179 protein-coding genes, 4 tRNA genes and 1 other RNA gene (1 of these 184 only partly in view) are annotated in these 230,686 nt (G+C 36.7%); 48 read left to right on the top strand and 136 right to left on the bottom strand.

Going from position 1 to position 230,686, the window contains the following annotated elements:
- Nucleotides 1–8 precede the first annotated feature (8 nt).
- The 3 genes from aroQ to ACB104_RS13580 all read right to left on the bottom strand — a co-directional run bounded on the left by aroQ (nt 9) and on the right by ACB104_RS13580 (nt 1,820).
- Nucleotides 9–428: a type II 3-dehydroquinate dehydratase gene (gene aroQ, locus ACB104_RS13590; RefSeq protein WP_370479578.1), complete on the bottom strand. Its 420-nt coding sequence runs from the start codon at nt 426–428 to the stop codon at nt 9–11.
- A 77-nt stretch (nt 429–505) separates the two neighbouring features.
- Nucleotides 506–1,006: a DUF3575 domain-containing protein gene (locus ACB104_RS13585; RefSeq protein WP_370479577.1), complete on the bottom strand. Its 501-nt coding sequence runs from the start codon at nt 1,004–1,006 to the stop codon at nt 506–508.
- Between the two features lie 316 nt (nt 1,007–1,322).
- Nucleotides 1,323–1,820 carry an outer membrane beta-barrel protein gene (locus tag ACB104_RS13580; RefSeq protein WP_370479575.1) on the bottom strand — a complete coding sequence of 166 codons (498 nt, stop codon included), beginning with the start codon at nt 1,818–1,820 and terminating at the stop codon, nt 1,323–1,325.
- A gap of 222 nt (nt 1,821–2,042) precedes the next feature.
- Here ACB104_RS13580 and xerD point away from each other — a divergent pair, with 222 nt between their 5' ends.
- Nucleotides 2,043–2,939 (top strand): site-specific tyrosine recombinase XerD, encoded by an 897-nt coding sequence (gene xerD, locus ACB104_RS13575; protein ID WP_370479573.1) that lies wholly within the window; start codon nt 2,043–2,045, stop codon nt 2,937–2,939.
- 75 nt (nt 2,940–3,014) lie between these two features.
- Here xerD and rny read toward each other — a convergent pair whose 3' ends face one another.
- From rny to ACB104_RS13555, 4 genes are all read right to left on the bottom strand, one after another.
- Nucleotides 3,015–4,589, bottom strand: a complete 1,575-nt coding sequence (gene rny, locus ACB104_RS13570) for a ribonuclease Y (RefSeq protein ID WP_370479572.1) — start codon at nt 4,587–4,589, stop codon at nt 3,015–3,017.
- A gap of 57 nt (nt 4,590–4,646) precedes the next feature.
- Nucleotides 4,647–4,753: non-coding RNA, 6S RNA (gene ssrS, locus ACB104_RS13565), on the bottom strand.
- A 55-nt stretch (nt 4,754–4,808) separates the two neighbouring features.
- Entirely contained in the window at nt 4,809–5,102 is a 294-nt protein-coding gene (locus ACB104_RS13560) for a cell division protein ZapA (RefSeq protein ID WP_370479570.1), read from the bottom strand.
- Between the two features lie 16 nt (nt 5,103–5,118).
- Entirely contained in the window at nt 5,119–5,409 is a 291-nt protein-coding gene (locus ACB104_RS13555; RefSeq protein ID WP_370479568.1) for a coiled-coil domain-containing protein, read from the bottom strand.
- Nucleotides 5,410–5,583: 174 nt separating this feature from the next.
- Between ACB104_RS13555 and ACB104_RS13550 the strand changes: the two genes are divergently transcribed.
- Nucleotides 5,584–7,269: a M23 family metallopeptidase gene (locus tag ACB104_RS13550; RefSeq protein ID WP_370479567.1), complete on the top strand. Its 1,686-nt coding sequence runs from the start codon at nt 5,584–5,586 to the stop codon at nt 7,267–7,269.
- A 12-nt stretch (nt 7,270–7,281) separates the two neighbouring features.
- On the top strand, nt 7,282–9,747 hold the full coding sequence (locus ACB104_RS13545; RefSeq protein WP_370479565.1) for a TonB-dependent receptor: 2,466 nt from the start codon (nt 7,282–7,284) through the stop codon (nt 9,745–9,747).
- Here ACB104_RS13545 and ACB104_RS13540 read toward each other — a convergent pair.
- A complete protein-coding gene (locus ACB104_RS13540) occupies nt 9,731–10,891 on the bottom strand; it encodes a cysteine desulfurase family protein (RefSeq protein ID WP_370479563.1) in 1,161 nt (386 codons plus the stop codon). The genes ACB104_RS13545 and ACB104_RS13540 overlap by 17 nt on opposite strands.
- A gap of 141 nt (nt 10,892–11,032) precedes the next feature.
- On the opposite strand from ACB104_RS13540, the gene ACB104_RS13535 reads away from it, so the two are divergent.
- Nucleotides 11,033–11,935 carry a hypothetical protein gene (locus ACB104_RS13535; RefSeq protein ID WP_370479562.1) on the top strand — a complete coding sequence of 301 codons (903 nt, stop codon included), beginning with the start codon at nt 11,033–11,035 and terminating at the stop codon, nt 11,933–11,935.
- Here the strand turns inward: ACB104_RS13535 and ACB104_RS13530 are convergent.
- The gene (locus ACB104_RS13530; RefSeq protein WP_370479560.1) at nt 11,932–12,498 is read right to left on the bottom strand and encodes a DUF8465 domain-containing protein; all 567 of its coding nucleotides are present in this window, start codon (nt 12,496–12,498) and stop codon (nt 11,932–11,934) included. The two genes, ACB104_RS13535 and ACB104_RS13530, sit on opposite strands and share 4 nt — an antisense overlap.
- Nucleotides 12,498–12,692 (bottom strand): hypothetical protein, encoded by a 195-nt coding sequence (locus ACB104_RS13525; RefSeq protein ID WP_370479558.1) that lies wholly within the window; start codon nt 12,690–12,692, stop codon nt 12,498–12,500. Before ACB104_RS13525 ends, ACB104_RS13530 begins: the two co-directional genes overlap by 1 nt.
- 220 nt (nt 12,693–12,912) lie before the next feature.
- Here ACB104_RS13525 and ACB104_RS13520 point away from each other — a divergent pair, with 220 nt between their 5' ends.
- The 3 genes from ACB104_RS13520 to ACB104_RS13510 all read left to right on the top strand — a co-directional run bounded on the left by ACB104_RS13520 (nt 12,913) and on the right by ACB104_RS13510 (nt 13,937).
- Nucleotides 12,913–13,149, top strand: coding sequence for a hypothetical protein (locus ACB104_RS13520; protein ID WP_370479557.1), 237 nt, complete (start codon nt 12,913–12,915; stop codon nt 13,147–13,149).
- Nucleotides 13,150–13,313: 164 nt separating this feature from the next.
- On the top strand, nt 13,314–13,595 hold the full coding sequence (locus ACB104_RS13515; protein ID WP_370479555.1) for a DUF2752 domain-containing protein: 282 nt from the start codon (nt 13,314–13,316) through the stop codon (nt 13,593–13,595).
- A 9-nt stretch (nt 13,596–13,604) separates the two neighbouring features.
- The gene (locus ACB104_RS13510) at nt 13,605–13,937 is read left to right on the top strand and encodes a CCC motif membrane protein (RefSeq protein ID WP_370479553.1); all 333 of its coding nucleotides are present in this window, start codon (nt 13,605–13,607) and stop codon (nt 13,935–13,937) included.
- A 211-nt stretch (nt 13,938–14,148) separates the two neighbouring features.
- Here the strand turns inward: ACB104_RS13510 and ACB104_RS13505 are convergent, their stop codons facing one another.
- The 39 genes from ACB104_RS13505 to ACB104_RS13315 form a co-directional block, all read right to left on the bottom strand.
- Complete coding sequence (locus ACB104_RS13505) at nt 14,149–15,339, bottom strand: T9SS type A sorting domain-containing protein (protein WP_370479552.1); 1,191 nt, start codon at nt 15,337–15,339, stop codon at nt 14,149–14,151.
- 305 nt (nt 15,340–15,644) lie between these two features.
- On the bottom strand, nt 15,645–17,144 hold the full coding sequence (locus ACB104_RS13500) for an FGGY family carbohydrate kinase (protein ID WP_370479550.1): 1,500 nt from the start codon (nt 17,142–17,144) through the stop codon (nt 15,645–15,647).
- A gap of 23 nt (nt 17,145–17,167) precedes the next feature.
- Nucleotides 17,168–18,139: an ABC transporter permease gene (locus ACB104_RS13495; protein ID WP_370479549.1), complete on the bottom strand. Its 972-nt coding sequence runs from the start codon at nt 18,137–18,139 to the stop codon at nt 17,168–17,170.
- Nucleotides 18,140–18,170: 31 nt separating this feature from the next.
- Nucleotides 18,171–19,691, bottom strand: coding sequence for a sugar ABC transporter ATP-binding protein (locus tag ACB104_RS13490; RefSeq protein WP_370479548.1), 1,521 nt, complete (start codon nt 19,689–19,691; stop codon nt 18,171–18,173).
- Between the two features lie 5 nt (nt 19,692–19,696).
- The gene (locus ACB104_RS13485) at nt 19,697–20,320 is read right to left on the bottom strand and encodes a DUF2291 family protein (RefSeq protein WP_370479546.1); all 624 of its coding nucleotides are present in this window, start codon (nt 20,318–20,320) and stop codon (nt 19,697–19,699) included.
- Nucleotides 20,321–20,326: 6 nt separating this feature from the next.
- Nucleotides 20,327–21,286, bottom strand: a complete 960-nt coding sequence (locus ACB104_RS13480; protein WP_370479545.1) for a D-ribose ABC transporter substrate-binding protein — start codon at nt 21,284–21,286, stop codon at nt 20,327–20,329.
- A 13-nt stretch (nt 21,287–21,299) separates the two neighbouring features.
- Nucleotides 21,300–22,271 (bottom strand): transketolase family protein, encoded by a 972-nt coding sequence (locus ACB104_RS13475; RefSeq protein ID WP_370479543.1) that lies wholly within the window; start codon nt 22,269–22,271, stop codon nt 21,300–21,302.
- Between the two features lie 5 nt (nt 22,272–22,276).
- The gene (locus ACB104_RS13470) at nt 22,277–23,101 is read right to left on the bottom strand and encodes a transketolase (RefSeq protein WP_370479541.1); all 825 of its coding nucleotides are present in this window, start codon (nt 23,099–23,101) and stop codon (nt 22,277–22,279) included.
- Nucleotides 23,102–23,131: 30 nt separating this feature from the next.
- Nucleotides 23,132–24,547, bottom strand: a complete 1,416-nt coding sequence (locus ACB104_RS13465; protein ID WP_370479540.1) for an L-fucose/L-arabinose isomerase family protein — start codon at nt 24,545–24,547, stop codon at nt 23,132–23,134.
- Nucleotides 24,548–24,659: 112 nt separating this feature from the next.
- Nucleotides 24,660–25,427, bottom strand: coding sequence for a DeoR/GlpR family DNA-binding transcription regulator (locus tag ACB104_RS13460; protein ID WP_370479538.1), 768 nt, complete (start codon nt 25,425–25,427; stop codon nt 24,660–24,662).
- Nucleotides 25,428–25,464: 37 nt separating this feature from the next.
- Nucleotides 25,465–26,916, bottom strand: a complete 1,452-nt coding sequence (locus ACB104_RS13455) for a pectate lyase family protein (RefSeq protein WP_370479537.1) — start codon at nt 26,914–26,916, stop codon at nt 25,465–25,467.
- Between the two features lie 20 nt (nt 26,917–26,936).
- Nucleotides 26,937–28,301, bottom strand: a complete 1,365-nt coding sequence (locus ACB104_RS13450) for a glycoside hydrolase family 88/105 protein (protein WP_370479535.1) — start codon at nt 28,299–28,301, stop codon at nt 26,937–26,939.
- A gap of 8 nt (nt 28,302–28,309) precedes the next feature.
- On the bottom strand, nt 28,310–29,764 hold the full coding sequence (locus ACB104_RS13445) for a DUF1593 domain-containing protein (protein WP_370479534.1): 1,455 nt from the start codon (nt 29,762–29,764) through the stop codon (nt 28,310–28,312).
- 14 nt (nt 29,765–29,778) lie between these two features.
- The gene (locus ACB104_RS13440; protein WP_370479532.1) at nt 29,779–31,194 is read right to left on the bottom strand and encodes a DUF1593 domain-containing protein; all 1,416 of its coding nucleotides are present in this window, start codon (nt 31,192–31,194) and stop codon (nt 29,779–29,781) included.
- A gap of 11 nt (nt 31,195–31,205) precedes the next feature.
- On the bottom strand, nt 31,206–31,415 hold the full coding sequence (locus ACB104_RS13435; protein WP_370479530.1) for a hypothetical protein: 210 nt from the start codon (nt 31,413–31,415) through the stop codon (nt 31,206–31,208).
- 66 nt (nt 31,416–31,481) lie between these two features.
- Nucleotides 31,482–32,498, bottom strand: a complete 1,017-nt coding sequence (locus tag ACB104_RS13430; RefSeq protein ID WP_370479528.1) for a nucleoside hydrolase-like domain-containing protein — start codon at nt 32,496–32,498, stop codon at nt 31,482–31,484.
- A 133-nt stretch (nt 32,499–32,631) separates the two neighbouring features.
- Nucleotides 32,632–33,882 (bottom strand): bile acid:sodium symporter family protein, encoded by a 1,251-nt coding sequence (locus ACB104_RS13425; RefSeq protein WP_370479526.1) that lies wholly within the window; start codon nt 33,880–33,882, stop codon nt 32,632–32,634.
- A 40-nt stretch (nt 33,883–33,922) separates the two neighbouring features.
- Nucleotides 33,923–34,588: an aspartate/glutamate racemase family protein gene (locus tag ACB104_RS13420; RefSeq protein WP_370479524.1), complete on the bottom strand. Its 666-nt coding sequence runs from the start codon at nt 34,586–34,588 to the stop codon at nt 33,923–33,925.
- A complete protein-coding gene (locus ACB104_RS13415) occupies nt 34,585–35,970 on the bottom strand; it encodes a four-carbon acid sugar kinase family protein (RefSeq protein WP_370479522.1) in 1,386 nt (461 codons plus the stop codon). The genes ACB104_RS13420 and ACB104_RS13415 overlap by 4 nt, the downstream gene beginning before the upstream one ends.
- Nucleotides 35,970–37,211, bottom strand: a complete 1,242-nt coding sequence (locus ACB104_RS13410; RefSeq protein ID WP_370479520.1) for a ribulose-bisphosphate carboxylase large subunit family protein — start codon at nt 37,209–37,211, stop codon at nt 35,970–35,972. Before ACB104_RS13410 ends, ACB104_RS13415 begins: the two co-directional genes overlap by 1 nt.
- 6 nt (nt 37,212–37,217) lie before the next feature.
- A complete protein-coding gene (locus ACB104_RS13405; RefSeq protein ID WP_370479519.1) occupies nt 37,218–39,638 on the bottom strand; it encodes a glycoside hydrolase family 2 TIM barrel-domain containing protein in 2,421 nt (806 codons plus the stop codon).
- A 19-nt stretch (nt 39,639–39,657) separates the two neighbouring features.
- Nucleotides 39,658–43,182 carry a malectin domain-containing carbohydrate-binding protein gene (locus tag ACB104_RS13400; RefSeq protein ID WP_370479517.1) on the bottom strand — a complete coding sequence of 1,175 codons (3,525 nt, stop codon included), beginning with the start codon at nt 43,180–43,182 and terminating at the stop codon, nt 39,658–39,660.
- 1 nt (nt 43,183) lies between these two features.
- Nucleotides 43,184–45,868 carry an alpha-d-galacturonidase gene (locus ACB104_RS13395; protein ID WP_370479515.1) on the bottom strand — a complete coding sequence of 895 codons (2,685 nt, stop codon included), beginning with the start codon at nt 45,866–45,868 and terminating at the stop codon, nt 43,184–43,186.
- Nucleotides 45,868–47,808 carry an exo-alpha-sialidase gene (locus tag ACB104_RS13390; RefSeq protein ID WP_370479513.1) on the bottom strand — a complete coding sequence of 647 codons (1,941 nt, stop codon included), beginning with the start codon at nt 47,806–47,808 and terminating at the stop codon, nt 45,868–45,870. Before ACB104_RS13390 ends, ACB104_RS13395 begins: the two co-directional genes overlap by 1 nt.
- Nucleotides 47,809–47,830: 22 nt before the next feature.
- On the bottom strand, nt 47,831–50,575 hold the full coding sequence (locus ACB104_RS13385) for a glycoside hydrolase family 78 protein (RefSeq protein WP_370479511.1): 2,745 nt from the start codon (nt 50,573–50,575) through the stop codon (nt 47,831–47,833).
- Between the two features lie 10 nt (nt 50,576–50,585).
- A complete protein-coding gene (locus ACB104_RS13380) occupies nt 50,586–52,145 on the bottom strand; it encodes an MGH1-like glycoside hydrolase domain-containing protein (RefSeq protein WP_370479509.1) in 1,560 nt (519 codons plus the stop codon).
- Between the two features lie 17 nt (nt 52,146–52,162).
- The gene (locus tag ACB104_RS13375) at nt 52,163–54,634 is read right to left on the bottom strand and encodes a glycoside hydrolase family 95 protein (protein ID WP_370479507.1); all 2,472 of its coding nucleotides are present in this window, start codon (nt 54,632–54,634) and stop codon (nt 52,163–52,165) included.
- On the bottom strand, nt 54,618–56,045 hold the full coding sequence (locus tag ACB104_RS13370; RefSeq protein ID WP_370479505.1) for an acetylxylan esterase: 1,428 nt from the start codon (nt 56,043–56,045) through the stop codon (nt 54,618–54,620). Before ACB104_RS13370 ends, ACB104_RS13375 begins: the two co-directional genes overlap by 17 nt.
- Before the next feature lie 11 nt (nt 56,046–56,056).
- Nucleotides 56,057–58,843 (bottom strand): glycoside hydrolase family 78 protein, encoded by a 2,787-nt coding sequence (locus ACB104_RS13365; RefSeq protein ID WP_370479503.1) that lies wholly within the window; start codon nt 58,841–58,843, stop codon nt 56,057–56,059.
- Between the two features lies 1 nt (nt 58,844).
- On the bottom strand, nt 58,845–60,695 hold the full coding sequence (locus ACB104_RS13360; RefSeq protein ID WP_370479502.1) for a six-hairpin glycosidase: 1,851 nt from the start codon (nt 60,693–60,695) through the stop codon (nt 58,845–58,847).
- A gap of 12 nt (nt 60,696–60,707) precedes the next feature.
- Nucleotides 60,708–61,634: a glycoside hydrolase family 43 protein gene (locus tag ACB104_RS13355; RefSeq protein ID WP_370479501.1), complete on the bottom strand. Its 927-nt coding sequence runs from the start codon at nt 61,632–61,634 to the stop codon at nt 60,708–60,710.
- 14 nt (nt 61,635–61,648) lie between these two features.
- Entirely contained in the window at nt 61,649–63,226 is a 1,578-nt protein-coding gene (locus ACB104_RS13350) for a glycoside hydrolase family 28 protein (protein ID WP_370479499.1), read from the bottom strand.
- Between the two features lie 11 nt (nt 63,227–63,237).
- Nucleotides 63,238–64,653, bottom strand: a complete 1,416-nt coding sequence (locus ACB104_RS13345; protein ID WP_370479497.1) for a glycoside hydrolase family 140 protein — start codon at nt 64,651–64,653, stop codon at nt 63,238–63,240.
- 2 nt (nt 64,654–64,655) lie between these two features.
- The gene (locus ACB104_RS13340; RefSeq protein WP_370479495.1) at nt 64,656–67,799 is read right to left on the bottom strand and encodes a DUF6298 domain-containing protein; all 3,144 of its coding nucleotides are present in this window, start codon (nt 67,797–67,799) and stop codon (nt 64,656–64,658) included.
- 19 nt (nt 67,800–67,818) lie between these two features.
- Entirely contained in the window at nt 67,819–69,525 is a 1,707-nt protein-coding gene (locus ACB104_RS13335) for a pectate lyase family protein (RefSeq protein ID WP_370479494.1), read from the bottom strand.
- Nucleotides 69,526–69,574: 49 nt separating this feature from the next.
- Complete coding sequence (locus ACB104_RS13330; RefSeq protein ID WP_370479492.1) at nt 69,575–70,246, bottom strand: DUF3826 domain-containing protein; 672 nt, start codon at nt 70,244–70,246, stop codon at nt 69,575–69,577.
- Nucleotides 70,247–70,288: 42 nt separating this feature from the next.
- A complete protein-coding gene (locus ACB104_RS13325) occupies nt 70,289–71,995 on the bottom strand; it encodes a pectate lyase family protein (protein WP_370479490.1) in 1,707 nt (568 codons plus the stop codon).
- Between the two features lie 78 nt (nt 71,996–72,073).
- Complete coding sequence (locus ACB104_RS13320) at nt 72,074–74,053, bottom strand: RagB/SusD family nutrient uptake outer membrane protein (RefSeq protein ID WP_370479489.1); 1,980 nt, start codon at nt 74,051–74,053, stop codon at nt 72,074–72,076.
- A gap of 17 nt (nt 74,054–74,070) precedes the next feature.
- Nucleotides 74,071–77,373 (bottom strand): SusC/RagA family TonB-linked outer membrane protein, encoded by a 3,303-nt coding sequence (locus tag ACB104_RS13315; protein WP_370479487.1) that lies wholly within the window; start codon nt 77,371–77,373, stop codon nt 74,071–74,073.
- Between the two features lie 287 nt (nt 77,374–77,660).
- Here ACB104_RS13315 and ACB104_RS13310 point away from each other — a divergent pair, with 287 nt between their 5' ends.
- Together ACB104_RS13310 and ACB104_RS13305 are read left to right on the top strand one after the other, a co-directional pair.
- On the top strand, nt 77,661–78,572 hold the full coding sequence (locus ACB104_RS13310; protein ID WP_370479485.1) for a dihydrodipicolinate synthase family protein: 912 nt from the start codon (nt 77,661–77,663) through the stop codon (nt 78,570–78,572).
- A gap of 75 nt (nt 78,573–78,647) precedes the next feature.
- A complete protein-coding gene (locus ACB104_RS13305) occupies nt 78,648–80,117 on the top strand; it encodes a sodium:solute symporter family protein (RefSeq protein ID WP_370479484.1) in 1,470 nt (489 codons plus the stop codon).
- A 115-nt stretch (nt 80,118–80,232) separates the two neighbouring features.
- On the opposite strand, the gene ACB104_RS13300 is transcribed toward ACB104_RS13305, so the two are convergent.
- From ACB104_RS13300 to ACB104_RS13220, 17 genes are all read right to left on the bottom strand, one after another.
- Nucleotides 80,233–82,014, bottom strand: a complete 1,782-nt coding sequence (locus tag ACB104_RS13300) for an L-fucose isomerase (RefSeq protein WP_370479482.1) — start codon at nt 82,012–82,014, stop codon at nt 80,233–80,235.
- A gap of 17 nt (nt 82,015–82,031) precedes the next feature.
- The gene (locus tag ACB104_RS13295) at nt 82,032–84,047 is read right to left on the bottom strand and encodes an aceric acid hydrolase (RefSeq protein WP_370479480.1); all 2,016 of its coding nucleotides are present in this window, start codon (nt 84,045–84,047) and stop codon (nt 82,032–82,034) included.
- Nucleotides 84,048–84,052: 5 nt separating this feature from the next.
- Nucleotides 84,053–86,521 (bottom strand): pectate lyase family protein, encoded by a 2,469-nt coding sequence (locus tag ACB104_RS13290; RefSeq protein WP_370479479.1) that lies wholly within the window; start codon nt 86,519–86,521, stop codon nt 84,053–84,055.
- Between the two features lie 6 nt (nt 86,522–86,527).
- The gene (locus ACB104_RS13285; protein ID WP_370479477.1) at nt 86,528–88,849 is read right to left on the bottom strand and encodes a DUF5703 domain-containing protein; all 2,322 of its coding nucleotides are present in this window, start codon (nt 88,847–88,849) and stop codon (nt 86,528–86,530) included.
- Nucleotides 88,850–88,856: 7 nt separating this feature from the next.
- Complete coding sequence (locus ACB104_RS13280) at nt 88,857–90,293, bottom strand: sialate O-acetylesterase (RefSeq protein WP_370479475.1); 1,437 nt, start codon at nt 90,291–90,293, stop codon at nt 88,857–88,859.
- A complete protein-coding gene (locus ACB104_RS13275; RefSeq protein WP_370479474.1) occupies nt 90,283–93,669 on the bottom strand; it encodes a glycosyl hydrolase in 3,387 nt (1,128 codons plus the stop codon). The genes ACB104_RS13280 and ACB104_RS13275 overlap by 11 nt, the downstream gene beginning before the upstream one ends.
- Nucleotides 93,669–96,956, bottom strand: coding sequence for a glycoside hydrolase family 2 TIM barrel-domain containing protein (locus ACB104_RS13270; protein WP_370479472.1), 3,288 nt, complete (start codon nt 96,954–96,956; stop codon nt 93,669–93,671). The genes ACB104_RS13275 and ACB104_RS13270 overlap by 1 nt, the downstream gene beginning before the upstream one ends.
- Complete coding sequence (locus tag ACB104_RS13265) at nt 96,943–98,085, bottom strand: glycoside hydrolase family protein (protein WP_370479470.1); 1,143 nt, start codon at nt 98,083–98,085, stop codon at nt 96,943–96,945. Before ACB104_RS13265 ends, ACB104_RS13270 begins: the two co-directional genes overlap by 14 nt.
- 61 nt (nt 98,086–98,146) lie before the next feature.
- Nucleotides 98,147–101,005 (bottom strand): glycoside hydrolase family 2 TIM barrel-domain containing protein, encoded by a 2,859-nt coding sequence (locus ACB104_RS13260; protein WP_370479469.1) that lies wholly within the window; start codon nt 101,003–101,005, stop codon nt 98,147–98,149.
- A 9-nt stretch (nt 101,006–101,014) separates the two neighbouring features.
- Nucleotides 101,015–103,144 carry an alpha-L-rhamnosidase-related protein gene (locus ACB104_RS13255; RefSeq protein ID WP_370479467.1) on the bottom strand — a complete coding sequence of 710 codons (2,130 nt, stop codon included), beginning with the start codon at nt 103,142–103,144 and terminating at the stop codon, nt 101,015–101,017.
- Between the two features lie 33 nt (nt 103,145–103,177).
- Nucleotides 103,178–104,545 (bottom strand): MFS transporter, encoded by a 1,368-nt coding sequence (locus ACB104_RS13250; protein WP_370479465.1) that lies wholly within the window; start codon nt 104,543–104,545, stop codon nt 103,178–103,180.
- A gap of 101 nt (nt 104,546–104,646) precedes the next feature.
- The gene (locus tag ACB104_RS13245) at nt 104,647–105,516 is read right to left on the bottom strand and encodes a hypothetical protein (protein ID WP_370479464.1); all 870 of its coding nucleotides are present in this window, start codon (nt 105,514–105,516) and stop codon (nt 104,647–104,649) included.
- A gap of 22 nt (nt 105,517–105,538) precedes the next feature.
- Complete coding sequence (locus ACB104_RS13240) at nt 105,539–107,131, bottom strand: sodium:solute symporter (RefSeq protein WP_370479462.1); 1,593 nt, start codon at nt 107,129–107,131, stop codon at nt 105,539–105,541.
- Nucleotides 107,132–107,250: 119 nt separating this feature from the next.
- Complete coding sequence (locus tag ACB104_RS13235; protein ID WP_370479460.1) at nt 107,251–108,000, bottom strand: phytanoyl-CoA dioxygenase family protein; 750 nt, start codon at nt 107,998–108,000, stop codon at nt 107,251–107,253.
- Nucleotides 108,001–108,030: 30 nt separating this feature from the next.
- On the bottom strand, nt 108,031–110,298 hold the full coding sequence (locus tag ACB104_RS13230) for a glycoside hydrolase family 31 protein (RefSeq protein WP_370479459.1): 2,268 nt from the start codon (nt 110,296–110,298) through the stop codon (nt 108,031–108,033).
- A complete protein-coding gene (locus ACB104_RS13225) occupies nt 110,299–112,704 on the bottom strand; it encodes an L-rhamnose mutarotase (protein ID WP_370479457.1) in 2,406 nt (801 codons plus the stop codon). It abuts the gene before it with no gap.
- Nucleotides 112,705–112,950: 246 nt separating this feature from the next.
- Nucleotides 112,951–114,030 (bottom strand): Gfo/Idh/MocA family protein, encoded by a 1,080-nt coding sequence (locus tag ACB104_RS13220; protein ID WP_370479455.1) that lies wholly within the window; start codon nt 114,028–114,030, stop codon nt 112,951–112,953.
- A 257-nt stretch (nt 114,031–114,287) separates the two neighbouring features.
- Between ACB104_RS13220 and ACB104_RS13215 the strand changes: the two genes are divergently transcribed.
- On the top strand, nt 114,288–115,178 hold the full coding sequence (locus ACB104_RS13215; protein ID WP_370479454.1) for a helix-turn-helix domain-containing protein: 891 nt from the start codon (nt 114,288–114,290) through the stop codon (nt 115,176–115,178).
- 73 nt (nt 115,179–115,251) lie between these two features.
- Here ACB104_RS13215 and ACB104_RS13210 read toward each other — a convergent pair whose 3' ends face one another.
- The 13 genes from ACB104_RS13210 to ACB104_RS13150 form a co-directional block, all read right to left on the bottom strand.
- Nucleotides 115,252–115,920 carry a hypothetical protein gene (locus tag ACB104_RS13210; protein ID WP_370479452.1) on the bottom strand — a complete coding sequence of 223 codons (669 nt, stop codon included), beginning with the start codon at nt 115,918–115,920 and terminating at the stop codon, nt 115,252–115,254.
- Between the two features lie 12 nt (nt 115,921–115,932).
- Nucleotides 115,933–116,376, bottom strand: coding sequence for a hypothetical protein (locus ACB104_RS13205; protein ID WP_370479450.1), 444 nt, complete (start codon nt 116,374–116,376; stop codon nt 115,933–115,935).
- A 72-nt stretch (nt 116,377–116,448) separates the two neighbouring features.
- On the bottom strand, nt 116,449–116,955 hold the full coding sequence (locus tag ACB104_RS13200; RefSeq protein WP_370479448.1) for an Hsp20/alpha crystallin family protein: 507 nt from the start codon (nt 116,953–116,955) through the stop codon (nt 116,449–116,451).
- 114 nt (nt 116,956–117,069) lie between these two features.
- On the bottom strand, nt 117,070–118,443 hold the full coding sequence (locus ACB104_RS13195) for an MBL fold metallo-hydrolase RNA specificity domain-containing protein (protein WP_370479446.1): 1,374 nt from the start codon (nt 118,441–118,443) through the stop codon (nt 117,070–117,072).
- Between the two features lie 5 nt (nt 118,444–118,448).
- Nucleotides 118,449–119,291, bottom strand: coding sequence for an ATP cone domain-containing protein (locus ACB104_RS13190; protein ID WP_370479444.1), 843 nt, complete (start codon nt 119,289–119,291; stop codon nt 118,449–118,451).
- 33 nt (nt 119,292–119,324) lie between these two features.
- Nucleotides 119,325–120,179 (bottom strand): universal stress protein, encoded by an 855-nt coding sequence (locus tag ACB104_RS13185; RefSeq protein WP_370479442.1) that lies wholly within the window; start codon nt 120,177–120,179, stop codon nt 119,325–119,327.
- 74 nt (nt 120,180–120,253) lie between these two features.
- On the bottom strand, nt 120,254–121,084 hold the full coding sequence (locus tag ACB104_RS13180; protein WP_370479441.1) for a universal stress protein: 831 nt from the start codon (nt 121,082–121,084) through the stop codon (nt 120,254–120,256).
- A gap of 13 nt (nt 121,085–121,097) precedes the next feature.
- Nucleotides 121,098–121,940 (bottom strand): universal stress protein, encoded by an 843-nt coding sequence (locus tag ACB104_RS13175; RefSeq protein ID WP_370479439.1) that lies wholly within the window; start codon nt 121,938–121,940, stop codon nt 121,098–121,100.
- A gap of 18 nt (nt 121,941–121,958) precedes the next feature.
- Nucleotides 121,959–122,807, bottom strand: a complete 849-nt coding sequence (locus ACB104_RS13170) for a universal stress protein (RefSeq protein ID WP_370479437.1) — start codon at nt 122,805–122,807, stop codon at nt 121,959–121,961.
- A 73-nt stretch (nt 122,808–122,880) separates the two neighbouring features.
- The gene (locus ACB104_RS13165; protein WP_370479436.1) at nt 122,881–123,267 is read right to left on the bottom strand and encodes a hypothetical protein; all 387 of its coding nucleotides are present in this window, start codon (nt 123,265–123,267) and stop codon (nt 122,881–122,883) included.
- 5 nt (nt 123,268–123,272) lie between these two features.
- On the bottom strand, nt 123,273–124,121 hold the full coding sequence (locus ACB104_RS13160; RefSeq protein ID WP_370479434.1) for a universal stress protein: 849 nt from the start codon (nt 124,119–124,121) through the stop codon (nt 123,273–123,275).
- Between the two features lie 97 nt (nt 124,122–124,218).
- On the bottom strand, nt 124,219–125,274 hold the full coding sequence (locus tag ACB104_RS13155; RefSeq protein ID WP_370479432.1) for a response regulator: 1,056 nt from the start codon (nt 125,272–125,274) through the stop codon (nt 124,219–124,221).
- A gap of 15 nt (nt 125,275–125,289) precedes the next feature.
- The gene (locus tag ACB104_RS13150) at nt 125,290–127,227 is read right to left on the bottom strand and encodes a sensor histidine kinase (protein ID WP_370479431.1); all 1,938 of its coding nucleotides are present in this window, start codon (nt 127,225–127,227) and stop codon (nt 125,290–125,292) included.
- Nucleotides 127,228–127,307: 80 nt separating this feature from the next.
- On the opposite strand from ACB104_RS13150, the gene ACB104_RS13145 reads away from it, so the two are divergent.
- From ACB104_RS13145 to ACB104_RS13095, 11 genes are all read left to right on the top strand, one after another.
- Nucleotides 127,308–127,709, top strand: coding sequence for a hypothetical protein (locus ACB104_RS13145; protein ID WP_370479429.1), 402 nt, complete (start codon nt 127,308–127,310; stop codon nt 127,707–127,709).
- 5 nt (nt 127,710–127,714) lie between these two features.
- Nucleotides 127,715–128,011 carry a thioredoxin gene (gene trxA / locus ACB104_RS13140; protein ID WP_370479428.1) on the top strand — a complete coding sequence of 99 codons (297 nt, stop codon included), beginning with the start codon at nt 127,715–127,717 and terminating at the stop codon, nt 128,009–128,011.
- On the top strand, nt 128,011–128,709 hold the full coding sequence (gene deoD / locus ACB104_RS13135) for a purine-nucleoside phosphorylase (protein ID WP_370479426.1): 699 nt from the start codon (nt 128,011–128,013) through the stop codon (nt 128,707–128,709). The genes trxA and deoD overlap by 1 nt, the downstream gene beginning before the upstream one ends.
- Nucleotides 128,710–128,749: 40 nt before the next feature.
- On the top strand, nt 128,750–129,832 hold the full coding sequence (locus ACB104_RS13130; RefSeq protein WP_370479424.1) for an efflux RND transporter periplasmic adaptor subunit: 1,083 nt from the start codon (nt 128,750–128,752) through the stop codon (nt 129,830–129,832).
- Nucleotides 129,829–131,091 (top strand): ABC transporter permease, encoded by a 1,263-nt coding sequence (locus tag ACB104_RS13125; protein ID WP_370479423.1) that lies wholly within the window; start codon nt 129,829–129,831, stop codon nt 131,089–131,091. The genes ACB104_RS13130 and ACB104_RS13125 overlap by 4 nt, the downstream gene beginning before the upstream one ends.
- A gap of 1 nt (nt 131,092) precedes the next feature.
- Nucleotides 131,093–131,767 (top strand): ABC transporter ATP-binding protein, encoded by a 675-nt coding sequence (locus tag ACB104_RS13120; protein WP_370479421.1) that lies wholly within the window; start codon nt 131,093–131,095, stop codon nt 131,765–131,767.
- Between the two features lie 70 nt (nt 131,768–131,837).
- Nucleotides 131,838–132,728, top strand: a complete 891-nt coding sequence (locus ACB104_RS13115; RefSeq protein WP_370479419.1) for a DnaJ C-terminal domain-containing protein — start codon at nt 131,838–131,840, stop codon at nt 132,726–132,728.
- Nucleotides 132,728–133,024 (top strand): chaperone modulator CbpM, encoded by a 297-nt coding sequence (locus ACB104_RS13110; RefSeq protein ID WP_370479418.1) that lies wholly within the window; start codon nt 132,728–132,730, stop codon nt 133,022–133,024. The genes ACB104_RS13115 and ACB104_RS13110 overlap by 1 nt, the downstream gene beginning before the upstream one ends.
- A 9-nt stretch (nt 133,025–133,033) precedes the next feature.
- The gene (locus ACB104_RS13105) at nt 133,034–133,939 is read left to right on the top strand and encodes a mechanosensitive ion channel family protein (protein ID WP_370479416.1); all 906 of its coding nucleotides are present in this window, start codon (nt 133,034–133,036) and stop codon (nt 133,937–133,939) included.
- A gap of 5 nt (nt 133,940–133,944) precedes the next feature.
- Nucleotides 133,945–134,553 (top strand): CDP-alcohol phosphatidyltransferase family protein, encoded by a 609-nt coding sequence (locus ACB104_RS13100; protein WP_370479415.1) that lies wholly within the window; start codon nt 133,945–133,947, stop codon nt 134,551–134,553.
- 111 nt (nt 134,554–134,664) lie between these two features.
- On the top strand, nt 134,665–135,159 hold the full coding sequence (locus ACB104_RS13095; RefSeq protein WP_370479413.1) for a pyridoxamine 5'-phosphate oxidase family protein: 495 nt from the start codon (nt 134,665–134,667) through the stop codon (nt 135,157–135,159).
- A gap of 31 nt (nt 135,160–135,190) precedes the next feature.
- Here the strand turns inward: ACB104_RS13095 and ACB104_RS13090 are convergent.
- The 3 genes from ACB104_RS13090 to ACB104_RS13080 form a co-directional block, all read right to left on the bottom strand.
- A tRNA-Pro gene (locus ACB104_RS13090) sits at nt 135,191–135,265 on the bottom strand.
- Between the two features lie 20 nt (nt 135,266–135,285).
- Nucleotides 135,286–135,369: transfer RNA gene (locus ACB104_RS13085), tRNA-Ser, on the bottom strand.
- Between the two features lie 96 nt (nt 135,370–135,465).
- Complete coding sequence (locus ACB104_RS13080; RefSeq protein ID WP_370479412.1) at nt 135,466–137,514, bottom strand: HD family phosphohydrolase; 2,049 nt, start codon at nt 137,512–137,514, stop codon at nt 135,466–135,468.
- A gap of 118 nt (nt 137,515–137,632) precedes the next feature.
- Between ACB104_RS13080 and ACB104_RS13075 the strand changes: the two genes are divergently transcribed.
- On the top strand, nt 137,633–138,811 hold the full coding sequence (locus ACB104_RS13075; protein WP_370479410.1) for an acetyl-CoA C-acyltransferase: 1,179 nt from the start codon (nt 137,633–137,635) through the stop codon (nt 138,809–138,811).
- A 9-nt stretch (nt 138,812–138,820) separates the two neighbouring features.
- Entirely contained in the window at nt 138,821–139,570 is a 750-nt protein-coding gene (locus tag ACB104_RS13070; protein WP_370479408.1) for a C40 family peptidase, read from the top strand.
- Between the two features lie 48 nt (nt 139,571–139,618).
- Here ACB104_RS13070 and ACB104_RS13065 read toward each other — a convergent pair whose 3' ends face one another.
- Complete coding sequence (locus tag ACB104_RS13065) at nt 139,619–140,551, bottom strand: peptidylprolyl isomerase (RefSeq protein ID WP_370479407.1); 933 nt, start codon at nt 140,549–140,551, stop codon at nt 139,619–139,621.
- A gap of 80 nt (nt 140,552–140,631) precedes the next feature.
- A complete protein-coding gene (locus ACB104_RS13060) occupies nt 140,632–142,836 on the bottom strand; it encodes a RecQ family ATP-dependent DNA helicase (protein ID WP_370479405.1) in 2,205 nt (734 codons plus the stop codon).
- A gap of 191 nt (nt 142,837–143,027) precedes the next feature.
- Between ACB104_RS13060 and ACB104_RS13055 the strand changes: the two genes are divergently transcribed.
- Genes ACB104_RS13055 through lptB form a run of 4 tightly spaced genes read left to right on the top strand, consistent with a single transcriptional unit; the run spans nt 143,028 to nt 145,921 of the window.
- Complete coding sequence (locus ACB104_RS13055; protein WP_370479404.1) at nt 143,028–143,993, top strand: KpsF/GutQ family sugar-phosphate isomerase; 966 nt, start codon at nt 143,028–143,030, stop codon at nt 143,991–143,993.
- Nucleotides 143,993–144,817 (top strand): twin-arginine translocase subunit TatC, encoded by an 825-nt coding sequence (gene tatC, locus ACB104_RS13050; RefSeq protein ID WP_370479402.1) that lies wholly within the window; start codon nt 143,993–143,995, stop codon nt 144,815–144,817. Before ACB104_RS13055 ends, tatC begins: the two co-directional genes overlap by 1 nt.
- A complete protein-coding gene (locus tag ACB104_RS13045; RefSeq protein ID WP_370479401.1) occupies nt 144,810–145,157 on the top strand; it encodes a carboxymuconolactone decarboxylase family protein in 348 nt (115 codons plus the stop codon). Before tatC ends, ACB104_RS13045 begins: the two co-directional genes overlap by 8 nt.
- Nucleotides 145,158–145,180: 23 nt before the next feature.
- Nucleotides 145,181–145,921: an LPS export ABC transporter ATP-binding protein gene (gene lptB, locus ACB104_RS13040; RefSeq protein ID WP_370479399.1), complete on the top strand. Its 741-nt coding sequence runs from the start codon at nt 145,181–145,183 to the stop codon at nt 145,919–145,921.
- 224 nt (nt 145,922–146,145) lie between these two features.
- Here lptB and ACB104_RS13035 read toward each other — a convergent pair whose 3' ends face one another.
- The 3 genes from ACB104_RS13035 to ACB104_RS13025 are packed head-to-tail and all read right to left on the bottom strand — an operon-like array spanning nt 146,146 to nt 149,291.
- On the bottom strand, nt 146,146–147,741 hold the full coding sequence (locus ACB104_RS13035; RefSeq protein WP_370479398.1) for a PQQ-dependent sugar dehydrogenase: 1,596 nt from the start codon (nt 147,739–147,741) through the stop codon (nt 146,146–146,148).
- A gap of 11 nt (nt 147,742–147,752) precedes the next feature.
- Nucleotides 147,753–148,535, bottom strand: a complete 783-nt coding sequence (locus ACB104_RS13030; RefSeq protein ID WP_370479396.1) for a TerC family protein — start codon at nt 148,533–148,535, stop codon at nt 147,753–147,755.
- A 9-nt stretch (nt 148,536–148,544) separates the two neighbouring features.
- On the bottom strand, nt 148,545–149,291 hold the full coding sequence (locus ACB104_RS13025) for a CDP-alcohol phosphatidyltransferase family protein (RefSeq protein ID WP_370479394.1): 747 nt from the start codon (nt 149,289–149,291) through the stop codon (nt 148,545–148,547).
- A 124-nt stretch (nt 149,292–149,415) separates the two neighbouring features.
- On the opposite strand from ACB104_RS13025, the gene ACB104_RS13020 reads away from it, so the two are divergent.
- Both ACB104_RS13020 and ACB104_RS13015 read left to right on the top strand, forming a co-directional pair.
- Entirely contained in the window at nt 149,416–150,486 is a 1,071-nt protein-coding gene (locus ACB104_RS13020) for a putative type IX sorting system protein PorV2 (RefSeq protein ID WP_502267025.1), read from the top strand.
- Between the two features lie 85 nt (nt 150,487–150,571).
- Nucleotides 150,572–151,747, top strand: coding sequence for a lipoprotein N-acyltransferase Lnb domain-containing protein (locus ACB104_RS13015; protein ID WP_370479392.1), 1,176 nt, complete (start codon nt 150,572–150,574; stop codon nt 151,745–151,747).
- A gap of 10 nt (nt 151,748–151,757) precedes the next feature.
- Here the strand turns inward: ACB104_RS13015 and ACB104_RS13010 are convergent, their stop codons facing one another.
- From ACB104_RS13010 to ACB104_RS12835, 36 genes are all read right to left on the bottom strand, one after another.
- On the bottom strand, nt 151,758–153,149 hold the full coding sequence (locus ACB104_RS13010; RefSeq protein WP_370479391.1) for a sugar transferase: 1,392 nt from the start codon (nt 153,147–153,149) through the stop codon (nt 151,758–151,760).
- Nucleotides 153,150–153,297: 148 nt separating this feature from the next.
- On the bottom strand, nt 153,298–154,650 hold the full coding sequence (locus ACB104_RS13005) for an O-antigen ligase family protein (protein ID WP_370479389.1): 1,353 nt from the start codon (nt 154,648–154,650) through the stop codon (nt 153,298–153,300).
- Nucleotides 154,647–155,723, bottom strand: a complete 1,077-nt coding sequence (locus tag ACB104_RS13000) for a glycosyltransferase (RefSeq protein ID WP_370479387.1) — start codon at nt 155,721–155,723, stop codon at nt 154,647–154,649. Before ACB104_RS13000 ends, ACB104_RS13005 begins: the two co-directional genes overlap by 4 nt.
- Nucleotides 155,723–156,841, bottom strand: coding sequence for a glycosyltransferase family 4 protein (locus tag ACB104_RS12995; protein ID WP_370479386.1), 1,119 nt, complete (start codon nt 156,839–156,841; stop codon nt 155,723–155,725). Before ACB104_RS12995 ends, ACB104_RS13000 begins: the two co-directional genes overlap by 1 nt.
- Entirely contained in the window at nt 156,838–157,833 is a 996-nt protein-coding gene (locus ACB104_RS12990) for a glycosyltransferase family 2 protein (RefSeq protein WP_370479384.1), read from the bottom strand. Before ACB104_RS12990 ends, ACB104_RS12995 begins: the two co-directional genes overlap by 4 nt.
- Nucleotides 157,830–159,377 carry a glycosyltransferase family 2 protein gene (locus tag ACB104_RS12985; RefSeq protein ID WP_370479382.1) on the bottom strand — a complete coding sequence of 516 codons (1,548 nt, stop codon included), beginning with the start codon at nt 159,375–159,377 and terminating at the stop codon, nt 157,830–157,832. Before ACB104_RS12985 ends, ACB104_RS12990 begins: the two co-directional genes overlap by 4 nt.
- Nucleotides 159,378–159,380: 3 nt before the next feature.
- On the bottom strand, nt 159,381–160,523 hold the full coding sequence (locus ACB104_RS12980; protein ID WP_370479381.1) for a glycosyltransferase family 4 protein: 1,143 nt from the start codon (nt 160,521–160,523) through the stop codon (nt 159,381–159,383).
- An 11-nt stretch (nt 160,524–160,534) separates the two neighbouring features.
- Nucleotides 160,535–161,335 (bottom strand): sulfotransferase, encoded by an 801-nt coding sequence (locus ACB104_RS12975; RefSeq protein ID WP_370479379.1) that lies wholly within the window; start codon nt 161,333–161,335, stop codon nt 160,535–160,537.
- A complete protein-coding gene (locus ACB104_RS12970; RefSeq protein ID WP_370479377.1) occupies nt 161,325–162,725 on the bottom strand; it encodes a UDP-glycosyltransferase in 1,401 nt (466 codons plus the stop codon). The genes ACB104_RS12975 and ACB104_RS12970 overlap by 11 nt, the downstream gene beginning before the upstream one ends.
- A gap of 72 nt (nt 162,726–162,797) precedes the next feature.
- Nucleotides 162,798–163,670, bottom strand: coding sequence for an N-acetylneuraminate synthase family protein (locus tag ACB104_RS12965; RefSeq protein ID WP_370479376.1), 873 nt, complete (start codon nt 163,668–163,670; stop codon nt 162,798–162,800).
- The gene (locus tag ACB104_RS12960; RefSeq protein ID WP_370479374.1) at nt 163,663–164,835 is read right to left on the bottom strand and encodes a cytidylyltransferase domain-containing protein; all 1,173 of its coding nucleotides are present in this window, start codon (nt 164,833–164,835) and stop codon (nt 163,663–163,665) included. The genes ACB104_RS12965 and ACB104_RS12960 overlap by 8 nt, the downstream gene beginning before the upstream one ends.
- Before the next feature lie 82 nt (nt 164,836–164,917).
- Nucleotides 164,918–165,805, bottom strand: a complete 888-nt coding sequence (locus tag ACB104_RS12955; RefSeq protein WP_370479372.1) for a glycosyltransferase family 2 protein — start codon at nt 165,803–165,805, stop codon at nt 164,918–164,920.
- Nucleotides 165,806–165,808: 3 nt separating this feature from the next.
- The gene (locus ACB104_RS12950) at nt 165,809–166,819 is read right to left on the bottom strand and encodes a glycosyltransferase family 2 protein (protein WP_370479371.1); all 1,011 of its coding nucleotides are present in this window, start codon (nt 166,817–166,819) and stop codon (nt 165,809–165,811) included.
- Between the two features lie 5 nt (nt 166,820–166,824).
- Nucleotides 166,825–168,048 (bottom strand): glycosyltransferase family protein, encoded by a 1,224-nt coding sequence (locus tag ACB104_RS12945; RefSeq protein WP_370479369.1) that lies wholly within the window; start codon nt 168,046–168,048, stop codon nt 166,825–166,827.
- Nucleotides 168,048–168,995, bottom strand: coding sequence for a glycosyltransferase family 2 protein (locus ACB104_RS12940; protein ID WP_370479368.1), 948 nt, complete (start codon nt 168,993–168,995; stop codon nt 168,048–168,050). The genes ACB104_RS12945 and ACB104_RS12940 overlap by 1 nt, the downstream gene beginning before the upstream one ends.
- The gene (locus tag ACB104_RS12935; RefSeq protein ID WP_370479366.1) at nt 168,995–169,846 is read right to left on the bottom strand and encodes a glycosyltransferase; all 852 of its coding nucleotides are present in this window, start codon (nt 169,844–169,846) and stop codon (nt 168,995–168,997) included. The genes ACB104_RS12940 and ACB104_RS12935 overlap by 1 nt, the downstream gene beginning before the upstream one ends.
- Complete coding sequence (locus tag ACB104_RS12930; RefSeq protein WP_370479364.1) at nt 169,833–170,792, bottom strand: glycosyltransferase family 2 protein; 960 nt, start codon at nt 170,790–170,792, stop codon at nt 169,833–169,835. The genes ACB104_RS12935 and ACB104_RS12930 overlap by 14 nt, the downstream gene beginning before the upstream one ends.
- Nucleotides 170,782–171,693 carry a glycosyltransferase family 2 protein gene (locus ACB104_RS12925; protein WP_370479363.1) on the bottom strand — a complete coding sequence of 304 codons (912 nt, stop codon included), beginning with the start codon at nt 171,691–171,693 and terminating at the stop codon, nt 170,782–170,784. The genes ACB104_RS12930 and ACB104_RS12925 overlap by 11 nt, the downstream gene beginning before the upstream one ends.
- A 2-nt stretch (nt 171,694–171,695) precedes the next feature.
- Nucleotides 171,696–172,535 carry a glycosyltransferase family 2 protein gene (locus ACB104_RS12920; protein ID WP_370479361.1) on the bottom strand — a complete coding sequence of 280 codons (840 nt, stop codon included), beginning with the start codon at nt 172,533–172,535 and terminating at the stop codon, nt 171,696–171,698.
- Nucleotides 172,528–173,583 (bottom strand): glycosyltransferase family 4 protein, encoded by a 1,056-nt coding sequence (locus tag ACB104_RS12915; protein WP_370479359.1) that lies wholly within the window; start codon nt 173,581–173,583, stop codon nt 172,528–172,530. Before ACB104_RS12915 ends, ACB104_RS12920 begins: the two co-directional genes overlap by 8 nt.
- Before the next feature lie 52 nt (nt 173,584–173,635).
- Entirely contained in the window at nt 173,636–174,583 is a 948-nt protein-coding gene (locus ACB104_RS12910; protein WP_370479358.1) for a glycosyltransferase family 2 protein, read from the bottom strand.
- 307 nt (nt 174,584–174,890) lie between these two features.
- Nucleotides 174,891–175,571 (bottom strand): sulfotransferase domain-containing protein, encoded by a 681-nt coding sequence (locus tag ACB104_RS12905; protein WP_370479356.1) that lies wholly within the window; start codon nt 175,569–175,571, stop codon nt 174,891–174,893.
- Nucleotides 175,572–175,884: 313 nt separating this feature from the next.
- Nucleotides 175,885–176,988 carry a glycosyltransferase gene (locus ACB104_RS12900; RefSeq protein ID WP_370479354.1) on the bottom strand — a complete coding sequence of 368 codons (1,104 nt, stop codon included), beginning with the start codon at nt 176,986–176,988 and terminating at the stop codon, nt 175,885–175,887.
- Nucleotides 176,985–177,686: a class I SAM-dependent methyltransferase gene (locus ACB104_RS12895; protein WP_370479353.1), complete on the bottom strand. Its 702-nt coding sequence runs from the start codon at nt 177,684–177,686 to the stop codon at nt 176,985–176,987. The genes ACB104_RS12900 and ACB104_RS12895 overlap by 4 nt, the downstream gene beginning before the upstream one ends.
- The gene (locus ACB104_RS12890) at nt 177,683–178,534 is read right to left on the bottom strand and encodes a glycosyltransferase family 2 protein (protein WP_370479351.1); all 852 of its coding nucleotides are present in this window, start codon (nt 178,532–178,534) and stop codon (nt 177,683–177,685) included. The genes ACB104_RS12895 and ACB104_RS12890 overlap by 4 nt, the downstream gene beginning before the upstream one ends.
- Before the next feature lie 21 nt (nt 178,535–178,555).
- Nucleotides 178,556–179,470 (bottom strand): glycosyltransferase, encoded by a 915-nt coding sequence (locus tag ACB104_RS12885; RefSeq protein WP_370479349.1) that lies wholly within the window; start codon nt 179,468–179,470, stop codon nt 178,556–178,558.
- A 1-nt stretch (nt 179,471) separates the two neighbouring features.
- Nucleotides 179,472–180,113 carry an acetyltransferase gene (locus ACB104_RS12880; RefSeq protein WP_370479348.1) on the bottom strand — a complete coding sequence of 214 codons (642 nt, stop codon included), beginning with the start codon at nt 180,111–180,113 and terminating at the stop codon, nt 179,472–179,474.
- The gene (locus ACB104_RS12875; protein WP_370479346.1) at nt 180,110–181,186 is read right to left on the bottom strand and encodes a DegT/DnrJ/EryC1/StrS family aminotransferase; all 1,077 of its coding nucleotides are present in this window, start codon (nt 181,184–181,186) and stop codon (nt 180,110–180,112) included. Before ACB104_RS12875 ends, ACB104_RS12880 begins: the two co-directional genes overlap by 4 nt.
- Nucleotides 181,187–181,189: 3 nt before the next feature.
- Nucleotides 181,190–182,020, bottom strand: coding sequence for a methyltransferase domain-containing protein (locus tag ACB104_RS12870; protein WP_370479344.1), 831 nt, complete (start codon nt 182,018–182,020; stop codon nt 181,190–181,192).
- Nucleotides 182,021–182,023: 3 nt separating this feature from the next.
- A complete protein-coding gene (locus ACB104_RS12865) occupies nt 182,024–182,695 on the bottom strand; it encodes a sulfotransferase (RefSeq protein WP_370479343.1) in 672 nt (223 codons plus the stop codon).
- Nucleotides 182,696–182,704: 9 nt separating this feature from the next.
- Nucleotides 182,705–183,931: an ABC transporter ATP-binding protein gene (locus tag ACB104_RS12860; RefSeq protein ID WP_370479341.1), complete on the bottom strand. Its 1,227-nt coding sequence runs from the start codon at nt 183,929–183,931 to the stop codon at nt 182,705–182,707.
- Nucleotides 183,918–184,751: an ABC transporter permease gene (locus ACB104_RS12855; protein ID WP_370479340.1), complete on the bottom strand. Its 834-nt coding sequence runs from the start codon at nt 184,749–184,751 to the stop codon at nt 183,918–183,920. Before ACB104_RS12855 ends, ACB104_RS12860 begins: the two co-directional genes overlap by 14 nt.
- A gap of 476 nt (nt 184,752–185,227) precedes the next feature.
- Nucleotides 185,228–185,812: an adenylyl-sulfate kinase gene (gene cysC / locus ACB104_RS12850; protein ID WP_370479338.1), complete on the bottom strand. Its 585-nt coding sequence runs from the start codon at nt 185,810–185,812 to the stop codon at nt 185,228–185,230.
- Nucleotides 185,813–185,819: 7 nt separating this feature from the next.
- Nucleotides 185,820–186,638, bottom strand: a complete 819-nt coding sequence (cysQ, locus tag ACB104_RS12845; RefSeq protein ID WP_370479337.1) for a 3'(2'),5'-bisphosphate nucleotidase CysQ — start codon at nt 186,636–186,638, stop codon at nt 185,820–185,822.
- The gene (locus ACB104_RS12840) at nt 186,635–189,094 is read right to left on the bottom strand and encodes an exopolysaccharide transport family protein (RefSeq protein WP_370479335.1); all 2,460 of its coding nucleotides are present in this window, start codon (nt 189,092–189,094) and stop codon (nt 186,635–186,637) included. The genes cysQ and ACB104_RS12840 overlap by 4 nt, the downstream gene beginning before the upstream one ends.
- A 10-nt stretch (nt 189,095–189,104) precedes the next feature.
- On the bottom strand, nt 189,105–189,896 hold the full coding sequence (locus tag ACB104_RS12835; protein ID WP_370479333.1) for a polysaccharide biosynthesis/export family protein: 792 nt from the start codon (nt 189,894–189,896) through the stop codon (nt 189,105–189,107).
- Between the two features lie 104 nt (nt 189,897–190,000).
- Here ACB104_RS12835 and ACB104_RS12830 point away from each other — a divergent pair, with 104 nt between their 5' ends.
- From ACB104_RS12830 to secA, 5 genes are all read left to right on the top strand, one after another.
- Nucleotides 190,001–191,860 (top strand): ABC-F family ATP-binding cassette domain-containing protein, encoded by a 1,860-nt coding sequence (locus ACB104_RS12830; protein WP_370479332.1) that lies wholly within the window; start codon nt 190,001–190,003, stop codon nt 191,858–191,860.
- 7 nt (nt 191,861–191,867) lie between these two features.
- A complete protein-coding gene (locus ACB104_RS12825; RefSeq protein WP_370479330.1) occupies nt 191,868–192,641 on the top strand; it encodes an O-methyltransferase in 774 nt (257 codons plus the stop codon).
- A 68-nt stretch (nt 192,642–192,709) separates the two neighbouring features.
- Nucleotides 192,710–193,282 carry a cob(I)yrinic acid a,c-diamide adenosyltransferase gene (locus ACB104_RS12820; RefSeq protein WP_370479328.1) on the top strand — a complete coding sequence of 191 codons (573 nt, stop codon included), beginning with the start codon at nt 192,710–192,712 and terminating at the stop codon, nt 193,280–193,282.
- 203 nt (nt 193,283–193,485) lie between these two features.
- Nucleotides 193,486–193,707, top strand: coding sequence for a DUF2795 domain-containing protein (locus tag ACB104_RS12815; RefSeq protein WP_019387375.1), 222 nt, complete (start codon nt 193,486–193,488; stop codon nt 193,705–193,707).
- A gap of 174 nt (nt 193,708–193,881) precedes the next feature.
- A complete protein-coding gene (gene secA, locus ACB104_RS12810) occupies nt 193,882–197,235 on the top strand; it encodes a preprotein translocase subunit SecA (protein ID WP_370479325.1) in 3,354 nt (1,117 codons plus the stop codon).
- 99 nt (nt 197,236–197,334) lie between these two features.
- On the opposite strand, the gene ACB104_RS12805 is transcribed toward secA, so the two are convergent.
- Nucleotides 197,335–197,417 (bottom strand) — tRNA-Tyr (locus ACB104_RS12805).
- A 169-nt stretch (nt 197,418–197,586) separates the two neighbouring features.
- Here ACB104_RS12805 and ACB104_RS12800 point away from each other — a divergent pair.
- Both ACB104_RS12800 and ACB104_RS12795 read left to right on the top strand, forming a co-directional pair.
- Entirely contained in the window at nt 197,587–198,366 is a 780-nt protein-coding gene (locus ACB104_RS12800) for a hypothetical protein (RefSeq protein ID WP_370479323.1), read from the top strand.
- A 4-nt stretch (nt 198,367–198,370) separates the two neighbouring features.
- Nucleotides 198,371–198,985 carry a deoxynucleoside kinase gene (locus tag ACB104_RS12795; RefSeq protein ID WP_370479321.1) on the top strand — a complete coding sequence of 205 codons (615 nt, stop codon included), beginning with the start codon at nt 198,371–198,373 and terminating at the stop codon, nt 198,983–198,985.
- Here ACB104_RS12795 and ACB104_RS12790 read toward each other — a convergent pair.
- From ACB104_RS12790 to ACB104_RS12780, 3 genes are all read right to left on the bottom strand, one after another.
- Nucleotides 198,982–199,983 (bottom strand): App1 family protein phosphatidate phosphatase, encoded by a 1,002-nt coding sequence (locus ACB104_RS12790; protein WP_370479319.1) that lies wholly within the window; start codon nt 199,981–199,983, stop codon nt 198,982–198,984. The two genes, ACB104_RS12795 and ACB104_RS12790, sit on opposite strands and share 4 nt — an antisense overlap.
- An 81-nt stretch (nt 199,984–200,064) precedes the next feature.
- Nucleotides 200,065–202,464, bottom strand: coding sequence for a sodium-translocating pyrophosphatase (locus ACB104_RS12785; protein ID WP_370479317.1), 2,400 nt, complete (start codon nt 202,462–202,464; stop codon nt 200,065–200,067).
- A gap of 128 nt (nt 202,465–202,592) precedes the next feature.
- A complete protein-coding gene (locus ACB104_RS12780; protein ID WP_370479315.1) occupies nt 202,593–203,120 on the bottom strand; it encodes an inorganic diphosphatase in 528 nt (175 codons plus the stop codon).
- Between the two features lie 179 nt (nt 203,121–203,299).
- Between ACB104_RS12780 and ACB104_RS12775 the strand changes: the two genes are divergently transcribed.
- Nucleotides 203,300–205,534: a M1 family metallopeptidase gene (locus ACB104_RS12775; protein ID WP_370479313.1), complete on the top strand. Its 2,235-nt coding sequence runs from the start codon at nt 203,300–203,302 to the stop codon at nt 205,532–205,534.
- A 328-nt stretch (nt 205,535–205,862) separates the two neighbouring features.
- On the opposite strand, the gene murA is transcribed toward ACB104_RS12775, so the two are convergent.
- The 3 genes from murA to ACB104_RS12760 all read right to left on the bottom strand — a co-directional run bounded on the left by murA (nt 205,863) and on the right by ACB104_RS12760 (nt 208,183).
- Nucleotides 205,863–207,173, bottom strand: coding sequence for a UDP-N-acetylglucosamine 1-carboxyvinyltransferase (murA, locus tag ACB104_RS12770; RefSeq protein ID WP_370479311.1), 1,311 nt, complete (start codon nt 207,171–207,173; stop codon nt 205,863–205,865).
- 5 nt (nt 207,174–207,178) lie between these two features.
- Complete coding sequence (locus ACB104_RS12765) at nt 207,179–207,823, bottom strand: DUF4290 domain-containing protein (RefSeq protein ID WP_370479309.1); 645 nt, start codon at nt 207,821–207,823, stop codon at nt 207,179–207,181.
- A gap of 66 nt (nt 207,824–207,889) precedes the next feature.
- A complete protein-coding gene (locus tag ACB104_RS12760; protein ID WP_370479307.1) occupies nt 207,890–208,183 on the bottom strand; it encodes a DUF493 family protein in 294 nt (97 codons plus the stop codon).
- Between the two features lie 88 nt (nt 208,184–208,271).
- Between ACB104_RS12760 and ACB104_RS12755 the strand changes: the two genes are divergently transcribed.
- From ACB104_RS12755 to ACB104_RS12735, 5 genes are all read left to right on the top strand, one after another.
- Nucleotides 208,272–208,811, top strand: coding sequence for an AAA family ATPase (locus tag ACB104_RS12755; RefSeq protein WP_370479305.1), 540 nt, complete (start codon nt 208,272–208,274; stop codon nt 208,809–208,811).
- A 1-nt stretch (nt 208,812) separates the two neighbouring features.
- Nucleotides 208,813–210,717 carry a RecQ family ATP-dependent DNA helicase gene (locus tag ACB104_RS12750; protein WP_370479303.1) on the top strand — a complete coding sequence of 635 codons (1,905 nt, stop codon included), beginning with the start codon at nt 208,813–208,815 and terminating at the stop codon, nt 210,715–210,717.
- Nucleotides 210,714–211,661 carry a methionyl-tRNA formyltransferase gene (fmt, locus tag ACB104_RS12745; protein WP_370479301.1) on the top strand — a complete coding sequence of 316 codons (948 nt, stop codon included), beginning with the start codon at nt 210,714–210,716 and terminating at the stop codon, nt 211,659–211,661. The genes ACB104_RS12750 and fmt overlap by 4 nt, the downstream gene beginning before the upstream one ends.
- Before the next feature lie 187 nt (nt 211,662–211,848).
- The gene (locus ACB104_RS12740; RefSeq protein WP_370479812.1) at nt 211,849–212,121 is read left to right on the top strand and encodes an HU family DNA-binding protein; all 273 of its coding nucleotides are present in this window, start codon (nt 211,849–211,851) and stop codon (nt 212,119–212,121) included.
- A gap of 122 nt (nt 212,122–212,243) precedes the next feature.
- Nucleotides 212,244–212,804, top strand: coding sequence for a YqgE/AlgH family protein (locus ACB104_RS12735; protein ID WP_370479299.1), 561 nt, complete (start codon nt 212,244–212,246; stop codon nt 212,802–212,804).
- Here the strand turns inward: ACB104_RS12735 and ACB104_RS12730 are convergent.
- Nucleotides 212,801–213,643: an aminotransferase class IV gene (locus tag ACB104_RS12730; protein ID WP_370479297.1), complete on the bottom strand. Its 843-nt coding sequence runs from the start codon at nt 213,641–213,643 to the stop codon at nt 212,801–212,803. The two genes, ACB104_RS12735 and ACB104_RS12730, sit on opposite strands and share 4 nt — an antisense overlap.
- 64 nt (nt 213,644–213,707) lie before the next feature.
- Nucleotides 213,708–214,100, bottom strand: coding sequence for an START-like domain-containing protein (locus tag ACB104_RS12725; protein ID WP_370479295.1), 393 nt, complete (start codon nt 214,098–214,100; stop codon nt 213,708–213,710).
- 131 nt (nt 214,101–214,231) lie between these two features.
- Here ACB104_RS12725 and ACB104_RS12720 point away from each other — a divergent pair.
- The 6 genes from ACB104_RS12720 (at nt 214,232) to ACB104_RS12695 (ending at nt 222,993) form a co-directional block, all read left to right on the top strand.
- Nucleotides 214,232–214,305, top strand: a tRNA-Met gene (locus tag ACB104_RS12720).
- 216 nt (nt 214,306–214,521) lie between these two features.
- Nucleotides 214,522–215,403: a TlpA family protein disulfide reductase gene (locus ACB104_RS12715; protein ID WP_370479293.1), complete on the top strand. Its 882-nt coding sequence runs from the start codon at nt 214,522–214,524 to the stop codon at nt 215,401–215,403.
- A gap of 234 nt (nt 215,404–215,637) precedes the next feature.
- On the top strand, nt 215,638–216,822 hold the full coding sequence (locus tag ACB104_RS12710; protein ID WP_370479291.1) for a glycoside hydrolase family 88/105 protein: 1,185 nt from the start codon (nt 215,638–215,640) through the stop codon (nt 216,820–216,822).
- 49 nt (nt 216,823–216,871) lie between these two features.
- Nucleotides 216,872–218,710, top strand: coding sequence for an NPCBM/NEW2 domain-containing protein (locus tag ACB104_RS12705; protein ID WP_370479289.1), 1,839 nt, complete (start codon nt 216,872–216,874; stop codon nt 218,708–218,710).
- A 54-nt stretch (nt 218,711–218,764) separates the two neighbouring features.
- Nucleotides 218,765–220,924, top strand: a complete 2,160-nt coding sequence (locus ACB104_RS12700) for a glycoside hydrolase family 3 C-terminal domain-containing protein (RefSeq protein ID WP_370479287.1) — start codon at nt 218,765–218,767, stop codon at nt 220,922–220,924.
- 62 nt (nt 220,925–220,986) lie between these two features.
- The gene (locus ACB104_RS12695; protein ID WP_370479285.1) at nt 220,987–222,993 is read left to right on the top strand and encodes a DUF2264 domain-containing protein; all 2,007 of its coding nucleotides are present in this window, start codon (nt 220,987–220,989) and stop codon (nt 222,991–222,993) included.
- Between the two features lie 19 nt (nt 222,994–223,012).
- On the opposite strand, the gene ACB104_RS12690 is transcribed toward ACB104_RS12695, so the two are convergent.
- The 4 genes from ACB104_RS12690 to ACB104_RS12675 all read right to left on the bottom strand — a co-directional run.
- Complete coding sequence (locus ACB104_RS12690; RefSeq protein ID WP_370479283.1) at nt 223,013–224,035, bottom strand: UDP-glucose--hexose-1-phosphate uridylyltransferase; 1,023 nt, start codon at nt 224,033–224,035, stop codon at nt 223,013–223,015.
- A 27-nt stretch (nt 224,036–224,062) separates the two neighbouring features.
- Nucleotides 224,063–225,208, bottom strand: coding sequence for a galactokinase (gene galK, locus ACB104_RS12685; RefSeq protein ID WP_370479281.1), 1,146 nt, complete (start codon nt 225,206–225,208; stop codon nt 224,063–224,065).
- 99 nt (nt 225,209–225,307) lie between these two features.
- Nucleotides 225,308–228,409, bottom strand: coding sequence for a beta-galactosidase, LacZ type (gene lacZ, locus ACB104_RS12680; protein ID WP_370479279.1), 3,102 nt, complete (start codon nt 228,407–228,409; stop codon nt 225,308–225,310).
- A gap of 68 nt (nt 228,410–228,477) precedes the next feature.
- On the bottom strand, nt 228,478–230,686 hold the 3' portion of the coding sequence (locus ACB104_RS12675) for an FG-GAP-like repeat-containing protein (RefSeq protein WP_370479277.1). 1,856 nt of this gene lie beyond the right edge of the window; only the last 2,209 of its 4,065 coding nucleotides appear in the window; its start codon lies beyond the right edge, outside the window; its stop codon occupies nt 228,478–228,480.

Below are 230,686 nucleotides of genomic sequence, written 5' to 3'. Positions count from 1 at the left end.
AATATAAATTAATCGAGGAAACTTTGAATCGCCAACTCATAGCTCTGCAAACCAAAACCAAGAATAACGCCTTTGGCATTGGGAGAAATATAAGATTGGTGCCTGAACTCTTCCCTTCCAAATGTATTTGAAATGTGAACTTCTACAACTGGGGTTTCAATACCTTTTATAGCATCACCAATACCAATGGAAGTATGCGTATAAGCCCCAGCATTTAAAATAACGCCATCATAGCTAAAACCAACTTCATGAAGTTTGTCTATCAACTCACCTTCAATATTTGATTGATAATAGCTTAGTTCCACATTTGTATACTTCTCTTTTACTTGATCAAAAAAATCTATAAATGTCAAGCTTCCATAAATATTGGGCTCGCGCTTTCCCAATAAATTAAGGTTGGGACCATTAATGATGATTAATTTTTTCATGCCGTAAAGATATTTAAAAAAGCATAAAAAAAGGAGCCTAAACGCTCCCCTTTTCAATTATATGAATTAATATTCCCCTAAAAAGCAAAACCTAGTGAAAGCCCCAAACGAGGACCAATACCATCAAATCCAAAATCAAATGAAGTATCATCTGCTTCAATACTATAATATGCTGGCCCACCGTATATATCTAAAGTTACAGGATTCCAGTTCCATTGATACCCAATGACCCCACCAGCAGCAAAAACAGACGTTTTAAAATCATTATCTGCACTAGCCGAAGAATAACTGGCTACAGGACCAACAAACCAACCTGTTGGGGCTTCGTGAGACTTTTGAATATAAAATCGATACTGCAGTCCTGCTCCAAAACCTGTATAGTCAAAAGACCCAGAACTAAATGACGCGTAACCGAGGTCTAACTGAACCGATTGGTTGTCATTCAATACCCTTTCATACCCCACCTCAAATGATCCAACAATCAAAGCAAGAGGGTTAAATTTAATAACATTCTCTTGGGCAGTCATTTTTGAAACTGCAAGAACAATTACTAAAGCACTTAATAATAATTTTTTCATAATATTTTAATGTTTCTAGTTTATATTTAACAAATAAAGGCTATTTTTTTTTAAAATTTGATAAAAAAATACCGGTATTACTGTTATTTTTTTAAATTGATTGATAGTCAATTTAATGCAAAAAATATTAACCCATTTTAAGAAAAAAATATTTTTATAAGTCACCACTTACTTACCAAAAAAAATTATTGAGCCATTTCAAGCAACCTTTTCAACAAACAGCCCTTTTTTAAACAATTACTTACCTATTTCATTCATATCCAATAAAAAAGGAGCTAATTTTTTAGCTCCTTCGAGATTTACGACCATATTGCAACTATAATCCAAACTCAACACCAAGATTTAAGACATCAAATGACCCTCCATCTAGACTAACACCACGATAAGATAATACAATGTCAATTGAATCACTAACGCCATATTGAACTCTTGGAGCATAATAAAAGCCACCATCATTTCCATCATTAATACCAATGGCATAACCTAAATCTGCACCAAGCGCAAACTCTTCTGAAACATTAAATCTAGCCGCACCAGCTACTGGCAAAAATTGAGCATCTTCAATATCAATGCTACCAAAACTTGTATCAATACTGTCTCCAAATGAATGAGAAAACCCAGTAGCAATACCTGCTTCAAAATTATCCCCGGCCTCCCAAAGATAACTAATATCCAAAGTAACGTTAAATGTCCAAGCGTCACCAGCATCTCCAATGGGAAGCCCCAAATTAATACCTGCGTTTAAATCTCCTTGAGCATTTACACCCCCAATTGCGAATACCGCAAAAATCGTAAGTAAAAATAGTTTTTTCATAATTTAAAGTGTTTATAGTTTAATATTCGAAAATTAAATCCATTTTTTTTAAGAATATCACATTTGAGTTATAGTTATTAACATTATTGTTAACAATTGAGTTTAAGTATTTATAATTCAATGTTATAATATTTATTTTATTAACAATTTTATTTACAAAGAACTAAAATTATAAACAAACGGAGGATTTTAAATTAGTCTTATTTCTTTATTTTTACCCTGATGAAATGGGAAAACGCACTTAAGGATTACCAAACCTATCTGAAAATAGAACGCGGATTATCACAAAACTCTATTGAAAATTATTCGCTTGACGTAAAAAAGCTAATCTTTTTTTTAGAACATGGCAACATAAAATCATCACCTATTAGCATAAATCCTGAAATTGTTCAACAATTTATCTATGATATTGCCAAAACAGTAAATCCACGCTCCCAATCTCGTTTAATATCCGGTCTAAGAAGTTTTTTTAATTATTTGGTATTTGAAGATTACCGAAAAGACAATCCTTTAGAGCTTATTGAATCCCCAAAAATTGGCAGAAAACTGCCAGACACTTTGTCTGAAACAGAAATTGACAATATTATTAAAGCCATCGATTTAAGCAAACCTGAAGGCGAGCGGAACAGAGCTATGCTTGAAACATTGTACGGTTGCGGATTGCGTGTAAGTGAACTAATTGGCCTAAAAATATCTGATTTATTTTTTGACGAAGGCTTTATTAAAGTAACCGGAAAAGGTGACAAACAAAGATTTGTGCCCATTGTTGAGGTTACAAAGAAATATATAAACATTTACAGAAATGAAGTCAGAAATCATCTGAAGATTCAATCCGGCTTCGAGGACACCTTATTTTTGAATAGACGAGGAAAGCAACTTACTCGAGCCATGGTTTTCACCATCATAAAACAATTGGCCGAAAAAATCGGTCTAAAAAAGAACATATCACCACACACCTTCCGACATTCTTTTGCTACACATCTGCTGCAAAATGATGCCGACCTGCGCTCTATTCAATTAATGTTGGGCCATGAGAGCATAACAACAACAGAAATCTATGTTCATTTAGACAAAAGTCATTTAACCGATGTTGTTGAAAAATACCATCCAAGAAAGTAGAGATTTATTCTTTTTGTAAATAAAAAATCCAGCATTACTGCTGGATTTTAATTTTTTCTATTCTGAGAGAACAATTTATTTAGCAATATTAACTGCCCTTGTTTCTCTAATAACCGTCACTTTAACTTGCCCTGGATAAGTCATATCGGTTTGTACTTTTTGTGAAATGTTGAATGATAAATCGGCCGCCATATCATCATTTACTTTTTCACTTTCAACAATTACGCGAAGCTCTCTACCAGCTTGAATAGCATAAGCCTTTTTAACGCCATTAAATCCGAACGCAATATCCTCCAAATCTTTTAGACGCTGAATGTAGCTATCTAAAACTTGACGACGTGCACCTGGTCTGGCTCCAGAAATGGCATCACAAACTTGCACTATAGGCGCTAAAAGCGATTTCATTTCTATTTCATCGTGATGTGCTCCAATGGCATTACAAACCTCAGGTTTCTCACCATATTTTTCTGCCCATTGCATGCCCAAAATAGCATGTGGTGTTTCCATGTCAGCCTCTGCATCTGGCACTTTTCCAATATCATGCAATAACCCGGCACGTTTTGCCAATTTTGGGTTTAATCCTAATTCTGCAGCCATCACACCGCAAAGTTTCGCAACCTCTCGAGAGTGCTGCAATAGGTTTTGCCCATAAGATGAGCGATACTTCATCCTACCAACCATTTTAATAAGCTCCGGATTTAGGTTATGGATTCCTAAGTCTATTACGGTTCTTTTTCCAACCTCTATGATTTCTTGCTCAATCTGTTTTTGTGTTTTATTAACAATTTCCTCAATTCGAGCTGGATGAATTCTACCATCTGTTACCAATTTATGAAGCGACAACCTAGCCACTTCCCTCCTAACAGAATCAAAGCATGATAAAATGATAGCCTCTGGTGTATCATCAACAATTATTTCTACACCAGTTGCAGCTTCAATGGCCCTGATATTTCTACCTTCTCGACCGATGATGCGCCCTTTAACATCATCCGATTCAATATTGAAAACAGACACACAGTTATCTACAGCTTCTTCGGTTCCAATACGCTGAATAGTATTGATTATAACCTTTTTGGCTTCTTGTTCCGCTGTTAATTTAGCTTCCTCCATAGCACTTTGAATGTATGACATCGCATCATTCTTAGCTTCACCTTTCAAAGATTCCACCAATTGTTCTTTGGCCTCTTCTGCAGACAAACTTGAGATAACCTCCAACTGCTGTACTTGGCTTTTATGCAATCTATCAAGCTCATCCTGTTTCTTATCAAGCACGTCCAACCTATGATTGTAGTCGCTTATTTTAGCCTCAAGGCTTTCATTTAGTTTTTTACTTTTAGAAAGCTCACTGGAAACTTGGGATTCCTTGTCTCGGGTACGCTTAACCGCCTCGTCCATTTTTTTATCTCTCGCCAAAATAACCTTTTCATGTTCAGATTTTAGCTCTATGAACTTTTCCTTAGCTTGAAGAATTTTGTCCTTTTTAATGCTTTCGCCTTCGCTATGCGCCTCTTTGAGTATCAAGGTAGCGCTTTTCTTTGCTTCCTTAACTAGTTTTGAAGCATTGTTTTTCTCGAGTAACTTAGCTATAATAAAGCCAACTATAAGCCCTACAATAACACCCACTACTCCAATTATAATTGAGTTGTCCATCGTGTTTAGTTAATTTGAATATATAAAAAAAGCCTACACCAGTTTAAAATTTTGTATAAACTCCTTAAAAACAAGTTTAGGGCTAACAAGCTGATCAAGGATCTGCTCAAGGCAGCTTGCTTTTACAACTTAAACTCACCCTTTTTAAAGAATTAACGTTGAGTTTATCAAAAAAAATAACCAATGCAGGCAGTAACTTTTATTTATTTTAAAGAACGTTTAAGAGGCCAAATGTGAATGTAGCAATTCATTTAAAGCATTTAGTTTTTCTTCTACATGCTCATTAACATTTGCTTTATCAATGGACTTCTGCTCAACTTGGGAAGCAAATTGTAGAGCACACATGGCCAATACATCTTGTTTATCCCGAACAGAATAACTTTGCTCAAATTGCTTTATCATAACCTCAATGTTTTTAGCCGCTCTTCGCAATCCTTCCTCTTGATGGGCCTCAATTGTTAAAGGATATACTCGGTTTGCTATAGATAGCTTTATTTTAAGCTTTTCTGCCATTGGGTTTAACGATTAATCAATTAGATAATTGAGCTATACAATGATCAATATCCCTGATTAAGGCGTTTATTTTAAGCTTAGTTTCTCTTTTATTATCGTCACTACCAAGTATTGTATTTGCCATTTTAAGGGCTTCGTACTTTTCTTCCCAATCAGCAATATGCTTTTTTTGGGTATTAATTTCTTGCTTTGAAACTTCTAATTCTTCACTCAATTTCAAATTGGCAAGCTTTAAAAGCTCTAATTTGTGTAATACTTTACTAATCTTGTTTTCTAAAGAATCTACAATATCCTCAATATTACTCATTTACAAATTTCAATACTTATCTCACAAAGTTAACATTCCAGAGCATAAATTACAATTGTTTTTTCATAAAATTTCAAAATAATTCTGGTTAGCACTTACAATACAATGGCTTGATTTTTGTTTAATTCTTTGCCATTTAACATCTTAATTAATATTTTAGCCCAATAGATTTTTATGCGTTTTCTACTGCCCCTACTTTTAGTTTTTTCATTATTTGCAAGTGCCCAAAATAATTACCCGCAAGATTATTTTAGCAATCCTCTGGAAATTCCATTAATACTTTCCGGAACATTTGCAGAATTACGTTCCAACCACTTTCACTCCGGCTTAGATATTAAAACCCAACAACGCACTGGATTAAATGTTAAAGCAGTTGCCAGCGGATTTGTTAGTAGAATAAAAGTTTCACATTACGGTTACGGAAAGGCATTATATATTACCCATCCCAATGGATATACATCGGTTTATGCTCATTTACAGAAATTTGCCCCAGAAATTGAAGCGTATGTTAAAAAGCACCAGTATGAACAGGAGGGTTATGAGATAGAATTGTTTCCGCATGCAGATGAATTGCCCGTTGAAAAAGACAGTTTAGTGGCTTACAGTGGAAACTCCGGTGGTTCAGGTGGTCCACATTTGCATTTTGAAATTAGGGACAAAGATGAACGCCCCATGAACCCTATGCTTTTTGGAATAGATGTTAAAGACACCACTGTGCCTGTTGTAAAATCTCTTTATGTTTTTCCTTTAGATGAAAATGCATTTGTAAACAATTCGCAATCCAAACAAAAACTACGGCTAACAGCTCTGAATAATGGTGACTATGTTGCTGAAAGTATTCAGGCCGTCGGAAAAATCGGCTTCGGTATAAGCACTATTGACAGGCAAGACTTAGCGGCAAACTCAAACGGCGTATACAACATACAGACTTTTGTAAATGGCAGTAGAAATTTTGAACTTGATTTTCAATGCTTTTCATTTGATGAAACCAAGCACATTAACCAATTGATTGATTACGAACACTTTTCAAAAAACAAAGAGCGTCTTCAAAAGTTATTCAAAAAAAACAATCCACTAAGTATTTTAAAATCGACATTAAATGATGGGGTTCTGTCCATTCAGGATAGCACGAATTCTGTTTATAAAATCAGGGTGGCCGACTATAAAAACAACGAATCTTGGGTTACGCTTCAAATAAAAGGCTCCAAAAATAGCATGTCTGCCCCTCAACCGACAAAAACAACCCCATATTTTATAAAAGCAAACGAAACCACAAATTTAAAGGCAGTAAATGTATCGGTAGATTTTTACAAAGACACCTTCTACGACGATTTTTATATAGATTTTGAAGTAAAAAACGATACATTAAAACTGCACGAGGATGTTGTAGCAACAATGAAAGACTTCACCATTAGCTACGATGTTAGTCAATACAATAGTGATGATATCGATAAATTGTATATCGCCAGATTAATTGGCTACAAGCAATTTCCTTCATATACCTATACCAAAAGACAGGGCAATACTTTAACCGCAAGCACAAAAAAACTTGGCACTTATGCTTTGGCTATGGATACCATAAAGCCTACCATTACCGCCTCTAACTTTAAAAATGGGCAATGGTTAAGCAAATACCGATTTCTTGAAGTAAAGATTGATGATGATGAATCTGGCATATCCAATTACAGGGCAACAGTAAATGGCAAATGGATTTTAATGGAATACGATTATAAGACGAAAACTCTAACGTATGATTTTAACGATGAAGTTATCACTGACACACAGAACAATTTAAAAGTGATTGTTACCGATAATGTTGGAAATAATTCTACTTTTGAAGCGTTATTTTATCGAAAATAAACTTTTACATCTTTGAAGGCAAAACTTTTACTGACCCCCATTTTATTTTTTTCTACACTTGCTTTGTGTTTTTCGCAAACAGCGAACATTAGAGGTGTCATTTTAGATGAAAATAACCTACCCATTGAAAATGTAAATATTAAAACCAGCCGAGATAGTGGAACAAAAACCAATGAAAACGGCTTCTACTCCATTGACATCCCCATAAATCAAGACGTTACTATTGAATTTACACATATTTCCCATAAAAAAGTGGCAAGCACTTTTAATCTAAAAAATGGTGAAACATACGAGTTTAATCCAGTAATGAGCAACACCGTTGAACAAATTGCCACCGTTATTGTAAACAGCAACAGGCGAAAAGAAGTTGAAGGCATTGTAACGCTTAAACCAGAAGTTATCAGGAAAATACCTGGCGCAAATGCTGGTGTTGAAAATTTATTGATGACACTTCCGGGAGTTAGCAACAATAACGAATTGAGCACACAATACTCCGTGCGTGGTGGAAATTACGACGAAAATTTGGTCTATGTTAATGGCATTGAGGTTTACAGACCTTTTTTGGTGCGCTCCGGCCAACAGGAAGGACTGAGCTTTGTAAATACCGATTTAGTTCAAAATGTGGATTTTTCTGCAGGTGGGTTTCAGGCAAAGTATGGTGACAAGTTATCTTCGGTTTTGGATATCACTTATAAAAACCCGTATCAATTTGAAATTAATGCCGATTTAAGCTTACTCGGCGGAAGCCTCTCCATAGAAAACATAAGTAAAAATTCCAGGCTAACCGGTATTGTTGGTTTACGTTATCGAGACAATAGCCTTTTAGTTAATGCTAAAGAAACCGAAACCAATTTTCAGCCCTCTTTTGCAGATACCCAAGCGTATTTTACCTATAAGTTTACCAATAAATTCCATTTGAGCTTTTTAGGAAATGCTTCTTTAAACAAATACAACTACCAACCCCAAACACGCCAAACCAATTTTGGAACTTTGGCCAACCCGGTTGCGCTTATTGTATTTTATGAAGGCCAGGAAAAAGACAGATACCAAACCTTGTTTGGCGCATTTAAGGGTTCTTATTTTGCTAATGACGATTTAAACCTGCATTTGATTGCTTCAGCCTACCATACCACAGAGGAGGAATACTTCGATATTTTTGCACAGTACAGATTGGGCGAAGTAAACAATAGTATTGGTGAAGAAAACTTAGGCGAAGTTGAATTTAGCGAAGGTATTGGCAGTCAATTGACCCATGGCAGAAATGATTTGGATGCTTTGATCACCAATATTGAGCATAAAGGAGATTTTAAAATTGACGATAACCGCATTGAATGGTCTGTAAAATACACTAATGAAAATATTCGCGACCGTTTGGTGGAATGGGAAGTGATTGACTCGGCCGGATTTTCATTACGCCCTCCAAAAACAACTCCAGTTAACGAACAACCTTACGAACCCTATTCAGGTCCCTTGGAACCTTTCACAAATGTGCGGGCTACCAACAATACTACAATAAATCGTTTTCAGGCCTATGCCCAATGGAGCAAACGAAGTACTTGGGGCAATAACGAAGTTTGGTATAATGCCGGCGTTAGAGGACATAGTTGGCAAGTGAGTGGTGATGGTATTTCGTCATCAAGCCAAATGGTTTTTAGTCCGCGGGTGCAATTTGCCATTAAACCCTATTGGGAAAAAGATATGCTTTTTAGGGCAGCAACGGGCATGTATTACCAACCGCCATTTTATAGAGAACTACGCGATGCCAATGGCGTTATACAACCAGAAGTAAAAGCACAAAAATCGTTTCATTTGGTTTTGGGTAACGATTACAGCTTTAAAATGTGGGACAGACCTTTTAAATTAACCTCTGAGTTATTTTATAAAAACTTATCTGATGTGAATCCATACACGCTTGAAAACGTTCGTATTCGCTATCGTGCAAATAATAGTGCCAAAGCCTATGCCTACGGATTGGATATGCGATTAAATGGTGAATTTGTACCAGGAACCGAATCATGGTTTAGTTTTGGTTACTTAAAAACGGAAGAAAATATCAATAATCAAGGTTATATTTCACGCCCAACAGACCAACGTTTAAAATTTGCAGCACTTTTTCAAGATTATGTGCCCAATGTGCCAAGCATGAAAATGTATTTAAACTTGGTTTACAACACAGGTTTACCAGGGGGCTCACCAAGTTATGCGGACCCTTATGTTTACCAAAACAGATTACCAGATTACAAACGTGCCGATTTGGGCTTACAATTTGTGTTAGTTGATGCCAAGAAACAATTTAGAAGTGGCTGGAAAAAGCCTTTTAAAGAATTGTCTTTCGGCTTCGAAATATATAACATATTTGATGTGCAAAATTCCATAACAAATACTTGGGTACGCGATGTAGACAGCAAGCGTCAATATGCTATTCCCAACTATTTAACACCTCGAGTTTTTAACGTGAGGACTACGATGAAGTTTTAGACTTAGCAACAAAATCACTTAAAACATTTATTACGTAATCTACTTCTTCTTTGGTATTATAAATACCAAAAGAAAATCTAATGGAAGGTTTCAACAAATCCTCATCACTCAAAATTTCAGATAAAACATGAGAGTTTTGTGAGCTTCCACTTTGGCAAGCACTTCCTTTTGAACAAGCAATACCCTTTAAATCCAACTGAAACAACAACATCGCCGATTTTTCGGGTGGAACGGGCAAACAAACATTAATCAGCGTATAGGTGCTTTTTTCAAAATTTGAAGAATAGCCATTAAAGATTACTTGAGGGATTTCAGCTTTAATCCTTTCAATAAAATAATTCTTCAAATCTTCAACATATTGTTTCTCATCTTCAATATTTTGATATGCCATTTTAAGCGCTTCATCCAAACCAAAAATATTATGTACACTTTCGGTACCTGCACGCAACCCGCGCTCTTGCTCTCCTCCTATTATGAGGGATTTTAATCCGGTATTTTTTCTGATGAAAGCAAAACCAACACCTTTAGGGCCATGGAATTTATGGGCCGAAGCCGCTAAAAAGTCCACTGGAATATCTTGCAAATCCATTTTGTAATGACCAATAGATTGCACCGCATCGCTATGAAAAAGAGCAATGTTTGCTTTGCACAAATGGGCAGTACGCTTTAAATCTAAAATGTTTCCAATTTCATTGTTAACGTGCATTAAACTTACCAAGCATTTTTCGTTGGTTTGCAATAGGCTTTCTAAATGGCTAAAATCAATACCACCATTCTCGTCCAAATCAACATAACTAACACCAATATTGTATTCCTTCTGCAATTGCTGAACCGTATGCAAAACGGCGTGGTGCTCAATTTTTGAAGTTATAATATGCTTTACCCCCAAATCTTTAACGGCACTTCTTAATACTAAATTATCTGCTTCGGTGCCCCCAGAAGTAAATATGATTTCACCGGCCGAAACATTGAAGTAACTTGCTATGGCTTTTCTTGATTTTTCAACCAACACTTTAGAAGCCCTGCCGAAACTATGCGACGACGATGGATTGCCAAAATGATTTTTCATCACTTTGGCCATGGCATCGATTACCTCACTTCGTATAGGCGTAGTCGCAGCATTATCAAAATAAACAGGTTTCATCGAGCTTAATTTCAAGTTTACAAAAAGCCTTTGGAAAAACTAAAAGACTTTAAAGCTTCAAAAATACTTGAAATAAAATTATTATCAATAAGCTACGTTATAAATAACAATTCTGTTATTTTTGCCTAAAACCAAAAACCAATGCGTAAGCTTTTTTTTGTACTAATTACCTTTGTTTTACTTCCAATGAATTCGTGTGACGATGGTGATGTTATAACCTTTGAGTTGGATTTTGATGATACTTTTGAGGCTTGCGAAACAGATGTTTTGGTATTTTATAAAACAAAAAGCGACCCTTCTGAATCTCTATCTATAACCATTTCTACACTTACCCTAGAGGATATTTTAAACGTTGATGAATCAGGTGTTTTCGAAGCAACTGTAACGATAGGCACATCAAACCCTTTTAATTACAGAACATACAACAACACTACGTTACCCAGCAATCTGTTTTGCAATGCCATACCAAATTCTGAAGTTAAACTAAAGGAAGATATAGTGAGCACGAGCGGAACTGCCACAATTAAAACAGTTTTAACAGAAGATGACAATGATGGTGTTGCCGCTGAATTGGAATTTGATGGAGATACGGACGGAGACGGATTGCCAAACTACATTGATGCTGATGATGACGGCGACAATATTTTAACAAAAGATGAAGACCCAGACCCCAATGGAGATGGTGATTTAAGTGATGCCTTGGATACTGATGGAGATGGCATTCCGAATTATTTAGACGATGACGATGATGGTGACGGCGTTAAAACACGCGATGAAGAAAATGATTCACCAGATAACAACCCTGCCAATGATATTACAAATAGTGAGGTTGGTGCCGATTATTTAAATCCTGATGTTTCTACAACAGTTGCCGCAACAGGTTATAGAGAACACACCATTTTAAGAACATTTACGGTTACAATGGTTATCACCGACATTGATTTAACGCTTATTTCTTTAGACGCCTTAAATTTTGGGACTTTGAACGCCAGTGAAATCCCAACATCAGAAAAAAGCAGAAAGGTAACTCCAGATTTTAATTAGTTTGAAGTTGCATTTTTTTGATAAATGTAAACTTCGGTTGCTCCCAAGCCATATTTCTGATAGTTGGCATCATAAAACTTTACATTATCGTAACGCCCAATTAAATATTCCAATTCCAATTTTAGTACGCCTTCACCCACTCCATGGATAAATACAACCTTTTGTATTCTGTTTGCAATAGCAAAATCCAATCTTTGCTTAGCTGTATCCAATTGTAAAGTGAGGATATCGTAATTTGTCATGCCTCTTGTAGATTTAACCAATTCGTTAATATGTAAATCCACTTCCATTGTAGGCTCATGACGCTCTTTAGCCTTCTTTTTTGGTTGTTTTTTTCTTTTGGGCTGTTCTTTTTCAGAAACAACATCATCAATGGTTGAACGTGAAAAGAGCTTCGTTTTTATAGATTCATTTTTCTCTTTTATAACCAATTCATTTGAATTAAAATCAATCAAAAAGCCGTCTTCTGTTTCAATGGATACAACGTTAGCGTTAATACTTTTAACAGTACCTGAAAGGTCTTCATCCAAAACCAAAACATAATCACCTTTTTTAAACGACATCATTGTTCATTTTCAGAATTATCGGTTCTATCACTATCATATTTACTCGGTATGGTTCTCGCAATTCTATACATACCAACTATCAACAGTACAATGCCCACGATTAATAATAATTGATTTTGTTCTTCTCCCGCTTTGACATACATTGCAACAAAAGCACCAATGATGATTAAAATATAGTTGAAGTATTTCATTTCAAATTTTATGATGTTAGTTGATAAGCTTGTCCAAATATAATATTTCATGTTCTTTTTATCTCTTTAATTCAGTTTTTAGAAATCAAAATATTTTAATTATAAAAATGGCAGTTTCTATTTAATAATTCCCTGGCTCATTTGCTTCATAAAAAAAGAGCATTTTAGGCGGACTTTTGCTATCTTTATTTTATCAACAACCAACTGAAAATCAACTCTGATGGAAGAAAGTCAAAACAGAGGACAAAATAATTCTGGACAGACCATCATCGTGAATCAAACAGAGAAAAAATCTAACGGCTTGGGAACCGCAGGTTTTGTTCTTGTCCTAATAGCATTATTTATTGGATGGATTCCTATTTTGGGCTGGTTAATATGGATTCTTGGTCTTGTATTATCCTTTATAGGGATTTTTAAAGCTCCAAGAGGATTAGCCATTGCCGGTTTAGTTATTTAATTGATTGGAATAATTTTATTGATATTAGTTTTTGCAGGAATTGGTGCTGCTGCTTTATCGTCTTAATACCATAAAACTGTTAGAGTAATAAATAAGTATTTCAAAAAAAGAATATTAAAAACTACTCTTTTATATTTTAGTACCTTAAACTTTTATTTTATCCCATGGAAGAATACATGTTGCCCTGCTTAAACAAAAAACTTTTTGGCATTGAGTGCATGGGCTGTGGCTTGCAACGTTCTATAGCTTTAATTTTTGATGGTGAATTTGCAGCGGCTTTTCATATGTACCCAGCTGTTTATACATTAATCATACTTTTTGGTCTCGTGGCTTTTAATACGTTTAGTAATTTCAAGTATGCAAACAAAATAATTACTATTTTGGCTGTTCTTAATGGTGTTATCATCGTTGGAAACTTCGTGGCAAAAACATTTATAATCAATTAAAACAATAATATGGAACAACAAAAATTACCCAATGCAACATTAATATTGATATTCGGAATCTTGTCAATCGTAACCTGTTGCTGTTATGGCTTCGTTGGTTTAATACTTGGTATCATTGCAGTAGTTTTGGCAAACAAAGCAACCAAAGTTTACACTGAAAACCCAGAAGGCTACACCGGAATTTCAAATGTAAAAACCGGAAAAATTTTAGCCATCATAGGAATCGTTCTTAGTGCACTATATTTACTTTTTGTAGCTTTTATGGTGATGACTTTTGGTTGGGATACACTACAAGACCAAGAACTTTTGCAAGAAAGAATTCAAGAAATGATGGGGCAATAATCATAAAATAGATTTAAAACAAAAAGCGACCAATGTGTCGCTTTTTTTATTTCATTTATAACTATAGCTTAGTAAATATACCTACTTAACTGCTCAATACTTTTTTGAAATGAAACATAAAAAAATCCCTTGAAGATTACATTAATTACCTTCAAGGGATTTTGAATATCCTTAAAACTTAAGGATTAAATTTTGAAATCTATTTTATGGATTACTTAGTTACAAATTTAACTGATTTTTGTCCTTCAGCAGTCTTAATTGTTGCAATCCAAAGTCCTGATTTAAATTCAAAGTCAGTGTTTGTATCAACTTTAAGAGTTTTAACCAATGCACCTGTAATGCCGTAAATGTTAACTTCTGTGTTTAATTTAACGTTTGATAGATATACTCTGTTACCAACCGCTTTTAAATCTGTAGAAACAGGTGATGCTAAATCATCAACACCAAGAAGAGCTTCTACTTGGCTTTTAATGGAAGATGAACTAACATAAATTCTGTAAATTCTTATTTTACCACCACGATTTGCAAGTCGGTACTGTTGTGCTGGACCGGCTTGAAACTCCATAACTCGTGGCGCTTCATCTCCAGTATCTCCACCGCTCAAACCACTACAATCAAAAGCACCTTTGCCTGTGCCATAGTCTTCTTGATATACTGGTGTTCCAGTTCCTCCATAAGATTCAAAAGACAGATAACCTGTTTCACAACCTAAACTTTGATCGCCTTCAATATCGGTATATTGACCTGCACCAACTACCGTTACATATTCGTTCGCTTGTAAATCCATTAAAAAGCCTCTAAATCGAGTACTGTTATAGCGTTTAGCCCCAGGTGTTGTAAACTGAATACACCCTTCAAACTCACCAGATATGTCATCTGGCATTCCTGTTCGCTCATCATATCTTGTTAAGTTGGTATTTACAGTCATTAGGGCATCGCTATTACTGTCTTTATAAAATACCATATTTGTCGCACCATCTAAATCAGGTAACATTTGGGGTTTAGTGTATAGACTTTCTCCACTTAACAACGTACCATTGGGTGGATTTGGTGAAGAACCTTTAGATGATAGCGTAAAGTGAAAATTTGCATAGTCTGCATAATTTGCATTAAATGTTGTGAAATAGATTGATTCAACACTTTGTCCATTTTCATTTTCATAACCATCTTTGGGTGCATAGGCAACACCGTCGGCATAATTTGTAACTACAGTACCACTTCCATCAACCCAATTTATTTGGCGTAAATAATTGGCAAATGCATTCAAATAGAATTCAGGAAGCATGTTGTCATAACCAGCCCCCAATTCTTTAGCCCCAAAATCCCAATATTTTATTTGGGCTTGCGAAACTGCCGTCAGCAATAACACTGGCATTAAAAGCAATAGTAATTTTTTTTTCATTTTGAATAGTTTTTTAGTTGTTAAATATAATTTTTGTAATCGATTGTATTTGAATATTCAAAATTGCGAATTTTATTTTAATTCACAACTATTTTTGAACAACGGTCAATTTTATAAGTAAATAGTTATGAATCAATGATTCACTTGTGAAGCATCAAATTTGACTACTTAAGATAGGTCTTTTTTTAATGCCTTTATTAGCATTTGTAATTTAATTCGGTGAAATCCGTTTTTGTTCGATATGAAGTTATTTTAACATCCTTTTTCTTATAGCTCTCTTAAATGGATATTGTACGAATAACTTGTTAAGCCTTTTTATTTTTAAGAATAATTTGCCAATTACTATAAGAAGTTTGCACTGATTGGTTGTTGCTATTTGGTATATAGCTTTTAACAACCTCTGGTGAGGGTTCGGGAAAATCATTTACTGTATACCAAAATTTTGCACCTAATCCGGCCATCAGGGCAGCACCCCAAGCGGACACGTCGGTAATGCCCATATTCGTAATTGGTGTTTTCAACAAATCGCATATAAATTGCATCAAAAAATTATTGGCCGTAATCCCGCCATTTACTTTTAGTTCTTTCAACGATGAGTTGGTTTCTTCCTCAATAGATTGAATAACGTCTTTTATTTGAAAAGCAATAGATTCTAAAGCAGCTCTTACCAGATGTTCTTTTCTGGTTCCGAAAGTCAATCCATGAATGGAAGCTTTCCAATGTTTCTGCCAATACGGTGCACCCATGCCACTAAATGCGGGTACCAGATAAACCCCTTCATTAAATGTTAAAGATGTTGCCATAGTTTCAATTTGGTTATGAGAAGTGAATATGTCCAACTGATTTTTTAACCATTCCAACGTAGAGCCACAACTTACTATAACACCCTCAAGGGCATAATTTACTTGTCCATTTATACTCCATCCAATAGTTGTTAACATACCGTTTTTGGCATGTGTTTCCATTTTTTCAGCATTGTAAAGAATGGAAGAACCTGTTCCTAAAGTAGCTTTTGCCATACCGTTTGTAAAACAGGCTTCACCGAAAAATGCCGCCTGTGAGTCACCAATCATTCCTGTTATTGGCAATGGATTGATGAATATGCCTTCAAATGTAGAATCACCAAAATAATCAGATGAAAAGGTGACTTCAGGTAAATTTAACTTTTCAAGTTTGAAAATTTCAAGCAATTCTTCATCCCATTCTAAATCATAGATATTGTAAAATAAGGTACGCGATGCATTAGTATGGTCAGTTTTATAGCTTTTACCGTTGGTGAGTTTGTACAGCAACCAGGTATCCACAGTTCCAAAAAATGCATTACCCGAATCTATGGCTTCGTTCACCTTAGGATTGTTTTCATAAAGCCAAGTGGCTTTGGTAGCCGAAAAATAGGGGTCTATGGTTAATCCAGTTTTAGAATTTATGGTTGATTCTAAATCCTCCTCCTTTAGCTTTTCACATATTGAAATAGATCGTTTGCACTGCCAAACCACCGCATTATGAAGCGGATTTCCATTTTTGTCCCACAATACAAAAGTTTCTCTTTGATTGGATACGCCGCAAGAAACAATTCTATGATCATCCCCTGAAAATTTTTCGTTAAACTCTGAAATACAATTTTTAACTACATGAATTACCGATTGATAAATTTCCTCTGGATTTTGCTCTACAAAACTCGATTCTGGATAATATGATTTTAAAGGTTCTGTAGTTTTAATAACAACATTGCCAAGTTCATCAAAAATAATGGCTTTGGTTCCACTTGTTCCTTGGTCTATCGATAAAATATAGGATTTAGACATGCTTTTAATTGATTTTTAATCTTTTAATCTTCTGCGGGATGGTTTAATCGGTCCATAATAACAGCAATCAGTATCACAAAACCTTTAATGATTTGTTGCCAAAAAGGCGAAACATTCAACAGAACCAAACCGCTATTCAAAACGCCAATAATGAGTGCGCCTTGCACCGTACCCATTATGGAACCACGCCCTCCAGAAAGCGATGTGCCACCAATAACCACCGCCGCAATGGAATCCAATTCATAGCTCATTCCCGCATTGGGTTGTGCGGAATCCAAACGCGAGGTTAAAATAATACCGCCTACCGCAGCTAAAATTCCGGCAATGGCATAAACCCATATCTTTACTTTATTGATATTGATGCCCGATAGCCGTGCAGCACTTTCGTTTCCGCCAATGGCATAAATATGACGGCCGAATTTTGTTTTCTTGGTTAAAATAACAGCAAAAGCTACCACCACAGTGGTAATCCAAACGGGCATGGGAATGCCTAAAAACCACCCTGTACCAATGAATGCAAAGTTATCGCCCAAGCCTGTTATTGGGAAACCACCCGTCCACAACATAGTTGCTCCTCGAGCTATGGTAAGCATAGCCAATGTAGCCACAAATGGGGGCACTTTAAATTTAGTAATCATCCAGCCATTAAACACACCCAATCCGCCACCAACTATCAATCCTGCCAATATAGCACCAAAAACGGTAAAACCTACAAAGGTATTTATGGAGGGAAATTCCAATCCGAATTTTAACAAACCTGCAACAATGGCGCCACTAAACGCCAACATAGAACCTACAGATAAATCGATACCCTTTGTTAAAATCACCAAAGTCATCCCCACCGAAATACACACATTTATAGAGATTTGTCGGGCTATATTCCAACCGTTTTCCATGGTAAAAAATTTATCGGATAAAATGGTCAACACAATACACAGCACCAAAAGCGCTATTATGGATTGAAATTTCACTAAAGTAGATTTTACATCTGTCATTTTTTGCAGTGATATCGTTTAGACGGTTGTTTTATAAAGTTGCTGCTTGCATGATGCTTTCTTCACTAGCATTTTCTTGATTGAATTCTCCAGATATTTTTGAATTGCTCAACACCAAAATTCTATCGGAAATAGTCATGATTTCTGGCAATTCAGATGAAACCACCACAATACCCAAACCTTCTTTTGCCAAATTATTAATGAGGTGATAAATTTCGTTTTTGGCATTTACATCAATTCCTCTAGTGGGTTCATCCAAAAACAACACTTTAGGTTTAGTGGCCAACCATTTAGCCAAAACCACTTTTTGTTGGTTTCCACCGCTTAGGTTTTTAGCCAATTGTTTTTCTGAAGGCGTTTTTATTTTGAGCGCTTCAATGTATTTTTTTGAAAGTTCGGCTTCCAGTTTATGGTTCAAAAATCCGTTTTTCACTACGCCGTTTATTGAAGCCATACTCGTGTTTTTGCTGATTTCCATTTGAAGCACCAAACCGTCTTCCTTGCGGTCTTCCGGCACTAACCCGAGTCCGTTTTTAATGGCATCGGCAACCGACTTAATCTTAACTTCTTCATTGTCTATAACAACACGACCAGCCATTACTTTGGGATGCAAACCAAAAATGGTTTCGAGCAATTCGGTACGGCCAGCGCCCATCAACCCAAAAATGCCCAAAACCTCTCCTTTTTTTAATGTGAAATTGATGTCTTTGATAATGTACTTTAATTTACTGCCCACATTGGGAAGGCCAATATTTTCAACAGTTAAAACATCGTCGCCTAATTTTACGGCATCCTTTTGGTACTTATTTTTAATATCGCGCCCCACCATCAAACGAATCAAATCGTCTTTGGTAGCACCTTCAACATTTTCAATTGTTCCCACGGTTTTTCCGTCGCGTAAACCAATAAAACGGTCGGCAATTAAAAACAATTCATCTAATTTATGTGAGATATAAAGAATGGAAACGTTTTGTTTTTTAAGTGAATCGATTATTCTGAAAAGCGATTCCACCTCAGAGTCTGAAATAGCCGAAGTAGGTTCATCCATAATCACCACTTTGGCGTCTTCTATAAGTGCTTTGGCAATTTCAATAAGTTGCTGCTCGCCCACACGAAGTTGCGAAATAAGTGTTTTGGGGTTTAAATGACAGTCTAATCTGGACAACAATTCTTTGGTTTTAGCCTGCATTTGTTTTGTATCCAGAATCCCGAAACTGTTATGGATTTCTCTCCCTAAAAAAATATTTTCGGTAATACTCAAATATGGAACTAAATTTAATTCCTGATGAATTATGGCAATGCCTTTTAGACTGGCTTCTTTGGGGTTGTTGAAATTGACTTTCTCGCCATTCAAAAACAAATCGCCTTCATAATCTGGATAAACCCCCGAAAGAATCTTCATTAAGGTGGACTTTCCGGCACCATTTTCCCCAACAATAACATTTACCTTGCCCGCATGTACATCAAGATTCACGGTATCTAAAGCCGTAATGCCACCAAAACGTTTGGTAATCTTTTTTGCTTGAAATATAATGTTAAGCTGATTTTCCAAGAACTCTATTTATTAATTTTTAATAAAAGTGGAATGACTCTTAAGGAATCAAGCATAGGTTTTTTGGTATTTACCTTTACTGCGCCTTTAAAGTAGATGGCATCACCTTCTTTTACGGATTTTCCAAATGGAGAAACAATAGTTTCCCTAACTAAGTTATTTACTTCAACCGAAATATTATTGTAATCCATGGTGTTTTGATAATCGCCAATGTTGGCCATTTTAGCACCCTCGCGAATGGCGTTTCCAAAGATGAAATCGGTAGCAATTTTTAATATTCGGTGACTGTTTTCATTTAGTGAAATCACCACATCTTCCTCCTTAATATTTATCACGGTTGCGTTCCCATCGATTATAAAATAGTAATCATTGCTAATGCCCAAATTGTTACCGTTAGTCTCAGCATATTCCTTTACATCCTTAGCTATATCATTCAAAAACATAGAACTATTGATGCTTTTAAGTGTTTCAATTTTGGTACTCATGAAATCACTCGCAAAGGTTTTTGCGTTAAAAACAGCATTGTTCTTCTTATCTTTTAGTTCGTTTAACTTTTTGATGTAAATGGAATTATAAACCGAAATACCAAGAATTAATGCAGTAAGGATGTATTTAATTGGCTTTTTCATAGTCGCTTATTTTTCAGAACCGTAGGCTCCAAATTCATTAATATTATCCTGTGTCACCACCTGAACCGCAAGTGGTGTTTTAGCACTAAAATCGCGTTTGCCTTTAATGTATTGGTCGGCCAATTCAGCGGCCGTTCTAGCCATTGCTTTGGGAGACTGCATGACGGTTGCCTTTATTTTTTTGTCGTGAATGGCATTCATGACATCTTCGGCACCATCAAAGCCAAAAACCATGACGCTATCTGCTTTTCCCGCGGCCACCAATGCTTGATAAGCACCCATGGCCATGGCATCGTTTCCACAGAAAACGGCATTAATATCTGGGTTGGATTGCAATACTGATTCTAAAACTTCCAGCGCTTTACTACGGTCGAAATCGGCGCTTTGTTGTGCTACCATTTCCAAATCTGGAAAATGGTCTACCACACTATGAAAACCTTTGGAGCGGTTCCAAGTGTTATTATCGCCTACCAACCCCAAGAGCTCTACATATTTGCCCTTTTTGTTAAGTTGGCGCACAAAATATTCACCCAACTCCACACAGCCAGAAAAACTATCAGAGATAATTTGTGAGGTTGCAGCATCTAAAGAATTCACCTCTCTATCCATACAAAAAACAGGAACACCTGCTTGTTTAGCTCGTTTTACATTCGATACGGAGCCTTCGGAATCAGTTGGATTAAACAAAACCGCACTATAACCAGCGGCGATTAAATTTTCAAAATGTTCTGCTTCCTTAGAGGTGTTGTTTTGTGAATCGAAAATCGTAGCCTCGTAACCCAATTCTCGTGCGCGTTCGGCAGCCGATTCCCCCAAAACCACAAACCAAGGATTATTCAAAGTTGAAATAACAACAGCTATTTTTTTGGTTTCTTCTTGATTTTTGTTTTTACAACCCAATGTGGTGAATAGGGCAAGTAAAATAATTAGATTTTGAAGTTTAATGAGTTTAGTTAGTATCTTCATAGAAAATCTAATATCAAATTTTTAGCAGTTTTTTTCCTGTTTCATAAAGGCCTTCTTTTGAAATACCATAATGGTTGAAGATTTCAACCTGTGAACCTGTAACCGTATATTCATCAGGAATCCCAACGATTTTGAACGGATTTTTGTATCCTTTTTGAAACAGATGTGACGCACAAGCTTCACCTAAACCACCGTTTACCATATGTTCCTCAACAGTGATTATTGGCCGACCGTTGGAGGCTAACTCTTCCAACAATTTCACATCTAAAGGTTTTATGGTATGCATGCTTACCACCGCTGTTCTGATGCCATGTTCATCTTCCAGTTTTTTGGCAGCTAACCAAGCCGGATAAACGGTTTCACCGCAAGCAATTATGGCTAAATCATTACCTTCTCTCACGACACGACCTTTTCCAAATTCAAAATTGGTATTGTTTTCGTCTAAAAAAGGCATCGCTTTTTTACCAAAGCGCATGTACACGGGTTTACCATGTTCAGCAGCGAAACGAACGGCTTGTTCGGTTTCAAAATTATCCGCAGGCGCTACAATGGCAATATTATTAATAGCTCGAAGAACCGCATAATCATGTAAACTGTGGTGCGTTGTCCCTAAAGCACCATAACTCACACCAGAGCTTATCCCAACCAAAGTCACTGGGTTGTCGGAATAACAGACATCATTTTTAATCTGTTCCAAAGCACGAGCACTTAAAAAACATGCTGGTGAAACGGCAAACACCTTTTTTCCTGCGGAAGCCAAACCAGCAGCAACACCCACTAAGTTTTGTTCGGCAATACCAACTTCCACAATCTGATTAGGATATTTTTGTCCGAATGGCACCAATTTACCCGAACCACGCGAATCGCTAGTTACTGCTATAATATTTCTATCGGTTTCAGCCAAAGCCTGCATGGTTTCAGAAAACACTTCCTGATTGGCTTTACCCATTTTTAAATCTTTCTCCTCTATTTTGTCTAACTCCATAATGCTTAGATTAATGCTTCTGCTTCACTTAATTCTTTCAATGCCAATTCATACTGCTCCGGGCTAGGCACTCCATGATGCCATTTAATATTGCGTTCCATATAGCTTACGCCTTTACCTTTAATGGTGTGCGCTATGATAAAATTGGGTTTGCCTTTTTCTAAAGGACCATTGTTTAAAGCTGCTTCCAATTCTTCTAAATTATGGCCATCAACTTCTTTCACTGCCCAGCCAAAAGATTCCAACTTTTCACGAACCGAGGCAGTATTCATCACATCGCTATTATCACCCGTAATTTGTTGTTTATTGTAATCTAAAATGGCATAAAGATTATCCAGCTTATAATGAGCCGCTGATAAAAACGCTTCCCAATTGGAGCCTTCTGGCAATTCGCCGTCACCTAATAATGTGAATACACGATGCGTTTTCCCATCTAATTTGGCAGCAATAGCTTCACCTACACAAATGGGCAAGCCATGGCCCAATGCACCTGTGTTTTGCTCCACACCATTTACTTTTTTTGTAGGATGGCCAATGTAATGTGATTTGTATTGACACAAAGTCTCCAAATCCGATTCTGGAAAAAAACCTCTATCCGCCAAGGTTACAAAAAGCGCCTCAACACAATGACCTTTACTTTGAATGTATCGGTCTCTGTCAGGATTTTTAAAGTTTTTTGGGTCAACATGCAAGACACGATTGTAAAGAACGTTCAGTGTATCAACACACGACAAACTTCCTCCGGTATGGCCCGCCTTTGCTTTATAGATGTACTTAAGAAGATTTTTTCTCAAGTAAACCGATTTCAATTTTAATTCTTTATTCGTCATTTTTATTTCCTTTTCATCTATTTTTTGAAATTATCCTTTGTGATTGTAAACTTCCCAACCTATATAATTTCCTAAGGCCTCTTCAAGAATAGCGCCTGTTTTAGAAGCATTCATAACCACATGGTGTTCAAAACCATTTCTGCACACATAATTCATCAAGCCCTGCAAATCGTTTATTTGAGCTACAGCTCTGTTTCCAAATGTGTTTAATGGGTCGTTGGTCAATTCACCTTCGCCAATATATGCTTTAATGATGCCTTTGGGGTCATCTGTACTAATCCGCCCATATGTTAATGGCATTGCAGGCGTACGACCATCCAAAGCGCCAAACGTATTTTCAACACCTACGCTAGTACCTAAAATAGGAGCATTACTTATTTGAATATCTGGTAAGAATGATTTTGCCCAGTTTCCGCAGTGGAACAACACGCATTTATTCACATCATCTGCATAGTTGTTGTTCCAGTCCACCAAGGCACTCGGGGAACCTGATGCCAATTGCATAGCGTACATACTTAAAGTTCCGGTAACATCTACTTCGCACGCGGAAGGCAACATGTTTTCCGACATGATACTCATACTGGTACAAACATTGCAACCAAAGTTTTGCTGAAGCGATGTCCAGCACTGAATAGCCGTGGCGTCTAAAGCATATTCTTCAACAAAATCGTTTAACACCACATCTAATTTTGCCATTTGTATCATAGCAGCATCGGGCGTTTTGCCTTTTGGCGCATAGGCATTGATGGCTTCAATGTGCTTTTTAACAGAAATATCGTCTTTTGAAAGTTTATCTGCCTTTCCAAGAATTTCGGATAAATCGACCGTTGTCACTGTGATACCATTTCTTTGCAATATTTTTTCGGAGTAACGCACGGTGTTAAAAGCTCCTGGTCTTGCGCCAACCGCACCAATGCGTACATTTTTTAATCCTTTCACCACACGGCAAACGGCAATAAAATCTTTTAAATCATTTTGGAAAACTTCTTCCGAAGGCGAACAAACATGCTTGCTTGTCAATGAATATTTAATACCGTATTGATAGAGGTTATTGCAAACGGAGATTTTACCGCACCAAGAATCCCGACGATTAACGACATTCATTTTAGATAGTTCATCTGGGTAAGCCTGAACTAAAACAGGAACGTTCAAATTTGCCAACTTAAGCGTATCGGCAACCCCTTTTTCATCGCCGAAGTTTGGCAATAACACCAAAACACCAGCTATTTCTTCATTATGTTTTTTAAATAAATCAGCACATTTCTGGGCTTCTTTAAAAGTTTCAACGCCACCCAATTTGGTATCGGTTGTCTCCAGTAAAATGGGTTTTAGGTTTAGCTTGGCAAAAACCTCAATAATTTCGGTTCTTGCTTTTTCAACTAAACTATCAGGAAAAAAATCGCGGTTTCCAATAATAATTCCGATGCTTAATGCTTGTTTTGACATGTTATATATTTTCGTTTATTTTAGTTTTTTCAATTAGTCGTTAAAATTAATAAATATGGTTTAAGCTATAATTACTTTTTAGACGGTGGTCAATTTCGTAAAAATGATTTTTTCATGCTATAAGTACATCTATTTCGTGTCTCTTGAATACTTTTTTATCCTCTTCCTTTATGGCAGAGTCTGTTATTAAATAGTCAATTAAAGACAAGGCTCCTAGACTAGCCAAAGCCGTTCTTCCTATTTTGGTACTATCTGCGACTAAATATGTGATTTCGGCTGCATCAATCATTGCTTTTTTAACTACAAGATCACTAATGCTGGGATATGTCAACCCAGACTTAAGGGATATCCCTGCGGTTGCCAAAAACAATTTTTGAACATTCAAACCTTTAAAAAAGTCTGCCGCTTTTTGCCCTGTTAAAGACAGTGTTGGTGGCTTAAATTCGCCCCCAGTCATAATCACTTCAATACCTGGTTCAGTCCCCAGCATTAACGCAATATTTAAGGCATTGGTTATTACTGTCAAGTTATTATAGCCTTTCAGCTTTTTTGCTATCTCTGTGGTTGTACTTCCCGAGTCTAAAATGATTGTATCCCCACTTTCAATAAAATCCAAACACTTTAAAGCAATAACCTCCTTTAGCCCCATGTTCTCTTGATGGACTAAAGAGAAATTCTTAACGCTATCCTGTATATCTTTTAGGAAGGCGCCACCATGTTCCCGAACAATCAAATCTTTAGACTCAAGCTTTTCTAAATCCTGTCTGATCGTAACTTCTGTAACCTTAAAAAGTTTAGCCAGATCTACAACTTTTGCAGATCCATCCTCTTTCAACAGTTCTATTATTTTATCTCTCCTTTGGTTTGGTAATAACGCCATAATGCAAATAAACGAAAATAAACAAAAACAATTGAAGCTATTGATTATTTGTAGTTAAACCATTTAAATATTTTTCGAGCATGGTATAACCATCTTCAGAAACCATGTTCCTATCCCCATCATCATTCGGGTTCAGTCCATTTTCTTTCTCCCAATCATCGGGCATACCATCGTGGTCTGAATCTATCGGGGCTGGAAGCGATTGCAATTCTGGCCATCCACCAACATCGGCTTGCGAATCAATTATTCCAGTCTTTTTAGAAGGATTAACAACTTCAACTATTTTTTTATATCCCTTTCCTTCATAAGTTGCAAAACCACCCTTAACTTCTTCAATTATACGAGTATCTAGCGGGTCTCTTCTAGGCAATCTTGCACCAGCTTCTAGTAATACGAGTCCATAAGCCTTTTCCGCAGATTGTTCTTTTATTGGCATGGCATCCCAAGGTGCATCTATTTTAACGCTGTCTAAAACAATATCGGTTTGTACACCACCATTCCAATTGTCGGCTGAAACCATTTCATTTCCTTCTACCATATTCTTTGCAACATACCATTTACCAAAATCATCAATTTCATCCCTATAACCAGGGTTGGCTATTCTATAAGACACTTTGCCTGGTTTTGTAGCCGGGCCGGGTTTGTAATAGTTGGCTACAATATTGAAGGTTGAAAAATTGAATTTTTCATTGCCCTTTTGGTGTGCCTCGCCACCATATAAACTTTGATATCCCCAATTATAGATTACATTATTTCTGTAATCGGTATATCCAGAACCTGATGCCATTCGAGGATTACGACTGGAATGGTGCGCCAATAAATTGTGGTGATATGTGCCGTAATTAGAACCCCATATGCCTCCAAAACCATGAGAACCCTTTATATGGTTGGAACCACTTAAACTTTCGGAAATAAGGCACCACTGCACTGTAATGTTACTACAATGGTAAATAGACATGCATTCATCAATACTCCAGCTCGCTGAAACATGGTCTAAAATAATGTTCTTAACATATCTTGAAGATACCGCATCGTAATCTTCACCCGATACATCGCCTGGTCTTACCCTAATATAACGAATAATTACCTCATCGGCATCGATGCTTAAAGGATGGTTTTTAAGACAAATACCATCACCCGGTGCTGTTTGTCCCGCAATAGTAATATACGGGTTTTTAATTTTAATTGGGCTTTCCAATTCAATATTACCTGAAACTCTAAATACAACCGTTCTTTGCCCTTTTGCCTCAACTGCTGTTCGTAAGCTGCCATCGCCACTGTCATTGAGATTGGTGACTTCAAAAACTTGTCCGCCACGGCCACCTTTGGTGTATTTCCCATAGCCTTCTGCTGTTGGAAAAGCTAATTGAGAATCTTTACCCTCAACAGCCATAGCTAAATCTGCGATTCCAATGTTTTCGTTTTTCTTATTTGAATGACATGATACCATTATCAAACAGAGTATCATGCAAAAAAAAGATGGTTTCATTTTTTGTTATTTAAATTATACTAATTTTTCGGCCATTCACTTTTTAAAAGAAAATGAAATGTGCTGTTTCTCGCGTTAATTTTTGCGGTTTTTATTTCGATTTTGTCGTTTTGCAGTAAACGAATCATTTCTGCACCTGCATAGAGTACTGGCCCGTAACCATGGGTGGCATAAATACTTTTCCCTCTATGGTAATAGTAAGTGTTATCATGAGCAAAGGTTGTACCTTCGCAAGTGCCATCTACCGCGCCGTTTTCAAGCACACGCGTATTTATGGCATTCCAGCCCGTTAGTGCCACAGGCCCGTAAACATGGCTTATCCAACCTTCATTTATACCTTTTGCAATGGCAAACGTGAACATTGCTGTGCATGAGGTTTCTAAATATGTATCGGTCTTGTCCAATAAATTATGCCAAAAACCAGAACCGTCCTGAAGGTTCGACAAACTTCTAATCATAGAACGGTATAAATGTAAAATTTCAGCTCTTCCTTTATAATTCTCGGGCAAAATACTGAGCACCTCAGCCATCGACATCAATACCCAACCATTGGCTCGGCCCCAGTAAAAACGAGGGTCGTAATCGCCCGAAGTAACATTCCAACCATGATCGAATAGTTCTTCTCTTTCAACATATAAATAGCTGGCCATTTGCAGCACTTGTTTTACGGCATCATCAAAATATTTATGGTCTTGTGTAAGCACGCCCATGTTGATTAAAAATGGTACGCTCATATACATGTCGTCTGCCCAAACTGATTGATATTGTGGCCTATTTCTAGCTAATGTTCCATCGTCTAAACGGTATTGATTTTTAGAAATATGTTCTGTTGTACGGTTGATTAAACTGAGATATTTTTCGTCTTTATTTTTAGAGTAAGTTTTTATTAATGCAGCACCTATAGAACCGCAATCGTCTAAAGCATGGAAGTTCAAAATGCGCCCCCAACTTCCTATTTTTTCTTGATGAATCTTATTTTTATTCTTTTGAAAGTATGATAAGTTCTTCAACACATAATCATAGAATTTTGTGTTGTTTTCAAAAAAACTATCGTCATCAATAACATCATCTATATACTCAAAGGCCGAAAGCACCACACCATGCGTATAAGACCACTCACTTGAAAAGCCTTTTGACGGAACAGCATCTTTATTGAATGACTTGAAATCGGTTATTTGCGCACCTGTTTTGGAATCAACAATAGTTTGATTGCTAGATTCTTCATAATAGACCCTAATCCGATTCAAAACGTCCTTTATGTTTTCAACTTTGGGAAATTCATAGGGAACTTTGTATTGTGGAATTCTACCTTCAGAGCTTTGTTGCGCAGTAATTCTATTGCTGCACGTTAAAATTAAAACTAATAACAGAATGCTATTTTTCATTTTTAAACTTATTTTATTTTTACAATGACCCTTTGGTACCTTGTTAATTGTGGCGTTCCATTATCTTTTACCTCACAAACAACATGAATTGTTTCTCCTTTTTTAACATTTTCAGGCATCCTAAAGTATGCTTTATTGGTCGTTGATTTTTCTATTGTCACACTTCCTTTATAGGTGCTAGGTTCGGGATAAATCCACCAAGAATAAATGAGCTCATCCCCATCTGGGTCATGAGAGCTTGAGGCGTCAAGTTTAACTTTTTGGCCTAACTTAGCTTTTATATCCAGTTCATTTTTCAATGTAACTACGGGTGGGTGGTTCGCCCCAACAAAGGATTTAACACACCAATCAGCTCGTGCGGCAAAATCGTTTTGCAGAGCGTCTGCCCAACGGGTTATAGGCTTAAAATAAGCTGTCATTAAATCTTGTTTCTCAGGATATGTTTCACGCATATATTTTCTCCCCCAAGCAGTTTGCGTATACCACCTGCCTTTAGGATAGGTGTAATTGGGTTCTTGAACAGGATCAAGCCATGTATTTTCGCGAACATTAATGTAACGACCACCCCAACCACCGTAATCTGGGGACTCTAATGAACGTAAACCTGTTGGAATGGCATGAATAAAGGATGGTGAATCGCCCTCCGATCTAAAATCGCCATTCATTTTATGGTTTTCGGCTCTAAAACCTTCATTGTCACCACTACCTTTGTAAGCTTCATATAACGAGCAAAGAGGACCGTGATTTTCCAAAATATTTTCTTTCATCCAATCACTTCTAAAATAACTTATCTTATCATTTGGCATTATTTTATCCCATTGGTAGGCTATAGCCCAAAATTGGTCGCATATAATGGTTTGTATGTTATATTTTCCCCAATGGGGATGAATGTATTTCTGATAGGTATCATCCTGTTCCCAGATAAAGAAAAAACGAAGTTTGCTGGCTACATATTCCATTTTTTCAGGATGATTTTCTTCAATAGTTTTAAGCGCCCTTGCAATAGTGTTAGTGCCACCCCATGCCTGAATCCAAACAGGACGACTATCGGCCTCATCCAACAATACTTTTACAATATGCTGCGAACCCAGTGTAATAGAATCCATTTCCCCCTCTGCATCTACATTACCCAAGAAAGCAATCGATTTTAAATACTCCGGTGACGGATATGCTTTATCGTGCTTAACCAAATTGGAATAAACTTGGCCGTAGGCATCTAAATATGGGTCTACCCAATCATCTCCAGCCCATTTATGACCTCGCCAATGGTATTGAGAACTTGATGTGATGATGCCTTCAATATCCCATTCATTGGCATATAAAAGAAATCGAACCATTGAACATTCATCATCTATTTCTCCATCTGAAGTTACAATTACACGTGTTTTTTGATTTTGGCTACTTACGGAAATTAGTCCTGTAAATAAGAAAATGATGAAACTTGAAAATAGAATCTTTTTCACTTTTATAATTATAATTATTCAACAACATCTATAATAACACGTTTGTAACGTGTTAAACGTGGGCTTCCATGGTCGGTAACAGCAAGAATAATGTGCATTGTTCCAGTACCTGGAGGCATGACACGGCTGCTTTTAACTGTTATTGAGGCTTTAGCTTGGTCAAAACCAATAATATCATGTTTAATACCTGTTCTAGAATTTGACATGCCTCGCGTACCCGCCTCCTCATAACAAAACCAGTGGTATGAAAGTGGGTCGCCATCCGGATCGGTTGTACTCATGGCGCTAAGTTCAATACGATCCCCTTTTCCGGCTTTTATATATGCCGGGTGATCTAATTTTACAATTGGTGGATGGTTGGCTTTATCATAGGGTTTGATTGTCCAATCCATACGAGCGGAAAAATCATTTTGATACGCTTCACGCCATCTCCATATGGTTGCATGGTTTGTGGTATGCCATTCTCCGTCGTTACCCAAAACTTCATCTTGCACATTAGTCCATATAGGATGCGTCTCAGGTTGATAGAACCACTTTTCGGTTTTTGGTGTATATAATTCGTAGCGACCTCCCCAGCCTCCCCAATTGGGATTCTCAGGGCTATTTAGTCCGTTATCAACAAGATAAAGAAAAGCTGGCGAATCGCCTTCCATCATAAATTCCCAATGGGGATACATTTTTCCCAAAGGCCCCTTTTTACGTATATTACGCTCAAGCCATTCGTTAGTTACCAATTCAAAATCTGCCCCACCAAAGCGTCCATGAAACTTATCGCCACCAATACCAATCCACGTAGCATGATGAAAACCTCCACCAGCATTCGCACCTGGTGTTACTATATAGAAAAGTTCTGGAAATTCTTTACGAATCCATGGCCCACTATTATCTTGATCAGAAATAGCGTAAACTCTAAGTTTAGCAACAAACTTAGCAAGCTCCTGTTTTGAACGTGTGGAACGCACTTTCCATAAAGCTTGAGCCAAAACGTTCGGTCCACCCCAAACATTCACCCATAATGGCCTTGAGTCTTTGTTATCAACAGCTTTAATAAGGAGCTTAGATCCTGGCGAATCTTTGCCTTCTCCAACACCATCCATTCCTCCTATTGGAATTCCTTTTGAAATGCATTTTTGTAAATACTCTGCCTTTGGAAACCCTGTTTCGTGAATTTCTAGGTTGTTGCGCACTTTTCCATAAGCTTCAACAATCTGTTGAATACGTTCTGGATTAACTGTTTTAACAACTTCTGTGGCAACAAGGCCCTCAATGTCAATTTGGTTAGAATATGTCATTAAACGAACCATGGACATTTGGTCATCGGGGTCACCACCAATGTCAGTAAGCACGAATAACCTTGGTTTTTCCTGAGCATTGGAAAAGTTCATTATTGTAATTAATGCCAGTAATAATATGAGTTTAAATGATTTCACTCGAATGTTGTTTAGTTTTTAAGCCACTCCCATCGTTTGGCCCAGTCCATTAAAAAGGCCTCACGATGTTTGGAAATAGTTTTTGCTCCTTGTTGGTCTTTTAAGAATAAATCTTCATCGGGTCGATCGCCGTACCAGTTTTCACCCAAAACATAATCGTCTTTTTCCTTTTTACCTGGCCATGGTTTGATACTTACATACTGCCCTATATGACCATCCAATTCGGGAATAGCACTTGAGGTTTTATAACTGGCTGTCTCAGGCTTTTTAGAGGAATACCTGGTGGCCTAAACACCATTGCCCAAATAATAACCTGGCCAAACTTGTTTGGAAATTTCCATGGTAAAACACACCGAATCCTGAGGAATATCCAGTTCTGGGCCTTTGAAATGCCATTCTTGAATGCCATAGGCCACTACTGTATCAGCTATTGAACTATTGCCCTGAAATATGGTACGCGAACTGTGGTTGATTTTCACAAATTCACCACCCCAACTTTCGGTGGTAGGGTCATCAGGGTTTCCATTCATAACATAGGCCAATGATGGCGTATCCCCCATTTTAATTCGCCCCTCGTAGTAGTTTATAAAATTGGCGCCCATGTGTCCCACATTTTTAATGTGATTTTCAAAAAAGGCTTTGGCCTTTAAATCTTTCGGTGATTCTGAATCCATAAACCAGCCACGATAGGTCGCATTGTTTTCAATCATCCATAGATTAGGATGGTTTTCCGCAATATAAGCATAGGCATTAGGACCCCATTTTTTATTGGGACCGCCAATCCAGTACACTCTTATTTTGTCTTCAATTTCTGGGGCATCATGCAATGCTTGGGTTACATCTTCAATACCTCCCCAAACCAACACCCACAACGGTTGGTCACTTTGCTTTTTAGCGCATTTTATTATCCAATCAGAACCTTCTGTGGGTTTTCGGTAACCTTTATAAGGCGCACCTTGCTTAGTGCCTTGTTTCGTTACAGCCCTCAATTTATCTGGTGCAGGAAAATCAGGTGCATGATTTTTAAGCTTATCTAAATCTTTTTCATAAAGATCAATCATCTCAAAAATATTTTGCGTCGTTCCCGTTTGAAATGAAGTTGAAACCAAACCCTCAATTTGAAACTCATTTGCATACATCAGCAAATGAATCATGGATTGATTGTCGTCAGGATCGGTGCCTCCAATATCAGTACTTATTAATATTCTTGGTTTAATTTTTTCTGGTGGAGTTTTTTCGCATCCAAAGAAGGAAATAAAAAACAGTATCGCTGTACAATGAAAGTACAATTGTTTAGGGTACATCTCGTTTAATTTAGTTCTAAATCTTTGACAGTCAAAACGGTAATTAAGACTAGTCAATCACAAATAAACAAAAATAAACGAAAACAAAAAAAAATAAACGAAAATTTTAACAAAAATATCGAAAAACAAATATTCATTCTTTTTCCCTTTTCTTTCGCCAATAGTTGGCTAATAAAGAACCTGAAATATTCATCCAAGGGCTGAACACAGCTGCTGCTAAACCTAAAGTGGCTAATTTGCCCATAGCACCTGCCAATCCTGAGGCCATTCCACCATTTTGAAGTCCAACCTCAAAGGCAATGGTTTGACTTTGTTTTTTATCCAATCCTCCCACCCTACTTAGCCAATATCCTAAAATATAACCAGCTGTGTTGTGCAAAACAGCGGCAAGGAACAATATCATTCCTATTTCCAATAAATTGTCACGTCCTGCGGCCGTAGTTACCAAGGTAAAATAAACAATACCAAACATGGAGAAAAGAGGCATAAAACCGTCAACCTTTGGCAAAATTTTATACAAATAATGATAAAGCACGCCAACAACAAAAGCGGCACATATAAAGTTCAAAATTTCGACACCGTTGTATTTTTCAGTGCCAAAAATGGCATTACTGAATAAAAGCATCACTAATAACCAAATACTAGAAACACTTGCCATCACCATTATTCTCTTTCGAACTTGCTTCCCATAAATTTTCAAGGCATCATGTATCATAGCAGCCGTTAGAGGTACCAAAACGATTTTAACGATATTCATCATCATATCGAAAAAATTGATTTCAATAAATGTTCCAGCAAACAGTTTCATTAAAAAAGTGGTCATAATAGGTGCCGTTAATGTTGAAATGGCCGTAACGGTAACCGACAAGACCAAATCGCCTTTAGCAATATAGGTCATTACGTTTGAAGCCAATCCACTGCTGCAAGAACCAATAAGTACTATTCCCGCTGCAATTTCGGGTTCGAAACTAAACGTTTTTGCAATAATAAAACCGACGATGGGCATGATGGTAAATTGGCATAAAAGACCAACCAATACACCTCGTCCTGATTTTCGAATACCTATAAAATCCTTGATGCTCATTTGCGTGCCCATACCAAACATAACCAACTGAATGATTATAAGGATGAGCCATTTATTCCGCAAATCGATACCTCCAATATTTAAAAATGTTTGTGGATAGATTAACCCTGCCGCCACGGCAGTTACAATCCAAAAGGTGTATTGGTATCCAGAAAGCGATTTTAGAGAACCAACCCCGACCGATAAGCATGACAATCCTAAAACAAAACCTAATTTACTCAACCATACTATATCTTGCAACCAACCCATACCTGAAGAGATTACAAGAATAACAGCTAGATAAAGGATGTATTTACGCATGGTTTTAGTTTAGTTGGCATGCTTTAACGCAAGATAGATTTTAATTAAAATAAATTTCAGCCAATTTCTTCATGGCAATAGCAGGACTAGCTAAAATGGGCACTATTTTTTCATCTGCGCTCAAACCATCAACAACTCTAGACATAGAAGCTTGTGCCAAAACAATAACATCAACTTCTTTCATTAGTTCTTTCAATGCCGAAGCTACCATTTGGTCGTGCTTTGCTCCATCACCACTCATTAAGGCTTCAAAAGCCCCGTCGCATAATTTTGAAGAAATAGACACACTTTTTCCTGCTGCTTCAGCTCTTCGCCTTACCAAATCTGTTGTTGGCCCTAATGTTGTAGGTAAGGTGGCAATAACACCAATTTTGTTGCTTGTTTTAACGGCTTCATCCGCCATAGCTTGATCTACCCGAATCACTGGAACCGTACTTAAAGTTGCAGCAGTTTCAATAGCTGCCCCAATAGATGAGCAGGTTACCAGAATAACATCAGCTCCGGCATCTTCAGCAGCTTGCACATGTTGAACCACCCGTGCTGCGGTGTTGGGCTTTAATTCACCTTTTTTAATGACATCCTTTATTAAGCTATCATCAACGATATTGAATGTTTCAACATTGTTGAGATATTCATTTGTCAATTGTTGAAACAACGGTACCAATGTTGCCGATGTATGTACAAAACCCAATGTTTTTGCCTTCATAATTTTTCTCCTTTTAAAACTTTTATAAAATAATCTTTTGTTCCTACTTGTCCGCCTTTAAAATTTAATTCCAATCCGTTTACCCGTTCATCGTCCGAAATAGCTTTACATAACGGAGCGCCTGGTGCCAATGGTGCAATCATCTCAAGAGCTGCAATATTTAATTCTGAAGCGGCGTAACTTGAAGTATCACCTCCTGCCAAAAGGATTCTTTTGATATCTGTTTGTACCAAAACTTCTTTAGCAATCTGCCCCAAAACATGCCCATAATTTGAACTACAGGCGTTTTGGATATCTTCGAATTCGAATCCTTGGTTCTTAAAGTATAATTCTGAATCTGAAATTCTCGAATCCTCTGGTCCTTTGCTGGTATGTAATACGGTGCTTTTTCCATTTTCAAAATTGGCAACTATTTGTCCTACAACCTCTTCTATAACTTGGTTTTGATTTGAATTGCTAATAGCTTCAACGCCTAGAGCAATTTCGGCAAAACCATTATCAATAGCATAATTAATTTGGTTTTCAGTAACGGGAGAACAACTTCCAGATAGCACCAAAATAGGCCTGTTTTCACCGCAAACATTGAATTTCCTTTCACCGTCTATTATGCCCTTAGATTTCCAATCCAACCCCAAAGCCATTGCAATTCCGGAAGATCCAACAGAAAACAAAGTATTCTCTTTAGCAAAGGCGTTAAACACCCCTCCAATAGTTTCTAAATGTGCTTTATTTAATCCGTCAAAAAACAGGATTTCCGAATCTTTATTCTCTTTTACTTTTGAAATTACGGCAGACTTCCCCTCCTCTATTTTAATTACATTTAGAAGGCCGATGGATTTATTGGTTTGCTTTGATAAATGTACCGTTAAATCCCCTTCAAGTGCAGGTGTAACAGGATGTTTGCTCATTGAAGGGTGCCTATCAATCCGGTAAATTTTACCATCACCTGCAGTTCCCATTTTTGCAAATAAATTTCCGAAAGCACAATAACGCCCCAAATGTGGTGCGGAGGGTAAAACAAATACTGTATTTTGCTGAAAAATAGCGCTACCTATCTCAATAGCCTTTCCTATACTGCCCACATGCGGGGCTGAATCGAAGGTAGAGCATACCTTGTAATGCACATGCTTGGGTTTGAATTTTATAAATTTATTGAAAACTGGTATCAGTTCATTTTCCATGTCATTTGGGGACATGGAACGACTTTTTCCTGCCACACCGATGGCCTGGATTTCTGGGAATTTATCTAAATCCTTCTGCTCAGGATTTTTCAAAAACAAAATAGTTTTTACCCCTGCTGAGGTCAAAAATTCCAAAGCATCGGTAGAACCCGTAAAATCATCGCCATAAAATGCTAAAAGCAAGGGGTTTGTTTTTGTCATTATTTAGAAAATTTCTTTACTGAAGCTGCAAATGCCTCATATTCATTAGCCGCCTCTTCCAAAGACAAACCATCAACCGCTCCTTCCCAAGCTTGCTGCAATGCGGTTACTCCAGCTTTTGGTCCCATCGGGTGTGCCAAAATACCACCGCCTGCCATGTACAGTAAATCGGTGGTTTGGGTTCTTCTATAAGTTTCGAAGGCTTGTCCGCCCCATTGCCCGGAAGAAACCACGGGTAAAATTTCGTAACCACCCAACATGGGCTTTAAACAGGATTTTATGGAGGTGACGACGGAATCATCAGATTCCCAAAATTTATTTTGAATGCCATTCACATGCAACTGGTCTACACCACACAAGCGTTGAATTTTTTGATATGCTGGAAATTCAATACCCAACAATGGGTGACGATTCAACATTCCCCAACCATTTCTGTGCCCGTGAATAACCAACTCTCCTCTATCGCAAAGTTTCTTTGTTCCGGCCAAACCAACGCTATTTACGCTTATCATAGCGCAACTCCCGCCTTCGTTAACAATAGTGTCATAATGGCGTTGCATTTGGTCTATTTCATCAGTAATATTAAAGGCATACATCACCTTCTTACCTGTTTTTTGCTCATTATTTCGAATAACCTTCATGATGCCTTTTACCCGTTCCTCGAAAGGTGAATTGGCCGCAGAACCCATAAGTTCATCATCTTTTATAAAATCGATTCCAGCTTCAATGAGCGCACCGACTAAATTTACGGTTTCATCAACTGACATGCCAATACTGGGTTTTATAATCGTTCCAATCATGGGTCTATCGCCAACGCCACATGATTTTTTTGACCCTTTTATTCCGAATTTTGGTCCTTCAAAATGATTTTTAAAAGATTTGGGCACCTCCAAATCCATCAATTTCAAACCTGTAAACTGACTTATTTCGTATAAATTACCTTGTAAGGTACTGACTAAAACGGGCAAATTATAACCAAAATTCTCAATAGACCAACTCACTTTCACTTTGGCCCGTTGGTATTTTTTACCCGGAATGATGTTACCTGGTATTGAGGGATTATTGACCAAATCCAATAGCTCAATGGTCTCAACCCTTGCAGCAAAACGCTGTTTGAGTTCTTCGGTTTCACCTGGAACGGAAACAAATGTTCCTGAAGATTGCTCGCCAGCCAAAACAGCAGCAGCATGTTCCACTTCATAAGGCGTTTCTATATAATATTCTGCAAAAACTCGTTCCATTGGTTTTTAATTTGATATTTTTATTTGAATGCTTTCTGATGCCAATCCATCAGAAGATGCTGTTAATTGAACATTTTCAGCCTTTCCGTTAGATTGAATGATAACCAAACATTTTCCGTTATATGCCTTTCTAAAATTCGCCTTAAAAGGTTCCAAACCGGCTTGATAACCGTTATCGACACCAACAATTTTTCCACCGCCTGAAATTTCAAAATTAATAAGATTATTGGCCTTTGGCACTAAATTACCTTCACTATCTAAAATGCTTATGGTTAGATACACCAAATCGTAATTGTCGTTTTTTAAGCTTTCTTTATTTGCTTTCAATTCAATTTTTGAGGGGTTACCAGCCGTATGTATTTCCTTTTCTAAAACTACATTCCCATCTTTTCTTGAAACAGCCCTTAATGTTCCTGCCTCGAACGGAACCCGCCACATCACATGCAAATCGTCATTTTCCTTTGATTTTTTTCCCAATGATTTTCCGTTTAAAAACAGCTCTACTTCATCGGCATTATTATAATAGGCCCAAATATCTACTTCCTGACCTTCATCCCAATTCCAATACGGAAAAATATGCAACACATCCGCATCGCTCCATTCACTTTGGTACATGTAATACACATCCTTTGGGAAACCTGCCAAATCAACAATGCCAAAATAGGAACTTCGAGCCGGATATGGGTACGGAATAGGTTCGCCAATATAATCAAACCCCGTCCAGATAAACGTACCAGCAATATAATCCAAAGATTTTACAGCTTTCCAACTTTCCTCGTGGGTTGCTCCCCAATAAGCTGAAACTTGGTCGTATGCCGAAACTGTTAAATCGTCATTACCATCAAAAGGCTCATTGTACGCTGGTGGCCAACGCTTAATTTCATCGGATGGTAAATCGTAATGCCCACGGGTTTCTAAAGCGGATACACTTTCGGAAGCAATTATTTTTTCACCTTTAAACTTTTCAGGGAAACCATAATAATCCTTATGCTTATAATTAAAACCCAAAAGGTCGAGCGCGCCAGATTGGTATATAAAATTTTTCTCGGGAACATTTTCGGTCAATGCACAAGTTACTGGTCTGGTTTTATCCAAATCTTTTACGATGTTTACCAGTTTTTGGGTGATGGCAATACCAGTACTATCAAACTGTTCACGGATTTCATTACCAATGCTCCACATCATTACGGACGGATAGTTTCTGTCGCGTTTCACAAAATCTTTTAAATCTTGCTCGTGCCATTCATCCCAAAACAAGTTATAATCGGCTTTTACTTTTTTCTTTTTCCAAACATCAAAAGCCTCAACCTGCACAATAAATCCCATTTTATCGCATAATTCCAATAACTCCAGCGAAGAAGGATTATGCGAAACACGAATGGCATTTACACCCATCTCTTTCATTATTTGAAGCTTACGCTTGATGGCTTCATAATTGGCAACCGCACCTAAAGCACCATTGTCGTGATGCAAACAAACGCCGTGGATTTTTGTTGAAACACCGTTTAAGAAAAACCCTGTTTCGGCATCAAAATTAAAAGAACGAAAGCCCAGAGCTGTTTCATAATCATCAACCAACTTATTTTTTTCATAAACTTTGGTTTGGATTTTATACTGATACGGATGCTTCGTGTCCCATAAATTCGGGTTTAAAACCTCAAAGTATTGAATCGTAGTTTTAGACGTGTTTTTATTGATTTTATCTTCTAAAATTGCTTCAGCAACAGTTAATCCATCTTCATTTAAAATAGAACTTACCAACCTAAATGATTTATCGGTTTCCGATTCATTTTGAAGTGTTACCTCCAAATTCACAGTAGCTTTTTCCTTTGAAACCTCAGGCGTTGTTGCGTATGTGCCCCAATGTGCTACATGCAGATTTTCTGTTGCAACCAACCGTACATTTCGATAAATTCCAGAACCCGAATACCAGCGAGAATTGGGTTGCTCGGAATTATCAACCTTTACGACTATAACATTCTGGCTTTCTCCAAAGTTTAAATGTTCTGTTAAATCATAAGCAAAAGAAATATAGCCGTTAGGTCGTTTTCCTAAATGCTGACCATTTATCCAAACTTCACTATTTCGATACACGCCATCAAACTCAATCCAAATGGTTTTGTTCTTAAGGGTTTCTGGCAATTCAAAGGTTTTTCTATACCATGCAATTCCTGTTGGCAAGGCACCACCTTCAGGTTTTGCGGGGTGTTCTTTACTAAATTCGCCTTCAATACTCCAATCGTGGGGTAGATTTATGGTTCGCCAATTTTCAGCGCTGAATAAAGAATCAATAGCTTCAGGATGGTCGCCCAACTGAAAACGCCAATCAAAATTAAAATCTTCAATAAGTCGAGCATTTTTTTCTTCTGAAGTATTACATGCCACAAGCAAGGACAGAAAAAAGCTTAATATTATGAAACGTTTCATGGTTGCGATTACTTTTTATTTATTGAAATTCAAACGATTCTATACGTAAGCCTTTCATTTGATTTGATTCTAAAGTTATTTTATAGGTTCCAGCGTTAATAAATCCGCCAGAAGTAGTATTCAAAATTTTCCATTTGTCTTGCCTTACGGGAAATTCAATATCATCATTACGCAACAGAATACCATTGGCATCCTCAATTTTCAACCGCACTTTTACTGAATGGTCGTTCATGTTCATATAATGGTAGCGCATCAAATAAATATTCGCCACGCCCGGATTTACGGTAAATGTGATGCTGTTTTCGGTATTTTGGGTAAATTCAACATAATCACTTTTTTTGAAATTGGCTTTATTAATGCCTCCACCTGTGACTTTAGCATCTTCAGCCTCAAGCTTCAAAATCGGCCTAATATCTTGCTCCTCCATAGAATAGGAAGGTACCACAGCAATTGAATACATTTCTCCTTCTCTAAGGCTGCCAAAATTCACCCGTTCCCCTTTTTTGACCTCCTTTCGGAAAACATAAAAAGTAGTTCCTGCGTTATTTTGTACTGTATCGTTCAACTTTTGATAACCAGATAACCAAGATAACGGAAACACATTTGAATCATATAATATATAAACATTCGCATTTTCTTTTGAAATGAATGACCCTGAAACGCCTCTATTTTCCTCGGAATTTGAAAAACGAAGATAATGCGCTCCATAAAGTTCTGATGGCAATTTTTGATAACGAATATTTGAATTTACGTATTGTTTATGGTTTAGATTTAACCATGTGCCAATTTCAAAATCCGCATTGGTTTGTACATTTAAAACATCCTTATCGGAAGGTTTTGCAGGTTTAATATTTCTATTTTTTGAAGCTATGGCAATGGCTGAAATCACTGCTTGTCCCGAAGCCATGTTGGGGAATGAAATAACCATTGTGCCGTTTTTGCTTTCAGCTATATACGATTTTTTTAATGCTGCATCATGCCCTACTTGGCTCCAAATATCTAAATCTTCCTCAACGGTTTCATCATTTATAGCGATATCAAAAACACGCCAATCTTTGCAGTTCATGCCGTCTCCTGTTCCGTACCACGGTTCATTAAAAAACAACTCCACCAAATATTCGCCATCTGGGGCAGGAAATTCATATTTCAATTTATCTGCCCCATATCTAAAACTTTGAAACAAAGGCCAATCTTTGGTATTTGCAATAGGGTCGTTAGTTTGCCTTTGGCTAGCGTAAAATGCGGGAAGATTTTCAAAGTCATCCGTCCATGATAATGAACCCCAAGTATGTTCGTCAGTTTTATGCACATCGGCCAACCAAGTATTTCCGTTATTATCTTTATAATCTGGACCACCACAATTTACCCGATATAGATAATGGTAGGCATCATTTGGATTTAAAACGTCATTAACATTATTAACAAGCTTGTTTAAATTTGGAGCTTCAGGCAAATTGTTTAAAACAATATAATCTTTAGCCACGGCTTTTCCGTTTACAAAGCCAACCGCATAAAGCACATTGTGCATTATATTCACATTATTCCACTCGAAATGCTGGCCCATACCGGGGTTTTTTATCCGCCCAAGTGAACTATTTTCAACATCATTAAACAGTTCAACTTCATCACAATTAGAATAGATATCGATACCATTTTTAATTCCTGTTGACTTCCAACGATTTGGCCATGTGTGAGACACAATATAAACCATGGGTTCTTTTTCCTTTGAAACGTAATTGGAACGATACATATAAAATACATCTAAAGGTTCTCCCCAAATGGTGAAGATGCCTTTATAATTTACAGGGCCAATTTTATCGATGTCCCGAAAACCTTCACCGTTTTGCGAGCGACCTGGGTTTTCATGCGAATATAGTAACCAATGGTATTGACCAACAATTTTATCAATTACTGATTCTGCTTCGTGAACCTTGATTTCCATAAGTTGAGAGAAACGATTTTCGCTAAATTCCCCTTTTTGGTTGAATTCACCTTCGGTATGTAAATCTACCGAACGCCATCCACCATATTCGCCATTCAGTAATTGTTCCGTCAATTCCTCACCATAATTATACGGGTTGCCACCGTAAGTTCCTGACCAATTTTGAATCACATTCCAATCAGTGCCCTCACCGCCATTACAGGTGGTTACAATGCGCTGTTTGGCAGAAGTCGGGTCGAGTTCTCGAATAATTTGCGTGCATTCTTCAGCAAATTCTTTTGGAATAGTGCTTTCGTTTTGCAAACCCCACATAACGATAGACGGATTATTTCTCCGCTCTTTAATCCATTCCTTTAAAAGTGTTTTGAAATTTTCCTTAAACTCAGGCGTGTCATACCAAATATGCGCCGAAAACTGACTCCAAAACAAAATACCTTCTTTATCTAAATGCTCTTGATAGAGCAAATTATGGGGTTGGTGTCCTTCTCGAAAGGCATTGTATCCAGCAGCTTTTACCTGTTCTATTCTTGTTTGTATTTCAGTTTCTGAAAAAGAATGGCTTTTCCCAATTAAATGTTCGTACTCGCAAGTGCCGTTAATAAAAAACGGTTCGTTATTTATAAAAAAACGATTGTCATCATCCTCACGATTTACGGGCCAACTTACCCATCGAATACCATAAGGCGTCATTTGAGCATCCACCAACACATCATTTTCGTAAATATTTGTTGAAAGTTGATAGAGATATGGATGCTCAGGAGACCACAATTTTGGATTGGAAATTTTGGGTAATGTTTGTTTTATTTCTTTTGAATCTGAAAGCTTATCAATCACTGTTTCCATTGACGATACTTCATCACCTTCGGGGGTTAAAAGGGTATTTACAACCCTAATTTTTTTTTCAGAGCCACTGTTATTTTTTAATTCTGTGGTAACATGAAGTAAAGCCCTTTCTTTGTTTGTTTGGTCATCATTCCAAATATGAACGCCAAAAGGCTCGATTCTAACATCGCTAGTTATCACCAAAGATACCGGCCTAAAAATGCCCATAGGTTGTGACCCTTCCGAAAAGCCCCATTCACCAGAGCAACCACCACAAACCCAAGGTAAGTCAGCTATAAATGCCGGATGTTCTGCTTTTACAATAATAATGTTTTCGGTATCAAAATTGATAGCATTGCTAATATTTAGCGTAAACGTTGTTCGTCCACCTTTATGTTCGCCAACCTGTTTCCCATTTACCCAAACCGTTGCGTAAGACCCTACACCTTCAAAAAACAAAAAGTGCTGCTTACCTTGATTTTGTTTATCAAAAGTCAAGGTTTTTTTGTACCAAGCTGTACCGTGAAGGTTACCATGTTTTGCTCGACGATAACCATAATACTGGTCCCAATTGTGTGGTACCGAGACTTTTTTCCATGGCATTTCTGCTGTTGGGTTTTTAACAAAATTCGATTCTGGCAGGTTTAAACTATCGAGGTGGATGGTTTCCCAGTTATCGTTCAGGGAAATTTCCTTTCGAACTTTCGAAATATCCTCTTTAGTTTCGCATGAAAGGAAACCGAAAACAGTAATTAAAAATATATAACTTAAATGCTTCATTTTAATAAAATAACCAATCCACAGAAATACCATCTTCTAAATTGTTGAGACCAGCATCATGGATTGCAATGTCTTCATCGCCTTCAATAAACCCTAAAATTAAAACACGTCCTTTGCCCAATATTAATTTATGTTCACCAGGTTCATAACGATAACTGTAAACATTTACCGGATATAACCCCGAGATTAGCATGGCATTAGCAATCTTTATATCAGCCTGCCCCCTGTCGTTCGCATGAGCATTGGTTTCTAATGTTGGTGGTTCTAAAACGGTATAACTGTTGGTATTAAAATACCCAACCAATATGTTCACAGACTTATCGGTTTTAAAATGCAAAACCGTACCGTTTTCTTGTTGCTTTTTATCTGAAAATTGCACCCCAGATAACCGTTTCAATTCTTCTGCAACCCCTTCAATTTGAGCGTCATTATCAGAATAAACATTCATTCCTCTTTTCATCGGGAAACGCTTAATGTTTTCATTAAGAATGGTAACTTCAACGGGCTCGAAAACCTTGTATTCTTTCAAACCTTTCCCATCATTTCCTTTTGATTTTAGCATATCAACATTACGCCTAAAAACATCAAGTTCATTTTGATAATGCGGCAAAAGTTCTTCCCAAGTTTTATTGGTTCCGTTGCTCCCAGTTATCGGAATTCGGCGTTGTGCGGTTTGCATACTATTAGCGTACAGGTAAGTATCTTTTGTAAGCTTGGTTAACTCGGTAAAATACGCAACACTCTTTTCTAGAAATGGAATGGCCTTTTCAAGGTCTTCAATATTATTGGAATATTTATAATTTAAAACGAGCATTGCCGCCTTTACCTTTTCCGCAAAATAGTTTGCAAAAGCATCGTAGCAGTACACGTCATTTTTAAAACGCTGAAACTCATCTTTATTTGCTTTAATTGAAGTTGAAGCATTCTCTATGGCTTTTACCGCAAGTTTTCCGTGATTAACAACCTCATCAATAATTTGTGGCGGAGTTTCACCCACATGCGGTTCTCCTTTCCATTCTTTCGCCGCATACTCTGTAAGAATTTCACCCACTGGCCCATTTGATGACAAAAAGTCCTTATAAACATGATACTTAAATGGGTTAACCAATTGTCCCATAAACATGCCGAGCAATAAGGTTTGTCGATTTCCATCAGAAATACCAAAGGTTCGAAGAAGTTTTGGAGCGATTTCACCAGTTTCTTCGTAGGCTTGTAAAATATCTTTTCCACTTTTGCCACAATCGTAATAATCACCCAAAATATTCGTCCAATAAAGCACTTCATCGAATCTATCACGATTGGATTTCCAAGCATATCTAGCCCATGCTTGATACCACATCCAATCCCTGTCGATCTGTTTTAATCGAGGCGAGGTTTTATTGGCGGTGTACGGCCAATCCCAATAAGACGCTTGCGGATATAAATGCAAACCATTAGCACCTTGAATGCTATGCATTGCTTTTACACTTTTTTGAATGAAATCTGGCGAACTGTAACGAAAAGGCTCCAAATTTGCCAAAACATGTACGTTGGAGATATGTACAGACCCCAACTTGCTTAAAGCTTTTGGAATATCTTCCCAAGCATCTCGTGGCTCGTAGGTTGTTAATGACTCACCATTATATTTAAACGTGGTGTAAAGGTTTTTGTAAATAGGCAATGCCGCTTCCATAACACGTTTGGCATCAGTGTCATGACCACGTAAAACTATTGGTGGTTCATTGGTAATTCCTAGTTCTTTTAACCCATTTTTCACTCCGGGAATAATGGTTTCTGTAAACCATTCCACATCATCATCGATGGTATGCATAGCTTCTCCTAAAGTTACCAAAAACCCAACGTTTGGGTATTTTTTAATGAATTCGGTAATCGATTTTTGTGTGTAATCTGCAATTAATGGTGTTATTGGGCGGGTACGTTCTTGGGTTTTTATGCCATGTTTTTCGGCAAAAGGTTTTGAAACAATAATGTTGTAAAACATTTGAATTACCCAAATACCTCGCTTGTCAGCTTCTTCAGTAATGAATTTGAAAATCGCTTCGTTTTTTTTGAAGGTTTCTTCATCAACCTCTACCGCATATGGATAATCATCTAATTTTACCAATGAAGCAAACGGATGGCCATTCCATAAATACAAAGAATTGTATCTGTTTTCAACCATCATATCTAAATACTCAATCCAATGTGCTTTATCATAAAACCAAGGAAAATTCTCGGATGTATAAGGATACTCATAAACGGTGCGTCCTGGTAGATATTCAGTTTTTTGAAGGCCAATGCAAGTGCCACGCAAAACCATTTCTGGTTTATCTTGAATATGTAGATCTAAAGGAATTTCGCCAGAAGCCTCAATTCTATCACATAACTCTAAGACACCATACAAGGCTCCAGAAGCATCAGTTCCTTGGATATTTATGCTATTTTTTGCTGAACTTATTTTAAAACCTTCTTTATTGGTTTTATCTGCTTTTTCAGTAATTGAAATTGTAAGCACATCTTTGGTATTTTCTTCATTAGTTGAAGCTAAACTCACCTGAAAACCGATATCTACGAATGTTTTTTCAAGCCTTTCTTTAGCAAAACCAATTCTAAAATTTTCTTCGTTAGCAATAATGACTACCGTTTTATTTTCCGAACACGAAGTAAACAGCATTAACGCTAATATTATAACTGGAATGTTTCGCATTACTCACCTTTAAATACCTCTTTTAAATACTTTACGTTAGCACTATAATTTTTAACCACATTATGTACATCGGTGGTATCGCGCGAACGTTCTACAATCAGCCAACCTTTCCAATGCATATTATCTAAGGTCTCTTTTATTTTTGGTAAGTCTATTGCTGGGTCGTTCTCAATCCAAAACCCGTCGGTATTTGAGGCATGGATTTCCCCAATATTATCGCGACCAAGTGTTTTTAGTTCTTTTGAAATATCACGACCGTTTTTAATCGGATTAGCAAAATTGAAAGCTATTTTGATGTTTTTGTTTCCAATTTCTTCAAGAAGTTCTTTCTCATCGGAAGCTGAAAGCGAGGTTTCAACGGCTATAATACCGTTAATTTTATCGACCTGCTCACCCGCCCAGCGTAAACGCTCCACAATCGCTGGCCTAAGCTCTGGGTTTTCAACCAAGTCACCTTTTGTCCCTAGTGGCAAATAAGCTACTTCAACATTAAAGGTTTTCATGACTTCAATACAATCTTCTACCATGCGCTTTACAGTAGGGCGTTCGGCAAAGGATTGCGCATAGAATCCAGACATAGCAACAGAACTTATACCTACCCCTGTTTCAATGGATTTTTCCTTAAACACCCTTACACTTGCGGTATCGCCGTTAACAAATTTACTATCAAATGTTTCGCGGTCGCCTAAACCTCCCATATCCATTTCGATGCCGTCGGCTCCTATTTCTTTGGCTCGCTCAAACGAACCTAACTTCTGGCGTTTCAAAATCATCCAATCACAAACGGCAACTTGGTAACGCTCTTTTGTTGGTCCAGGCCAAACGCCATCTTTTATAGGGAAGGTAACTAACTTTGAAGGGTCTATTTTTACATATTTGATTTTTTGTCGCCTCCATGTGTACACGCAATGTAGCATACCATCTGAGCCTTGAATGATTGACGGGTAGGAATATTGACTTATTTTAGAATCTTCTAAAACCAAAGCAGCATTCCAGTTGATACCATCTTTTGAAATGGCTAAATTTAAAGGACTTCGGTAGCTTTTTTGCATATCTTCGTTGGGCCAAACATGGTTATAAATTAAGGCATGCTTACCGTTTTTCATGCTAACCGCATCAGTACCTGAATTGTTATTGGGCATGTTCAATAACTCCAAAGGCGACCAAGTTTTTCCGTTATCTTCAGACCAAGTTGAGAATAAGTGTCTGTTTCGGGTGCGGCCAATTTGTTGTAATTTTCCGTTTGCATGGAATAAAATACTGGGTTGAATGGCGTTAATATCATTTAACCCTTTAGGCAAAGTATCACCCATATGCCAAGTTTTTCCAAAATCTGGAGTAGATTCCATTCGTAAATTCCAACCATTGCCTTCAATACTTGACGGCAACAAAAGCGTACCATCATCCAATAATTCTGGTTTGTTTTTTATTGGCCCTAAAAAGCTATCAGGCAATTTTTCTGGTTCTGACCATGATTCTCCACCATCAGAAGAACGCATCAGCATACCCCACCATGTTGATGGATGTGGGCCAATCTTGTAAAACAACATTAAATCACCATTAGGAATTTGGTACAATACTGGATTCCATGTTGGGTAGCGCAGTTTGTCATTTTGTACGCCGTTGGCAACCTCGACTGGCTCTGTCCATATTCCATTTTTGCGCTTGCTTAACCATATGCCCACATCAGGGTGGCGCTCGTGCGTGCCACCAAACCACGATGCAACTAATTCGCCATTAGTGGTTTCCACAATAGTTGCCGCATGGCATGACGGATATGGTGCTTTATTATAAATAAATTCGTCTACAATAATACCTTCGCGCCATGTTTTATTAGCCAAGGCTATGGCCTGTTCTGCCTCTTTGACTTGTTGCTTGCAACTTCCTAAAAGCAGGAGGCTAAATAATAGTAATGTGGTTTGAATTCCTCTTATTTTCATTATGATTAGTCTTTTTGCTCGATTATTTTACAGCTATGCTATAAGTTCCTGATTTTAATTCAAAAACCAAATTATCCCCTTCTGTTTTTATGTTTTTTGAAACTCTCTCTAAATTCCGTTTGTTGATTTTAATCTTTGAAACATCCGTTGTTGGTAAAAAAACCAAAGCACTAGTATTCGGCGGTATGGAAATGTTCCAAACCAGCTTATTTTTCTTTTTGGTCCAATGACTTTTGATGCAGCCATAACTGCATTCGTAGGTTGCATTTACGAAAGACAATCCAGCATTAAAATCGGGTTTCATGATGATTTGCTTAAACCCAGGATGCACTTCGCTACTTTTAATTCCGGCAATATTTTCATAATACCAAATCATTAAATCTCCTAAAAGCATCACGTGGTTTTGGGAGTTCATTTCTGGGTCAGCCGTATTACCATTCCATAATTCCCAAATGGTAGTGGCACCATTTTCAACCATATATCCCCAGCTAGGATAAGTAGTATTTGATGCCAATTTATAAGCTAAATCGCCTCGCCCAAAATTGGTTAATGAGCGCATTAAAAATTGTGTACCAACAACACCGGTACTTATGTGTCCTTGTTTAACCGCTTCAATTTCATGAACAATATTTTGAAACACTTTCTCTTCCAAATCCTTAGGCACCATTCCAAAGGCCAAAGGCAATACATTGGCCGTTACTGTATTATTGGCATAGCTAAACGTTTTGGTGTTTAAATATTTATTGTTGAATGCTGTTTTTATGCGTTCGGACAATTCATCATAATGTGCCACATCAGAGACATCGGCATCAATAATGTTTGCAAATTTTTTCATGAGTTGAAGCAAATGATAATAAAATGCACTGGATAGTACTTGACCATCAGTCAATCGCATCGGGTCTTTAGAGCGAATAATCTCCAGAGACTCCGGTGGAACGCACCAATCCCCATATTTATCTTGGGTCATTAAGTCATTTTTTAGATATTGGCTTTCCATATACACTATCCACTTTTTCATGTATGGATAATGATTCTTTATAACATTTACATCACCAAATTGCTGGTAGAGCATGTCGGCCACCTTAATATATGCCCCTTGCCAGGTCACACCATCACCATAATAACGCCAAAATGCAGGAGCCACATCGGGTATTCCTCCATCTAAAGTTTGTGAAAACTTGATATCGTCCAACCATTTGGCATATAGTGTTTGATTATCAAAGATGAAACTTTCGCCATACGCTCCGGTTGTTCTATCTCCTAACCAAGGTTGACGCTCGTTACGTTGCGGACAATCGATGGGCATGCCTTTATAGTTCCCTCGAATACCCCAAAAGGCATTTTTAAAAATTTGGTTCATAGTTGGGTTAGAACACTCAAACGTTCCAACTGTTTTTAAATCGTCATAAACTACCTTTCCAACAAAATCTTCCAATTTAGGTTTATAAGCATATCCCGAAAGTTCGACAAAACGGAAACCATGATAAACAAAAGTGGGTTCCCAAATTTCTTCTCCCTCGCCTTTTAAAATATAGGTGTCGGTTACTTGGGCATCGCGAAGATTGGCAATGTACAATGAGCCGTCATCTTTTAGCGATTCCGCAAATTTCATCTTGATGATATCACCTCTATTTCCCTTTACTTTTATTTGAAGCCAGCCTGCCATGTTCTGCCCCATATCCAAAATATAAGTCCCGTTTTTGGTTTCGGTTATAGATTTTGGTATCACGGTATCCATCACCTTCATGTTTGGTGTCATTTGGCCTTCGGGGAAACCTCCGGGTTCTTGTACCCACATCATATTCAGCCAATTGCTATCATCAAACCCTGTTTTGTTCCAGTTTGGCAATTCCATTCGGGCATCATAAATTTCGCCATCGTATTCATTGTTTTCACGAATGGGGCCGTATGGTGTAAACTTCCAAGTTTCATCGGATTTTATGGTTTCTTTGGAGCCATCTTCAAAAGTCACCACCAATTGTAAAGCCATTTTTGGAAAACCAAAACTCTTTATTTTATACGGTTTATATTCTTGGCGCATTGCAAAAAAACGACCGTTTCCTAAAATTGTACCTATAACATTTTCACCCTTTATTAGTTGATTGGTTACGTCAAAAACATTGTATTTTATGTTTTTGGTATAATCTGTTGGAACAGGTGCCAAAACTTGATTGCCTATTTTTTCTCCATTAATGTAAAGTTCATATAGCCCCATGCCCATAAAATAGACTTTAGCCTCTTTTACTTCCTTTTCTAAGTTTATAGGCTTTCGTACATAGCGTGCCGATAGTTTTGAAAACTGACCAAGGGTATCGCCTTCAAACAGTTGATTATAACCGATCCATCGTGTGGATTTCCATTCAGCATAACTTAAAATCCCCATGCTCCAAAGTGCAGTTTGGCTCCATTGGGTTTCCCCTTTATTGGTCCAAACTTTTACTTTCCAAAAAGCTACATCTCTGCTATCGAGCTTTTTTCCTTTGTATGGCACGTTAATGGACGCATCGATTTCTACTTTACCCGAATCCCACAAATCAGCTTCATTATTCTCTAATTTTTCTTTGGAAGAAGCTACCAAAACGTGATAAGCAGTTTGCTCAACTTCAGTCTCATCGGTAACAATTTGCCAACTCAACCGTGGTTGCAGCACATCAATACCCAATGGATTTGTAAGCATTTCGCATTGCAAATGGCTCAATTCTATACCATTTTGGGCGATTATTGAAAATGATAGAAAAACGAATATTAATAAGATGGCTTTTTTCATCGCTTTTATTTTATTCAGAAATAAGTCTTTCTAAGTTTTGGGATGAAGCTACTTCTTCTCCATTTCTAAAAACTTTTAACCCTTTTCCTTTTTTGTATTTTTTACCTGTTTTATCCCAAAGAATAGTTATGATGTCTCCGTGATAAAGCACTTTATCCAAACAAAACCAATTCCATTTATCTTCTGGAATTAGCGGATTGACTTCAATTTTTTCATCAGCCCTAGGGCGCAAACCCACCAAACCCGAAATGATTAAATCGTTGAACGTAGAATGGTTGTAATAACGACTGCGCTCTCTATCGCCCATTAGCCAATAGCCCGTTGCTTCATCCAAATACTCGCCAATGTATGGTCTGCCACGGTAGTATTGTGACTCCACATACAAATTCATTTGTTTGAAATAATCGGTTTTATCAACCACATTTTGGTCATAGTTGTTCAACAAATTAGCCAAAGCTGTTAGTGTTTGCGACGTGGCAAAGGGCCAGACGGCACCATCCCATTCGCAGGTTCCAGTACCGTGACTTCTAAAACGTGGACTGCGGCGTTCGGCGGTAGTCAACCCGAATGGTGCTGCAAAACCGTCATCATCCTTAAATTGCTCCCAAGCTTGTTCGAATCCTTTATCTTTTGAAGGCAGGTTAAAATACCAAGGAATAAACCCAATGGCTTCGCGTACATTTGCCGATGTGTCTTTCTCTGTCAACGTTTCAAAAAAAATATCATCAGTATTCCATAATTTCGTTTCTACCAAGTTTTTCAGCGTACTAGCTTTAGTTTCAAAAGAAGAAACTTTTTCTTCATCACCTTTCATTTCTGCCATTGTAGCCAAAGCTTTGGCATTGGCATACATATAACTGTTTATTGTAGGGCGGACATTTTGAACACGACGCCCACCACTCAATGATTCTTCCATGCCATCTTTTACATCATGCTGCCAAAACAAACCATCCGGTCGCTGACGTTCTTCTTCCCATTTGGCATAATCGTCAACCAAATCAGGGTATATATCTAAAAGAAAATCTTCATCTTTATTGACCAAATACATATTGTAAAGTGCATCGGGTGTCCAACTACTAAATTTGTGCAGTTTTTGCATCGGTTTACCATCATTTCCCCGATACCATAAATGTACATTTTGGTTGATGTATTCGGGGTTGTGTGCCCAACGGAATTCATAAATATGATGCCCAAGCGCGCAGGCTATTAAATTATATTTATCGGCATAAGAGCGCTCCACCAAAAACTCAGTAATGGCATAACCTTGTGGCGTACCAGTGATGTGTTTGCGCAAGCTCCACCAACGGAAATAGTACATTTCCTCAAAATTATCCTGCGGACAATCAAACAACGGAATATTTTTTTCCATCCAACTCCATGCACTATCATTAGGTATGGCTTTAGTAATGTTTTCGTCTTCCATTCTATTGAAATAATCTACATAAGGCTTGTAGTCTTCAACGTTTAAAACATAGCCGGAGCTTTCCTTATTCTCTTGAGGATTACAACCTACAAGAACTATTGGAAAAGTGATCACTAAAAGCTTTATATGTATTGTTTTCAAGGTCATTTCTAATTTTTCAAATGTTATTTTCTATAAAACGCATAGGTTTCTCCTGCTTTCATGGGTACATCGTATTCGTAATATTTTAGAAGTTTTAAAGGCTCTATTTCTGCTTTTTCCGAAATGACAGGCTGTTTTACCTTCACATCAATAAACAACCGATTTGGGTTATTTCCTTTGGCACTTTTTAATGCTTTTCCTTTGGAATCTCTTAAGGGTATTTGAGAACGCAAACGGCAATTGCCATCAAATTTTGATGTAATTTTCACAACGGAAACTTGGTTGTTTTTCCATGCTAAATCAATTTCATAGCCCCCTCTGGATTTCAATCCCGTTATTTCTCCATTTTTCCATTTTGAAGGTAACGCAGGAAGAAGATGAATTGCCCCTTCGTGACTTTGCATCAACATTTCGGCTATACCTGCAGTACAGCCAAAATTACCATCAATTTGAAATGGTTGGTGGGCATCAAGCATATTTGGGTAGGTTCCGCCCCCTTTCCGTTGATCTGCGGTTACCAAATGCAATTGGTCTTGCAGCAGTTTGTAAGCATGGTCGCCATCCAATAACCGCGCCCATAAATTCACTTTCCAACCCATAGACCATCCCGTGGACTCATCACCACGAAAAAACAACGATTTTTTAGCCGCTTGAAATAATTTGGGCGTTTTAAACGGTGAAATTTGATTGCTCGGAAACAATCCGTATAAATGAGAAACATGTCTATGGTGGTCTTCGGGGTCGTCCCAATCCATCAACCATTCCTGTAATTGTCCGTATTGCCCAATATGCATGGGTGCCATTTCTGCTAATGCAGCACCTAATTTTTTGGTGAAATTTTTATCCTCGCCTAGAATATCTGTTGCGTTCATAACATTGGTAAACAAATCGAAAACCAATTGATTATCCATGGTAGTGCCTGCCGCAATTGTTGATTTTCCATCCTCTCCTCCATGAGTGTTTTCAGGTGAATTTGAAGGTACAACCAATAAATAACCTGAATTGGGGTCTTTCACCATAAAATCCAAAAAGAAAGCCGCGGCGCCTTTCATAATCGGGAAGATTTCCCTTAGAAATTCCTTATCTCCTGTATATAAATAGCGTTCCCATAAATCTTGACACACCCAGGCACCACCTGTTGGCCACATACCTGATGCTGCCATATCAATGGGGCCGGTAATACGCCAAATGTCTGTATTGTGGTGCAACACCCAACCGTTTGCATCATACATGATTTTGGCTGTTTCTTTGCCCGTTTCTGCCACTTCTTTGGCCAACTGAATAAAAGGCTCATGCATTTCTGAAAGATTGGTCAATTCTGCCGGCCAATAGTTCATTTCAGCATTAATGTTCATGGTGTATTTGCTTTCCCATGGCGGAAATAACATATCGTTCCAAATACCTTGCAAATTGGCAGGCTGCCCTCCAGGTTGTGAGCAGGAAATTAATAAGTAACGCCCAAACTGGAAATATAAGGCGGCCAATTGCGGGTCGAATTGTTGTGCATATTTACGAATGCGTTCATCAGTAGTTTCTTCGGCCGCATCAGTAGTGCCCAAATATAAAGTCACACGATTGAAAAACTTTTGATAATAGGCAGCGTGTGTTTTTTTGATGGTTTCAAAATCCTTTTCAATCGCTTTGTCTAAAAATGCCTTGCTTTTAGTAACCTCATCTTCAGAAATGTCCTTGTAGCTTATGAAATTGGTTGCAATTGAAATATATAATGTGACTTCGTCTGCTCCTTCAACACTTACTATACCATTTTGTATAGAAAGTTTTCCGCCTTTATTTTTGGCCGTTAATCGCCCTTGAAATTTCACTTGTCCCTTTTGCCCTTCAACGGTGCTGGTTACACCAGAAAGCGCCACTTGATTGTTTTCCGTAACAGTTTTTGTTTTATCAAACGGACTCACCATAAACCCATTAAATGAAATGCTTTTTGGTTGACTGGCCGACAATTTCAACACAATGACATCATCCTTAAATGCCGAAAGAATTTCACGGGTATATTCCACCCCATCAACCGTATATTGAACTTTGGCAGTAGCATTTTCAATGTTTAAATCGCGATAATAATTGGAATAGTCTTGATGACCAGGAAATGACAAATACAAACTTCCAAAGGTTTGGTATGGCATACCATTATTGGTTTGTGAACGAATATCTGAAGTTGCCAAATCCTGTGCTTCCTTGTATTTTCCATCAAAAATTAGTTGCCTCACTTTCGGTAGGGCTTTTAGAGCCTTTGCATGCGCATTGCTGTTTGGTGAGCCTGCCCAAATGGTTTCTTCGTTAAGTTGTAAACGTTCTACACTTGGGTCGCCAAAAACCATGGCCCCTAGACGGCCGTTGCCCAAAGGAAGGGCTTCGTTCCAGATTTCTGCCGGTTCGTCGTACCAAAGTTTTAATTCTTGATTGGATTGTGCTTCGACATCCTGAATTCCAAAAATTAAAGCCAATGTGTAAAAAAACAGTTTACTCTTTTTCGTCATGCACTCTTAAATTTTTCTCCCCAAACAACTCATAAAGTTTATCGATATCCTTTATGGCGTTTTTTGGTAAATTTTCCTCTTTATCATTAAACACGTATAAAGCCTCATAAGGTTCTATAATACAGGTGGACTCGTCAATTTTTCCTTGTTTGTTTTTTGCTTTGTTCAAATCCAAATCGAGATATTTTGCCATAAACGGATACATGGCCATGCGCTTTGAAAAGCCATAATCGTGCCCTTCATTTTTAAAATGCGCATTTTTTACAGCATCTTTTTTATCGTAAAAACTATAGGTTCTTTCAATGAATGGAAACTCCGTTTCGGGCACGTTTTGAGTCCAATCTTTTCCGTCGGAAATAATAAGTTGGGGCTTTGGAGCCGCCATGGCAGCAACTTCTACATTATTAGTTCCATTGCCACATAGGTGAATGCCCCTTCCGCTTTCACACGGGCAACCGCCAGAATGGTTTGCAGAAACCATAACCACCGGCACCGAAACGGTAATTCTTTCATCCAACGCCGATAAAAACATGGTTTGGGAACCACCGCCAGAACCACCAGTTACACCTACACGAGTTCTATCAGCATATTTTAGAGTTATAACATAATCGAGTAAACGCATGCCGCTTAAAACCTGAATGGTAGAAGCGATGCTATTTCGATGCGTTGATGATGGAAATTGCAATCTGGATTCGCCCCAAGCAAATAAATCATAATTGATCACGATTGCTCCCATTTTGGCCAACATAGCACATCTTATTTGCTCACTTTCCCGGTAGCGGCCATTACCAAAATGACCGTTGGGTGTGATAACTATTGCTGCATTTTCGCCTAACGGATAAGGTTTGTAGATGGAACCCGTAGTATAAACTCCAGGGAGAATTTCCAAACCAATATTTTCAACGCTATAGCCATCGTAAATTCTTTGCTTGGTCAATATGGGTTCCGATTTTGGCATCAAGGGAGCTTTATCCAAACCAAAAGCAGATGTCATGCAGGCTTTTAGTTCAGCCTTTCGGGCTTCCCATTGTTCCTTATTATGGTATAAATGCGATAAAAAGGATAAACGTTGTTCTGCAACAGCTTCAGAAACCCTATGGTATTGAAATTTTCTAACTTCATAGGTACCATCTCCATTTTTAAAAGCCACCAAATTGAAAGGCACCAGAACATTAGATAACGATAACTCTAAATTGCCCTGTTGGATACGCCAATTGGCATATTCCAGAACTTTATCGTTTAGCAAATGGTCATAATCCTTTATTTCAACATTGAAAATAGTTTCAATTCTCTTGATGGTTTCCATAACCGGTACTTCAAAATTGGTGTCTGAAGTTTGCGCCACAACCTTTGCAAATGATAACACCAAAAGCATTAGCCCAAATTTTGTATGAATGTTTCTTATTCGCATCGTTTTTGCGTTTATTGTGAACATTGAATTGTATAGCTTCCTGAACCAAGGTTTAATGATGTTTTCCCCGGTTCTTGCTGTACGTGATCAAAAAATCCGCCATTAACTGTAACACTTTCTTTTTCTGAAGTTGGAAGCACAACCGTGCATGCTGTATTTACTGGGATTTCAATATTTAAAATGAAACTATCTCCGTTTCTCTCCCAGTTGGAAACTATTTTCCCGTAAACTGATTCATAGCTCGCATTTACATAAGTTAAATCGCCCACAACCTCTGGTTGGATAAAGAAATGCTTAAAACCAGGATATTCTTCATCGGGGACTATGCCTGCCAAACTTCCATAAAACCATTCTTCAATTTGACCCATCATAAAATGGTTCCACGAGTTTCCTTTACTTGGGTCCCATTGCTCGGTTAAAGTGGTCAAACCAAAATTAATTTGAAATCCATAACCAGGGGTGTCGTAGTGATTGTTCATTTTGTACATCACTTCGTTTTCACCATTTCTAGCCAAAGTTTGGAATAAATAACGATTACCTACATCGCCAGTTGTTAATCGATATCCCCTATTTTTAATATCGGTCAACAAGTTTTGCATCACGACCTCTTTATATTCAGGTTCAACAATATCCATAAAAATGGGAACGGCATTACTAAATTGACTATTGGTACCATACTGTTTGGTTTCTTTGTTGAAAAACTCATTGTTAAAGGCTGTTTTTATGTCAGAAACGAGTGTATTGTATTTATCAATATCTTCCATTCTTTTCAAGTGTTTTGCTGCTTGCGCAAAAAGTTTGGCGGCATAGAAATAATGGCTTGTGGCAGACAATGCTATAGGACTATTTTTTGAATATCCAGCGGCATGTTCGCCATAATCGTACCAATCGCCCAAACCATAAGATACAATATAATTGTTGGACTTTAAGGTTAAATAATCGATATAGCGTTTCATAACCGGATAATATTCCCTTATTAAGGCATCGTCGCCATAGTGCTCATAATACATCCAGGGTAAAATAATTCCTGTTACGCCCCACTCCGGTGAATCGGTAAAATCGCCACCAAAAACCACATATTCTGGTGCTATGGTTGGAATCATGCCGTCTTCACGCTGGGCATCTTTAATATTTTCCATGATGCTTGGAATGAAAGTCTGCATGTTGTAATTGTAAATCAAACCTGGCCCATTAAGGTGTGCCTCTTCCAACCAACCCAGTTTTTCACGGTGCGGGCAATCGGTCAATACCGCCTGAAAATTACTTTTAATGGCATTATTGATGAGCTCGTGTGCTTTATTGAAAATTGCATTGGAACACTCAAAAGTTCCCGCTTCACCGGAATTGTTATAGATAAAATTAGATTTTAAATCTAGCAAAGTTGGAAATTCACCATTCTTTTCCTCTTTGTAATTGATGCTATCTACCTGAATATACTGGTAACCATAATAACTGAATTTTGGCTGCCATTCTTCAACACCGTCGCCTTTTATAGTATATTCAAAATAATAGGGTTTTCCTGAACCGCCTTGAGAAATTGTACCGTCATCCTTTAACCGTTCGGCAGTCCAAAGTCTGATTTTTTGTCCTTTTTCACCTCTTACTTTCATCGTTGGAAAACCGGATAAGTTTTGCCCCATATTAAACACAAACGTATTTTCGATTGGTTGCGTTAATTCCTGAACATCATATTGTTTTTGAATGGTAACGGGCGAAGCCGATTGCGCTTTCAACTCCCCATTTGGCACTTCTTGAATAACAACAGGTTTCCAATTAGAATCGTCAAAATCTGATTGATTCCATCCCTTTTGTTCCAAATTGGCATCGTAATCTTCTCCACCAAACATTCCGTTGTAAGTAATTGGGCTGTCACTGTATGTCCAACTTTCGTCAGATTGAATAAGGTCTTCCGAGCCATCGTCAAAAGTCAACTTCATTTTAAAAAATAAAGTTGGTGGACCAAAACTCACAAAAAACTTGGTATAACGTTCCTGTACCGTATTGTACATGCCATTCCCCAACATTACGCCAATAACGTTTTCTCCTTCATTTAAAAGGTTTTCGGGAATTTCATAAGTATTAAAATTAACCGATTTATCATAATCAGTCCACAACGGTGCAAACTGGCTGTTTCCGATTTTTTCACCGTTAATGGTCAACTCGTAATGTCCCAAACCTGAAATGTAAACCACCGCATCTTTTATTTTTTTTAAAAGTGAAAACGGTTTGCGAAGCATGATGCTTTGTTGCGCCAACGGATTTGAAGCATCAATAATTTCCTGTCGCCTTGATTTCTTAAAGGAGGCCGTATGATAATGCCTGCCTTCGGGCAAATTGCTTTCGGCTTTGGTAATGGCACCAATCCAAGTTGGGTTTAAACTTTCTTTTGCCGGTGCAATTCTGAAATAGGCTGGCTCACTCCATGGTGATTCTGTTCCATTTTCATTCCAAACTTTTACTTTCCAAAAATATTTGGTTTCATTTTTTAAGGCATTGCCATTATAGTTTACCAAATGACTTTGTGATGCATTCGCCTTTCCACTATCCCAAATATCGGCTTCATTGGCATCAAGTTTTTCTGCTGAAGACGATACTAAAATTTGATATGCTGATTGTGAAACATTAAAACCATCCGATTTTAACTTCCAACTAAAACGTGGTTGTGTTTTAGTTACTGCTAAAGGGTTTTCAGCCATCTCGCACATAACATTTGAAATGCTAATATCCATTGTGCTTTCAGCTGATTTACAAGCCGAAAACAATAGAACCAAAACAAGTATGCTTCTCAGGGTATTCAATTTATAATTTTGTTGTAATCAATGATTTTATGTTAAAAACCGCCTCTGGAATCGCAGCACCAGTAAACGGTACATCGTCGTAATTTGGCGTATCTACTGGTGTATCAACGGTTGGATAATAGCGTTGTTCACCTGTTCGGAACATCACACGGGAAATACCGTGCGTTGGCATGAAAAATATGCCTTTTACGTCCTTTCCTCCGTTTACGTTAACCGTGTATAAACGTGTAGTCGAATCAACAGTTAACTTAATGGTGTATTCCTTTCCTGCTTCATATGGCATAATATTTCGCAATCTATACCCCATTTTTTGCTTTAGATTTCCTTCCTCATCAAATATCAACCTCACAGAAGGTAGACCTTGTTTGTTTTGCAGTTCAATTTGAAGCATGCCATGGTCATTTTGCTCTGGTTTAACGGTGAACGTCACTTCCATTTTTTCCGCAAACGGGGTAACGCGCTCTACTCTTGAATAATCAAAAGGGTCTTGGTCCCGAAGTGTTAACCATTTGGTACCATCTTTCTTTTCTATATTTGCTGTTGCCCATTGCAAATCGTAAGTATTCCACAAATCCAATTCTTTGCCTTCTGGCAAATTATTGAATACATCGTTTACGGCTTCATCCACAGAGCGCTTTACAGGAACTGGCACCGAAGCCACCCAAATATCTTCTTTGTTTAAACTGTATGTTAACCAAATTTTTCCATCTGGAGGTGTGCCATTTCCTTCTGTAATTCCTCGCACATATTGCGGACCATGCGATTTATAAGCTCCACCATATCGAATTCGAGACAATTCGCCGTGCACCAACAACAAATCGGTATAATTTAAGCCATCATCGCTGGTTGAAATAGCTAATGGCCAACGAAATTCTGAAGGATTGTAAACAGTGGCATAAAGCCCATCGGAAGTTTTTTGTCCCCAAATTTTAGCATTGCTATTTACAAAACCTGGTGCCCTAAGCGGATCGTACTGCCAAGTTTTACCACCGTCCGCACTAATTGAAGTTAAAGCGTGCTTCCAAAGGCCAACCACTCTTCCATCGGGAATGTGGTAATAACTAAAAGCTTTATATTGTTCTTTCAACGGAATTAATGGGTCGTCCCTATCGGCTTCTTCCACCCATTGTTGCATTTGTAATGGCTGAGATAACAACTCTTCACAAGCCCTTATAAAACCTTTGTCCTTACTGCTTTTGTAAAACGGATAGTTGGTGTTAGACTCATTCCAACCTTGATTGTATCGAATGAAATAAATGGGTCCTAAACTGCCATCTTTATAAATTTCGCGAATTACACGCCCGATACCATTTCCATCATTCGGGCTATCCTTGGGATTCATCGAAATACCATAAAACGCCAAAGTAAAAAAACGGTTGTCTGATGAAATAAAAAAGCCCATACGCTGGTGCATGGTAGCTTTCAGGTTTTTGGCAATCCCTTCAACGCCTTCCTTTTGATAACCATCCGGAATACTGTAAATAGGAAAGCTTACTTCTGGAAAACTCCAGTTTTCACCATCTTTAGAGTGCAACATAAACGTTTGGCTAGGTGGAATATGCTCACCAACAGGGTCGCTTAAATACTGAACAAAAAAGGTGTTGTTCCAGTATGCGATATTTGGTGCATGATTGTACGTCCAACCAAAACCATCCGATTTTTCGGGATGCTCTCTGCTTGCCCTCATAATTTGGGTTGCGTGTACCCCAACGGCAGGAGATAGCATGCCATGATGATAATCTATATTTGATAAGGTTTTACCAACATACTTTACGGTATCTTGCTGTGCATGTACCACAGAAACCACAAATATACAAAGTGTTGCGATGATTAATTTAAAACCTAACTTCATCTTTATTGTCTTTTATTTTTCTTTACTTTTTTCAATCAAGCCATTTAAAACACTTCTCGAAACCGTCGTAATTGTACCGTGTTTATGGCCTTCGGGCAATGAAATTTTATCTGAGATATCTTCAAATGTTTTAAAATCTGAGGTACTCACCGCCTTATAATTCTTCTCACCGTAATTATCGTAATAAATTATGTATTTTCCATCCTGTTGCAACACGGTTGGCCCTTCCGAAAGAAAACCTGTATAGGGTTCTGAAATATTCTCAAATGGTCCTAAAGGCGACTTAGCAAAAGCCACTTTTAAGTTTCTATTAGGTCTTGTATTATCTTTAATAATCAAGGCATAGTCGTTTTTTTCTCGTTTTACGATAACACAATCGATTACACTAAAACCTGGATCTAAAAATAATTTGGTATCTGAAAAAGTTTTAAAATCTTTAGTTGTAACATAGTACATGCGATGATTGTTTTTTTCCTCTTCCTCACCTTTTTCATAGCGAAAAGGAATGGTTGACGCCCAAATGATGATATATCTGTCTTCACCTTCATCATAAAAAATTTCGGGTGCCCAAACGTTCACAACGGTTGGTTCATTTTTCATCACGTGAATATATTCTTGGTCGCTCCAATGGAATAAATCTTTAGAACTTGCATAGCCAAAACCATCACCACCTTTCCAATCGGTAGTCCAAACCATGTGGTACGTTCCATCTTTCCCGCGAACTATAGACGGGTCGCGCATGATTTTACTCGCACCAGCATCTGGCTTTAAATATGGCCCTTTTAAATCGTTCCAATGGTAACCATCTTCGCTGTAGGCCAGATATAAACCTTCGGTTGCAGGCTCTCTAAAGGATGTAAATAAATAGGCATCTTTTTTTGAAGTACAATTGAATACGCTCACCAAAACCGCAATAACCAATATTTTTTTAATTCCCATTAACATAAATTTTGCTAGTCTTCCAATACTTTACCTTCAATTGAACTTCCAGTTTTGGTATGAAATAAAACATTCTTCAAAATGTTATTCTTTAAATAAATATCTTTAGTTTTATCGCCTTCAACAAATAAAAATGTATTGGTTGGCACCATAGGAAAGCAATTCGTAATCAAAGCCGTTTTCACATTTTTAAAACGAACCACAGGTTTATCCTCAATGGGTTTTGATGTTCCTATATTATCTAAAATAAGCTGCTCGACGTCTTCAACCTCAAAAGCCGAACCTATTGTAGTACTTATTTTGACATCATGAAATTCGATGTTTTTTGCTGTATGAATTGAAAACCCTTCATTGGCATCGATATCAACATCCGAAAAAGAGATGTTATGAATAGGCATTTCTGGAATTCCCAGAATACGTCCTGCAGTATTCACGTTTGAGGCCGTAACATTACTGATATGAATATTTCTGAATATTGGTGTTTCCTCAGTTACAGGACCTTCAACCGTATTCTTATCATAAAACAAATTGAGCATGAAAGCTTCATTTTTGATATTGTTCATCACAATATTAGACACCCTAATATCTTCAACCGCCCCACCACGACCACGGGCAGCTTTTAAACGAATGCCCCTGTCGGTACCATCAAAAACACAGTTTGAAATGGTGATTTTCTTAATGCCTCCAGACATTTCACTGCCAATAACCACACCGCCATGACCGTTAAGCATGGTACAATTGGTAATTGTAACGTTCTCGGTTGGGGTTGCCCATTTTCTACCATCGGCATCACGACCAGATTTTATGGTAATACAATCGTCACCAACACTAATATGGCAATTTGAAATATGAACGTTTTTGCAAGAAGTAGGATTGATGCCATCGGTATTCGGTGAATACGGATTGAAAATCGTCACATTATCAATCGTTATGTTATCGCAAAACGCGGGATTGATGGTCCAAAATGGTGAATTCTGAATGGTAACACCTTCAATTGTGATATTTTTACACTGAAAGGCTTGAAACAGCGGTGGCCTATGAAACAAATAACTTCTTGTGCGCTTATAATAATCGGCTGTTTTTACATCCTTGTTAGCCGCTTGTGTCATTTTTTGATACTTGGTCAACTCTAATTTCTCTTTAGCTGACTCAATCCGCCAAATTTCCTTCCACCATGCTTCACCTTGCCCATCAATGTTTCCTCGCCCAGTAATTGTAATATTTTCAGCATTGCGGGCGTGCAAGAGTGGCTTAAACGTTTGAATGACCGTTCCTTCCCAGCGCACCTCGGTAAATGGCAAATAATCGTCGAAATTGGTTGAAAACTTCAAAACAGCTCCAGCCTCAACATGTAAAACAATATTGTTACTAAGGGTTAAAGCTCCGGTTAAATATTCACCAGCCGGAAAATAAACGGTGCCCCCTCCCTGACTTGCCGCCTTATCAATGGCTTCTTGAATGGCTTTAGTACACAATTCACCTTTATTGTTTCCTCCATGTTCTAGAATATTAAACCACCCGTTTGAAGCAAAAACTTCACATGCAAAAGAGGAAGTGAACGCGACAAATAAAATGAGCACTATTTTTTTCATAACGGTTGTCATTATTTAGAGGTTAAAATCAATATCCAATCGTTACCATCAACGGCTTCACCTGAAGGCTTAAAATCTTGTACGCCTTCATTTTTAAAAACGCCAATATCTGTGGTTTTGCCATTTCTTGGATTGTACCACCCAGCATGAACGTTTTCTCCTTTAATTTTTCCCATGCTTACCGAAATGGTTTTACCATTATACACATAAATCATAGCGTAACCGTCACCGCGAGTGGCCGATTTGTAATCATACTTTTCACCTTGATTGGCAACCAAATTTTCATCTGGAACACGCTCAAAATACGGGTATTTAAGCATCAGTTTTTTTACATATTGCATTTGTGTAGCACCTGGAGCGTCCAATGCTTTAACCCAATAGGTCTTGCTTCCATAGGCTTCGGGTTTGCTATGGTTTTCGTGCATTTGCATGATATGGTTGTTGCCATAAGTGAAACCAGCCGCACCAGCAAAAACCGACCAATACGCATAACGGCGTACATCATTATCATTCCAAAGAGGTTGCAAGGTATCATGCAGCCCTTGTGGAATGCCTTCATATGATGGCTCACCGTCTAAAGTTGGTTTGGTAGGTTTTAAATTGAAATCCACTTGAACAAATTTGTAATTATCCTCGCCATAATTGCGTTCAGTATCATCTTGGTCGTAGCGACGGTGACCTGATTGAAACATATTGAAATCAAGCCAATTTTCGTTATGGAAATTATCGGAAGAATCCGTTCTTCCTCTTGGGTGAAAAGTGACCAATCGCTCTGGGTTATTCGCTTTTAAAATACTTCCAATGGCATTCCAAATTTCTGTATTTTCATTTCCATAGGTATCACCACCAACTAGCCAAATGATGTTATCCCTCTCTTTAAAACGTGCTGCCAAAAAATTAGCGTAAGCTTTTGCTTGCTCTAAATTTACTTTTCCATCGCTTACAGGAGAACCCCAAACAGGTACCATACCCAAAAATAAACCTTCTTCTTTGGCCACATCCAATGCATAATCAACGTGGTCCCAATAATCATATTCATTGGCGTTTTCAAAACTATTGCCTTCTGTAACCAAAGGTTTGGATAAATCCTGCGCCACCAAGGCCGAATCACCATATACATTAGCAACAGGCAAAGAATGAATGGTCATGATTTGAATTACATTAAACCCTTTATCCTTTCTATCGGAAAAATATTTTTTTATTTCATCTCTATCCAATTTATTGAAAGTCAGCCAACCTGTATCACCCAACCAAAAAAAAGGTTTTCCTTCTTTGGTTTGGAAATAATGTCCGTTTTCTGAAACTTCAAGTTTTGGCATCCCTTCCATTTCAGGTTCATTTTGTACTTGCTCTTTTTTTATTTCCTTGCAAGACACCAAAAAGCCTAGAACTATGAAGCTGAAAAGAAGTTGTTTTGTTTTTATCATGATTAGTTTGTTTTTTTATTTATAAAAAGCACCGCGTTTTTTACTTTTGGGCTTGAAAGTTTTTGCTTCGAATTGCCTTTTAAAACTTGTGTTTCCAAAACTGAACCATCGCTGGGGTTAATCCAATAGGATTCATAATTTCCTTTGAAATTCGACAAGTCCACCTCAACAGAATTTGTGCTTTTCAGATAGTACAAATAGGCATTCCCTTTACTTTCTAATGCCCAATACTCACTGTGGTGATTAATGTTTTCTGGAATTTTCATTGACGGTAAGGTTTCATAAAAATCGGAGATACCAATTTTTGGAATATTGGCCAATGAACCTCCTGCCATTAAAACCGCCCACCCAAATCTGGGTGCAGCATTGGTTGAATAGAGCACGGCCTTTTCCGGATATTTTTGGCGATATTCCATAACGGCACGATAAACCTGTTCTTCGGTTTCTTTTCCTGTATCCATTTTTCGGGCATGTTGTCTTGGTGCCAAGTTTTTTCCTCCTTCTGGGGCATATGCAGTTCCGTCTTCACGGTAATGCCAATAACGGATATCTATTAAATCAACACCTTTTTTAAGTTTTGAATCATTTAAAACAGCGTCCTGAACATCCTTGGTGGCGCTTAAACCAATAATACCCCTTCCGGAAGTTTCATCTTTATATTTTTTGACTTCGTCCAGCCAAAACTCTATAAAATGAAGTGGTCCTGTATATTCGGCACTAGTGAAATGGATAACATTACTGTTATCTTTAAAATTCGCAAGTGATTGCCAAATGAATTGTTGATGCAGTTTCTTTCGGTTTTCATTGGTCACATCATAGAACTGTTCTGCCATAAAAATACGCTTGTCGCCCGCATAGGGCACTGGTTCTGGAAACCCTGTTTCATTGATATTATTTGCGGAACGCCATGGTGAGCTGGACCAATGTGCTCCTGCCTCAATGATATTATGCTGAAAATATTGCTGATTGATGAGCAATTGGCCTTCCTTTTCCCCTAAATCAGCAAATTTCTTTAAACGGCTCCAATACCATAAATTAGGTTTTGTTAAATCGTATTTGCTCAGGTGATCCCATGCCAAATCCTTTCCCGAACGGGCAAAAGGTTGTTCATAAAAAGGAGGCCAAACATCCGCATCAATTCTTCTTACACGCTCATGGTCATCCATTCTACGTTCGTACCACAGGCCATAATTATGGTCTAAAGCAGCAACATTGTTGATCTTGAATTCCTCTACAACATCATTTAAATTATCGGTAAAGCCTTTACCTGTTTTTCCGGGTACAAATCGTGTAACGTGAGCCGATGCCTTACTAGCATCGTAATCTCGCAAACTACCGCGCCACCACATCACAGGGGCTGTTTTTCCGGAAATGACTTTGCCACTGAAGGTTAACCAGCCATTTTTTAATTCGACTTTTGAATGACTATCTGTTTTAGGAATCGATTTGTTTTTTAAATCGTGAACCGATTTTAGTTTTTTTGAATCAACAGAAATTTTATTTTCTTTTGAAACGTTTTTAATCCAAGATTTCAATGTCATTTTAGGTCTTGAAGCCTCGTTGGTGAGTTCTTCAGCTTGCTCTATAGTAGGACTAGATGTTGGTTCTGAACCCATATCATAAACATAAGGGTTCATAGAAAGTTTATCCAATCTGTTTTCTAACTGAGCATAAAACAAACTCCGTGGTGTAATATGATTGTTTACATCTTTCCAATGGCCGTTACCCGTCATAATACCGCCCCAAACACCAAATGCCCAATTTTGAGCTGTTGGTGGGCTATAACATGCTATTTTAGAAGCTGAAGACTCCCAAATCACGCTGTTAGCGGCTGTCCATCCGGCTCCTCGTCCTGCTTGTTCTCTATTGTTGTAATTTAATGCATCTCCATCAATATAAACGACGTCAAACAACACACCTGTTGCCCAACTTCCAATAGCGCCACTGTTGCTAAAAGACAAATGTGATTCGCATTGCACAAAGGCATTTGGTCCCGATGTGCCGTAACCACCAACCGAAAAATCATTATAGCCATATTCGGAATAACAACGCTGAAACAAGGTTTGTTCACCTTCTGTATAAAATGTTTGCCTTCTGAATGCTGCTATTTCAGAAATTGGCTCAGTTGACACACAATCTTCAACCGTTATCTGTTGTGCAGATTTTAAAAGATTTACAGCACTTCCCGCTAAATGCTTAAAATTGATTTGGCGAACCCAAGCATTTTTCACGTTTTCCATGGTAATGCCAAACCATCGGTGTTCCTCATCTTTGGGGTTTGATTCGTCAAAAGTGGAATGGATACTTAAATTTTCAATACCAACATTTTCAATCCTACTTTGCCATGTGTATTTTATAATTTCAGCTTGATTATAATCATCATTGGCATTAAACGTTAAAGGTGCATTTATTGTAATTTTGTTTTCTTCAACATCATTAATCACTCTGTTAGAAGTAATATCCCAATCTCTGGATTTCCATCCAATCCAACCACTTTCGCCGCCAAAATAGTCCATCGTAAGCTCCTTAATCCATTTCTCGGTCAATGGCTTTTTGATGATAATTTCATCTCCAACCTTCAGCCTAGATGCATTTTTAAGTTGAAGTGTTTTTGTACTAATTGGTGCATAAACGTCATCTAATTGCAACGTATCATTGTAAATTCTGTTATCAACACCCAAAACATGAACTATGGCTTCACGACTAACACCTGTTCCTAAAAGAAGGGTTTCATTATCAAGGTTTCCGCTTCCTCGCAATACCACTCCTGAATTTTTGATGTAAAGTGTTCCGTTGATTTTAAACGTTCCTTTATCCAAAAGCACGGTACCTCTAAAACCGTTTGCATCAGGTTTTAAACCACTAACATAATCTATGGCTGCTTGGACATTTATAGTGGCATCTTCATTTTGATAAGGCACAAAAATTTTAGCTTCAACATTTGGAATGGCCATTTCGGAAGCCATATATCCCGCATAGGAAAAATCAGGAACAACATTCCCTAAACTATCAGCTGCATTTATTATTTTTCCGTTTTTGTTTTTAAGAATATCCGGAAATGTGTTTTGGGCATTACCCAGATTTATGGCAAAACTCAACGAGATAAATAATAACCCTATTTTTTTTATGTAAATATAATTCGTCATTATTATTCATTGAACTTCACTATTGTAAAAGTCCTTCTTCCAGGTTAGCCAATGTATCGGTATTGTTTTCAAGGTTTGTCCAGTCAACTTTCTTATTTGGGTCAATGCCATTGAAGTATTTTTCAAGGTTTGTGTAGCCGTCACCATTTAAATCTTGATTTGCATCTGAAGCATTATCAGGGTTTAAACCATATTTCTTTTCCCATTTGTTTGGAATGCCATCACCATCAGAATCCTTATAGGGTTTTCCTTTGTATTCTGGGTAACCCCCGGCCTGACTAGGGTGGGTAAGAATGCCTTTTTTGTAGGAATCATCAGGTAATCGTCTTTTTACAAACTCTTTTCCAATGGTATTATTCAACCCATCAGGGTAGTTTATTTTTCCAGTTCTAACTTGATTAATAACCCGTTCGTCAACCGCGTCCCTTTTTGGTAATGTGGCTCCAACATTGTTTAAAACATAATCATAAGCCTTTTCTGCATCCAATATGGTTACTGGAGCCATCGGGAATGGTTTTGGCTGTTTAATCATGTTCAAGAAGTCTTGAGATTTGTCAAGAGAAAGGTCTTCAAGTTGTACCCCACCATTCCAATTGTTTGAGGTTACAGTTGGAGTTCCTTCAGTAATATTGCCTTCAATATAGGCACGACCGAATGCTTTGGGTTTTAAGTAGCCTGATTCCGGTTTCAGGATTCTATAGCGTATGGGTTGATCAGTTGGCGTAATCGGACCTGGTTTAAAGTAGTTATTGATAATGTTGAACATGGAACGGAAATCACCTCCATCCAACGAACGGTTCCACCAATTAAACAAAACATTGTTTACAAAATTAAAACTGCCGTACATGCCAATTGAAGGGTTTCGGGAAATATTGTTTGCCCACAGATTTCGAGCGAAAGTACTGTTCAATCCACCAATAGTACTTCCAAAAGCATGGTTATAAGTATCGAGCCCCTCGGAAGAAATAGTATTTTGAATTGTAACATTTACCGTCGGCAATTTTTCAAATTGGGCATCATTATGTACCCTAAATTTATGACGGTATAATGATATGTTTTCATCTAAACCCCAACTTACCGAGCAATGGTCTATAATAATATTGCCCACGGCATTTCCCCCCAATGCATCATCTCTTCTAGTAACATCGGTTGCCCCACGTCGGAAGCGCATGTGCCGGATAATAATATCATGGGTGTCAATTAAAATGGATTCTCCAGCCACACATATGCCATCACCCGGAGCTGTTTGACCTGCAATCGTCACATAAGGTGCGCGTATATTGATTGGTTTTCCCAGTTTAATAATTCCGGCAACATTAAACACAATGGTTCTTGCTCCAAAAGCTTCCAAAGCTTGCCTTAAAGTACCCTCACCAGAATCGGCTAAACTGGTAACCACGAAGATTTTTCCACCTCTTCCTCCTGGGGTGAATGCTCCACCACCTTCGGCTCCCGGAAATGCAGGAATTTCTGCCTTGATTAAATCGGCAGGATAAGATGCCCATGGTACATACGGTCTCCCTTGTTTTGCTTCTTCCTTAATGATTTGGTAATTATCATCCCATATTTTATTCAATCGAACTTCTTCCTTTGCTAAAGCTGCATCTGTTTTGGCTTGAAGTTCATTTGGAATTTCAGGATATTGTGCATGTAGATTTTGAAAGACTGAGCAAAAAAAACTCAAAAGCATTAATATTCTATATGTTTTGATGTTTGAATTTGACATGTTGAGGGATTTTAAAATTTAATGCAAATCATTCTTATTAAAAATACGCCTATTTTTCAGAATTATTCTTCTTTTTTTCTTCTATGCGAATATACCATGCGTCTCTTTCCTTCTCCAAATCATAGCCTCTCGCGGATAAATAGTTATTTATTCTTCCTTTATATTTACCAAACCATGCGTGTTTTTCTTTCGAAGACCCACCATCCATGGCATGCTCTCTAGCTTCTTTGAGATTATTGAAAATATACTCCTTTTCCTCATTGCTTAATCTTGGGATCATTTCCAGAAAAGCAGCATAAGTTTTTGGCAAAACGCCATAGGTCATACCATCTTTTACTCCATCAATTTTTCCTTCATTTAGATGAACTGATAATTTTTTAATATAAGATTTATGCAATTTATCAAGTGATTTTTCAGCCTTTGCATTTACCTTATCAATTTTTTTCTTCTGTGCTTCCTCTGAAAGTTTGCTTTTCTTTAATGCTTCAATTTTAACATCTCTTTTATCTTGAATCTTACTTAGGTTTTGATATTGCTCTGCAATTATATTAGTAACCGCTTCTTCCTTTTCCTTATTATCTAAATTTAGTTCCGACACTATTTTAGCCCCTCGTTCTCGGGTAACTTTAATATATTCAGGATCTAAATATTGTTGGGCATCAACTTGAGTGAAAATTGAAGCAACAAACCATATGCATAAACCAATTTTTCTTAAAAACATCTGTCTCATTATTTTCGTTAAACCTACTAACCTTTGGAAAGTTTATTTTAATAAAGGTTCTGTAAGGGTTTCCTTGTTATTACTTAAATCTTTCCAATCTACAGTTACGGTTGGATTTATACCGTTTATGTAACCTTCAATGTTGGTGTATCCATCATTATTTACATCACTATTGGCATCGCTGGCATCTTGTGGATTGAATCCAAACTTCTGTTCGTAATCATCAGGCATGCCGTCATTATCAGTATCAACATACGGAGTGCCTTTGTATTCAGGATAACCCCCAACTTGCTCAATATCAGTAATTATACCTTGCTTATACGAATCTTTGGGTAAACGTCTATGTTTAAATTGGTAGAACAAGTCTTCATCCAAACCTTTTACGTATTCAGGAGTCCCAGTTTTAACCGTTCTAACTATTCGGGCATCAACTTTATCGCGAATAGGAAGCGTAGCGCCAACATTTTTCAATACAAAATCATAGGCATGATTGGCATCCATAATATTTAACCATGGCATCGGCTTAATGGGTTCTTCCTTTCTCATGTATGGGAAATAAGCATCAGCTTCTTCATGATTCATTAATTCCCCATCCTTACCTTCAATTTGAACACCACCTGCCCAATTGTTTTCCGTTATTTTTGGATTATTTTCAACTATATTTCCTTTAACATATGCCCTTCCAAAAACTAAGGTATCCAACTTACTTCTACCGGCTTCAGGTTTAAGTATTCGGTAACTGATGGGCTCGTCTAAAGGTGTTAATGGCCCTGGTTTAAAATAGTTATTTATTATATTGAAAGTGGCTGTGTAATCTCCTCCATCCAATGAACGATGAACCCAATTGAAAACCACATTATTTACAAAGTTGAATATACCATTCCAACCTATTGATGGGTTTCTTCCGGCATTATTAGCCCACATGTTTCTCATGAATGAGCAATTTTCCCCACCCAAAGTACTACCAAATGCATGATTGTATGTATCTAAAGCCTCACCAAACAAACTGTTTTGAATGGTAATATTAACGGTTGGAAACTTTTTGTCTTTGTAGCCTTCGCCCGGATTGTACATATGCCTGTAAATAGACATGTTTTCATCTAAGCCCCAAGTTGCCGAAACATGATCAAACATGATGTTACCAACGGGATTTCCACCAATAGCATCATCCCTTCTCCCAACGAATGTTTCACCTCTACGGAAACGCATATGGCGAATGATGACATCATGGGTATCAATCCAAACCGATTCACCGGCAATACAGATACCATCCCCTGGTGCGGTCTGTCCAGCAATAGTAATATATGGTGCGCGGATTATTAATGGTCTATTGAGCTTAATTATTCCTGCTACATTAAACACAATGATTCTGGCTCCTCCTTTTTCACAAGCTTCACGGAAACTTCCCGGTCCATTGTCCCTTAGGTTTGTTACCGTATAAACTTTACCACCTCGACCACCAAAAGTGTACATGCCACCTCCCTCTGCTCCTGGAAAAGCAGGGATTTCAGCCTGAGGCAAATCTGTTGGCCTTGAAGCCCATGGAATGTATGGTTTGCCTTCTCTAGCTTCCTTTTCAACAATTATTACAGCCTTTTCCCAAGCCTTATCAGAATGCTCATAGGCATCATTTTTTATGCGCATTTCCCTTACCTTATCTTCAGCTGTTAACGAGGGGTATTGCGCATAAACATTTGTAAATGTTAATGTTGCAAATGTTAGAAATAATATTAAATTGAAAGTTTTCATTGATTGATGTTATTTTTTGTCAAAAAAAATTACCTGTATCCATAACAAACACAGGTAATTTAATATTGATGTTTGTTATTAGTTATAAGGAACGAACGAACCGCCCCAACCTTGTGTTTGTTGCAAATATGGTGCCGTATCCAGTAAATTTTGATATATACCAAAGAAATAATATTCGTTATACCAATTAAACGTAAAGTCTGATGGTACTTCAATACCTTCATCTCTAACAACCACTTCAAAATGATTATCATACAGGTAATCTACATATTCCGAGTAGGTTGTTACGCCGCTGGGATAAGTTGTTGCATCCCTATTTATCACTGGAGCACTTGCACCTTTAAACGGATCAGGAATTCCTACATAATAGTTGGAAGCATCAGATTTTGCAAAAGTATAATAGCCTTGTCTTCTAGATCCTTCTAAGGGGGTCTGGTTTAACCTGGTACAAGTTCCAAAATCGTCATTAAAGAGCATCCAGCGCCTTAAATCAAAGAAACGTTTATTTTCATATGCAAACTCTACTTTTCTTTCATTTATGACTGCAGCAAAAAGCTGGTCTCTTGTACTTAAGCTAGATAAACCATACTGACCATCTAAGTTTTGTATTCCTGCTCTTTCTCGAACCTCACCTATATAGCCCTTCGCATCGCCCAAATTATTAATTCCAATAGAAGATTCAGCCAAGTTTAATACAACTTCGGCAAAACGGATTTCCATGTAATCATCACCATTATTCCTATATGAATTAGTTTGAGTTGAGACATCATTGGTGAACTTTCTTAAATAAATACCTGTTACATGAAAGGGAGTGTTTGTTGCAATTTTAGGTCCCTGTGGATTTGGGGCTAATGGAAACCAATAGTAAGTCCAATTCTTATAATTTGGACTTTCTTTATATGGCCAAATACTTCCATTATACGCAAAAGTGTAATAAAAACGTGGATCTCTATTTCTATAAAAATGATTCAAATTACCATTCGGATCATAAGGTGTTCCATCTGCCATAGGGAAAGCATCCATTACATTTTTGGTTGGAACTAAACCTGCATTTCCCCCTTGTGGAATAGATCTAGTTTGATATTCAGTATAATTGTTTTTCTGAATTTCCCCAGAATTAGCTGCATAGTTATTAAACCCAAAAGCGAAAACAGATTCCATACCATTGTCGTTGAACCACATATTTTTCCAGTCTGGATCGAGCCCTTTGCCATTAGCTAAACAAACATTATATGCATCTAAATTTGCATCATAAGCCCTCTGCCATCTGGCTTGGTCGTCACTCCTATTAAACAGCGGGCTTGCCCAAGTTAAAAGTACACGGCCTTTTAAAGCAGCAGCAGCAGCAGCTGTAATTCTACCAGCATCTTCGGCTGTATATGGCCTTGCATTTTCTAGCAAGGATTGGGACATTTCCAAATCTGAAACAATTTGATCAATAACTTCTGCCGCCGAACTCCGTGGTGTTTGGTTTATGGGATCATCTGCCGTTAGTGGCTGCTCTTCCAGAACAATTGGAATTCCTCCATAAAGTCTCACTAAATCAAAATATTGATAGGCTCGCCAAAAATACAATTGACCTAATATTTGATTTTCAAAATCCTTATCGAGCTCAGAATATTTAGCAACATTATTGATATATAAGTTACAATATCTAATACGTGTATATGAGCTATTTGAAGGATTGGTTCTTACAGGAGCCCCTAAAGACTTTATACAGTGGTCATTTAAAGGTGATATTTCCGCCCATTCCCTATTAATATCAACTTCACCAATTACTTCGTCAGTAGCTTTAGCAAAAATAGTTGAGTTACCACTTCCTGGAACATCAGAATTATCAACAGCAGCTTTTGACCACGAAGCCATATTTACACTTCCGGATGGCAACATTAAATTATATAGATAATCAACATAACTTATCGCCAAAGATTCGTATTGATAAATTTCAACATCTACTTTTTGGTAATTTTTCTTTTCCTCAATAAAATCAGTACTACAACTGCTCAAAAAAACAATGGTTAAAAGTATAATTAGCTTATTTAGTTTTATATTTTTCATGCTATATTTTTTTTAATTTAAAACCCAACATTTACACCCAAAGAATAGGTTCTAAGCACAGGATATGTATCATATGAATTATAAGGTGAAAGATCATAATCTTTATAAGGATTAAATAAAATGAATGGATTCATAGCCACCAAATTCAATCTAAAGCTTCTAACACCAACTTTTTCAGTCAAGGACTTAGGCAGTGTATAACTTAAGTTTATATTCCTCATGACCATACTGAAGTTGCTCACTTCCCAAAATTGAGACATAACCGTGTTTATACTCTTATTTCTTGACGAAAGATTAGGTATTGTTCCAGACGGATTTAAAACTGGATCGTACATGTCCGCCCAGAAAGCTGGCCTATTTTGATAGTTTGCAGTTATTTTATCCGCATCTAAGGTTGATTTGGCTCTTCCAACCTCTCTGTAACCACCCCAACCAACACTTAATACTGTATTTAGACTTAGCCCTTTGTACCCTAACCTGATTGCCGTAGCAAAACCTTGAGGCCCTTTTGCACGCTTTCTTAATTGAATTTGATCATTTTCATTTACTATACCATCTTTAGGACCAAAAGTTCTGGTTTCTGGATCCCAATCACCTCGCACATCCCTGTAATACAACATTCCTGGTTTCAAATTACTAGCCGACACGCCTAAAATTGATGTTATCCCTGTTTCAGCAATATAATTATCAATATCTTCCTGTGACCTGAACATTCCTAAATAGTCGTAGCCCCAAGTACCTATATCTGAAGGTCCTGGTTTATTGGTTTCCCAAGGTCTCCAGTTCATTTCATTGGTAAAATTACCTTCAATAATATTGTTATTGTACCATCCTATGTTAAAAGTTGCCGCGTAAGTGAAGTCTTCTCCAACAGTATCACTCCAACCAATGGAAATTTCCGTTCCCCATGTATCCGCTCTACCCGAGTTTGAAGAAGCGGCGGCGCCACCAGCCGTGAAAGGAACGCCAGAATTTAAATTGATTAAAAGATCCTTTCCAATATTGTAAAAAGTTTCTGCACTAGTAGATAATCTATTGTCCAAAAACCTTGCCTCAAAACCAAAATTGGTCTTGAGTTCCCTACTCCAGCGAACATCTGGATTTGCTACTCTATCGGGGGATAACCCAGCAGAGACGGAAGAATTTCCTCCAAAAACACTACCTCCATCAATTTCAGTACTGAAGTTTTGTCGCCATTCCCAAGCTCGTGTATCATCTTTACCTACAAACCCAACAGACCCCCTAAACTTTAAAAAATCGATTGTGTTTGATTTAAAAAATGACTCTTTCGAAATAATCCAACCTCCTGAAAAAGAGTAGAAATTACCCCAATAATTTTCTGGGGCGAATTTGGCAGATGCATCGCTTCTAAAAAGAAATTCTGCATAATATTTGCCATCATAATTATAGTTCAATCTTCCAATATAGCCTAAATCACCTGATTCATAACGCCAATTGTATGTGTTTTCAGCATCAAAATTACCTGTGGTTTGCCAGATCATGCCATCAGCATATTCAGGTACACCGAATTTAATAACACGTTCTTGATGTTGAAATCTTTCAGACCTTTCTATAGCAAATAAAGCCGTTATGCCGTGCTTACCAAAATCTCGCTCAAAAGTAGTTTGAAAGCGTAATTGTTCATTACCACTCGTAAAATTATCGATGAGAAGCCTATCTCCATTAACTATTTCGGTTGTTTGTCTTATGGTATTTGTTCCCAATGGGCCTGAACCACTTTCATATAAAATGTAAGTTTGTCCTGGGGTAGTTAGCTGATCAGCACCAAAAAACTCGTAAAGATTGAACCTGCTTCCCAATTGACTTCCCCTTCCACTTCCAGCTTGACGGGCATAATTACCTTTTAGTTTTAGGCCTTTAATGAATGGCACTTCATACTCAAGATTTAAATTAACGGCTACGTTATTATCAGTACTCTCAGCCAAGTTTTGTAACCTTTGTATTTCTCCATAATGAAAACCGGCCAAAGCATCATTACCACTTGCCCCTATTTGTAACGTAGGTAATCCATTAATATACATAGGTAAAAAAGGTGCTCTGTTTTGAAGTTGCCTAAAGTCATTTTCCACATTCTCACTACCTATTTTACTGGTTGTTTTGCTTTCATCGGTAAAATATCCAGAAACCTGAAAATCAGCTTTAAACCCTTTAGCCAAATTTATACCAGAACCTGCCCTAAAAGACCATCTATCATAGTTTAAGGTTCCTAAATTACCATCTTGTGTGTAGTAAGAAATACCTCCAAAATAAGTCGCATCTTCAGAACCTCCCGAGACATTAAGGTTGTGTCTTTGGGTACCGGCCGAAGACCAATAATCATCTAATGCATTGTTGGAATTTGTTTTAAAGAATTCTAATTCTGCTGGTGAGAAAAAATATTCGGTATTTGGTGCTGGATCTGTTGGATCATACGTTTGACCTGCTCCATTAGGACCGTTCATAATATTAATTACCCTTGCAAAATCATAAGCATTGAGCATTTTATGACGAAAAGTTTCATCCGCGACCGAAAAATTTCCAGAATATGAAAATTTAGCTGGTCCTTTTTTTCCTCTCTTAGTAGTAACTAAAACCACACCTTGTGCTGCCCTAGAACCATATATAGCAGCAGAGGCATCTTTTAAAAATGAGATGCTTTCAACCTCAGAAGCATCTAAATTGTTGAAAATTGTTGAATCGCTCAGACCTGTATTAGGGTCAATTTGAACCACACCATCAATTACATAAAGAGGTTCACCAGATGTTCTATCTTTTGCTCTAATATTAGTACCTGTTACAGGGTTACGTATAGTGATTTGAGCTGGAGCCCCCGGTCTAGACTCTCCACCAGAAACACTTACCCCGAGAACACGACCTACAAGCGCCGAAGCTAAATTTCCTACCGGCAAATCTTCAATATCTGATCCTTTGATAGACTCTACAGCACCGGTTACAGCTTCTCTTTTTTGGGCTCCATAACCAACAACTACGACTTCATTGAGTGATTGGGTATCTTCTTGTAGTGTAATGTTGATTGTTGTCAGTTCACCAACAACCTTTTCTTGGGTTTTCATACCCACATAAGAAAACACAATGGTACTTTTTGACGTTACATTAATACTGTAAGCACCATCAAAGTCAGTAACCGCACCATTATTTGTTCCTTTTTCAAGAACCGTAACTCCTGGTAATGGAATTTGTGCATTATCTAAAACAGTACCTGTAACAACTTTTTTACCGCTAGTGGCTTGGGAAAAGCCAGAAAGACTCATGAGAGTAAAAAGCAGTAAAATGAAAGCATTTGAAATTGCTTTTTTCATACTTATTTGTTTAGTTTAATTATAATTTAGTTTGACGGAATCAACCATCATTTAAAGATAGTTAATATAGGGCTAATATCATTAAATTAATAAATCTTCTATGTAATTTTTGGACGCCGACCAATTTTATAAACACCTTTTTGTTTATTTAATGAACTTTGACAATAGGACAATTTTATAAACCATTGTTTAAGAAAAAATCGCCAATTTCATTTAAGAATGAAATGGTCATTTTTAATGTTTATAGCTTAAGCCTGTATCTAAATTCATTACTAAATAAAACTTATATGGTAAACGGAATTATTCCACCAATGGTTACCCCATTATTGGCTGACAATCTTTCATTGGATGTAAAAGGAGTTGACAACTTAACTAACCACATAATTGCGGGTGGTGTGCATGGTCTTTTTATTCTTGGTACAACTGGCGAAGCAACTAGCTTGAGCTACAAAACTAGAGAGAAGCTTATTTATGAAAGTTCCAAAACCGTAAATGGTAGGGTTCCTTTATTTGTTGGCATATCTGATACTTCCATAGAGGAAAGTTTAAATCTTGCCTCTATTGCCAAAAAAGCTGGGGCCTCGGCCGTTGTTGCAGCCCCTCCTTTTTATTACGGATTGGGGCAAATTGAACTCTTTAAATATTACTGGAATTTGGCCGACCAGCTATCTTTGCCACTTTTCCTCTATAATATGCCATCACACACCAAAATAAACATAGAAATAGATACTGCTTTAAAGCTATCTGAACATCCAAATATCATTGGCTTAAAAGATAGCTCTGCTAATATTGTCTATTTTGAAAAACTATGTCATTTGCTTAAGCATAAGGATTTTACCCTTTTGGTTGGTCCAGAAGAAGTAACCGCCCAGACAATTTTAATGGGCGGACATGGCGGTGTTAATGGTGGGGCCAATATGTTCCCGAAACTTTATGTTGCATTGTACAAAGCAGCTATTGCAAGAGATTTTGACCGCATAAATTCACTGCAAGATTTGGTGATGGAAATATCAACTAAAATTTACAATTTAGGTTCCTTTGGCTCTAGCTATTTAAAAGGTATGAAAGCTGGACTCTCTGCATTGGGCATTATAAATGCTCATATCGCTCCACCGTTTCAAAAATTTGATGAGAAAGAAATGAATGCTGTAATGCTAAATATTCAAAACATTAAAGCTAAAATAGAAAAAGTGCTCTAATTGAAATGGAGCTAAATACCACTTCGGTTCCAAAACCAGTAATACTTACACCTACTAACTAAATGACATTTACCAATGAACACAATAGACATCATTGTATTTTTTATTTACATAGCGGGTATTGCTTTATTTGGCGGTTCTTTCTTTAAAAAAAACAAAACATCTTCTTCTTATACTCTAGGAAACAACGATATACCAAGTTGGGTGGTTACCATGTCTATTTTTGCAACTTTTGTGAGCAGTATTAGCTATTTGGCACTTCCCGGTAATGCCTATCAAAGTAACTGGAATGCCTTGGTTTTTAGCTTATCGCTACCTATTGCCACATTAATTGCAGTAAAATACTTTGTGCCATTGTATAGAAAAATCAATAGTCCGTCAGCATATACGTTTATGGAACAGCGTTTTGGTCCTTGGGCACGAATTTATGTTTCGGTGTGCTATTTGTTAACGCAACTTATGCGCATTGGCACCATATTGTATTTGCTTGCACTTACACTAAATGCCATAACGGGGTGGAATATTGCCACCATAATTGTTTTTACTGGTTTAATAGTTGCCGCCTATTCCATGCTTGGTGGTATTAGCGCCGTGCTCTGGACAGATGCTATACAGGGTATTATTTTAATTGTTGGGGCATTGGTTTGCATTGCCTTTATGTTTTTTAGTATGCCCGAAGGTCCGTCGCAAATATTTAATATTGCTGCTGAGCATAACAAATTTAGTCTTGGAAGTTTTGATTTGAATTTATCTGAGCCAACTTTTTGGGTGGTTTTGATTTATGGCGTTTTTATCAATCTTCAAAACTTTGGAATAGACCAAAATTATGTTCAGCGCTATATGGTTTTAAAATCGGATAAGGAAGCACAACGTTCTGCTTTAGTAGGCGGTTTAATTTATTTACCCATTTCGGCTTTGTTTCTTTTTATAGGCACGTCGCTTTTTGCGTATTACAATTCGGCCGAATTACTTCCTAAAGCCTTGCAAGATATAAGTAAAGCCGACCGAGTTTTTCCATATTTTATTGTAAATGCACTCCCCGCTGGAATAACGGGATTGTTGATTGCTTCAATTTTTGCAGCGGGAATGAGCACGATTTCAACCAGCTTTAATAGTTCTGCAACCGTGTTTTTAACCGACTACTACAACAAGTATTTTAAAAAAAATGCCTCTGAAAAAAAGAGGATGCAAGTGCTTTATATTTCATCAATAATTATCAGCATCATTGGTATTGCCATTGCCATCGCCATGATAAACGTAAAAAGTGCTTTGGATGCCTGGTGGAAATTGTCGTCTATTTTTAGTGGTGGGATGCTCGGTTTGTTCCTTTTGGGAATTTTCACAAAAGGAAAAAATGCAAATGGCGCCATTATTGGTATGTTGGCCGGTATTTTAGTAATTCTCTGGTTAACGCTCTCTGAACGGATTTTTGGTCCAGACAGTATTGGTGCATCGTTCCATACCTATTTAACTATTGTTTTTGGTACTATCACTATTTTCTTGGTGGGTTTTTTAGCGGCTTCTTGGATGAAACCTAAAGATTAACATTGTTCAATTATAGAATGAAAAAGAAGCCTCAATGAAAATTGAAACCTCTTTTTTTTGTGCTGAAGATTAAAGCTTGACCTTGCCTGTTAGCAGGGTAACATTCAGAATATATTTACCTATAAAGTGCTTTATACGTGGCGCATGCTCGATAATCGGAAGATTCTTTATCCATGCCAAATGACGCCCATGCACTTGGACGGAAAATTTTATCTTCTGAAACATTGTGCATATTTACCGGAATGCGCAACATGGATGCCAGGGTGATTAAATCGGCACCAATATGTCCGTAAGTGAAGGCTCCATGGTTGGCACCCCAGTTAGCCATAACGCTGTAAACGTCCTTAAATGGCCCACTACCCGTTAAATTAGGCACAAACCATGTGGTTGGCCATGTGGGGTTTGTACGCTCGTTTAATGTATTGTGAACATCTTCCGGCAGGTCTATGGTTTTTCCTTCGGCAATTTGCAATACTGGCCCAATACCTCTCACAATATTGATGCGACACATGGTTACAGGCATACCTCCTTTGGTTTTAAAGGTTGATGAATATCCCCCGCCCCTAAAATACTCTAACATACCCGGGCCCCAAGTGGTGTTTTCCAAACATTTTTCCACTTCGCTTTCAGTGATGTCCCACCAGGGTTTCATGGCCGGTTTTCCGTTAATTGTTTGTTCACCAGTGCCATCTAAGGCTGATGCTCCAGAATTTATGAGGTGGATAAACCCGTTAATTGCATCACCTGTTAGTGTATGCCCAGTCACACGTTTTACCGACTCTGGACTCCAATAGGTACGCACATCACTAAATATTTGTGCAGCCCCAGTCAGCAAATGACCAAATAGCATGGAAATACCATTTAAGCTATCATTTTCGGTAGCAAACATAAAAGGCTGTCGGATGCCATTCCAATCAAATGATGATGTTAAAATAGCTTCCATAAAATCGCCATTAGGGAAATGGTCTGTCCATTGGCGCTGTCCTTGGAAACCTCCAGAAATGGCATTTCTTCCCAAGGCTTCCTCAGCATAACCTAATTCCTTTAACTTGGGGTTTCCAATCATTAAATCGCGACCAATAAGTGCCATTTTAACCACAAATTCCCAATCAGCGTCAAGTACTTTCCTAGATTTTACTTTTTCTAGTGGATTGTAATTTTTTCCTTCTTTACAATTTGCTTTTGCCCAAGCTAATGCCTTCTCGTATTCTTCTTTATCGTAAATTTCCTGTTCTATTCTTCTGATGAATTCAGACATATCGATGTTCTCACAACGCATGCCCAAATAGCTTTCAAAGAAACCAGCATCGATTATAGAACCCGCAATTCCCATAGATACTGAACCCATTGACAAATACGATTTACCTTTCATGGTGGCTACCGCTAATCCCGCTTTTGCGAACGACAATAATTTCTCCTGAACATCTTCTGGAATGCTAGTATCCCCAATATCCTGGACATCACGACCATAAATACCAAAAGCTGGAAGCCCTTTTTGATTATGTCCCGCCAAAGCAGCAGCTAAATAAACAGCTCCTGGGCGCTCAGTACCATTAAAACCCCAAATGGCTTTTGGAATAAGCGGGTCCATATCGATGGTTTCACTACCGTAGCACCAACAGGGAGTTACCGTTAAACTCACGCCAACACCTTCTCTGGTAAATTTATCGGCAGATGCTGCAGCTTCAGCAACTCCTCCAATACAGGTATCTGAAATGACGCATTCTACAAAGCTACCATCAGCATGTCTTAAGTTTTCAGATAAAAATTTGGCAGCGTTTTTAGCCATGTCCATAGTTGTATCTTCAAGTGACTCACGCACACCATCCAAACGGCCATCAATTACAGGACGAATTCCAATTTTGGGCAATTCCCCAATTAAAGTTTTAAACTTCATGATTTTAATTTTATAATTTAGTAAGGCATCCAAACGGTCATTTCTCCATTGCCTCTATTTCCCCAAGTATAATAAGGCACCAATTGAATGTCTATTTGTTCTTTGTTTTTGCTTATTGGTTTGTATAATGTCTTGTCCCAATTGGTTTCCTCAACAAATGCCTTTGCATTTATACCCATAACTTCTCTACCATTGAGGACGAATTTTTTAGGAGATAATTCAGAATTCACATCCAACGAAATATTATTGATACTAACTTTTACAGGCAAGTCGGCAGTTTCTAAACAATATACAATTGGCCCACGTTTTACGGCCACTTGGTTCTTCGCTTCCTCAACCAAAGGATTGGCTTGCATCAATTGCACGGGCATGGGAACATTCAATTCAATAACATCACCTTTTTTCCATTTCCTCGTTAATTTTGAATAGCTTCCGGAAACCATGCTGCTATTGAAAGACATACCATTTATTTTTATTTCTGAACCCTCACTCCATCCAGGAATTCTCATAAAAATTGAAAATTCTTTTTTTGGCGATTTTGTAATTTCTAAATTAATTTTTCCATCCCACGGATAATTGGTTCGTTGTTCGATTTCAATATTCTCTCCTTTTGAAGTTTCAGTTTTCAAATGATTACTTCCATAAAGATTCACGTACAAACCTTCTTCAGAAATATTGTAAGCATAATTGTTTACCTGAGCTAACGTTCGGGTAACATTGGGCGCGCAGCAATTGGACCAAGCAATATATCCTTCACGCTCATGCCCCCAACGTTGTTTGAAGGGTAAATCGTCCGAAACATTTAAAGGATTGTTGTAGCAAAACTCATTGCCTTGCAAACTCACTCCGGACAGAACACTATTATAGAAAGCCAATTCCATGACATCGGTATATTTAGCATCTCCTGTAAGTTGCAACATGCGCCAGTTCCAAAGCACATTACCAATATTGGCACAAGTTTCTGTATGGGCAGTTGCGTTTGGCAATTGATATGGACGCCCATACGCTTGATGTATTTTTTGAACATAAGACGGGTCGTAAACGGTTCCATCAGGAGAAACACCATCATACAAAGCACCGCAACCGCCAGTTATGTACATTTTACGGTAAACAACATCTTCCCAAATGGATTCTAGATTTTCCATGAGTTTTTCTTCTCCGGTTTCAGCATACAAATCGGCAACACCTGCATATAAATAATTGGCCCTTACAGCATGTCCCATGGCTGTAGTTTGTTTCCTAAATGGAATTCTGTCTTGGTTGTCGTCGGTACCATCATTAGTGGTTCCCCTAATATCAATTAAGTTATTAGCGAGTTCCAAATAACGTGGGTCTTTTAAAGTGCGGTACATTTCAACAATGCCCATATAATGCGACGGACAAATAGCATTTCTAGCCAGTTCCGGTGATGCCTTTTTATAAAAATCATACAAAAATTCAGCAACACCTTTGGCCACTTCCAAAAAATTGGTTTTTCCTGTAGCACGATAGTGAACGCAGGCCGAAGTCATTAAATGACCCATATTATATTTTTCGAATCCCAATTGCTTTTTGAGTTCCTCCGGACCCAACGTACCCCAACGTTCTTCAATTAAAACCGGCGTATTTATATAGCCATCTGCCCTCTGTACTTTGGCAAACATAGCAATGGCTTCGTCCATGAGTTTATCCAATTCTGGGTCTTTTGTGACGGCATAGGCTGATGCCACACCTTCCATAATTTTGTAAAAATCACCATCATGAAACGAAGGGCCTGCGTGTTTGCCCTTTTCCAAACCTGCGGCTATCTTAAAATTGGCATAGGCGTGACTAACGCTATCGTTATGATAAAGTTCCCACATATATGGCAAAGTATTTTGGGTTTCAACATCAAATTGTTCCTTCCATAAACCACCTGTCCAAATAACATCTTGCAAATCCAAACTTTTTAGTTTGGCATGCGGACTCTCTAAATTCGCAGTTAACCCTTTATTTTGAGCAAACGAAATGGCATTGAATATTACAATTGCTACTATTAAAATCTTTCTTTTCATCTGTTTTAATTTACTAATACATTAATCAATCGCGCCATACCATCACCTTCGGCGTCTTTAACATTAATATTGAACGAAGCCAAACCTTTTTGGGATGGTTGAAATTTCAAATTACCCTCATTTATTTTTACCTCTCCATTATTTACTTCCGAAAAACTATAGACCGGTTTATTTTCATAACCTTTGAAATATTGTGAAATATCGAATTTTAAAGTTTCATCGAAAGAAATAAAGTAATGTGGTTGAGCCATCCAATTTAGATAATCCTCCATTTGAGTGAACCCATCTTTATTATCGTCTTTGTTGGAGTCTGAAAAATCACCTTTTGGGGAATCAATATTAGTATCATGTATTTCTTCCCACCAATTGGGCAATCCATCATGGTCTGTATCCCAATTTTCTGGTCTTGTTTCATTTGAATATTTAGGAAAACCCCCAGCATCCAATTCGGTATCAATCATACCTGGCAAACCACTTATACCCCCTTTATTTGACCAAGTTCCTTTTAACGTTTCATCAATAATCCGCTTATCTTGATTGTCCAACTTGGGTTGGTTTGCGCCTACATCAGAAAGAACGTTTTTGTAGGCACCAATAGCTGATTGTGTTTCAACGAACGATTCAAAAAATGGTGCTTCAACAAAAGTTTCATAGTCAACAATTTCATTGTTTTTTATTTTTGAACGCCTACCTTTTTCCTGGGTTTCAACATCAAAATAACCAGGCATCACATTACCTTCAAAAAAGTAACGCTGGCTTCCTTTACCCACACCTTCATGATCTGCGGTAAGTGCCACGAAAATATCGGTTGACGCACCTGGCTTGTAATAATTGTTCACAAAATTCACTTCATGCGCGCCACCATCAGTAGTTCTGTGGCCCCAATTATATACTACATTATTTCGAATATCTAATCGACCAGAATAATAACCATCACCATTTAAACCGCCACCCATGCTCCAGTTACGGCCATAGTTATGTGCCAATAAATTATGATGAAAACTCCCTACATCGCCCCCAATAGTAGCGGCATATCCATGCATTTTTCCACCTTCGTATTTGTCATGACCTGCTACATTTAGTGCTTCGGAAATCAATGTACGCTGTAAGGTTATATTGTGCGCCCCTCGCGAACTGAACGACTCATCAATCGTCCAACTAATCGAGCAATGGTCTATAATACTAAAGTTTGCACCAGTTAGCCCCATGCCGTCAAATGTTGTTCCTGAGCCAATTCTAACCTTCAAAAACCGCACAATGCCATCGTCTCCTGTTAAACCAACTGGAGCCCTTGTGATTGTGATACCATCTCCGGGAGCTGTTTGTCCTGCAACGGTAATGTATGCCTTACCAATAACCAATCTAGATTTTAATTCAATATTGCCAGAAACAGTAAACACCACCGTTCTGGGACCAATATCTTGAGTAACAGCATCACGCAAACTTCCTGGTCCATCGTCATTCAAATTGGTAACTTCAACTACTTTTCCGCCACGACCTCCAATAGCAAAACGTCCATATCCTTCAGCACCCGGAAATGCCAATTGCGCTGGCTTAAACGACCAAACATTGCCTTCAGTTATTTCTCCCTCTGCATCCTCCGCATCCACACGCCAATAATAGGTGGTCATGCTATACAGGTCGTTCACCTCAAATGATTTTTGAGTCAATTTTCCTTTGTACTGAACAGAATTTTTATCAGCATTTTTTACAGCTTCTTTGTTTTCTCCAAAATACAGATGATGGGCCGCTGTTCCCTGAGGTGAATCCCATTTTAGGTTGAACGCTTCTTCAATAGCAACATGTTCATCGGAATTTTCTGGATACGGCGTATTGGCTTGCTTTTTGATATCTGGTGTATCAATTTCAAATCCGTTGATGACCAATTGCTTGTAGAAAAACGAATTATGCCATTGCTCTTTTCCTAAATCCATTTTAAACTGAATAACCACATCTTTGTTTGCCTTAACATCAAATTTTAGATAAGCCGTACCCGCTTCAACTTTTGAAAATGCCCTATTACTAGGGTGCACTGTTTTTAAAAGTTTTCCATTTACATAGATTTTATAATCTGGAAAATCATGTCCTTCAATTTTATCAAAAGTGTTGTGAAAAGTCAAAAGTGTATGTGTGCCGGATTTTAATCCGCTTATTTTGAATTCCAAACTATCAGTTACCACTAGCCCATCACCGATTAATTGACCGTAATGTGGTGCGCTCATGCCTAACTTAAACCATTTAGAATTTAATGTTCCTTTGAGTTTAACCGAAACACCCTCAAAAGAATATTCAGCTTCATTCCCATCATTGACCACCCATGATTGATATAAGGGGTCATGAACTTCGGATAAACGTCTTCCTGAAAAATCGAAATCTACTTTTATCGTTTGTTTTTCGGCTTTATTTTCTTGGCATTGCAAGTTGGATACGGCAATAACCCCAATTAATATGTATTTTAAAAAAGATTTTATCATTTGCTTTTACTTCAATTTTACTTTTTCTTCATTACTAAAATCCAACAAATTTATGATGTCCTTTTCTCGCTCTTTGGGTAAAACATTTAAAAAAGAAACTTGCCCGTTTTCAAGTTTTGCCTCAACCGTTGTATTGCTTTTTGCGTGAAGCTTGAAATGAACATCCCATTTTTTTGACCATGCGGGAAACAAAAGTATTTTTCCATTAGCTTCCTGTAACAACATTTCTTGCATACCAATCATGCCGGAGCCTCCCCAATTATGGTCTGGAACCCAATCGAAACCAGGTCCCCAAAAGGCGGGAAATCTTCGTCCGGAATTAGCCATTTTTAGCAACGTGTACTTTGAAGCCTCTTCTGTTAACCCTAATCGGGCAGCCATAATATTGTCCTGTTTCCAACCAACGTGACTTCTAAATTTGAGTAAATCTTCATCCAAAAAATATGTATTTTGAGCCACTTCTAAATCAGGTTTTCCCAATCCATAAATTTCCCAAGGAAACACCGGATACAGTTGAGCTGCCTCGGTATTGTTGATACGCTCCCATGATTTTGCCGGGGACAACACCTTTTGATGCTCTATTTCCCTGAAATTTAATGGCGGAATGCGTTTTTGAAATTCCTTTAAATAAGCAACATCATCTTCTAACAAATCTTCTGAAGACACCTTCAACAATTTTTCCGAAATCACTTTTAGCGCTGAAATCGTACTATTGGCGTTGTATGCCATTTTATAGGTTTCAACAGCCGAACCAGGATATAGAACTAAATGACCATTGGCATCTAACATTTTTCTACCTCTCTTTTGCGCTAAATATTGGTAATGTTCATCAAAAAAACGAAGGCAACTTAAAATGAACTCATTGTATTTTTTAACATCCATAATGGCATATTCCTTCAATTCCAGCATCATTTTACAGAACTCAAAAACAGTGTCCCATTGGTATTCCAACCAAGCGTTATATTGCATACCGGGATCGTAATCTTTGGGGCGTTTCCATTCATATTCCGCAGGGTTTGGCAAACCAAAATTTTCAAGTTGCTCCGTAAATGCAGAACCTTCATGGCCCCAATAAACCTTGCTTCTCAATTCTGCATTTTTTTGAAGTGTTAAATAATAATCCAATTGTGATGGCATCATATCAAAATCGCCACTTTTTAGCATGGGAAAATATACCAAACGTTGGTTTTGCTGCGTCATGGTACCACCGCCCCAGTTCCTAAAATCGGGCGTAAATGGATGGTCTTCTTTGGTGTAAACGGGGTCAACAGTAAACAATCCACCATTGAATTTTGTGGGGTATTTACCATAAGCATTACAACCTAAAATATACCGAAACAATTGGTAATTTTGCCCTATTTGGTATACCGAATCGTTTTGTGATTTTGTATATATAAAACTTCTTTCCCAAAAGTCGTCCCACCATGTTTTAGTATTCTGCTCGGCCTTTTTTTCTTTTGGTTTATAAGCAGATACACTTTGATTTAAGCCATGATTCCAATCATTAAAATCATCTGATTGCTTGGTATAAAGGTTAACTTTCAGCTTATGTTTTTTTGAAGGTTTAACGCTTTCTAAACTGTAGCCTTTAAAATCAGTATCCTGATAAACCCCTTGGTAAGTTCCAGCAGATTTCAGGTTATCACCAGTCATAAAACCGCCAAACGTTAAGTATTTTAATGGATTCAACATCTCCTCTTTAACCGATTCCATTTGTTGCTGTTTAACGGCAACATCAAAAACAGTTTGCTCCCTATTACTATGATAAAATTTAACGCCATTATTTTCAAAATCGATGGAATCTTGATAAGTAATAATTTCACCTTGTGGTGCCCATTTATAGGAATTGGCATTATTAGCCCTACCCAAAACCACTCTGTTTTTATAACGCCAACTTTCGTAGGATGCTTTCATTGCAATTGGTGAGTCATTCTTTACATCTACATGAATTACTGGATAAAAAACATCAACCCAAAGTTTGACCTCGGTTCCGTTTTGGGCCACTTTAACGTAACCATCTTTTAGCACCAATTCTTGATGGAAACCTTCATTATCTTTAAACGGATTGGGAAAAAGTTCAATTTTTACGCGACCCAATTTTAATAAAGTATTATGCTCGTCAAAAGTGCCGCTTCTAGAAAAATAGAAATACAAATCGCCATTTTCAACCCAAACATTCATACCTATGTCTCCGCCACCCAAGGGCATGGATTCTGAGGAATTTTCACTTTGTGTTGTCCAAATTTGGTTGTAATTGTCAAGCACAGGTATTTGTGCCTTTGCAAAAAGCGCCACAAATACGAGGATATAAAAAAATCTGTGCCTCATAATAAATTTAGTCTTCGTACCAATTATCGGTTCTAAAAGAAGACATGGGCAAGCCACCAACACTAAAAATTTCAGCTTTTGTAAAGTCTTTAAAAAGATACCTTACAGCTACAGGATTTTCAACCTGAGGTGAAGAAAGCATCACCGATTTTCGTCGCAAAACTGCAGTGGCTGGATAAAATACTTTGTTCTCCCCAGCAATTTCAAAACCTTTTACTTCTTTATCGTATGACGTGATGCCATTTGGAACATTGTTAAACGATACAATTACCGTGCTCCCTTTAATTTCCATGTCATTAAATTCTGGACTTTCATATTCAAAACCTTCAATCCCATAGGTTTTTGCCAAAGCTAAATAAGCCAATCGCTGTCCGCCTGCTTGTTTTTTGGCTGGATGGATGTTATCCTTTTCACCCACATCCATTACAACGGCCATACCTGAATTCGGTATTTCTTTGGAAGCTTTCAATTGGGCCTCACGCAAATACGCTGAATTATATTTTTCTTTCCAATCCTTCACATGGTAGCGCGAATAGTCAAAAGGGGCTATTTGAACAAAATAAAACGGAAATTCACCTTGATTCCAGAGTGCTCTCCAACTACCCACCATTTTTTTGAACAACTCTCTATACTGAAATGGTCTATCGCGATTTGATTCACCTTGATACCAAATGGCACCTTTAATGCCATAGCCAATTACTGGGGAAAGCATACCGTTGAACAAGGTTGTCGCCTCACGGTTTGGCGCTTCAACAAAGTCTTCTTTCTTTTTACGGATAATAATACCTTCAAAATCTTTGAGCATTTCTGTGTTCATCCAAGATTCAACATTCGAGCCACCATAGGATACTTCTATCAAGCCAACAGGAATATCCAAAACTTTTTGAAGCAGCGACCCAAAATACCAAGCCGTAGCACTAAAATTCCCTGTGGTTTGTGGTGAAGCAATTTGCCATTGGCCTTCAAAATCATCTTTTGGCTCTAAAACAGTAGACCTAGGCACACTTATAAATCTAATATTATTGTTTCTTGAATTAACAATGACTTCATTACCTCCATTTACAGGTTGCCCAGGAAAACCTTTTAATGGCATTTCCATATTGGATTGCCCAGAACAAAGCCAAACTTCGCCAATTAAAATATTATTAATCGTTCTGGTTTCTGAACCCTGTTTTATAATTATTTTATAGGTTCCACCAGCTTTCGGCGTACTAATTTTTGTGTGCCATGTTCCATTTTTATCAATCTTTACCTCATAAGATTCGGAATTCCATGATGTGGTAATTTGAAGCATTTCATTTTTTGTTCCCCAACCCCAAATAGGTACTTCCATGTTCTGCTGAAGCATCATGTTATCTGTAAATAATGCAGGAAGTTTTATTTCTGCATATATGCTTAAAATACAAAAAAAGCAAATTAATGTAGTTACAAATCTATTTTTCATTTTCTTTTATTATTCGTACGGCACCCAATAATCCGGACTTTACCATCATTGTATCATCCAATCTATAGGGAGCCGTTGTCCATGTTAAACGTTTTTCTTTTGATAGTTTTTCATCGCCAATCAATCGGTTGGCCCAAGTATTGGTGACTTTCACCACTAAGTTGTTTTGACCTTTTTTTAAGGCTTCAGAAATGTTTGTTCGATAAGGATACGTCCAAATGATTCCACAAGACGTTCCGTTTAATGTTACTTCAGCAATGTTATTGATATCTTCAAATTGCAACCATAAATGATCATTTGAATGACTATCCCAATTAAAGACTTTGGAATAGGTTACCGTTCCGGAATAGTATTTAATGCTATCATTAGCTGACAATCTCCAATCGAATAATTTATTTATTTCAATAGGTTTTGAAGGCCCATTGAAATCGTTATCAAACTGAAGCATCCAATTTTCATTTAAAGTTTCTACTGTTTCAAAACTTGACCAATTTGGTTTTCCCAGTGAAACCTTTTTATTTGAACCTTCCTTAAAAATTATAAAATAGGCTTCGTTAGGCTGAAACTTTAACGGAATGATAGTTCGGCCGTTTTCAACTTTCCAATTTTCCAAAACTTTGGTTTCGTTTGAAATGGGATGATATAATTCTGGCACTTTTCCAGACACTCTGAAGGAAACATCTAACACTCGAGCTTGCTCTTTTTGATTTGACAAAAAATAAATGCACTCCTCTGCCTTTTCACGCTCTGTCCATGCCAAAGTACCAACATCATTTTTATTTACCAAAATATTTGGTTCAACACCTAATTCTGAAAAATCATGTCCTAAATAAGGGAGCTGAACCACTTTTCCTTTTCCTAATTGCCTTTCTTTCTTTCCATTGCCAGACCAAAGTTCATCAACGACCAATTGCCATGCTCCTTTATCAGCTTTAAATCCTGTAATGACTTCTGGTTTTTCACCAACTAGAATGGTGGCTCCATCTTTTACTAACTGCAAGATTTTATTCGCTACATCCAAAGACATCATGTTGGTTGGCATCATTTTTCGATAACCTGGAAAAACCAAAAATTTATATGCCAAAGCATTTTTGAAAACTACATTACCGTTTTTTACTTCGGCATTCAGTAATACATCACTGTTAAAAGAATCATATTTATAGCCATTTAAGGCATTCACCCAATGGGATAAATCGGTACTGTTTTTAGAATATTTTACTTCTTTAGGCATTCTTGCCGAGGGTTGACCTGTATTTTCCAAACGTATTTTTTCTGAAGCCACACGAGCCTCTCCAAAAATATTGGGCATAAAGGGCACTAATCTATCTGGCAAAACGGAACGCGACGGAATGTCTTCACCAATAAACACCGCAAAATCTATAACCGGTTTTCCTTTTTGCAATTGAAATTGCACATTTTTGCAATACTCGAAAAAGGCGCTGCCCGGTTCCCACCACGTCTGGTCGCGCTGAAAAAAGGTGCCAATCGGGTCTAAAGTCATGCCCGGTTTTCTGTCCATCCACGGATTGTGAACAAACACATGATAAAAAAAGCGATTTATGCCCAAAGCATAATTTCTATCCGCCATGGTTTTTAAAATCCCGGGATGCTCATCCCAATCCATGCGAAGTTGGGTAAACGCCTCAGCTTGAATAATATCTTTTCCATAGATGTGTCCGCCATTAATGGCATCCAACATATCATTGGATTTATCGTGCGTTGGGCTTCTAAACCAAAATTCACCACTCGGGTAATCTACATATTTAAAATGCAGCAAACCATCACTAGTCATAGTTGGTGCCACATTTTCGGTACTGAACTTCACACCTGTTTTTACGGCTTCCTCTTTCAATGTACCGAAAAAATTATCGGCGACCAATTCGGCTATCGTTTTTCTAACATCATACAGAATCTCCTCAGATTTTTCAATATTATCCAATGGAATTCCCGCCATAAGAGGCAAGTAAGGCATAATGTCGTAACCCCGGCGGTTTTTGAATTCCTCTCTAAACAGGGGCGACCAATTCTGGCTACCACATTCCCAACTATCCATATGAAGAATCTCAACTACTTTCGCCGCTAATTCTTCGCCTGCAACTCGACGCATTTCACCATACCAATGGTTTAACTGAAAACGAATAGCATCTTTATTGAATTTATCTACTTCTAAACCTCGTCCGCCTCCAGCTGTGGCATTTTCATGCCCTGTTGATGTATGCCCAAAACGAATGATACGCCAATTGCCTTGGGGCGCTTCCCAATTTAGATTACCATCGGCATCGACAAATATCGAAATATTCACTATTTGTTCCATTTTTACACAATCTGAATTCGGAATTTGGCTTTCGGTATTTCTGGAACTAATACGCCAAACAACACCAGACTTTCCTTGATAGTTATCAATTTTAGGTTCTTCAGAAAGGATAATTTTGGTGACTTTAAATGGTGAATTCCACTTGGCCATATCAATATCTTCGGCACCAGGTTCGGAGCCTTCTGGATTGTAAACAAATCGGAAATATTTGGCGGTTGCCGTCAAACTATGCGTGTAAAAAGCATCTGTGTCTTGCCAACCCGAACGCGGTGTTTCCAATCTTCCAAGAGCTTTGAAATTATCACCATTATCACTAACTTCAACAAGCAAACGATGTGCTTGATAATTATTCCCCTTGGTTTCAATTTGAACGGATTTACAATGAAAAGGGATTTTGAATTCATATTGAATATAGCCCGGTTCGGACATTCTTAACTGAGTTTCCTCTTTTGAATCATCTGTTAAAAAATTGGCATATTCACCATTGGATGTCGTTACTTTTGGCTGAAGTTCTATAGAGGTTTTAAAAGGTTCTTTAACAGGAATAGCGAAGGTTGCAATGTCTTTATAATAGTTTTTGTAATGAATTGGAATTGACAACTTTAGCTTTTTTAACTCAGAATGATGCACAATTGTATCAGCCCATACCACTTTTTGCATGGACAGTTGTGGAGTTATCCATGGGCCACCTGCCACGGCGAAACCATCAGCTGGATGAAACGCTATCTTTAGCCCCAATCTATCGGCTTCGGTTAATGCCCAATGCACCAATTCCCAAAATTCCCTACTCAATTGAACTATGGGAGGATTCATCAATGGCTCATCACCTGGTCCTTTTATGGTCATTAAATATGCACCTTGGATTCCTGCTCGCTTCATAGCTTCCAAATCTGCAGTAATTCCTTCTTTTGAATAGGCACTTTTTAACCAATACCAATACACCCATGGCTTTGCAGTGACTTCAGTTGGCTGAAAATTAACCACATCTGCGTTTTGTTCTTGCTTGCAGGATAATGCTAGAAAAAATAAAAACAGAGCGATATGTACCCTTTTAAACTCCATTAATAATGAAATTCACTAAGTGTTTTGTTTAAACCATTTTTATTCAACTTGAAAGGCAAGAGGTAAAAACTATAATCATAATCCTTGGACCCAATCTGATATTTTTCCATCGGTGCTCCAACTGGCGACCAGCTATCGTTTCCACCAATACCCATTTGTTTTAAATCGATATTCAAGGTTAAATAACCCGATTCTTTTAAATCGAAGGTGTGCTTCGCTTCATTAAGGTTTTCTTGAGTATAGGGCCAAATGCTCATGCTTAGAGGTTCATTTTTGGAAACCACTAAAAGGCCTTCATTTTCATTCGGCGTTGTAGCAGCTAACCAACGTACCTCAGTACGGTTTCCATTTTCTTGAGGGCGAACATAAGGTTCTGTAAAATCTTCTAGAGGCAAGCTGTATCTCCTTATTGGGAACCCGAAACTTCTATCGACATAATTTTCCAATTCACCTTTACCGTACCATGAAATTTGTCTTAATTCATCTTGAATACCCATTTGTATGCCTACTTTGGGAATATTTGGCAACTCATTGGATGCTATTAAACCAACGGCTACATTAATAACACCATCCGGTTTAATTCCATATTCAACAATTACAGAAGCACTATCTTTAATAACCTCATGAACTGTATGAAATATGATACCTTTTTCAGTTTTCAAATAATTTACGGACTTTAACTTTGGCTTTGCTTCATACCATGGTTTTAGTATTTTATTTGGTTTCCATCCTTTGGCATCGTTATCGGTTAACGGGCGCGTAAAGTTTGGCATTAGCGGTGCAAATACTTGTTCTTTACCATGAAACACATATGAACTTAAAGCTCCATTTTCTTTTTCTATTTTAATGTTGAAATCGGTTCCGTTGACTTGATAATAGTTGTCAGTTTCAGAAATTGACAAATCTTTGGATGTTTTTGAAGAATAATTAATCTTTTCTTTTGCTTTCAGTAAAAATTGGTCCTTAGCAACCTCAAATCCTTTTTTTGCCCATAATTCATCTTTTGAAAGCCGGAAACTGATATTTAGGAAATACTCAGCATCCTCCTTTAATTTTGGAAGTTGTCGTTTTATATTTAAAATGGTTTTTTCTCCAGCTTCCAAATCTAACGGAATCAATATTTCTTCTTTTATGACAGAACCGTTTTCTAAAATTTGGAGCACAGGAATATAATCTTTTAAGGACTTTTTACTCTGACGACTTTTAATGGTCAGTTCAAAACCATTTAAACTTGATGTCACCGGCTGATACACCCATTTGTTTTCGTACATGGCCGCTTTTGGTCGCCCATCTGAGGCAACAACACCATTGATACAGAAATTGCCATCGTGCAGTTTTTCGCCAAAATCACCCCCATAGGCATAAAATTCCTTTCCGGTTTCTTTATCAACTTTCAATAAACCTTGGTCTTTAAAATCCCAAATGCACCCACCGATGATTCGTGGCAATGACCTAAATTCATCCCAAAGTTCTTTTAAATTTCCTGTGGAATTCCCCATAGAATGAGAATACTCCACAAATAAAATGGGGCGTGTGTCTGCTTTTTTATCCACTAAAAATTTTGGGGTAAACACGCCTGGATAAAAACGGCTTACAATATCTACATAGGGTTCATCTTGTGGATTTTCAAAACGATGAGCGTGGTCTCCCGTTGAAGGGTATCTTGGGTCGCGTTCATCAATATAATCCTCCAAGCGGGGATTTCCTTGTGCTGGTTCATAATGAATTGGTCTGGTGATATCAAAATCATGTGTCCAAGCTGCCATAGCTGCATGATTTGGTCCCTTACCAGCTTCGTTACCTAAACTCCAAAAAATAATACTCGGGTGGTTCTTATCGCGCTCTACCATGCGACTCATACGCTCCACATAAGCATTCGTCCATTGTGGATCATTACTTAATTTTCCACCCAAACCATGGGTCTCCAAATTAGCTTCATCCATCACCATAATGCCATATTTATCACATAACTCATAGAAATACGGGTCGTTGGGATAATGACTGGTTCGAATGGTATTGAAATTAAATTGTTTGATGGTTTTTACATCCTTTTCAATATCTGCGCGTGTCAAAGCTTTTCCACGGACAGGATGATGGTCGTGACGGTTTACACCATAAACATAAGTTTCTTTCCCATTGATGAGTAGTTTACCATTTTCTTTTGAAAATTCAATAGAACGGAAGCCGACTTTACAGGATTTAACTTCGGAAATGTTCCCGTTTTCATCCTTTAATATCATGACCAAAGTGTATAAATTTGGCTCTTCTGAACTCCACTTTTTTGGGTTTTCAACCTTCTTTTCGAAAAAACCGAAGCGAACGTTATCCAACCGTGGATAGATTTCATTAACAATAGCTTTGGCCAAAGTATCGATAGGTTTTTCAAAAAGGGCTTCATTTTTATCGTTGTACAGTTGAAACTCAAAAGCAGCATTTCTAATGGTATCGCCCGTCAGGTTTTCAAGTTTTGGTCGAAGTTGAAAAATGGCATCTTCATAATTTTTATCCAATTTGGTTTGATAAAAGAAATCCTGTATACGTAACTTCGGCTCTGCCATGACGAATACTTCACGCTGAATACCACTCATACGCCAGTGATCTTGGTCTTCTAAATAAGCACCATCACTATAACGCATCACTTGTAAAGACAATACGTTTTCCCCTTCTTTTAAATAAGGCGAAATATTAAATTCCGAAGGCAAACAACTATCTTCCCCATACCCTAAAAATTCACCATTTAACCAAACTTGAAATGCCGAACTCACTGCACCAAAATGAAGTGTTACCGTCATATTCCTTTTCCACTCGCTTGGCACCTTAAAGGTACGCTGATAAGACCCAATGCCATTGGTGTCTTTAGGAACATAAGGCGGATTTACAGGCCTAAAGGGATAGACTGCGCTTTTATAAATAGGAATATCATAACCTTTTAGCTCCCAATTTGAAGGCACCAACAATTTATCCCAATGTTCAACTTCTTTTTTATAAAAATCTTTGGGTGCTTCATTGAGATTAACGGAATATTTAAAATTCCAAATACCATTTAGGGACAAAAATCGACTCTTTTCACGGTTACCTTGCAAAGCATCTTCAACGGTTTTATAGGAATAGCCTGTTGCCCTAGCAGGTTGGCGGTTTATGCTCGTAACCAGTGGGTTTTCCCATGGTTCGAATTGGTATTTTTTTGGCGCTTCAGGAATTCCGGCAGGTTCCCCTGTTACGGTTTGGGCATGAAACAAACATGACAACCCTAAAGTCAAGAATAATATCAGTTTATTTATCTTCATCGTTTGGTGGAACTACAAAATGTAAATCGCTTTTTCCTATATCTTTTGACGTTGCCAAAGCAATGCCACGTTGCCCCGCTTTATTTACCGCACAATAATAATGATATACGATACCATCATGTTTTACCACAAACGATTTGTGAGCAAACATGTCATCATATGGTTCTGATGATTCAATTAAATTTTCGCCTTCCCAGTCTTTCCAATGAATTAAATCGTTGGAAACCGCAAAACGGTTAAATGCACCCTGGTCCCAACCCGTCCAAAATGCACCAAAATAAAACATAACCCAAGTATCATTAATTCTCTGAATGTAGGCATCTCCCGAAATGCCACGATGATGATTGATTAAAGGTTTATCACCAAAACGCTCCCAATGTTTCATATCGTTGGAAACTGCCATGGCGATACGTTCTGCCCCTTTAGCGGGATTGATACTATCGCCACGGGCATTGTAGTACATGATGAATTCGTGTCCTGTTTCTTTCTCTGCATCTCTGATCACCGAACTTTTGTACATGGTGCTGTTATCCCACCATTTCGCTTTATCATCATTTGGTCGCAAAACAGGCTCTGGCAAACGTTTAAACTCTTTCGGTTCGGTTGGCAACTCATCAGTATAAGCCATTCCCATAGATAGAATACCAGCTTCGTAGCCAGTAGTGTTTCCTCCAAAATAGCTCATCCAATATTTGTTATCATAGGGTTTCCATTCATATGAACCTCCCCAAGTCGGGTCTTGTAAAGCAATATATCCCGCTTTTTGGTTCACGTCCCATTCCGTAGTGTCTTGTGAAAATGACATCACTTTTCCAAGATGGTTCCAATGCAGCAAATCGTTACTTTCCGCTAACCATGTTTCATAACCTCTGCCTTCAAAAATTAGATAGGTCATATACCATTTATCATCTTTTCTAAAAACACTCGGGCAATCCATTTTATAGGAATTATTAGCTGGTACCATCACCAAGCCGTACTTATAGGGCGTTTTAATTTCGTTATAAATCTCTTGCATTACAGCATCAGTGATTTCGCGTTTTATTGGTTTTTCTGGTTTCGAAACGCAAGCTACCATTGAAGCTAAAAAGCCGATTACTGCAACTATTTGGAATATATTTTTTGATTTCATTTTAAACTTTATTTTAAATCACCTAGACTGTGCTCAGCGCGACACTTCAGGTTGACAAAAGTCATTTATCAAACTTCAAGTACACCGTACGTTTTTGCAATCCATTTAACCATTTTGGTTGTGATGAAGGTCCACATAAATCTGTAGCATTAACTTTATTTCTGGCTGGCGGAATTACATCCAAAACAGCAATTCCTGTATTTGGGATTGTATACAATAATGCATCACGACCATCTCTCGGAGAATAAACCCCTAAATAAGTATCTGTTTCTTTATTTTCAATATAAATTTTACCTTCTTCTGTAGTAAATTCTGCCCATTGCCAGTTATTGAAATAGCCTTTAAATTCAGGATAATTGAACGACTCGCCAGGAATCGGGTCATTATAATCATTCTCCCAAATATCTAAAGTTGTTCCTTTTAAACGATTCTGCCAAACACGATACGGCCCATCACCCAGCCATTTTTTGGCTTTCATTTTTTCTTCAGGATAATCAAAATATACTCCAGCCAAATCGACCACACCGTTATATTCGTATTCGTAATCCAACTTGATTAATCCTTCTCCATCAATGGTCCAAATTACCTTTTGAAGAACTCCGTGGTAGTTGGCTTCTATAACAACTTTTCCTTTTTCTTCTTTAGCTGAAATATTCAACAAGTTTTCGGAACAATTCACCTCTTCATCCCAACAGGCAAATTCTTTATAAATGCGATCTTCTCCTTTTAAGAAATCTGGATTTATGGTACCATCCAAAGTTCTATCTCCACGACGCGCCATGATTATTTTTGGACCATTGGCTAGACTAATCGTGTTTCCATTTTGCTGAACCTCAGCTAATTTACCAGACGCCTTATCAATCTTTACTTGAGTTCTTCCAGCTGAAACGGTATAAGATTTATCAGTTTCCTCCTGTTTTACTTTTCCAGAAGGTAATTTTAAACCTACTTTTTTATCCCAAGTAAAATCCCATGTCCATAATTGATGTCCGTTTTTATCCGTGACTTTTACATAGAGCACATCCGCACTTTGCCAACTATTTGGCAAATCCAATTTTAACTCTCCAATCCCGTGGGGTTCAATGTTTGGTGCTTTTACAGTTCCTTTTTTGAAGGTTTTGCGGATTTCCTTTCCATTTTTTAATGATGAAGCGAAATTTACCAATTCCCAATCGAATGTACAGGTGTTTGTATTTGTAAAATCGTAACGATTTTCAATGGTAAATGTGCCAACAAAATCATTAGGCAATTCTGGTTTATTCATAATCATTAAAGGAGACCACACCTCTTTTACCGTAAAGAAACTACCTTCCTTTTCGTGATGCGGCCCAACAATACCGTCGGCACCGTAGTTGCCTTGGTTATCGATACGTCCATCTTGGTCAGTTCGGGCAATCCCTTCATCGGCAAACACCCAAAGGTAGCCTCCCCCACTTCTTGGGTGCTTGCGCATGATTTCCCAATAATCATCGAAACCGGCACCATGACCACCATCATATAATCCATGCAGATATTCAGTAGGCATAAAAATATTATCATCTCTAAAATATTCCAACGTCTCACCATACGAGCGGTAGTGCATCGTTTCTACACCATCATGTTCCTGTTGTGGATGTAAAACAGGACGTTTTTGTAAATCCCATATATCAAATTGGTCATCTAAATTTGTATTCCAACCACCTTCATTTCCGTTAGACCAAAAAATTATACTTGGGTGATTTAAATCGCGAGTTACCATTTCCTTTACCAACTTTTTACCAACGGAATCGTCGTAATGGCCGTGCCATCCGCCCAATTCGTCCATCACATATAGTCCAAGCTCATCACAAGCTTTAAGAAAATCGGGGTCTGGTGGGTAATGTGATAAACGCACCGCATTCATATTCATTTCTTTAATCAATCGCACATCGGCATAGTTCAATTCGGTGTTTAAAGTTCGGCCCGATTCTGGCCAAAAACTATGGCGGTTTACCCCTTTCATTAAAACTCGTTGGCCGTTTACGTAGATACCGTCACCTTTTCTTATTTCAATGGTTCTAAAGCCAATAGTTTCGGAAATTTGATGCACCACTTCACCAGCCTTTAATAATTTAATATCAGCTTTGTAAAGGTTTGGGGTTTCGGCAGTCCATTGTTTTACATTCCTAAACTGTCCTGATACATGAATTTTATCTGAGCCATCAACACCTTCCGTATTAAGTGTATTTTCAATTTTCTTTCCTTTTTCATCGAAAATTGTGATTTCTACTGATGCGTTTTTAGCCGCATTCCCAAGGAAAACATTAGCCTCAAATAAACCATTAGCCTCCGCCCTTAATGCAACATAATCAATATGTGTTGCAGGCAAGGCTTCTAAAAATACAGGTCGAAAAATGCCTCCAAAATTCCAGTAATCGGCACGCCGTTCAGCTAAATTAACGCTGGCATTTTTTGATTCTTTGCCCACAGTAACTTCCAATACATTTTCCTTTCCAAATTTTAATAAATCGGTAATGTTGTATTTAAAACGATAGAATGCCCCTTGGTGCTCATCATCACTAGCCGAACGCCCATTAATACGCACTTTGGTATCGGTCATGGAACCATCGAAAACAATTTTGACACGCTTGTTTTCCCATGATTTTGGTACAGTAAATTTGTATTTGTACTGACCAACCTCATCGGCAATACCTTCAGGAAAAGGTTTTCCATAGAAACGAATGCCATATTGGTATTTACCAAAACCTTCCTGCTCCCAAACGGAAGGCACATTTATGGTAGACCATTCACCACTTTGTCGCCCATCAGAAATTTTAAATTCCCATTCTTTAGTATCTTGATACCCTTTACCCGATAAATATTGAATCTCCGTATTTTGTGCAATAGACGAAAAACCGATTATGGTCAAAATGAAGGATATTTTATGAATAAACTTGCCCATTATAATGAATTATAGTGCGTTATATTTGATTGTATAAGACGTATTAGATTTAATTTCTAATTGATATTTATCGTTCCCTAAACTTTCTATATTTCCAAAGTTTGTTGAAGGTTTAGTTTTACTTTTAATAATTAAAGTGCCTTTGCCTTCTGAAGCGACAACCTTTATTTCTTGCGCGCTGCAATACAAATTTACGGAACCATTTGGTGTTGGCACTTTACCTTCCATCCATTTTAAACCGCCCAAATTGGGTTTAATTGTATAATTCGAATAGCCTGGAGTCGTGGGTTCTACACCCAAATAATACCTGCCAAACAGATAAATGGGACTTGCCCCCCAAGCATGACAGAGGCTTTTTCCGTAAGGCCTGCCATACATGGCAAGATGTTCTGTACCACTTTGATTCGGATCGTATTTTTCCCAAAACGAAGTCGCTCCCAAATCCATCATACCTCCCCAATAGTCTCGGATTTCATCCAAAACAAATTCCTGTTCACCCATGGCACAAAGAGCTTCCAACTCGTAAAAGCGCATATATGGCGTCGTGATTTGAAGAATATTATCATTCAACAGAACCTTTTCCTTTACACTTTGCTTTTGTTCTTCAGTAAAATAATTGAAAAAGATCCCAAACATATTGGCATAATGGGTTACCATATCCTGTATTTGGCCATCGATACGTTGGTGTTTCATTACATTTTCCTCATCGTCCCAAAACACATCGAATAATTTCAACTTTAAATCATCTGCTAATTTTCGGTATTTGTTTTGGTCTTCGTCCTCTCCTGCAATTTCCGCACTAACAGTCATGGCTTCCAAGCTTCGTAATAATAACATTTGCTCAAAACTTACTTCACCTGCTTTTGGTAAACCATCAGCCCAATCTATAAATACCCAATCTCCCTCCAAAGGTTCTAAAAATCCGTTTTGGTTTCTTCTACCCAAGCAATACTCCATGAGCGATTTCATCCGCAGATAGAAGGTCTTTATAAACTTGGTATCTCCAGTGTACAAATAGTAATCGTAAATGCCCATAAACCAGTATAGCGAATAATCCATAATAGTGTTGATGTGCGCCGTTACGGGTTCCTTGCCACGAAGTGCCACAATAGTACGTTCTACAGATGGTGAATCGAAGAACAAATAATAGTTCATTAAATAACTTTGGTAGGCATCTCCCGACCAAATCCAACGGTCGCGTTTAATGCCATCAATAAAAAATTCACGCGTGGTTAAATGCATGGTGTATGCCGAAACATCCCAGATGTTGTTCAATAATTCGTCAGAACATTTAAAGTTTCCTCTATATTCTAATGGCAGATATTCATAAAGCATCGAGATAGAATCGTACTGAACAGAATCATCTTTTTGCACTTGAACATATCGAAAGGCTTTCGACCCTTCAAGTGTAAAGGTTTCGGATTGATTTCCATCAAAAGATAAATTATCCAAGGTTTCGCATTTTGCCGTATCTAATGCTTCCTCGCGAGATTCGCCATAATACAGTACCAATTTCCCTTTACCTTTTAAACCATGAATTTCTATATAACCAAAGGCTTCCTTACCAAAATCGATTAATTCGCCTCCATCTATTTTTTCTACTTTTTCGGGATTCCATGGTTGGGTTGCGAGTCTAAATTCCGAAGGTTTATTATCTGGTGAATCGAAATTCCAAGAACCGACAGGTACCCAAGGTGTCCCAGATTGTTGGGCTTTGCCTGCTTCATCAATCCAAAGTTTGTCTTCGTTTGTCACCTGCCAAGTTTCATTCGATTTCACATATTGTCCATCAATATAAATAGCTGGCAATACTTCTTGATTATATACTTTTAATGATATTTTATGCTTTCCTGTAGGAATTGTAATGGATTTGGGTTGACCATAGATTTGAACATCATCCACAAGTAATTGAAATGCCCCTTCCGAATAAATTTTTACGTCATCTGCCTCTGGAATATCCACTTCAGTTTGAAAGGTTACCAACGGATAAGGGCTGTAATAGCGCCAAAGCGGAGGAAAAATCGCTTCACGTTCTGTTCGCCTTACTTGCATTTTGTTACTCAACCATATTTCGTAATCACCTGGATACCAAACCCATGTTGAAGCGGAAGAAGCATTCGGTGAAAAAGATTTATCCATTTGTTTCCTTTTTAAGATATTACCAATACTGCTTTAAATATCGTCTCCATATCTTTCTTCTGTAATTTGCTCTAATGTTTTTCCCTGTGTTTTTGGAGTCCAAATCGTTCCTATTATTAAAGCGACAATTAGTAAGCCTATCATAACATTAGCAGCAGTGTGGAACCCTTCTCCGTGTTCTCCATAAATGAAAACAAATCCAAATCCCCATATCGCTGCTATAGCCCTAACCACAAAGAACATAACACCCTGTGCCGCTGCTCGGTATTTGGCTGGAAAGAGCTCGGATGCCCAAAGCGCATAAAATGCCTGTACGCTTAATCCTGCGTGAATACCCCAAAGAATGGTAAACGTCCACAGTGCAACATAATTTTTAATACCAATAAAAATAAGGATACCCCAAGCCACAATTCCTATTGCCGTACCTATAAAATATAACCAACGCTGATTCACTTTATCAATCAGCATCGAGAACCCGAAATAGGTCACTGCAATAATAATGAGCCATTGTATGGCAGATACCATATTGGCCTGTTCGTTTGAAAGTCCGCCAGCCGTTTCATAAATATGCTGTTGAAAAAAGCCCATTACTGAAGCCACCATGTTCCAGGTAACGTAAATTCCAGCGAGAAAAAGAATGGTACGAATATTTACTTTGTTGGTAAAAAGTGTTCCAAATGATGAGAAAACACTTGGCTTTTTTTCCTGACTTTGCTTCTGCTTGGCTTCTAGCCAATCTTTTGATTCATCTAGCTTTCGCTGAAGATTCCATGCTATAAAAGCCACAATAAATAAAGAACCAAAAATAAGACGACTACTGAAAACATTAACAGCTTCAATACTTGCATCGCTACCTATTAACATTGCTCCGACATCTTTCACATATTCAAACAAAACACCGGCCGAAGCATCACCTTTACCAGGTGCTAGCAACATGCCTAAAATCAAAATTATCGTTGGTCCCACGCCCCAGGCAAACTGCGAAATACCCATGTTGCGACCGCGATTCTTAACCTCGGAATTTTCGGAAATATATGTCCATGACGCAGGAACACCTATCCCAACCGATATGCCTGTAATTAAAAACCCTGCTAGCAACATCGGAAAATTTATTGTGAACATGATAATGGCAACCCCCAACATATACACCAACATATTGTAGGTGTAAATCTTTTTTCTACCATATTTATCGGCAAGAAAACCGCCTATAATTGCGCCAATAGCTGCTCCAAAAGCGTTGGCACTAATAGCATTAAGCCAACCAAGATGCCCCTCTGTAAGGCCAAGGTAATTTTGCCACAGCGTCAAACCACTAGCTCCTGCTACAATTGCTCCAGCATCGAGATAATTAGTAAGCGATACAGTGATTGTGCTTTTTAAACTTCCTTTTTTATGTTCCATTTTCTTATTTAATGTTTAGTGTGTTCTTATCACCTTCCAATTTAAGATTGTAAGTGCCTATTACAGCTGTTTTAAATTTTATGACGCTTGGTTTGAAGTTATTAATTTAGTTCTTTTTGAGCCGCTTCCCAACACTCTTGAATAATTTCTTTATACAACAAAGCCTGTTGCCAGCGATCGCCTTCTTCTTGTTCTTTACCGTTTTTATCTAAAATCGTTCTTTCATAAAATATTTCGGCTTTAAGCAATTCTATCGTAAAACAGATATAATCACCAGGTTTTGCCGATTTTAAAAAACCTAAAAACGAACGCTTCCACATTTCTTTAAAATCCTGAACATAACTTGCGTTTTTGTCAATTACATCCACTTGAATGGAGCCCGGATTGCCTATTCTACCGTGGATAAAACGTACCCTATCGAACACCGGTTGGATAAATTTCCATTTATTTTCTATCCCACCGTACACCATTTCCTGACCCGTGTACCAATGTGAAAAATCGCCATTAAAACGGATTTCTGGAAAGCGCTTAGTCAATTCTACGGTTCTCCATAAATCTTGAGTTATGGTAGCGCGGTGTGTTTCTATATAAATAGGAAAATCAAATTTTTTAGATGTTTCCAATACATACCGTACCAATACATCTATTTCTTCGTCACTTTCCATACCCCAACCCAAATGAATGGACGCACAGTTATAATTTCCACTTTTCCAAAGGGGCATCAATTCATCCAAATCTCCCACTTTGTTTATTCGAGCGTGCGCTGTTAGTTGTAAATTGAATGTTTTACAAAGTTCCGGGTCGCCATCCTGTACACCTTCAAAACCTACTTTGGCAATGGCCTCGTGCTTTTCACTATCGCTTCCTTTTGGGCCATCTGAAAAAGCTGGCAAATCTTCAAGCGTACCATAATTTACATCTACTCGTAATGAGGGTGGGTTGTTCGTTCCATCATTTGTGTTTTTAATCATCTTAAGCTGTTTTTAAAATTCTTTAATGACCATTAAAATAGATATACAAAACAATCATCACCATAAAAAGAACCGCCCAAAGAACTTTTACTTTCGGGGCAACCTTTGTTAATCCGCTAAAATCCAAAGTGCTTTTAAAAGGCTCACTTCTTTTGTCTAAAAGGGAAATAACCACAATGGCTAAAGCCAAAATCACGAAAATGAAAAAAGACAACAGTAAAAAATGTGGCCAAATTTTAACGGCACTTTCAGGGTCGTTAGGAAATACCCATAAGTATAAAATACCCACAGTCAAACTGAATAAGGTTCCAAAAACCAAAATACTATTGGCGGCCCTTGCGGTTGCTTTTTTCCAAAGAACACCAAACAAAAACACGACTGACATTGGTGGAGCGATAAAGCCTAAAACAGATTGGAAAACATCAAAAAGATTTAATCCTTTTATACTATCAATGGCCAATGTGATGAAAATGGATATGATGGCTCCCACCACGGTAACGATATGACCAACCTTAACTATTTTCTTCTGGCTTGCCTTGGGCTGAAACTTTTTAACATAGACATCCATAGTAAAAACCGTGCTCAATGCATTTAAAGACGAATCTATAGTGCTTACCAATGCCGCAATTAAAACGGCCATAACCAAGCCTTTCATACCAGTTGGAAATAACTCGGTAACCATGGTCATGTAAGCGGCATCTGGATTTTCTAAAGCCGGAAATAACACAAAGCACATAATACCAGGTAAAATGAACAACGGCACATCAATTATTTTTAACCAAGCGGTAAAGTTGGCTCCCAGTTGTCCTTCTTTTACACTTTTTGCACCCAGGACGGATTGCACCATGGATTGATCTGTACACCAAAACCAAACGCCCATAATTGGGTAACCCAAAAGAATCGCCACCCAAGGGTAATTGGCATCATCTGATGGCAGGAATAAATTCCAGTAATTTGATGGTGTATCACTCACCAACTGGTTAAAACCACCCACACGGTCCAGACCTACCCACATCAGGATTACCGAAACCACAATAAGCAAAACCATTTGTATAACATTGGTATAAACTATTGTTTTTAATCCCCCAGCCAACGTAAAAAATGCGGCAATAAGTAATAACACAATTACTGAAAGCCACATGGGTAAATTGAGGATTTGCTGTATCAAGATACCTCCAGCAAATAGGGTTAACGACAACCAGCTTAATAGTATAGTTACAATAGTGTACCAAGCCAAAATATTTTGCGTTGAATTCCCAAAACGCTTACCCATAAACTCTGGTAAGGTCTGCACTCGTGCACCCAAATATCTTGGAGCAAAAACTACAGCCAATAGAAAAATAAAAATGAATGCGTACCACGAAAAGTTTCCTGCAACAATGCCTGTGGTGTAGCCAATACTTGCGTTAGCAATTAACATGGAAGGACCTACATTGGTCCCCCACATATTGAAACCAATACTTTTCCAACTCAAAGAATTGCCTGCCAAGAAGTAGTTTTCATCATCACCACGTTTATTCCTCAAACTAAACCAAGCTCCTAAACCTACCAAAACCACGAGATAAAGGCCGACTACAGCAAAATCAAGAAAGTCCAATTGGTCGTATATATTCATTTTTTTAGTTGTTGGTTAATGGTTGTTGGCTGATTGATGTATTCTGATTAAAAAAACATAATTGCCCAGAGTATTGTTTGCTAATTGAACACATCTCTGAGCAATTCTAACTGATTATCTTAATATGCACTTATTTTTTCACCTTTTGCAATAAATGGTTCTGCCCAATATAAAGGCTCATTATTGCTCTTTAGAATAGGCTCTGCTGAATACTGAATTAAAAGTACTCGCCTCGATTTATTTGTTGTGTTCGAACCACTTCTGTGAAAACAGGTGCTTGAAAATAAAGCAACATCACCTGCTTTTAAGATTGCTGGAACGCCAGGGTTGTCGCCAAAATAGCCGATTTTATCATTGGTTCCTTCTTGTAGAACGTGATCAATTCGCTTTTCGGTACCGGCTTCTTTATAAGGCAACAAATATACCGTACCATTTTCTTCGGTAACGTCATCCAACGGGCACCAAACAGATAAATACGGTGTATGGTCAAAATCTAAATATCCAGAATCTTGGTGCCAAGAAAAAGTCATGCCCTTGTCAGCAGCTTTCACCACAAATTGCTCCAAAAACAAGTACACTTCTTCTCCTAATACCTTTCGAGTTATTTCTTCCATTTCTTTACCAAAAATGAGGTCTTGCATAGTCTCACTATCTTTATAGCGAAGCGCAATGAAATAGCGTTTGCCCTTATGGTTTATTTCGTCAACCTCAATACCTTTTCGGTCCATTTCATCATCTTTTTCTTTAATGAATCTTTGACATTCATCGCGTAAGCGCTCTATTAGTTCCTGCGGAATTACGTTTTTTACAATGCAAAAACCGTCTTCTTTAAACTGCCTTAATTGCTCATTGGTTATTACTGCACTCATTGTCTTATTTTTTAGTTGTTTTTATAGTTCTTATTTTATGAAATTTAGATATTTCCAAATTCCTTTGAAGTTTTTATCAATTTTAACGGTTGTGGTTTTACTCAAATCCATATCATCTGTGCAATTCACAGCTTCAGGATATATTGGAATTACAGCTCCTTTTTTTACCCAAACTGGCATGTCCATTAAATTTGCTGCAAAATCTCTAATCCAACCGTTGCCAGCAGCCTCTTCACCTGTAAAAAAATTAATCCAATTTCCATCGGGCAAATAAACATCCCTTTTATTTTCTGAATTCATCATTGGTGCAACCAAAAAGTCGTCGCCAAAACAATATTGGTCGTCAATATGCCAAACCATTTTATCTTTTGGGTAATGCATTAACAACGCGCGAATCAGAGGAAAACCAGAAGTTGTAGCCTTTTTACTTTCTTGCAATATGTATGGCAACAAGGCATAGCGGAGCTTCCACCATTTTCTAACCACATCTGCGATTTTTGGATAATAATAAGGCTCTCTTTTCGAGGTGCCATGATAACGAATATGCGAGGTAAATACCCCAAATTGGGTCCAGCGCACGTATAGGTCGTCCGGAATTACAGAATTCATAAAGTTAGGAACGCCATGAAAACCGGGTACATCATGGCTCCAAAAGCCAAAACCTGATAGCCCTAAGTGCAGTCCACCCTTTAACGAACCTGCCATGCCATCCCAAGAGGCCGCTGCATCACCACCCCAGTGTATTGGGTAACGTTGGCACCCACTCCATCCAGCCCGAGCCCAAATAATGCCGTCACCAGTAACTTCCTTTGTTACCTCGTAGGCAGCCTTTTGATAGAGTAATGCGTATAAATTATTAAGGCTTTCTGATGTCATATTATGATAATTGGCATCCAAATGGATTTCTTCTCCAAAATCAGTTTTAATGCAAGTAACGCCCATTTCTAGAAGTTCACGTAAAAGGTTTTTATACCATTCTACTGCCTTAGGGTATGTAAAATCAATACTGCCTGCATAATCTAAATTGCTAAAATTAGACCCACCTTTCATTACTTCAGCATTTAATTTTCCAATGTAATTGTTAGCTTTAGCTTCTTCATACTGTTCGGCATCTTCCGAAATATAAGGCATTTGCCATAAACTTACCCGATATCCATTTTGTTTTAAATTTGAGACAAACCGTTTGGGGTTAGGAAAACGTTCCGCATTGAATTTCCATTCGCAAAGCCAATCAGTTTTAAACCAGCCCGTATCCAAATGAATCACATCGCAAGGAAAGTCTTCATGTCTAAGTCTTTCGCAAATGGTATTAACTTCTTCTTCAGAAAAATAGGTCATCCTACTCATCCAGATACCATAACTCCAAAACGGAGGCAAAGAGGGAAAACCTGTTATTTTTTTATACTGATGTATAATTTTTTCCGGCGTTTCCTCACCAATCAAAAAAACGTCCATCACTGGTTCTTCGGCCAATAATTGTACGGATCTGGTTGAAAAATCGGCCATCGAGAATTTACAGTAAGTTGATGTATGCAAAAACAAACCGTACATTTCGCTTGATATATAAAACGGGATATTTTTATAGGTGCGTTTATTATTTACGCCTTGACCATCTTGATTTTTAAGTTGAAATGTGTTACCTGATAAATCCATTTTAGAAAAACGCTCACCAGTTCCAACAAATTTTTCATCTGGTTTTGCATGAAAAGATATTGTGGCTTTATTTGGTGTGCCATGCTTTTCAATAAATGATAAGCACATAGCATCCATTCTGCCAGGAAAAAACTGATCGTAGGCACTAACCTTAACTACCTTTTTACCATCTGGGTAAAATGTGGCTTGCATGGTTTCTTCCGGTGCGGGCAATAAATCGCTCCAATGGTCAATATCAGGATTTGATAAGTCGAAAATAGCGCGGGTTGAGCCATTATTATCTTTAACAATCCATTGGTTTTCGAACTTTTGAATATTCAATTTAACTTCCTGAATATCTTCTGCTATTTGAAGCATAGGTGATTCTAAAGTAACCTCCTTTTCAAAACCAATACTAACCCTTAAAATTTTATCACCGTAAGCTCGTAAAGACAGATTATAGTTTTTTCGGGGAACATCAAAATCTGGTGCAATGTCGTTGGACAATTTTTGGCATTGGAAAGGAACAGTAAGCATCACGCCCAATTCATATTGAACAATATCAATGGGTTTACAAGCTTTCCATAATTTTGAAACACCTTCTTCTTTGGTTAGGTCGGTATTAAAATCCAGAAAGTCAAAAAACTGATGGTTAGTCTGTTTCATTTAGTTTAGTTTCTCTAAAAACACCCAAGTTTCATCGGGTTTTGTGCCTTCAATTCCTGTTTGGTATTTTTTCATTAAGGCATTCCAATCGTCAACACGTGGATTGTCCTCTGTGGTTTTTGGATTTAGTTCGTCAAAGCTGGCTCCTTTAGGGATGCTGATTGCCAAAATGAGTTGCCGCCCATTTTTAAAAACCTGTAATTGCTGAAAATCTGCATTACAGAACCCCTCGGCTACCTCCGGCCATGCTTCAAACTGCGTTTTATGGTATTGTAAATACTCATCTTGCAGCTTTTCATCTTCAATCAAATTGGCTGTCAGCAGTATATGCTCCCACTCACTAGCTAAATCAGAATCTTTACAATGCTCAAATTTGTTGAAATTATAAACAGGTGCATTGTATGTTTTGATTTTGGCATTTGGGTATTCTAAGCTCAATTCATTCTTTAAATGTTCAACATGGTTCATTTTGGCATAAAGGACCATGTGATTCTCCCATTGATATAATTGTGCATCAATAACCCCATTTACTTTTGAAATCTCCTTGATTTTGGTATTATCGAAACCATCACCAACCAACTCAACCGCTGCGAAATGAGGTGCTTCCTGTAAAGGCCAATTTTTATCTATTTCCTTTTCTTTCAGCAAGTATTTGTAGGGACTTCTAATTCCGGCATTTTGTTTAATCTGTTCACTTACAAAAGCATTATTGTTCGTCCAAACAATGTCTGGTCCATTTGCATTTAGAAAGACCTTTTCAGAAGGTATCCAATTATCCTTTACTGTAAAATACGCTGAACCTTCATCTGTGTATAAATAAAACCAATGATATGGGTCGTGCGCATAAGGATTGAAATAAATGCTATCAATAACATTTTCTTTAATAACGCTTTCGGGCTGTGCAGAAAGGGTGTAAATACCCGCTGTATCATATAAATGTTTGCCGTAATGCGTAATTTTGTTGGCAACTACCTTATTGCCCTTCATGGCATTTATTGTTTTTGTCCAACCCCAACCTAAACCTATTCCAGTGTATGAAACATCAGAAATTGTATTATGGGCAATTGTGATATCTTTAACACAGCCAGCGCTAATACCAACACAACCCCAATCTTCATTGGTAACATCGGTAATTAAATTATCAGCTATAGTTTCGTTTGAACAAACTTCACGTTCGTCTTTTGGATTGTAGGGCAAATGATGTTCAATAGCTTCCTCTGAAAAAACACCAACGTTAATGGCACTTCCACCAATATCTTTAAATAAATTGCCTTGAACTAAATTATTATTGGTGCCCTTATTTAAATCTAAACCTGTTGACGATAAATGTTCAAATGTGCATTCTTGAAAATGAATGTTGTTGGAATAATTAACCTCAACCGCTGCACGTGGCCTGCCAATCCAGGCCTGATTTTCCAAGCCAGCTTTATCTGGTGTACCGGGTTCTTTCAATTTATAAGCATCCAATAGGTACATCCCGGCCTGAATGGGCACATGGCCTTGTTTTGAAGGGCGAAGCCAATTGCTGTATTGAAATGAAATACCCATAAAATAAACATATTGAACAGGATTGTCTACGGTGCCTTTTATTTCAACCAAATTTTCTAAAACAGGAGCAATAACTTTAACTGAAGACATATCTTCACCTTCTTTTTGATAGTAATATATTTTTGAATTTGCTTTATCTAAATACCATTCACCGGGTTCATCCAATAGACATAAAGCATTGTTTAAATAGAAAGCTGAGTTTCCTGTTTTTTCAGAAATCCAAGGAGCTGGCCATGGATGCTCACTTTGAATACGGCTTTCGGGCTGCTCAAAATAAAGCTTGGCACTATCACCTTTAATTTCCATATTTTTTATACGTAAATTGGCGATTGCCCACCATTGCTGAATGAACATTTCCATACCCGGCTCAAAGCTTACGGATTTATCTTTAAAGGGTATCCAACAGGTTTCCTCTTCTATATTCCACGACAAAATCCTATCCATTTCAGAACCTGATGTGCTTTTGGCCCGAGTAGCCTTTTTGTTATTAACCCATAACTGCCTAAAATCTAAAATGTTTCCTGCTTTTTTTGGTGCATCGGCCACCCAAATCAACCCAGGCTTCAAACCGTTTATTGCTCCTGCCCTTTTCCAATTTGTTATTGAAATTCCACCACTTAAAACGGGATGAGCATTTGTTTCGGCCTCTATAATTGTGGGACTTTCTGCAGTTCCAGAATCTTCAGGTCTTATAAAAACAGATTCATTTAAAAGATAAGTACCATCCATTAAAATAATTCGAATACCATTTTTAATTGAAGGGTCTCCCAACCGGCGCATATTTCTGGCCTTACGTAACGCCATATTTAACGTTGCAAGTGGACTTTCCTTTGTACCCAAATTGGTATCTTTTCCCATATTGCTTACCCAAATTTCAGTAGCATTACATGAAAAAACAAAACCCAGAAAAAATATAAAAAAGTAAACCTTTAAAACCTTAAACATTTATACAATTAATCTCATTAAATCTTTGGTCTGAAGCATTTTAAAAAATTGAAACCCAACAATAGCGTGGCAGACCAATAACTGGTGATGTATCAAAAATTTTAGCTAATATTGGCAATTTAACAATAATTCTATGCTATTTTTAAACTTTGGTCAATTTTATAAAGCTTGAAGTTCTAGACCAAATTCTTGTTTTACATCAGCAATTTTAATGGGAAGTCCTGTTTCTAAACTTCTATCCATGGCTTGCAATAGGGCCACCGTCCCAATACCTTCTTCCATATTTGGGTAAGCCGTAAAACCTTGCTCTATGCTATCAACAAAATACTCTAAATAGTTTTGATATTCCCCTGCATGATGAGATTGCCCCTCAAAACGATAATAATATTTAAGCTTTTCATCTCCCCAATACACTATGCGTTCCTCACCTTCATTGGTTGTTACAGAGTACCTCAACTCATGGTAATCAGCTTGGCTTGCCCCTAAAGTCCCTCTCAAAATACAGCTGAGCGTACTATCCCTTTTTGTGGGTTGTGTTGGCGAGGAATAAACTCCACTTACCCTCGCAATTCGTCCATCCTTAGCCTTAAAAATAAAGTGCATCGTGTCTTCATTTTTTAAACCTGCCTGCTCTCCATTTGTACTAATCATGCCATAGCCCATAACCTCATCAATATCTGGCAAATACCATCTCACAAAATCTACTGGATGGCTTAGACCACCGTACAACCATTTGAATGATTTTAACAAGGACCATTCTTTTTTTAAAAACCAGCGATTATCTGCATGGTAATGTGCCTCTACCGTAATTAAATCACCTATTGTTCCCTTATCAAATTCCTTTTTTTGTTTTTTCATAGGTTCTGAAAACCTGGAACTTTGCCCAATAAAGACCTTTTTTCCTGTTGCATGACTTATGTCCAACAACTCACTGGCTTCGGTTAAATCATCAATAAACGGTTTGGTGCATACTACATGTTTATCATGCAATAAAGCTTGTTTAACGTGCTCGGCATGTAAATGGTCTGGTGTATAAATGGCTATGATGTCAATAGATTTATCATCCAATAAATCTTGATAATTTGTTGTGTAGTTGTCAAAATCAAATTCCTTTGCACGTGTTTTACAAAGTTCTTCATTAACATCGCAAACTTTAACCAATTTAATTTTTTTGCTTTGCAAAGCAGCAGACATCGTGCTGCGACCTTCACCAAGACCCAGAATAGCTATGTTTAACATGGTCTATATTCAATTTATAGTTTGGAAACTAAAACAATTAGTCCAAACGGAATAGTTGTTAATTTGAATATAAAATTACCTTTTTTATAGTAAATTTGTGTTACTTTTAAGCGATGGTCAATTTTATAAAAATTCTCATGTGCTCCATTGGACATTTTTATTTAATATCGCTTAAAACTTGGCTGAGGAAGCTTTGATTGTTCATTTGATATAGAACATCAAATTTTTTTTACAAATCCCCAAAAACAAAGACTTTTATGAGCAATCTCAATATATGGTGGCACAAAGATGATCCAGGTCCTCTAAAAAACCTTCCTTTTATCGTTCAATTTGGCAGCATGAAATTCTCTAAAGTTAGGCTTGATGAAACTATGCGCCCACATTTGAATGATGGTATCGAAATACATTTTGTAAACAGTGGCAAATATAAATGGGTTGTAGACGATAAAGAAGTTGAATTACTTCCCGATAATTTATGTATAACCGCTCCTTGGCAATTAAATGGTAGCCCAACTGGGAAAATGGATATTGGTCAAATTAATTGGATGGTTATTAAACCCAAAAATTATGGAAAGAAAACCCCATTAAGTTTAGGCCCTTGGACAAAACTTGACCAAAAGTTTCAAGAAAGTTTAGGTCTTATGATTGCAGATGACAATAACTTGGTGATAGAAAAGGCTAAAATTTTCAAAAAGTATTTTGTTGAACTTGAAAAGGAACTAATAAATCAAGATGAAGGTTTTGAAATTATGGTGGGCAATATCATAGAGAACTTTTTTATTGAGCTGCATAGAAACCTATCGTTCAGAAAACAAAAAATTCACGAGGAGACCAATTTTATTGACAATTTAACCCAACTCGTTTTAGAAGATTTAAACAGAAAATGGATTATTGATGATCTGGCTTACAGATTTGGTATGGGCAAAACAAAATTCACTTATGAAGTGAAAAACTTAACGGGCTATCCGCCAAACAGCTTTATCATTAACCTAAAAATAGAAAAGGCTATTGATATGATTATGAAAGACGAAACCAACATGTCTGATATTGCCTATGCATGCGGATTTTCTTCGTTACAGCATTTTACCTCAACCTTTTCGCAACGTATTGGGGTTAGCCCCGGGAAGTATAAAAACCATAAGAAATAGATTCAATCATTTAATGCAGAAGATATTATCGAAGAGACGATAGTTGAAAAAGAAAACTACATTTTACCCCATTTTAATTTATTGCTTCAATTTGGTTTTGGTTCTCCAATATTTTTGGGCTAATGAGTTTTTGTTCTTCTAAAACCACAATAACGAGGCGCACGTAATCATTTATGGTTTCATCCATTGATTGAGGATCCATAATATCAATGTAGCCTTTCCAAATGAGTTCCCTTTCTTTTTCTGGGCAAATGCAATACATTGAGGTTTCGGCATGGTAGACGACGTATTCGTTGTAATAATCTGGATTATAATAGGCATCTTGGTATTTTAAATAGTCTTCTTTAAACCTTCTATAGGTTTTATCGTAACCATCATAATTGGTTTTGTAGTCTATTTTATCTTCAGTACCAATTACTTTTGTAAACAAAACAGTATCAAACCCATCATTTAAAAGTTGACTTTCCAATGCCTTTAGCTCTTCCTCCGTCCTGCTATTTGAGGTAAAAGAAGGCTCAAAAAAATCCAAACTTGTAACAGACTCTATTCCCCTAGCGGCATACTCCATTTGCAACTGGCCCTCAAATTGCTGCCTTGCCTTAAGATTAGAGGTCATGCCAACCAGTAAAACCTTATTAGGGCTGTAGGAGTCTATATCTGGGTTTTTCCAGTTATCAACCAGTTCGGTTGTAGAACAACTAAACACTAATAAGGCAATAATCAATATTTTAAAACGGTTCATTTTAAAATGGGTTTACTGAAGCAGGCGTTTTTGCTTTCCTTCTTTTATGATGTTTTTTATAAGCACAAACAATTGTGTTTTAAACGTTCTGTAGTTCTCTAAAAACTTGGTTACCCGAGTTATAAGCTCAACGTGTTCATTTTTATAACCATCCTCTTCATTTAGTTGGTCTATACCATCTACCATGATTTCAAGTCCTTTTTCATGTTTTTTAACCACCTCAAGCAAAGCATTGGTTGCTTTTTGCGAACTGCTTAAACGGGAAACTATTTTTTTACTTTCGGCAAAGTGTTTGGAATCAATAAGCTGAAGTGTATACGATTTTACCAAATCATCAAAAAACAATTGCTCATCTTTTATGAAATTGAGTTCAGATAGCCATTTAAGTGAATCTTTGTGCATGATATCAGCGCTTAACCAAGGCTGATATTTTAATTTTATTTCTTTCGTTTTCATCTTCTTCCATTTTTTAGTTTGAAAAAAAAGCAGAAAGCAAATCGTTTCATTGCTTTCTGCTTCCGCAAATTGCTATTCAACTTCAATAACTTTTTTAGGAATTTCTTTTTCAACAGGTTTCTCTTCTTTCAAAAGTTTGATTTTAAGAACTCCATTTTTATAAATGGCTTTTACATCTTGATTTAAATCTACAGAAGTTGGAAGAACAATTGATTTTTCAAAGGATCTATAACTAAACTCTCTTCGGGAATATCCTTCTTCTTTTTCCTTTTCTTCTTTTTCCTTTTCTCCACGAACGTGAAGTACATCGTCTTCAATAAAAACTTCAAAGTCTTTTTTATTGAAACTTGGTGCTGCAAATTCAATTTCAAAATCTTTTTCATGTTCTTGAACATTCATAGCTGGCATCAAACTATCTTCTTCCAAGAAATCATCATTAAAAATGTCATCAAATCCCATTAAGTTATTTAATCTATTGTTAAATAGTGTGCTTCCCCAAGGTCTTAAAATATTGGTGTTCCATGGGGTTGGTAATTGGTTTTCAAAAGGTGATAACCTATTACGTTTTCTTTTTTTCATTAATGTTGTCATAATATTTTATATTTGGGTTAAACTTAATTTCCAACCCTAATATATTCACAGAAATAGCTTTACGCAATGATATATATCAGTCAGATTGATTACGTTTGAAGGTTATATTAACACTTTTTCAACATCCGTAAGTTTCGGAATTTTAACAGTCCAGTTATAAGTATTCTTTATTTTTACACGGAAAGCATCGAGAGCATTTGGTTCTCCATGAACCAAGAAAACAGTTTCTGGTATGTTTTTGATGTTGCTCATCCAATCCAACAAATCATTTTGGTCGGCATGTGCCGATAAGCTTTCAATGCTTTTAATGTCTGCCTTAACGGGATAGTATTTTCCGAAGAAGCGTATTTCATGGGCTCCCTCTTGTAATTGTCGTCCTCGAGTGCCTTCTGCCTGATAGCCAACCAGCAAAACCGTTGTTGTAGGTTCGTCTATAAGTTGTTGTAAATAAGTTAGCACGCGTCCGCCAGTTACCATGCCACTTCCTGCTATTATGATTTTAGCACGTTTATCATCAATGGTTTCCCAGGTTTCCCTATATGATTGAACAATGTTAACGTGATGGCACATGGCGTTATAGTCTGCCATGGAAAGTTTGTGCCATTTGGGGAACCGCTTAAAAACATCCAAAACATTATTACCCATTGGGCTATCTATAAAAATGGGAATATTAGGGATTTTGTTTTTTTTATATAGTTCCCAAAGTAAATACATGAGTGTTTGTAAGCGCTCTACCGCAAAACTCGGGATAATTAAATTCCCTTTTTTATGAATGGTTTCATTTACAAGTTCGGTTAAAATGGCTTGTACATCCTCTTCGGGGTGCAACTTGTTTCCATAAGTACTTTCAACAAACAAAAAATCGGCCCATTTTGGCTTTTTGGGATTGTCCAACAAATAATCGTTGCGCCGGCCAACATCACCGGAAAAAACAAATCGTTTTCCGTTAACATCCAATTCTATAAAAGTTGCACCAATGATATGCCCATTGTATTGAAACCTGAATGATATATTTTCGGATAACCTTATCCATTTATCTGGCATTTCAACCTGAAATAAGCCAATGGTTTTTTCGGCTTCAAACTCCATATAAAAAGGCAAAGCAGGATGATGTTTGGTATATTTTTCTTGATTCGCTTTTTTGGCTTCTTCCTCCTGTATTTTGGCGCTGTCCATTAAAATTATTTCTGCAATGGCCAATGTAGGTGCCGTACCTAAAATTTTTCCTTTAAAACCCTGTTTCATTAAACGAGGTAAATAACCCACATGATCAAGATGCCCATGAGTAAGCAATACAATGTCAATCGCTTCAACATCTACGGGCAAATCATCCCAATTAAGCTCCCTTAATTCCTTTAACCCTTGAAACATACCGCAATCAATCAAGATATTCTTTTCCGAAGTTTCAATAAGAAATTTTGAACCCGTCACAACACCGGCTGCACCTAAGAAATTTATTCTGCAAAAATTGTCCATGGATTTTAGCTATTACACAACATACTTATTTCACTTAAAATTTTTTCTTTTCTAGCGTCAGAAACTCCCAGATGATCGAGGTAAAAAGCATCGCCAATCAATTGACGGCACAAAACCACATCCCTACTCAACAAAAATTGCTTTTCCCTATTCGTTAAAAGCGTTGAAACCGTAATCGGATATAGACCCAAACGGTCAATACGATCTTTTAAACCATCATTTTTAGGGTAATCCCAACTCAGCAAGTACAGATTAACGCAACTACCATATTTGATGGCATCTTCTGTAAACCTTGTATTGGTGACCACCCATCCTTTTGTAAGTTTTGATTCGTTCTTTAAATCACCATTCCAAAAAGCCTTGATATCATTATAGCGTGAGTAGATATACAACGGAATCTTCACATTGCAATTTAGCCCTTCTTCACTGTGGAATTTACATTCTATTACAGAGGTTTCTCCATTCTTATGCGCCAATACATCAACCTCGTGGGTTACACATTGGCCTTGTAAAATCCTACCAACTTCGGTTTTATAGCCTGAATAACTTAGAATGGCACTTACAAAACGCTCAAACGGAAATCCCGTTGGTCCCAATTCATAAATGGCTTTTTTTAACTTGTATTTTGAGGCTAAATAGCTCTTTTTCCGCTTTAACAAGGCGTATGCCCTATTGTAGATTTCTTTTGTTGAAATGCCCTGATACAATTCATCCCTCACTTTGTCAATTATTTGATTGATGGTCTTCTGGTCTGCACCAACACGCTTAAGTGAAGACCTGAGTTTTTCCAAAGAAAATTTTGTTTTCTCACCAGAGGATTTGATAATATCTACAACATTGTTTTTCATACGTTGACTATTTTAACCCCAAAAACGAAAACATTAATTCCTTAAATCATGCATGACCATTATTGGAACAGTAGAATCATTGCCGATTTCCTTAACCAAAGGATGTGACAGTATGCTGCCAAAAAACATGTGTTTTTTGTTTATAAAAGCAACCATATCACTTTCCCTACTTTGAACAAAACAATTTATAGCTGAAGGTACGTCGATATGTTTAAGGGAATGAAACGTATGCAGAACACTATTAAAATATTCGGCCAAAAGCTTTTTGTTACTCAATTGTTCTTGACTTAAAATGACTTCTTCCGAAACATGCAAAACTCTTATTGCTGCGTTACAGTTCTTACTTAAATCGATTAAATATTGAAGTTCCTTTCTTTTTAAATGGGTTTTGTAACTGGTTGGAAAAACAATTTCCTTTGGTATGTTGTGTTTCGCCAATTCTGGCACCACAATAACAGGGCAGTTTCTCACTTTTTCCATAACATTAATGGCTACACCACCAAACATTCCGTTTCGCGCCGAGGTTTTACCCTTAGTGCCCATAATGATAATTTCTATATCCTTTTCCTCAACAACATTCTTAATGGCTTCAACAACATGGTTATAAACCGAAATTGTTTCAAAATGATGTTTGGTATTGCCATGGTCCCTAAAAGCCAACATGTCCAGGATTTTTGCCAAATTATTTTCCGATTCTAATTTAGCCGTTTCATAAAGTGCACCTCCTGGTTCCATATTGATTAAACCACCAATAATATCACCAGATAAAGAAAAAACATTTAGAATGTAAAAATCGCACTGTTCCTTTTTGTATAGCTCTATGGCATAAGTAATGGCCTGCCATGCATTTTTAGAAAAATCGGTTGGCAAAAGTATTTTACGTCTCATGATATAGCTATTTAGTCAGTATTTAAATTTATACCAACCAATGGCCAAAACCTATGATATTTATCAGTGAGCTTTTATTCGGGAATCACCAAAAACGGTATGGTGGGGTGAAACCCTATTTTTTTGATTACCGGTTCATTAAGTATGTTTTCTATAAAACTGTGCTTGTAGTTTATCATGGCCAATAAATCTATATCCAACTCATCAATAAAATCATTAATCTCAACTACTTTTTTGGCATATTTGGGCATCCAATGGAGGCTGTATTCGCAGTGGTTCAAATGGCTTTGGAGCATCATCAAATTATAATTCTGAACATCATTCAATTCTTTCTTTTCATTAATATGCACAATCCTAATTTTAGAATTGTTCAAATCAACAAATTCTTTTAAAGGTTCTAACTCCCTATCATTGTAGAATCGATTGTAATCTGTTGGAAAGGCAATTTGGTGCGGCTCAGTAAAGTCGTATTCTTCAGGAACAATTAAAATAGGGCAATCTTTCAAGCCTTTTGTAATGCTTACCGTATTGCTGCCAAAGAAAAATTCTTTCGCTCCGGTTGCCCCTTTTGTGCCCATAATGACCAAATCAATATCCCATTCTTTAATCGCTTTTTTTATGGCATCCTTTAAAACTTCGGTACTCAAAATTATTTGAAAATTATGATTGGCATTGGCATCAGATGTTTCGGCCAGACTTTTTAACTCCAATAACTCTTTCATTGCATCGCTTTTCATCTTATCGATTAATTTGCTTGAAAGGTTTGAAAACATAGGTACATCAATAGATACCGAGTTTAAAAAATAGAAGGTGCAAAACTCGTCTTTTAGAAGCTTTAATGCATAAACTGTTGCATTCCAAGCATTATCTGAAAAATCTGTGGGCAACAAAATTTTGCGTAACATGACCTATGCTTTTTTATGTTTTAGCTGGTATAACCAAAAACGGCACATTTAAATGGAATCCGATGTGGTTTATTTTCGATTTGAAAAATAAATTCTCAAAAAACGAGTGCTCATTGTTTATCATGACCAACAAGTTTATTTTCGCTCTCAACTGAAAATTATTAATGGCCTCTGGCACATCTTGATTGCTGATACTGTGAAACAAGTGGGCGATTTCTCCAAAATATTTTTCAAGTAACGCCTTATTGGCTTCTTGGGCTTCAGACAACTCGTAACCATATGAAACATTCATGATATTAACGCGCGTGTTATAAAGCGAAACTATATCAATTAACGGCTTAACATCATCCTCTTGGTACTGCATTTCATAGTCTGTTGGAAACAAGATTTCTCTCGGAATTTCAAAATCAAAACCATCTGGAATGGCCAAAACAGGGCATTTTACATTTTTGAAAACATGCACCGTATTGGAGCCAAATAAGACTTCCTGCAAGCCAGAAGCTCCTTTGGTACCCATAACTACATAATCTATTTCATTTTCTTCAACAAAACTTTGAATTTCCAGAATAAGGGTATTGAATGCAGCAATTCTCTCAAATTTATGGTTAGGGTTCTTAAACTTCTTTTTTATTTTCTTTTCAACATCCTTTAAATGGCTGATCACCTCTTCCCGTATTGAATCACCCAATCCAAATTGGGAAGGATTAATCAACACGTACTCTACATGGTAAACCGCGGGCGTATAGGTGTGCAACAGATAAAATGTGCAGACTTCATCCTTAAAAAGTTTCAGGGCATATTCTATGGCATTCCATGAATTATTTGAAAAATCGGTGGGAAGCAATATCTTTTTCATGCTTTTATGTTTAATAGTTTAGTTACGTTCAATGTTTTGCAATGCTAAAAACGGAATGTCTAGATGTAAACCCAGTTCGTCTATAGTTGATTGGAACAAAATATTATCTGAAAATGTATGTTTTGAATTGACCATCACCAACATATCAATCTTATTCTCCTTTACATATCTGTATATAGAACCAACAATATCATGGCTGTTCTCTACGTTAAAATTTAGCTTGTTTTTACAGAGCTCTTCTTTTAAAAAGTTTTGGTTGTCTTCTTGTCTTTTTGATAGTGTTTGTGTTTTGGACAGATACAAAACATCTATTTTAGACCTAAAAGAAGAAAGCATTTCGCAAACTAGTTTTAGTTCCCTTCTCTTATAAGGAATCATATAATCTGTTGGGAAAAGTATTCTCTTTGGCTGTGTATATATGTAATTTTTTGGAATGGCCAGTACCGGGCAATCAACGTATTTTAATACCTGCAACGTATGGCTCCCAAAGGTTAGCTTTGTTTTATTGGTTTCACCCTTTGTACCCATAACCATGATATCAATATTCTCTTTTTCGACAATTTTATGGGCTTCATCCAAAAGGGTATTGTTCGCCAAAACCATGTTGTACGTATGCCTCGGATTTGGTGAAATGGAATGGATTTTTTCTAGGGTATTTTCAAGTTTTTTTTGGGCTTCTTTTTTTGTGGCCTCTGCAACATTTTGTACAATGTTATTTGAGGGCGATGTTTCATAAGCATAGACCAAATCTTGGTATGCATGCATGATGAAAAATTCGCTGACATCATATTTAAATAAACTTACAGCGTAATTAATGGCATTCATTGCATTAACTGAAAAGTCGGTGGGTATCAATATTTTCCTCATCTTCTCAAGACATTATCTTTAAAGTTAAGAACTTAATAGCTTTTGGACAATGATATTTGTCAGTCTGCCACCCCTATTGCGGTACAATGCCATAAGCCGCATTCAACAAAAAAAGACCTGTAAAAAATAACAGCATATAAATAACCTGTACTAGTTTTATATTGATAAGTTGTAATCCGGCAATGGTGCGCTTTGGGAATATGAACAACAACAACCCAATGAATAGTGAAGTCCACCCAATGAGAGTAATTATAATCTTCCAACTTAATTCCCAAATATTGTGGAACAATATATTTACCAAGCCAACTATTATGGCCACAAATGCTGTTATTATGAGAAACTTTTCATCATTTAAATCATTAAATATTTGCTTTATGCGTTTCGGGTTTAGACTTAAAATAAAAAAGAAAATAATCAGGTACCAACCCCAAAATTTTGCTAAAAACATAGAACTTTCCATAACAGTTAATTTTTTTCATGTAAGACTAAAAACGGTATCTCTGTATGATAACTTATTTCTTCAACTTTTGAATGGAACAAGATGTGTTGAAAATAGTTTAGGTTTTTGGCTACCATACAAATCATATTAATATTTCTGCTTTCAATAAAACATTGAATGGCGTCTTCAAAATTTTTATTGGTTAGATAGTGAAAACTATGGTCAAACGGACTAAAGTAGTCCTCAAGTAATTCCTTAGTGTTTTTCTGGTCGTTGTTTAAATCTGTTTTCTTTTTGGAAATATGAAGAATTCTTAATGCGGCTTTCCATTTTTCCAATATTTCGGATAAAGGCTCTAAAATTTGAATGTTGTAGGTTAATGAAAAATCGGTAGGAAACGCTATCTCTTTTGGTTTGGTAAATTCTGCAAGTTCAGGTATGGCCAAGGTGGTGCATTTTACTTTGGTAATGATATCGCCGGCATTGCTGCCAACAATCATTTTTCTTAACCCCGAGGCTCCTTTAGTACCCATAACTATCAAGTCTATTTGTTTTTCTTCAACTTGTTTTCTTATGGAATCAATAAAGAAATCGTCATCGGTTATGGTATAAAACCTGTGGTTTTTATTTTCAGGAAATTGCCTCGAAATACGTTTTAAAATCTCGCGCAGTTCTTGCTTGGCCGGCAAAGCATAAATTGTTTCTACAACATGTTGTGTCGTTAAATAGGGTGAATCATCCAAAACAATAGTGCTGGGCCTATTAACATGCAACAAGAAAAAGTTACATGCTAAGGTGTCAAAAAAATTTATGGCGTATTTTATGGCATTCCATGAATTTTCTGAAAAATCGGTGGGCAATAATATATTTTTCATCAAACTGCATTTTTTTATCTTTTACTAATTTATGCAGTGCTTGGTTTTAATGAAATGATATTGGTCATTTTTGGAATTTAATAAAAATTGAATCTCGTTAATTCACAATTTTCAACCGTTCAATATCAATAACTTTTATGTTTCTACCATCGGCTTTTATAATGCCTTCTTTTTTAAAAATGGCCAATGTTCTTATTAAAGTCTCAGGCGCAATACCGGCAACACTTGCCAAATCATTACGGGATATTTTTATGGGATCGTTTGGCTTTCTGTTAATTTTTTCAGCAAATTTTAAAATGGTAGCTGCGGTTTTTTTGTTTACCGAACTATATGCCATTTGAACAAGTTCGTCCTTAACCTCAGACAAATTATCGGCCAAAAGTTCAAGCAGGGCAATAGCCACCTCATGGTTTTGACTGAGCACATCCTTAAATTCTATGATTGAAATGCCCACCAATTTTGTGTCTTCTATGGCAACGGCGCTTTCTTTATGAGGCATATTTTGGGTAAAGGAATTATACCCAAACAAATCATCTTCTTTATATAAGGCCGTAGCAAGTTCTTTACCTAGCTCGTTAATCTGGTAGCACTTAACGGCACCTTTGGATATCAGGTAAATATAATTTGAGTGGTCGCCCTCCCGATAGACAATATCTTGGGCGTTAAAGGAGAACTCATGGCCATAGTCATCAAAAAAATTCTTTAAATCGTTTAGCGATTTCAGTTCACTTTCATTTGGTTGAATAGCTTGTTGCTCCCGACTCTTTTTCAATTCCTTTAAAATGGAAACTTTAGCCAAACGGCTTTCAATGGCCGTAATCAGTTCGTCTTCTGAAAATGGTTTAGTTAAATAATCATCTGCACCCATATTCATACCCTTTCTAACATCCTCATGTTCTGTTTTGGCAGACAAAAAGATAAAGGGTATATATTTGGTATTCTGGTTTTTGGAGAGTATATCAAGAACGCCATAGCCATCCAGTTCAGGCATCATAATATCGCACACAATAATATCGGGAAGGTGCTTTTTGGCCATATTCACCCCAACCCTACCATTTGAAGCCGAAATAACCTTGTATTTTGATAGCTCCAAAAGCTCTGCGGTGTTTTCCCTTAGTACGGTATCGTCTTCTATAAGTAGAACTGTTTTCATCGGTTCATATTTAGTTTATTGGCTTTGTTCTTTGGCTACATTTGGAAATTTAATCGTAAATGTGCTGCCTTTATTTTCTTTACTTTTAAAGGAAATGGTTCCGCCCAATTTTTCTAAGTGGCTTTTTGCAATATTTAGACCAATTCCCGTGCCTTGGGTATTCATAACATTTTCGGCCCTAAAATACCGTTCGAAAATGCTTTTCTGGTCTTTTTCAGGAATACCAAAGCCATTGTCCTTCACCTTTATCGTTGTAATTTTTTTATCTTGTTTTACGTGTAAATCAATTACGGAACCCTCGGGCGAATATTTAATGGCGTTATGCAATAAATTTGAAAAAATCAATTGAATGATTTTCTCATCTTGAAAAAGCGACAAATCATCAATATTTTCAGGATAATTTATTTGTTGCCCTTCCTTTAAAAGCATGTTAGAGTTATAAACGACCTCGTTTACCACTTTGCTCAATTTAAAATGATTAAACTTGTAATTCACCTTACCGGTTTCCAGTTTTTCAATGGATAGAAAGTCATTAAGTATGTTGTTTAAGTAATGGACCTTATCCGTTATTGTTCTAATATGCTTGTCGCGGTTTTGTTGCTGTTCACTCAACGTGTACTTACCCAAAAGTTGGCTTGATGTTAAAATTCCGCTCAATGGGGTTTTAAATTCATGCGATACCAAAGACAAAAACTTTGTTTTTAGCTCGTTGAGTTCCTTTTCTTTACTCAGCGCCTTTTTTAGTTGTTCTGTTCTTTCGGCCACAGTATTTTCAAGTTTTGTGGTATAGTTTTTTCGCTCGGTTATGTCCAAAATAATGGCTATAAAAACATGCTTTTCGTTTAAGTTTGAAAGTTGCAAATGAACCTCAACAGGATATTGAGAACCATCTTTACGTTGGTGTAGTCCTTCAAATTCCAATTTTTCTACTTTTTTTTGCAACAGAAGATTGATGGTCTTTTTGAATTCTGCCTCACCGCCATTTACATTAATATCCAAAGGCGTCATGTCTTTCAGTTCCTTAAGGCTGTAACCTATATTTTTTTGGGCGCCGTAGTTTATATTGATGAATTTTAGGGTTTCTGCGTCAAAAACATAGATTTCATTTAACGATTCATCAAAAATCGATGCCAAATGATGACGCTCCTCTTCCATTTTCTTCTTGAGCGTCACATCATTTTGAATGCCAATAAAATGGGTAACTGTACCTCTGGAATTGGTTATTGGAAAAATATACACATCATTCCAAAACATGGTACCATCCTTCTTATAGTTCCTCAAGGTTGCTTGGCAGCTTTTACCATTTTTTATGGCTTCCCGTAAATTTTTCAAAGGAGGTTGGTCTCTGTCGTTTCCTTGCAAAAACCTACAATTATTATTAATTATTTCTGAATAGGAATATCCCGTAAGGTTTTGGAAGGCAGAATTAAAATATATTATTGGGTTGTCTGGCCTTAATGCGTCGGTAATGATTATACCATTGTTGGCAGATTGTAAGGCTTGTGTACGCAGCATCAAGTTTTTTTCAATTTCCTTCTTTTCAGAAATATCATTGATTAAAGCCATTACATAGGTCTTGTCGTAAACCGAAAAAGGGCTTAACTCAATCTCTATGTTAAAAATGGTGCCATCTTTCTTTAAGCCAAAAATATCTTTTGCCACTCCCATTTTGCGACGTTTTCCCCTTTTAATGAACCTTTCAAAATAAGAAGTATGAGCTTTATGGTAATTTGAGGGTATTAATAAATTAATGTGCTTGTGTATAATTTCATCTTTTGCATAACCAAAAATAGTTTCAACGGAGGCATTAACCTCCATAATCTTTTGGTGGCTGTCCACAATAATAACGGCCTCAGATACAGTTTTTAAAAGAATATTGAATATTTCTTGATCTTGCTTAAACATAACCACCCCTAATTGCAAAGCATAATAATTGAAGCGAAAAGTAATCATTATATCTATGAAATTGACTGATTTATGTCATGTACGAAAAGGCAAAAATTATGTAATTTTATAGATGATTTTTTTACAAAATGAAACCTTTAAATAATCTTCCAAAGCATTTTTATCAAAATCTTGGAAAGCTTTTTTATGCCATTTCCGCAGCGGATAACTCGGTTAACAAATCAGAGATAAGTAAACTGAAAAAGTTTGTGCATGATCAATGGTTGGAGGTGGGGGAAGCACATGGTTTAAAAGAAAATTCAGTAAATCAAATAGAACTTATTTTTGATGATGCCAATAGCAAACAACTTAGCCCAGACAAGTGTTTTTCGGATTTTGTTGCCTATAAAAAAGAGCACAAATCATTGTTTACCAAAGACATCAAAAATCTCATTCTAAAAACCGCTAGTGCCATGGCTAATGCCTTTTCCAGTCTAAACAAATCGGAATTGATTATACTCGCCAAACTAGATTTAGAGCTAAAAAAATAAAAGAAATGAAAACAAACTTTAGTACCATTGTAAACGCCAATGAAGCTGTATTGATTGATTTTTATGCCGATTGGTGTGGCCCATGTAAAATGCTTGCTCCAATATTAAAGGATGTAAAACAAGAACTTGGCGATGCCATAAAAATCATAAAAATTGATGTGGACAAAAACCAAACTTTAGCCTCCAAATACCAAGTAAGAGGTGTGCCAACCATGTTGCTTTTCAAGAATGGAAAACAAGTTTGGCGACAATCTGGCGTACTTCAAAAAAATGACATCGTAAATATTATAAAATCTAGCTAATGAGTATACATATTGAAGCAAAAAAAGGAGACATTGCAGAGTCCGTTTTATTGCCAGGAGACCCGTTGCGCGCCAAATGGATTGCAGAAACTTTTTTGGACGACTACTTTTGCTACAACGATGTGCGAGGTATGTTGGGCTTTACTGGGTATTATCATGGCAAAAAAGTTTCGGTGCAAGGCACCGGAATGGGTGTGCCCTCTGCCCTTATTTATTGTCATGAACTCATAAATGATTACGGCGTTAAAAACCTCATTCGTGTTGGCTCTACGGGATCTTACCAAAAGAACATCAATTTGCGCGATATCGTTATTGCCATGGCGGCATCTTCAACTTCGGGCATCAATAATTCCCGGTTTATTAATGCCGATTATTCACCAACGGCGGATTTTGAATTGTTTATGAATGCGGCTTTGTATGCAAAAAAAAACAACATTCCCATTAAAGCGGGTAATGTTCTTACCGCCGACGAATTTTATGAGGATGATGTTAATGCCTATAAAAAGTGGGCTGAATTTGGTGTATTAAGCGTAGAAATGGAAACGGCAGGGTTGTATACCATTGCTGCTAAATTTAATGTAAAGGCACTATCTATTTTAACGGTATCCGATTCGTTGGTAACCAAGAAAGCCATTTCTGCCGAAGAACGGGAAAGCTCTTTTAATAACATGATAGAAATTGCGCTGAATACTTTTTAAGTTGCAAAAACAGCCCTAACTTCATAATAAATTTTGAACCATGAAATTGTTTCAATTCACACTACTACTTTTAATTCTATCCTCCTGCTCAAAAAATCAGGACAAAATAACTCCAAAAGAAAGGCATTTAACAGAATCTGTATATTCTTCAGTAACCATTCAGCCTGATAGCCTCTATCAAGTTTATGCCATTGTTGCTGGAATTTTAGACGATAATTTGGTTGAAGAAGGCGACGTAGTAAAAAAGGATGCCCCTTTGGTTCAAATCATCAATAATACACCAAAGCTTAACGCCCAAAATGCAAAACTGACGTTGCAATTGGCAAAAGAAAATTACATGGGCAGTTCGGCCATTTTAAGCAGTATTGAAGACGAAATTATTGCAGCAAAACTCAAATATACCAACGATTCCACAAACTACTTCAGACAAAAGAACCTTTGGAACCAAAACATAGGATCTAAAGTTGAGTTCGACACAAAAAAACTTAACTATCAATTGTCCTCAAACAACCTCAATCTTCTTCAAAGTAAATACAACCGCACAAAACATGAATTGGAAACGGCGGTTAAACAGGCACAAAATAACTATGAAACGGCTTTAATAACTACAACAGATTTTACCGTCAAAAGTCAGATAAACGGTAAGGTTTACGCCCTGTATAAGGAACCTGGTGAAATTGTAAATACCATGGAGCCATTGGCCTTTGTTGGCAGTGCCAATAACTTTATAGTTGAAATGCTGGTTGATGAAGTTGATATAGTTCGCGTTTCAAACGGCCTAAAAGTTATTATTTATTTAGATGCCTACGATGGAAAAATTTTTACAGGGAAAGTGTCCAAAATTTATCCAAAAAAAGACGAACGCAACCAAACCTTTAAAGTCGAAGCCATTTTTGAAAATGCACCTGAAATTTTATATCCCGGACTTTCAGGCGAAGCCAACATTATTATTGCCGAAAAAACCAATGTATTGACCATCCCAAAAACTTATTTAATTGACGATAATAAAGTGAAAACCGACGACGGAATAATTAATGTTACCACGGGATTACAAAACATGGAATATGTTGAAATCTTATCTGGAATAACAAAAGACACGCCCATTTACAAACCCACAGAATGACCAATTGGATAGTAATATTAAGTATTGCCAAAACTCATTTGCTCACAAAAATTAAGCAAACGTCCACAGCTGCTTTGGGTGTGACTTTTGGCATTGGGGCCTACATTACTTTGGTTTGTTTTATGACCGGCCTTAATGCCATGCTCGACAATTTAATACTTAACCAAACGCCCCATGTTCATGTTTACAATGAAATAGAACCTTCTCAAAATCAGCCTATTTCTCTATACAATAGGGTAAAAGAAAGCTTTAATGTGGTGCATTCCGTAAAGCCAAAATTAATGCAGAAAAAAATCCATAACGCTCTGCCCATCATAAAATATCTTGAAGACAAACCAGAAGTTCGTGGCGCTCTCCCCCAAGTAAAAACACAAATTTTCTACATTGCAGGGTCTATTGAATTAGGTGGAAACTTAACAGGCATCAACCCAATTGATGAGGATAAATTGTTCAATATGGGAGACTACATTGTTGAGGGTTCTGCTGAGGCTTTACAAACTTCAGAAAATGGCATTTTATTGGGTATTGGCATTGCAAAAAAAATGTCATTAAAGGTTGGCGACCGTGTTCAGGTAAGCCCCATAAATGGTGGTATTTTTCCATTAAGAATTGTCGGGCTTTATCAAAGTGGCATTGCCGATTTAGACGCTATTCAAAGTTTTACAAACATAAAAACGGTACAGCGCATTTTAGGAAAAGCAAACAATTATATTACAGACATTAATGTGAAATTATACGATATTGAACAGGCCGTTCCCCTATCAAAAAAAATTGAACAACAATTCGGTTTAACCGCCATCGACATAAAAAAGGCAAATGCGCAATTTGAAACAGGCACCTCCATTCGAAACCTCATTACCTATGCCGTTTCCATTACATTACTTATTGTCGCCGGGTTTGGTATTTATAATATTCTGAACATGCTCATTTATGAAAAGATGAACGACATTGCCATTTTAAAGGCGACAGGCTTTTCAGGAAAAGATGTACAACATATTTTTATGAGTCAGGCCATGATTATTGGTCTTGTAGGTGGTGTTTTAGGGTTAATTATTGGTTATGGACTTGCCCGTTTAATTGACACCATTCCGTTTGAGACTGAAGCTTTACCAACGGTAGAAACCTTTCCTGTAAATATAAATCCGATGTTTTTTTTAATAGGCTTTTCATTTGCCATGATTTCAACGTTTATGGCTGGCTACCTTCCATCCAAAAAAGCAAAAAAAATAGATCCCGTGAAAATCATTAGAGGCCAATAAAATGAGTACTGTTCTAGAAGCCAAACATATCAACAAATACTTCAAAAAACCGGTTTTGTTCCATGTTTTGAAAGACATCAATTTTCAAGTAAAAAAAGGTGAATTTGCCTCAATCATGGGAAAATCTGGCTGCGGAAAGTCCACGCTCTTGTACATTCTTTCAACTATGGACACCGATTATGAAGGAGAACTCTTTTTGAACAACAAACTCATTTCCGGTCAAGACAAAGACCACCTTTCATACATTAGGAATAAACATATTGGCTTTGTTTTTCAGTTTCATTATTTGTTGGCCGATTTTTCGGTTTTGGAAAACATCATGCTCCCAGCTAAAAAACTTGCTGAAAAATCAGCTCAAGAAATTGAACACGATGCCTATGAGAAACTAAAGATGCTGAACATTGAGCATTTGGCAAAAAAGCGTGCTTCAAGGGTTTCTGGTGGCGAAAAGCAACGTATTGCCATTGCCCGCGCGTTAATCAATAATCCTTCCATTATTATGGGTGACGAGCCCACCGGCAATCTGGACAGTTCAAACTCCAAAAACGTTTTCAACATATTTAAACGTCTATGCGATGAGCAAGGCCTTTCACTTTTAATTGTAACCCACGACGAAGATTTTGCCAAAAAAACCGACCGCATTATTGAAATGGAAGATGGCAAAATATTGGTTTAGCGGCGCTAATGATTTATGTCATTTTTTTTATCTTAAAAGGATCGTAACTTTCTGCTAAAATTAACGCAAAATGGCTTTTATAGATTATTACAAAATATTAGGCGTTCCAAAAAACGCCTCAGAGAGTGATATAAAAAAGGCTTACAGAAAACTGGCCCGAAAGTACCACCCAGACTTAAATCCGAATGACAGTGTTGCGGAAAAAAAATTTAAGGAAATCAACGAAGCCAACGAAGTTTTAAGCGACCCAGAAAATCGAAAAAAATACGATCAGTATGGGGAACATTGGAAACATGCTGAAGAGTACGAAAAAGCAAAACAACAGCAATCGCAACACCAAAGAAGCTATCAAGGCAGTTCTGGCGGCTATTCGGCTAAAGACTTTTCAGATTTTTTTGAAAATATGTTTAGCGGTGCATCTGCGGGCGCTAGTGGTAGACAGGTAAAATTTAGGGGGCAGGATTTTAATGCCGAGTTACAACTGGATTTAAAAGATGTTTTCACCACGCACAAGCGCACGCTAACCGTTAACAACAAGAACATAAGAATTACTATTCCGGCCGGAGTTGAAAACGGGCAAATCATTAAAATTAAAGGCCATGGTGGAAAAGGCATAAATGGTGGACCAAATGGCGATTTATATATACAATTCTCTATAGTAAACCATTCCAAATTCAAAAGAGATAAAGCCGACCTTTATACTACCGTTGATTTAGACATCTATAAAGCCATGTTGGGTGGTGAACTTACAGTAGACACATTTGATGGGCAGGTAAAACTAAACATAAAACCAGAGACACAAAATGGCGCAACAGTGAAGCTAAAAGGCAAAGGATTTCCTGTTTACAAAAAAGAAGGACAGTTTGGCGATTTGTTTATAACCTATCAACTAAAAATCCCAACCAATCTCTCCAATACGGAGAAGGATTTAATAAAACAATTACAAACACAGCGTAGATAATGGAAAATAGAGATTTAATACCGGTAAAATTAATTTGCAAGCATTATAAAATTCCTTCTTCGTTTATCAATACGCTTCAGGAATTTCAACTCATAGAATTAACGATTAAAAAAGATGATTTTTTTATCCACAGAACCCAGTTAAAAGAGGTTGAAAAAATGGCTCGATTGCATTATGACCTTGAAATTAATATGGAAGGAATCGATGCTATATATAACTTGTTGGAACAAGTTGAAAACTTAAAACAAGAAATTAGGACCTTAAATAACAGGTTGCGGCTATACGAAGATTTTTAAACAACTAAAATGGAACGCCTAAACCAATGGATTACTGAAAACCCTACCCTATACAGTATTTTCAAATTTATACTGCTGGCTACTTTTGTCCTTGCTATAATTCAACTTTTTAGAAGGTTTTTAAGAAAACAAGTAACAGATGCATCTGTACGCTATAAATCCCAAAAGGGAATTGAAATTTTTGGCTATGTCATTTTAATCCTTCTATCTTTCTCCTATTTCACAGGCAATATTAAAGATTTTACGCTTGCCATCGGCCTTTTTAGTGCAGGCATTGCCTTTACTCTTCAAGAACTTATTTTAAGCATTGCTGGGTCGCTTTACATTTTCATAGTAAAGGTTTATAAACCAGGTGAAAGAATTGAAATTAATGATATTAAAGGCGATGTTATTGACGTAGACAGTATTTACACCACCATGATGGAAATTGGGCAATGGGTGAGCAGTGATAATTACAGCGGGCGTATTGTAAAACTAAGCAATGCCTTTGTGTTTAAAGGGCCTATTTATAACTACTCCCAAGATTTTCCATTTATATGGGACGAATTTAATCTACCTATTCGGTATGGCTCGAATGTAGAATTGGCAAAATCTATCATCATTGAAACGGCAAAGGAAATCCTCTCTCAATTTACCGCCAATTCAAAAACCCAATGGAAAGCTGTGGTGAACAAATATTATATTGAAGATGCCATGCTCGATCCCACATTAGCCATTTCTCTAACAGACAATTGGATTCAGTTTAACTTAAGATATATCGTTGACTATAAAAAAAGGCGATTTACAAAGCACACCTTACATGATAAAATCAACCTAGAAATAAAAAGAACAAATGGCAAAGTGCTACTGGCATCAACAACTTTAGAGATTATTAACATGACAAAGACAAAGTTTAATGTCGAGACGAAAAACTAACAATTATGCTAACCTTTAAAAACTTTAATGTTGCCGATTGGTTTACGTTCTACCGAATAGCGGCGGCACCTGTATTACTCATATTATTATGGTTTGACTTTAGGTTAGTATTTTCATGGTTTTTATTGATAAGCTATTTAACTGATGCCGTGGATGGCTATTTAGCTAGAAAGTTAAAAATAACGAGTCCCAGAGGTTCGCAACTAGATTCCTTTGGCGACCAAATTACCTTAATTGTTGGCTTATTGGGGTTATTTTACTTTGAAACAGATTTTATTAAAGCAAATCTAACTCTCATCATTATTGCATTTATCCCCTACATTGTCCAAATGCTAATCGCCTATTTTAAATACGGTAAAGCCACGGCGTTTCATACGTACTTGGCCAAACTTTCGGCCGTCCTGCAGAGTCTATTCATTTTATGGTCCCTATTTTTCAATCCAGAATACATCTTGTTTTATATTATGATTGGCATTGGCATTCTAGAGACCATAGAAGAAATTAGTCTTATTTTTATGTATGACAATTGGGCTTCCGATGTTAAAGGCATTTATTGGGCCTTAAGGGATAAACGACGCTTAAAAAAAGGAGATAAAAACTCTTTGACTGATTAATATCATATAATAAAATCTTAGGTTATAATAAATTTACTCTGAAAGAATCAAACTGATGAAGTAATCTAAAATCAAGAACACTCTTTTTAAAACCTTATTAACCTAAAAATCATGATTAACAAAATAAATAAAGAAGCGTGTTTAAAAATATTGGCCGATAATTATATTGGTCACTTGGCTTACGTTTACAAAAACTCGCCTTTTGTGGTTCCTATTACTTATTATTATAACCAAAAAAACAAATCGCTTATAGGTTATACGGGTGAAGGCCATAAAACAACGGCACTAAGAGCAAACAATGCCGTGGCACTTGAAGTAGAGGATATTGAATCTATTGACAATTGGAGCACCGTTTTGGTACAAGGCACTTATGAAGAGTTGGAAGGACCTGATGCAAAATTTCAACTACATAAATTCACAAATGGTGTAAAAGAATTAATTGCGAAGAAAGAACATAAAGACTATCAATTCATCCCACAATTTTCAGATAAAACTCACCCTGAAGCCCCGCCTATTGTTTACCGTATAAAGATTGAGGAAATTACTGGTAAAACTCGAAGATATTCAAAAGACAAACATTCTAAAAACAAAAACACCGTTAAATAAATTTAACGGTGTTTTTTTATGTTTTAATTTGTCGGGGTGGCAGGATTCGAACCTGCGACCTCCTGCTCCCAAAGCAGGCGCGATAACCGGGCTACGCTACACCCCGAATGGCTATTGCAAAAATTGCGGAGAGACTGGGACTCGAACCCAGGCAGCACTTACGCGCTGACAGATTAGCAATCTGCTCCGTTACCACTCCGGCACCTCTCCTATTATTATATAATGAACTATAGCAATAAAATTGCGGTTGCAAATGTAGTTCATACTAGATAAGCACACAACTATTTTTTTACTTTTTTAAAAATTTTATTCAGGGTATTCTATCCGCAAATGATAAATGTTTGCCAGCTTGTGTTTTAACACTTTTTTTATGGACTGGATTTCCTTGAATGTAATATTGGCATTTAAAAATTGTCCTTCCTCTATTTGTTTGTTTATGATGTTTTCAACAAAAGCTTCTATCTTGGTTGAGTTAGGTTCCTTTAAACTTTTAGAAGCCGCCTCAATACTATCGCACATCATTAAAATGGCCGTCTCCTTGCTAAATGGTTTTGGCCCAGGATAGCTAAAATCCTGTCTATTTGCCCCATCATAATCCTTTTTCTCCTTCATATAAAAATAATAGACTAAACTGGTTCCGTGATGCGTCCTTATAAAATCAATAACACGATCTGGTAAATTATTTTTTCTAGCAATTTCAATTCCGTTTAATACATGGTCTATAATTATTCGGGCACTTTCTTTAGCAGAAAGTTCATCGTGCGGATTGATTCCTGTTGATTGGTTTTCGGTGAAATACGTCGGGTTTTTCATTTTGCCAATATCATGATACAATGCCCCAACCCTAACCAACATGGCGTTTGCCCCAATTTCATTTGCCGAAGCCTCAGCCAAATTTGCCACATTTAAAGAATGGTGAAATGTACCGGGTGCCAGATTTGAAAGTTCTTTCAATAATTTAGTATTGGTATCGGATAGTTCCAAAAGTGATACATCTGAAACTAGGCCAAAGAGTTTTTCGTAAGCGTAAATTAATGGCTGAACAAACAATGTGGCAAGTCCGCAAAGAATAAACCAAATAAAGGTTTCCCATTTTAGTGTTTCAACACTCCCCTCATGAATGACAAAAAACGCAAAATAGGCGATGATGTAAATCAGTGTAATTTGCCCCACCGAAATGAACAAATTAGCACGTTTATAAAGTTCTGATACCGTTAAAATAGTCACGATTCCCGCAATAATTTGAAGAAACACGTACTCATAGCTGTTTGGTACAATAAAGCCCAAAAGTAATACCGTTAAAACGTGGGCAAATAATCCTAATCGTGCATCAAAAAATGCCTTAAAAACCAACGGCAAAATACAGATGGGTACAATGTAAATGTACTTAGAATCGTAGTTTACAACCAAAGTGGTAATAAAAATCAAAAGTGCAATATTGAAGAAAATAAAAGTCACCTTGGTATTGTCTTCAAAAACATTTACCCTGTATTTTCTTAAAAACAACAATAACATGAGCAGTGCTAATGCCACGAGCAAGGTATAAGCAAACAGTATCCAATTGTAGTTGGATTTGCTCCAGACTTGCGACTCATATTCAGATTGCAGCGACTTTAAAATTTGATATTTACCACCTTCAACAACCTCTCCTTTTGAAACAATCAGAGTTTCCTTGGCAATGCTTCCCTTGGTATACGAAATTTTACTTAACTCATCTTGAAGAACATTATCTGTAACTTCCTTGTTGTAAGTCAGGTTAGGTTCTATTAAATCAAAAAACAAGGCAACATATGCTGTTTTATAACTAGACAGCCTATCCTTAACCAAAACTTTATCAATCACATTTGAAACCGCATCCTGTTCAACCAAACTTGAAAAAAAACCATCATTAATTTCTTCACGACCATCGAGAATGGCAATTCTTTTATCATCAGGAAAATCATAGGTTTCAGCTAAAATTCCAAACTCGTAAAGCTGCGAAATGATTGTTTCTCCCGTTTGCTTTAATTTTTGGGTCAAGCTTCTGGATAAAGTATCGGAAAAAACAGCTTGAAATTGAGCTTCAAAATTGCTTCTTACCTTGTCTTCAATGGTGTTATCAAAATCAAAGTATAAAACAGCATTATCGGTAAGTTCTTTCTTTTCTGAAGCTATTTCGGCATCAGTCTTTTTAATTGCAAAATCAAAAGGTGCTTGTAAACTTTCAGATTGCCAAGGCTTACCTTTTTCAAAGCTATATTTAAACTTTCCGCTTTTAGGAAATAAATACACAATTAAAACTGTGGTGCATATAAACAAAAGCCCTTTGTAAATCAGGGAATGGTTTCTATATAGCTTGTTTATGAAGTCTTTCATTTAAAAATCAAATGTAATAAATATTAGGGGTTTCTCATTTTTTATAATGAATGAATCCTTCAGGTTTCTATCAAAAAATCGTTATTTTCGCAATTACTAAAGTAAATATTTTAAACTAATGAATAACGACGTAGTTATTGTTTCTGCAGCAAGAACACCAATTGGTAGTTTTTTGGGCGCACTATCTACAATAGAAGCTCCAAAATTAGGTGCCATAGCCATAAAAGGCGCATTAGATAAGATAAATTTAGACCCAAATTTAGTTGAAGAAGTATTAATGGGGAATGTGGTGCAAGCCGGCACCGGTCAAGCACCCGCAAGGCAAGCTGCTATTTATGCAGGCATTCCCAATACGGTGCCATGCACTACGGTAAATAAAGTTTGTGCTTCTGGGATGAAAGCAGTTATGCAAGCGGCCCAGGCTATTGCTTTGGGGGATGCCAATATTGTGGTCGCAGGAGGTATGGAAAACATGAGTTTAATTCCGCACTATTTACATGCACGTACAGGTACTAAATTTGGTCCTACTACATTAGTTGACGGTATGCAAAAAGATGGCTTGGTTGATGCTTACGACCAAAATGCCATGGGCGTTTGCGCAGATGCTTGTGCTGTAGAATATAAGTTTACAAGAGAAGAACAAGATGCGTTTGCCATACAGTCGTATGAACGCTCTGCCGCTGCTTGGAAAGCTGGAAAATTCAAAAATGAAGTTGTTTCTGTTGAAGTTCCCCAAAAAAGAGGTGAGCCCATTTTTGTGGTTGAGGATGAAGAATACAAAAATGTGCACATGGATAAGATTCCACAGTTGCGCCCTGCATTTTCAAAAGATGGCACGGTTACAGCGGCCAATGCCTCCACCATTAACGATGGTGCTGGCGCCATAGTTTTAATGAGTAAAGAAAAAGCTAAAGAACTAGGGCTAAAACCTTTGGCAAGCATAAAAAGCTATGCAGATGCTGCCCAAGAACCGGAATGGTTTACCACGGCTCCCGCAAAAGCTTTACCCAAAGCCTTAAACAAAGCAGGTATTGATTTAAAAGATGTTGATTTTTTTGAGTTTAACGAAGCGTTTTCGGTTGTTGGCTTGGCTAACATAAAAATTTTGGGGCTTAACGACACCAACGTAAACGTAAATGGTGGTGCTGTTTCGTTAGGGCACCCACTAGGTTGTTCTGGTGTTAGAATCATAATCACCCTGTTAAACGTTTTGGAACAGAACAATGCAAAAATTGGTGCAGCTGCCATATGTAATGGTGGCGGGGGCGCATCGGCAATTATTATACAACGCAACTAAAGGTATTTAATGCAATACGGAATTTGTAATTTAAGCATTGTTCCGCTTAGAAATGAACCAGCAGACACGAGTGAACTTGTTTCGCAGGTTCTTTATGGTGAATTTTTTAAAATCTTGGAGCAACGCAGAAATTGGAGCAGAATAAGACTTTCTTTTGATAAGTATGAAGGCTGGGTGGACAATAAACAATATGTTGAAATTAGTGAAGATGAATATAAATCTTTGAGAAATGAATCGCCAAAACTTTCTACAGATTTAGTTGAATTTATTGAAGACGACCAAAAGCAGCTTTTTCCAATTTCCATGGGCGCTACACTAAATGGACTTTCGCTTTTGAACCATAATTATGATGGCAACTTAATAGAGGACAAAAAGTCAAAATCAAATATTTTGCATACTGCATTTTTGTATTTAAACACTCCTTATTTGTGGGGAGGCAAAACACCCTTTGGCATTGATTGCTCCGGATTTACACAAATGGTTTACAAACTGAATGGTTATAAATTACTCCGCGATGCCTCCCAGCAAGCTACTCAAGGTGAAGCCTTAAGTTTTATAGAGGAAAGTGAGCCTGGCGATTTAGCTTTTTTTGACAACAATGAAGGTGTCATTACCCATGTTGGCATCATCATGGAAGATAACTACATCATTCATGCCCATGGAAAAGTACGGATTGACAGATTAGACCATTCGGGTATTTATAATGCAGATAGAAGAATGCACACACATAAATTACGGGTGATTAAAAAAGTGATATAAAAAAAGCGCCTTCAAACAGGCGCTTTTTTTATTGTATCATGAGTATTTCTATTTTACATTCATCAACTCTACATCAAAAACCAAAGTAGCATTTGGGGGTATTACACCTCCTGCTCCACGGCTACCATATCCTAAATCGCTAGGAATAACCAATCGGGCTTTATCACCTACTTTTAAAAGTTGAATACCTTCATCCCAACCTGGAATAACCTGTCCAACACCAATTGGAAACTCAATAGGCTGGTTTCTTTTATATGACGAATCGAAAACCGTGCCGTCTGATAATTGTCCTTTGTAATGAACAGAAACTGTTTTACCCTTTTCAGCTTTTTTACCATTACCTTCTTGAATGATTTGGTAACGTAGCCCACTATCTGTTTTTTTGAAGCCAGCGGCAATTTTATCCAACTCAGCCTCAGCAGCTTTTTTTTCTTCAGCGATTCTTTTTTCACGAGCACCTTCAAATGTTCTGAATGCTTCTACGGCATTAAAGCTTTCGGCTTCATCTCCTACTCGCAAAATCTCCAAACTTTCAATTTTATCACCTTGCTCAATGGCATCCACAACCTCCTGACCGTGTTCTACTTTTCCAAAAACAGTATGTTTTCCATCCAACCAAGCTGTTGCTGTATGCGTAATGAAAAACTGGCTTCCGTTAGTTCCAGGACCAGCATTGGCCATAGACAAAATACCCGGACCGTCATGTTTTAAGTCTGGATGGAACTCGTCATCAAACTGATACCCAGGGTTTCCTGCACCCGAACCCTGTGGACAACCACCTTGTATCATAAAATCAGGAATAACCCTATGGAATTTCAAACCATCATAATATGGTTTCCCTTGGGGTTTTGCACTATTTTCAAGATTTCCCTCAGCCAAAGCCACAAAATTACCAACCGTTCCCGGTGTTTTTTTGTATTCAAGAGCAACAAGGATTTCCCCTTTTGTCGTATTAAATTTTGCGTATAAACCGTCTTGCATTGTTCTAATTTTAAAGAAAGTGCAAATATAGGGAATGAAGCTTGAAGACAGAAGCTTGAAGGTAGAAGTTTTAAGAAATTTTAATTAGCTACTTCACTAATAAATTTAATGCGGTAAAGGCGTAATTCTTCATCATCATAATCGCCATCAAACTCATCTATTGCTGTTTTAATATCGTCTGATTCCGACTCCATAAAATATTCATGGATTTCCTCTTGTTGGTCCTCATCCAAAACCTCATCAATCCAATAATTAATGTTCAATTTGGTTCCAGAGTATACAATGGCTTCCATCTCTTTTATGAATTCCTCCATAGTCATGCCTTTGGAGGAAGCTATATCGTCAAGGGGTAATTTTCTATCTACGTTTTGAATGATGTACAATTTGTTTGAAGAGTTGCTTCCAGTAGATTTTACTATTAAATCATCAGGTCTTGTAATATCATTTTCTTCAACGTAGTTTGCAATTAATGCAACAAAATCCTTACCATATTTTTTGGCTTTTCCATCCCCAACACCATGAACATTACTAAGTTCTGAAATGTTTATCGGGTACTTTAAAGCCATATCTTCAAGAGATGGGTCTTGAAAAATAACAAAAGGCGGCACCCCCAATTTTTTAGCATTCTTTTTACGCAAATCTTTCAACATGCCCATTAAAACTTCATCCGCAACAGCACCTCCTCCTTTAGATGCGGTAACTATTGAACCGTCTTCCTGTTCACCATCAAATACATGGTCTTCTGTCATCATAAATGACTTAGGGTTTTTGATGAAATCTCTTCCCTGATCAACCAATTTTATAACGCCATAAGTTTCTATATCTTTTCTGAGATAACCAGCAACCAAAACTTGTCTTAGCAAGGCCATCCAATATTTTTTATCCTTATCTTTTCCTTTACCAAAATATGGTTGCTCGTTCGTTTTATGTGAATTGATAAGCGCATTTTCAACACCTACCAAAACATTTACTAAATCCTTAGACTTATACTTCTGATTGGTTTTGTCAATAACCTCTAAGAGTAATTTCACTTCATTTTTGGCTTCAATTTTCTTTTTTGGATGCCTAACGTTATCATCCATATCACCGCCTTCACCAGTTTCATTATCAAAATCTTCACCAAAATAATGCAGTATAAATTTTCTCCGTGAAATAGATGTTTCCGCGAAAGCGACTACCTCTTGAAGCAATGCCTGGCCTATTTCCTGTTCAGCCACCGGTTTACCAGACATAAATTTCTCTAATTTCTCGATGTCCTTATAATTATAGAAAGCCAAACAGTGCCCTTCACCGCCGTCACGGCCTGCCCTGCCTGTTTCTTGGTAGTAACTTTCTATACTTTTAGGGATATCATGATGGATAACAAATCGAACATCGGGTTTATCAATACCCATTCCGAAGGCTATAGTAGCAACCACAACATCAACATCTTCCATTAAAAACTGATCTTGGTAATTGCTACGCGATTTGGCATCGAGACCTGCATGATAAGGCACGGCTTTAATACCATTTACTTGTAAAACCTGCGCCAATTCTTCCACACGCTTTCGGCTTAAGCAATAAACAATACCCGACTTACCTTCATTTTGCTTTATGAAACGAATGATATCAACATCAACATTCTTAGTCTTTGGTCTTACTTCATAATATAAATTGGGTCTATTAAATGAAGCCTTGAATGTTTTGGCGTTAGTGATACCAAGGTTTTTGATAATGTCTTCTTGAACTTTAGGGGTGGCCGTAGCGGTCAACCCAATAATAGGAATTCCTTCCCCAATTCTCCCAATAATATGACGTAAGTTTCTGTATTCTGGCCTAAAATCGTGCCCCCACTCACTAATGCAGTGTGCTTCATCAATAGCCATAAAGGATATTTTCACCGAACGCAAAAACTCAACGTTTTCATCCTTAGTCAAAGATTCTGGGGCAACATAAAGTAATTTGGTTATTCCGTTAACAATATCCTCTTTTACTTTTTTAACTTCAGTTTTATTTAAGGATGAATTAAGTACATGTGCAATACCATCTTCTTTAGAAACACCCCGAATGGCGTCTACTTGATTTTTCATTAAAGCTATGAGCGGTGAAACCACAATGGCTGTGCCCTCTTGCATTAATGCAGGCAATTGGTAGCAAAGTGATTTACCACCCCCCGTTGGCATAATGGCGAACGTATGATTTCCAGACAATAGACTATTTACGACATCTTCCTGTAGCCCCTTGAACTTGCTAAACCCAAAATACTTTTTAAGCGCGGCATGCAAGTCAGTTTTTGTTATTGACATGTGAATTATTTACTTTAAAAAACAACCTTAGTAGTATTAAATTGTACGAACTAATTTAACAATACTTTTGAAGAACCCTCATATTTTTTTTCGTTAGTTTTGTAACGAAAAACCAAATTACAACAATTTTCAATTGTGATTATTCCTAAAGATAAGAAATTCTTTAAACATCAACTCAAAAATTGCAAAATTTGAAAGACAAAAGTTCAATTCTTAACACGGCCATAGAAACAATTAAATTGGAAAGCGATGCCATCTTAAATTTGGCCAACTTGATAAATGATGATTTCGCAGAGGTTGTGGAACTCATTTATAATTCTAAAGGACGTGTTATCATTACCGGAATAGGCAAAAGTGCCATAATTGGCAATAAAATAGTAGCAACTTTGAATTCCACAGGAACTCCAGCGGTTTTTATGCATGCTGCAGACGCCATTCATGGCGATTTGGGTTTAATCCTTAAAGATGATGTTGTTATTTGTCTTTCTAAAAGCGGAAATACACCAGAAATCAAAGTGGTGGTTCCATTAATCAAAAGAGCCCAAAATAAAATTATTGCCATTACTGGTAACAAGGATTCATTCTTGGGCCAGCATGCCGATTACATCTTAAATGCTTTTGTTGAAAAGGAAGCTTGTCCCAATAACCTAGCCCCAACAACTAGTACTACGGCACAACTTGTTATTGGTGATGCTTTGGCCATATGCCTATTGGAACTCAGAGGATTTTCAAGTAACGACTTTGCCAAATATCATCCTGGTGGTGCATTGGGCAAAAAATTATATTTACGTGTTCAAGACCTTTCATCGGTGAACCAAAAACCTGTAGTAAATTTAAACACAAGCATCAAAGAGGTTATTGTTGAAATTACCGAAAAAATGTTGGGTGTTACAGCTGTTGTGGAAAATAAAAAAATTGTTGGTATTATTACCGATGGTGATTTACGTAGAATGCTGACCAAAGTAGATGATTTTTCTAATTTAACGGCTAAAGATATTATGAGTTCCAACCCTAAACGCATTGAAGCTAAAGCTATGGCCATTGACGCTTTGGAAGTCATGGAAGCCCATGAAATATCGCAATTACTTGTTGAAGAAAATGGTAATTATTCAGGGGTTGTGCACCTACATGACCTAATAAAAGAAGGAATCATATAATGGCAAAAAAGGATGTTAATGAGATGTCTTTTTTAGACCATCTTGAAGATTTACGCTGGCATTTAATCCGAATTTGTTTGGCGGTAATCATTGTAGCCACATTGGCTTTTATTTTCAGTCGCTTCATTTTTGAAAAAATTGTTTTTGCTCCGTTGGACATGAGCTTTCCAACCTATCACTTTTTATGCAATGCTGCTAATTTTATTGGGGTTAACACTACATTTTGTGCCGAAAAAATGCCCATGATAATCCAAAACCGAACCATGGCTGGTCAATTTTCAGCAGATATCTGGACAGCTATTTTAGGCGGCTTCGTCATCTCATTTCCTTATGTTATTTATCAACTTTGGAAATTTATTAGTCCAGGATTACATGCAAACGAACGGAAACACTCGCGTGGCTTTATCATCATTTCATCGCTTTTGTTCTTCATCGGTGTGTTGTTCGGCTATTACATTGTAACCCCATTATCCCTAAACTTTTTGGCCAACTACAGCATTTCTGAAATTGTTGACAACCAAATAGACATCAGTTCTTACATTGCATTGGTAAGGTCTTCAGCTTTGGCTTCAGGGTTGATTTTTGAGCTGCCCATTATCATTTATTTCCTGACAAAAATTGGCTTGGTGACCCCGGAGATATTAAAGAAATACAGAAAATACGCTTTGGTTATTGTTTTAATTCTTTCGGCCATCATCACACCACCAGATATTGCCAGTCAGGTTATTGTGGCCATTCCAATCCTAGTACTCTACCAAGTAAGTATTTATATTTCAAAAATTGTAGTTAGAAACCAAAAACGCAAAGCCAAACAACATGTCTGATATAGTCAAAGAATTCAACGATTATCGTTCTAAAATGAATGATGAAATTTTGGCCGACAACAATAAAGTTATCAAACGCATTTTCAATTTAGATACCAACGCTTACGCGGAAGGCGCCTTAGATGTAAAAACCAAAGAATTGCTTGGCTTAGTGGCTTCGGCAGTTTTAAGGTGCGATGACTGTATAAAATATCATTTGGAAACCAGCCATAAATTAGGATTGAAAAAAGAAGAAGTTGTTGAAGCATTAAGCATTGCTACTTTGGTTGGCGGCACCATAGTCATTCCGCATTTACGTCGTGCTTATGAATTTTGGGATGCCCTAGAGTCCAATAATTAAACAAAAATCACGTTATTGCAATTATGATTTTAAAAGCCGAAAACTTAATGAAGTCCTACAGTGGACGAAAAGTAGTAAAAGATGTTTCCTTAAAGGTTGAACAAGGTGAAATCGTTGGCCTTTTGGGACCAAATGGTGCGGGAAAAACAACGTCCTTTTATATGATTGTTGGATTGATAAAACCTAACGGCGGACATATTTATTTAGATAATACCGAAATAACCAAATTCCCTATGTACAAGCGTGCCCAAAACGGTATTGGGTATTTGGCGCAGGAAGCCTCCGTTTTTAGAAAATTAAGTATAGAGGACAATATTTTAAGTGTGCTGCAACTCACCAAATTGAGCAAAAAAGAACAGCACCACAAAATGGAATCGCTTATTGAGGAATTTGGTTTGGGCCATATTCGTAAAAGTCGTGGTGACTTATTGTCTGGAGGCGAGCGCCGTAGAACCGAAATAGCACGTGCATTGGCAACCGACCCTAATTTCATTCTTTTAGATGAACCATTTGCGGGTGTTGACCCCGTTGCTGTTGAGGACATTCAGCGCATTGTAGCCCAGCTAACCAAAAAGAATATTGGCATCCTTATTACAGACCATAACGTGCAAGAAACCCTTGCTATTACAGATAGAACTTATTTGATGTTTGAAGGAAGTATCCTTAAAGCGGGCGAACCCGCAGAACTCGCCAATGACGAGATGGTACGTAAAGTATATTTAGGGCAGAATTTTGAATTGCGTAAGAAGAAGATAAGGGATTAGATTAAAGACTTTTTTAATACTGTTTTGTTAATAAGTCATTAAAAAGTCTATTCTTATATTCCTTAAAGTTGTCATGTGGATTTTTGGACTTTCCTAGGAACTTTTTCTTCATTCTTGGGAATTTTATCATTTTTAAAAAATGATATTTCGATTGTTAACTATTTTAAAAAATCAACAAAGTTGTTATGTTATTATCATATCAAGTGTAGATTTTAAAAAAAACCTTAATGTTTAACAACCAACTTCTTAGTTCCCAAATTATTATCGCTTCTTAATAACCGAACAAAATAAACACCATTTGATAATTTAGAAGTATTTACTTTTTGGTTGTTGGTTAAGTTTTCAATGTCATTAACCAACCTTCCATGAACATCAAATATTTTGATATCAACAGTTTTAATATTTGAATTAAAACTTAAAATAACCTCATTATTGGCCGGGTTTGGCAAAATAGAAAACCTGTTTGCATCAAATTTCGTGGTATTTAAAGGCGTGCCAATAAACTGAAGTTTAGTTACCGCGCCGTTGTCCGTAATCGTATAAATGATCAGTCCATCAGGATCTAAGGCCACATCCCTAAAACGCTCACTATCAGAATGGAATTCCTCATATGTTCCATCTTCCAAGGCAGAACCATCAGCATTCAGTTTTGTCCGAATGATCAATCCTGTTTTTAATGTTGGTATTAGCAGTGAAGTCCCCCAGCCCGGAATCTTTCCACCTTCATAAATATCAATACTTGCCGGCGCCACGGTTGGCCATCCTGAGGAGCTTCCTGATATGGGTTCTGTTGCCAAAGTGGTGTTGTAAGTACCTATTGGCGGCATAAAATTGAGCATGCCAGTTGCCGATGTCGATTCTTCTATTGGAGCCTCAGGGCAATTGGCAATGATATTGCTGTACGAACCACATTCGGATGGATAAGCCGACCAATTGCAATAAGCATATCCCATATCGTCATTATAACCAGCAATTAAAGGCCATCCATAATTTTTCCCAGATTCAATAATATTTAATTCATCATCAGTTTTATCGCCATGTTCAGAGGAGTACAATCTTCCATTTGAACCGAACACCAATCCTTGGGCATTTCTAAATCCGTAGGCATACACATAACTTCTAACACCGTTGAGTTCAGGGTTGTCTGAAGGTATACTCCCGTCCAAATTCAACCGAAGTATTTTGCCTTTATAATCGGAATAATCGGTTGGGCTTGTTGGTAAATATTGAGCTCTGATTTCAATACAAGCCTTGCTTCCCCTATTGGCGGCAAAATCACCAATGGTCCAATAAATTTTTAAATCGGGCCCTATAACTATTTTGCCTGAAGTGTGGTCGTTATTCGCTTCAATACCGTCAATAATCGTGGTCGCAGAACCACTATCAAAGGTTCCTGCTCCAGAATTGTAAGTATATCGAGCTATGCGAAATGCAATAGGCAACCCCAAACTTGACGTTGCATCATAAGTGTAAAGCAAATAAACATAGTTGTTGATGGACGTATTTATGTCAGCGTACAAATCAGGGTGAATGGCCATGCCCATCAAGCCATTTTGACTCGCATTCTGCAACACCAAACTAGAAAGGTTCAACATTTCTGTTTTTGTTCCAGTTGAAGGATTGACCTTAACCAATTTTTTGCCCTCGCGTTCTGTTATCCACAAATTTCCGTCAGGGCCATACAACATGGTGTTTGGTTTTGCTAAAGCCCCATTAGCCGTTAAGTTTGTAACTGTCCAATCTGGACCTGAAGTAACTGGAGTTTGAGCCCAAAACATTTTAAAAAATAGTACGGCTAAAATGAGGAGTTTAATTTTCATGGCTTACAGATTTAATTTTCTTTATTAATTTCTTGCTCGTGCTCTTTCAATAGTTTCTTTTGGTATCGTCCCTGAACAATGTCGGTAATAATCAAAACAGCAATTACGAAATAAAAGGTTGTTTTACTCATATGCTCAATATGGTTTCCAAAGATTTGTAAATGTGCCAATTCGCCACCTTCGGTAACCAACATAATACCTACTATAAATAATATAAAGAGCCCTAAAACTTCATACATTCTATTTTTGGCCAAGAAATTGGAAACTTTATCGGCCAGCCAAATCATCATCACCCCACTTATTAAAATAGCTGTTGCCATCACCCAAATAACATCGGTTAAGGCAATGGCACTTAAAATAGAGTCGAAAGAGAACACAAGATTCATAATAACAATCATGGTAATTACTTTACCCACAGAACTCTTTGATGCATCTTCAACATTATGCGCAACATCATGAATGGCAATCATATGCCAAATCTCTTTCATAGCCGTATAAATGATGAAGACCCCACCTCCAAGAACGATTAAACTGTGTATATTAAATTGACCAAGAATAACATCTTCAAAATCAAATCCAAAAATGGGATCTTGAAACAATTCTATAACCTGAAGGAGAACAACTAAAAGTACAATGCGCAACACTATGGCAAGCAAAATACCCACTTTGCGCACATACGATTGTTTTTCTTTTGGTGCGCGTTTACTTTCCAGTGAAATGTACAACAGGTTGTCAAAACCCAAAACAGCTTGCAACAGCACTAACATGAGTAGTGTAAAAATGTTCTCGACCATAAATGAAAATTATTTTGAAGTTAAATTGTCTAAAACCGACATAGATATGTAAACTAAGATTATTATTGGGATGGCGGCAAATTTTAAAACAATGAGCAGGACTAAACAAAGCATGATAAAAATATAACGGGTTGCATTGTTTTTAAAACTGAAATCCTTGAATTTTAAAGCGAACAACTTAATGTTTGAATTCAACAAGTAGCAACTTAAAATGGTCAATGTAATTAAGAACCATTGGTTTAAAATTATACCGTTAATGGCATCGTTATTCTGAAATTCTAAAATTAAGGGCAACGATATTATGAGCAGCGTGTTTGCAGGTGTGGGCAACCCTTTGAAATAAGTTTGCTGGTCTTCATCAATATTAAATTTTGCCAGTCTGTAGGCAGAAGCTAGCGTAATAAACAATCCGAAAAATGGCAAATAACCACCACCTGTTAATTCATACAATGAAGTTTGAAAATCATTGTGATAATTATCCAGCCAACCAACCTGAGTCAAACTGAACAACTTAAACATCACAATACCTGGCACCACGCCACTGGTTACCATATCGGCCAAAGAATCTAGTTGCAAACCCAAGTCACTTTGTACTTTTAATTTTCTTGCCGCAAAACCATCAAAAAAATCTAAAAATATCCCAACAAACACAAAAAGAGCAGCAACTACAAAGTTCTCGTTGACTGCCAAAACAACCGCAATACATCCACTCAATAAGTTTAAAAGCGTCAAAGCATTGGGTATGTGTTTTATCATAAGATGGATTGTTTCTGTAAAAATAGCAAACAATTTTCGTCTAAAGCAAGCAATAAACAATATCTGTTACAATTTGAAGTTTATAGGTTTATAAATTATGTGCATATTTGTAAAAAAATTGCGATTGAGACTTTACATCACCACATTGATTTGTGCCGTATCCGTAACCTTGTTCAGCCAAACCACTAGAAAGTATTCTAATGAGTTTATGAATATAGGCGTTGATGCCGCTGCATTGGGGATGAGTAGTGCCGTAACGGCACATACGGCCGATGTGAATTCTGGTTATTGGAATCCTGCTGGGTTATTAAAATTGGAAGATAACCAATTGGCATTGATGCACTCCAGTTATTTTGCAAATATTGCCAATTACGATTATGCCGCTTTTGCCATGCCATTGGATAACGAAAGTGCCGTTGGAATTTCATTAATCCGTTTTGCCGTTGATGATATTTTGAACACCACCCAACTTATTGACGAACAAGGCAATATCAATTATGATAGGATTAGCTTATTTTCGACAGCCGATTATGGTTTAACATTTTCATATGCTAGGTCATTACCGGTTCAAGGCCTTAACTACGGTGTTAATGCCAAAGTTATCAGAAGAATTATTGGTGACTTTGCCTCTTCTTGGGGATTTGGACTGGATTTAGGAATTCAGTTTGAAACTGACAACAATTGGAAATTTGGCGTGATGGCCAGAGATATTACAACCACATTTAATGCTTGGGCTATTGATGAGAATGAGTTTGAAACTATAAGAAATGCTGTTGAAGGACAAAATCAAGAACTACCTGAAACTACCGAAATCACCATCCCGAAATTGCAACTTGGGATTTCTAAATTGGTTGATTTCAACTACGATTACACCCTTTTGACTTCATTGAATTTGAATGTTCGTTTTGAAGAAAACAACGATATAATTTCTACTTCGGTGGCCAGTATAAATCCGGCATTGGGTTTTGAATTCGGTTATATTGACATGGTGTATTTACGAGCGGGCATGGGTAATTTTCAAAATGAGACCCAATTTGATAATTCCGAGCAATTAAGTTTTCAGCCCAGTTTTGGTTTAGGCTTTAAATACAATGGTATTCAAATAGATTATGCTTTTACAGATATTGGCGACCAAAGTGTGGCTCTATATTCAAATGTATTTTCACTGAAACTTGATTTTAGTATCTTTAGATGAGCGCATAATGGGCAGTTGGCAAATTGTGGTGATTATTATATTGATATTAGAATAACAAACCCTTAGTTTACAAACTTTAAAATTGATGAAAAAAATACTATTATTTTTCATTTTCGTTTTTCTATTTTCTTTTTCCCGGGCCCAAGAAATCCAGTTGTCTCCTAACGCTGAAATAAGCGTTCTTACCGTTGGCCCAGGCCCCTCGCTGAACGATGCCTTTGGACACAATGCGTTTCGTATTAAAGACCCAAAAAATGGTATTGATGTTACTTATGGTTATGGTGAATACGATTTTGATGCGCCAAACTTTTATCTAAAATTCGCTCAAGGTAAACTGAACTATCTAATTAGTAAAACAGATTTTAATAGGTTTTACCAAGTTTACAGGTATTACAATCGCTCTATAAAAGAACAAACTTTAAATCTTTCGGAAGCTGAAAAACAAAAGTTATACGATTACTTGATCAACAATTATAAACCTGAAAACAGAGCTTATTTGTACGATTTCTTTTTTGACAACTGTGCCACCAAAATTAAAGATGTCGCCCGCTTTGCTTTGAACAACAACATTAAATTCAACTTACCAGAAGATTATAAAGAGGCTACCTTTAGAACGATGATTCAGAAGAATCTGAACAAAAATTCTTGGGGAAGCTTGGGCATAGATATAGCCTTGGGTTCAGTAATTGATAGGCAAGCAGCCGCTGAAGACCATATGTTTTTACCTAAAAATATTTATGCCTTTTTTGAAAACGCCTCCATAAAAAATGGTAAAGAGCCTTTGGTGAAAAATAGCCAAATTATTTATACCAAAAAGAAAATTCCAATTCCGAATTCTTTTCTAACCAGTCCCTTATTCATTTTAGGTTTAATTGGGCTGTTTATTATTTATATAACCTATAAGGATTACAAAAATACTACCCGGTCAAAATGGTTGGACGTTACACTTTTTAGTCTTAATGGCATTATTGGAATCTTTATTCTATTGCTTTGGTTTGCAACTGACCACAAAGGCACCCACCAAAACTACAATTTGCTTTGGGCGTTTGCACTCAACATTTTAGTCATTGGTCAGTTATTCAAAAAGAAAGTTAGTGGATGGTTTATAAAATACATTAAACTCCTAATTATTCTGCTCTGCCTGCTAACGCTTCATTGGATTATTGGCGTGCAAGTATTTGCTATTGGATTGATTCCTTTATTAATTGCTTTGGGGGTTAGATATTTGTTTTTAATAAAACATTATTCTACAAACCGATAGTCTTATTCAACTATTGCCCACGGAAGAAAATTACCGTACTCAACGTTTTTATCAATATGTTCATATCAAGGAAAAAACCTCTGTGTTTGATGTAGTATAAATCATATTGAAGTTTTAGTAAGCTATCATCAACCGAAGAGCCATACCTTGTTTTTACTTGTGCCCAGCCTGTAAGCCCCGGTTTAACGATGTGCCTGGTTTCATAAAACGGAAGCATTCGAGATAATTCCTTAACAAAAAATGGACGTTCAGGCCGAGGGCCAATCAAACTCATTTCACCTTTTAATATATTAATGAACTGCGGAATCTCATCCAACCTTGTGTGTCTTAAAAATTTTCCGAAGGGTGTTATTCTAACATCCCTCTTTTTTGCCCAAACCGCCCCAGATTTTTCAGCATTTTTAATCATGGTTCGGAACTTGACAATCTTAAAAACATTTCCACTTTTACCTACCCTATCCTGTAAATAAAAAAGGGGGCCACGATTACCCAAAAGGTTGCCCAGAACAATTAATGGTAAAAATGCAATTCCCATTAATAATCCTGCAACCGAAATCAAAACATCAAAAAGACGATGAAAAAAAAGATAAAATTTGTTTTGATTATTTCTACTAAAAGGAAAATATCGGTAAAAATCCTTGCCCACAAACTGTACCGGGATACGCTGGGTCAAATCTTCATAAACTTGAGTATATTCGTTTATTGGCAAGCCCTCCTCCAACAACTTTATTAATGTATAATAAATTTCAGAAGTTATATTTTCTGTGCTATAACTGGCTACCACAATTTCTGATAAATTCTCTCTCTCTACAACTTCTTGAATTTCATTAGAACGGTATTCAGGTATTCCTTTGAACTTTACGCCTTTATTTTTACTCAGTTCGCAATTCACAAACCCCACTATTTTATAATTGGGGTCTGAGCTTTTAAACGTGTCAATAATAGTTTGGATGTTTGAAGTTTCTCCAATAATAAGCACCCTTTTGTAAAACCGAGGTGAAAAAATAAACGAAATATAAGCCCAACGCCACAAAAACAAAGGCGCTAAAATTGAAAAATAAAAAAACAGAATTTGTAAACGGTTATCGGGTAAAACCGGTGTAAAAAATGGGGTTAAAAAATAAAACAGTACGGTTGTTGATACTGTAAATACGATACTGGTTGAAATTTTTTCAATTTTACTAGATTTTTGTAGGTCATAAAGCTCAAAAATCGTCCCGAAAATGGACATATAAAGTATGAGCACAAATACCCATGTCCAATTTTCTTTTGTTATTTTGAAATAATCAAAATTAAAGGTGTTTCCAACAAAATATAATAATGCCAGTATGAAAATAATATCAAAGACACGAAGAAGAATTTTACGTTCTGATAAGTTAAAGTGAATGCTGTTCTTGGACATTAATAGTTGATTTGAGCGGTTTAAAGATACTAAGTAATTTTTACACTGGCCAAAATTACTACAAAACCAATAAGTAGTGCTTATTGGTATAACTTGTTAGGTCTACAATAACAGTAACAAAAACATCAATATCTGTTATAATACCCTTTTAACTATGAGCTAGTTTCTTTCTTAACTGAGGCTTATCATATGTTACATGTAATAAACTTAGAGCATATATAAACGACGGAGCTGCAATACGCATCGCTGAATGGTTAATAGTAAGCAACCAAAAAATATAAAAAGAATAAAAAAACAGGTTTGTTTTATTGTTTAACCTATAAACCAAAGGTGTTAAGAGTAGAATTAAAAAAGCAATAACACCCAGTAAACCGTGCTCTGCAATAATCCTGCTCATTTCACTGTGTGAAGCTGCCTCAACACCTGTTTCGGTCATCCGTTCTTCCTTTACTTTACCGACCCCAATTCCCAAAAAGGGATGCTCCATAAACTCTCCAAATTCAAAAGCCAATAAATCGATTCTTCCAGTAGTAACATCTTCTTTCTCTCTTCCAGCAGCATCTTGATTCGCATAGCGTTTATCTAAAAACCCACTGGTTTGAATAGAACTGACTACCCATACAAGCGCTACCATTAATAAAAAAAATAATGCAGAAAATTTAATTTTAAACTTTGTCTTAAAATTAGCCTTCACATAATACAATCCCAAAAAAAACAGAATCATTACTACGGCAGTAATAACGCCACCTCGGCTAAATGTTACAAGCGCCCTAAATCCGAATATCCCCAATAATAACAAGTCGAATATCCTATGGAACAACAATTCTTTTGATATAAAAAACTTGGCTGCCGAAACAAAAATTCCTATTCCTAAAACAGTGGCTACTTGATTGGGACCAAAACCACCGGAAGTTGCAAAACTTGAACCTGTGCTTGTAATTACCTCTTGTAAATTAGGTGTGTATAAAAACAAATAAACAGCCATACTCACTAAAGGCATCAAAAAAGCTATTAATATCAATTTTAACTGATTAAAGCGTATAACTCTCTTATAACAATAAACAGCTGTTATACCTAAACAAACAGGACCACTTAAATTAAAAGCAACTGCACGCCTTATATCCGATTCAAATCCTAATGAACTCACAGCCACGTAAATTCCCGGTATCAACAGCAAAATATATATGACATAAATAAGTGCTCTATTTGAAAAGCCATTGCTAAGTAAGCCCAACCCCACAAACGCAATAATTAAATATTTACTGGCTTCGTAAAAAACAGTACCACCGTTCATTCTTAAAAACACCTCACTACCCACAACATAAGCGCAAGCCAATAGAATATAAAATGTTTTATATCTTTTGGAAGCCATTAAAATCTTATATCCAAAAAAGAACGTACTTAATAAAAAATAACCCAATGCTAGTGGTCTGTACAAAAACACACCAACCCCCAAGAGAACATGAAAAATGAGTAATTTATAATAGATGGACAACTTCATGAATCATATTTTTTATAAATCCCCATCAATTTCTCAATAGTAGTATCTTTAGAAAATTTTCGGGTTACTTTTTCTTTTAAATTATGTCCCATAGACTGCCTAAACTCTTTATTTTCAACTAAGTGCACTAAAGCCTCTACCAACAGATCTTCACGCTCTGGTTGAATCAATATCCCTTCTTCAATATCAGACACAACCTTTTTGCAGTCCCCTACATTAGTAACAACAACAGGCAACCCTACCAATCCATATTCCAGTAAGGCCAAAGGTAAACCTTCTGATTTTGATGCTAACACACCTATATCGCATTGCTTTAAAATATTTAGCGTATCAGGGCAACTGCCGTATAAAAAAACATGGTGTGTTAAATTATTTTCAGGAATAAATGTTTTAATAGTATAAGAGTACCCATCTTCAAAATCCTGACCCACAAGGTGCAAACTCCAATCATCATGCTTTTCCTTCAACACCTTAAAAGCTTTTAACAAATTGATATGGTCTTTCTGGGGTCTCAAATTGGCCAAACAAATGACACGCTTACCAGAGTCCCCTTTCAACTCGGTAACACATTTTGTATGTTTTAACTGTGCAAAATTTGGCAAATAACTTACCTCATTTACTTTCAGGTACTTTTTCACCCATTCTTCTAATGTTATATTAACACAAAAAACATGATTAAAAAACAGAGCACAAAATCTCAAAGCCCATTTTGGCCGCTCGTTTAAAAATTCACTATCCCCATAATGATCATGCCAAACCAAAATAAGTTTGGGGTTTAGTAGTTTTATCATAGTTCCTAAAAAGAAAGAAGACGCATGTGCATGAACTATTGTAATTTGATGCTTTTTAATATAGCTTTTGAGCTTAAAAATAGCTTTTAAATCCAAAGTTGATTTTTTATTCAAAAACAAATAACCAACATCATCTAAAAGCCCATTTTTTAATAATCCTTCTTTTCTGGTTGCACACAAAAAAGAACCATCAACATGATTTAACAATACGTTTGCATAATTTACAGCCACCCGCTCTGCACCTCCCAGTTGCAGAGAATCTATTAATTGTAAAACCCTCATCAATAGCTTATTAATTTTGATATTTCCTTTTCAAAAACATCTAATGTATAGTATTGAGACCATTTAGTAGCTGCTACAGACATATGTTGCAATCTAGTCTGATCACTCAAATGCTCTTTTACCGCATTTGTGGCACCATCTAGTTCACCTGCGATCAAAATACCCCTTTTTCCATTACCAAGCATTTCGGGAACACAAGATACGGGTGTTGCTATGGGAATACATCCAAAAAACATGGCTTCCGCAACGGCCTTTGGCCAACCCTCTGACTTTGATGGTAATATTAAAAAATGGGCTGTTTTTAAAGACTCTTTTATGACAGCTATTCGCTGATTTCCATAGCACGTTACTATCCTTTCCAGATGATTGTCTCTAATATATTGCTCTAAATCATTTCTTAAGATGCCATCGCCATAAATATCTAAAGTTACTTTTCTTGCCTGTCGATGTAATGCTTCAACAATTTTAATAGCCCATAGCGGCCGCTTACCTTCCACCAAACTCCCCATAAAAACAAATTTTAAATCCCCAAGATATTCTCTTTTAACAGGAATTTCTATTTCTGAATCTCTAAAAGTAGCCGTGAAAAATGGTTTGATATTTTTAGATTGGTTTTCCCAATGTCCATACACTAAAACCTTGATGTTTTTGGTTAAAAAGGTATTACTCAACACCCATTTCTGAAATCTAAAACTTAAAGGCTGTTTTGCTTTGGGTTGCCAATTTCCTGCATATTTCGCTGTCTTTAACTTATGCGGAAAAAATATTTGGACTAAACAACCTAGTAAGCCTATGTTCCCAGGGCATCGTAAATGGATATGGTCTGCCCTCAAACACGCTTTGAATATATGAATACTGATTTTTGGTATAGCCAACAATGAAATCATAGCACGTTTAAAACTTGTAAAAGCGATGGACGGAATTTTTGTGAATGTCATAGCACTATGCTGATAAGCCATATCAATATGTGCTGGTTGCCCATTATTACATGGTGCAACAACCTCAACGTCATCTACATACTTTAACCATACATTCATTTCCCGCACATAAGGCGCATAACCAAACCATTGTTTATTTTGCCGCTTGTGCATTACATGTGTTATGATTAAAAACCTCATCTTTCTACTTTAGGTGGGGTAAAGATAATGGAAAACCAACCAACCGTGCGCCCTATACTTTCTGTTAAAGCTTCCTTTCTTTTAGATGTAGTCAAAACGTTTATTGCTCTTATTTTAGTTAATAACAAAGCAGTTATATGCCATTTAAAACGCGCTTTAAATGATGGATTTGCATATTTAACACGCCAGACGTACCAACCGTTCCTAACCACCATCTTACCATATTTAAACTGGTTTGGTCTGCCTGAATCTTCATGATAATGGGAAAGTCTGGCATTCGTGTTAATATATAAGTGCCCTTGTTTAGCCAATCGCAATGAGAAATCGGCATCCTCATACAACCCATAACCCTCAAAATAGGTTGAAAACTGTAATGTTTTAAATACTTCCCTTTTATATGAAGACACACCGCCCATAATTTGCTCTACTGGATAGATTTTACTTGATGGCGGTAAAAAACTAATGGAGCGCCCATGAGAAAATGTGGGCATGTAACCTGGTGGCACATCGGGTAACAATCCGAAAAAACGACGAATTTTAAAACGTGTAGGCTCAGCGCGCATCCAGCCATCATAATAAAATGAATCTGGATGATTTAGTTTATCGGAAAACTTCCACTCTACTTCATTGGCAATATAACCTCCCACTGCTAAAGCTTTCGGGTATTGTTTATATGTCTCTATCAAATATTGAAAATACTGAGGCTCTAAAACCACATCATCATCTAAAAAACAAACTACTTCCGAAGATTTACTTAACCGATGAACACCAAAATTCCGCTGTTTGGTTAAGCCTCTGTCTTTTTCTGAAACTCTATAATATGTTAAATTCTTAAAGACATTTGACTTTAAAGCAGTTTCAGTTTCCGTATTTGTTGAACCATCTATAATTAAAATCTCATCCGGATACACCGTTTGTTTCCCAACCGATTGCAATAATTTTAGCAGTGGTTTTTGGCGCATATAAGTGCATATAATTAACGAAACCCTCATGGTGATTTAATCGATTTTAAGTGATGGGCATATTTTAAACTTTGCTGCCATTGTTTTTTGAACACCTTAAAATATGTAAACGGATTTCTAATGGATTGATTTTTATAATATTTTAAAAACAATACGGTTTTATATCCCAACCGTTGTTCTTTTGTTTTGTGCAATAATTGAAACAACATCACTGTTGGGGACGGTTTTGGCTGAATCATATCTTCTTTCCAAGGTAGCATCGGCTTTGTTCGAAATCCGCCAATGGGAGCTTTAAGATGTTTTAAGGAGATTTCCGGATAATATATAATATCTGTCCCCTTATTTCTTAACTGTGCTCCAAAGTCCGAATCTTCACCAAAACCATGTTCATATCCTAAATTAAAAGTAATATTACCCAATGCCGATGTTTTTACAATACTGCATCCAGAACCAAAGGCTGACCATTGTATCGGGATTTTTATCTTTTCTATTTCATTTTCTGCTTTGCAACTTAACGTAATGGCTTCGATACCATGGCATATCATATAGCTTGTACTCTCATAAAGCGCATTACTTTGTAACCTAACATCATCATCAGCAAAAAAAGCAAATTCAGAAATGACCTCTTTCAACGCCTTATTTCTTGCATTGCATGCCCCAGTTTTATGCAGAAAATGATGCTTAATATTAAAAGGCCAAGATTCCGTTTTTAAATAATCTAAATCAGAAACACTGCCTTTTAAGGGGTTTTGCTCCACAATGATGACATTTTCAGGGAGCAAGGTTTGTCCCCTTAAATCACACAACACATTGTACAGATAGGCTTTTCTACCGATGGTCGGAATGATAACATCCACAGTTGTTTTATCTGTTACTTTTTCAGAAGACTTTATGTCTATCGAATTAAAATCAACAGACAAATACCTATTCTTGACAAAACACAGTGCATAAAGAAACGGAAGAAGCCAAAACTTTCTTTCGTATAGGATACCATTCAAGACCAATAAATAAAGCCATCGGGTTTTATAATGTTGTTTTACAAACTTAAAAAGGGTTAACATTTGAGATTTTGGAGCCACTGAAGAATTATGCTCTAAAATTAAATTGGGTTCTGAATAACAAAACAAACCAAGTGGTATCGCCAGTTTCGCCAATGAATTTAAATAATAATCAAAATTGGAATCCTGTGGTATTTGATCCTTCACAAGCAATAAGACAGACGCATGTATCGCCCCTACCGTACTGCTCATTTGCCAAGTGGGGTATGATACGTTCTTGTTGACCTTTATAAAGGAAGACATATCAACATAGCCTATTTGCTCGTTCAAAAACAAATGTTCTCCTGCCCCAAATGACAGCATTAACCGGTTATGGTGAAATCTGGATTCCAAAAACTTTAAATTCAAAGTTGGTTTACAGCTTACATGGCACCAGACAATCTTTTCATCTGGAAACTGATTTGCCAACACATGTAATGTTCTTGATAGTGAGAGGTGTTTGTTAAAATCCAAATGCTGATTGCCTTCGACAACTATCTCATGAACCTTATTATTTAAATGATAAATTACAACCACCCCCTATTTAAGTATTTGATTATAGAATGCCAAGCTTTGCTTCGCCACAATTTCCATACTAAACCTCTCTAAAACTTTCTCTCTAGCGGCTTTTCCAAATTGTTTTTGCTTAACGGGGTTATCAAGCAATTCCATAATACAATCGGCATACTGCATATGATTTTTTGGATTAACCAAAAACCCTTCTTTGCCATCTTCAATCATCTCATTGGCCCACCCAATGTTTGATGCTACGATGGCCTTTTCCATGGCCATGGCCTCTAACCATGAAACAGGTAATGCCTCAGCAAAAGACGGAAACACACAAACCGTTGCATTTTTTATAAGCTCATGGATTTCAGAATAGGCAACAGCTCCCAAATAATTGACTTGCTTTATAGCCGACTCATCAAACAAGGGTTGCATTAATTGCCATGTTGATGAAGACCCCGTTTTAATATCAGTACTATCCTTACCAACAAGAAATAATCTAGCTTTAGAATTATTTTTATGAACCAAATTGAAAATTTTAGCCAATTCCAATAGGCCCTTTTTTCGTATTAAGGTTCCAAAATAGAGAATCGTTTGTTCTTCACTAGTCTCGATGTTTTTTGCACCAAATAAACTGGTATCAATACTATTCGGAATTACCCTAAAATCTCTTTTCAGTCCAAATAAGGTATTGGTCAATTTTCCAGTAAACGCACTAACACTTATAATGCCATCTGCCCTAACGAGAGCTCGCCTCTCCAAAAACTTATTTTTAAATTTAACGGGGCGCTGCTCCAAATGACAAAAATAGGTGTCACTACCATTTTCTCTAATAACCAGTGGGCATTTCAGATTTACAAAGGCTGTAAACCCCGTCCAGTCGGGCGCTTCAACCAACTCTATTTTACCCGATTCGTATAAGGAGTTCAGTAACCTTTCTACCTTTTTTTGAGTAAGAATCAGAGACAAGCCTTTTACTTTTATGTTTTTTATTTTGTAAAAATGAATGTTTTCGTCAATAAAATAATCATCACACTCTTGCCCATAAACAAAGATACTGATGTCATGGCCCAAACCAACCAAAGCATTTGCCAAATTAAAGATACTCGTTCCAATACCGCCCGACTTGCCTGTTTTAGGGTGGGGATATTCCGGTGTTAGAAAGGCGATGTTCATTGTTGCAGCTCTTATAAATAATTAAGCCATTTCGATAATTTCCTTGATCCTACAATTATACCTATTCTAATTAAAAATGAATGGCTTTTTCTATTAACTGGTTTAAATGCTTTCGTTTTTTTCTTAGAGTCCCAAATGTTCTTAGCTCCTATTTCTTCAAAAAAAGAAGAATTAATTACATCAATGCTATTAATTTCCTTTTTTATTTCTTGTATAGATTTTGGCGTATTAAACTTAGTCTTTAAATCCTTTAACACGACTTCATTTTGATTCACTAAATCTTCATACCTCAAAATGTAAAATTTACTAAAAGCAGGTGGACTCTTCATTATAGTTTTGCTTACCTTTTTTGAATAAAAATAAGGATACAAACCCATGTGCTTACCTATTATTTTAAATACATCCTTCCAATTGTTTTTTTTGAATCTCATAGATTTAAAAATAGATCCAAAAACATCTTTAGGGTTTCTGATTAGCAATATATGAATATCATCTGGAAAGACTTTTACTAGATGATTTACTCCTTCAAAAGAAGTGTTTTTTATCATCACATATTCTGAATCGGATTTTGAAAGGATTGATTCTCTAATTTTACTTAAAATTATTTCATTAAAAAAATCTTGATCTTTTTTATGATAAATTTTTTGGTAAACACTATCATACTTATTCAAGAAATTAGACAACCTAGTTTCACTATGACCATGAGCTAAAACCTGATGGTTTGTAAATATCTTAATAACTTCGGAAGCAAAATTATGCCCTGTTCTTGGAAAGTAAGAATTTAAGAAAACTATCTTTTGGTTATTGCTCATTTAAAATATCTTTTATTGTTTTCCAAATATTTTCTGATGCATGCTCGGGTTCTTTACCTGCAACAATACTGAACCATTTTTTTCCTTCTTTAACATTTGACAATTCTCCATCTAAAATCCGTTTTACCAAATTTTTCAAATCATTTTTATCAGTACAAAAAATAGCGGCATTTTCATTGGGCATGCTCCTAAAATGCACATAGTTGTAATTTTGCCCGATGTCACGAATCCCTTGCTTCAATTGAGGCTGCTCATAATTATAGTAAATACAAGGTTTGTTGTGCAACACAAAATCAAATACAGTAGACGAACATACGTTAGTAACGAACTCACTGTGTTCACAAACATTATAAAGCATTTTAAAATCTTCTTTTGTTGGAAGAATTTCATTCCATTTAGTCCCCGCTTGCTTCCAAAAGGGATCAATAACCTTAACAATATCATTATTTTTTTCTAAAATAGTATTGTATCTATCCGTAAAATCTACAGGGCATTTTCTATAAATAATGCCCAAATTATAGCCTTGGGTATTTAAGCTTCTCACAGCATTAGCTAAATCTTCCAGATAATATTGATCTAAGGGTGAGGTTGTTTCATCATCACCAGAAAAACATATATACCTTTTGTTGGTATTCAAATTGTATGACTTGAAAAAATCTTCACGGGATACTTTTAAACTTAAATCAAAATGTGGCTCAAACTGCGGTGTCCCAGTTACAAAAATTTGGTTTTCTTTCACGAACGGATAATATTGTAACACCTGCGTTTTCATTAAATCACTCCAAACACAATAAAAATCGGTTTCAACTACTTGCATCGCTTTGGGCACATTATCCCAAGAATATACAAAAGCCACTGTGGGTATACCTAAATCTTTAGCTGCCAGCAGTGTACTTATAGATTGTGAAGCCCTTTGGGTAGTACAGAACACCAAATCTGGCTTATGTACTTCTAACTGCTTTTTGCAATATAGATACTTTGAAGTGGATCGTTCCAAATCATTTATTTTTTTCCGAATACGTTCTATTCCCTTTTCTGAATTATTAAGACCTATTAAAACCTTTACAAACAATGTTTTAAAAGCATTTTTAAATCCTTTATATGAAAATGGAAATTTATATGTTGAATACACCCCATCTTTGAATTTTTTTTCAGAAACATTAAGTTCTATATGCTTTCTAGCCCTTAAGTACAAAGATGTTAAAGGATGATTTCTATGGTTTTCAATTTTAACTTCATTAAACCCCAAATTATCTTTTAATGAAAAAACCGTATTGTTCCAATACATAATATCAAAACCCTTTTCCTCTCCAATTTGCTTGAAATCCGTAAATGCAAAATTCCTCAACCCAACTCCATCTGGAAATAAAACGAATATTTTTCTTTTCATATAGTTTTTCTTCTAACCAGTAACAAGGACAAATAAAAAAAGGTAAAGTTTCCTTTGTAACACTAAAATCATCTAATGTTCTTTTTTTAATTTCTTAAGTTGCTCTTGCTCTATAGGCAAAATATCTTGGTTCTTAAATTTTAAAGCTCGGTAAACGGCATTTAAATCCCTAGTTAGTTTACGTAATCCCATAGGTTCTAAAGAAGCTGCATGGTCAGTTCCTTTCCAGGTTCTATCAAGGGTATAGTGCCTTTCAACAATATTAGCCCCTAATGTATATGCTGCAATGTCAACTGAAATTCCCAAATGATGTCCCGAAAAACCGATATCCTTGATATCGTTTCTATATTTTTCCATTAATATCTTAATATCCAAAAGACACACATCTTCAAACGGTACAGGATAGCCAGAAGTACAATTGTATAGCACCAAATCATTATTTCTTTCTTGCTTTTTGAAAAAAGTAACCAAATCGTCTATTTCAGTTTTAGTTGTCATTCCCGTAGAAACATGAATCTCTCCTTTATAATTTTCACAAAGCCATTCCATCATTTTAATATTGTTATTACACGCAGATGGAATTTTAATAAACTTTGGGCCCAATGAAGCAATTTCTTTAGCAGAAGTAACATCCCAAACCGATGAAGAGTAATCAATACCAATATCCTCACAAAATATTTTAAGTTCTTTATGTTGGTTAACATCAAACTCCAAATATTCCCTATGGGCTCCGTAAGTATCTCCATAAGAATTCGCGGGGTTTGGGTGTGGCTGGTAATACTGTTCTGCTGTTAAAAGCTCTTTGTTATTTCGCTTTTGAAACTTAACTGCATGGGCATTACAAAATATTTTAGCCACTTTAATAAGTTCTTTGGCAATTTCCATATCGCCTTTATGGTTACATCCTATTTCGGCAATAATGTATGGTTCTTGGTAGTTATTCATTTTTATTTTGAGGAAAACGCTTGTTATAATTTAAAATAAACTGACAGGCTTCACGAATGGCACCTGCACCAGAGTTTTTAGACAATACAATATCTGCATGGGTTTTAACAACATCTGTTGCATTGTTTGGCGTTAAAGACCAGCCTACACTACAAATATTTGCTAAATCATTAACATCATCGCCAACGTAAACAACATTGTTTATTGAAATATTATTATCTGAAATAATGTGCCGCAGTAACGTGTATTTATCTTTCACTCCCAAAAATACGTGTTCAATTTTTAATTTTTGCATACGTTTTGCAACCAACTCCGATTGCTCACTGGTCATTACCATAACTTCAACCCCAAATTCACGTAATATTTCCAGCCCCATACCATCACGCATATCAAAATTTTTGGAATGCTCGCCATCTTTGATACAGGTAATGGTGCCATCTGTAAAAACGCCATCTACATCCAAAATCAAATGAGTTATTCTTTCAAGTTTTTTCATTGTTTTTTGGCGATTAATCAACAATTGTTCAACCACTATCCAGTCGCTTTCCGAATCTATTTCCAAGAGCGACTCTTCGGGCATTCTTACTAGGCCCACCTTGACACCCAACCTATTTTGATATTTATTTAAAGCTTCCTTTGTTATAGTATAAACGGCTCCATTTTCAACTAATAGCCCTTCGAATTCCTGACGCCTTGGACGTTTTAAAGGATTGTAATTGATTGGTTTTCCATTACTATTCCATAAAAAACGATGCGTATTTACAACGGTTAAAGCTGAATCGTAATCTGCATTAAGTTTATCCAAACAGGCATTAATATCTGATTTTGTAGTGAATGGCGATGTAGCTTGTAATAAGCAGAAATCATCAAAATCATAGTCTATTTTTTGGCAGAATTCTAGTATGGCCGACTCAGTAGATGCTGTATCAGTAGCATTAATTTTACCACGCATTAATGCCTTTACCTTTGGTGTCCATTGGTATTCTTTATTTACAAAATCTATAACATCTTGATCATCTGTATAAATATATACGGCATCTAGATCTGAAAAAATAGCTTCGCCCAATACCCAAGTAAATAAAGGCCTACCGACCATTTTTCGCTTATTCTTATTTAGGATTCCTCTAGAACCCTTTCTAAGCGGAATAAAGCCTATTCTTTTCATTGCATTTATATTATAGAAATCAAATATATCGATTTCATTATTGTTTAAAAAGCCATTTAGTCACAAGACTATAAACTAAACCTTAATAATATTTAGGTAATGGTAATTCTGTACTTTTTTTTATACTCTTTTTATCTATAGGATTTCTGTACCTCATTAATTGGGGCAGAAAAAACAATATTTTGAACAGAGCGACTATGTATGCCTTAAAATAGCTCCAGTTCTTACAGCCATACTTTTTGAAGTTATGCCAAAATAATTTTGCTATTTTAAATAAAGGATTAGGGTAATAGACCAAATAATAAAAGGCTGTGTTTTTCAGTTGTTTTCCAAACCGGAAATAATTTCGCCCTTTTTGGATACGTTCTTCTCTATTAACCCTATGGTTTACTTTAATTTTGGTGGTGTAAAGTATGTCGTAGCCCTTAGCAAGTACCTCAATCGACAAACAGGATTCTTCTCCATAAATATCTATCCAATTAGGAAATCCGTTCGTGGCTTCATAAACTGCTTTTCGAATGGCAAAACCACAACCAATAAACTCCCTACAAAAATAGTCTTCAACTATCTCTGGACTACTATTTAAAACTGCTTCATCTGTTTTAAAAACCCCTTTTATTTCCTGGAATGCCAAAATACCAACCTTAGGCAGTTCTTTGAAAAGTTGCTCAGATAAAACTACAAAGTCTTTGTTTACAGGATGGGCATCATCATCAATTCCTATTAAAATTTCTCCTTCGGCCTTTTTATAAAGTATATTTCTTGCTCTAGAAGCTCCAATGCTTTTATTGGCCCCGGACCATTTTACCCAATCAAATATATCTTTTAAAAACGAGGATTCATCAGTACAACCATCCAAATACACCAAAACCTCCTGATGGGTTAAATCAACCAAATCCTCTAGAATCGATAATGTTTTTTCAAGCGCTGCCTTTCTGTTTTTGGAAACAATTAAAATGGATGCCTGCATCAATTATCTTATTAAACTTTTTATCAATTTCATTTTTCCCATAAACCTTATTCTTTTTAAAATAAAAAACCAGATTGAAGGGCTCATCCTATTTACACCCGAACGTTTCCAATAACTTAAAACCCTTCTAGCCAATTTATAACTAAAATGTTTTTGGTTTGATTTTGAAAGCTCCGATTTGCTTTGTTCAAAAACACCATTAAAAGCATGAATAATTTTTTCAACCTCAATCTTAAAAATAGCTCTTTCAACTTCTTTTTCGCTGTAATACAACCCCTTAATCTCTGCTGCTGAAAATGAAAAACCAAAAGTCTGCCAATGGGAGGCGATAATGCTTGAGCGGTATTCTATATTAAGTTTTTGTTTATCGGGCGAACGGTGGTTACTATCATCCAGAATACGGTACTTCATCAAAAAATCTGGCAAATTAGCCATGTTACCAATTTTTGATATTCGAGTCCATAATTCCCAATCTTGGCAATTTATTTTAGACTCATCATATCTTAAATGGTGTTCCGATATTTTCTGGCTTCTAAAAACAACGGATGAATGCCCAAACGTAGCTCCAAAAAGCAGATTATATTTTATGTAAGTCGATTCTGTGGGATATACCCATCCATCTTGTGGGTTTTGCGTCATGTCTTTCAACCAATAGCCCTGCGTACCACACAAAACAACTTCTTGATTATTTTCTAAAAACTGTAGTTGCTTTTTAAATCGGTCTGGAAAACACCAATCATCTGCATCCATTCGGGCAATATATTCGTACTGTGTAAGTAAAAATGTCAAGCCTTTATTTAGTGTTTTTGTGAGCCCAATATTCTGTTCATTTTTTATATAATAAATTTGAGAACTTTTAAAAGACTCTATTATTTCTTTAGTATCGTCGGTTGAACAATCATCATATATATACAAATCGAAATCTTTAAACGTTTGGTTTAAAACCGAACCAATACTTTCCTTTAAATAAGGTGCCGCATTGTAGGTAGGCAATAAAACCGCCAGTTTCTTCATAGTTTTTAAATATTTTGCTCTTTTACTGCTTCAAGCACCTTATCAAGCATTTTCTTGAAATTGGTATCACTAAAATAATCTCCAAATGGATAAACAGGCTCATTAGATTCCATTGTTTCCTTTATCAAATGCTCCAGTTTCTCTTTAATTTCTTTTGGATTATTGTAACTTGCTATATACCTATCGTCTTTGATGATATCGCGTAAATCGCTTCTTTCTGGAGAAATCGTTAATACAGGTTTGTGATAAGCTGCTAAAAATGGTGCTTTGCCCAATAAAACACTACAATAAAGTGGACCATTTTCTAGCATAATATTAATATCCGCCAAATGAATCTGCTCAAAAGCAGCATTTGAAAAGTCCACAAAACCTAAAACGATAATGTTTTCATTAGTCGAATACCTCTCTTTTAAAAATTTTATGTCACTCCTTTTTTTCAATCTCAATACAAATTCGGTATTATCTTTAAATAGCTTATTGGTAAAAACCAATTCTTGATAAACGTCCAGAAGCTCACAAATATTTCTTCCAAATTGAATGGCTCCATGATAGCATATCGTAATTTTCTTTTGCTTCTTAAATGAGTGATTATGATTGGAAAAATTAAATACTGATGGCTCATAATGATGGGGCAACTCAAAAAATTTAGTTCTGGAACCATACAAATACTGCATATCTCTTGATAAATTAGCTGTAGCTAATCCTAATTTAGCCTGAGACACTACTTTTTGCATTTCCTTCATCCTAAAAAGTTCCAAGTTAGATAATTCGTTCATAGTGCCAGAACACCAAAATACAGGATAAGGCTCATGAAAGGTAATAATCGCCTTTTTTAAAATAGGTAAATCTTTGGCTCCCAAGAGGGTTTGATGCTCCAATCCTGCACTCCTAATAAAAATATAGGCATAAGGTTTATAGTCTATTTTTGCTATTTGCTTACCATACACATTTTGTCTGTATCGCTCGTAGATGGATATATGAAATAACCTCCAAAAAATTTTATTGTACCATTTAACCAACCACGGCACCTTTAAATTGAGCACATGCGTTTCAATAGCATTTACAGGCAACAAATGAAGTTCATCATTACTCTCGCTTTGCTTTAAATAAACCACATCAATAACTGCTTCGGGGTATGACTTTCTTAACTTGGCCAAAAAAGATCTAGAAATAATCCCTTGACTTGTGCCCGAAACTTTTAGGTCTTGTTCTATTATTAGAAATTTCATTAATTGCTAATTTGGCTATTTTGCAGTAGCCTTTTTTTAATTTTATAAAGAAACAAACGAAATGGTAATTGCATATAAAATAATTGCCATTTCAATTTTTCAAAAAAGTTCAAATCCAAAGTATCCAAAATGCGTGCAAATAAATCATAAGACTTAAACTTTAAAGATATCTGTGTAAAATATCGAATTATGTCGTTTGATACTAACCCCCTTTGGTGCAATGTTGCAACTACCAACTGTATAGCATCTGCATAGGAAGCTTTTCGAACCGAATCATTATTGTAAAACTCACCTGTATTTGAATCTGGGTGCTTTCTTCCAAAATATAAAGTTTTTTCAATTGATATGCCCTTACAACCAGAAGAAATTATTCTTGTATATAATTCCCATTCTTCAGCATACATTAAACTTTCCTGAAACCTATTATTCTCAAAGCACCCTTTTCTCCACATAACGGCACATGAGATAATTTGTAATTCATTTTTTATTATTTTTCCGAGGTCTCTGTAATCTATATAAAAAGTAGCGTATTCATTTGCATAATCAAACCGCCCATCAAATGCACCTTTAAACACATTACTAATATACCTACAAAATGAAATATCTGTGTTGCTTTCCAACTCCTTGACACAGAACTCCAAATTTTGGGGATGTACTATATCATCATCATCAAAAAAAATGATGTAATCGCCTTTAGCCAAATCCAAGCCATAATTCCTGGCCCCTGGCAAGCCCTTTTGGTATTCTGATGATCTTAGATAATATTTAAACCGATGGTCTTTTGCTAAAATAGGTAATAAAACTTCTTTTGTATTATCGGTACCGCCATCATCCACAATCAAACATTCCCAATCTTTAAAGGTTTGATTGCTTATGGATGCTATGGCTTCTAATATATAACCTGACCTATTGTAAGTTGCCACAATAATAGAGACTGTTGGATTCATTAATTCATAAAAGATTTAATATATCTGAAAGGCTTCAAAACGGCATTCCCTATTCTATACTCCAACCGTTGAGTCTTCATTTTTTTTCCAAATTCCTCACTTTTAATTTTATGCAACATGTAATCCACAAACAACTCAAAATTGTCCACATATATATCTTTATGCTTGTTGTATATATACTTCAACAAGTCATATTTTATTTTATTGGCTCTGGTAGTTGTAGAACGTTCCCTAATCCTATAATTAAAAAGGGGCTCTTGAATAATACATGCTTTACCACCCTCTTTTACCAAGCGAATGTAAAATTCCCAGTCCTCAAAACCTTGCCTCATGGCTTCGTCATATCCGCCAACACTTTGCCAATCAGATTTCTTAAACATGGCACTACCTGTAGCGCAGTTAAACTTTATAAAGTTTTTAATGGTACCGCCACAAGGTTTGAAAAGTTCTTTTTCCCCATTAGGGAACAAGCGCATTACATTGGATGTAATAATTTTAATGGAATCATCCTGTTCAAAAAGTAACATGGCTTTTTCACAAAAAGTGGGCTCAAAATAATCGTCTGAGTCAAGAACCAAAATATATTGGCCTTTAGTCGCTTTAATGCCTTCATTTCTCGCTGTGCTTTGCCCTTGATTTTCTTGCGTAATTAACTTAGTTATTTTAGGCTCAATGGTCCTTAAAACATTTTTGGTTTTTTCGTTAGAGCCATCATCAACTAATATAATTTCTATATGGGGATAGGTTTGCCGTAATGCCGAGGTTACCGATTGTTCTATATAATCAGCATCGTTGAAACAAGGAATGACCACTGATACTAATAGCTTATTTTGGTTTTTAGCTTCTGGCATATTTCATAACATTATATCCTACTTTAAAAAACCGAGCCATAAAGAGTGCCAGTAAAAAAGCAAGTCCCTTAAAACTTGTAAAATAATTACAAATTAATTTAAACGCATGGATTTTATAGGGCACTTTCCGTTTAGACATTGCTAATTTAAATGAATTCTGCATATAGCCATTTAAAAACCATCTTATTAATTCTTTATTATTGTATTCCACTAAGTCTTTGGCTGTTTGAAACTTTATATTGACAATCTTACCAAAAAAAAGGCTAGAATTCTCATCATACATCTTAGTAAGAGAATTGTTATGCACACGTCTGTACGTTAATATATCTTTGAGCAGCATTCCTTTAAATGGTTGTTCTAACAATTTAACAAAAAAATTATATTCATCGCCGTCGGTTATAATATGCTCATTAAACTTAACATTCTCAACAATTTGTCGAGTACCCAAAAAATCATCCGTTATCCAACCTATCTTATGCCATGCAAAACTTTTAGCCGATATCACTGCCGTATCTCTATCAAATTCGTATGGTTTGCCCAGCAACTCACCAGTTTCATGGCTAAAATTAACGGTGTCGGTCACCACAAAATCCAAATTGTTTTCAATTAGTTTTTTATGTGCTATTTCCAAATGTTTAGGCAACATAATATCATCACTATCAAACCATTTGATTAAGTCGCCAGAACTTTTTAAAAAACCAAAATTTCTGCAGGCATTAGCTCCCTTCTTTAAATGATTTGGGCGTTTAAATATTTTAAAGCGGTTATCTTTATTTTGGTACTGCCCCATAACATAATAACTCTCATCAACACTTAAATCATCTACCAAAATACATTCCCAATTAGTAAAGGTTTGCTTTAAAATACTATCAAGTGTTTGAGGCAATAAACTTGCCCTATTAAAAACCGGTATTATAATGGAAATTTCGGGTTGGTTATTGACCATGGTTTTTTAAATGAATAAACATCCGCCTTGTAAATTTAATACATTGAACTAAATTTAATTGTTTTAAAAAAGACCAAAACACCAATATCCAAAAAGAAAATGAAACCTTTCCGTGTGCGTAGACCAATTGTTCATAATATAGTGTTAGATGTTTTTGTTGGGCTTTTTTAAATTTCAACAAATGTTCTGCCAACAAAAACTTAAAAAATTGCAACCTTACTAACGTTTTCTCATGTTGTTTATAATCCTTTCTGGAAATATTCTCATTACTCAATCTAAAATTTACATGTGCCGTATTTATGGAATAGATGGTGTCAAAACCTGAAAATTCCAACCAAGCCCTATCATCGGTAAACCAAGCCATATCATAATGATAAAAACCATGGGTATCATAAGCGCTTTTTTTAAATACGTATTCAGATAACGAACTTCTGGTGTTGTTTGTAAAACGTCTATAAAAAAAATCGGTTGCTTTTTCTATTTTTGGGTGTTTAAATAATGGTGATGTTTGATTGTTTCCGGCATCTATAATTACAGAGGCAAATCGAACTACGCTGCAAGTTTCAGTATTAATATCAGGTAAGGAATTATAAAATTCTTGTACGCAATTGACACTTAAGGTATCATCATCTCCCAAAAGCATAAACCATGATTCATCATGAGACATTGTTATACAGCGTTCCCAATGTTGTACTAATGAATCACCGCCTAAATTACTCTCAAACCGCTGGTAAACCAAATCCAATTGCTTTTGGTATTTTTCCACAATCGCAGAAGGATTTTCAGGGCTCGCATCATCTCCAATATATACTTTAAACCTTTTGTCTGTTTGGCTGGCCAAAGATTTTAGCGTGTCTTCAAAAAAAGAGAGTTTATAGTACGGTATGATGATGGCCAACATAATTACGACTCGTTTTTATATAGACCAAAGATGCTAAAACCAAAAAAACGTTTACAAAAAACATCTATCACATATTTTTTGCTTTTCAGCTTGTTCAATTCCAAATTTTTAGATTGTTCAATTTTTTCACTCAATTCAAAAAAAGAGCCTTGCTGCGCCACAAAAAAATCGGCATGTTTTATGCTTAAATAATCCAGTAAGTATTTGTAATGGATACTATTCATGTTTTTAACCATAGAATTCTGTTGTGTTCTATAGTAAAAGCCCACAGTTTCCAATCTTTTTACTTGTCCACCTTTTTTGAGCAATGCTATCCAAAACTCCCAGTCTTCCCAGCCGTAACGCATGTTCTCGTCGTAGCCACCTACTATTTCCCAATCTTTTTTTCTGAATAATGCCGAGCAAAATATCACATTTTCTTGGCTTAAATTAAAAAGGGAAAAGGGTTTTAGTTCCCAAGTCCCTGATTCTGATCCAAATTTTTCAGCACGGCAATACACCACTTTAAGGGATTCATTTTCACGAAAAGCCTCAAGAGCCAAAGCCACATAATCTTTAGCAATTTTATCATCGGCATCCAAGGGCAATATAAACTCACCTTGTGCTTGGCTTATACCAAAATTACGGGCATTGGCCAACATTTTGTTTTCTTGATGCACGTATTTAAATCGTTTATCTTTATCCACCCAAGCTTGCGCAACCAATGCGGTATTATCTGGACTCCCATCATCAACAACAATACATTCCCAATCTCTGTAGCTTTGTTCCAATACCGATTGTAATGCTTCATCTAAATAGTGTGCATGTTTAAAACAAGGGACAATGATGGAGATTTTAGGCATAAAACAAAGTATTGTATTCTTTTTTAAATGCATCTAATGTAAAATGGCTTTCTGCATAAACGCGAGCATTTATTGCTAATTTACTATATAATTCCAGATTATTTGAAATCTTGGAAATCTTGTCCTGAGCAAAATTTAAAAACCCTATTTCAGAATTATCGTCAGCTATATAACCATTAAAACCATTTTTAAGATGTTCTTCAACACTGCCCACATTTGTAGAAATAACAGGAATACCTAGAGCCATTGCCTCCATAATTACCAAAGGAAAACCCTCTCGGCTTGAGCACACAATTAAAACTGAAATCTCAGAAAATGCATTTTGTATGGTTTTTGGATCATTGCAATTTTCTAAAAAAGAAATATTTGGATATCTTTTTTTAAAAACCTCAAAACGATCGCCTATAATTTTTATTCGATGCTTTGAATCTTTAACAAGATCAAAAAAAAGTTCAGGGCGTTTCTCTGTAGAATTTCTGCCAACAAAACCAATTGTAAAAGAATGGAACCTTGAAATAACATCTTGTTGATTAAAACCACCTATTGTAACCCCGTTGGGAATAACCAAAAACCTTTTTAAAAAATGGCTTTCCACTCCTTCTTTTTCATAAAGCTCCTTGTAATCCTGCAGTGTCTTATTATTTATCACTACCCGATGGTTTAGTAAATGAATGTAGGGCAATGATAGTCTTTCAATACCTTCATCAACAAACGAAAATGCATGTGTAAGGTCTATAGTTTTAATGTTCTTCTTCATCTTTTGTATGACCTGATAAAAAAAAGGGCTGTTGCAACCAAATAAGGTCAACGGCATAAAACGAGACAGTAGTTTTAAGCTTTTTTCAACATAAGCTTTTCGCTTATTGTTTGTAGCAAAAAAACAATAAGCATGTTTTTTAAATTCATCAGACAGCACAGAACCGTCTGTTCTATCAAAGAAAACAATTGGTTTGTGCTTTAGTGCTTTGATAATTTCTAAATGAACACGCTCAGCTCCACCTATATGGTGGTATGGAATAAATAATACAGTTATTCTTTTTGAGAACAATTTTGATTTTTTTTAATTATGTTATTTTAGTATGCAATCAGTATTATTCATTCTATGCGGCACGAGTTACTTTTACTTTTTTGAAAATTAATGCAAAAAGTTTTAAAAGCAAATATTTACTCGTTCTCGCAACATATTCCGCTAAGGATATAACACTGTTTTTATAAAAAGTGCTAAAAAGAGCTACCATATTTTTCCATGGTGTATGTTTCCCAAAATCTTTTATATAATGATTTAAATATGCCTTTAACAACTTCTTTTGTGTGTGTTTTTTATTCGCAATGAGTTGTTTACAAATGTCTGGAACAAACAGTTGCAATGCATTAAAATAATTTAAAGCATAGGCTCTTTTGTTTGCAATAGGGGCTTCTCTATAAACACTATCATAGGGCATATCATTAAAAACCTCATAATTAGAATTGCCTCGAAGCATAGCCCTAATATGAATTTCAGGGTCGTTTAACCTAGGATACTGTGGATTAAACCCTTTTATTTGCTTTAAAAATTGAACATCCCAAATAGTACACATAATGCCCCAAAGTATACGACATGACAAAAATTCAATAAGGTAGTCATTGCATTTAGGAATATCTTGTTTTCTTAATTGGTCACCATTTTGAATCATCATAGGAAATACCCAAAAATAATGTTCCTTGGTTTCCTTTATCTTTTGAATCCTGCTACGTAAGCAGATGTTGAGCAGCACATCATCGGAGTCCAAAAAAATCACATAGTGTCCTTTAGCTTTATATAATCCGTAATTTCTACAACTGCTAGCTCCCTTAATAGCATCATTGGGGCGCTGGTAGTAATGAAATCGGATATCTTTATTTGCATAAGTAGCAACTACATCCTCTGTATTATCGGTACTTCCATCATCTACCACAATACATTCCCAGTTGGTATAGGTCTGTGCCAAAACACTGTCTAGGGTTTCGCCAATAAGGTGTTCTCTATTGTAGGTTGGAATAATAATGGAAACCAAAGGGGTATTGGTCATGGCAGCAATTTATAGATACGCTAATATATGGAAATTAGAAACAATATACTTCAACAGGCTCAACATGACAAAAACACAGGTCATTAGGAGGAGTCCCAGTAGTCGGGACGACGAAGTAATCTGTTTAATTCAAACCCAATACATGAGATTGCTTCGTTGCTGCACGCCTCGCAATGACGAAAAAGCAAACCCCTACCTATCGATAAAAACCTTAAAAATCAAGGAAGAATCGCGAGATTAGGGATGAAAATCTGTTTGAGCGCAGCGAGTTTCTTTACATCTGTCGCGGTGGGTTCCGTAGTATTTTTTATGCTGATATAAATAATTTTTGTGCAAGTTCGTACATTTCCACTTCTTCTTTAAGTATTTGTTTTAACTTATCTTTAACTCCATAATCAAATGTGGTTTTTGTAGAATTAACATTTTCAAAAACATCTGTATTTATCATATTCCAATTCATCATATTACTTAACGAAACTAAGGATTTCTGTTGACATTCTGTAAAACCTATAAAATCAAAATCCTCAAGTCTAAAATCCCCTAAATAAGATTTTACCTCGTGAACAAGATTGTATGACAAATCAATTATATCCCAATTTTCATTAATAAACCTCCGATGTATTTGGTTATGATTAAGAGGTAATTTTTTATAATAATTATAGGTTGAAATCATTCGTTCAACTGGGTTTCTCATCCAAGTAATTATTTTAGCTTCAGGGTAAGATTGTTTTAAACTTAATTTTGCTGGAAAATGTCCATGAATACATCTAATTCCCCTATGGCCAAGCACAATTGGCTCACCTTGCCACATTTGCTTATTTTTTTCTGAATTATTGTTATGCTGATACAATAACTCTAAAGCATCAGGATATTGTCTTCGTAAAATATTAGTAAGTGAAGTTCCTGCAGTTTTTGGTATGTGAATAGAAATGAGTTCAACTTTTTTTTGGGGTCGAATTACGTTATATAGTCTTCTTTTTACACTCATATAATTTCTTGGTTGATTATTTCTAATTCATGTTTAATTATTGAAAGTATTTAAATGCAAAATAAGACAAAAATAAGAAGAAATTAAGTTATTTTTTTTTCTCAAATTTCAACCTTACCTGAGACTACCACCATTTCTTTTAGTCAAGTAATTACGAAGCACATCATGAGCTCCTCTAAAAAAATAGCATGCGTGAATAAAAGAAATGAACCTTTTACAATATGCTTCGACAGGCTTAGTATGAAAAAAACAAACAGATTGCTTCATTGCTCAGCGTCTCGCAATGATGATTATGCGAAATGCTTAAACAGTTTCAGAATATCAATAACTTTTGCAAACTGTCTATATGTCTCTGTAAGCTAAAATGCTCCTTAATTCTTTGTTTTCCTGCATCACCCAATTGTTTAGCCAACCCTACATCGTTCAACACCTTAAGCATATGCCCTGACATAGTATCAATATCATGTTCTTTGCACAACAATCCCGTTTCGTTATGTAAAACAACGTCAGGAATACCAGCATGATTGGTCGCTATAACTGGCAAACCAGCTGCACTTGCCTCTAATACCGCTAGAGGAGTCCCTTCCATATCGCCATTGTTGGCAGTTATAGAATGTTGTACAAAAGCAAATGACTCTTTTAAAAGTTCTCTATACTTCATTGGTGTGATAACACCTAAAAAATGAACATTATTGATAATACCATACTGCTTTACCAAATTTTTACACATGTTTAATAAGTCACCTTCACCTGCCATATGCAAAATAGCATCAGGATGTTTTTCTACTACTTTTTTAAAAGCCATAATTGTATAATAAGGTGCTTTCTTATCGGTAAACCGTCCAATGGCCAAAAACTGTTTTTTGGAAAACTTGGGTTCTACCGCTTCAAAATCAGGATGCGGCCCATAAACATTATAAATCACTTTATCCTTTGGGCATCCTAAAGCTATTAAACGGTCTCGCATTACTAACGAAACGGCTATAACATAAGAACTATATGAAAATACTTTTTCATAATTATTACAGTCTTTTACAACAGTTTCAACAGAAGCGTCGTATCCATGAAAATGAGTAATTAATGGAATATTCAAGCTTTTACATATATCTGCTACTCGGTTAGCAGTAGGCCCATACTGTGCCAAAACAAGCTGAATATTATTTTTTTTAAGTGAATAAACAAATGATTTTTCCTCTGTATCATTAATTTGAATGCCTAATTTACGTTTCAAATTCATTCTAAAAGTAACAAACCGATCAGTTAACCTACCGTAATTTTCTAAGTAAAGTGGTAAAAAACCTCCGAAATAATAAAAAACATTAGCTTTTATTCTTTCCTTTTGGGCCCGAATAAAAGTTTCAGAATAGGCATTTAAAGAAGGCGCCACCATGGCTATGTTTAAGTTTTCTTTATTCATTTTATTACAGTTCCATAAAGACCTGTTATCATTTGGCCTTCCTTAAAATCTATCTTGCTTTTTTTATCCATTTTAATCAAATACTTGATTATTGGCTTCAAGAGCCTAGATAGGTAGTTTCGTTTTTTTGTAGACATAGGACTTCTACGCACCCACAAACCTAACATCTGTGCCAATGAAGCATGCCAACCACCTGTTGCCTGTATCTCTATATTTTTGAACCCAGAATTTTCTAAATGCCGTTTTAAGGAAAACGGTGTAAAGCGATATTCATCATTCGGGACTTCGTGTAAATTCCATAAAAAAGGAACTGTAAAGAAAAAAACACCCTCAGGTTTTAAAACACGTTGTACCTCTTTTAAAACAATTTCGGGTTCTAGACAATGCTCCAAAACCTCGGTTGCCAAAGCACAATCAAAAGAATCATTATCAAAAGGCATAGTTTTTCCATTCCACGTATAATCAGGTTTTACAGCGGTATCATAGCCCAAAGCATTCTCAATATCCAAGCCAACATACTTTTTTACTTTACTGTGCTCTAAAATGAAGTTTCTATAAGGCATCTTGCCACAACCTACATCTAGTAAATCGCCTTTAAAAATTTTTGTTTGCATTTTTAATGCATTAAAAATGGAGGTTCTAATGTAGTACCTGTCTAAATTATTTGCACTAAAAGTAATATCTGTAAAGTCTTTCAAAAGCTTTTTAATTTTGATTTGAATTTATTAAATAATTTATCAAAAAAACCTCTATTTAAATTTGACAATTCTTTAGTGTGGTAGTTAATAACTTCTTCAATTTTCTTGTGGTTTTTCACATCAAAAGTTGCTTTAAAATATTTATTCAATAAAATTCTATTCTTATGATACTCTTTATGTGTAATTGTATTTGTTATTCCTGATTCATTTTTCCTATAAACACTCATGTAATCGTCAATTCTAAAAAAAACTCCTTTATAAGCAATTAAACTAAATAGTGCCATGTCTCCACTTTGTACATTTACAAACCAGTCTGGTAAATTCAAATGCTTTCTTCTAAAAACAAAGGAACTTGTGTGAAATAAAGCTATTTTAGAAATTGTGTCCTCAAATTTAAAAATACTTACATTGTAAACCCTCCAAGGTTTCAATTTATCACTTTCCTTTGTACTATTTATAACGAAGGTATTATGAAAACATCCAGAATAATAATGATTGTTTTCCAAAAAATCCACCTGCTTTTGTAGTTTTAAAGGGTCAGTCCAATAATCATCGCCTTCGCACAAGGCCATATATTTACCCCCGCATTGCTTTAAAGCATAAATAAAATTAGGCATCATACCTAAATTGGTTGTATGGTTAGTGTATTTAACCCAATGGGCACGCTCATGGCCTTTTAAAAACGACGTTATAACACCATGTGTATTATCTGTACTGCAATCGTTTGCTAAAATGAGTTCCACTTCAAAATCGCATACTTGCATCAAAACCCCATGTAAAGCTTCCTGTATGTACTTTTCATGATTGTATGTTATCATGCAAACCGAAACCATAGGTTTTGAATTCATTCAATTAATTTTTTTTAAAATTTATCGCCATTTATTATGCATTAAAACACTTAAATAGCGTTTTAACGAGACTCCAAACTTACAATAATGTATATTGGTGATAAACGTTTTTAAGGCATTCCTGTACATTTTATGGGCCAACTCATACCTAAATTTAGGAATGGAATAATTATTTAACCATTGTATAACAGATATCGGATTTTTTTTATAGCCTATGTACTGTTTTATTATTAGTACCTGATTAATTTTTTGTTGAAAATAATTAATAGACGACAAAGACCTAATAAATCCATTATTATGCACCCTGTAAACTGCTAATTCTTCTGAACTCCTGTAGGCCTTTAATCCGGTTTGGTGCAAAAGCACCGTATACAAAAACCAATCACCCAAAATGGCTTCAAAAAATTCCTCGGGGTACTGGGTTATACAATTCCTGAACATAACGGTACAGGTAATCAAATTGTTCTTTCCCAAAAAATCTTCCATACCAAAAGTTGTTGCGGCATCTCGTATTCCAACAAAGGGGTCATGCTCGGGCACACCATTCTCATTCAAAATAGTTGCTATGCCACTATGTATAACATAATCCGGATTATGCTCTAAAAAATCAAGTTGCTTTTGCAGTTTAAGAGAATCTGTCCAATAATCATCGCCTTCGCATATGGCTATATAATCGCCTTTGCACTGCTGTAAAGTCCAAATAAAGTTGGGAATCATACCCAAATTTTTGTCCTGTTTTGTAAATTTTATATCACTTCCTCTAGGATGCTCATCGATAATGGATTGAATTACACTGGACGTCTTATCTGAGGATGTGTCATCTGAAACCACAAGTTCTAGATTAAAATTGCCCGTTTGCATCAAAACCCCTTCTATAGCCTCACGAATATATTTTTCATGGTTATAGGCGATCATACAAACAGAAATGGCAACCATCTTATTGTTTTGAAATTATTCGCCCTGGCACACCAACCACCGTATAATTATCTGGCACATCATTTAAAATAACTGCACCTGCGCCAATGGTTACATTATTACCTATAGTAACATCTGGCAATATAATAGCTCCAGCCCCTACCATGGTGTAATTACCAATGGTGCACCTACCCAGTATTGTAGCTCCTGGCGACATTTCAACAAAATTGCCCATTTGGCAATCGTGCGTTATGATGGCGTTATAATAAATTAAACACCCTTTACCTATGGTAACAGCATTGGAAATTCTTGCCCCCGTCATTACTGAAGTACCCTCTCCTAACTTAACATCAAAACTACCTATCTCTGCATTTTTGGAGATTACTGTTTTAGGCACTGCGCCCAATAGTATAAACTCGTCGTGAAGCTTTTCCCTTAACCTAGGGTTACCCAAACCCAAAACAAAAGATGCATCGCCTGAAGAAACCATAAAATCCTTGACAGCCTCAAGGGATTTTAATAGTTTAAATCTGTTAAAAATCTTATCGGGCAAATCGGTACTCATATTATCAAAAAACACAATAGCATCATCAGGCATTTCCATATCAACGGAAACAATCTGGAGCAATTCCTTTGCAAAACCTTTAGCGCCTACTATGATCATTTTAAACAGCTTTTTATGATTTCTATAATGGTATTTAATTCACTTTCGTCTAAACCCACATAAAGTGGCATACATAATATTCTGGATGCAACAGTTTCTGAAACTGGCATTTCTTTTTTATCCATGTAAGGTAAGGTATTTAAAGAAGGATAAAAATAACGTCTCGGAAATATTTGCTTTGCGTTTAATACTTTTTCCACAAACAATAATTCAGTTTCCGATTTAAAAATAACCGGAAAATAACCATAGTTCCAATCTGTTTGCGCTCTTATTTTTAAAAGTGATATATTCAAGCCTTTTAACTTGTTTACATAATAGTTAACCACCTTTTTTCTTTCTATAAAAATAGTTTCCAAGTAAGGGAACAGAGCCAATCCCATAGCTGCCTGCATTTCAGACATCTTAGCATTAATGCCCAAACCATGGAACTTTAAAGGACCGTCGTGGCCAAAATTGTGGTGGTAAAAAAATGTATCATACCACTCTTTGTTATTACAAAACAAAGCACCGCCTTCCCCGGTATGAAACAATTTGGTAGCATGGAAACTACAAGTGCTTACATCGCCATAGTTAAAAATAGATAGCCCTTTATAAGTAACCCCAAAACAATGGGCAGCATCATAAATCACTTTTAAGTGATATTTTTTGGCTATGGCCTCAATGGCTTCTACATCACAAGGATTTCCAAACACATGGGTGGCTAGAATAGCTGTTGTTTTTGGGGTAATAGCCGCTTCAATTTTAGTTTCATCAATGGTTAAATATTCGGGATGAATATCAACAAAAACGGGCATACAGCCTTCCCAAATTATACTACTGGTAGTGGCCACATAGCTAAACGGCGTTGTAATAATTTCACCGGTTAACCCCAATGCTTTTATGGCAATTTGCAGCGGCAACGTGCCATTGGTCATGGCTATGATATTAGAAACCCCTAAATAAGCTTTCAGCTCGGTCTCCAGTTGTGCTACCAAAACCCCTCGGTTGGTTAACCAATTGGTATCCCATGCCCGTTTAAGAACGGCATTGTATTCGTCTTGTGGCGGTAAAAAGGTTCTGGTGACGTTTATCATTTATTATTTTTTCTCAACTACGTATAAAACAGATTTTTTGTTAATTCCTGCTAATTCAAAAGCTGTTTTACCAAAATAATTTGAACCATATTGATTTACCTTAAAACCAGTTGATTTTAGTCTATCGACAAAGTCTTTTTTTGAATACATTCTTACGTGGTCATCTTGACCAAAATATTTCCATCTTAAGTGTTCCGATTCTAAATACTTTTTATGCTCAACAGAATCCTGTAAGCCTAAAACAATAGGCACCAAACATATACCCACACCATTTTTTTTGGTAATCCTATATAATTCATTCATGGCTTTAATATCCTTATCAATATGTTCCAAAATATGAGAACAAATAAAAATATCAAATGTATTATCCTCATATATTTTCATATCTCTAATGTCAACTATGTCATCAACATCTTCCATATACAAATCAGCACTACGATAGTTTATATTTAAATTTTTAACAAAATGAAAAAGAGGTTTTGATGGTGCAAAATCCAATAAACAAGCTTTACTTTCATTATTCTTAAAAAACTTCTTTAAATATAATGATATCAAACGATCCCTATCTGAGGCACCGCATTTTTTGCATTTATAATTTTCTATATTTAGTGTTTCGAATTGGTTTATAGAATAGACTAATTCATGTTCCTGGAATTTATCTAAATAAAAATCTGAAATCTTATTAAATCCAACTCTCGAATCACATATTGGACAAATTTTTAAATCTTTTTTGAATCGAACAACTTCCAAAAAGAAACCAACTTGCTTCATTCTATTTTTGATACCCTTTTTAAATAATGTAAGGATAAATTTTATTTGTTTTTTAAATTTCATGTTTTAAAGAAAATCACATTTAAAATTTTGACTCAAAATATCTCCAGAAGTAATCTCAGGAAAATTCTTTTTAGTTGTATTTATTTTTAAAAAGGCACATAACTTTTGAAAATCTTCATTCCTAGATAAATTTACTGCAATTAACTTTTCTGGCTTATTTTTAAAATAATCTGAAACCATCTTTATATGATTCTCATATACCCCAATAAACTCATTTTTATCATACAGACTACATTTATCCTTTATAAATACATTATTCATTAAATTCCAAGACCATCCTTTGTATACATACTCGGCATTTAACAAACTTTCGTAAGACGGCTTTGATCCTTTGTTATAAAAATTAGAATGAAATTTAAAAATCGAATTATACCAATCCTCACTATTATTCCTTACTGTCAGGATAAATTTGCTATTTGGAAATGCATTATCTAAATGAGGAAACGTATATGGTAATGAAAACGGAACATCTTGATACACATTAGCATGAGACTTTTCAACGAATTTAATGATACTAGCAAAATCCCTTTCTATATAATTTTTCAATAATAATTCACCATCTCTTTGCTTAGCAACTTTATAGTCTTCCTGTTCAAAAAAAACTCCCAGAGAAGTTGTCCCTGTCTTATTAAGACCTATGCAGAATATTTTTTCTTTTGAATTTTTAAATAGCATTTTTTTATATCAATAATTTTCGAATGTTGAAGCTAATAAAAAGGGGGGCCAAACTTCTTCACTGTCTATAATTTGAAAAGACAAAATACTGTGTACTCGCAGTAAAGGTTCTCCAGTGTTCATTTTTCCAACATAAATATTAATTGAATATAGTCCCTTTGATAATTGTACTCTTTTATTGGTTATTACAAATTCTATCAAATTATCTTTAACTTCAATAGTATCAGATATCTTATTTTTTTTTAAAACAGCTACCGAGCGTTGTTCTTTATCAAAAATTGAAACTTCAAATTGAGGAATATTTATTTGATTTTTTAATTTGAACCTAAAATAAATTTTTAAATCATCAAGCCAGTTAATTTGTTGAACACCTCCTATTTCATTTTTAGTTTCCATTAGCTTTACATCTTCAAGTTCTATACTACCATCTGCAAATATCACGTTAGATTCACTATTAGAAAACCTAGAATAATACAAGTCAATAGCCTTAGCTACACCCTCACCTTGGAAAACAGAAACGCCATGCTCCATCAAAATAATCTGGTTACAAATTCGGGACACCATGGGCATACTATGGCTAACAAATATAATGGCCGATTTGGGTAACATTAAATCAATGTGCTTAAAACACTTTAACACAAAGCCTAAATCGCCTACAGCCAAAACCTCGTCAATAATCAGCACATCAGGTTCCATTTGTGCGGCTACAGCAAAGCCCAGTCGCACCTTCATACCACTACTGTAATGCTGTACTGGCATATCTATAAAGTCCCGTATTTCGGCAAAATCGATTATGGACTCTACCTTACTATCTATTTCCTTTTTGGTAAACCCTAATATAACACCATTGTTATAAATGTTTTCACGCCCCGTAAGTATCGGGTTAAAACCTGCACCCAACTCAATAAGTGCTCCCACACGCCCTTTTATGGTTACTTTACCGGAATCGGGGTTAATCAAACCGTTTAATATTTTAAGTAAGGTACTTTTTCCGGCGCCATTATGGCCAATAAGACCCAAACATTCACCACGACGCAACTCAAAACTCACATCTTTTACCGCCCAGAATTCTTTAGGGCGCAGTTCGCGGTCGCTAACATTACCACGCATATTAGTTAGCAAATCTTTAACCCCATACCACAGGCTGGTCTTCAAATCTTTGCAAAACTTTTTGCTTAAGCCTTCTACTTTTACGAGGACGTCGTTATCGGGCATCATGAGGTTAATTACGTTCAACAATTACTGGAATGGATAAGCGGTACCATACTAAAGCCAAAGCCAATACGGGTATCGTTATTAAAAAAATAACTCCAAAATAACTTAAATACACAAAATCACCACCTAATAACACATCTCTGGTTACCGTAATAAGTGCTGTAAACGGATTGAGTTCCATTAGTGTTTTCATCATGCCCGATGGCGGCACGACGTACACTACAGGGGTAATATACATAATAAAAGACAGCCCTAAACTCACTACTTTACCTACATCGGTATACAACATACTAAAAGGGGTTAGCAATAAGCCTATAGCTATTCCCACCAAAATAATAACCAGTAAACTTAAAGGAAATAAAAGCAATCCCCATTGAAATGGCATGCCATAAATAAGCATTAACACCAATAGCAAACCCATTTTAAAACTGGTATCGAACAACAGTTTATAAACACCAGACACCACCAAGGCTTCTTTAGGAAAATTTATCTTACTTAACAACCCTCTGGCACCCTGTGTACTTTGCGCCGGTGTATTGATGGCTTGTCTTAATACCGACCAAAGCAAAGTTCCCGAAAACACAAATACAGGGTACGGCACGTCGGTATCAGATAATTTAACAGTGCCAGAGCTACTTAAAAATATCCAGACAAAAGCGGTTGTTAATGGCATAATAAATGCCCACAGAATACCGAAGTACGATTGCCGGTATTGGGCCTTAATATCTCTAACCGTAATTTGTTTGGCCAAAAACCGAGAGCCATAGATATCTTTTAAACTTGCTTTTAATAGTTTAAAAACACTTAGGTTATTTTCTTTTTGGTAAATCCTGGTTTCCATAGCAGTAACAAATAAACAATATTTTTAACTTTAATCATAGCAACATACAGACATTACAACGAAAACTAAGGCTTACTTATTACTGAATTTACAGGTAAGACTAATTTGGGACTAAATTTGGTATGTTAAATGCTCCCTTTTGTCATTCCGACCTGCCTGTGTTGAACTTGTTTCAGTATTTCGGAATCTCACCATTCACAACATGAGATGCTGAAACGCGTTAGTTTAGTATGACAAGGGTTTGGTACTGCATTAGGAATTAACTTTATATTGCCCGTTCGAGTGGTTTTAGAAAAATGCGTCTCGATACAAATTTGTTCGTCCCTCACAAATCCACTCGACGTGACAACCCATAAACAAAACTTGTCAGTTCGAGTGATTTTCGAAGCATGAAAAATTGCCTGGAGAACCTTGTCAGTTCGAGTGGTTTTCGAAGTATGAGAAAATTGTATCGAGAACCAAATTCAGCATGAAAACTACAACCGCCCCTTCAAAACCTCTAAAATCCGCTTTACTGCATCTTCAGGACACTCCTCAACGGTTTTGATTTCTAGTGTTGGTTGCTCGGGAATCTCAAAAGGGGCGCTAATCCCCGTAAAGTTCTTAATCTCCCCGCTACGTGCTTTTTTATATAAGCCTTTAACATCGCGCTGTTCGCAAACCTCTAAAGGCGTATTCACAAAAACCTCTATGTAATAGGCATCGCCCACAATGGTTTTTATCATCTCGCGAATGCTGTTGTAAGGCGAAATAAAGGCTGCAATCACCACCACGCCCGCATCGATAAAAAGCTTAGCCACCTCAGCCGTACGACGTAAGTTTTCGGTACGGTCTTCCTTGGTAAACATTAAATCCTTATTTAACCCCCTGCGTAAGTTATCACCATCTAAGGTATAAGTATGAACTTGTTCTTTATGCAACTCTTTTTCCAATAAATTGGCTATGGTCGATTTTCCTGAGCCTGACAATCCGGTAAACCAAATAAGACAGGGTTTATGCTTGTTTATCAACCTCCTGTCCTGCTGGGTAATGCTATATTTTTGCTTTTTGTTATGTTTCATTTAGGGTTTACTGTACTATAAAAAAGGGGTTCAACAAATTAGGTTTATTATACACCAAAGGTTGGTCGCTATCCACCTGTGAAACCTCCAGACCAACGGCTGCACAGATTGCATGCCCAGCTGCGGTATCCCATTCCATGGTAGGCGCAAATCGCGGATATATATTGGCAGCTCCTTCGGCTACCAAACAAAACTTTAATGAACTGCCTTTAGACAACATCTCTACTGTATAGCCTTCCTGTTGAAATTCTTTAATCAATACATCGGTATCTGCACTTTTATGCGACCGGCTGCCCACCACACGTAATGTTGCATTTAGATTCCAAACTGGAAGAATAGGGTCACACTGATTGATTACCTCTTCACTAAACATGTGGTTTGGTACGATGCATTTATAGGCCTTTTGGGTTTTCACCTCAGCGAAATACAAAGTCTGCTCTACGGGCACATAAATAACGCCCAATACCGGTTTACCCTTTTCTATAAGCGCTATATTTACGGTAAACTCGCCATTGCGTTTTATAAATTCCTTAGTACCATCCAATGGGTCTACCATCCAACATGTATTCCATTTTTTTCTGGTAGCAAATGGAATCTGTTTATTTTCTTCACTGATAATGGGAATGGCTGTTGTTTCCAAGTAGGTATTTATTACAGCATTGGCCCTGGTATCGGCTATGGTCAATGGGGAATCGTCGGGTTTTAAAACGACTTTAAAATCATCAGAATAAATTTCCATGATTTCTGCTCCCGCACTAATTGCTGCTTTTATAGCTATTAAAAGTAGCTTGTCCATTGATGAAGTCTGCTTTAAATCAGCATTCATGCTTTTTTAAAAAGGGTTTTGATTTTTTGCCACACCCCATTTTTATGGTTTTCGTCATCATGGTAACCATTGGCATAATTACCATAACCGTAGCCATAACCGTAGCCATAGCCATAGCCATAGCCGTATTTGGCTTTTTGATCGTAACCATTATACACCACGCTAATGTTTTTAACCTGTTCGGTTCGGTGTTTTTCGTTTATAAAATTTAGCATTTCGCGTTTTGTATAGTCCTGCCGAACCACATATAACGTAGCATCTACATGCTCAATCAATTCCAAAGCATCGGCCACCAAACCAATAGGTGGCGTGTCCAGAATAATATATTCGTATATGGTTTTTAATTGGTCTATAAGCGCTTTGAGCCTATCTGTAATCAATAGCTCCGAAGGGTTTGGCGGTATGGCCCCTGAAGTAATGACATCCAGATGGTTTACACCGGTAGTTTGGATAACATTGCCTAGGGGTTCATCATCTACCAGATAATTTACAATACCTTTATCATTATCAATTCCAAAATCATTAAAAATCTTTGGTTTTCTTAAGTCCAATCCCAATAAAATGGTTTTTTTACCACTTAGAGCAAATACCGTAGCCACATTAATAGAACAAAAGGTTTTTCCCTCACCGCTTACAGATGATGATACCAATACCGTTTTAGTACCTTCAATTTTTTGGGCTTTAAAAAAATATTGCAATCCTGTACGAATGGCACGAAAGGATTCTGAGGTCGCTGATCTCGGACTTCTGTGAACGACCAAATTATCATTTAATTTATTTTTTCCAACAACTCCTAAAATAGGAATTTTGGTTAATTGCTCAACATCTAAGGGGCTGTGGATATAATGGTCTGTAATAGTAACAATAAAAGCTATCAACAATGGAATGAGCAGAGCCAAAAAAGCAGCCATGATATAGCGCACATTTAAATTTCTACCCAAAACCATGGCACCCGTATTTTTAGCGGCATCAATAACCAAGATATCGGATACATTGGACGCTTTAATAATTTCGGCCTCCCCACGCTTGGCTAAAAACACATTATAGGTTTGCTGACTTAAAGAATATTGACGTTCTATACTTATGAGTTGCTGCTGATCTTCAGGCAACTTGCTAAACTGCAACTCTAACTGGCTCAAATCTTTATTAACTTGAACTTGCTCACGTTTCAAACCATTGGTAACCGAACTGATATTTTCCAAAAGCACATTCTTCAACCCCTCAATTTGCCTGTTTAAATCGTTAAAAATACTTGTATCACTTCTTACGGAATATTGCAATTTAGATTTTTCAACTGATAGTTCATTAATCTTACTAACATTAGCAAGGATGTTAGGGTCACTAATGCCCGCAATGGAGGGTGCTGGTATATCTGTAAAAGTATTACTGGTCAATAAGTAGCTTCTCAAATTGGCATAATAATCCAACTGCCTAATGATACTTTCTTTATTACCATCTAACTTGGTAAACTTATCGTTAAGCAGTTTGCTTTCATCATCCAGACTATAAATTTTATTTTTCTTTCTATAATCATTTAACGCACTGGCATTATCAGACAACTCATCCTTGACCCTTGAAATTTGGTCATCAATAAATTTAATGGCATTGCTGGCATATAGGTTTTTACGTTCCAATTGATCTTCACTCAAAACATCCACCATCGCATTTAAATAATCGACTATCTTTTGGGTATTTTTATCAATAAGGGCTATATCCAATATGGGAGATCCTGCAACATTACTAATATTTGTCCTACCTTTATAACTGGCCACAACACCGTCAAAATTTCCAAATAAAATAAACAAGGGATTACCTATGTTTGGTTTACGCCCTTCTTCTAATTTAAGTACCCCCTTTAGAAATGGCAAATCGATTTTTTCGTTTACTTTAAACTGCTTTTTAAAAACACCTACTGGTACTTCAACCCTCGATATGGATTTAGTTATATAGTTCTGTGCATGTACTGTACTACTTTGAAAATTAACCTGAAGTTCATAGGTATCATCATTAATAAATTTAATGCTTACGGGAATATTGATCAACTGAGGTGCATTATAATCATGATCAAACCTAAATGGTGCTGCTTTATAAATATCTTGTTTTGTAAAGCGTCCTTGTCTTAAATAACTCTTGTAAAACTCCAAACGCTCTACAACTTTTTCATGATGGGTTCGGGATTCCAATGTGACTATAATAGTCCGTAATTTAGAAGTTACACCACCCCAATTAAAAGTTAAACTGGCATTGGAAGTAAATAACGGATTGCTATCATCTTCTATAGCTATTTTAGAGCTTAACTTATAGGAGAACTCCTCACGTATGTTCATCTGATAGACCACATAAATACCCATTATTAGCAACAGTAAAAACCACTTCCAATAGCTTAAAGCTCTAAATAAAAACTTTTTGATATCGAATGCTGAGCTAGATTCTGAAACTTCAAATTCATCAATCATACCGTTACAATTACAAGTTTTTAGTTAAAAAATACGTGGATACAATTACAGAAAATAACGATGCTATAAGGGTTAAATTTTGAACAACAGTTTGACCAGCACCCAAAGCTTTACGTTTTAAAGGCTTGACCAAAATAATATCGTTTGGCTGGATATAATAATATGGAGACTGTGTGGCAGCAAAATCTGTTAAATCGATATGGTGTATTTTTTGTCCGTCTGGGTACTGCCGTATAACCAAAACATCTTTTCTGTCTCCAGTCTGCCTTATATCACCTGCGTTTGCTAATGCTTCAATAATATTGACTCGATCTTGAAAAAGCGTGTGGACCCCTGTTGCAACTTCGCCAATTGTGGTATAACGTAAACCGGCTAGTTTAACAGTAACAAATAATTCAGCGGTTTCCTTAAAGTATTGCTTTAATAATTCGCTTTCAACTTTCCTCTCTATCTCATCGATTGTAAAACCCAAGACATTGATTTCACCTAATATCGGAAACTTGATATTGCCATGTAAATCGACCGTAAACCCATTGAAATAAAGCTGTCCGCCACTTCCTGACTGTGTACTATTAGAGCTTCGAACAGGATTAAAAATATTTACCAATTCCTCATCAAGGGCTTTCACATTGATACTCAAAATATCATTGACTTGAACTCTGTATGGTTTCGAAAGCTCTTTAATTAACTCAGAATCAACAGATTTACCCTTGTCCTGAAGATAAACAATTTCTTTGTTGGTAATACACGATACAGATAGCATACTAACAACCAACAATGAAACAATAAAATAGCTTTTCATATTGAGGCACATGGATTTAAGGCAAATATAAGTTTTAAGCCTTAACAATAAAACTTTTGCTAGATTTTTTGGTTATTTGTGTAATCTTTGCAAAAACATCCATTTTGAATTATTTAACGGTAGAAAACATATCGAAATCCTATGGAGAACTTGTGCTCTTCGAGGATATTTCCTTCAGCATACATAAAGACCAAAAGATAGCGTTTGTTGCAAAAAATGGCACAGGAAAAACCTCAATTTTAAATATTCTTTCTGGTGACGACCAACCCGATTCAGGAAACATTATTTATAGAAAGGACATAAAAGTTTCATTCCTTTCGCAAGACCCAAAATTTGACAGTTCATTGACTGTTGAAGAAGCCATTTTTGTTAGCGATAACCCCATTTTAAAAATAATTGCTAACTACGAAAAGGCACTCCTAAACCCAGAGGACACTGATGCATACCAAATAGCATTTGATGCCATGGAACGCCACCAAGCCTGGGATTTTGAAACTCTTTATAAACAAATCTTATTCAAACTAAAACTAGAAAATTTAGACCAAAAAATTAGCACGCTCTCTGGTGGGCAAAAAAAACGGTTGGCCCTTGCCAATGCTTTAATAAACAAACCTGACTTATTGATTCTAGATGAACCCACAAACCATCTTGACCTTGAGATGATTGAATGGCTTGAAGACTTTTTTACCAAGGAAAACCTAACACTATTCATGGTAACACACGATCGTTATTTTTTAGAACGAGTTTGTAATGAAATCATAGAATTGGACGAAGGAGTACTATACAGTTATAAAGGCAATTATTCGTATTACTTGGATAAACGTGATGCTCGAATTGAAAGGGAAGCCGTTGAAACTGGAAAAGCACAACAGCTTTACAAAAAAGAACTGGCATGGATGCGCAGACAGCCGAAAGCTAGAACAACAAAATCGAAGTCAAGGATTGATGATTTTAACGATATAAAACACCGCGCCCATCAACGCAGAAATGACCATATAGTGCAGTTGGAACTCAATATGGAACGATTGGGGAGTAAGATTATCGAATTTCATAAAGTTTCAAAAGCGTTTAAAGACAAAACCATTTTGAGCGCATTTGATTACACTTTTAAAAAGGGTGAACGTGTTGGCATAATTGGCAAAAATGGCACAGGAAAGACTACCTTTTTAAACATATTGACCCAAACGGCAAAACCAGATTCCGGCAAGGTTGTAAAAGGAGATACCGTAAAATTTGGCTATTACACCCAAAATGGCATCAATATAAAACCTGAACAAAAGGTTATTGATGTTATTCGCGAATTTGGCGATTACATTCCGTTAAAAAAAGGGCGGCAAATTAGTGCCCAACAACTATTGGAGCGCTTTTTGTTCAGTAGAAAAAAACAATATGACTTTGTAGAAAAGCTTAGTGGTGGCGAACGCAAAAGACTCTATTTATGTACTGTTCTTATTCAAAATCCAAATTTTTTAATTCTTGACGAGCCTACAAATGATCTGGACATTGTAACACTCAATGTGTTGGAGGAATTCCTTTTGGATTTTCCTGGGTGCATTATTGTAGTGTCTCACGACCGCTATTTTATGGACAAGGTTGTGGACCACCTTTTTGTTTTTAAAGGCGAAGGCGTTATTGAAGATTTCCCCGGAAACTATACCGATTATAGGGTGTATGAAGACAGCCAACCTGATATTTCAACTATTAGTGAAGATAAAAAGGAAAAAGAATCTTGGAAACAGAATGAAGCCTCGAAATTGAATTTCAACGAGGAAAAGGAATTACGGAATATTGAGAGCAAATTAAATTCGTTGGCTTATGACAAAAAAGAACTGGAAAACAAGTTTAATAACCCAAATCTTTCTCAAGACGACATAAATAAGCTATCTGACGAGTTGCAAAAAATCATTGATATTATTGAGGCCAAGGAAGAGCGCTGGTTTGAATTGTCAGCAAAATTAGAATGACAATTGGATGCTTTATCAATCAATTCAATACATAAAGTTCCTTTTAAAATCCACAAACCAACATGGAGTGCATTCGCCCTTCGTATATAATTTAGTCACCAAATGCTTCTACGATAAGACAAAACACAAAGCCTATTATTCTATTTCATCATACAGAAAAACACTTTTAAAGAACTCTTCTAAAATAAGAGTAACAGATTTAGGGGCAGGTTCGCATGTCATGAAAAATCAGGAACGCAGAGTTTCTAAAATGGCCAGAAATGCTGGTTCCACATGCAAAAGAGCCAAACTTTTATACCGAATCACCTCCTATTTTAAGCCAAAAAACATTTTGGAACTGGGAACGTCTTTGGGTATTTCGACATACGCCATGAGTTTGGAAAACCCAAATGCAAAAATTACAAGTATTGAAGGCTGTCCTAATATTTCAGCTTTTACAAAAAAGCAGTTAGAAAAATTACAAGTGAAAAATGTAAGCATCATTAATGGCGATTTTAATGACGTGATTGCAAAACATGTTTCAAAACAATATGATTTAATTTTCTTTGACGGTAATCACCAAAAAGAAGCTACCTTAAGCTATTTTGAAACCCTTTTACAAACTGCAAATAATGATTCCGTTTTTATTTTTGACGATATTTATTGGAGCAAAAACATGACCGAAGCTTGGGAAACCATAAAAAAGCATCCAAAAGTAACAGTGACTGTAGATACCTTTTTTTGGGGATTTGTTTTCTTCAGAAAAGAACAGGTTAAGGAGCATTTTACCATTCGTGTTTAATGACAAAATATCTATGAAATGATTCAAAAACCTTTTAACTTATCAATTTTTACCTCTAACTTCGTAATATGAAAATTTACACAAAAACAGGCGACAACGGCACCACGGCATTATTTGGCGGTACACGTGTGCCCAAACACCACATTCGTATTGAGAGCTATGGAACTGTTGATGAATTAAACTCACACCTTGGCTTAATTCGCGACCAAAATATAAATCAACATTACAAAGATGTAATTATAGAAGTTCAAAATAAACTCTTTACCATTGGGGCCATTTTAGCTACAGATCCAAAAAAAGCTATTTTGAAAAGTGGTGAAGAGCGCTTGAATATTGAAAAAATTTCTTTAAAAGATATTGAGTTTCTTGAAAAAGAAATGGACAAAATGGACAAAGACCTACCTACCATGACACATTTTGTGCTTCCCGGTGGGCACCAAACCGTGTCATTCTGTCATATTGCCCGTTGTGTGTGCCGTAGGGCCGAACGTTTGGCCTCTGCCCTTAACGATTTAGAACCCTTTGAGGCAAACGCTTTAATTTATTTAAACCGTCTTTCCGACTATCTATTTGTCTTGGCACGAAAGTTGACTTATGACTTGCAAGCAAATGAAATTAAGTGGATTCCTGAAAAAAAATAGTTTTAAAAAAGTTTTAGATTACCTATCATTTTCTTGAGGTTCCACCCAAAAACTTGCCCAACAATTAACGCGCAACAGTAAATTTTTAAAGGTTTCTGGCGCAAAAGAATACGTTCTTAAAATTAATGAATAAATATTTCATTTTTTCCTTGTCTGTTTGAACTAAAAATTTATTTTTGCAAAAAAATTAAACGCATAAAGAAATGTATTGGACTTTAGAATTAGCATCTTATTTAAGTGATGCGCCTTGGCCAGCAACAAAAGACGAATTAATAGATTACGCTATTAGAACGGGTGCTCCATTGGAGGTTGTTGAAAATTTACAGTCAATCGAGGATGAAGGCGATTCATACGATTCGATTGAGGAAATTTGGTCAGATTACCCTACAGACGAAGATTATCTTTGGAACGAAGATGAATATTAAAATAAAAGCATTAAGAATAGTTAAAAAGTCTCGATCTGAGGCTTTTTTTTTGTCGTAAATCTTTATAGAATCATAACATAATGTATCTTTGATTGTTATTTGAGATACTTCAAAAATAGAATAAACAAACAAGAGCTGCACTAGCAAAATAGTGTAACCATAAAACATAAACACATGAATTTTTTAGATTCCATTCTAAAGGTATTTGTTGGCGACAAATCAAAACAAGATGTAAAAGCCATAACCCCTTTAGTTGATAAAATCAAAACCTTTGAAAAGGCTTTGGAAGCCTTAAGCCATGACGAATTAAGAGCTAAAACCGCAGAGTTTAAGGCCAAAATTGCAGAGGCAAATAAAGATATTAATGACCAAATCGCAAATCTTTTACAAGAGGCTGAAAACACCGAAGACATTGACCAACGTGAAGATATTTACGAGCAAATAGACAGCCTTAAAGATGACGCTTACAAGATTACCGAAGATGTTTTGAACGATATTTTGCCCGAAGCTTTTGCGGTTGTAAAAGAAACGGCAAAACGCTTTGTAAACAGCACTTCAATAACAGTAACTGCCAATGAATTCGACCGAGCACTTTCTGGTGAAAAAGACTATGTTGTTCTAGAAGACGACAAAGCTGTTTGGGCAAACTCTTGGGATGCCGCGGGAAAACCCATTACCTGGGATATGGTGCATTACGATGTACAGTTAATAGGTGGTATTGCATTGCACCAGGGCAAAATTGCCGAAATGCAAACAGGTGAAGGTAAAACGCTTGTGGCTACCCTACCTGTTTACCTAAATGCGCTGGCTGGTAAAGGCGTACACCTTGTAACGGTCAACGATTATTTGGCCAAACGTGATAGCGCTTGGATGGCTCCAATTTTCGAGTTTCATGGCTTAAGTGTAGATTGTATTGATTACCATCAACCCAACTCAGCTGCGCGCAGAAAAGCTTACAATGCCGATATTACCTACGGAACAAACAACGAATTTGGTTTTGATTACCTACGGGATAACATGTCGCACGCACCAGAAGATTTGGTTCAGCGCCCACACCACTATGCCATTGTGGATGAGGTGGATTCGGTTTTGGTTGATGATGCCCGTACACCTCTTATTATTTCTGGTCCCATCCCAAAAGGTGACCGTCACGAGTTTAATGAACTAAAACCAAAAGTTGATGATATCGTTGCGGTTCAACGCAAATATTTGACCGGTGTTTTGGCCGAAGCCAAAAAATTAATTGCGGCTGGCGAAACCAAAGAAGGTGGTTTCCAATTGCTGCGTGTATACCGTGGAATGCCTAAAAACAAGGCGTTGATAAAGTTTTTATCCGAAGAAGGTGTGAAGCAACTGCTTCAAAAAACCGAAAATTTCTACATGCAAGACAATAACCGCGAAATGCCCAAAGTTGATGCGGAGTTGTACTATGTTATTGAAGAAAAGAATAATCAAATTGAATTGACCGATAAAGGGGTTGAATATATCTCGGGAAATGATAATCCAGATTTTTTCATCCTACCAGAAATAGGAGTTGAAATAGCAAAAATTGAAGAACAAGGTCTCTCAAAAGAAGAGGAGGCCAATTTAAAAGAAGAACTGTTCAAAGATTTTGGTGTCAAATCAGAGCGCATCCATACTTTAAACCAACTTTTAAAAGCCTATGCTTTATTTGAAAAGGACACGCAATACGTTGTGATTGACAATAAAGTAATGATTGTTGACGAGCAAACCGGGCGAATCATGGATGGGCGTCGTTATTCAGACGGTTTGCACCAAGCCATTGAAGCCAAGGAAAATGTAAAAATTGAAGACGCCACACAAACCTTTGCAACGGTAACCCTTCAAAATTATTTCAGAATGTATCGTAAGCTATCTGGTATGACAGGTACTGCCGTTACCGAAGCTGGAGAATTCTGGGAAATCTATAAATTGGATGTGGTTGAAATTCCAACGAATCGCCCCGTAGCCCGCGATGATAAAGAAGATTTGGTATACAAAACCAAACGCGAAAAATACAATGCAGTTATAGACGAGGTAACGCAGCTTTCTCAAGCTGGTCGTCCAGTTTTAATTGGTACTACTTCCGTTGAAATTTCCGAATTGCTTGGCAAAATGTTAAGTATTCGTAAGATACCACACAACGTCTTGAACGCAAAACAACATAAAAAAGAGGCCGAAATTGTGGCCGATGCCGGAAACGCTGGCCAAGTAACCATTGCAACAAACATGGCGGGTCGTGGTACGGATATTAAATTATCCAACGAAGTAAAAAAAGCTGGTGGATTGGCCATTGTTGGAACAGAACGTCATGATTCACGTCGTGTGGACAGGCAGTTACGTGGTCGTGCTGGTCGTCAGGGAGACCCGGGAAGCTCACAGTTCTATGTATCTTTGGAAGATAATTTAATGCGTTTGTTTGGTAGTGAGCGTATCGCAAAAATGATGGATAGAATGGGCCTTAAAGAAGGTGAAGTGATTCAACATTCCATGATTTCAAAATCTATTGAAAGAGCCCAGAAAAAAGTTGAGGAGAACAACTTTGGGGTGCGTAAACGATTATTGGAGTATGACGATGTAATGAACGCCCAACGTGAAGTGGTTTACAAACGTAGAAAACATGCTTTACACGGTGAACGTCTTCGCGTGGATTTGGCCAATATGATTTTTGATACTTCGGAAGGTATTGCCGAAACTAACAAAGGCGCCAACGATTACAAAAACTTTGAGTTTGAGTTGATTCGTTATTTTTCAATGAGCTCACCAATTTCGGAAGAGGAATTCGGAAAATTAACGCCCCAAGAAATCACCTCAAAAATTTACAAAACTGCATTTGAACATTATAAAGAAAAAATGACTCGAAACGCAGACATGGCATTCCCAGTTATTAAAAATGTTTATGAAAATCAAGGTGATAAGTTTAAGCGTATTGTAGTACCGTTTACTGATGGCTCCAAAAGCTTAAATGTGGTTACAGACCTTCAAAAAGCCTATGAAACCAATGGCAAGCAATTAATCACCGATTTTGAAAAAAATATAGCCCTTGCTATTATTGATGATGCTTGGAAAACCCATTTACGTAAAATGGATGAGTTAAAACAGTCCGTTCAATTGGCTGTACATGAGCAAAAAGACCCGCTTTTGATTTATAAGTTTGAAGCCTTTGAACTCTTCAAGGCCATGATTGACCAAGTGAATAAAGATGTTATTTCATTCTTGTTTAAAGGTGAATTACCTCAAGAAACACAAAGTACCATTCAAGAAGCTAGAGCGCGTAAACAAGAAAAAGTCCAAACCTCGAAAGAAGAAATTCCTAATATGGATGAACGTGCAGCGCAAAGTAGAGCTGCTGGAAACACGCAACGTAAGGCTGAAGTGGTTGAAACCATAGTGCGTGATAAACCAAAAATTGGGCGCAACGACCGTGTTACGATCAAACACGTTATGAGTGGCGAAAACAAAACCCTAAAATATAAACAGGCTGAACCTTTAATTACCAAGGGTGATTGGGTTTTGGTTGAAGATTAGAGGATAAATCTTTGAAATAAAAAAATCCCATTGGAAATTTCTCCAATGGGATTTTTTTTCTTTTAAAACCAAAAATTAATAGTAGGTTTTGAATACTTGTGGGGAGAGCAGGATTCGAACCTGCGAAGTTAAAAAACAACAGATTTACAGTCTGTCCTCGTTGGCCGCTTGAGTATCTCCCCAAAACCGTGGGCAAATATATCATAGTTATTCATATTATCAAACAAAAAATAGTGCAGCTCCAAAAAAAATTACACTAAAAAAATAAAGTTTCTCAACTTCAATACAATACAACAAAATCTAAGCGTTAATTAACAAAAAACACTTCTGTTTTTGTACTTTTAACATTGTATGAAACACGTCTTTTATCTCCTTTTACTTATATCAACTCCAATTTTTTCGCAAGAAACAATTGAAACAGAATCCATAAAAAAGACAAAGTTGGATATTGACATACTCGTTTCAGCAGACAATTTTGGCAACATCTATTTCACTAAAAGTAATGTTTTATATAAAAAAGGCGAGCAACAAACTACAACCTATAATAATCTCCAATTGGGTAGTATGTTTTCGGCAAATACGTTCAACCCATTAAAAATCAATCTGTTTTATAAAGACTTTAATACCGTTGTTGTGCTTGATAATAGGCTAGCCGAAATCTTTAAAATAGACTTTAACACGCTATCACCATATAAAAATATCACACATATATCTACAGGTTTTGACAACACGATTTGGTTGTTCAATCAAGACACGCAAAAACTTGAACTTTTTGATTACAAAAAGCTTAAAACCAGAGCGCAAACTGCTCCCGTTCAAAGTGATGTTTTAGATTTAAAAAGTGATTACAATTGGTGTTATTTACTCACTAAAAACTTTTTATATGTTTACAATTATTTCGGGAGTCTTGTAAAAAAAATGAAGAACGATGGGTTCACTTCATTTTGCTTAAGTAACGAAAACATTATGTTGAAAAAAGGTGATGTACTGTTTTATTTAAGTAAAAATAACGGCAACCCAATTCGCATATCCACTCCCAATTTTTTAATAAAACAGTTTTCTCTTACCAACGAAACCTTGTATATTTACGACAGCGAAAGCCTTCATGAATTGCAATTAAAAATCAATTAAAACTATGCATATTGCTGTTGCCGGAAACATTGGCGCTGGAAAAACCACTTTAACAAAATTATTGGCAAAACATTATAAATGGGAAGCCCAACTTGAAGATGTTGTGGACAATCCTTATTTGGATGATTTCTATAACCAAATGGCACGCTGGAGTTTTAATTTACAGGTTTACTTCTTGAACAGCAGATTTAGGCAAGTACTTCAAATACGCCAAAGCGGAAAAGATATCATTCAAGACCGAACCATTTACGAAGATGCCCATATTTTTGCACCCAACTTGCACGCCATGGGTTTGATGACCAACCGTGATTTTGAGAATTACAAAACGCTTTTTGATTTAATGGAGTCTTTGGTTCAGGGACCGGATGTTTTAATTTATTTAAGAAGTTCTATACCTAATTTAGTATCCCAAATACACAAACGAGGTCGGGATTATGAAAACTCTATAAGCATTGACTACCTAAGTCGATTAAACGAACGTTACGAAGCTTGGATTCATGGTTACAATAAAGGAAAACTTCTTATTATTGATGTTGACAACCTTAACTTTGTTGACAACCCAGAAGATTTGGGCCTAGTAATCAACACCATTGATGCTGAAATCCACGGACTGTTTTAAGTAGCTATAAAACCATGCTTTTTTGCATGCTGCAGAGCTTGTTCACTACGCTCCACTAAAAGTACTGGTGTGGTTTTATAATTTTCGTATAAATCTTTTACCCTCTTTATTTTCGCTTTATGGTTCACACTTCTTAGATAAATAGCTAAGATATTTTCAGGATACATTTCTGCTATTTCCAAATAAATATACGGATCATGTTCCCCAATATCACCGATAAGTATGAATTTTAAATTGGGGTATGTTTTTAGCAAGTTTAAAATTTCCTTTTGTTTTTGAGGTATATTGGGATTAGATTTTCTTGTGAATGGTTTTGGAAAGTTTCTTAAAATAATGGGGCCTTTCGGAAAATTATGCTTCTTCAAGAAATACTCTAAATACCTGTATAAATTCCATGGGCTGTGGCTTACATAAAAAATAGGATTGGCTTCGTTTCCACTTTTTCCTTGGTGCAACAAATTATAAAACTCTGGGGCGCCTTCAAGTGGCAAACGCTTTCCGGCAGATGTCAACAATGTATTAAAAACTACCCGCCACTTTAACGGGGATGCTATTCCCGTATATAAAATGGTATCGTCAATATCACTAATAATACCAAAAGAAGCTTTATTTGAAGGGATTAACATCTCGGCTGGAAACCTGTTTTTTGATTGAATGGTTCTTTTTGACTTTTCCTTTTTGTACGAGCACTCAAGGTTTACCCAGCCCTCATCGTTAGCAAAAGCACTTAGGTTTTCAACCTTTTCGTCCAATAAAAAATATCCCCTTTCATTAGTTTTTGTGTTGAAGAACTTACTATTTCCAACCTTTATTATAAGTTCGGCATTTTTAATTTCATCCGTTTCAAAACGTTTCCAAGCATTGAACAACAGCTTAAATGCCCCTTTTTGTTCTAAGTCGATGCTTTCATCTTCTAAAGCTCGACCTCTTAGATACAAATGATTAGCCTTTCCATAGGTTTGAAAAGCAATTATTTGAAGCGGATCTTTTTTAAACATTCTACCTATTTAAAACATTCTAAAATACAAAAAAAACCACGCCTTTTTGCGTGGTTAATTTTCTAAAAAAAGTTTAGCTAGTTAATTTACTACTTCTTTTTCAACGGACTTGATCACCTTTTTAATTTTGGCTTGTCCGTTTTCAATATTCTTTTCTAGGGCTTCAATCTTTATTTTTACTTCTTCTTCCAAACCTTCAAAAGTTTCATATTCAGTAGATTTCTCCCCATCTTTGGTTGTAATTGTAGTTACAATAGCCTTAACAGTTCCATCATCATTTTTGGTCATTTCTACCTTCACGTTTTTAACAACCTCAACATTTTCCATTTGATTATTTTCTGAAACATAAGCCGTAACAACATCGGAAGATAAAGCAATACTTGGTGCAATAACCAAGGCAACGACAGACATTAATTTTAATAAAATATTTAAAGAAGGCCCCGAAGTGTCTTTAAAAGGATCGCCAACGGTATCACCTACAACTGCCGCCTTATGTGCATCTGTTCCTTTTTTGCCTTGTTCTTCAATGGTTTTTTTAGCATTATCCCATGCGCCTCCAGCATTGGACTGGAATATTGCCATGAGCACACCGCAAGTTGTAACACCTGCCAATAAACCACCTAGCATTTCGGCACCTCCAATAAAACCAATTGCAACAGGTACAGCAATAGCCAACAAACCTGGTAAAACCATTTCTTTAATAGAAGCTTGGGTTGAAATTTCAACACATTTTTCGTATTCGGCAACTCCGTCTGCAGCGTCAAATATTTTTCTATCGGCTTCTGATGCTTTACTTATATCTGAGTCATATTTACGCATCACCTCTAATGCGGCTTTTAATTGAGGGATGTCCCTAAATTGACGACGTACCTCCTCTATCATAGCCATGGCTGCACGACCAACAGCATTCATAGACAATGCAGAAAACACAAATGGCAACATACCACCAATTAACAATCCTGCCATAATATCTGGCCTCGATACATCAATAGCATCTACTCCAGCAGTTTTCATAAAAGCTGCAAATAAAGCCAAAGCGGTTAATGCTGCCGAAGCTATTGCGAATCCTTTACCAATAGCTGCTGTTGTGTTCCCAACTGCATCTAATTTATCTGTACGTTTTCTTACTTCACTTGGCAATTCAGCCATTTCTGCAATTCCACCTGCATTATCCGAAATCGGTCCATAAGCATCTACAGCCAATTGAATTCCAGTATTAGCTAACATACCCACAGCCGCTATAGCTATCCCATACAATCCTGCAAAGTGATGTGAAATTAAAATTGCTGCAGCTATTAATATGATTGGTACAGCAGTAGACATCATTCCTACCCCCAAACCAGCAATAATGTTTGTAGCTGATCCTGTTTCAGATTGTTTAACAATAGAGTTAACAGGTTTTGTACCCATACCTGTGTAGTGTTCGGTAATTTTCCCAACACCAAAACCAGCTATTAAACCACAAAGTACCGCCCAAAAAACACCTAGTGCCCCGTAAGGCAGACCCTCCTGTGTTTCAGGAAGCATCATTGTAATTATAAAATAAGACGCTATAATCATTAAAAATCCTGAACCAAATTCACCTAAATTTAATGCTTTATGAGGGGAACCTCCGTCTTTTACCCTTACAAAAAAGGTTCCTATTATCGACATGACAATACCTACAGCAGCTAAAACCAATGGTAAATATACAGCTCCTAAACCGTTAAAATCTGGCGTAACAATAAACGCACCCAACACCATAGTACCAATTATTGAACCTACATACGATTCGAATAAATCGGCTCCCATACCGGCAACATCACCAACGTTATCACCAACGTTATCCGCAATAGTAGCCGGGTTTAAAGGGTGGTCTTCAGGAATACCAGCTTCAACCTTACCAACTAAATCCGCCCCAACGTCGGCAGCTTTAGTATAAATGCCACCTCCAACACGTGCAAATAATGCAATAGAAGAAGCACCAAGAGAGAATCCAGAAAGCACATTAAGTACTTCAGCAGTTCCCCAGCCCATTTCACTGTAAATCATAAAAAGTCCGCTAAGTCCTAAAACTCCCAAACCTACAACACCCAAGCCCATTACCGCACCTCCAGCAAAGGCTACTTCCAAAGCTTTTCCTAACGAGCTTCTGGCCGCACTCGTTGTTCTAACATTAGCCTTGGTAGCGACTTTCATACCGATAAAACCAGCTAAAGCGGAACAAATAGCCCCAACAATAAAAGATACCGCAACCATACCATTAGACCCCTCTTCAGAACTTCCTTTGAAATACAATAAGATGGCTACAGCAATTACAAAAACAGATAGTATTTTGTACTCTGCTTTTAAAAATGACATTGCTCCGTCTGCAATGTTTTTAGCTATTCTTATCATTTTTTCATCACCTTGGTCTTGCTTTGATACCCATGCACTTTTAATAAATACAAACGCCAAAGCCAATACGCCAAAAAGCGGCAAAAACTTCACTATTAATTCCATATTCAGTTAGTTATTTTAAGTTAATATTTTTCAATGCTGCCAAAAATAGGAAAATATAAGTGATAAAAAAAACCACCTTATATTTAAGATGGTTCAATTTTTTTAGGATATATTATCGATATGATAATCTAGATGGTAAATGTTCTTTTTTTCTTGTGTTCGCTCTCTTCATAACGCTGTACACATTCAAAATATATTCTTCTGGCTTCTTCTGCATTGCCCCATCCACCAACATCAACTTTCTTCTCTTCCAAATCTTTGTAAACCTGAAAAAAGTGCTCTATTTCTTTTAGTCTATGTGGGTTCAAATCTGTAATATCACTTCGTTTGCTCCAAACTGGGTCTGAAACCGGTACACAAATTAATTTTTCATCAGGTCCTTTTTCATCGGTCATATGGAAAACACCAATTGGCCTAACTTCCATAACAACCATAGGATATGATGGCTCAGTAGATAGTACCAGAATATCCAAAGGATCTTGATCTAAAGCCAAAGTTTCAGGGATAAAACCGTAATCTCCTGGATACATCATTGAAGAAAACAGAGTTCTATCAAAGCGAATTTTGTGCAATGTAAAATCGTATTCGTATTTATTTCTACTTCCCTTTGGTATTTCAATTAACACATCAAATGTTAAGTTTTTCTTATTTGCCATATTTACTTGTTTTTTGCGCTGCAAATTTACAGAACGCTATTCCGTCAAGCAACAAAAACAAAATGTTTTATCCGTTTTTTTCAAACATTAGTGTCGATTTCGTCCTAATCATAATTATTAGGATAAATGTTTTAATATTTCATATATTGTCCTAGACTAATTTAAATAACTAATTAATAATGCGAAGATTTCTGTTCGTCCTGTTACTGGTTTGCCCTTTTTTAAGTTTTAATGCACAAAACCAACCATGGCAGGGAAAGTTTGAACCCATTGATAATTTAATTTCTCCCCCAAACAGTTACAGAACAGCCAGTGGTGCCCCCGGCAAAGCGTATTGGCAACAGCGTGCTGACTATAAAATAAAAGTTACCCTTGATGAAAAAAACAACATGATTTTGGGTGAAGAAATGATAACCTATCATAACAATTCACCCGAAGATTTAAGTTACTTATGGTTACAACTTGAACAAAATGTCAATAAAAAGGGAAATGAGGACTTTGGCAGCATAAACAACAGCATGAAAGATGGCATGACCTCCAGACAAATGCAATTTTTAACCCGAGCTATGGATTTTCCAGCTGGTTACTCCATAAAATACGTCAAGGATGGAGCGGGAAATAACCTGAAAACACTGGTAAACAATACCATGATGAAGGTGAAGCTGAATAATTCGCTAAACTCTGGTGAATCTGCAACTTTATCCATTGCATGGTCTTATCCAATTACAGATAGAAGCTTGTTTTTGTTGTCTAGAGAAGGTTATGAATATTTTCCTGAGGATGACAACACGGTTTACCTTATAGCACATTGGTTCCCAAGAATGGCAGTTTATAATGACACTGAGGGGTGGCAAAACCAACAATTTCAAAAATTAGGTGAATTTGCTTTGGAATTTGGCAATTACGATGTTGAAATCTCTGTTCCCGAAGATCATATAGTGGCATCTACTGGTACTCTATTAAACAGTGAATCTGTTTTGACCAAAACGCAATTAAACAGATTGAAAAAAGCTGAAAAGTCATTTAGCAAGCCTGTTATGGTAATTACCAAGGAAGAAGCCATTGATAATGAAAAACAAAAATCGAAAAAATTAAAAACCTGGAAGTTCAGGGCTGACAATGTTCGTGATTTTGCTTTTGCCTCATCAAGAAAATTTTTGTGGGATGCCCAAGCCGTAGAGTTACCAACCAATACCGTTATGGCCATGTCTTTCTATCCAAAGGAAGGGTTACCGGTTTGGAAAGAAGAATCCACCAATGCCATTAAGCAAGCCCTCGAAGTATATTCTGAAGCTACTTTTGATTACCCCTACCCTGTTTGTATTTCAGTTAATACATCCAACATTGGTATGGAATTTCCCATGATTAGTTTTAATGGAGGCAGACCTGTAAATGGAAAAATAAGTGATGCAGCCAAACAAAGTATGGTGGGCACGATAATCCACGAAGTAGGGCACAATTGGTTCCCAATGATTGTGAGTTCAGATGAGCGTAAATGGATGTGGATGGATGAAGGCTTAAACACATTTCTCCACCAACGTACGGTTGCCGAGCGCTATCCAGACTATAGCAGTGTAACCCCGAAAACCATTGTTCCATTTATGACTGGAGACAAAAGTATTTTAAGGCCTATTATGACAACATCAGACAATGAACTTTTCAACCAGTTTGGCATGAATTTTTACATTAAACCTACAGTTGGCCTTCAAATGTTGAGAAACTCCATTATAGGAAAAGAGCTTTTTGATGAAGCGTTTAAAGAATATGCCAACAGATGGAAATACAAACATCCTAATCCCGCTGATTTGTTCAGAACTTTGGAAGATGCCACTGCCGTAGATTTAGATTGGTTTTACAGAGGGTGGTTTTTTACAACCGATAATGTAGATATGGAATTGAACAATGTAAAATGGTTTAAGGTTTTTGAAGAAAACACAAACATTGAAGACAAAAATAATTCTTCAGCTGTAAAGATAGCCGCCAACGAAAAAGGTGCTACAGAAGCTCAAAAAGATTTTTCCAATGGTCCGGAGGTCATCAATATGATGGATACTCCTGACAATGCATATGGTCAATTTTTATCAAGAATTGATGAAAAAGAAATCAGAAAAGAACTTTCAAGCAAAAACATTTATGAGGTCACCATTAAAAATGTTGGAGGCTTGGTTATGCCCGTTACCATTGAATGGATATTTACTGATGGCACCAAAGAAATAGACAAATTACCCGCGCAAATCTGGCGCAGAAACGAGCATGAAGTCAAGAAAACCTTTATTAAGGAAAAAGAGGTGAGCAAAGTAAATTTAGACCCGAATTTTGAATTTGCAGATACCAACATGTCTAATAATAGTTTTCCCAAAGTTCAAACTAAATCTGATTTTGAACGGTTTAAAGAAGACAAATCAAACCCATAATGGTTTCTAAAATGGTAAAAAATACGTGTATGTGCATATTTCATTTGATTATTTATAGCGTTAACTTTAAAATGCAAAAGTTTAAAAAACAACACGTTATGATACGCTTACAATTAAATCCCTCATAAAACACCTAAATTTTAATAAACAGGATAAAACTATCGAAATAGAGTTAATCACCATATTAAAGTTGCAAAATACTTTAATATACCGTTATCTATTTTTCAAGACTATATTGAATCATTAAAAGAAGAATCCATCGAACAAAAAAGCGAAGATTATCAATCCAATTTAAAAATAGTCTATTCTAATTTTAAAGCTTCTTGAATTAAGCTATCCTTTCAATTTTTGCACCAATTGCACGTAAACGCTCGTCAATGTTTTCGTAGCCTCGATCAATCTGCTCAATATTTTGGATGGTTGACGTTCCTTTTGCCGAAAGTGCTGCAATTAAAAGGGCTACTCCAGCACGAATATCTGGCGAGGTCATTGTAGTTGCCTTTAGGGTAGATTTATAATCATGACCAATTACAGTGGCACGATGCGGGTCGCAAAGAATAATTTTTGCACCCATATCAATCAACTTATCAACAAAGAACAAACGGCTTTCAAACATTTTTTGATGAACCAAAACACTTCCACGCGCTTGCGTTGCCACAACAAGTATGATACTTAACAAATCTGGCGTAAATCCAGGCCATGGTGCATCCGCAATGGATAAAATGGATCCATCAATAAAACTCTGGATTTCGTAACCATCAGTATGGGCCGGAATATGAATATCGTCACCCTGTTTTTCAACGGTAATACCTAATTTTCTGAATGTTTCAGGGATCAATCCTAAATCATTCCAAGACACATTAGTAATGGTGAGTTCACTTTTTGTCATAGCCGCAAGACCAATCCAACTACCAATTTCAATCATATCGGGTAACATGGTATGCTCTGTTCCTCCTAAGCTATCAACACCATCAATAATCAACATATTGGAACCAACGCCGCTAATCTTAGCCCCCATTCTATTCAGCATTTTACACAATTGCTGTAAATAAGGTTCGCAAGCTGCGTTGTAAATGGTAGTTTGACCTTCAGCCAAAACAGCCGCCATCAAAATATTTGCCGTACCGGTAACTGAAGCTTCTTCAAGGAGCATATAAGTTCCTTTTAATTTTTTTGCTTCAACACCATAAAACTGCTCTTCTCTACTATACCCAAATTTTGCTCCGAGTTTTATTAAACCCTCAAAATGGGTGTCCAATCTTCTACGACCGATTTTATCGCCGCCGGGCTTAGGAATGTAGCCTTTGCCGAAACGTGCCAATAGTGGCCCAACAATCATTATAGAGCCGCGCAAACCACGACCATCAACCTTAAATTGATCAGACTCCAAATACTTTAAATTGACCTCATCGGCCTGAAAGCTATAACTGCCTTTTTTTAGTTTTTCAATCTTAACACCCAATTTCCTAAGTAACTCGATGAGTTTGTTGACATCAACAATATCTGGAATGTTATGGATTGTTATTTTTTCAGAAGTAAGTAGTACGGCACATAAAATTTGCAATGCTTCATTCTTTGCGCCTTGGGGCTGAATGCTCCCTTTTAATCGGTGGCCACCTTCAATTTTAAATGTTCCCATACCTGTTAGTAGCGCTTTCTTTTATTCGAACCTTTTTTGTGATGGTGCCCTCCTTTTTTGTTTCCTGAAAACTTATTTTTAGAGCGCATTAAGCTTGAAGCATCCGATAAATCTTCATCAGAATTCTTCAAATTGATTTTTCCTCCAGAAAGCTCAAACAAATGATCATAAATTACATCATCTTCAACGGTATCTTTGTTCCAGTTTAAAAAACACTTTTTCATATGGTTGGCGATGGTATAAATCAAAGCCTCTTTTAAATCGCCATCTTCCCAAGTATTAGCCACGTCAATCATGGTTTTTATATTATTTCCGTAGAAACGATATTTTGGGTGGTTTTGTGGATAATTCAATGGTTCTGGGCGCTCCTCAAAAAGTTCTTTGGTAGGCTTTTCAAAAGGAGAATCCACATCCAACTCAAAATTAGACATGATAAAAAGTTGGTCCCAAAGCTTGTGCTGAAAGTCGGGCACATCCCTTAAATGTGGCTGCATGTTGCCCATAACTGCAATTATGGCTTTTGCCACTTTATTCCGTTCCTCCTTGCTTTCAATGGTTTTAGCGTAATTGATCATTTTTTGCATATGACGCCCGTATTCGGGAATGATTAAATGTTCACGCTCTGTGTTATATTCTAGATTATCAATCAAAATAAAATGTGTAAAGATTAATGTTTTACATGTAGCTTTTGTGCTTGGGCAAAATACAAAAAAATATTAAAGACTAATTACGCCTTCAATTTTTTCTGCGACTTCCTGATACTTTTCAATTACGATTTCTGGATCTCTCATCAAAAGGTTAACCGAAACGCTTGTATAATTCCCATTTTTTGATTCGGTTGTATTAATTACCGCCCCCATGTTGTCAAAAATGGCTTCTAATTTTGCAATTTTAGCGGCATCAGACTTCACAATAAATTTATACAAGTATTCTGCCGGCCAGCTATTATTGGCATAGAGTTGAGATTTTAATTTTTCGTAGAATTCATCAGAATTTGAAGGTGCACCCATAGTCATTTTTTCTATTGCAAATATACGGTTTACTTTCTATTTTTTTTATAGAAGTTAAATTCCGAATTTTACAGCAAATATAGCTGATTTGAACACTGAAAAGATTGTTATTACTGGTGGACCAGGAACGGGGAAATCGACTTTAATCAACGATTTAATCAAAAAGGGACACACATGTCTTGAAGAAATTTCGCGACAAGTCACCTTAGATGCAAAAAAACAAGGTATAGACCAATTGTTTTTAAGCAATCCATTGCTGTTTAGTGATATGCTTTTAAAAGGAAGACGGAAGCAGTTTGTTGATGCTGATATTTATAAAAATGAAACTATTTTTTTTGACAGGGGAATTCCTGATATTGTTGCCTACATGGATTACATTGGCGACATCTACCCCGAAAGATTCATTACTGCTTGTGATAATTTAAGATACCACCAGGTTTTCATTTTAAAACCTTGGCGAGACATTTACACGAGCGACAACGAACGCTATGAAAATTTTAATCAAGCTTTGCAGATTCACGACCATTTGGTAAACACGTACCAAAAATTTGGCTATGATTTGGTTGATGTGCCTTTTGATACTGTTGAAAACCGAACAGATTTTATTCTGAAATCGTTAAAACTGTAACATGGAACACCCTTTGCACATACTAGAGCACTATTGGGGTTTCACCACTTTTAGACCTTTACAGGAAGATATTATAAATACCGTAATTTCTGGAGAAGACACCTTTGCGCTATTGCCCACAGGCGGAGGCAAATCGTTGTGTTTTCAAATTCCGGCTTTGACAAAAAATGGTATTTGCATAGTCATTTCACCGTTAATCGCATTGATGAAAGACCAAGTACAGGCTCTAAAAGATAAAGGCATTAAAGCTATGTCCGTCACCAGCGGTATTAGTTATGATGAATTAGATACTTTGCTAGACAATTGTATTTACGGAAATTACAAGTTTTTATACCTCTCGCCGGAACGCTTGCAACAGGAATTGGTTCAAGATAGAATCCGCCAGATGAACGTCAATTTAATTGCTGTTGATGAAGCCCACTGTATTTCGCAATGGGGCAGTGATTTTAGGCCAGCTTACAAAAACATCGCCATATTAAGACAGCTTCAACCGACTGTAAATGTTGTGGCACTTACGGCTTCTGCCCGTCCTGAAGTTATTGCCGATATTATAAAAGAACTGGATTTTATTAACCCTAAAATATTCAGGCAGTCGTTTTTTAGGTCTAATTTGGCCTATATGGTTTTTCATGAAAATGATAAACACTACAGGCTGGAAAGCATTTTGAAAAAATATGAAAAGTCATCCATAGTATATGTTAGAAATAGAAAACTAACCATTGAACTTCGAGATTTTTTAAAATCCAAAAAAATCAGTGCGACCAATTACCACGGAGGACTTTCAAATGCCGAGAAAGAAACGAACATGACCTCATGGCTTAATGACCAAAAGCAGGTTATGGTAGCCACGAATGCTTTTGGCATGGGCATAGACAAACCCGATGTAAAAACCGTTGTTCATTTTAGCTTACCCGAAAGTATTGAAAGCTATTTTCAAGAAGCTGGTAGGGTTGGTCGAAACGGCGAAAAAGCCTTTGCTGTTATTTTAAAAAATAATAGTGATAAAGATGTGGTTAAAAACCAATTTTTGAGCGTTTTGCCTTCGGTTGATTTAGTAAAACAGGTTTACAGAAAATTATGTACTTATTTTCAGATTTCTTACGGTGAAGGTGAATACCAAACCTTTGATTTTGATTTCAACACCTTTTGCAAAACCTATAATTTCAATAGTATTTTATGCTATAATGCGTTGCTCATTTTAGATAGAAATAGCATCATCTCACTTTCACGGCAATTTCAGAACAAAGTAACTGTACAATTTATCACTTCAAATAATACCCTTTTTAGATATTTGGATACAAATCAAGGTATTGATATTATTGTGAAGGCAATCTTGAGAATATACGGTGGCGTTTTTGATAACATCACCAAAATAGATGTAAGTAAGGTTGCCGAAAAAGCAGGCATAACCGAGGACAAAATTGTCAACACGTTACAAAAACTGGAACAGGACGATATTATTGCGCTTAGCTTGGCAAAAACGGATGCGCAAATCACCTTTATTGAACCACGCGAAGACGACAAAACCATCAATAGAATAGCCTCAATAATTGAACAACAAAACACGTTAAAGCAACATCAAGTATCTGCCATACTAGATTATGTTGAAAATGATTCAATTTGCAAAAGTGAGCAACTATTGGCTTATTTTGGTGAAAAAGACACAAAACCTTGTGGGATTTGCTCGGTTTGTATTCGGCCAAAGCAAGTGAAAAAAAGTCAACCTAAAGTTTCCTTGAAAAACCAAATAATCCAATTGTTGGAAAATGGAGATCAATCGTCACGAAGTATTTTAGAAAACACAAACTGCGATGAAACTGAATTAAAAACTGTTTTAAAATTGCTTTTAGAGCATCAAATTATTACCATTACACCAACAAACACATATAAACTAAGCCATTTATGAGGGATTTAAGAATCGTATTTATGGGTACTCCGGATTTTGCGGTAGCCACTTTAAAAGCTTTGGTTGAAAACAACTATAACATTGTTGGGGTAATCACTGCACCCGATAGACCTGCTGGACGTGGTAGAAAACTCAACGAAAGTGCAGTAAAACAATATGCTAAATCTAAAAATTTAACCGTACTACAACCAACCAATTTAAAAAACGAAGATTTCATTTCCGAACTGAAAGCATTACACGCCAACCTGCAAATTGTGGTAGCATTTAGAATGTTGCCTAAAGTGGTTTGGCAGATGGCAGAATATGGCACTTTTAATTTGCATGCCTCATTGTTGCCTAATTATCGAGGAGCAGCACCCATAAATTGGGCCATAATAAACGGTGAAAGCAAAACAGGGGTTTCAACCTTTTTTATTGATGAAGAAATAGACACCGGAGATATGATTCTTCAAGAAGAAATAACCATTGAACCAGATGAGAATGCGGGAAGTCTTCATGACAGATTGATGGAAATTGGCAGCAAATTGGTTTTAAGCACGGTTGCCCTGATTGAAAAAGGCAATGTTGAAACCACTCCACAAAAAGAAACCAAGAACATCAAAACGGCTTACAAACTTAATCGGGACAATTGTAAAATAGATTGGGGAAATTCCATTAAAAACATTTATAACCAAATTCGTGGTTTAAGTCCGTACCCGGGAGCATGGTGTACTTTAAACAACGGAGATGACAAATTGGATGTAAAAATTTACAAGGCAAAAAAAGCTTTTGATGATCATTCCTTAAAAGTTGGCACCATTGTATCTTCTAAAAACGAACTAAAGGTTGCCGTAACGGAGGGATACATAGTAATTGATGAAATTAAGCTTCCCGGAAAACGGTCCATGGATGTAAAATCATTATTAAACGGATATGCTTTTGAAGAAAATGCCAAAATGCTGTAAACCCTTATTAACACTGATATTATAAAAAACTCGATGAAATGCCTTTCCTTTATTAACAAATGCTTTAAGTTATCAACAAAACTGCGCATTTCCCTTGCAGTTACTTGCATGGTTGCATAATCCGTATAAATTTGTAGAGGATTTAACAAAATGTTTAACCGATTTATTAATAATTAAATTTTATATTATGAACAAAACAGATTTAATCGACGCAATGGCGGAACACGCAGGAATTACTAAGGCAGCAGCAAAAAAAGCTTTAGAGTGTGCGCTAATTGAAATTGAAGGAGCTTTACAAAAAGGAAACAGAGTTTCTTTAGTAGGTTTTGGATCTTGGTCAGTTTCTAAAAGATCAGCTAGAGAAGGAAGAAACCCTCAAACTGGTGAAACTATCAAAATTAAAGCTAAAAAAGTTGTAAAGTTTAAAGCAGGATCAGATTTATCTAATGCAGTAAACTAATTATTTACAGTTAAATAAAATAAAAAAAGCCTTCACGTTTGTGAAGGCTTTTTTTATATCTGTATCAAACAGTTGCATTTTTAATAAATAAATATTAGATTTAGTTATTAATTCCTCACGATATGGTAACATTAAGACCAAAAAAAGGAAACTTACTAATCGCGGAACCTGCAATAATTGGGGATGTCTCATTTAACCGCTCCATTGTTTTATTGGCAGATCATTCAGAAGAAGGATCTATAGGTTTTATCTTAAACAAACCCCTAGAATACAACATCAATGATTTAATACCAGAGGTAGAAGCCACTTTTAAGGTTTACAATGGCGGCCCTGTTGAACAGGATAATTTATATTTTATCCATAAAGTTCCACAGTTAATACCTAACAGTATTGAAATTTCATTGGGCATCTATTGGGGTGGCGATTTTACTAAGGTTGCCGAGCTAATAAAGAACGATACCATTAAGGAAAATGACATTAAGTTTTTCCTTGGTTATTCTGGTTGGGATTCTCATCAACTTGAAAATGAACTTAAAGCAAGTTCATGGGTGGTTACTGAGAATGTCTACAAAAAAAATATCATCGAAAAGGATTATGAAACCTTTTGGAAAGAAAAAATGTTGGAACTTGGTGGCGAATACAGCATTTGGTCCAACGCCCCTGAAAACCCAAGTTATAACTAGTTCAACCTTATTTTAACATTTAGCTTTTGAAGCAGTAATTTAGCTACTTCATTGCCAAATTCCTTTTTTCTATACTTACTTACAGGTTGAATTCCACTAATAACATTTGTTATAAAAATTTCATCTGCTTTTTGAAGTTCAAAAGGCGAAACAGATTCTTCTACTAATTCAAATTCTTGAAGTTCTTTTGCTATGTTTAAAATTTGGGTTCGCATGACACCCTTTAAACAGCCGTGACTTAAAGGAGGGGTTTTTATACTGTTACCTTTCACAATAAAAACGTTACCATTTAATGCTTCAACCACTTGCTTATTGGTATTCAACAACAAACAGTTATTTAAACCATTTTCCTTGGCATAGATACTTCCCACAACATTTAAGGCTTTATTATTGGTCTTTAATGTAGACAACAAACTTGGCGAAACATAGTGGTCTTTAAACAAATCAATCTCATAAAAGCCATCAGTTATTGAGTAAAAATCATCTTTTAAAAAACTGGTAGAAATAACAAAACTTACATCGTTGGTTTCGGGAGTATAAAGTCCACCTTCATTTCTATGGATTATTAATTTAACACGTGAGGATGAACTTAATAATGTATTGGCCTCAAGAGTTCTGTTGATTTGTTCCTCTAAGTATTCCATGGTAAAACTCATCGGAATTTCCATACGCATAATGCGCATAGAGGCCATCAATCTAAAATAGTGGTCTTCCCAAAATAAAATTTTCCCGTTAACTACCTTTATAGTCTCAAAAAGGGCATCACCATAGGCATATCCCCTATTTTTGGTTGATAAAATAGTGTGTTCCCCTAAAAGTTCTCCGTTAAAGTTTATCATAAAAAAATCCCGCTAAATTCAATTTTAAAACGGGTCAAAGATAATTTAAAATATACTATTTTAATTATGCCGAGCCAAGCACTTGTTTTAAACTAGATATTTGATTTTCCCAGAGCATTTTGGCCTCTTCAATTTCGTCTTCTTCAGCAAAATCAGTAACAATTAATGAAACGTCTTTTGTGATTTCATCAACCTGAATTCTAATTTCAAAATAACAGCTCAATTCATCTTCCTCATCGGCTAGCCATCTGAATTTTACTCGCTCACCACTTTTTTTGTTCAATAGTTTGGCCTTCTCTTGGCTACCATCCCAAATAAACGTGAACATTTCACCACGTGAGTTTACATTATCTGAAAACCATTCGGACAAACCTGAAGGTGTTGAAATGTATTGATAAAGTAATTGAGGAGATGCATGTATTGGAAATTCTATATCAAATCTAATTTTATCGTCCATAAGCAATTTTGAAATTAATATTGCCCAATATATACATAAATTGATAAGAAAAACAATAATTTTAAAGAATATTTTCCCTGAGTTTGGTTTGCTCACAACAATATTGTTTTTATATTTGCAGCCTCAAATTAGGCGAGGTAGCTCAGCTGGTTAGAGCGTCGGATTCATAACCCGGAGGTCGGGGGATCGTGCCCCCCTCTCGCTACATAATGAATGTATTTAAAAACTAACGGTTTAGATTTTATCTGAGCCGTTTTTTTATGCTTACAAATAAGGTGGATACACTAAATAATTTGGATGAAAAAGAAAAATGATAGTCTCAAAATCTCCTCTACTTAGACATTCTATAATTGTAATTTCTAAATGGTAATTAAAAACACATGTAAATTGCTTAAATTAGGGAACAATCAACTAGAGCGCCATGAAAAAGTACCTTGTCAACTCTCTAATTGCATTACTGATTTTTGTAGTAACTGCAAGTTTCACTCTATTATTCTTTGCTATTTCCCAAGGATCATTTTCAAAAAGCATAGGCCTGAACAAGAGTTTGAGCCTAATAATTGTCTTTTTGGTTCTATTTTTTATAAGCTGGCTGTTCCTATTTTGGTTTAAAAAAATTATTGGCAGCAATGTGGTTTTGATTACAATGTCAATAGTGTTCTTGGCTTTAGTTATTTTAAACCTAAGCGCTGCCACAATCAAGTACACTGTTAAAATAAGTCCCTTTTATATCATATGGATTTCAGGAGTGGTAGCTGGTTACCTATTCTACACAAAAAAGAAATATCTGATACCCATAATTTTACTGGTTTTTCCAACCCTTATGGCTATTGGCGGCAATAATTTATGGACTCATCGAATTGAGTACGGTAACTGGACTGGAGAGGTGGTCATACAAAAAGTGGCCCCTTTTCAACTTTATGACAAGGCTGGAGAAGTTATCAATAATGAATCTTTGAAAGGAAAATTAATCTTATTTGATTTTTGGTTCATAAGTTGTGGCCCATGTTGGAAAAAATTCCCTGAAGTTCAACGAATTTATGAGAAACACAAAACAAATCCATTAGTTCAAATATACGCTGTAAATAGGCCAATGAAACGTGACAAAACTGGCGAATTGTTCTCAAGAATTGAAGATAAAGGATATTCTTTTCCTGTACTCGCAGGAACACAAGAAATAATGGATGCCCTTAATGTTTACAAATATCCAACAGTAATGATTATCAACCAAAATGGTGAGATGGTATTTATGGGAGAACTTGAAGCGGCTGAAAAAAAATTGGAATTATTGCTAAATAAATAAAACAATTTTGAATACCATTAAAACCATTCAATAATTGGCAATTTATGATTAATTTTGAATTATGGACATATTCTGCCTTTTTTTCCACCAATTTGTACCCTACCCAATCTGTCATAATTATAGAAATTTGTGTCGCACTTTTAAGTGTTAACTCAATTTTTTGAGAATTGATTTCTTGTTGACCAATTGATTTTAAAATTATAAATTAAACACGATATTTGACGAATCATAATCATGAATTTAAAGGCCAACCTTCTCTTTTATTACATTACTTCAATTTCATTTATTTTTCTTAATTGTGGCTCAGCTTCTAAAACAAATTCCGTTTCCAGTGCAGAACAAACAAGGGATAATAGCTTAACAAATCAAACAAAAGAAGATGTTCTTTCAATTATTGAAAAAGTTAATGACCATTGGCAAAAAACTCATCCACAGCCCGGAAATGCGTTTTGGCATGTTTCAGCCTATCACACAGGAAATATGGAAACCTATAAAATCACTAAAAATCAAGATTATCTTAATTATTCATTGGCTTGGGCCGACCATAATAAATGGATGGGAGCAAAATCCGAAGACAAATCCAATTGGAAATACACTTACGGTGAAAGCGATGATTTTGTACTATTTGGCGATTGGCAAATATGCTTTCAAACATACATAGACCTTTACAACTTTACTGGGTCAAATGATGAAAACAAAATCGCCCGTGCCCGGGAAGTTATGGAATACCAAATGAGCACCAAAAGAAACGATTATTGGTGGTGGGTAGATGGTTTGTATATGGTAATGCCAGTAATGACAAAACTATATAACGTTACAGGAAGCGAATTATACATAAAAAAACTGGATGAATATTTAGGTTATGCCAACAGCATTATGTGGGATGATGAAGCAAACCTTTATTATCGAGATGCAAAGTATGTTTATCCAAAGCACAAAAGCGTTAATGGAAAAAAAGATTTTTGGGCACGCGGAGATGGTTGGATATTTGCTGGATATGCCAAAATAATTCAAGATTTACCCAAATCGGAACAAAAAGAAAGATACATAGCTCGATTTAAAAACATGGCCAGAGCATTGGCTGATGCCCAACAAAATGATGGGTATTGGACACGCAGTATTTTAGACCCCGAACATGCACCTGGCCCTGAAACGAGCGGAACAGCATTTTTTACCTACGGCTTTTTGTGGGGTATAAATAATGGCATTTTGGACAAAGAAACATATTTACCCGTGGTACAAAAATCTTGGAATTATTTAACAGAAGTAGCTTTACAAGAAAATGGCGCCATCGGGTATGTACAACCTATTGGGGAAAAAGCCATCCCCGGGCAAGTAGTAGATGTAAATTCTACCTCAGATTTTGGTGTAGGCGCATTTTTGTTGGCTGCTTCAGAAATGTATCGATTCTTAAATTAGAATATTCAATAATCAACATAAAACTAAACTGAAATCAAATAAAATAAAAATGACATTAATCAAACTTTTCAAATTAACGGCTATTGTGCTACTTCTGGTCGCTTGTAACAATAGAAGCGAAGAAACAAACTTTAAAGACTGGGCAAAAACACCACCAATGGGTTGGAACAGTTGGGATTGTTTCGGGCCTTCTGTTGTTGAAGACGAAGTGAAAGCCAATACCGATTACATGGCGAAACACCTTAAAGATTTTGGTTGGGAATATATAGTTGTAGACATCCGTTGGTATGTGGAGAATCAAACATCAGGCCATTACAATGCCTATGACCATTCAGATTTTGTTGTAGATAAATATGGAAGGTACATGCCTTCTCCAAAACGTTTTCCTTCGGCAGCTAACGGTGCCGGGTTTAAACCACTAGCGGATTATATTCACAGTTTAGGGCTAAAATTTGGCATCCACATTATGCGTGGCGTTCCAAAAGAAGCTGTTTTCAATAAATTGCCTATTAAAGGAACAGATAAAACTGCTGCAGATATTTACTCAACAGAATATGAATGTACTTGGCTTCAAGACAATTACACCATAGTAAAAGAAAAACCAGGTGCTCAAGAATATTACAACTCCATTTTCGATTTGTACGCCTCTTGGGGATTGGATTTTGTAAAGGTAGATGACCTATCACGCCCATATCACGCCAATGAAATTGAAATGATCCGTAAGGCCATCGACCAAACTGGTCGTCCAATTATTTTAAGTATGTCGCCAGGAGCAACTCCAATTGAAGAACATGCACATGCAACGGCAAACGCCAATATGTGGCGAACCATAGACGATTTTTGGGATAATTGGTCTCAATTGAACTATTCATTTGAAAAATGTGCAGAATGGGCACCGTATATTTCTCAAGGGGCATGGCCAGATGCCGATATGCTTCCTATGGGTAAATTTATAAGAGGAGAACGCGCTACCAACCGCTACACAAAATTCACGAAAGATGAGCAATATACTTTAATGACGCTCTGGACCATGTTTAAATCGCCATTAATGTTTGGAGGCAACTTACCCGATAATGATGATTTTACAAATTCTTTACTGACCAACAAAGAAGTTTTAGAGGTTCATAGTAAATCTGTCAATAACAAACAATGGTTTAATGAAAATGACCTCATTAGTTGGACCGCCGATGATCCGTATCGCAATGACAAATTCGTTGCCGTATTCAATAGTGCAGGAGACGGTTTCGTTACAACAAAAAACCTATTGTACCGAAGTGGTACTGTATCTCATTTAACAGACGGATTTGGTGAAGATATTGATATTGAACTACCTAAAGAAAGTGAAGATTTATACCTAATTGTCAATGATGGTGGTGATGGCTATTCTTGGGACCACGCCAACTGGATTAACCCAAAAGTACATTTGGCCGATGGAAAAGCTATAAAACTTACCGATTTATCTTGGGAAAAAGCCTTTGCTGGTTGGGGTACTGTTGGTATTAACAAAAGTGTTTCTGGAGGTGTATTAAATGTAAAAGGAACTGAATATGAAAACGGTATCGGTACCCATTCGCAATCCATCATCCATTATAAATTGCCAGAAAACAGTGTGCGTTTTACAGCCTTCGCAGGTTTGGATATAGCAGGAACCAATACTAAAGAAGGCTCTACGGTTGAGTTTATGGTTTCAACTGAAGACCCAACACCATCAAACGAAGAACCAACGTCCATTCCTGTTAATTTAGAAGCTTTAGGATATTCTGGCGAATGTACAATCCGCGATTTATGGAATAAAGAAGATTTGGGAACCTTTTCTGGTACAGAGTTTGCTCCGGTGATAAACTATCACGGAGCAGGGTTATATCGAATATCACCAGTCTCGGAATAAATTTCAACAAAACTCTGCAACAAACAAACAAACAAACAAACAAACAAACAAAAGATGAAAACTAACTTATTCACACTTCTATCACTAACGTTTGCTATCGCTTTCTCCCAAAATTCAGACATTGAAACTCAGATGAAGCAAAAGGCTGAATCTTATATTTCCAAAATGACTCTTGAGGAAAAGACCAAGCAATTAATGAATGCGGCTCCAGGCATTGAGCATCTTGGAATCAAACCCTACGATTATTGGAATGAGGCCTTACATGGCGTGGCCAGAAATGGTAGAGCTACTGTATTTCCTATGCCCATAGGTTTAGGCGCCACTTTTGACACTAAATTGGTTCAACAAATAGGTGATATCATTGCTACAGAAGGGCGGGCAAAATTTAATGCTGCTCAAAAAATTAACAACTATAGTATTTATGCAGGATTGACCTTTTGGTCCCCTAATGTGAATATTTTTAGGGACCCCAGATGGGGCCGTGGACAAGAAACCTACGGAGAAGACCCATTTTTGAGTGGGGAAATCGGGACAGCTTTTGTAAAAGGTCTTCAAGGCGAAGATCCATTTTTCTTGAAATCGGCCGCTTGTGCCAAACATTATGCTGTGCACTCAGGACCTGAAGAGTTGCGTCACGAATTCAACGTCAATCCATCTAAACGAGATTTGTATGAAACTTATCTTCCTGCATTCGAAAAATTGGTTACCGAAGGCCATGTTGAAGGCGTTATGGGCGCTTACAATGCCGTTTATGGAGAAAGTGCATCGGGAAGCCCTTTCCTTTTAAAAGAAACACTACGTGAAAAATGGGGGTTTGATGGCTATATAGTTTCCGATTGTGGAGCCGTTGCCGATATATTTACGGGCCATAAAATAGCTAAAAGCATGGCCGAAGCTTCAGCAATAGCCATTAAAAGTGGCTTGAATTTAAATTGTGGATGGGCATTCAATGATCTTGGAAATGCCATTAAAGAAGGATTACTAACTGAAAAAGAATTAGACGAAGCATTGATGCCATTAATGATGACCAGATTAAAGCTTGGAATTTTAACTGATGCTGATGAGTCACCATATAGTGACATTTCTGGTTCAGTAATAGCTTCAAAAGCACATGCCATTGTTGCCCTAGAAGCTGCCGAAAAAAGTATGGTATTGTTAAAAAATGATGGTACGCTTCCACTTGACAAGAACGCTAAAACCATGTATGTTATTGGTCCACATGCTACAGATGTGTTTTCCATGATGGGTAATTATTTTGGGCTATCAAATAGTTACAGCACCTATTTAGAAGGTATTGTTGATAAGGTAAGCGATGGAACCAGTATTAACTACAAATTAGGTTTTTTACCTTATATGAAAAGTGTGAATTCCATGGATTGGGCTTTAGGTGAAGCTAGAAGTGCCGAAGTTTGTATTGTGGTTATGGGTATTTCGGGTGCTTTGGAAGGTGAAGAAGGTGATGCCATTGCTTCGGCCCATAGAGGGGACAAAGAAGACATTAAATTACCTGAACATCAAATGGAATTTTTAAGAAATGTAACTAAAGACAATAACAACAAAGTTGTTGTGGTACTTACAGGAGGTAGCCCTATTGATGTTAAGGAGATTTCTGAACTTGCAGACGCGGTGGTTATGGCATGGTATCCTGGACAAGGTGGAGGTTATGCTTTGGGAGATTTGTTGTTTGGCGATTCAAACTTTTCAGGAAGACTGCCAATAACGTTTCCTGTGAGCGTAGATAAACTTCCAGGTTTTGAAGATTACACCATGGATGGTCGCACCTACAAATATATGGAGGACAACATCATGTATCCGTTTGGATACGGCCTTACTTATAGTGAAGTTGCTTACACCAATGCCAAAATTTTAAACAAAAGGTTCAAAGGAAAGGAAACTTTAAAAGTAGAGGTGAGTTTAACCAATAGTAGTGATATGCCTGTTGAAGAAGTGGCTCAGGTATATATATCCACTCCAGCTTCAGGAAAAGGGTTTGCTTTTTCTAGTCTTGTCGATTTCAAAAGAGTAACAATTGCAGCCAATGAAACTAAATCAGTTGCTTTAAACATTTCACCTGAACTCTTAAAAACCATTCAAGAGGACGGTTCTTCAAAATTATTAAAAGGTGAATATACACTTACTGTTTCAGGCGCAGCACCAAGTAAACGAACTGAAGAACTAAATGTTCCTGGCACTGCATTGAAATTTAAGATATAAGCTAAACTCAATTTTTCATGGAGGGTAAGGTTAAATTTTTTTTCACAAAACCAGTTGGCTTTATGGGCAGATTACTGCCCATACTCTTTTTTGTTTCTTCGTTATATGCACAAGAACAACCAAAAAATGGGCAAGTTTTTAAAATTAAAAATCCAGATTATGAGCTAAGTCCATACACAGGTATGACCAAGCAACATTGGAAAGACGCCGCCATGTATTTGTTACAAGGTGCTTTTAGCTACATCAATACTTTGGATGACCCTATGAAATTCCCAAAGCAACCAGGGAAATCATATCCAATGAATGACGGCCAAGTACCCACTGAAAAATTAGAAGGACTTTGTAGAACCCTTTTTGTTGCTGCACCACTTTTAAAGAAACAGCCAAATTTGGTTATCAAAAACATAAACGTTGCAGAATATTACAGATACCAAATTGGAAAATTAATTGATTCTGAAAGTGAATCTTATATTGTTCCTCGTGCGAAAAACGGAGGTCCAAGTCAAAATCTAGTTGAGTTTGGGGCGTTGGCTATCTCTATGCTCATTGCTCCAGAAATATTATGGGAACCACTACCCCAATCGCAAAAAGATGCTTTGGCTAAAACTATGATAAGTTACGGCGATGGCCCAACGGTAGACTCCAATTGGAAGTTTTTCAACATTTTTGTGTTGAGTTTTTTCAAGGAACAGGGCTATTCAGTTAACGAAAAATTATTGGTTGAATATCTTGAAAAATCCCTAACCCATTATCGTGGCCAAGGGTGGTACAACGACAGTCCTGCGTATGATTATTACAGTATGTGGGCTTTCCAAATGTACGGCATGGTTTGGTCTGAATATTTTGGGAACAAACATTATCCAGAAATTTCCCAAAAGTTTAAAAACAACTTTAGCGATTTAAAATACAACTACCCCTATCTTTTTAGTGAAGATGGTAAAATGATTATGTACGGAAGAAGTATCAGCTATCGTATTGGCTCCATTATTCCGTTTCCTTTGATGGGTTTTGAGGAAAACAAAAAAGATATCAATTTTGGTTGGATGCGCCGTATTTCATCCGGTGTTATCAAGCAATTTTTTACCCATCCAGATTTTATGAAAGACCACGTCCCTACCCTTGGGTTTTACCGTGCTTTTGAGCCTGCCGTACAAAATTACAGCTGCCGCGGAAGTGTGTATTGGATGGGTAAGGCTTTATTAGGGTTGTTGGTTCCCGATGACAACCCGTTTTGGACCGCAAAAGAAAATAATGGCGCTTGGGACACAGAATTTGAAAAAGACCAGGTTTATAACAACTATCAAGTGGCTTCAGAAATCCTTATAACTGATTATCCAAACATTGGCGCTTCCGAAATACGTGCTTGGTGCCATGAAAAAGTTAAGGACGACTGGCAAAAATTCCGTTCAACAGAAAATTATAACCGACTGTCATACAACAGTGCATTTCCGTGGCAAGCCGATGGCGAAAATGGTGAAGTGGCCATGAATTATGTGATAAAAAACAAAAATAATACATGGGAAGCCTTCAGACTTTACACCTTTAAAAAGTTTGAAAATGGCATTTATTATCGCGATATAGTTCTGGAAAGTGATGAGCATATAAAATTCCGTTTGACTGATATTCCATTGACAAATGGTATTTTAAGAGTAGATAAAAATGAAAGTGATAAGCCTGTTGACATGCGTTTAGGGCATTATGCCTTACCTAAATTGGATAAGGAGATTGTAACCACAAAAAGAAATGTCAAAAATTATGATGTTACGATAATAGACAATGGAAAATACCAATTGGCTATGGTGCCTTTGATGGGATGGGATAATACCGAAGTGGTTTCAACCGAAAACCTGCATCCGGAAAGTACAGAAAGTAAGGTTATCAATCTTGTTAAAGATGAATCATCAAACCCATCCAAATCAAAAATCTATGCTACCTTAATGCTCTGGAAAAAATCAGGTCAACAATGGACAAACAAAGAACTGATGCCCATTAAAAACCTAAAGGTTATTAATAATGGAGACATCAGTTTTAAGATTAAAGGTTCAGAAAATAAAACTGTAAGCTATTAAACAGTTCTCAATACCTTTTTTACAACAACCCCTTAATCAATTTAACGGCGCTTTCTGCAGTAATATCTCGCTGTGGTGAACCAAACATTTCATAGCCCACCATAAATTTCTTAACGGTAGCGCTTCTTAGCAACGGCGGATAAAAACTCATGTGCCAATGCCAATGTTTGTTTTCATTGCTATCTGTTGGTGCTTGGTGGATTCCGCTGGAATATGGAAAAGACGTATTAAATAATTTATCATAAGCCTTGGTTATTACAGAAATGGCTTCGGCATATTGCATGGCCTCGGTATCGTTCATTTCCAAAATATTGGCTTGGTGTTTTTTGGGAACAATCATGGTTTCAAAAGGCCATATTGCCCAAAAAGGAACTAAAACCACAAAACTTTCATTCTCAAAAATAATGCGTTCTTGTTTCTCTAACTCTTGGGCCAAATAATCACCTAAAAGACTGCTCTTATTTTTGTTGTAATAGTTTAATTGTTGCGTGTTCTTTTTATCTACCTCGTTTGGCAATGTAGACTGGCTCCAGATTTGTCCATGTGGATGCGGATTGCTACAACCCATTACCGCTCCTTTGTTTTCGAATATTTGAACGTAATTAATCTTCGGGTTATCGCCCAATTCTTTGTATTCTTTTTGCCAAGTTGAAACTACTTTTTTAATATTCTTGGGTTCCATATCTGCCAAACTTTTTGAATGGTCTGGACTAAAACAAACCACTTTACAGATACCTGTTTCACTTTGTGCAACCAACAGTCCGTCGTTAACTTCAAAAGTTTTGGTATCGCTTTGAAGCGCGGCAAAATCATTGGTAAACACAAATACATCTTCGTATTTTGGATTAACCTCACCATTAATTCTGGTGTTACCGGCACATAAATAGCACGTTTCATCGTAAGACGGACGTACTTCGTTGGATACCGCTTCATTTTGTCCTTGCCATGGTCTTTTGGCTCTATGTGGCGAAACCAAAACCCATTCGCCAGTTAGTATATTAAATCGTTTATGCGAATAATCCTGTAAATCTGTATTTTCCATGATGGATTTTAATTTTTGATTGACTGGTTAAACTAGATGTGTGCCTTGTGAAAGTTGGACAAAATATACCGAACAATCTTTATTGAACTGCTTTCTATATGCTTTTGAAGCAGTGTCTGCAAAAGCTTTGGCTTCAGCTTTTGATACCAGGTTAATGGTACAGCCGCCAAAACCACCGCCCATCATTCTTGCACCCAATACCTCTTGGTTTGATTTGGCCAAATCAACAAGAAAATCCAATTCATCACAGCTTACCTTGTATTGATTGGACAAACCATCATGCGAGGCATAAATCAATTGCCCCAAGGTTTCCAAGTCATTTTCCTCAATGGCTTTTGAAGCTTTAACGGCCCTATCATTTTCTTGAATCACGTAGAGTGCCTTTTGGTAGTTTTCTGGCGTCACTTCATCTTTTACAGCTAATAAATCACTTTCAGTGGCATCCCGTAAAGCTTTGATATTCAATAATCCTGCAATGTTCTCGCAAGCAGAACGTCTATCGTTATAGGCACTATCAGACAGACTATGCTTTACGTTTGTATTGATAAGCATCAATTGATGGTCCTTAAAATCAATTTCATAAGGTTTAGATTTCACGGTTCTGCAATCCAAAAGCAACGCATTATTTTCTATACCAAACATACTGGCATATTGGTCCATAATACCACAATTTACGCCCACATAATTATGTTCTGCCTTTTGAGAAATCAATATCATATCGTGCTTAGAAAGGCCTAAATTAAAAAGTTCATTCAAACCAAAAACCACACTATTTTCTAAAGCTGCGGAAGAGGACATACCAGAACCTGCAGGAATATCGCCTGCAAACATGATATTAAAATTGCCAATAACCTTATTTCTGTTTTGAATTTCTGCAACCACACCAAAAACATAGTTTTCCCAGCTTCCTTCCTTTGATGGCTTTAGTTTATCCAAATCAAATTCCACTGTACTCTCAAAATCCAAAGCGTGTGCCGTGGATTTTCCAGAATCACTTTTTGAAATGGCAGCAGCTATTCCTTTATCAACGGCTGCTGGAAATACAAACCCATCGTTGTAATCAGTATGCTCACCAATAATATTTATCCTTCCGGGTGAAAAAACAAGAATAGGTTCTTTTTTATATAGTTCAAGAAATTGAGACTTAACCTGCTGTATTAATGCTATGTTCATTAAATTTTTGTTGTAAATTAGTTTGATTATAATCCCACAAAGATAGAAGCAAAAACCTTGAAAATTAAATTTTCCGTTCCTTAATCCAAATTAAATTATCTAGTTAATTGGTTTTAAAATGTAACTAAATGAATATTGTTTATCCTCTAAACGATATTGTTTGTGCGGATAGGCTCCCCAGCTATCATCACCACCAACGCCTCGTTGTTTCAAATCAATATGCAGATATATTTTATCTTTTTCAACAACAATATCTGTTGGGTGTTTTTGAGCTTTGTTTTCTCCTCCATCCAAGGTTTCAGTGCTCATATTCAATGCACTAAATCCAAGAGGTTGTTCTCCAACAATTTTTAAACCTTTGTTATTTTTGTTCTTTAATTTTAGCCAACGCACATCTGTTTTATAACCAGTCTCTTGGGGTCTGATGTATTCCCAAGTGAATTGGTTTTCAACATCATCGCTGTAAATTCCAACAAAAGATGCCGTGTTTCTATCGGAATAATTTTCCCATGGACCTCTTCCATAATAGGTCAATCCATCAAAACTACCATCTAAAATCATGCGCATACCAAATCGTGGCATTTCGGGTAATACGTTAGAAGTCATATCAATACTGGAAGTTATTTTTATTGAGCCATCATTTTGAATCAGATAGTCAACCGTATAAGGAACATCCAATTCTGAAATGAAAAACTCCACTTTAATAGGAATACCAGCACCTGAGTTCTTGGCTAAAGTAACGTTTTCAACCTTTAAATTTTTGTGGGCATTTTTCCAAACGCCCAGTCGTTCCGGCATCTTATTGCCATAATCGTTGTCTGTGGGCGCTCTCCAAAAATAAGGCTCAGGGAATTTTTCAATAGTTCCCTCGTCACCTTTGGCGATATACTTTTGTAATTTACCTGTAGCCAAATTAAATTCCCCTTCAACCAAATCATTTGAAAATGAAAGAATGTCATCTTTCACTTTAAAAGCAATATTTCCATCTATATTGGCTTTTGAAACAAAATAATCACCTGATCCAAGATTAAATTGCTCACGAGCGACTTCATGGTTTTCGGGAATAGTTTCCGTTGCATTTTTCGTATAGGCATATACATCAAGGAAATATTCCTTATCACCCTCTAAAACTGGCAAATTTAATTTAACTTCTTTCGCTTCGTTCGGGGTTGCTGTAACTTCAAAAGCCTTATCTGCAACTACTTTTCCGTTCTCTTTTAAAACCCACTTGAAGTTATAATGATCTAGATTAGTAAAATTGTAGTTATTGGTTATTTCCAAAGTATCATCATTTAGTGAAAAAGAAATATCCTGATACACTTTTTTAACCTCATAAAGCGATGGATGAGGAGTTCTATCGGCCGACACCAAACCATTAGCACAAAAGTTTTGATCGTGCTGCAGGTTTTCACCTCCTAAATCACCACCATAAGCCCAAAACATTCTGCCATCTGGTGTTTCAGCTTTTAAGCCTTGGTCTACCCAATCCCAAATAAAACCACCTTGCATTTTTTTATTCATTTTCATGATATCAAAATACTCTTGAAAATTACCATTACTGTTGCCCATGGCATGAGAGTATTCACACATGATATAAGGGCGTGGGTCATCACCGTTAGCATAATCTTTCATATGCTCAATGCGCGGATACATCGGATCTACAATATCCGTATTTGGGTTTTGTCCTGCTTGTTCGAACTGCACAAAACGGGTTTTATCTCGATCTTTCAACCATTTGTAACCATCATAAAACACGGGTCCATTTCCACATTCGTTACCCATAGACCAAATAATGATTGACGCATGGTTTTTATCTTGCTCTAACATGCGTTTCATCCTATCCATGTGCGCTGGGGCCCACTCTGGCAAATAAGCCGGATGTTTACCTTTATCGAATTCAGATTGCCATTCCGCACCCATATCATGGGTTTCAATATTGGCTTCATCTACCACGTACATCCCCAACTCATCACATAAAGTATACAAATAGGGATCGTGCGGGTAATGGCTCATTCGAATCCCATTGACGTTGTTTTGCTTCATTATTTTTATGTCTTCCAACATAGTTGCCCTGTCAGGAGTATGTCCCTTTGTACCGTGGTGCTCATGAAGGTTTACTCCATTGACCATCAGTGGTTGTCCATTGACCATAAGTTGGGAATCCTTGATTTCAACTTTTCTAAAACCTATTTTTTTGGAAATAACCTGAGCTCCTTTTTTATCTGATAGTTTTAAAACCATACGATAAAGATTTGGGGTTTCCGCGCTCCATTTTGAAACATTATTTATCGTTGAAGCGAAATTAATTTTTGCATCGGAAGATTTAATTTTCTTTTCTTCTGAATAAACCACATTTCCGTTCTGATCGAAAAGTTTTATAGAAGCAACTTGCTTTTTTGGGGATTTCCCTTCAAATTTTCTTAAATCTACATTAACATTGAAAATACCATTTGTATAAATATCATCTAGACTGGCGGTTGCAAAAAAGTCCCATATTGTTTTTTTAGGAACAGCCTGTAAATACACATCGCGCTCCAAACCACTTAATCGCCAAAAATCCTGATCTTCTATATAACTGCCATCATGCCAGCGGAAAACTTGTACGGCAAGCAAATTTTCGCCTTTTTTCAAAAATGGGGTTATGTTAAATTCGGCAGCAGTCTTTGACGCTTTTGTCATTCCAACCTCCAGACCATTTAGGAATATACGGGCATAGCCAGAAATGGAACCAAAATTTATAAACACTTCACTTCCATCCCAATCACTTGGAACCGAAAATGTGCGTCTGTAACTACCAACAGGGTTATAATCGCCATCAATAAAAGGCGGATTTTTAGGAAAAGGGTAAATGATATTGGTATAAATTGGAATATCGTAACCTTGCATTTCCCAGTTTGAAGGTACTTCAATGGTTTTCCAGCCAGAAACATCTAAACCTGTTTCATAAAAATCCATTGGTCTTTCTTCTGGATTCTTAACAATATTAAATTGCCAAGTGCCATTTAAACTTTTGTAATATTTTGAATTTTGGGGTGTATCCGTAAGTGCAGATGCCTCATCGCCGTATAACACAAAAGAGGATCTTCCCGCTTCTTTGTTACGATCAATTATTTGTGGATTTTCCCATTCATTTGTTTCTTTCTGCGCATTCCCTAGCACAGTAAAAAGCAATAATACCAATGTTAATTTTAGATGTTTCATGTAATATTTAATAATGCCCGTTAATATTTTTTTTATTTAAACTTTAGTTGGTTACTCATTAATTTTAATTATTCCCTAACAACAACAATCTTTCTGGACAGGTCGTTAACCTTCAGCACGTACATACCCGTGGCCAATGACCTTGACAATGTTATCCTGGACACACCAGTGGCCTCATCGTACTCCCTATTAGGGATTTCCAGAAGCCTTCCGTTTATGTCGAACAGGTAGACCAAGTCATCCAAGGCCGTACCCGTAATGTATACCTTCATTGTGGTGACCGACACAGGGTTCGGGTAAACCCTCATGTCCACTACGGATATTGGCGTTGTGCCGTCCGTGAAGCCCTCAAAATACCTTGCCCCAAACTCAAAGGCCTCTTTTCCTATCTTTTCACCGATTATCCGTCCATTGATATCATCCGCCGGCGGATGTATGCCGCCCCAAATACGCGACAGGCTGCACTGGTCCGATGCGTCCCTATAGGTCGCCCACTGCAGGGTTACGTCCACCGAGGGCCCTTCCTCAAAAACCAAAAACTCGTTCTTCTTGGCAAAGAACTCGCCCATGCCACCGGGAAAATATGCATCGCCCGTTAGCAGGGTCAACACCTCGGCCGCCGCCCTTGAATAGGTCGAATGCCCTGAAACATAGCCCGCAAACGGTGGCGTGACGAACGTAGGACGCTGGTAGGGCCACCAGTTCTCTGCCAAAATCCAGCCCACGCCCGCTTCGTCAACCGCTGGGTCGTCTATATAATCATGCCCCTTCCAGGAGTAAAGCTTTATCTTACCAATGTTCTCATTGCTCTTGCCAGCCAGTGCGTCGCCCTCCTCAACAAGCTCGACCAAGCCCGGCATTAAGTGGATGCCCAAAGTATCATAGTTTGGCTTAGAGGCATCGGTGCACTGCCCCTTGGCGCACATATAGCGTATGGCCGATATGGGCCGTATATAGTCATACCACCCCTTAACGCCCCAAGATGCTATGGCAGAATCGTGCATGGCACCGCCCAAAATGAAATAGGCCTTCACGTCCCACTCCAAATCGAACAGGATATTGCCCTGACCGTTGAACCTTTTCTTTAAAAGCTCATGGTCGTTGATATAGTTCAGTATGGTAAACCAGTGCCCAGGTGGGGTCTCGGAGTCCGGGCCGTCCGCCCAGAACTCAGCCAATACCCGGGTATAGTCTCCACGGGGGACAACCTGTTCTTGATAAGGTTGTTTCGTTACCGGGTTCATCGCGTGCCCCGTGCCTATGTCACCTCCTTCGGCCTCTTTATAGAAATCTTTATAATCAGAAAACTTCTGTGGAAATTGGCTCGGTGAAATATTGCCAATAGATTTTGGCGAGATGTCCCACAGTACGCCATCGTTTGGATCCAGGTGGGAGCTCCAGCGTGATACCAACGTAAAGGTCCATTTGTAGTCATCGGAGGTAACCGACGGTGGTGCACCGGGATCATGGTACACGCTATAGTCGTGTCCGTCACGGGTATGGACGGTCCTCTCTCCTTCTTCCAATGAGAACGGATTGACATTGCCCCACTCGGGACTCAAAAAATCCGGGGTGACGCCCCCTATCACATTACCGCTCTGGTCTATAAAGGTATTGAAGCTAAGCGGCTGCCACCTTTCAGGGTCTATCGACCCCATCTGTGACTGGTCTGGCTGTGAAAGGTTCAAAGGCTCATTGACCGGCTCGTAAAAAATGTTCGCGTACTCGTTCTGCTCATTGGAGCCATCCTGCAGGCCGTAGGCTATCACCTGGCCCGCTATATAGTTGCCCAGTGCGATTGGGCTGCCCGTGCTATAATCCTCATCCGTTATTGATATATCGTAGCCAAGACCCTCCATGACCGCATCGAGAATAGCCTGCGAAAGTGTTGGGTTGGGTGAATGCTTAAACCGTTCCGACAACAGCCTGTAGGCCGCGTAGCTTATGGTCTTGTTCCTGGCCTGCGTTAATGGCTCGGCTGTTGAAAAAGCCTCAAAATCACTTTTAAAGCCATGCACCTCGTTGCCTATCAAATATGGGGTTGCCTTGTCGTCATAAATGGCCCAAGCATCATACATGGCCACACCCGTATGAAACAGGTTTCTTGCATGCACTGTTGGCCGCGCGTAATCTTTTCTGATGAGGCTGAGAAGCATCTCGTTCCAAAGACGTGCAACAGAATGCCCATCCAAATCTGTTGCACCTCCATCAATTAACGTTACCACTAATTCAATAATCTCCCCAGTACAAATTTTATTCGTAACCAATAATGTTATC

Source organism: Tamlana flava, from assembly GCF_041287255.1.
GTDB lineage: Bacteria > Bacteroidota > Bacteroidia > Flavobacteriales > Flavobacteriaceae > Tamlana > Tamlana flava.
Note: the sequence above shows the minus strand (reverse complement) of the source record. Positions and strands in the feature narration are given on the sequence as shown.

What these genes read in the sequence shown, in the direction of transcription:
- aroQ (WP_370479578.1), bottom strand. Translation starts at nt 428, where the DNA reads ATGAAAAAATTAATCATCATTAATGGTCCCAACCTTAATTTATTGGGA.
- ACB104_RS13585 (WP_370479577.1), bottom strand. Translation starts at nt 1,006, where the DNA reads ATGAAAAAATTATTATTAAGTGCTTTAGTAATTGTTCTTGCAGTTTCA.
- ACB104_RS13580 (WP_370479575.1), bottom strand. Translation starts at nt 1,820, where the DNA reads ATGAAAAAACTATTTTTACTTACGATTTTTGCGGTATTCGCAATTGGG.
- xerD (WP_370479573.1), top strand. Translation starts at nt 2,043, where the DNA reads ATGAAATGGGAAAACGCACTTAAGGATTACCAAACCTATCTGAAAATA.
- rny (WP_370479572.1), bottom strand. Translation starts at nt 4,589, where the DNA reads ATGGACAACTCAATTATAATTGGAGTAGTGGGTGTTATTGTAGGGCTT.
- ACB104_RS13560 (WP_370479570.1), bottom strand. Translation starts at nt 5,102, where the DNA reads ATGGCAGAAAAGCTTAAAATAAAGCTATCTATAGCAAACCGAGTATAT.
- ACB104_RS13555 (WP_370479568.1), bottom strand. Translation starts at nt 5,409, where the DNA reads ATGAGTAATATTGAGGATATTGTAGATTCTTTAGAAAACAAGATTAGT.
- ACB104_RS13550 (WP_370479567.1), top strand. Translation starts at nt 5,584, where the DNA reads ATGCGTTTTCTACTGCCCCTACTTTTAGTTTTTTCATTATTTGCAAGT.
- ACB104_RS13540 (WP_370479563.1), bottom strand. Translation starts at nt 10,891, where the DNA reads ATGAAACCTGTTTATTTTGATAATGCTGCGACTACGCCTATACGAAGT.
- ACB104_RS13535 (WP_370479562.1), top strand. Translation starts at nt 11,033, where the DNA reads ATGCGTAAGCTTTTTTTTGTACTAATTACCTTTGTTTTACTTCCAATG.
- ACB104_RS13530 (WP_370479560.1), bottom strand. Translation starts at nt 12,498, where the DNA reads ATGTCGTTTAAAAAAGGTGATTATGTTTTGGTTTTGGATGAAGACCTT.
- ACB104_RS13525 (WP_370479558.1), bottom strand. Translation starts at nt 12,692, where the DNA reads ATGAAATACTTCAACTATATTTTAATCATCATTGGTGCTTTTGTTGCA.
- ACB104_RS13520 (WP_370479557.1), top strand. Translation starts at nt 12,913, where the DNA reads ATGGAAGAAAGTCAAAACAGAGGACAAAATAATTCTGGACAGACCATC.
- ACB104_RS13515 (WP_370479555.1), top strand. Translation starts at nt 13,314, where the DNA reads ATGGAAGAATACATGTTGCCCTGCTTAAACAAAAAACTTTTTGGCATT.
- ACB104_RS13510 (WP_370479553.1), top strand. Translation starts at nt 13,605, where the DNA reads ATGGAACAACAAAAATTACCCAATGCAACATTAATATTGATATTCGGA.
- ACB104_RS13505 (WP_370479552.1), bottom strand. Translation starts at nt 15,339, where the DNA reads ATGAAAAAAAAATTACTATTGCTTTTAATGCCAGTGTTATTGCTGACG.
- ACB104_RS13500 (WP_370479550.1), bottom strand. Translation starts at nt 17,144, where the DNA reads ATGTCTAAATCCTATATTTTATCGATAGACCAAGGAACAAGTGGAACC.
- ACB104_RS13495 (WP_370479549.1), bottom strand. Translation starts at nt 18,139, where the DNA reads ATGACAGATGTAAAATCTACTTTAGTGAAATTTCAATCCATAATAGCG.
- ACB104_RS13485 (WP_370479546.1), bottom strand. Translation starts at nt 20,320, where the DNA reads ATGAAAAAGCCAATTAAATACATCCTTACTGCATTAATTCTTGGTATT.
- ACB104_RS13480 (WP_370479545.1), bottom strand. Translation starts at nt 21,286, where the DNA reads ATGAAGATACTAACTAAACTCATTAAACTTCAAAATCTAATTATTTTA.
- ACB104_RS13475 (WP_370479543.1), bottom strand. Translation starts at nt 22,271, where the DNA reads ATGGAGTTAGACAAAATAGAGGAGAAAGATTTAAAAATGGGTAAAGCC.
- ACB104_RS13470 (WP_370479541.1), bottom strand. Translation starts at nt 23,101, where the DNA reads ATGACGAATAAAGAATTAAAATTGAAATCGGTTTACTTGAGAAAAAAT.
- ACB104_RS13465 (WP_370479540.1), bottom strand. Translation starts at nt 24,547, where the DNA reads ATGTCAAAACAAGCATTAAGCATCGGAATTATTATTGGAAACCGCGAT.
- ACB104_RS13460 (WP_370479538.1), bottom strand. Translation starts at nt 25,427, where the DNA reads ATGGCGTTATTACCAAACCAAAGGAGAGATAAAATAATAGAACTGTTG.
- ACB104_RS13455 (WP_370479537.1), bottom strand. Translation starts at nt 26,916, where the DNA reads ATGAAACCATCTTTTTTTTGCATGATACTCTGTTTGATAATGGTATCA.
- ACB104_RS13450 (WP_370479535.1), bottom strand. Translation starts at nt 28,301, where the DNA reads ATGAAAAATAGCATTCTGTTATTAGTTTTAATTTTAACGTGCAGCAAT.
- ACB104_RS13430 (WP_370479528.1), bottom strand. Translation starts at nt 32,498, where the DNA reads ATGTACCCTAAACAATTGTACTTTCATTGTACAGCGATACTGTTTTTT.
- ACB104_RS13425 (WP_370479526.1), bottom strand. Translation starts at nt 33,882, where the DNA reads ATGCGTAAATACATCCTTTATCTAGCTGTTATTCTTGTAATCTCTTCA.
- ACB104_RS13420 (WP_370479524.1), bottom strand. Translation starts at nt 34,588, where the DNA reads ATGAAGGCAAAAACATTGGGTTTTGTACATACATCGGCAACATTGGTA.
- ACB104_RS13415 (WP_370479522.1), bottom strand. Translation starts at nt 35,970, where the DNA reads ATGACAAAAACAAACCCCTTGCTTTTAGCATTTTATGGCGATGATTTT.
- ACB104_RS13410 (WP_370479520.1), bottom strand. Translation starts at nt 37,211, where the DNA reads ATGGAACGAGTTTTTGCAGAATATTATATAGAAACGCCTTATGAAGTG.
- ACB104_RS13405 (WP_370479519.1), bottom strand. Translation starts at nt 39,638, where the DNA reads ATGAAACGTTTCATAATATTAAGCTTTTTTCTGTCCTTGCTTGTGGCA.
- ACB104_RS13400 (WP_370479517.1), bottom strand. Translation starts at nt 43,182, where the DNA reads ATGAAGCATTTAAGTTATATATTTTTAATTACTGTTTTCGGTTTCCTT.
- ACB104_RS13395 (WP_370479515.1), bottom strand. Translation starts at nt 45,868, where the DNA reads ATGCGAAACATTCCAGTTATAATATTAGCGTTAATGCTGTTTACTTCG.
- ACB104_RS13390 (WP_370479513.1), bottom strand. Translation starts at nt 47,808, where the DNA reads ATGAAAATAAGAGGAATTCAAACCACATTACTATTATTTAGCCTCCTG.
- ACB104_RS13385 (WP_370479511.1), bottom strand. Translation starts at nt 50,575, where the DNA reads ATGAAAAAAGCCATCTTATTAATATTCGTTTTTCTATCATTTTCAATA.
- ACB104_RS13380 (WP_370479509.1), bottom strand. Translation starts at nt 52,145, where the DNA reads ATGACCTTGAAAACAATACATATAAAGCTTTTAGTGATCACTTTTCCA.
- ACB104_RS13375 (WP_370479507.1), bottom strand. Translation starts at nt 54,634, where the DNA reads ATGACGAAAAAGAGTAAACTGTTTTTTTACACATTGGCTTTAATTTTT.
- ACB104_RS13370 (WP_370479505.1), bottom strand. Translation starts at nt 56,045, where the DNA reads ATGCGAATAAGAAACATTCATACAAAATTTGGGCTAATGCTTTTGGTG.
- ACB104_RS13360 (WP_370479502.1), bottom strand. Translation starts at nt 60,695, where the DNA reads ATGAAGTTAGGTTTTAAATTAATCATCGCAACACTTTGTATATTTGTG.
- ACB104_RS13355 (WP_370479501.1), bottom strand. Translation starts at nt 61,634, where the DNA reads ATGGGAATTAAAAAAATATTGGTTATTGCGGTTTTGGTGAGCGTATTC.
- ACB104_RS13350 (WP_370479499.1), bottom strand. Translation starts at nt 63,226, where the DNA reads ATGAAAAAAATAGTGCTCATTTTATTTGTCGCGTTCACTTCCTCTTTT.
- ACB104_RS13345 (WP_370479497.1), bottom strand. Translation starts at nt 64,653, where the DNA reads ATGATAAAAACAAAACAACTTCTTTTCAGCTTCATAGTTCTAGGCTTT.
- ACB104_RS13340 (WP_370479495.1), bottom strand. Translation starts at nt 67,799, where the DNA reads ATGACGAATTATATTTACATAAAAAAAATAGGGTTATTATTTATCTCG.
- ACB104_RS13335 (WP_370479494.1), bottom strand. Translation starts at nt 69,525, where the DNA reads ATGTCAAATTCAAACATCAAAACATATAGAATATTAATGCTTTTGAGT.
- ACB104_RS13330 (WP_370479492.1), bottom strand. Translation starts at nt 70,246, where the DNA reads ATGTTTTTAAGAAAAATTGGTTTATGCATATGGTTTGTTGCTTCAATT.
- ACB104_RS13325 (WP_370479490.1), bottom strand. Translation starts at nt 71,995, where the DNA reads ATGAAAACTTTCAATTTAATATTATTTCTAACATTTGCAACATTAACA.
- ACB104_RS13320 (WP_370479489.1), bottom strand. Translation starts at nt 74,053, where the DNA reads ATGAAAAATATAAAACTAAATAAGCTAATTATACTTTTAACCATTGTT.
- ACB104_RS13315 (WP_370479487.1), bottom strand. Translation starts at nt 77,373, where the DNA reads ATGAAAAAAGCAATTTCAAATGCTTTCATTTTACTGCTTTTTACTCTC.
- ACB104_RS13310 (WP_370479485.1), top strand. Translation starts at nt 77,661, where the DNA reads ATGGTAAACGGAATTATTCCACCAATGGTTACCCCATTATTGGCTGAC.
- ACB104_RS13305 (WP_370479484.1), top strand. Translation starts at nt 78,648, where the DNA reads ATGAACACAATAGACATCATTGTATTTTTTATTTACATAGCGGGTATT.
- ACB104_RS13300 (WP_370479482.1), bottom strand. Translation starts at nt 82,014, where the DNA reads ATGAAGTTTAAAACTTTAATTGGGGAATTGCCCAAAATTGGAATTCGT.
- ACB104_RS13295 (WP_370479480.1), bottom strand. Translation starts at nt 84,047, where the DNA reads ATGAAAAGAAAGATTTTAATAGTAGCAATTGTAATATTCAATGCCATT.
- ACB104_RS13290 (WP_370479479.1), bottom strand. Translation starts at nt 86,521, where the DNA reads ATGATAAAATCTTTTTTAAAATACATATTAATTGGGGTTATTGCCGTA.
- ACB104_RS13285 (WP_370479477.1), bottom strand. Translation starts at nt 88,849, where the DNA reads ATGAGGCACAGATTTTTTTATATCCTCGTATTTGTGGCGCTTTTTGCA.
- ACB104_RS13280 (WP_370479475.1), bottom strand. Translation starts at nt 90,293, where the DNA reads ATGAAAAATAGATTTGTAACTACATTAATTTGCTTTTTTTGTATTTTA.
- ACB104_RS13275 (WP_370479474.1), bottom strand. Translation starts at nt 93,669, where the DNA reads ATGGAGTTTAAAAGGGTACATATCGCTCTGTTTTTATTTTTTCTAGCA.
- ACB104_RS13270 (WP_370479472.1), bottom strand. Translation starts at nt 96,956, where the DNA reads ATGAAGATAAATAAACTGATATTATTCTTGACTTTAGGGTTGTCATGT.
- ACB104_RS13265 (WP_370479470.1), bottom strand. Translation starts at nt 98,085, where the DNA reads ATGAAATCAAAAAATATATTCCAAATAGTTGCAGTAATCGGCTTTTTA.
- ACB104_RS13260 (WP_370479469.1), bottom strand. Translation starts at nt 101,005, where the DNA reads ATGGGCAAGTTTATTCATAAAATATCCTTCATTTTGACCATAATCGGT.
- ACB104_RS13255 (WP_370479467.1), bottom strand. Translation starts at nt 103,144, where the DNA reads ATGGATAAATCTTTTTCACCGAATGCTTCTTCCGCTTCAACATGGGTT.
- ACB104_RS13250 (WP_370479465.1), bottom strand. Translation starts at nt 104,545, where the DNA reads ATGGAACATAAAAAAGGAAGTTTAAAAAGCACAATCACTGTATCGCTT.
- ACB104_RS13245 (WP_370479464.1), bottom strand. Translation starts at nt 105,516, where the DNA reads ATGATTAAAAACACAAATGATGGAACGAACAACCCACCCTCATTACGA.
- ACB104_RS13240 (WP_370479462.1), bottom strand. Translation starts at nt 107,131, where the DNA reads ATGAATATATACGACCAATTGGACTTTCTTGATTTTGCTGTAGTCGGC.
- ACB104_RS13235 (WP_370479460.1), bottom strand. Translation starts at nt 108,000, where the DNA reads ATGAGTGCAGTAATAACCAATGAGCAATTAAGGCAGTTTAAAGAAGAC.
- ACB104_RS13230 (WP_370479459.1), bottom strand. Translation starts at nt 110,298, where the DNA reads ATGAAACAGACTAACCATCAGTTTTTTGACTTTCTGGATTTTAATACC.
- ACB104_RS13225 (WP_370479457.1), bottom strand. Translation starts at nt 112,704, where the DNA reads ATGGGAAAAGATACCAATTTGGGTACAAAGGAAAGTCCACTTGCAACG.
- ACB104_RS13220 (WP_370479455.1), bottom strand. Translation starts at nt 114,030, where the DNA reads ATGTTAAACATAGCTATTCTGGGTCTTGGTGAAGGTCGCAGCACGATG.
- ACB104_RS13215 (WP_370479454.1), top strand. Translation starts at nt 114,288, where the DNA reads ATGAGCAATCTCAATATATGGTGGCACAAAGATGATCCAGGTCCTCTA.
- ACB104_RS13210 (WP_370479452.1), bottom strand. Translation starts at nt 115,920, where the DNA reads ATGAACCGTTTTAAAATATTGATTATTGCCTTATTAGTGTTTAGTTGT.
- ACB104_RS13205 (WP_370479450.1), bottom strand. Translation starts at nt 116,376, where the DNA reads ATGAAAACGAAAGAAATAAAATTAAAATATCAGCCTTGGTTAAGCGCT.
- ACB104_RS13200 (WP_370479448.1), bottom strand. Translation starts at nt 116,955, where the DNA reads ATGAAAAAAAGAAAACGTAATAGGTTATCACCTTTTGAAAACCAATTA.
- ACB104_RS13195 (WP_370479446.1), bottom strand. Translation starts at nt 118,443, where the DNA reads ATGGACAATTTTTGCAGAATAAATTTCTTAGGTGCAGCCGGTGTTGTG.
- ACB104_RS13190 (WP_370479444.1), bottom strand. Translation starts at nt 119,291, where the DNA reads ATGAAAAACAATGTTGTAGATATTATCAAATCCTCTGGTGAGAAAACA.
- ACB104_RS13185 (WP_370479442.1), bottom strand. Translation starts at nt 120,179, where the DNA reads ATGAGACGTAAAATACTTTTGCCAACCGATTTTTCTAAAAATGCATGG.
- ACB104_RS13180 (WP_370479441.1), bottom strand. Translation starts at nt 121,084, where the DNA reads ATGTTACGCAAAATTTTGTTGCCCACAGATTTTTCAGATAATGCTTGG.
- ACB104_RS13175 (WP_370479439.1), bottom strand. Translation starts at nt 121,940, where the DNA reads ATGAAAAAGATATTGCTTCCCACCGATTTTTCAAATAATTCATGGAAT.
- ACB104_RS13170 (WP_370479437.1), bottom strand. Translation starts at nt 122,807, where the DNA reads ATGAGGAAAATATTGATACCCACCGACTTTTCAGTTAATGCAATGAAT.
- ACB104_RS13165 (WP_370479436.1), bottom strand. Translation starts at nt 123,267, where the DNA reads ATGGAAAGTTCTATGTTTTTAGCAAAATTTTGGGGTTGGTACCTGATT.
- ACB104_RS13160 (WP_370479434.1), bottom strand. Translation starts at nt 124,121, where the DNA reads ATGAAAAATATATTATTGCCCACCGATTTTTCAGAAAATTCATGGAAT.
- ACB104_RS13155 (WP_370479432.1), bottom strand. Translation starts at nt 125,274, where the DNA reads ATGAAAACAGTTCTACTTATAGAAGACGATACCGTACTAAGGGAAAAC.
- ACB104_RS13150 (WP_370479431.1), bottom strand. Translation starts at nt 127,227, where the DNA reads ATGATTACTTTTCGCTTCAATTATTATGCTTTGCAATTAGGGGTGGTT.
- ACB104_RS13145 (WP_370479429.1), top strand. Translation starts at nt 127,308, where the DNA reads ATGAAACCTTTAAATAATCTTCCAAAGCATTTTTATCAAAATCTTGGA.
- trxA (WP_370479428.1), top strand. Translation starts at nt 127,715, where the DNA reads ATGAAAACAAACTTTAGTACCATTGTAAACGCCAATGAAGCTGTATTG.
- deoD (WP_370479426.1), top strand. Translation starts at nt 128,011, where the DNA reads ATGAGTATACATATTGAAGCAAAAAAAGGAGACATTGCAGAGTCCGTT.
- ACB104_RS13130 (WP_370479424.1), top strand. Translation starts at nt 128,750, where the DNA reads ATGAAATTGTTTCAATTCACACTACTACTTTTAATTCTATCCTCCTGC.
- ACB104_RS13125 (WP_370479423.1), top strand. Translation starts at nt 129,829, where the DNA reads ATGACCAATTGGATAGTAATATTAAGTATTGCCAAAACTCATTTGCTC.
- ACB104_RS13120 (WP_370479421.1), top strand. Translation starts at nt 131,093, where the DNA reads ATGAGTACTGTTCTAGAAGCCAAACATATCAACAAATACTTCAAAAAA.
- ACB104_RS13115 (WP_370479419.1), top strand. Translation starts at nt 131,838, where the DNA reads ATGGCTTTTATAGATTATTACAAAATATTAGGCGTTCCAAAAAACGCC.
- ACB104_RS13110 (WP_370479418.1), top strand. Translation starts at nt 132,728, where the DNA reads ATGGAAAATAGAGATTTAATACCGGTAAAATTAATTTGCAAGCATTAT.
- ACB104_RS13105 (WP_370479416.1), top strand. Translation starts at nt 133,034, where the DNA reads ATGGAACGCCTAAACCAATGGATTACTGAAAACCCTACCCTATACAGT.
- ACB104_RS13100 (WP_370479415.1), top strand. Translation starts at nt 133,945, where the DNA reads ATGCTAACCTTTAAAAACTTTAATGTTGCCGATTGGTTTACGTTCTAC.
- ACB104_RS13095 (WP_370479413.1), top strand. Translation starts at nt 134,665, where the DNA reads ATGATTAACAAAATAAATAAAGAAGCGTGTTTAAAAATATTGGCCGAT.
- ACB104_RS13080 (WP_370479412.1), bottom strand. Translation starts at nt 137,514, where the DNA reads ATGAAAGACTTCATAAACAAGCTATATAGAAACCATTCCCTGATTTAC.
- ACB104_RS13075 (WP_370479410.1), top strand. Translation starts at nt 137,633, where the DNA reads ATGAATAACGACGTAGTTATTGTTTCTGCAGCAAGAACACCAATTGGT.
- ACB104_RS13070 (WP_370479408.1), top strand. Translation starts at nt 138,821, where the DNA reads ATGCAATACGGAATTTGTAATTTAAGCATTGTTCCGCTTAGAAATGAA.
- ACB104_RS13065 (WP_370479407.1), bottom strand. Translation starts at nt 140,551, where the DNA reads ATGCAAGACGGTTTATACGCAAAATTTAATACGACAAAAGGGGAAATC.
- ACB104_RS13060 (WP_370479405.1), bottom strand. Translation starts at nt 142,836, where the DNA reads ATGTCAATAACAAAAACTGACTTGCATGCCGCGCTTAAAAAGTATTTT.
- tatC (WP_370479402.1), top strand. Translation starts at nt 143,993, where the DNA reads ATGGCAAAAAAGGATGTTAATGAGATGTCTTTTTTAGACCATCTTGAA.
- ACB104_RS13045 (WP_370479401.1), top strand. Translation starts at nt 144,810, where the DNA reads ATGTCTGATATAGTCAAAGAATTCAACGATTATCGTTCTAAAATGAAT.
- lptB (WP_370479399.1), top strand. Translation starts at nt 145,181, where the DNA reads ATGATTTTAAAAGCCGAAAACTTAATGAAGTCCTACAGTGGACGAAAA.
- ACB104_RS13035 (WP_370479398.1), bottom strand. Translation starts at nt 147,741, where the DNA reads ATGAAAATTAAACTCCTCATTTTAGCCGTACTATTTTTTAAAATGTTT.
- ACB104_RS13030 (WP_370479396.1), bottom strand. Translation starts at nt 148,535, where the DNA reads ATGGTCGAGAACATTTTTACACTACTCATGTTAGTGCTGTTGCAAGCT.
- ACB104_RS13025 (WP_370479394.1), bottom strand. Translation starts at nt 149,291, where the DNA reads ATGATAAAACACATACCCAATGCTTTGACGCTTTTAAACTTATTGAGT.
- ACB104_RS13015 (WP_370479392.1), top strand. Translation starts at nt 150,572, where the DNA reads ATGAAAAAAATACTATTATTTTTCATTTTCGTTTTTCTATTTTCTTTT.
- ACB104_RS13010 (WP_370479391.1), bottom strand. Translation starts at nt 153,149, where the DNA reads ATGTCCAAGAACAGCATTCACTTTAACTTATCAGAACGTAAAATTCTT.
- ACB104_RS13005 (WP_370479389.1), bottom strand. Translation starts at nt 154,650, where the DNA reads ATGAAGTTGTCCATCTATTATAAATTACTCATTTTTCATGTTCTCTTG.
- ACB104_RS13000 (WP_370479387.1), bottom strand. Translation starts at nt 155,723, where the DNA reads ATGAGGGTTTTACAATTAATAGATTCTCTGCAACTGGGAGGTGCAGAG.
- ACB104_RS12995 (WP_370479386.1), bottom strand. Translation starts at nt 156,841, where the DNA reads ATGAGGTTTTTAATCATAACACATGTAATGCACAAGCGGCAAAATAAA.
- ACB104_RS12990 (WP_370479384.1), bottom strand. Translation starts at nt 157,833, where the DNA reads ATGAGGGTTTCGTTAATTATATGCACTTATATGCGCCAAAAACCACTG.
- ACB104_RS12980 (WP_370479381.1), bottom strand. Translation starts at nt 160,523, where the DNA reads ATGAACATCGCCTTTCTAACACCGGAATATCCCCACCCTAAAACAGGC.
- ACB104_RS12975 (WP_370479379.1), bottom strand. Translation starts at nt 161,335, where the DNA reads ATGAGCAATAACCAAAAGATAGTTTTCTTAAATTCTTACTTTCCAAGA.
- ACB104_RS12970 (WP_370479377.1), bottom strand. Translation starts at nt 162,725, where the DNA reads ATGAAAAGAAAAATATTCGTTTTATTTCCAGATGGAGTTGGGTTGAGG.
- ACB104_RS12965 (WP_370479376.1), bottom strand. Translation starts at nt 163,670, where the DNA reads ATGAATAACTACCAAGAACCATACATTATTGCCGAAATAGGATGTAAC.
- ACB104_RS12960 (WP_370479374.1), bottom strand. Translation starts at nt 164,835, where the DNA reads ATGAAAAGAATAGGCTTTATTCCGCTTAGAAAGGGTTCTAGAGGAATC.
- ACB104_RS12955 (WP_370479372.1), bottom strand. Translation starts at nt 165,805, where the DNA reads ATGCAGGCATCCATTTTAATTGTTTCCAAAAACAGAAAGGCAGCGCTT.
- ACB104_RS12950 (WP_370479371.1), bottom strand. Translation starts at nt 166,819, where the DNA reads ATGAAGAAACTGGCGGTTTTATTGCCTACCTACAATGCGGCACCTTAT.
- ACB104_RS12945 (WP_370479369.1), bottom strand. Translation starts at nt 168,048, where the DNA reads ATGAAATTTCTAATAATAGAACAAGACCTAAAAGTTTCGGGCACAAGT.
- ACB104_RS12940 (WP_370479368.1), bottom strand. Translation starts at nt 168,995, where the DNA reads ATGAATCCAACAGTCTCTATTATTGTGGCAACTTACAATAGGTCAGGT.
- ACB104_RS12935 (WP_370479366.1), bottom strand. Translation starts at nt 169,846, where the DNA reads ATGCCAGAAGCTAAAAACCAAAATAAGCTATTAGTATCAGTGGTCATT.
- ACB104_RS12930 (WP_370479364.1), bottom strand. Translation starts at nt 170,792, where the DNA reads ATGGTCAATAACCAACCCGAAATTTCCATTATAATACCGGTTTTTAAT.
- ACB104_RS12925 (WP_370479363.1), bottom strand. Translation starts at nt 171,693, where the DNA reads ATGTTGGCCATCATCATACCGTACTATAAACTCTCTTTTTTTGAAGAC.
- ACB104_RS12920 (WP_370479361.1), bottom strand. Translation starts at nt 172,535, where the DNA reads ATGCCTAAAATCTCCATCATTGTCCCTTGTTTTAAACATGCACACTAT.
- ACB104_RS12910 (WP_370479358.1), bottom strand. Translation starts at nt 174,583, where the DNA reads ATGACCAATACCCCTTTGGTTTCCATTATTATTCCAACCTACAATAGA.
- ACB104_RS12905 (WP_370479356.1), bottom strand. Translation starts at nt 175,571, where the DNA reads ATGAGTGTAAAAAGAAGACTATATAACGTAATTCGACCCCAAAAAAAA.
- ACB104_RS12900 (WP_370479354.1), bottom strand. Translation starts at nt 176,988, where the DNA reads ATGAATAAAGAAAACTTAAACATAGCCATGGTGGCGCCTTCTTTAAAT.
- ACB104_RS12890 (WP_370479351.1), bottom strand. Translation starts at nt 178,534, where the DNA reads ATGAATTCAAAACCTATGGTTTCGGTTTGCATGATAACATACAATCAT.
- ACB104_RS12885 (WP_370479349.1), bottom strand. Translation starts at nt 179,470, where the DNA reads ATGGTTGCCATTTCTGTTTGTATGATCGCCTATAACCATGAAAAATAT.
- ACB104_RS12880 (WP_370479348.1), bottom strand. Translation starts at nt 180,113, where the DNA reads ATGATCATAGTAGGCGCTAAAGGTTTTGCAAAGGAATTGCTCCAGATT.
- ACB104_RS12875 (WP_370479346.1), bottom strand. Translation starts at nt 181,186, where the DNA reads ATGATAAACGTCACCAGAACCTTTTTACCGCCACAAGACGAATACAAT.
- ACB104_RS12870 (WP_370479344.1), bottom strand. Translation starts at nt 182,020, where the DNA reads ATGAAATTTAAAAAACAAATAAAATTTATCCTTACATTATTTAAAAAG.
- ACB104_RS12865 (WP_370479343.1), bottom strand. Translation starts at nt 182,695, where the DNA reads ATGCTATTTAAAAATTCAAAAGAAAAAATATTCTGCATAGGTCTTAAT.
- ACB104_RS12855 (WP_370479340.1), bottom strand. Translation starts at nt 184,751, where the DNA reads ATGGAAACCAGGATTTACCAAAAAGAAAATAACCTAAGTGTTTTTAAA.
- cysC (WP_370479338.1), bottom strand. Translation starts at nt 185,812, where the DNA reads ATGAAACATAACAAAAAGCAAAAATATAGCATTACCCAGCAGGACAGG.
- cysQ (WP_370479337.1), bottom strand. Translation starts at nt 186,638, where the DNA reads ATGAATGCTGATTTAAAGCAGACTTCATCAATGGACAAGCTACTTTTA.
- ACB104_RS12840 (WP_370479335.1), bottom strand. Translation starts at nt 189,094, where the DNA reads ATGATTGATGAATTTGAAGTTTCAGAATCTAGCTCAGCATTCGATATC.
- ACB104_RS12835 (WP_370479333.1), bottom strand. Translation starts at nt 189,896, where the DNA reads ATGAAAAGCTATTTTATTGTTTCATTGTTGGTTGTTAGTATGCTATCT.
- ACB104_RS12825 (WP_370479330.1), top strand. Translation starts at nt 191,868, where the DNA reads ATGCTTTATCAATCAATTCAATACATAAAGTTCCTTTTAAAATCCACA.
- ACB104_RS12820 (WP_370479328.1), top strand. Translation starts at nt 192,710, where the DNA reads ATGAAAATTTACACAAAAACAGGCGACAACGGCACCACGGCATTATTT.
- ACB104_RS12815 (WP_019387375.1), top strand. Translation starts at nt 193,486, where the DNA reads ATGTATTGGACTTTAGAATTAGCATCTTATTTAAGTGATGCGCCTTGG.
- secA (WP_370479325.1), top strand. Translation starts at nt 193,882, where the DNA reads ATGAATTTTTTAGATTCCATTCTAAAGGTATTTGTTGGCGACAAATCA.
- ACB104_RS12800 (WP_370479323.1), top strand. Translation starts at nt 197,587, where the DNA reads ATGAAACACGTCTTTTATCTCCTTTTACTTATATCAACTCCAATTTTT.
- ACB104_RS12795 (WP_370479321.1), top strand. Translation starts at nt 198,371, where the DNA reads ATGCATATTGCTGTTGCCGGAAACATTGGCGCTGGAAAAACCACTTTA.
- ACB104_RS12790 (WP_370479319.1), bottom strand. Translation starts at nt 199,983, where the DNA reads ATGTTTAAAAAAGATCCGCTTCAAATAATTGCTTTTCAAACCTATGGA.
- ACB104_RS12785 (WP_370479317.1), bottom strand. Translation starts at nt 202,464, where the DNA reads ATGGAATTAATAGTGAAGTTTTTGCCGCTTTTTGGCGTATTGGCTTTG.
- ACB104_RS12780 (WP_370479315.1), bottom strand. Translation starts at nt 203,120, where the DNA reads ATGGCAAATAAGAAAAACTTAACATTTGATGTGTTAATTGAAATACCA.
- ACB104_RS12775 (WP_370479313.1), top strand. Translation starts at nt 203,300, where the DNA reads ATGCGAAGATTTCTGTTCGTCCTGTTACTGGTTTGCCCTTTTTTAAGT.
- murA (WP_370479311.1), bottom strand. Translation starts at nt 207,173, where the DNA reads ATGGGAACATTTAAAATTGAAGGTGGCCACCGATTAAAAGGGAGCATT.
- ACB104_RS12760 (WP_370479307.1), bottom strand. Translation starts at nt 208,183, where the DNA reads ATGGGTGCACCTTCAAATTCTGATGAATTCTACGAAAAATTAAAATCT.
- ACB104_RS12750 (WP_370479303.1), top strand. Translation starts at nt 208,813, where the DNA reads ATGGAACACCCTTTGCACATACTAGAGCACTATTGGGGTTTCACCACT.
- fmt (WP_370479301.1), top strand. Translation starts at nt 210,714, where the DNA reads ATGAGGGATTTAAGAATCGTATTTATGGGTACTCCGGATTTTGCGGTA.
- ACB104_RS12740 (WP_370479812.1), top strand. Translation starts at nt 211,849, where the DNA reads ATGAACAAAACAGATTTAATCGACGCAATGGCGGAACACGCAGGAATT.
- ACB104_RS12735 (WP_370479299.1), top strand. Translation starts at nt 212,244, where the DNA reads ATGGTAACATTAAGACCAAAAAAAGGAAACTTACTAATCGCGGAACCT.
- ACB104_RS12730 (WP_370479297.1), bottom strand. Translation starts at nt 213,643, where the DNA reads ATGATAAACTTTAACGGAGAACTTTTAGGGGAACACACTATTTTATCA.
- ACB104_RS12725 (WP_370479295.1), bottom strand. Translation starts at nt 214,100, where the DNA reads ATGGACGATAAAATTAGATTTGATATAGAATTTCCAATACATGCATCT.
- ACB104_RS12715 (WP_370479293.1), top strand. Translation starts at nt 214,522, where the DNA reads ATGAAAAAGTACCTTGTCAACTCTCTAATTGCATTACTGATTTTTGTA.
- ACB104_RS12710 (WP_370479291.1), top strand. Translation starts at nt 215,638, where the DNA reads ATGAATTTAAAGGCCAACCTTCTCTTTTATTACATTACTTCAATTTCA.
- ACB104_RS12705 (WP_370479289.1), top strand. Translation starts at nt 216,872, where the DNA reads ATGACATTAATCAAACTTTTCAAATTAACGGCTATTGTGCTACTTCTG.
- ACB104_RS12700 (WP_370479287.1), top strand. Translation starts at nt 218,765, where the DNA reads ATGAAAACTAACTTATTCACACTTCTATCACTAACGTTTGCTATCGCT.
- ACB104_RS12695 (WP_370479285.1), top strand. Translation starts at nt 220,987, where the DNA reads ATGGGCAGATTACTGCCCATACTCTTTTTTGTTTCTTCGTTATATGCA.
- ACB104_RS12690 (WP_370479283.1), bottom strand. Translation starts at nt 224,035, where the DNA reads ATGGAAAATACAGATTTACAGGATTATTCGCATAAACGATTTAATATA.
- galK (WP_370479281.1), bottom strand. Translation starts at nt 225,208, where the DNA reads ATGAACATAGCATTAATACAGCAGGTTAAGTCTCAATTTCTTGAACTA.
- lacZ (WP_370479279.1), bottom strand. Translation starts at nt 228,409, where the DNA reads ATGAAACATCTAAAATTAACATTGGTATTATTGCTTTTTACTGTGCTA.